Annotated in this window: 154 protein-coding genes, 2 tRNA genes, 1 rRNA gene and 1 riboswitch (1 of these 158 cut by a window edge); of the genes, 99 read left to right on the top strand and 58 right to left on the bottom strand. The window is 28.5% G+C overall.

Annotation, left to right across the window (positions count from 1 at the left end; translation table 11 throughout):
* Positions 1 to 6 precede the first annotated feature (6 nt).
* From rrf to E6771_RS02225, 4 genes are all read left to right on the top strand, one after another.
* Positions 7 to 123: ribosomal RNA gene (gene rrf, locus E6771_RS02240) — 5S ribosomal RNA — on the top strand.
* Positions 124 to 302: 179 nt separating this feature from the next.
* On the top strand, positions 303 to 1,040 hold the full coding sequence (locus tag E6771_RS02235) for a phosphatase (protein ID WP_316089384.1): 738 nt from the start codon (positions 303 to 305) through the stop codon (positions 1,038 to 1,040).
* Positions 1,041 to 1,127: 87 nt separating this feature from the next.
* On the top strand, positions 1,128 to 2,066 hold the full coding sequence (locus E6771_RS02230) for a nitronate monooxygenase (RefSeq protein ID WP_316089382.1): 939 nt from the start codon (positions 1,128 to 1,130) through the stop codon (positions 2,064 to 2,066).
* A gap of 21 nt (positions 2,067 to 2,087) precedes the next feature.
* The gene (locus E6771_RS02225; protein ID WP_316089380.1) at positions 2,088 to 3,041 is read left to right on the top strand and encodes a DUF561 domain-containing protein; all 954 of its coding nucleotides are present in this window, start codon (positions 2,088 to 2,090) and stop codon (positions 3,039 to 3,041) included.
* Between the two features lie 47 nt (positions 3,042 to 3,088).
* Here the strand turns inward: E6771_RS02225 and E6771_RS02220 are convergent, their stop codons facing one another.
* The gene (locus tag E6771_RS02220) at positions 3,089 to 3,967 is read right to left on the bottom strand and encodes a LysR family transcriptional regulator (protein ID WP_316089378.1); all 879 of its coding nucleotides are present in this window, start codon (positions 3,965 to 3,967) and stop codon (positions 3,089 to 3,091) included.
* 114 nt (positions 3,968 to 4,081) lie between these two features.
* On the opposite strand from E6771_RS02220, the gene E6771_RS02215 reads away from it, so the two are divergent.
* On the top strand, positions 4,082 to 4,663 hold the full coding sequence (locus E6771_RS02215; RefSeq protein ID WP_316089377.1) for a chromate transporter: 582 nt from the start codon (positions 4,082 to 4,084) through the stop codon (positions 4,661 to 4,663).
* Complete coding sequence (locus E6771_RS02210; RefSeq protein ID WP_316089375.1) at positions 4,651 to 5,214, top strand: chromate transporter; 564 nt, start codon at positions 4,651 to 4,653, stop codon at positions 5,212 to 5,214. The genes E6771_RS02215 and E6771_RS02210 overlap by 13 nt, the downstream gene beginning before the upstream one ends.
* 60 nt (positions 5,215 to 5,274) lie before the next feature.
* On the opposite strand, the gene lgt is transcribed toward E6771_RS02210, so the two are convergent.
* A complete protein-coding gene (gene lgt, locus E6771_RS02205) occupies positions 5,275 to 6,144 on the bottom strand; it encodes a prolipoprotein diacylglyceryl transferase (RefSeq protein WP_316089374.1) in 870 nt (289 codons plus the stop codon).
* Between the two features lie 350 nt (positions 6,145 to 6,494).
* On the opposite strand from lgt, the gene E6771_RS02200 reads away from it, so the two are divergent.
* From E6771_RS02200 to E6771_RS02145, 12 genes are all read left to right on the top strand, one after another.
* Complete coding sequence (locus E6771_RS02200; RefSeq protein ID WP_316089372.1) at positions 6,495 to 7,463, top strand: D-2-hydroxyacid dehydrogenase; 969 nt, start codon at positions 6,495 to 6,497, stop codon at positions 7,461 to 7,463.
* Between the two features lie 63 nt (positions 7,464 to 7,526).
* Complete coding sequence (locus tag E6771_RS02195) at positions 7,527 to 8,738, top strand: FprA family A-type flavoprotein (protein ID WP_316089370.1); 1,212 nt, start codon at positions 7,527 to 7,529, stop codon at positions 8,736 to 8,738.
* A 20-nt stretch (positions 8,739 to 8,758) separates the two neighbouring features.
* Positions 8,759 to 8,835 (top strand) — tRNA-Arg (locus E6771_RS02190).
* 277 nt (positions 8,836 to 9,112) lie between these two features.
* Positions 9,113 to 9,382: a hypothetical protein gene (locus E6771_RS02185; RefSeq protein WP_316089368.1), complete on the top strand. Its 270-nt coding sequence runs from the start codon at positions 9,113 to 9,115 to the stop codon at positions 9,380 to 9,382.
* Between the two features lie 158 nt (positions 9,383 to 9,540).
* Positions 9,541 to 10,017 (top strand): DUF1456 family protein, encoded by a 477-nt coding sequence (locus E6771_RS02180; RefSeq protein ID WP_316089366.1) that lies wholly within the window; start codon positions 9,541 to 9,543, stop codon positions 10,015 to 10,017.
* 48 nt (positions 10,018 to 10,065) lie between these two features.
* Positions 10,066 to 10,263 carry a hypothetical protein gene (locus tag E6771_RS02175; RefSeq protein ID WP_316089364.1) on the top strand — a complete coding sequence of 66 codons (198 nt, stop codon included), beginning with the start codon at positions 10,066 to 10,068 and terminating at the stop codon, positions 10,261 to 10,263.
* Positions 10,264 to 10,552: 289 nt separating this feature from the next.
* Complete coding sequence (locus tag E6771_RS02170) at positions 10,553 to 12,487, top strand: [FeFe] hydrogenase, group A (RefSeq protein WP_316089362.1); 1,935 nt, start codon at positions 10,553 to 10,555, stop codon at positions 12,485 to 12,487.
* An 82-nt stretch (positions 12,488 to 12,569) separates the two neighbouring features.
* Positions 12,570 to 13,430 carry a DMT family transporter gene (locus E6771_RS02165; RefSeq protein ID WP_316089360.1) on the top strand — a complete coding sequence of 287 codons (861 nt, stop codon included), beginning with the start codon at positions 12,570 to 12,572 and terminating at the stop codon, positions 13,428 to 13,430.
* A 252-nt stretch (positions 13,431 to 13,682) separates the two neighbouring features.
* Positions 13,683 to 14,930 (top strand): TolC family protein, encoded by a 1,248-nt coding sequence (locus E6771_RS02160; RefSeq protein ID WP_316089359.1) that lies wholly within the window; start codon positions 13,683 to 13,685, stop codon positions 14,928 to 14,930.
* Entirely contained in the window at positions 14,930 to 16,039 is a 1,110-nt protein-coding gene (locus E6771_RS02155; protein ID WP_316089356.1) for an efflux RND transporter periplasmic adaptor subunit, read from the top strand. The genes E6771_RS02160 and E6771_RS02155 overlap by 1 nt, the downstream gene beginning before the upstream one ends.
* The gene (locus E6771_RS02150; RefSeq protein WP_316089354.1) at positions 16,036 to 16,713 is read left to right on the top strand and encodes an ABC transporter ATP-binding protein; all 678 of its coding nucleotides are present in this window, start codon (positions 16,036 to 16,038) and stop codon (positions 16,711 to 16,713) included. The genes E6771_RS02155 and E6771_RS02150 overlap by 4 nt, the downstream gene beginning before the upstream one ends.
* The gene (locus E6771_RS02145) at positions 16,710 to 17,933 is read left to right on the top strand and encodes an ABC transporter permease (protein ID WP_316089352.1); all 1,224 of its coding nucleotides are present in this window, start codon (positions 16,710 to 16,712) and stop codon (positions 17,931 to 17,933) included. Before E6771_RS02150 ends, E6771_RS02145 begins: the two co-directional genes overlap by 4 nt.
* 53 nt (positions 17,934 to 17,986) lie before the next feature.
* Here the strand turns inward: E6771_RS02145 and E6771_RS02140 are convergent, their stop codons facing one another.
* The gene (locus tag E6771_RS02140; RefSeq protein ID WP_316089350.1) at positions 17,987 to 18,532 is read right to left on the bottom strand and encodes a hypothetical protein; all 546 of its coding nucleotides are present in this window, start codon (positions 18,530 to 18,532) and stop codon (positions 17,987 to 17,989) included.
* Positions 18,533 to 18,883: 351 nt separating this feature from the next.
* Between E6771_RS02140 and E6771_RS02135 the strand changes: the two genes are divergently transcribed.
* Both E6771_RS02135 and E6771_RS02130 read left to right on the top strand, forming a co-directional pair.
* A complete protein-coding gene (locus tag E6771_RS02135) occupies positions 18,884 to 19,825 on the top strand; it encodes a YheT family hydrolase (protein WP_316089348.1) in 942 nt (313 codons plus the stop codon).
* Between the two features lie 19 nt (positions 19,826 to 19,844).
* Positions 19,845 to 20,480 carry a LysE family translocator gene (locus tag E6771_RS02130; protein ID WP_316089346.1) on the top strand — a complete coding sequence of 212 codons (636 nt, stop codon included), beginning with the start codon at positions 19,845 to 19,847 and terminating at the stop codon, positions 20,478 to 20,480.
* A gap of 71 nt (positions 20,481 to 20,551) precedes the next feature.
* On the opposite strand, the gene glyA is transcribed toward E6771_RS02130, so the two are convergent.
* Complete coding sequence (glyA, locus tag E6771_RS02125; RefSeq protein ID WP_316089344.1) at positions 20,552 to 21,802, bottom strand: serine hydroxymethyltransferase; 1,251 nt, start codon at positions 21,800 to 21,802, stop codon at positions 20,552 to 20,554.
* A 174-nt stretch (positions 21,803 to 21,976) separates the two neighbouring features.
* On the opposite strand from glyA, the gene E6771_RS02120 reads away from it, so the two are divergent.
* Positions 21,977 to 22,840, top strand: a complete 864-nt coding sequence (locus E6771_RS02120; protein WP_316089340.1) for a GNAT family N-acetyltransferase — start codon at positions 21,977 to 21,979, stop codon at positions 22,838 to 22,840.
* Between the two features lie 242 nt (positions 22,841 to 23,082).
* On the opposite strand, the gene E6771_RS02115 is transcribed toward E6771_RS02120, so the two are convergent.
* Positions 23,083 to 23,715, bottom strand: coding sequence for a hypothetical protein (locus tag E6771_RS02115; protein ID WP_316089338.1), 633 nt, complete (start codon positions 23,713 to 23,715; stop codon positions 23,083 to 23,085).
* Between the two features lie 211 nt (positions 23,716 to 23,926).
* Positions 23,927 to 24,385, bottom strand: coding sequence for a D-aminoacyl-tRNA deacylase (gene dtd, locus E6771_RS02110; RefSeq protein WP_316089336.1), 459 nt, complete (start codon positions 24,383 to 24,385; stop codon positions 23,927 to 23,929).
* Between the two features lie 191 nt (positions 24,386 to 24,576).
* Between dtd and E6771_RS02105 the strand changes: the two genes are divergently transcribed.
* Complete coding sequence (locus E6771_RS02105) at positions 24,577 to 26,109, top strand: nicotinate phosphoribosyltransferase (RefSeq protein WP_316089332.1); 1,533 nt, start codon at positions 24,577 to 24,579, stop codon at positions 26,107 to 26,109.
* A 20-nt stretch (positions 26,110 to 26,129) separates the two neighbouring features.
* Here the strand turns inward: E6771_RS02105 and mgsA are convergent, their stop codons facing one another.
* Positions 26,130 to 26,498 (bottom strand): methylglyoxal synthase, encoded by a 369-nt coding sequence (mgsA, locus tag E6771_RS02100; protein ID WP_005952108.1) that lies wholly within the window; start codon positions 26,496 to 26,498, stop codon positions 26,130 to 26,132.
* Positions 26,499 to 26,595: 97 nt separating this feature from the next.
* Between mgsA and E6771_RS02095 the strand changes: the two genes are divergently transcribed.
* The 9 genes from E6771_RS02095 (at position 26,596) to E6771_RS02055 (ending at position 33,239) form a co-directional block, all read left to right on the top strand.
* Positions 26,596 to 27,501 (top strand): phosphatidylserine decarboxylase, encoded by a 906-nt coding sequence (locus E6771_RS02095; protein ID WP_316089330.1) that lies wholly within the window; start codon positions 26,596 to 26,598, stop codon positions 27,499 to 27,501.
* Positions 27,502 to 27,509: 8 nt separating this feature from the next.
* Positions 27,510 to 27,914, top strand: coding sequence for a NusG domain II-containing protein (locus E6771_RS02090; protein WP_316089327.1), 405 nt, complete (start codon positions 27,510 to 27,512; stop codon positions 27,912 to 27,914).
* 9 nt (positions 27,915 to 27,923) lie between these two features.
* Complete coding sequence (locus E6771_RS02085) at positions 27,924 to 29,057, top strand: AI-2E family transporter (protein WP_316089324.1); 1,134 nt, start codon at positions 27,924 to 27,926, stop codon at positions 29,055 to 29,057.
* Positions 29,045 to 30,199, top strand: a complete 1,155-nt coding sequence (locus E6771_RS02080; RefSeq protein WP_316089321.1) for a class I SAM-dependent RNA methyltransferase — start codon at positions 29,045 to 29,047, stop codon at positions 30,197 to 30,199. Before E6771_RS02085 ends, E6771_RS02080 begins: the two co-directional genes overlap by 13 nt.
* Complete coding sequence (locus E6771_RS02075; protein ID WP_316089320.1) at positions 30,177 to 30,836, top strand: hypothetical protein; 660 nt, start codon at positions 30,177 to 30,179, stop codon at positions 30,834 to 30,836. Before E6771_RS02080 ends, E6771_RS02075 begins: the two co-directional genes overlap by 23 nt.
* 159 nt (positions 30,837 to 30,995) lie before the next feature.
* Positions 30,996 to 31,520, top strand: a complete 525-nt coding sequence (locus E6771_RS02070; RefSeq protein ID WP_316089396.1) for a peptidylprolyl isomerase — start codon at positions 30,996 to 30,998, stop codon at positions 31,518 to 31,520.
* A 105-nt stretch (positions 31,521 to 31,625) separates the two neighbouring features.
* Positions 31,626 to 32,366 (top strand): WGR domain-containing protein, encoded by a 741-nt coding sequence (locus E6771_RS02065; RefSeq protein ID WP_316089318.1) that lies wholly within the window; start codon positions 31,626 to 31,628, stop codon positions 32,364 to 32,366.
* A 37-nt stretch (positions 32,367 to 32,403) separates the two neighbouring features.
* On the top strand, positions 32,404 to 32,670 hold the full coding sequence (locus tag E6771_RS02060) for a DUF1963 domain-containing protein (RefSeq protein ID WP_316089316.1): 267 nt from the start codon (positions 32,404 to 32,406) through the stop codon (positions 32,668 to 32,670).
* Entirely contained in the window at positions 32,658 to 33,239 is a 582-nt protein-coding gene (locus tag E6771_RS02055; protein ID WP_316089314.1) for a DUF1963 domain-containing protein, read from the top strand. The genes E6771_RS02060 and E6771_RS02055 overlap by 13 nt, the downstream gene beginning before the upstream one ends.
* 2 nt (positions 33,240 to 33,241) lie before the next feature.
* On the opposite strand, the gene E6771_RS02050 is transcribed toward E6771_RS02055, so the two are convergent.
* The 4 genes from E6771_RS02050 to pdxS all read right to left on the bottom strand — a co-directional run bounded on the left by E6771_RS02050 (position 33,242) and on the right by pdxS (position 37,276).
* A complete protein-coding gene (locus tag E6771_RS02050) occupies positions 33,242 to 33,829 on the bottom strand; it encodes a TMEM175 family protein (protein ID WP_316089313.1) in 588 nt (195 codons plus the stop codon).
* A 93-nt stretch (positions 33,830 to 33,922) separates the two neighbouring features.
* A complete protein-coding gene (locus E6771_RS02045) occupies positions 33,923 to 35,461 on the bottom strand; it encodes an ABC transporter substrate-binding protein (protein WP_316089311.1) in 1,539 nt (512 codons plus the stop codon).
* A gap of 361 nt (positions 35,462 to 35,822) precedes the next feature.
* Positions 35,823 to 36,398, bottom strand: a complete 576-nt coding sequence (gene pdxT / locus E6771_RS02040; protein ID WP_316089309.1) for a pyridoxal 5'-phosphate synthase glutaminase subunit PdxT — start codon at positions 36,396 to 36,398, stop codon at positions 35,823 to 35,825.
* Between the two features lie 2 nt (positions 36,399 to 36,400).
* Positions 36,401 to 37,276: a pyridoxal 5'-phosphate synthase lyase subunit PdxS gene (pdxS, locus tag E6771_RS02035; RefSeq protein ID WP_316089307.1), complete on the bottom strand. Its 876-nt coding sequence runs from the start codon at positions 37,274 to 37,276 to the stop codon at positions 36,401 to 36,403.
* A gap of 144 nt (positions 37,277 to 37,420) precedes the next feature.
* Here pdxS and E6771_RS02030 point away from each other — a divergent pair, with 144 nt between their 5' ends.
* Positions 37,421 to 38,809, top strand: coding sequence for a PLP-dependent aminotransferase family protein (locus tag E6771_RS02030; RefSeq protein WP_316089305.1), 1,389 nt, complete (start codon positions 37,421 to 37,423; stop codon positions 38,807 to 38,809).
* Between the two features lie 176 nt (positions 38,810 to 38,985).
* Here E6771_RS02030 and E6771_RS02025 read toward each other — a convergent pair whose 3' ends face one another.
* Genes E6771_RS02025 through E6771_RS02015 form a run of 3 tightly spaced genes read right to left on the bottom strand, consistent with a single transcriptional unit; the run spans position 38,986 to position 41,183 of the window.
* A complete protein-coding gene (locus E6771_RS02025; protein ID WP_316089303.1) occupies positions 38,986 to 39,741 on the bottom strand; it encodes an EI24 domain-containing protein in 756 nt (251 codons plus the stop codon).
* A 16-nt stretch (positions 39,742 to 39,757) separates the two neighbouring features.
* Positions 39,758 to 40,372 carry a histidine phosphatase family protein gene (locus E6771_RS02020; protein WP_316089301.1) on the bottom strand — a complete coding sequence of 205 codons (615 nt, stop codon included), beginning with the start codon at positions 40,370 to 40,372 and terminating at the stop codon, positions 39,758 to 39,760.
* Between the two features lie 34 nt (positions 40,373 to 40,406).
* Positions 40,407 to 41,183: a M48 family metallopeptidase gene (locus E6771_RS02015; RefSeq protein WP_316089299.1), complete on the bottom strand. Its 777-nt coding sequence runs from the start codon at positions 41,181 to 41,183 to the stop codon at positions 40,407 to 40,409.
* Positions 41,184 to 41,293: 110 nt separating this feature from the next.
* On the opposite strand from E6771_RS02015, the gene kdsB reads away from it, so the two are divergent.
* Entirely contained in the window at positions 41,294 to 42,034 is a 741-nt protein-coding gene (gene kdsB, locus E6771_RS02010; RefSeq protein ID WP_316089297.1) for a 3-deoxy-manno-octulosonate cytidylyltransferase, read from the top strand.
* Positions 42,035 to 42,058: 24 nt separating this feature from the next.
* Positions 42,059 to 43,666: a SpoIID/LytB domain-containing protein gene (locus E6771_RS02005; RefSeq protein ID WP_316089295.1), complete on the top strand. Its 1,608-nt coding sequence runs from the start codon at positions 42,059 to 42,061 to the stop codon at positions 43,664 to 43,666.
* A 37-nt stretch (positions 43,667 to 43,703) separates the two neighbouring features.
* On the opposite strand, the gene E6771_RS02000 is transcribed toward E6771_RS02005, so the two are convergent.
* The gene (locus E6771_RS02000; RefSeq protein WP_316089293.1) at positions 43,704 to 44,243 is read right to left on the bottom strand and encodes a GNAT family protein; all 540 of its coding nucleotides are present in this window, start codon (positions 44,241 to 44,243) and stop codon (positions 43,704 to 43,706) included.
* 12 nt (positions 44,244 to 44,255) lie between these two features.
* Positions 44,256 to 45,689: a beta-Ala-His dipeptidase gene (gene pepD, locus E6771_RS01995; protein WP_316089292.1), complete on the bottom strand. Its 1,434-nt coding sequence runs from the start codon at positions 45,687 to 45,689 to the stop codon at positions 44,256 to 44,258.
* A 140-nt stretch (positions 45,690 to 45,829) separates the two neighbouring features.
* Between pepD and E6771_RS01990 the strand changes: the two genes are divergently transcribed.
* Together E6771_RS01990 and E6771_RS01985 are read left to right on the top strand one after the other, a co-directional pair.
* Positions 45,830 to 46,543, top strand: coding sequence for a DNA alkylation repair protein (locus tag E6771_RS01990; protein ID WP_316089291.1), 714 nt, complete (start codon positions 45,830 to 45,832; stop codon positions 46,541 to 46,543).
* A 17-nt stretch (positions 46,544 to 46,560) separates the two neighbouring features.
* On the top strand, positions 46,561 to 47,214 hold the full coding sequence (locus E6771_RS01985) for a chloramphenicol acetyltransferase (RefSeq protein WP_316089288.1): 654 nt from the start codon (positions 46,561 to 46,563) through the stop codon (positions 47,212 to 47,214).
* Positions 47,215 to 47,257: 43 nt separating this feature from the next.
* Here E6771_RS01985 and E6771_RS01980 read toward each other — a convergent pair whose 3' ends face one another.
* Positions 47,258 to 47,752 carry a MarR family winged helix-turn-helix transcriptional regulator gene (locus tag E6771_RS01980; protein ID WP_316089286.1) on the bottom strand — a complete coding sequence of 165 codons (495 nt, stop codon included), beginning with the start codon at positions 47,750 to 47,752 and terminating at the stop codon, positions 47,258 to 47,260.
* A gap of 269 nt (positions 47,753 to 48,021) precedes the next feature.
* Between E6771_RS01980 and E6771_RS01975 the strand changes: the two genes are divergently transcribed.
* From E6771_RS01975 to E6771_RS01965, 3 genes are read left to right on the top strand one after another with little or no spacing between them, the layout of a single operon-like run.
* Positions 48,022 to 49,215: a MalY/PatB family protein gene (locus E6771_RS01975; protein ID WP_316089284.1), complete on the top strand. Its 1,194-nt coding sequence runs from the start codon at positions 48,022 to 48,024 to the stop codon at positions 49,213 to 49,215.
* A 26-nt stretch (positions 49,216 to 49,241) separates the two neighbouring features.
* Positions 49,242 to 50,594 carry an APC family permease gene (locus E6771_RS01970; RefSeq protein ID WP_316089282.1) on the top strand — a complete coding sequence of 451 codons (1,353 nt, stop codon included), beginning with the start codon at positions 49,242 to 49,244 and terminating at the stop codon, positions 50,592 to 50,594.
* A 24-nt stretch (positions 50,595 to 50,618) separates the two neighbouring features.
* The gene (locus E6771_RS01965) at positions 50,619 to 51,362 is read left to right on the top strand and encodes a DMT family transporter (RefSeq protein WP_316089280.1); all 744 of its coding nucleotides are present in this window, start codon (positions 50,619 to 50,621) and stop codon (positions 51,360 to 51,362) included.
* A gap of 219 nt (positions 51,363 to 51,581) precedes the next feature.
* Here the strand turns inward: E6771_RS01965 and adiA are convergent, their stop codons facing one another.
* Positions 51,582 to 53,840 (bottom strand): arginine decarboxylase, encoded by a 2,259-nt coding sequence (gene adiA, locus E6771_RS01960; RefSeq protein WP_316089278.1) that lies wholly within the window; start codon positions 53,838 to 53,840, stop codon positions 51,582 to 51,584.
* Between the two features lie 211 nt (positions 53,841 to 54,051).
* On the opposite strand from adiA, the gene E6771_RS01955 reads away from it, so the two are divergent.
* The 20 genes from E6771_RS01955 to E6771_RS01860 all read left to right on the top strand — a co-directional run bounded on the left by E6771_RS01955 (position 54,052) and on the right by E6771_RS01860 (position 79,343).
* Positions 54,052 to 55,536, top strand: a complete 1,485-nt coding sequence (locus E6771_RS01955; protein ID WP_316089276.1) for an amino acid permease — start codon at positions 54,052 to 54,054, stop codon at positions 55,534 to 55,536.
* Between the two features lie 34 nt (positions 55,537 to 55,570).
* Positions 55,571 to 56,500 (top strand): histidine decarboxylase, pyruvoyl type, encoded by a 930-nt coding sequence (hdcA, locus tag E6771_RS01950; RefSeq protein WP_316089274.1) that lies wholly within the window; start codon positions 55,571 to 55,573, stop codon positions 56,498 to 56,500.
* Between the two features lie 124 nt (positions 56,501 to 56,624).
* On the top strand, positions 56,625 to 57,143 hold the full coding sequence (locus E6771_RS01945) for a GNAT family N-acetyltransferase (RefSeq protein ID WP_316089273.1): 519 nt from the start codon (positions 56,625 to 56,627) through the stop codon (positions 57,141 to 57,143).
* 77 nt (positions 57,144 to 57,220) lie between these two features.
* On the top strand, positions 57,221 to 58,396 hold the full coding sequence (locus E6771_RS01940) for a M20/M25/M40 family metallo-hydrolase (protein ID WP_316089271.1): 1,176 nt from the start codon (positions 57,221 to 57,223) through the stop codon (positions 58,394 to 58,396).
* 618 nt (positions 58,397 to 59,014) lie between these two features.
* Entirely contained in the window at positions 59,015 to 60,115 is a 1,101-nt protein-coding gene (locus tag E6771_RS01935) for a hypothetical protein (protein ID WP_316089269.1), read from the top strand.
* Between the two features lie 271 nt (positions 60,116 to 60,386).
* Positions 60,387 to 61,454, top strand: coding sequence for a hypothetical protein (locus E6771_RS01930; RefSeq protein WP_316089267.1), 1,068 nt, complete (start codon positions 60,387 to 60,389; stop codon positions 61,452 to 61,454).
* 146 nt (positions 61,455 to 61,600) lie between these two features.
* Entirely contained in the window at positions 61,601 to 62,263 is a 663-nt protein-coding gene (locus E6771_RS01925) for a response regulator transcription factor (protein ID WP_316089265.1), read from the top strand.
* 16 nt (positions 62,264 to 62,279) lie between these two features.
* Positions 62,280 to 62,603 carry a hypothetical protein gene (locus tag E6771_RS01920; RefSeq protein ID WP_316089263.1) on the top strand — a complete coding sequence of 108 codons (324 nt, stop codon included), beginning with the start codon at positions 62,280 to 62,282 and terminating at the stop codon, positions 62,601 to 62,603.
* Positions 62,570 to 63,667 carry a HAMP domain-containing sensor histidine kinase gene (locus tag E6771_RS01915; protein ID WP_316089262.1) on the top strand — a complete coding sequence of 366 codons (1,098 nt, stop codon included), beginning with the start codon at positions 62,570 to 62,572 and terminating at the stop codon, positions 63,665 to 63,667. The genes E6771_RS01920 and E6771_RS01915 overlap by 34 nt, the downstream gene beginning before the upstream one ends.
* Positions 63,668 to 63,882: 215 nt before the next feature.
* Complete coding sequence (locus tag E6771_RS01910) at positions 63,883 to 64,521, top strand: TetR/AcrR family transcriptional regulator (protein ID WP_316089260.1); 639 nt, start codon at positions 63,883 to 63,885, stop codon at positions 64,519 to 64,521.
* A gap of 44 nt (positions 64,522 to 64,565) precedes the next feature.
* On the top strand, positions 64,566 to 65,837 hold the full coding sequence (locus E6771_RS01905; protein ID WP_316089259.1) for a TolC family protein: 1,272 nt from the start codon (positions 64,566 to 64,568) through the stop codon (positions 65,835 to 65,837).
* Between the two features lie 143 nt (positions 65,838 to 65,980).
* A complete protein-coding gene (locus E6771_RS01900) occupies positions 65,981 to 67,051 on the top strand; it encodes an efflux RND transporter periplasmic adaptor subunit (protein ID WP_316089257.1) in 1,071 nt (356 codons plus the stop codon).
* A gap of 35 nt (positions 67,052 to 67,086) precedes the next feature.
* Positions 67,087 to 70,167 carry an efflux RND transporter permease subunit gene (locus E6771_RS01895; protein ID WP_316089256.1) on the top strand — a complete coding sequence of 1,027 codons (3,081 nt, stop codon included), beginning with the start codon at positions 67,087 to 67,089 and terminating at the stop codon, positions 70,165 to 70,167.
* 17 nt (positions 70,168 to 70,184) lie between these two features.
* Positions 70,185 to 70,574, top strand: coding sequence for a PG0541 family transporter-associated protein (locus tag E6771_RS01890; protein ID WP_316089254.1), 390 nt, complete (start codon positions 70,185 to 70,187; stop codon positions 70,572 to 70,574).
* A gap of 255 nt (positions 70,575 to 70,829) precedes the next feature.
* Entirely contained in the window at positions 70,830 to 71,888 is a 1,059-nt protein-coding gene (locus tag E6771_RS01885; RefSeq protein ID WP_316089252.1) for an efflux RND transporter periplasmic adaptor subunit, read from the top strand.
* Positions 71,889 to 71,891: 3 nt separating this feature from the next.
* Positions 71,892 to 74,933 carry an efflux RND transporter permease subunit gene (locus E6771_RS01880; protein WP_316089250.1) on the top strand — a complete coding sequence of 1,014 codons (3,042 nt, stop codon included), beginning with the start codon at positions 71,892 to 71,894 and terminating at the stop codon, positions 74,931 to 74,933.
* 15 nt (positions 74,934 to 74,948) lie between these two features.
* Positions 74,949 to 75,809 carry a MerR family transcriptional regulator gene (locus E6771_RS01875; RefSeq protein WP_316089248.1) on the top strand — a complete coding sequence of 287 codons (861 nt, stop codon included), beginning with the start codon at positions 74,949 to 74,951 and terminating at the stop codon, positions 75,807 to 75,809.
* Between the two features lie 95 nt (positions 75,810 to 75,904).
* Positions 75,905 to 77,137, top strand: coding sequence for a WYL domain-containing protein (locus E6771_RS01870; RefSeq protein WP_316089247.1), 1,233 nt, complete (start codon positions 75,905 to 75,907; stop codon positions 77,135 to 77,137).
* Complete coding sequence (locus tag E6771_RS01865) at positions 77,134 to 78,045, top strand: hypothetical protein (RefSeq protein ID WP_316089245.1); 912 nt, start codon at positions 77,134 to 77,136, stop codon at positions 78,043 to 78,045. Before E6771_RS01870 ends, E6771_RS01865 begins: the two co-directional genes overlap by 4 nt.
* Positions 78,046 to 78,128: 83 nt before the next feature.
* On the top strand, positions 78,129 to 79,343 hold the full coding sequence (locus E6771_RS01860) for an RtcB family protein (protein ID WP_316089243.1): 1,215 nt from the start codon (positions 78,129 to 78,131) through the stop codon (positions 79,341 to 79,343).
* A gap of 57 nt (positions 79,344 to 79,400) precedes the next feature.
* On the opposite strand, the gene E6771_RS01855 is transcribed toward E6771_RS01860, so the two are convergent.
* Genes E6771_RS01855 through E6771_RS01840 form a run of 4 tightly spaced genes read right to left on the bottom strand, consistent with a single transcriptional unit; the run spans position 79,401 to position 81,747 of the window.
* A complete protein-coding gene (locus E6771_RS01855; RefSeq protein ID WP_316089241.1) occupies positions 79,401 to 80,264 on the bottom strand; it encodes a DUF2262 domain-containing protein in 864 nt (287 codons plus the stop codon).
* Between the two features lie 8 nt (positions 80,265 to 80,272).
* Positions 80,273 to 81,061 carry a DUF5713 family protein gene (locus E6771_RS01850; RefSeq protein WP_316089239.1) on the bottom strand — a complete coding sequence of 263 codons (789 nt, stop codon included), beginning with the start codon at positions 81,059 to 81,061 and terminating at the stop codon, positions 80,273 to 80,275.
* 19 nt (positions 81,062 to 81,080) lie between these two features.
* A complete protein-coding gene (locus E6771_RS01845; protein ID WP_316089237.1) occupies positions 81,081 to 81,557 on the bottom strand; it encodes a DUF2004 domain-containing protein in 477 nt (158 codons plus the stop codon).
* A complete protein-coding gene (locus tag E6771_RS01840) occupies positions 81,538 to 81,747 on the bottom strand; it encodes an immunity 17 family protein (RefSeq protein WP_316089235.1) in 210 nt (69 codons plus the stop codon). Before E6771_RS01840 ends, E6771_RS01845 begins: the two co-directional genes overlap by 20 nt.
* A 236-nt stretch (positions 81,748 to 81,983) precedes the next feature.
* On the opposite strand from E6771_RS01840, the gene E6771_RS01835 reads away from it, so the two are divergent.
* Positions 81,984 to 83,129, top strand: coding sequence for a M20 family metallopeptidase (locus tag E6771_RS01835; RefSeq protein ID WP_316089234.1), 1,146 nt, complete (start codon positions 81,984 to 81,986; stop codon positions 83,127 to 83,129).
* Positions 83,130 to 83,253: 124 nt separating this feature from the next.
* Here the strand turns inward: E6771_RS01835 and E6771_RS01830 are convergent, their stop codons facing one another.
* The 4 genes from E6771_RS01830 to E6771_RS01815 form a co-directional block, all read right to left on the bottom strand.
* Positions 83,254 to 84,189: an NAD(P)H-dependent oxidoreductase gene (locus E6771_RS01830; RefSeq protein ID WP_316089232.1), complete on the bottom strand. Its 936-nt coding sequence runs from the start codon at positions 84,187 to 84,189 to the stop codon at positions 83,254 to 83,256.
* Positions 84,190 to 84,227: 38 nt separating this feature from the next.
* On the bottom strand, positions 84,228 to 85,130 hold the full coding sequence (locus E6771_RS01825; RefSeq protein ID WP_316089230.1) for a hypothetical protein: 903 nt from the start codon (positions 85,128 to 85,130) through the stop codon (positions 84,228 to 84,230).
* 62 nt (positions 85,131 to 85,192) lie between these two features.
* Positions 85,193 to 85,627 (bottom strand): MarR family winged helix-turn-helix transcriptional regulator, encoded by a 435-nt coding sequence (locus E6771_RS01820; RefSeq protein ID WP_316089229.1) that lies wholly within the window; start codon positions 85,625 to 85,627, stop codon positions 85,193 to 85,195.
* A gap of 188 nt (positions 85,628 to 85,815) precedes the next feature.
* Positions 85,816 to 86,682, bottom strand: coding sequence for a DUF4438 domain-containing protein (locus tag E6771_RS01815; protein ID WP_316089227.1), 867 nt, complete (start codon positions 86,680 to 86,682; stop codon positions 85,816 to 85,818).
* Between the two features lie 273 nt (positions 86,683 to 86,955).
* Between E6771_RS01815 and E6771_RS01810 the strand changes: the two genes are divergently transcribed.
* From E6771_RS01810 to E6771_RS01795, 4 genes are all read left to right on the top strand, one after another.
* Positions 86,956 to 87,378, top strand: coding sequence for a CGGC domain-containing protein (locus E6771_RS01810; RefSeq protein ID WP_316089225.1), 423 nt, complete (start codon positions 86,956 to 86,958; stop codon positions 87,376 to 87,378).
* A 158-nt stretch (positions 87,379 to 87,536) separates the two neighbouring features.
* Complete coding sequence (locus E6771_RS01805) at positions 87,537 to 87,806, top strand: ACT domain-containing protein (protein WP_005952196.1); 270 nt, start codon at positions 87,537 to 87,539, stop codon at positions 87,804 to 87,806.
* A gap of 32 nt (positions 87,807 to 87,838) precedes the next feature.
* Entirely contained in the window at positions 87,839 to 89,197 is a 1,359-nt protein-coding gene (locus tag E6771_RS01800) for a PFL family protein (protein ID WP_316089223.1), read from the top strand.
* A 201-nt stretch (positions 89,198 to 89,398) separates the two neighbouring features.
* Positions 89,399 to 90,751 (top strand): MATE family efflux transporter, encoded by a 1,353-nt coding sequence (locus E6771_RS01795; protein ID WP_316089222.1) that lies wholly within the window; start codon positions 89,399 to 89,401, stop codon positions 90,749 to 90,751.
* Positions 90,752 to 90,915: 164 nt separating this feature from the next.
* Here E6771_RS01795 and rbr read toward each other — a convergent pair whose 3' ends face one another.
* The 10 genes from rbr to E6771_RS01745 form a co-directional block, all read right to left on the bottom strand.
* Positions 90,916 to 91,491: a rubrerythrin gene (gene rbr, locus E6771_RS01790; RefSeq protein WP_316089220.1), complete on the bottom strand. Its 576-nt coding sequence runs from the start codon at positions 91,489 to 91,491 to the stop codon at positions 90,916 to 90,918.
* Positions 91,492 to 91,727: 236 nt separating this feature from the next.
* Positions 91,728 to 93,173 carry an Asp-tRNA(Asn)/Glu-tRNA(Gln) amidotransferase subunit GatB gene (gene gatB / locus E6771_RS01785; RefSeq protein ID WP_316089394.1) on the bottom strand — a complete coding sequence of 482 codons (1,446 nt, stop codon included), beginning with the start codon at positions 93,171 to 93,173 and terminating at the stop codon, positions 91,728 to 91,730.
* 29 nt (positions 93,174 to 93,202) lie between these two features.
* A complete protein-coding gene (gene gatA / locus E6771_RS01780) occupies positions 93,203 to 94,660 on the bottom strand; it encodes an Asp-tRNA(Asn)/Glu-tRNA(Gln) amidotransferase subunit GatA (RefSeq protein ID WP_316089219.1) in 1,458 nt (485 codons plus the stop codon).
* A gap of 24 nt (positions 94,661 to 94,684) precedes the next feature.
* On the bottom strand, positions 94,685 to 94,975 hold the full coding sequence (gene gatC / locus E6771_RS01775; protein WP_316089218.1) for an Asp-tRNA(Asn)/Glu-tRNA(Gln) amidotransferase subunit GatC: 291 nt from the start codon (positions 94,973 to 94,975) through the stop codon (positions 94,685 to 94,687).
* 24 nt (positions 94,976 to 94,999) lie between these two features.
* Complete coding sequence (locus tag E6771_RS01770) at positions 95,000 to 95,701, bottom strand: pseudouridine synthase (protein ID WP_316089392.1); 702 nt, start codon at positions 95,699 to 95,701, stop codon at positions 95,000 to 95,002.
* The gene (gene scpB, locus E6771_RS01765; RefSeq protein ID WP_316089217.1) at positions 95,688 to 96,224 is read right to left on the bottom strand and encodes an SMC-Scp complex subunit ScpB; all 537 of its coding nucleotides are present in this window, start codon (positions 96,222 to 96,224) and stop codon (positions 95,688 to 95,690) included. Before scpB ends, E6771_RS01770 begins: the two co-directional genes overlap by 14 nt.
* Positions 96,208 to 97,833 (bottom strand): hypothetical protein, encoded by a 1,626-nt coding sequence (locus tag E6771_RS01760; protein WP_316089216.1) that lies wholly within the window; start codon positions 97,831 to 97,833, stop codon positions 96,208 to 96,210. The genes scpB and E6771_RS01760 overlap by 17 nt, the downstream gene beginning before the upstream one ends.
* 22 nt (positions 97,834 to 97,855) lie before the next feature.
* On the bottom strand, positions 97,856 to 98,902 hold the full coding sequence (locus E6771_RS01755) for a rod shape-determining protein (RefSeq protein ID WP_316089214.1): 1,047 nt from the start codon (positions 98,900 to 98,902) through the stop codon (positions 97,856 to 97,858).
* Between the two features lie 31 nt (positions 98,903 to 98,933).
* Complete coding sequence (locus E6771_RS01750; RefSeq protein WP_316089212.1) at positions 98,934 to 99,512, bottom strand: Maf family protein; 579 nt, start codon at positions 99,510 to 99,512, stop codon at positions 98,934 to 98,936.
* A complete protein-coding gene (locus E6771_RS01745; RefSeq protein ID WP_316089211.1) occupies positions 99,496 to 100,581 on the bottom strand; it encodes an ABC transporter permease in 1,086 nt (361 codons plus the stop codon). The genes E6771_RS01750 and E6771_RS01745 overlap by 17 nt, the downstream gene beginning before the upstream one ends.
* Positions 100,582 to 100,731: 150 nt before the next feature.
* Here E6771_RS01745 and E6771_RS01740 point away from each other — a divergent pair, with 150 nt between their 5' ends.
* Entirely contained in the window at positions 100,732 to 101,184 is a 453-nt protein-coding gene (locus E6771_RS01740) for a SoxR reducing system RseC family protein (protein WP_316089210.1), read from the top strand.
* 196 nt (positions 101,185 to 101,380) lie between these two features.
* Here E6771_RS01740 and E6771_RS01735 read toward each other — a convergent pair whose 3' ends face one another.
* Complete coding sequence (locus tag E6771_RS01735) at positions 101,381 to 101,758, bottom strand: nuclear transport factor 2 family protein (RefSeq protein ID WP_316089209.1); 378 nt, start codon at positions 101,756 to 101,758, stop codon at positions 101,381 to 101,383.
* Between the two features lie 410 nt (positions 101,759 to 102,168).
* Positions 102,169 to 112,701 carry an autotransporter-associated N-terminal domain-containing protein gene (locus E6771_RS01730; RefSeq protein WP_316089207.1) on the bottom strand — a complete coding sequence of 3,511 codons (10,533 nt, stop codon included), beginning with the start codon at positions 112,699 to 112,701 and terminating at the stop codon, positions 102,169 to 102,171.
* Between the two features lie 999 nt (positions 112,702 to 113,700).
* Between E6771_RS01730 and E6771_RS01725 the strand changes: the two genes are divergently transcribed.
* On the top strand, positions 113,701 to 113,949 hold the full coding sequence (locus E6771_RS01725) for a hypothetical protein (RefSeq protein ID WP_316089206.1): 249 nt from the start codon (positions 113,701 to 113,703) through the stop codon (positions 113,947 to 113,949).
* A 181-nt stretch (positions 113,950 to 114,130) separates the two neighbouring features.
* Here E6771_RS01725 and E6771_RS01720 read toward each other — a convergent pair whose 3' ends face one another.
* The 4 genes from E6771_RS01720 to htpX form a co-directional block, all read right to left on the bottom strand.
* Complete coding sequence (locus tag E6771_RS01720) at positions 114,131 to 114,430, bottom strand: hypothetical protein (protein ID WP_316089204.1); 300 nt, start codon at positions 114,428 to 114,430, stop codon at positions 114,131 to 114,133.
* A gap of 71 nt (positions 114,431 to 114,501) precedes the next feature.
* Positions 114,502 to 115,761 carry a YihY/virulence factor BrkB family protein gene (locus E6771_RS01715; protein WP_316089203.1) on the bottom strand — a complete coding sequence of 420 codons (1,260 nt, stop codon included), beginning with the start codon at positions 115,759 to 115,761 and terminating at the stop codon, positions 114,502 to 114,504.
* Positions 115,762 to 115,801: 40 nt separating this feature from the next.
* On the bottom strand, positions 115,802 to 116,269 hold the full coding sequence (locus E6771_RS01710; RefSeq protein WP_316089201.1) for a hypothetical protein: 468 nt from the start codon (positions 116,267 to 116,269) through the stop codon (positions 115,802 to 115,804).
* A 44-nt stretch (positions 116,270 to 116,313) separates the two neighbouring features.
* The gene (gene htpX / locus E6771_RS01705) at positions 116,314 to 117,159 is read right to left on the bottom strand and encodes a zinc metalloprotease HtpX (protein ID WP_316089199.1); all 846 of its coding nucleotides are present in this window, start codon (positions 117,157 to 117,159) and stop codon (positions 116,314 to 116,316) included.
* 200 nt (positions 117,160 to 117,359) lie between these two features.
* Between htpX and E6771_RS01700 the strand changes: the two genes are divergently transcribed.
* The 25 genes from E6771_RS01700 (at position 117,360) to E6771_RS01585 (ending at position 142,464) form a co-directional block, all read left to right on the top strand.
* Positions 117,360 to 118,298: a Ppx/GppA phosphatase family protein gene (locus E6771_RS01700; RefSeq protein ID WP_316089198.1), complete on the top strand. Its 939-nt coding sequence runs from the start codon at positions 117,360 to 117,362 to the stop codon at positions 118,296 to 118,298.
* The gene (locus tag E6771_RS01695; RefSeq protein WP_316089197.1) at positions 118,291 to 118,551 is read left to right on the top strand and encodes a hypothetical protein; all 261 of its coding nucleotides are present in this window, start codon (positions 118,291 to 118,293) and stop codon (positions 118,549 to 118,551) included. Before E6771_RS01700 ends, E6771_RS01695 begins: the two co-directional genes overlap by 8 nt.
* A gap of 82 nt (positions 118,552 to 118,633) precedes the next feature.
* On the top strand, positions 118,634 to 119,611 hold the full coding sequence (selD, locus tag E6771_RS01690) for a selenide, water dikinase SelD (protein ID WP_410054662.1): 978 nt from the start codon (positions 118,634 to 118,636) through the stop codon (positions 119,609 to 119,611).
* A gap of 5 nt (positions 119,612 to 119,616) precedes the next feature.
* Positions 119,617 to 120,987, top strand: a complete 1,371-nt coding sequence (gene selA / locus E6771_RS01685; RefSeq protein ID WP_316089194.1) for an L-seryl-tRNA(Sec) selenium transferase — start codon at positions 119,617 to 119,619, stop codon at positions 120,985 to 120,987.
* Positions 120,984 to 122,861 carry a selenocysteine-specific translation elongation factor gene (gene selB / locus E6771_RS01680; RefSeq protein WP_316089191.1) on the top strand — a complete coding sequence of 626 codons (1,878 nt, stop codon included), beginning with the start codon at positions 120,984 to 120,986 and terminating at the stop codon, positions 122,859 to 122,861. Before selA ends, selB begins: the two co-directional genes overlap by 4 nt.
* 20 nt (positions 122,862 to 122,881) lie before the next feature.
* Entirely contained in the window at positions 122,882 to 123,457 is a 576-nt protein-coding gene (gene yedF / locus E6771_RS01675; protein ID WP_316089189.1) for a sulfurtransferase-like selenium metabolism protein YedF, read from the top strand.
* A complete protein-coding gene (locus tag E6771_RS01670; RefSeq protein ID WP_316089186.1) occupies positions 123,457 to 123,720 on the top strand; it encodes a DUF3343 domain-containing protein in 264 nt (87 codons plus the stop codon). Before yedF ends, E6771_RS01670 begins: the two co-directional genes overlap by 1 nt.
* An 11-nt stretch (positions 123,721 to 123,731) precedes the next feature.
* Positions 123,732 to 123,825 (top strand) — tRNA-Sec (locus E6771_RS01665).
* A gap of 228 nt (positions 123,826 to 124,053) precedes the next feature.
* Positions 124,054 to 127,041, top strand: a complete 2,988-nt coding sequence (gene uvrA, locus E6771_RS01660; RefSeq protein WP_316089184.1) for an excinuclease ABC subunit UvrA — start codon at positions 124,054 to 124,056, stop codon at positions 127,039 to 127,041.
* Complete coding sequence (gene ruvA, locus E6771_RS01655; RefSeq protein WP_316089182.1) at positions 127,042 to 127,638, top strand: Holliday junction branch migration protein RuvA; 597 nt, start codon at positions 127,042 to 127,044, stop codon at positions 127,636 to 127,638.
* Between the two features lie 18 nt (positions 127,639 to 127,656).
* Positions 127,657 to 128,148, top strand: coding sequence for a thioredoxin family protein (locus E6771_RS01650; protein ID WP_316089181.1), 492 nt, complete (start codon positions 127,657 to 127,659; stop codon positions 128,146 to 128,148).
* Between the two features lie 814 nt (positions 128,149 to 128,962).
* Positions 128,963 to 130,324, top strand: coding sequence for a sugar transferase (locus E6771_RS01645; RefSeq protein ID WP_316089179.1), 1,362 nt, complete (start codon positions 128,963 to 128,965; stop codon positions 130,322 to 130,324).
* The gene (locus tag E6771_RS01640; RefSeq protein ID WP_316089177.1) at positions 130,324 to 131,175 is read left to right on the top strand and encodes a glycosyltransferase family 2 protein; all 852 of its coding nucleotides are present in this window, start codon (positions 130,324 to 130,326) and stop codon (positions 131,173 to 131,175) included. Before E6771_RS01645 ends, E6771_RS01640 begins: the two co-directional genes overlap by 1 nt.
* Positions 131,172 to 132,326: a glycosyltransferase gene (locus tag E6771_RS01635; protein WP_316089174.1), complete on the top strand. Its 1,155-nt coding sequence runs from the start codon at positions 131,172 to 131,174 to the stop codon at positions 132,324 to 132,326. The genes E6771_RS01640 and E6771_RS01635 overlap by 4 nt, the downstream gene beginning before the upstream one ends.
* Positions 132,327 to 132,346: 20 nt before the next feature.
* The gene (locus tag E6771_RS01630; RefSeq protein ID WP_316089172.1) at positions 132,347 to 133,354 is read left to right on the top strand and encodes a glycosyltransferase family 9 protein; all 1,008 of its coding nucleotides are present in this window, start codon (positions 132,347 to 132,349) and stop codon (positions 133,352 to 133,354) included.
* A 2-nt stretch (positions 133,355 to 133,356) separates the two neighbouring features.
* Positions 133,357 to 134,391, top strand: a complete 1,035-nt coding sequence (locus E6771_RS16040; protein ID WP_410054661.1) for an EpsG family protein — start codon at positions 133,357 to 133,359, stop codon at positions 134,389 to 134,391.
* Positions 134,392 to 134,418: 27 nt separating this feature from the next.
* On the top strand, positions 134,419 to 135,489 hold the full coding sequence (locus E6771_RS01625; RefSeq protein ID WP_316089170.1) for a glycoside hydrolase family 99-like domain-containing protein: 1,071 nt from the start codon (positions 134,419 to 134,421) through the stop codon (positions 135,487 to 135,489).
* A 2-nt stretch (positions 135,490 to 135,491) separates the two neighbouring features.
* Positions 135,492 to 136,355: a glucose-1-phosphate thymidylyltransferase RfbA gene (gene rfbA, locus E6771_RS01620; RefSeq protein ID WP_316089169.1), complete on the top strand. Its 864-nt coding sequence runs from the start codon at positions 135,492 to 135,494 to the stop codon at positions 136,353 to 136,355.
* Between the two features lie 14 nt (positions 136,356 to 136,369).
* Positions 136,370 to 136,942: a dTDP-4-dehydrorhamnose 3,5-epimerase gene (gene rfbC / locus E6771_RS01615; protein ID WP_316089167.1), complete on the top strand. Its 573-nt coding sequence runs from the start codon at positions 136,370 to 136,372 to the stop codon at positions 136,940 to 136,942.
* A gap of 115 nt (positions 136,943 to 137,057) precedes the next feature.
* On the top strand, positions 137,058 to 138,014 hold the full coding sequence (locus E6771_RS01610; protein ID WP_316089165.1) for a hypothetical protein: 957 nt from the start codon (positions 137,058 to 137,060) through the stop codon (positions 138,012 to 138,014).
* An 18-nt stretch (positions 138,015 to 138,032) separates the two neighbouring features.
* Positions 138,033 to 139,247, top strand: coding sequence for an alkaline phosphatase family protein (locus E6771_RS01605; RefSeq protein WP_316089164.1), 1,215 nt, complete (start codon positions 138,033 to 138,035; stop codon positions 139,245 to 139,247).
* A complete protein-coding gene (locus E6771_RS01600) occupies positions 139,244 to 140,269 on the top strand; it encodes a glycosyltransferase family 2 protein (RefSeq protein ID WP_316089162.1) in 1,026 nt (341 codons plus the stop codon). Before E6771_RS01605 ends, E6771_RS01600 begins: the two co-directional genes overlap by 4 nt.
* Positions 140,251 to 141,663 (top strand): lipopolysaccharide biosynthesis protein, encoded by a 1,413-nt coding sequence (locus E6771_RS01595; protein WP_316089160.1) that lies wholly within the window; start codon positions 140,251 to 140,253, stop codon positions 141,661 to 141,663. The genes E6771_RS01600 and E6771_RS01595 overlap by 19 nt, the downstream gene beginning before the upstream one ends.
* 218 nt (positions 141,664 to 141,881) lie before the next feature.
* The gene (locus E6771_RS01590) at positions 141,882 to 142,193 is read left to right on the top strand and encodes an HU family DNA-binding protein (RefSeq protein WP_316089158.1); all 312 of its coding nucleotides are present in this window, start codon (positions 141,882 to 141,884) and stop codon (positions 142,191 to 142,193) included.
* Positions 142,183 to 142,464: an HU family DNA-binding protein gene (locus tag E6771_RS01585; protein ID WP_316089156.1), complete on the top strand. Its 282-nt coding sequence runs from the start codon at positions 142,183 to 142,185 to the stop codon at positions 142,462 to 142,464. The genes E6771_RS01590 and E6771_RS01585 overlap by 11 nt, the downstream gene beginning before the upstream one ends.
* A gap of 73 nt (positions 142,465 to 142,537) precedes the next feature.
* Here E6771_RS01585 and gmhA read toward each other — a convergent pair whose 3' ends face one another.
* From gmhA to rimP, 16 genes are all read right to left on the bottom strand, one after another.
* Positions 142,538 to 143,113 carry a D-sedoheptulose 7-phosphate isomerase gene (gene gmhA / locus E6771_RS01580; protein WP_316089154.1) on the bottom strand — a complete coding sequence of 192 codons (576 nt, stop codon included), beginning with the start codon at positions 143,111 to 143,113 and terminating at the stop codon, positions 142,538 to 142,540.
* An 8-nt stretch (positions 143,114 to 143,121) separates the two neighbouring features.
* Positions 143,122 to 143,994, bottom strand: a complete 873-nt coding sequence (locus E6771_RS01575) for a LysR family transcriptional regulator (protein WP_005950969.1) — start codon at positions 143,992 to 143,994, stop codon at positions 143,122 to 143,124.
* A gap of 296 nt (positions 143,995 to 144,290) precedes the next feature.
* Positions 144,291 to 145,073, bottom strand: coding sequence for a Cof-type HAD-IIB family hydrolase (locus E6771_RS01570; protein ID WP_316089152.1), 783 nt, complete (start codon positions 145,071 to 145,073; stop codon positions 144,291 to 144,293).
* 82 nt (positions 145,074 to 145,155) lie between these two features.
* A complete protein-coding gene (locus E6771_RS01565; RefSeq protein WP_316089150.1) occupies positions 145,156 to 145,470 on the bottom strand; it encodes a hypothetical protein in 315 nt (104 codons plus the stop codon).
* Between the two features lie 79 nt (positions 145,471 to 145,549).
* A complete protein-coding gene (locus tag E6771_RS01560; RefSeq protein ID WP_316089148.1) occupies positions 145,550 to 148,210 on the bottom strand; it encodes a valine--tRNA ligase in 2,661 nt (886 codons plus the stop codon).
* A 36-nt stretch (positions 148,211 to 148,246) separates the two neighbouring features.
* Complete coding sequence (gene yihA, locus E6771_RS01555) at positions 148,247 to 148,837, bottom strand: ribosome biogenesis GTP-binding protein YihA/YsxC (protein WP_316089147.1); 591 nt, start codon at positions 148,835 to 148,837, stop codon at positions 148,247 to 148,249.
* A 22-nt stretch (positions 148,838 to 148,859) separates the two neighbouring features.
* On the bottom strand, positions 148,860 to 151,169 hold the full coding sequence (gene lon, locus E6771_RS01550; RefSeq protein WP_316089145.1) for an endopeptidase La: 2,310 nt from the start codon (positions 151,167 to 151,169) through the stop codon (positions 148,860 to 148,862).
* A gap of 13 nt (positions 151,170 to 151,182) precedes the next feature.
* The gene (gene clpX / locus E6771_RS01545; RefSeq protein WP_316089143.1) at positions 151,183 to 152,433 is read right to left on the bottom strand and encodes an ATP-dependent Clp protease ATP-binding subunit ClpX; all 1,251 of its coding nucleotides are present in this window, start codon (positions 152,431 to 152,433) and stop codon (positions 151,183 to 151,185) included.
* An 11-nt stretch (positions 152,434 to 152,444) separates the two neighbouring features.
* Positions 152,445 to 153,020, bottom strand: a complete 576-nt coding sequence (gene clpP / locus E6771_RS01540) for an ATP-dependent Clp endopeptidase proteolytic subunit ClpP (RefSeq protein WP_316089141.1) — start codon at positions 153,018 to 153,020, stop codon at positions 152,445 to 152,447.
* 107 nt (positions 153,021 to 153,127) lie between these two features.
* Positions 153,128 to 154,414: a trigger factor gene (gene tig / locus E6771_RS01535; protein ID WP_316089139.1), complete on the bottom strand. Its 1,287-nt coding sequence runs from the start codon at positions 154,412 to 154,414 to the stop codon at positions 153,128 to 153,130.
* 14 nt (positions 154,415 to 154,428) lie between these two features.
* Positions 154,429 to 156,147: a single-stranded-DNA-specific exonuclease RecJ gene (gene recJ, locus E6771_RS01530; RefSeq protein ID WP_316089138.1), complete on the bottom strand. Its 1,719-nt coding sequence runs from the start codon at positions 156,145 to 156,147 to the stop codon at positions 154,429 to 154,431.
* A gap of 7 nt (positions 156,148 to 156,154) precedes the next feature.
* Positions 156,155 to 156,502 (bottom strand): 30S ribosome-binding factor RbfA, encoded by a 348-nt coding sequence (gene rbfA, locus E6771_RS01525; RefSeq protein WP_316089136.1) that lies wholly within the window; start codon positions 156,500 to 156,502, stop codon positions 156,155 to 156,157.
* Positions 156,503 to 156,540: 38 nt separating this feature from the next.
* Entirely contained in the window at positions 156,541 to 158,778 is a 2,238-nt protein-coding gene (gene infB / locus E6771_RS01520) for a translation initiation factor IF-2 (RefSeq protein ID WP_316089135.1), read from the bottom strand.
* A gap of 20 nt (positions 158,779 to 158,798) precedes the next feature.
* Positions 158,799 to 159,326, bottom strand: a complete 528-nt coding sequence (locus tag E6771_RS01515; RefSeq protein ID WP_316089133.1) for a DUF448 domain-containing protein — start codon at positions 159,324 to 159,326, stop codon at positions 158,799 to 158,801.
* Positions 159,319 to 160,404, bottom strand: a complete 1,086-nt coding sequence (nusA, locus tag E6771_RS01510) for a transcription termination factor NusA (RefSeq protein ID WP_316089131.1) — start codon at positions 160,402 to 160,404, stop codon at positions 159,319 to 159,321. Before nusA ends, E6771_RS01515 begins: the two co-directional genes overlap by 8 nt.
* A 29-nt stretch (positions 160,405 to 160,433) precedes the next feature.
* Positions 160,434 to 160,913: a ribosome maturation factor RimP gene (gene rimP, locus E6771_RS01505; protein ID WP_316089129.1), complete on the bottom strand. Its 480-nt coding sequence runs from the start codon at positions 160,911 to 160,913 to the stop codon at positions 160,434 to 160,436.
* A gap of 570 nt (positions 160,914 to 161,483) precedes the next feature.
* Here rimP and glmS point away from each other — a divergent pair.
* From glmS to metK, 8 genes are all read left to right on the top strand, one after another.
* Positions 161,484 to 161,903 (top strand): methylaspartate mutase subunit S, encoded by a 420-nt coding sequence (glmS, locus tag E6771_RS01500; RefSeq protein WP_130889717.1) that lies wholly within the window; start codon positions 161,484 to 161,486, stop codon positions 161,901 to 161,903.
* A 58-nt stretch (positions 161,904 to 161,961) separates the two neighbouring features.
* Positions 161,962 to 163,368 (top strand): methylaspartate mutase accessory protein GlmL, encoded by a 1,407-nt coding sequence (gene glmL / locus E6771_RS01495; RefSeq protein WP_316089125.1) that lies wholly within the window; start codon positions 161,962 to 161,964, stop codon positions 163,366 to 163,368.
* A gap of 26 nt (positions 163,369 to 163,394) precedes the next feature.
* Entirely contained in the window at positions 163,395 to 164,867 is a 1,473-nt protein-coding gene (locus E6771_RS01490; protein WP_316089123.1) for a methylaspartate mutase subunit E, read from the top strand.
* A gap of 186 nt (positions 164,868 to 165,053) precedes the next feature.
* A complete protein-coding gene (locus tag E6771_RS01485; RefSeq protein ID WP_096403569.1) occupies positions 165,054 to 166,298 on the top strand; it encodes a methylaspartate ammonia-lyase in 1,245 nt (414 codons plus the stop codon).
* A 130-nt stretch (positions 166,299 to 166,428) separates the two neighbouring features.
* Positions 166,429 to 166,689 carry a citrate lyase acyl carrier protein gene (gene citD / locus E6771_RS01480; RefSeq protein WP_316089121.1) on the top strand — a complete coding sequence of 87 codons (261 nt, stop codon included), beginning with the start codon at positions 166,429 to 166,431 and terminating at the stop codon, positions 166,687 to 166,689.
* A 35-nt stretch (positions 166,690 to 166,724) separates the two neighbouring features.
* Positions 166,725 to 167,597 carry an HpcH/HpaI aldolase/citrate lyase family protein gene (locus E6771_RS01475; RefSeq protein WP_316089119.1) on the top strand — a complete coding sequence of 291 codons (873 nt, stop codon included), beginning with the start codon at positions 166,725 to 166,727 and terminating at the stop codon, positions 167,595 to 167,597.
* Between the two features lie 25 nt (positions 167,598 to 167,622).
* Positions 167,623 to 169,167 carry a citrate lyase subunit alpha gene (citF, locus tag E6771_RS01470; protein WP_316089118.1) on the top strand — a complete coding sequence of 515 codons (1,545 nt, stop codon included), beginning with the start codon at positions 167,623 to 167,625 and terminating at the stop codon, positions 169,165 to 169,167.
* Between the two features lie 61 nt (positions 169,168 to 169,228).
* A riboswitch (SAM riboswitch) is annotated at positions 169,229 to 169,316 on the top strand.
* A 93-nt stretch (positions 169,317 to 169,409) separates the two neighbouring features.
* Positions 169,410 to 170,283, top strand: the 5' portion of a protein-coding gene (metK, locus tag E6771_RS01465; protein ID WP_316089117.1) for a methionine adenosyltransferase. The gene runs 281 nt beyond the window's last position; only the first 874 of its 1,155 coding nucleotides appear in the window; its start codon is at positions 169,410 to 169,412; its stop codon lies beyond the right edge, outside the window.

Raw genomic sequence — 170,283 nt, 5'->3', positions numbered from 1 at the left:
ACACAGCTTGGTAAGAATAGCTGCGGGGGTACACCTGGTCCCATACCGAACCCAGAAGTTAAGCCCGTAAACGCTGAAAGTACTTGGAGGGAAGCCTCCTGGGAGGATAGGTACTTGCCAAGTTTTTTTTATTTTTTGAAAAAATTTTTAATTTTTTTATTTAATTATTATTTTATATCCTCAATTTTTTAAATCTGATTAAAAAAATTACTTTTTTATTAAAAAATTATAAATATAACTACTGTAATTATTTTGAACTCTAATAAAGTTATGATATAATATAACGAAAGGAAGTGATAGTGATGCCATATCTTATAGATTTACATATACATACTAGTGTGAATCCACATGCTTATAGTACATTAGAAGAAGATATAAACTCTGCTTTAAAAAAAGGAATGAAAGTTATTGCAATAACTAATCATGGACCAGCATTACAAGATTCTCCTCATTGGTGGAGTTTGGTAAATATGAAAGTAATTCCTAGAGAAGTAGAAGGAATGAAAATACTCAGAGGAGTAGAAGCTAATTTAGTGGATGATTGTGGAAATTTTGATATAAATCAAAGAGTATATGATGTAATGGATATAATTCTTTGTGGACTTCACCCAGTAGAAGCATATGGAGAAGTAGGAAATAAAGAAAAAAATACTAAAGCAGTACTCAATATCATGAGAAAACAGAAAATAGATATAATAGTACATTTAGGAAATCCACAATTTCCTATTGATTATGAAGCTGTTGTAAGAGAGGCTAAAGAATTAAATATAGCAATAGAGCTTAATAATTCATCTCTAGTTTCTTCAAGATTAGGTTCTGAACCTAATTGTCAAAAAATATTGGAGTTGTGTAAACAATATGGCTGTATGGTTTCACTGGGAACAGATTCGCATATTTCCTATGATATAGGTAATTTTGAGCAAGCTGAAAGGTTATTAAATAACACTAGCTTTCCTGAAAAATATATAATAAACTCATCATTGGAAAACCTTGAGAACTTCCTTAGATTAAGGAAAAACCTAAGAGTAAAAGACATTTAAAAAACACCTGTTATATAATACTTTACTAATAATATTACATATGTTATAATTAAAAATAATTATTTATATATTTAGGAGGTAAAGTTAATGTTAGCAATAGGTGATTTAAAAATAAACATCCCAATTATTCAAGGTGGAATGGCAATCAGAGCATCAATGGCAAAACTAGCTGCTGCTGTTGCAAATGAGGGTGGAATAGGAGTAATTGCTGGAACAGCATTATCAATAGATGAACTAAAAAAAGAAATTAAAAGAGCTAAAGATATGATTGTAAATAAAGGTGGAGCATTAGGTGTGAATATTATGTATGCTACAACTGATTTTATGGAGTTGGTACAAGTATCTATTGAAGCAGGCATTGATGTTATAATATTTGGTGCTGGATTTTCTAGAGATATATTTGAAGTAGCTAAAGGGACAGGGGTAAAAATAATACCAATAGTTTCATCACTTAAGTTAGCTAAAATTTCTCAAAAATTGGGAGCAGATGCTATTGTTGTTGAAGGTGGAAATGCTGGTGGACACTTAGGAACAGAAAAAGATTCATGGGATATAGTTGGAGAAATTGCTGAGAATGTTTCTATTCCTGTTTTTGGTGCTGGAGGAGTAATAACTCCTGAAGATGCAGAAAGAATGCTTGCATTAGGAGCAGATGGAATTCAAATGGGAAGCAGATTTATAGCTGCTGAAGAATGTGAAGTTGATGATTTTTTCAAACAAATGTATATTAACTGCAAAGAAGGAGATGTAGTTGAAATGATGAGTTCTGCTGGATTACCAGCTAATGCTATTGTCTCTCCTTATGTAAAAAAAGTTTTAAATGAAACTACAGAACCACCAAAACATTGTAATAGATGTTTAAAAAAATGTACATATAAATTTTGTGTAAATGAAAGATTAGTAAAGGCACATGATGGAAATTATGAAGAAGGAATATTTTTTGCTGGAAGAGATGCGTGGAAAATTAATGAAATACTTTCAGTTAAAGAAATTTTTGATAGATTTAAAAAAGTATTCAAGGAATAATTTATATTTTTAGGAGGATTTATGAGTAATAACAAGATCTGTAAACTACTTGGAATCAAATATCCAATCATACAAGGGGCAATGGCATGGATTGCTAATGGAAATCTTGCTGGACACGTTTCCAAAGAGGGAGGTCTAGGAATCATTGCTGGTGGAGGAATGCCTTGTGATATTTTAAGACAGGAAATCAAAAAAGCTAAAGCTATAACTTCTAATCCATTTGGAGTAAATTTAATGCTTATGATGGCAGATGTAGAAGAACAAATCAACATTTGTATAGAAGAAAAAGTTCAAGTAGTGACAACAGGAGCAGGGAATCCAGGACCTTATATGGAAAAATTAAAGGCAGCAGGAATAAAGGTATTACCAGTAGTGGCTTCAGTAGCATTAGCTAAGAGAATGGAAAGAATTGGAGCAGATGCTGTAATAGCAGAAGGTATGGAAGGTGGAGGACATATAGGAAGTATAACAACTATGGCTCTTGTACCTCAAGTAGTAGAAAAAATTGATATTCCTGTAATAGCGGCAGGTGGAATAGCAGGAGGAAAACAATTTTTAGCAGCTCTTTCATTAGGTGCCTGTGGTATACAAGTGGGAACTAAGTTTTTGGTAGCTGAAGAGTGTACAGTACATGAAAATTATAAACAGGCTATATTGAAAGCTAAAGATAGATCAACTGTAACAACTGGAAATTATACTGGACATCCTGTAAGAATTATTGAAAATAAATTTGCTAAACTCATACTAGAAAAAGAAAAAGAAGGAGTTTCTAAAGAAGAAATTGAACAAATGGGAACAGGAAGATTAAGACTTGCTGTTGTTGATGGAGATATTGACAATGGTAGTGTAATGGCAGGACAAGTTGCTGCTATGGTAAATGAAAAAACTACAGTAAAAGAAATTCTTGAAAGTATGATGAAAGATCTGGAGGAAGCAAAAGAAGATCTGGATAGAAGAATGTCAAGCTGGAAATAATAGATTTAATAAAAACAGACTTAAATGAAATTTTAAGTCTGTTTTTATTATAAAGCAATTTTTTTTATTAATTCAATAAAAGCAAAGATAGTTTTTGAAATATATTTATCTTTATGATAAACAATATAATTATTATTTTTTAATTTTAAATCTTTAATAAAAAGTTTTTTCAATTCATTTTTTTCTAATTCATTTTTAACTAATATATCCGGAAGAACAGTTATTCCAAGATTATTTTTAACTCCCTGTATCAATGCCTGAGAATTAACACTAGTCCATGAAGGAACAGCAAAGATATCTTTTCTAGCTAAAGTATTATCAAAACAATCTCTTATAGCACTTCCTTTTTCTCTTAATAGAAGATTTTCTTTTAGAAGTTCTTCAATAGAGATAGATTTTCTTTTAGAAAAAGGATGATTGGTAGAACATATTACACTTATTTCATAGGAAGAAAAGAGTGTCTTGATGAGATTTTCATTCTGTACTCCTCCTTCAATCAGAGCAGTTTCTATCTTATTATCTAAAAGCATTTTTTCTATTACAGCAGCACTGTCAATTTCTATTTTCAATGGAGTTTCAGGATAAATTTCTTTAAATTTTTTTATAATAGATGGAAGCCAAAAATTACCTATTGTTATACATGAACCAATATGTATAGGAATATCTTTTTCAGAACTATAGAAATTATTTTCCAGATCATTATATAACTCTAAAATTCTTAAAGTCTTACTTAAAAAAATTTTTCCCATTTCAGTTAAATATATTTTTTTTGATATACGATCGAAGAGAATATGTCCTGTTTCTTCTTCTAAATCATTTATTACATGAGATACAGCAGGTTGTGTCATATATAATTTTTCTGCCGCTCGAGTAAAATTCATTTCTTCACAAACAACTTTAAAAATATGAAGATGCCTTATATTCAAAGTTTATCCTCCTTTTTTATCATTACTAAAAAATCATGTTATTTATAAAATAATAACATTTTATTTATTATAAATCAATTGATATAATATAAGGAATAGAAAAGGAGTTGAAAAATGAAAAATAGCAAGACAGAAATTTGGATATGGCTTTTTGGAATAAATTTTTTTATAAGTGCTTTTACTTTTGGTGGAGGATATGTAGTCATTCCCATGATAAAAAAGTATTTTGTAGATAGAAAAAAACTTTTTAATAATGAAGAATTAATGGACATGGCTGCAATAGCGCAATCTTCTCCAGGAGCAATAGCTATCAATCTTTCAGTTTTATCTGGTTATAGGGCAGCAGGGATGATTGGAGCAATTATAAGCTGTATAGCAGCAGTATTCCCTCCACTTATTATATTAGGAGTGATTTCAGTATATTATTTAATGTTCAGAGATAATCAAATGATTTCATCAATATTAAAAGGAATGGAAGCAGGAGTAGGAGCATTGATAGTAGATATTGTTATAGATATGAGCAGAGCTGTTTTCAGAGAAAAACAGAGAATAATGTCTTTGATTATACCAATAACATTTGTAGCTAGTTTTGTATTTCATATTAATGTTATATTTATAATTTTATCTTGTTCAGCAATTTGTTTTATTGATGGATGGATAAAAAAGAAAAAAGGAGAAAAAATATGTGGGGGTTGATTTTGATATTATTGATAAGCTTTTTACAGATAGGATTATTCAGTATAGGAGGAGGATATGCTACTATTCCTTTGATACAGGAACAAGTTGTAAACATACATAAATGGCTGACATTTCAAGAATTTACAGATATAATAACTATTTCACAAATGACACCAGGACCACTTGCTGTGAATACATCTACATTTGTAGGAATAAGAATAGCAGGAATACCAGGAGCAATTACTGCAACTTTTGGATGTGTTATTTCTGGGTTTGGAATATCTATAATGTTATATAATTTTTTTAATAAATATAAAAAAATAAATACTGTTTTAAATATTCTTAGTGGCTTAAGAGCAGTATCAGTAGGATTGATAGCCTCATCTGCCAGTACGATAATTTTAATGGCTTTTGGAGGAATATCAAAATTAGAAGAGATAGAGAAAATCAATATAAATATAGTGGCAATAGGAATATTTATTACTTCTATATTTTTATTAAGAAAATTTAAAATAAATCCAATAGTAATGATGGTATTGAGTGGAACAGCTGGTTTTTTCCTGTATTAAAATATAATAAAAAACTCTGACTTAAAAATTAAGATCAGAGTTTTTTTGATATTTTAAAAATTATTTTGTTGTTTTCTTTTCACCAAGTTTTATCATAATTATTGAGAATATAATAAGAATAAAACTTACAAGATGAGGGGCTCTTATATTAGCAATCATGAGATCTTCAGCTCTGAAAAAGCTCACAAAAATTCTGATTACACTATATATTATAATATAATACCACCACATATATCCAGGAGCTTTATTTTCTCTTTTTCTGAGGACAAACCAGATAAAAAGAAAACCAACAAAATTTAATATAAGCTCATATAACATAGCTGGATGCAGTGCCATGTTAGGAAATTCACTTCCTGCAGGAGATGAGGTAGGAAATACCAACCCCCAAGGAACAAGTGTGTTAAAATCCATTTTGTCAATTGCTGGAAGAGAAGTATAATAAGAATACCATTCATAAAATTTTGGTTTTATACTAAAAATAATATTCCATGGAGTAAAAGTAGGAACTCCGTGTATTTCTCCATTCATAAAATTTCCAAAACGACCAAGAGCCTGTCCTAACAAAAGAGGGGCAGCAGCATAATCTCCCAAAGTTAAAGGATTTAGTTTTTTAATTTTAGCATAGACAAAAGTACCAATTATTCCACCAATTATTCCACCATGTATAGCCATTCCACCATGCCAAGTTGCAAGTATTTCAGATGGATGATAAAAGTAATAATCTAAATTAAACATTACATAGTATAATCTCCCACCTAATAAACCTGAAATCATAGCTATAAATGCGTAATTTTCAATTATACTTGTTTTAAAATTTCTTTCTCTTGCCATATATTTTGCAATTTCTATCCCTATAAAGAAAGATAGTGCATACATTAAACCATAAAAACGGATTTCAAATCCACCTATAGTAAATAAAACTGGATGCATAAAAGTACCTCCTGAATATGAATTTTCTTCAAGAAATTATATCATAATTTACTGAAAAGTACTAGAAAAGGCTAGAATTAATATTTCAAAAAATAGTAAGAGCAAAATAAAAGAAGAGATAACCAAACCCATTCCAAATCTTAAATGTTCTTTAATTACAGAAATTAAAAAAATTATAAAAATATATCACAAATTTTTCTATTTTGGAAAAATTTATATCTTTTTTATAAAAATTTAATAAAAAAGTTGAAATATTTTGATAAGTCGAATATTATATATATAAGGTTATTTTTTAGAATTATGGAAAGTTATAAGGTAAAGAGATATAGAATAGCATTCGGGAGGAAAGAATGGAAAGAAAAATATTAGTTACTATTCCAATGGAAGAGGTGCACAAAAGAAAAATAACCAATATAGCTTCAGATACTGAAGTTATATATTTAACACCTGATAAAGCAGAAAGATCTATAGTACAAGAGGCAGAGATAATTTTAGGGAATGTATCTGTTGAAGCTGTAAAAGGGAGTAAAAATCTAAAATGGATACAGCTTGATAGTGCTGGAGCTAATCAATATACTGAAGAAGGAATACTTTTAGAAGGAACTATATTAACAAATTCTACTGGGGCATATGGACTTGCCATTGCAGAACATATGTTAAGTATGTTATTAAGTTTGCAAAAAAAATTAAATCTTTATAACATGAATCAAAAAGAGCATGTATGGAGAGATGAAGGGCCTGTTACTTCTATATATGGTTCAAAAACATTAGTTGTAGGCTTGGGAGATATAGGAGGAGAGTTTGCAATGAGAATGCATGCTCTTGGAAGTAAAGTATACGGAATAAAAAGAAATAAAAGTAAGATACCTGAATATCTTGAAGATATATATCAATTAGATAAACTTAATGATATACTTCATGAATTTGATATCGTAGCTTTATCATTGCCTGAAACAAAAGAAACTAAAAACTTATTTAATAGTCAGAAATTTCAAAAAATGAAAACGGGAGCAATTCTTTTAAATGTAGGAAGAGGAAGTACTGTTCATACTGCTGATTTGTGTGAAGCATTAAATAGTGGTAAATTGGGAGGAGCAGGATTGGATGTAGTAGATATAGAACCACTTCCAGTAGAAAGTCCATTATGGGATATTAAGAATCTGATACTTACACCTCATGTATCAGGAGGATATCATTTAAAGGAAACACTTGAAAGAATAAGAAAAATCTCTATTGAGAATCTTAAATCTTTTTATGAAAAAACTCCTATGAAAAATTTAGTAGATTTTAAAACAGGATATAGAAAATTTGAAAAATAGGAATGTCTTCATATTAATTATCAATTATTGAATAAATAAATTTATTAGGAGGAAAAGAAAGAAATGTATTGTTGTACTAAAGTTACAAATGATGTATCATGGATAGGTGTTAATGACAGAAAAACTGAAAGATTTGAAAACTATATGCCATTACCATATGGAGTTGCATATAATTCGTATCTGATAAATGATGAAAAAACTTGTGTTATAGATGCGGTTGAATTTGGCAGTTCAGCTCTTTATATTGAAAAAGTGATGTTGGGACTTGATGGAAAAAATCTTGATTATATAGTTATCAATCATGTAGAACCAGATCATTCAAGTGGCTTAAAAGATGTATTGAGAGTTTTTCCAAATGTAAAAATAGTTGGAAATTCTAAAACTTTAGGAATGCTTAGAGCTTTCAATATTGAATTTCCAGATGAAAACTTTGTTACTATAAAAGAAGGAGATATATTGGATTTGGGAAAACATAAGCTTACTTTTGCTATGATACCAATGGTGCATTGGCCAGAATCAATGGTAACTTATGATATTACTGAAAAAATTCTTTTTTCTAATGATGCTTTTGGAGGATTTGGAGCGCTAGATGGAGGAATATTTGATGACGAAGTAAATTTTGATTTTTATATTGATGAAATGAGAAGATATTATGCAAATATAGTAGGAAAATATGGGGCACAGGTTACTAGTGCGATTAAAAAACTTGCTGGATTTGAAATTAAACTTATATGTCCTTCTCATGGGTTGATATGGAGAAAGGACATAGCAAAAGTTATATCTTTATATAGTACTTGGGCTCAGCTTCTTCCAGAAGAAGAGGGAGTAGTAATAGTTTATGGAAGCATGTATGGAAATACAGCTAAAATGGCTGAAATTATAGGAAGAGAATTAAATGCTCAAGGAATAAAAGAAGTAAAAATATATGATGCTTCCAAAACAGACCATTCTTTTATAGTTGCTGAAATATGGAAATATAAAGGGTTAGTAATTGGTTCTTGTGCACATAACAATTCAGTTTATCCTAAAGTTCAACCATTACTTCATAAATTAGAAAATTATGGATTAAAAAATAGATATTTAGGAATATTTGGAACTATGATGTGGAGTGGTGGAGGAGTAAGAGGAATAGAAGCTTTTGCTAGTGGTCTGAAAGGAATAGAAGTAGTAGCAGAATCTGTAGAAGTGAAAGGAACTCCAAAAACTGAAGACTTGGAAAGATTAGAAAATATTGCAAGAAAAATAGCAGCTAAACTAATAGATGAAAGAAATTAATAAATAAAATAGATAAAAAGGCTTCCATAGCTCAATCGGATAGAGCATCTGACTTCGGATCAGAGGGTTAGGGGTTCGATTCCTCTTGGGAGCGCCATTAATTTTCAAAATAGATAATAATAGCATACTTTATTTTTTAGTTGTAGAAATTTAAATCTACAACTTTTTTATATATAATTATTTATTAATCAAGAGAAATAAATAAATTATCAAAAATTCTGTATAAAGAAAAAATTAGGGTTATAGAATATTAATTTTTATTTAAATGTTATTAAAATATTTAATACTAACTTATAATGTTTGATTTTTCCTGATAAATATTGTAATATGTATGTGGGGAAATTCCTTAAATGATATTATAAGGGAGTGATTTTGTGAAAAAAATAATTGGTATATTTTTTTTATTGATAGTTATGAGCGCTTGTGGAACTCAAACTGATGAAAGAGGATTTTATATTGAGGGAAAAAGTATTGGAAAACATAAAGTAACTAATACTTTATATGATCCTGAAGGATATGATAAAGATGGATTTAATCAAGAGGGATATGACTTCAACGGATATACTAGAGAAGACTATGAAAAAGAAGGATTAGACAATGAGAATTATGATGGGGAAGAAGAAATAGAGGAAGAAAAAAATTAATAAAATATTTAAAACTCAAGTTTGCATAGCTTGAGTTTTTATATTGCTAAAATATCATTCTAAATTGACAAATATAAGTAAATAGAGTACAATTATTAAGAATAAATAAATCTACAGAAGTATGGCTTTATAGATTAAAAGAATTATTTGGAGGAAAAATGATAAATAATGATATATTAAGAAGAGTTAGATATGCATTGAACTTAAAAGATTCTGTAATGCTGGAAATATTTAAATCAGCAGGTTGTATAATTAATCATGAAGAATTATTGAATCTATTAAAAAAAGAAGATGAAGAAGGATTTGAAAAGTGCAACAATAAAGTTCTAGAAGCATTTTTAGATGGACTTATTATTTTAAAAAGAGGTAAGCTGGAGCCAAAATCTGGTGAACCAGTTCAAGCAGTTAAAATAAACAAAAATAATATAAATAACATCATCCTCAAGAAATTAAAAATAGCTCTTTCATTTAGAAGTGATGATATGTTAAAAATATTTAAATTAGCAGGATTAGAATTATCATCTTCTGAGTTAAGTGCTCTTTTTAGAAAAGAAGATCATAAGAATTATAGAGAGTGTGGAGATAAATATATCAGAAACTTTTTAAAAGGACTGACTATTTATTATAGAGGTTAATAATGGGGCTGACAGAGTAAGTCAGCCTTTTTTTAAAGGGAGGATTTTATGAATATGGTCTATATTATTTTACTTGTAATAACTTTTGATGCTTTCTTATTTTTAAATAATCAAAAAAAGTTTAAAGGGTATGTTACTTTAAAACATTATGCTGAAACATTAAAAATGCCTATATATCAAAAGCTGCTGATGCTAAAGATAATGATAGTAGTTTTTTTGACAACTCTTTTAAATGTTGTATTATAAAATGAATTCAATAAAATTAATAGATTTTATTCATAAAATAAATATTTTTTATTTTGGTTAAAAAATAAACATTTCTTTGCTTTTTATTTAGCCTAGAATATTGGATTATCTTTTTAAAATGAAGATTTTTTGTAAAATAAAAAAATAACTTGAAATTTATATTTTTTTTGATAGAATATTAATGAGCATATGAAAGTTAAACTATATTTTACAAAATAAAGTTCTATTTAATAGAACCTTAAGTCAAATTTTTGAAACTAAATAAATTTAAAATATATCAGGAGGTCAAATGACAAGCAAAAATATTATTCTCCAAAGTTCATTTGGATCAGTATTTTCTACAGTTGAAGATATTGAAGAGAGAGAAGGCATTGATAGTGGGAGCAGAATGGTGGTAGTTGCTGGTAGAGTAAATAATCCAGGAGTTATAGCAATACCAGAAAATGCAACTTTAAATGATGTAATTGGATTAGCAGGTGGAATTAAAAATAAAAAAAGTTTTAAAGCTGCTCAATTTGGATTGCCTTTTGGAGGATTTCTTACAAAAAAAAGCCTGGATAGAGTCATTGACTTTTCTCTATTTCCAGAAGGAATAGATAGAAATATCATTATTTTATCAGAAGAAGATTGCATTGTCTCATTTGCTAAATTTTATGTAGAATTTTTAATGAGTAAAATAGAGCGTAGTGAATATATAGAATATACATCAGTAAAAAATGAAATAGAAAGAATATGGAGAATATTGGATAGAATATCTAAAGGAAAAGCAAACATGAGAGATATCTATCTTCTTAGATGTTTATCTGAAACTATTAAGACAGAACTAAATCAAAGACATAATCTTGTTTTAGAAAGCATAGAAGAATTTTATGAAGAGATAGAAGAACATATAGAAGAACATAAATGTGCTGCAGGTCAATGTATTCATCTTTTAAAATTCAGAATAACTGAAAAATGTATAGGATGTACTGCATGTGCTAGAGTCTGTCCTGTAAAATGTATCAGTGGAAAAATAAAAGAAAGACATGTACTAGATACTAGTAGATGCACTCACTGTGGTCAATGTGTTGCTGCCTGCCCTGTAGGAGCAATATTTGAAGGAGATCATACAATGAAGCTTTTAAAAGACTTGGCTACACCAAATAGAATAGTTGTAGTGCAAGTAGCTCCAGCAGTAAGAGTAGCTATTGGGGAGGCATTTGGATTTGAAGCTGGAACAAATGTTGAAAAAAAACTGGTAGGTGCACTTAAAAAATTAGGTGTAAATTATGTATTCGATACAACTTGGGCTGCTGATATCACTGTAATGGAAGAGGCAACTGAATTTCAAGAAAGACTTGAAAGATTTTATAAAGGAGATGATACAGTAAGATTACCTATACTAACTTCTTGTTGTCCAGCATGGGTTAAATTTATTGAGCAAAGCTACCCCGATATGCTTGATGTTCCATCTTCTGTAAAATCACCAATGCAAATATTTTCTACTATAGCAAAAGATATCTGGGCAAAAGAGAAAGGATACGTAAGGGAAAGAGTATCAGTAGTTGGAATAATGCCATGTCTTGCTAAAAAGTATGAAGCCTCAAGACCTGAATTCTCAAGAGGGGACAACTATGATACTGACTATGTTATTTCTACAAGAGAACTTATAAAAATATTTAAAGAATCTGGGATCAATCTTAAGGATATAGAAGAAAAAGAATTTGATAACCCATTAGGAGAATATTCAGGGGCAGGAATAATTTTTGGAAGAACAGGAGGAGTCATTGAAGCTGCAACAAGAAGTACTATAGAAATGATAACAGGAACTCATCTTGATGAAATAGAATTTAAAGAATTAAGAGGTTGGGAAGGGTTTAGAACAGCTGAACTTACTATAGGACATATAGAACTTAGAATAGGTATTGCTCATGGATTAGAAGAAGCTGCAAAAATGCTTGATAAAATAAGAACAGGAGAAGAATTTTTCCATGCTATTGAGATTATGGCATGCAAAGGGGGATGCATTGGTGGTGGAGGACAGCCAAAAGCTGTTAAAAAACAAGAAACACTTGAAAAAAGAGCAGAAGGACTTAATGCTATAGATAGAGGAATGAAAATTAGGAGATCTCATGAGAATCCATATGTAAAAGCAATATATGATAAATATTTAGATTATCCATTAAGCCATAAAGCTCATGAACTTTTACATACTAAATATTTTCCAAAAATAAAAAATAGATAATTTTACAGCCTGGTACTTTTGTATCAGGCTTATTTTGATGTTTTATGGTAAAATATGTATAAAATATTATGGAGAAAAATAAATGGACAATAAAAATTTATCTTTATTACAACTTCATGCTGCTGTATTTCTATTTGGAATATCAGGTTTATTTACTAAATTTATTGTACAATCATCAATAATAATAGTTTTAGGAAGGGTATTTTTTTCAAGTATATTTCTTTTGATTGGAATATATATTTCTAAGGAAAGCTTGAAATTGAAAAATAAAAAAGATTTATTAGGCATTTTTTTTATGGGAGCAGTATTAGCAATACATTGGTGTACTTTTTTTCAAGGAATAAAACTTTCAACAGTAGCAATAGGATTATTAACATTTTCTACTTTTCCAATTTTTGTAACATTTATGGAACCTTTTTTCTTTCATGAAAAATTAAGAAAAAAAGATATTTGTTTGGCTTTTATGACTTTTATTGGAATACTTTTTGTTATACCTGATTTTCAAGTAGAAAATAAAATGACTATGGGAGCAATATTTGGAATAATTTCCAGTTTTTCCTATGCTGTTCTTTCTCTATTAAATAGAAAATATGTAAAGAAATATAAAGGAGTAATTATAGCTTTCTATGAACAAGTTATATCTTTTATAATACTATTACCTTTCTTTTTTATTATAAAACCTGTAATTAGCGAAAAAGAATTACTGCTTTTACTGCTTTTGGGAACAGTATTTACAGGGATAGCACATACACTTTTTATTAGTAGCTTAAAAAACGTAAAAACACAGACTGCAGGAATAATTTCTAGCTTAGAGCCTTTATATGGAATAGTGTTTTCAATATTTCTTTTAAATGAATTTCCTTCGATAAAGGAAATAATTGGAGGTACAATTATTTTAGGAACTGTATTTTACTCTACAATGAAAAATTTAAAAAATAAATAAAGATAAATAGAGCTGACTGTTGAAAAGGATAAATTATAAAACTATTTTTATTTGAGAAACTCAAATTAGTCTAATTTCCAGTCAGTTTTTTTATTTGTAAAAAGAAAATAAAAAAATTTGAAGTACAAAATAAAAGGATGAAAAATATAAAAAATTTGATATAATAGATAGGTAAGATTTATTTTGACATATTTAGGACAAAAAAAAGTGAGATACTTAAATATAAAACACAAAATACAGAAGGAGAAAGGGATGAAGAAATTTTTTTTAGTAATATACTGTTCTCTTGGAATTATTTCTTATGGGAAAGAGATAAATTTAGATATGCTTTTAGATGAAATATCAAGAACTTCTTATCAGAATAAAATATATGAAATAAGGAAAAATACAAATGATTCCAAAGAAAAATATTATAAGTTGGATACTTTTAATGGAGTAGAAACTTCAGTAATTTCTGAATACAGCGATCAAGAAGATAGTTTACAAACTACAGGTAAAGTAAGCTATGGACCTTTTTATGTTGAAGGAACAAAACCTTATAACTCAGATGATGATTATGCTTCTTTTGGTATTGAAAAAAGCTTGAAGGATCTTATTTTTTCCAAAAGTGATAACGAACTCAATAAATTAGAAATAAGCAGAGAAATAGATAGAGTGACACACAAAAAAAATATGGAAACTCAAAAAATAGACCTTATTAATCTATATAGAGATTATAAAATAAATGAACTTGAACTTAAAATAAAGAAAAATGGACTAACTACTTTAAAAAAAGAAGAAGATACTATGAAAAAATCTTTTAATTTAGGAGCAATAGCAAAAATAGAATTAGATACTCTTCAATATAGTATAAGAAATCTTGAAATAGAAATAAAAAATTTAGAAGACAATTTAATTAAATTACAGGGAAGATTTTATTATGAGTATAAATTTGATATAAGAAATAGTTCTTTGGCAGAAATATCACCTGTAGAAAAGAATATCAGCGAATTACTAAGAAAATATGGAGTAAAAGACTTAGATAAACTTAAATATCAAAAAGAACTTACAAATGAAAATTTAAAATATTTAAAATATGATGATAAAATGCCAGAAATATCATTAGGTGTAGAACATAGTACAAAGTATGATGAAAATAGAGTAGTTGCAAAATTTTCAAAAAGATTATTTGATTTTAATCTTGATTTAGAAGAAGAAAAAAATAGCTTGCTGGAACAGGATGTGACATTAAAGCAAAAAATAGATGAAAATGAGGCTGATAAATTACAGGCTATGAACAATTATTATAATTATTTGAAAGAATATGAAGTAAATAAAAATAAAGCTGAATTGGAATTATCAAAATACAATATAAGAAAGCTTGAATATAATTTAGGAAAAGTTAATTATATAGATGTGATGGAATCTTTTGATGATTATTTAGATTATGAAGTAGCAAAAGAAAAAGCAATAAATACTTTAAATGGATACATATATGAAATCATGGTCAGAGGTGAATAATGAAAAGAAAGCTTGATATAAAAATAATACTTTTAATAATTTTAATAGTAATTGTAGCAGGAGTAGAATTTATAAGATATAGAACAACTATTGATACTAAAAAAAATATATCAACATATGCAGCTTTGAGAGTTAAAGATAATGGGGGAAGAGGATATATAGAAGCTGATGGAAATGTTGCTGCAAATGATACTAAGAAAGTCTTTGTGGATAAAAAGCTAAAAGTAGATGAAGTTTTTATTCAAGAAGGGGATTATGTAGAAAAAGGTCAGCTGCTGATGACTTTTGATGAAACAGAAAGAAATAATACTATGAGAAAATTAGAAAGAGAGAGATTGGCTCTAGTTAAATTAAAAAGAGATATAAAGGTGGAAATAGAATTAAATAAAATAGGTGGAAGCTCTGATAATGCTGTAAAAGAATTAAATGAAGAAATAAGAAAAATTGAAATAAATATAGAAGAGTATATGGAAGATCTTTCTAAAACAGCTGAAAAAATTGAAAGCCCAGTAAGCGGAACAATAACATCTCTGACTGCTCAAGAAAATTATCTGGTTGATACAGATTCTCCTCTTATGGAAATTGCTGATTTATCAGATATAAAAATTGTTTTAGAAGTACCTGAATATGATGTTAAAGATATAGAACTCGGTCAGAAACTTATGATTAAACCAGAAGTTTTTGAAAAGAAAAAATCATATCCAGGTGTAATAACAAAAATATCAAGAATATCAAAAGTATCAGAAACTACATCAGAAAATGTCTTGGAAGTAGAAGTAAAACCTGATGAAGCTATTCCATATATAGTTCCTGGATTTAAAGTATCAGCTGTAATATATTTAGAACAAAGAGATAGTGGAATACTTATTCCTAAAACAGCTATTCTTGAAGAAAGTGGAAAATATTATGTTTTTGTAAGCAGTGATGATGGAATGATTTCTAAAAGAATAATAGATGTAGAAAATATTAAAGGTGATGATATTGTTGTAAAAAATGGACTGAAAGCTGGAGAAAATATATTAACAACTCCTGATGAAAGCTTAAAGGAGGGAAGCAAAGTATTTCTTCAGTTTAAAAATCCTGAGAAAAAAGGAGCTGGAAGGGCATGATAAAAGTAGAACATCTTAACAAATACTATATTAATGGTGAAATGAAACTTCATGCATTGAAAGACTTATCCTTTCATATAAAAGAAGGAGAATTTGTTGCTATAATGGGAAGCAGTGGAAGTGGAAAATCAACAATGATGAATATACTTGGCTGTTTAGATAAAAATTCAGAGGGAACATATATCTTGGATGGTATAGATGTATCAAAAATTAAAGATGAAGAATTATGTAAAATAAGAAATGTAAAAATAGGTTTTGTATTTCAATCATTTAATCTTTTATCAAAGCTAACAGCTCTTGAGAATGTAGAACTTCCATTGATATATGCAGGAGTAGGAAAAAAAGAAAGAGAAGAAAAGGCAAAAGAAGTATTAAAAAAAGTAGGACTTGAAAATAGAATGCACCATAAACCTAATGAACTTTCTGGAGGGCAAAAGCAAAGAGTAGCAATAGCAAGAGCTTTAGTGAATGAACCAGCAATAATACTTGCAGATGAACCAACAGGAAATCTTGATAGTGTATCTGAAAGAGAAATAATGGAGATATTTACAGATTTTAATAAGCAAGGAAAAACTATAATTGTGGTAACCCATGAACCAGAAGTTGCAAGATATGTTAAGAGAGTACTTCTCTTTAAAGATGGAAGAATAATAAGAGATGGTGAGCCAGAATGAATTTTATAGAAAGTTTAAAAAGTGCTGTTCAAAGTCTTAAAGGAAATAAGATGAGATCTTTTCTTACAATGCTTGGGATAATAATAGGAATTTCATCTGTTATAACTATGTCTGCTATAGGAAAAGGTGGTCAGGAAAATATAACAGGAAATCTTAAAGAAGGAGGATATGGAAAATTTACAATATCTGTTGATAAACAAGATGAAGAATTTAGATGGAAATATCTTTTAGATGATTCTATTATAGAAAAAATAAAAGAAAGTGGAAAATTTAAGGCTGTTAGTCCTAAAATAAGCAGCAATTTTGCAATAAAAATTGGTGAAAGAAAAGAAATGATGTTTCTTAATGTAACTACTCCTGATTTTGAAGAGATAGATAAAGTAAATATTGTTTATGGAAGAAATATACTTCCATTTGAATATGAAAGTGGTGAAAAAGTTATAACAATAGACCAACTTACAGCTAGAGCTCTTTTTACCAATGAAAAAAATGCTGTTGGACAGACAGTGGAACTTTCACAAGGGAGAAGAGGAAATGATATAACTTATAAAATAGTAGGAGTATATAAGAATCCTTTAGAACAGATGATAAAAATAATGGGGGGACGTAGAATTCCCAGATTTGTAAGGATGCCTCTCAATACATATGATAAACTCTTTGATCTGCAGTCAGGAGGATATACATCTTTAATAGTAGAAGGAAACGATCCAGAGAAATTAGCTGAGAGTATGACTGAAGCTAAAAAACTTATGGCTGATATAACAGGTATAGAAGAATTATATGAAGTAAATGCTGAATCAAATGCTGCAGCCTCTTTTGATAATATATTATCCACTTTAAATATATTTGTTACATTTGTTGCTGGTATATCTCTTTTTGTTGGTGGAATAGGAGTAATGAATATAATGTTGGTTAGTGTAATAGAGAGAACAAAAGAAATAGGTATTAGAAAAGCAATTGGAGCAACTAATGGAGATATAATGATACAATTTTTGATGGAATCAATTATTTTAACTGGTCTGGGGGGATTACTTGGGATAGTTATAGGAATTCTTTTAGGGGTAGGAATTGGTTTTGTTGTAAAAATTCCGCCAATATTCTCTACAATTTCCATAGTTTCTTCATTAATAGTCTCAACAGCAATAGGAATAGTATTTGGAGTAACGCCTGCTAAAAAGGCTGCTCAGCTTAATCCAGTAGATGCTTTAAGAAGTGAATAAAACAAGAGGTTAGTAAAGAACAAGACAAATATTTCTTAACTAACCTCTTTAATTTAGAGAAGACTAGGCAAACTACCTAAAATTGTAAATATTGCTATAGTTTTTATGTTGTAAATAACTTCTTTTTTCTTATTTTCAATAGTGAATAAAGACTTATCAGGAAGATTTTTTTTGTGATAATATTTAGATATTAGAACAATAAAAAAATACCCAAGTGTAAAAAATAGTATATCCATAACATCAAAAGTTCCAATCATACTTCCATGTCCTCCAAAATATAATTGAAGAAATTCTAAAATTACCATCCAGATATATATACACGTAAATACAATAAAGTTGTAATAGTAAAATATTCTATCTGTTAATAGAGCTGCTCCAAAAGAAAAAAGCCATAAGCCATCTGGAAGTGAGTAAACTACCCAAGTAGAAAATAATTTTCTATATAATTTTGCAAAATCTCTTATATGCAAAATTGGTTTACTTAAAAAAGTAGAATGTATCAATTTGAAATAAAAGAGATCTCTGCTTCTGTAGAGCAGATAAATTCCAATCCCTAAAAAAAGTGGAAAGAGAATTAAAAATAATTTTCTTTTTTTCATATTATCCTCTCATTTAATATTAGTATAAAACATAAAAAATGTTTCTATGTAGTTACAATACCGTGAACTATAAAAAAAGTCAATATTTAATTAAAAACTTTATAAGAAAATAAAAAAAGATTGACTTATAAATATAAGTGTTATAAAATTTTTAATAATTTTATATTAAAATATAAAATTGAATAATATTAAAAAAAAAAGGAAAATTTCATATTAAATTGTATAAAAGTTAATACACAATAATTAGATTTTATTTTCGGGGGAGAATAAAAATTAAAAGGTTAAAATATTTTATTCAAGGATTTCTTAGATAAGTTTTTGAGAAGTTTTATTTGAACAAGGGGGAAAAATTTGGAATATAAACCATCATTAATTTTTAAAAATGCGCATATAAATACTTGTTTTCCAACTCTTTTTAGAAGAATACATGTAACTTATACCAGAGAAAGAATAAAAACACCAGATGAAGATTTTTTGGATATTGACTGGATAAAAAATAATAATGAAAAAGTAATAGTATTATGCCATGGACTAGAAGGAAGTTCCAGAAGTAAATACATACAAGGAACTGCTAGATATTTTTCAGAAAGAGGCTGGGATGTACTGGCTATGAATTATAGAGGATGTAGTGGAGAATTGAATAAAAAAGTCACTTTTTATCATATGGGGCAGACTTGCGATTTAGAAACTGTACTTGAAAAAACAAGAGATTATAAAAAACTTGTAATTGCAGGTTTCAGTTTAGGAGCTAATCTTGTATTGAAATATTTGGGAGAAAGAAGTATATATCCTGAAAACCTTTTATGTGGAATAGCAGTATGTCCACCATGTGATCTTGTTTCAAATTCTGTTGCTTTCAGACAGCCTAGAAATATGATATATAGAAAATACTTTGTGAATAAATTAAAAGAAAAAGCAGCTCAAAAAGCTCTTCTTTATCCAACTAGGATAAATATGAATCTTATATCACGAGTAGTTGATATTGAAGATTTTGATAATCTTTTTACAGCTCCATTAAATGGATATTTAGATGCTATAGATTACTATGAAAAAACAAGCAGTATAAATTTTATACCAAATATAAAGAAAAAAACACTTATATTAATGCCATTAGATGACCCAATAATGTCAAAAAAGTGCTATCCTTATAAAGAAGTGGCTGAAAATGACTATATTGAATTAGAAACGCCAAAATATGGAGGACATGTTGGTTTTTCAAGATTGTTCTCTAAAACCTACTGGTTGGAAGAAAGATTATTTGAATATGTAAAAAGTATAGAAGAAACAAATTAAATATTAAGGGGAAGAAAGAATGTTTGGAATAATAAACTATACAGTTTTTTTTACATCATGTTTAATATTGCATATTACACCTGGATCAGATACCATGTATATTTTGGCAAAATCTATGTCTAAGGATAAAAAAACTGGTATAATATCAGTTTTAGGAATTTCCACTGGAGTGTTGGTACATACAATATTGGCTGCTTTTGGTCTGTCAGTTATACTTGCAAAATCAGCAACAGCATTTAATATTGTTAAATATACGGGAGCAGCTTATCTTATTTATATGGGAATTAAAACTATTTTAGATAAAAAAATCTTGTTTATGAAAGATGAAAAAAAAGAGAAAGAAAAACTTAAGGAAGTTTATTTTCAAGGAATGATAACAAATGTTTTAAATCCTAAAGTAGCTTTGTTTTTTCTTGCTTTTCTACCGCAATTTATAGATGTGAATAACAATTATGGAGTAATTCCATTTCTTCTGTTAGGATTAAGTTTTTTTATTACAAGCAGTTTATATGGAATAATTCTTGCTTTGTTTGCTTCTTCAGCAGCAGGAGTGATAGCTAAGAAATCTGGAGCTTCTAAAGTAATGGGTAAAATATCAGGAAGCATATACATTTTTTTAGGGTTGAGTTTATTGAAAGCTAAATTAAAAAATTAAAAATATAAAAAGGGTTGTTATAAATTAGTGATTATGAACTAATTTATAACAGCTCCTTTATTTTTATATAATTAGTTGTATAATGGAAATTTTAAACAAAGTTCCTTCACTTGTTCTTTAATTTCAGCTAATTTTTTATCATCATCTATATTATCTACTACCTGAAGAATAAAGTTGGCAATTTGTTTCATTTCTTCTTCTTTCATACCTCTGGTAGTCATAGCGGGAGAACCTATTCTTATACCACTTGTAACCATAGGTTTTTCAGTATCATATGGAATTCCATTTTTATTAACTGTAATTCCAGCTTTCCCTAAAGCTTTTTCTACCTGAGCTCCAGTAAGGTTTTTATTAGCTTTTACATCTATAAGTACCATATGATTATCAGTTCCGCCACTTACTACTCTTAATCCACCAGTATTTAAAACTTCAGCCAATACTTTAGCATTTTTAACAACCTGTTTTTGATACTCTTTAAATTTAGGTTCAAGAGCTTGTTTAAATGCAACAGCTTTTGCAGCTATTATATGCATTAGTGGTCCACCTTGTATTCCAGGGAAAATAGCCTTATCTATTTTTTTAGCTATTTCTTCATCATTAGTCATTATTACTCCACCACGAGGACCTCTTAAAGTTTTGTGAGTAGTTGTAGTAACTACATGAGCATAAGGAATAGGACTTGGATGTTCTCCAGCAGCAACCAGACCAGCTATGTGAGCCATATCTACCATAAGTATAGCACCAGCTTTATCAGCTATTTCTCTAAATTTTTTAAAGTCTATTGTTCTAGAATATGCACTAGCACCAGCAATAATGAGTTTTGGTTTAATTTCCATTGCAAGTTTTTCAACTTCTTCATAGTCTATATATTCATCATCTTTTTTTACACTATAAGAATAAACATTGTAATCTTTTCCAGAAAAATTTACATTTTTACCATGAGTTAAATGCCCACCATGATCTAATTTCATTCCTAAGATAGTATCTCCTATATTTAAAAGTGCCTTATAAACTCCCATGTTAGCTTGAGAGCCAGAATGAGGCTGTACATTAACAAATTTTACATCAAAAAGTTTTTTTGCTCTTTCAATTGCTAATTTTTCCGCTATATCTACACATTCGCATCCACCATAGTATCTTTTGTCAGGGTAACCTTCAGCATATTTATTAGTCATTACGCTTCCAGCTGCTTCTAATATCGACTCTGATACAAAGTTTTCCGAAGCGATAAGTTCTATTCCTTCATTTTGTCTTTTTTTCTCGGCTTCTATGGCATCATAGATCTCTTTGTCATCAATAAAAAGTTTTTCTAAATCTTTCATTGGTTCCCCTCCTCAATTAAAAATAAGTTATTTCTATAATATAGCATAAAAATAATTTTTTATCAAAATTAAAATAGAAAATTTATTTATATTTTAAAATAAATTATGATATTAGATGTAATTGTAATATAATGATTTAGAATATATAAGTTTTATGTTTTGACAGGAGGAAAATTGAAAATAGAAAAAATAAACATTCTTACAGAAGAACAGAAGAATAAGATTATTAATCTTCAAAAGATTTGTAATAAGTTTGAAAATCTTAAAGCAGAAGTTTTTTTATCTAATGAAATAAACTTTGATAAAGAAATTCCTTGTTTTTTTCTTTGCTATGAAAAAGAAGAACTAATTGCTTTTTTAACAGCTTTTTTACCTACAAAAGAAGAAGGGGAAATATCAGCTTTTACTCATCCTAAATATAGAAAAAAAGGTATATTTAAAAAACTTTTTGAAGAATCAGTAGAAATTTTAAGAAAAAATGATATACCTAAAATATTATTTGTAACTGAGCCTGAAAGTAAAAGTTCTAAAGAAGTTTTAAAGAGAATTGGGAAAATAAAATTAGTAAGATCAGAATATACAATGAGTTATCTAAAAGAAAGCTTTCAAGAAGAAAATGATAATAAAAGATTAAAGTTTGAAACAGTTACTGAAAAGAATAAAAGAATTTATTCTCAAATGACAGAAGAGATATTTGAAATGCCTGAAGGAACAAGTATAAATTTTGTAGAAAATGTAATAAAATCAGTTGATAGAGATGCTTATATAGGATATTTAAATAAAGAAAATATAGGTATTTTTAATATGAACTATATTAAAGATGGAGTTTTTCTTTATGGATTAGGGATAAGAAATTTTTTCAAAAGAAAGGGATATGGAAAAGAAATAATGAATTTTGCTTTGAAAAAAGCTTTTGAAAAAGGAAGTAAAGCTCTTCTTGATGTAGATTCAGATAATGTATCTGCTTATAGCTTATATAAGAAATTAGGTTTTGTAATAGAATTTCAAGCAGATTATTATGAATATTATATTAAATAAAAAGTGTAGAATTTATCAATTAAGAATAACTATGTATTAAGAATATTGTTAATAATTTTTTATAAATTAAAAATTGGACGATTATATGTAGTTTTATTTTTAGGTTTTTGTAATTATAGCAGTTAAAATTTTTAACTGCTATAATTATTGAAAAACTATTATTTATCTTATTATAATAGTTAAATCTATTTAATTCTAGGAAATATAAAATATATTTTAGCTTTTTACTTTCTTTAATATAACTAATAGTCCATATATACAAATCCACCACCAAGGGTAGTTGATTTAAGCCATAAGGCAAGATTTACTTTTTTTTCAATACTTTCATCATATATTATTGCCTGTAAAATATTGTTTTCTCTATCATATTCAATTGAGACAAGAAGTACCCAATGCCATCTATCAAGAGTGAGTTCTTCTCCACTACAAAGATTTAAAAATGCTACAGGCTTATCCTTTGAAAGAGCCTTTAACAGAAATGTTAAAAGTGTTTCAAAAGATGGCTTGTCTTCATCAGGCTCAGGAACATCAAGAGTGTATAAATTAACTGTCATATTTTTTTCTTTTAAATAAGTTTTAAATTTTTCACAGAATATTTCAGTAGTTGGTATTCCTCTATTTCCAGGGGTAACAAATTTCCATAACTCGTTCATTAAAGAGAGCATAGAACTTTTTATACATGGAAGCTTTTCTGGGCTTTCTTTGATATATCTATAATAGTGTGTAAGCATTGCTGCAGTAGTAGGACCGCAACCTGCACGACGTTGTATTTCTTCCAGATACCACTCTTGGTCACATCCCAAAAATATCTCGTCTGCTGCATCATCTTTGATTTTAAATAAATCAAGATTTTTAATTTGTGATGTATAAAGCACAATAACACCCCCTATAGTTACTTTTTACTTTTGAGGTATCTTAATATCTCATTGTTTTAAGTTAGTATATAGTCAAAAATAAAAAATATCTTTCAGAGTATAAAAAAATAGCTGCTGAATGATATCTTTTACATATATAATACCATTCAATAGCTATTAAATCAACAGAAAGAATTTTATAAAGAGAAAGAAGAAGGCTCTTTTCTTCTTTTTATTTTAAATTTGCAATATCTTTTGTATCAATTATCAATGTTACTGGCCCATCATTAAGAAGCTCAACTTTCATGTCAGCACCAAATTCTCCACATTCAGTTTTTATTCCAAAACTTCTGCACTTTTCTAAGAATTTTTTATATAATGGTTCAGCAAGATCTGGTCTTGCAGCTTCAGTAAATCCAGGACGACGTCCTTTAATACAGTTTCCATAAAGAGTAAACTGAGATATAACTAAAAGCTCTCCTTTGATATCTTCCAGTCCTAAATTCATTTTTCCTTTTTCATCTTCGAATATTCTAAGGTCTTTAATCTTGGCTGCCAACCAATTAACTTCTTTCTCTGTATCTGTATGAGTTATTCCAAGAAGGACTAAAAGACCATTTCCTATTTTTCCTAGAATTTTTCCATCAACAGCAACACTTGAATGTTTTACTCTTTGAATAACTGCTCTCATCTTTTCACCTCAAATAATTTAATCTAGTTAATTCTATTATAAATTTCTAACTTTTGCAAGAATTAAAAATTAATAGATTAAATGATTTAGATTAAATAAGGATTTGGAAAAATGTTAAATAAATGATATAATTAATGAGATAAAATGTATTATTTTATAGATTATATTTTTGTATAAAAAGGAGCTAAAATATGAGAAAAGAGATAGTTTTAACAGAGTTTGCAAGAGTAATAAATTCAGATAGATACCAGTATACAGAAAGTGATATTTTCTTGACAGAACATATGGAGGAGAAAGAAGCTGTTTTTGATATGTTTTTTAGAAAGACAGAGGATGGAGGATTTGCTGTAGTTTCAGGAATACAGGAGGTTATAAATCTTATTGAAATTTTGAATAGTACAAGTGAAGAAGAAAAGAGAATGTATTTTTCAAAACTTATTTATGAAGAACATTTAGTTGAGTATCTTTCTAAAATAAAGTTTACTGGGGATATATATGCTATGAGAGATGGAGAGATAGCATATCCAAACGAACCTGTTATAACTATAAAAGCTCCTTTAATAGAAGCAAAAATATTAGAAACTCCTATATTAAATATAATGAATATGCAGATGGCTATAGCTACAAAAGCTTCGAGAGTAACAAGAGCAGCTTATCCTGTACAGGTTTCATCTTTTGGAAGCAGAAGAGCTCATGGATTTGACAGTGCAGTGGCAGGGAATAAAGCTGCTGTTATAGGAGGATGTGCAAGTCATTCAAATCTTATGACTGAATATAAATATGGAGTCCCAAGTATAGGTACCATGGCTCATTCATATATTCAGACTTTTGGAGTGGGAAGCCATGCTGAAAGAATAGCATTTGATACATTTATAAAACATAGAAGAAATAGAAAATCAAATGCTCTTATTCTTCTTATAGATACATATAATACTATTGGAATAGGAATAAGAAATGCAATTGATTCATTCAAAGCTTGTGGAATAGATGATAATTATCCTGGAATATATGGGATAAGAATAGATTCAGGAGACCTTGCTTATCTTTCTAAAAAATGTAGAGCTATGCTGGATGAAGCAGGACTTACAAAGGCAAAAATTTTTCTTACTAATTCATTGAATGAAGAACTTATAAGATCATTGAGAGAGCAAGGAGTATGTGCAGATACATATGGGGTAGGAGATGAGATTGCTGTAAGTAAATCTAATCCATGTTTTGGTGGAGTATATAAAATAGTTGAAATAGATAATGAACCAGTAATAAAATTATCAGAAGATATTATAAAAATATCTAATCCTGGATTTAAAGAAGTCTATAGAATATATGATAAAGAAGGACTTGCTTATGCTGATTTAATAACTCTTGTAAAGAATGATAGTGATAAAGAGAAATTAGTAGAAGGAAAGGATATTACTATCAGAGATGAAAAATATGATTTTAAATTTAGTGATTTAAAAGAAGGGGCATACAGTGTAAAAAAACTTACTAGAATATATGTAAGGGGTGGGGAAGTTATTTCAGAAGAATATGATAAATTATTTGATGTTCTAGGATCACAAAAATATTATTTAGAAAGTTTGGAAAAAATATCAGCAGAAAGAAAGAGATTGGAAAATCCTCATAAATATAAAGTTGACTTATCAGAAGATTTAATAAAATTAAAATACGACATGATTAAAACTATACAATCTGAAGTATTAAAAGATGACTCTCGTAAAAAATAGGAGAGTCATCATATTAAAATTCATTTTTTTAAAGCTATTACTAGTAATTGAGCAGTAGAAAGATTAGTAGCAATAGGAATTTTATGTACATCAGCAAGTCTGATAAGGGCAGAAATATCTGGTTCATGAGGTTGGGCTGTAAGGGGGTCTCTTAAGAAGAATACAGCCTTAATTTTGTTAAGGGCAATATCAGCACCAATTTGCTGATCCCCTCCTATTGGACCAGATTGATATCTATGTATATTTAATCCAGTTGCTTCTGCTATTCTTTTTCCAGTTGTTCCAGTGGCTACTAATTCAAAGTTTTTAAAAAAATCAAGGTTTTCTTTTACAAAAGTAACTATTTCATCTTTCATATTATCATGGGCTATAAGAGCGATTCTTTCCATTATTATAGTTCCTCCTTTGGAAATTAGTTGATATAGTTATTATATAATAATTCTTAATGAAATTGCCAGTAATTTCAAAATAAAAAAGGGTGATAATGTGGATTTTAGTAAAATAAAATATATAGAAAGAAAAACAGGGGAAATTCTTGTTGAAAAAGTTCCAGGAGAAAAATACTTAAAATTTTTATATTATAATCCTCTTGGAGAACTTCCTTTAAATATGATAGTAAGAAAGAAATTTTTTACTGAATATTATGGAAAAAAAATGAGCAGCAAAAAATCTTGTAAAAAGATTCCTTCATTTATTGAAGAGGCTGGAATTAATATAGAAGAAGCAAAAAAAACTATAAAAGAATTTACTTCTTTTAATGATTTTTTTTATAGAGAATTAAAAGATGGAAGAAGACCAATTAATCAAGATGAAGATATACTTGTTTCCCCAGCAGATGGAAAAATAATTGTATTTGAAAATTTAAGAGATAAAGATGAACTATTTATAAAAGGAGATAAATTTACACTGGGAGAGTTTTTTAAAAATAAAGAAATAGCTGAAAAATTTGAGGGAGGAGTCTTTCTTATCATCAGATTAGCTCCAGTAGATTATCATCGGTTTCATTTCCCTGCTGACGGGAAAATAAGCAATAGTAATTTGATAGATGGATATTATTATTCTGTTTCTACTCATGCTGTTAAGAAAAATTTTAGAATATTCTGTGAAAATAAGAGAGAGTATTCTATTCTCAGCACAGAAAAATTTGGGGATATAGCCATATTTGAAGTTGGAGCCACTATGGTAGGGGGAATTAAGCAAACTTATACAGCAGGTTCATTTGTAAAAAAAGGTGAAGAGAAGGGATATTTCTTTTTTGGAGGTTCTACCTGTGTGTTAGTTTTTGAAAAAGATAAAATAGATATAGACAAAGATTTAATTGAAAATACTAAAAAAGGAATTGAAACAAAAGTGTACATGGGGGAAAGAATAGGGATTTCCCACAAAAGATAAGGAGAAATATGAAGAGAAAGGCAAAATATTTTAAAATAGGAGATTTGATTATATATTCCTTCCTTCTGTTTTTCTTTATTACTTTAGGAATAAATATCACAGAATTATCTCAGGAAAAAGCTTCTAAAGTAGAGATATATGTAGATGGAGATCTGCAGTATGTATATCCACTGCAAGAAGAAGAAAGAGATATTTTTGTTGATACAAATCTTGGAGGAGTAAATGTTAAATTTAAAGATAATATGGTAAGAGTTACAACTTCTAATTCGCCCTTGAAACTAAATGTAAAACAAGGCTGGATAAAAGATCCTGGAGAAGTTATAATAGGTGTTCCTGATAGACTTTTAATAAAGATAGTAGGGGATTCAAAAAACAGCAGTAATGGGGAGGATTTAGATTTCGTAATAAGGTAGGCGAGAATAGTGGAAAAGAAATGGACTTTTTTGAAATTTTTAGGAGCTGGAATAATACTCATATTAATACAAAGCTTTTTTCAGAAATATGATGCTTTTAAAGATATATACAGTACTTATATTGGCTATCTCATACCCATGATATATGCATTATTTATATCTATATTTTTGGAACCTTTAGTTAGTAAAATAGAAAATAGATTTAAGCTTAAACGTTGGGTATCTGTATCAATAGTCATTGTATTAGTAATAATAGGGGTCATAGGATTTGTGGGTCTTATATTGCCGCAATTGGGGAAAAGTTTTAAAGAATTATATAATAAACTTCCTCATATGCAAGAACAGTTAGGAAATCTTATAAAAAGAGTTCTTGATTTTCTTAAAGAAAAAGAATTACTTATAATTGGAGAAAAACAGATAGAAGACAATATAATTAATCTATTAAAAAGAAATATAGGAAATTTACAGGAATTTGGCATATCAGTTCTTTTGAATATTGTATGGTGGACTGTTGCTCTTAGTAAATTTTTTATAGGTTTTTTTCTTGCAGTATTTATTTTATTAGATAAAGAGTATTTTATTAAATTTTTAAATAATATTCTTACTATAATTTTTGGAAAAGAAAAAGGAATATATATGAGTGATTTTCTTAATCAATCTAGAAATGTTCTTTTAAATTATGTATGGGGAAGAATCATAGCTTCTGCTTTCGTAGGAGTGGTAACTTTTGCAGTATTATTTTCTACAGGAGTTCCATATGCTCTGTTAAGTTCTTTGATGATAGGAATGGGAAATATGATACCATATGTTGGTTCTATTGTTGCTGGAGCTATTGCTATATTTTTAGTAATTTTAGCAGAACCTTCAAAAATAATATATCTTTTTCTTGCAATGGTAATAGGACAGGCAGTAGATGGATGGATTGTGGGACCAAGAATTGTAAGTGAAACAGTTGGAATGAGTACATTTTGGGTAATAGTAGCAGTACTTATTGGAGGGAGTCTTATGGGACCTATGGGAATGTTTTTTGGAGTCCCAGTTTTTGGAATAATAAAACTTATTTATGAAATACAGCTAAAAAAGAATAATAATAGCAGCAGTAAAATTATTAAAAATAAAAAGGAGAAAAAATGGAAAAAATAACTTTGATAGCTTCAAGTACTATGGGGCTTGAAAGTGTTGTAAAAGATGAATGTATAGAGCTTGGATTTGAAAATGTGAGAGCATTTAATGGAAGAGTAGAATTTGAGGGAACTGTAAAAGATATAGTTAGAGCAAATATACATTTAAGATGTGCAGATAGAATATTTGTAAAGATGGGAGAATTTAAAGCAGTTACTTTTGAAGAGCTCTTTAGAAATATAAAAAAAATAGAGTGGGCTGATTATATTCCTGAAAATGGAGAATTTCCTATTAGTTGGGTAAGTTCTGTAAAATCTAAACTTTTTTCAAAATCAGATATACAAAAAATAGCAAAAAAAGCTATGGTAGAAAAAATGAAAGCAAGATACAAAAAAGATTATTTTTATGAAGATGGAGCCTTATATGCAATCAAAATACAAGCTCACAATGATATTTTTATAGTAATGATGGATACAAGTGGAGATGGATTACATAAAAGAGGATATAGAGCTATAAAAAATGAAGCTCCTATAAAAGAAACTATGGCAGCAGCTCTTGTAAAGTTGTCAAGATGGGTAGGAGGAGAAAGACCTTTGCTAGATCCTATGTGTGGAACAGGAACTATATTAATAGAAGCAGCTATGATAGCTAGAAATATAGCTCCAGGAGCTAATAGGAATTTTGCTTCTGAAGGATGGAATATTATTACTGAAAATGAATGGATAGAAGTAAGAGATGAAGCTTTTTCAAATGAAGATTATGAAAAAAAAGTACAAATATATGGTTCAGATATAGATCCTGAAACTATTGAAATTGCTAAAGAAAATATAAGAAAAGCTGGAGTGGAAGATGATATAACATTGGAATGCAAAAATTTCCTTGATATTGAAATGGAAGCAAGACAGGGGTGCCTTATAACAAATCCTCCATATGGAGACAGACTTCTTGATGAAAAAGCTGTTGAAAGACTTTATGGACTTCTTGGAGATATTTGCAGAATGAGAATACCAAAATGGTCTTACTATATAATCACTTCATATGAAGAATTTGAAAAATGTTTTGGCGAAAAAGCCAGTAAAAATAGAAAATTATACAATGGTGGAATAAAATGTTATTATTATCAATATTATGGAGAAAATAATGGAAAAAACAATAAAAAATAATGAAACTTTAAAATTTTCAATAGAAGTAATACTACAAGTTTTTAAGTCAGTAAATAAAAAAATAGATGAACTGAAGAAAATTGGAGATATTTCAGGCATAGAAATACTTGAAAGAGATGTTATACCAAAATATGAAAAGCTTTATGGTGGATTGACAGGAGAAATTGTAAAAAAATTTGATGAAGAACAAATTTCTACTATTAAAAAATATATTGAAGATATAATGAAAGAAAATAACTTTAATGAGGAATATATAAAAAATCAAATAGAATTAAGAGAAAAACTAAAAGGAGATTCTGGAGCTGAAGTAGTGAAAAGATTTTTCCAATATGAAAAGAAAGAACTTGAAAAGGCTAAATATGAACTTTTAGATAGGGCTGATAAAATACTAGAAGAGGAAGAAAAACTCTCTATGGAAATGAAAAATGCAATACAGGAAGAGGAACAGATTGAATATATCTATAAACTACAACCTGTAAGAGCTGAATTCAGAAAAGTAGAAGAGAAAATATTAAAAGTTCAGGAAAAACTTGATATCTTGAATAAAAGATTGGCATCAGAATGGCCATATGAAATATATGGAACCATATCAAAAGAGGAAATGCTGGAAACTTATAATAAAATTATGAAAAAATAATTATGATTTTTAGGAAAGTATGATAGAATTATGGAGGAGAAAATGAAAATGGTAAAAATAGTAATATTGCTATTAATAATCGCAGGAGGTTTTTTTTATCATTCGAGAAAGAGCCGTTCAGCTGATTTAAATATTAAGGAGGGAACAAAAGTGGAAAATATAGTATTAAATGCTAAAATAAAAACTTCAAAAGGGGAGATAAATTTAAAATTATTTCCAGAAGTTACACCTGTAACAGTAACAAACTTTGTACATTTAGCAAAAAAAGGATATTATGATGGATTAAAGTTTCATAGAGTAATAGCAGATTTTATGATTCAAGGTGGAGATCCTGCAGGAACTGGAGCAGGAGGACCTGGATACCAATTTGGAGATGAATTTATTGAAGAACTTACATTTAATGTACCAGGTAAATTAGCAATGGCTAATGCAGGACCAGGAACAAATGGTTCTCAATTTTTTATAACTCATGTACCAACTGAATGGCTTAATTACAAGCATACTATTTTTGGAGAAGTAGTTTCTGATGCAGATCAAGCTGTAGTCAATAAAATAGAACAGGGAGATACTATTGAAACAATAGAAATTACTGGAGATGTGGATAAATTTTTAGAAGCTAATAAAGAAATGACAGAAAAAATGGATGAGATATTAATTCAAACAATGCCAAATTTAAAAAAATAATAAAAATAAAAGTCAACTGCCAGCTGCGCTATTTAAACCAGTGGTTGGTTGACTTTTTTTTAATTTAAAAGTAATATCAAATTAAGAATTTATTGAGATGATATGATGAAAAAAGCATTTAAATTTAAAGATGAAAAATCAGATAAGTTTTGGTGGATAAATTATAGTGGAAAAGATTTTGCTGTAAACTATGGAAAGAACGGAACTATAGGAAAATATGAAGTAAAAGAATTTGAAACTGCAGAAGAATGTGAAAAACAGGCTCTTAAACTTATAGCCCAGAAAATAAAAAAAGGATATATAGAAGATGAAAAATTTGATTTTAATAATCATCTTTATTTTGATTCAGAAGAAATAGGACTGCATCCAAAGACTTCACACCCTTTGTTTGATAAATATTTTAATAAAGAAAATTATTATGACTGTGGAGAGGAAGAATCTCCCTTTGGAAATGATAGTGGAGCAGATACCTTATTTTATCTTTGCGAATATATAAGAAAGAATGGAGATAATGATATAAAAAATTTTCCTAAAAAAGTAATTGAAAAAAATTGGGAAATGATATATTGTCCTCCAGAAAATTTACTTAAAGAGGATTTGAAAAATTTTATTTCTGGGAAGAAAGTCAGTGGTATAGAAAATTCACATCTTCTTATAATAAATGATCAAGTAATTATAGCAACAGCTTTTGGTCAAATAAAAATAATGGGGAAAATTGATAAAGAACTAAAAAAAATGGCTTTAATGTCATTAAAAAGATGGAATATAGTAATGGAGATAGAAGGATATGATCATTCAGATATAATAGATGAGATGGAAAATGATATGGCAAAATTTGAAAATTAAGGAGGAGAATATCGAATTAGAAAAATTATTTAAAAAAATGGAAAAAGATACAATTCTTATAAATTTTGAAAAGAAAATAGAAAGTGAGCTTCCAATAGGTGTTTCAAAATTTGGAGGAAGACCAGATTTACCAGAAGACTTTGAATGGTATTATTATGAAGGTAAAGGATACAAAGGAAAAGTAGAAAATAGACCATTAAGTTTTTTAGTTCAGATTAATTTTAAAGAGATAAAAGAATATGATAAGGAAATCTGCTTCCTGAAAGTGGAATGTTGTACTTTTTTTATGAAATGGAAACTATGACTTGGGGATTTTCTCCAGAAGATAGAGGAAGTGCAAAAGTATTTTATTATAATGGAGATATCTCTAAATTAAAAAGAAGAGAATCTCCAAAAGAATTAGATAAAGATTATAAAATGCCAGAAAAAAGAATAGTTTTCAGTAATAGGAAGGATATTCCATCTTATGAAGAATTTGACGAAATATTAAATGACATGGGATATGAAGATATCAATGATGAATTTTATGATGAGTATGAAGAAAAACTTGTGAAATATATTGAAAATGACAGCAATACTATAAGTAAATTTTTAGGGTATGCAGATGCTATACAGGGTGATATGAAATTAGAATGTGAAGAAGTCACAAATGGGATTTCATGTGGAAAACCTCATGAACTAGAAAAGTCTATGAAAGAAAAAATGAATGAAGGCAGTAAAGAATGGCAGCTTTTATTCCAGTTAGATACAGTAGAAGATGATGATTTTGAACTGATGTTTGGAGATTGTGGAAGAATATATTACTTTATAAAAAAAGATGAGCTAAAAAAGAAAAATTTTGATAGTTCTTGGCTCATCTTACAATGTTATTAATTTTATTTTTCTTCTTCCAGATGAATTTTTTCTATACGATTATCAGGAATTATCCACAATATAGCAGTAAAGGCATAAAAAAATAAAGAAATTACAGGAAGAAACAATGCTGAAATTATTCCAGTAAGATATAAAATAGGAGAAATTATCCCTTTTATATCATTTCCAATGGCTTTTTTTAATTTTGAATTTTTACCTTGTAGTTTTATAAGTAAATGAATTAAAATAAAGTATGCTATAGAACTGGCTAAAAGAACTCCTCCATAGAGCATAACAGAGATTTTAGAGAAGCTTGTTTCACCCATCCAACTTGTTGTAAATGGTATAAGAGAAAGCCAAAAGAGCAGATGAGTATTTGCCCATAGTATTTTTCCATTTACTTTATTGACAACAGAGAAAGTGTGATGATGGTTATTCCAGTATATTCCTACATAAAGAAAACTTAAAAGATAACTGGAGAATTTTGGAAATAAATTAGCAAGCTCAGAAATGTCTGCTTTGTGGGGAGCTTTTAATTCTAGTACCATTATTGTTATAATGATGGCTATTACTCCATCACTGAATGCTTCTACTCTATTTTTTTCAAACATATATAACTCCTTTTTTATTTCTTTTAATTATTATATGAAAAAAAAGAAGCAATTCCTTTTAAAGAATTGCTTTTTTTAGAGAGGGAAATTTTATTATTCAGTTACATATACATTTGTAAGATCTAAATATCCATTATTTTTCATAATAAGATTATGAATATTTTTTCTCATTCCAAGATTTAGTTTTGGATAAAGTATAGTGTAGTGAGGGATTTCTTCCTGCAATATCTCTTGAGCTTTTCCATAAAGCTCTTTTCTAATTTTAGGATCCATTGTTATTCTTGCTTTATCAAGAGTTTCATCTAATTCTTTGTTTATAAAAGCAGTCACATTCATAGAACCTTTTATTTGAGATGAATGGAAAAGAGGATACATAGTTTTATCACAATCCCCATTAGCTGTATTCCAAGACATATAAAAAATAGGTTTTATCTCATTTTCATTTTCAATCATTTTAATATAAGTAGCCCATTGGAAAACCTTAATTTCAGTATTAATTCCTATTTCTCTTAACTGCTCCTGAATAATAACACAAGCATCAATTCTTGCAGAATCATCACTTACCCATAATTCAATATTGAACCCATTAGGGTAGCCAGCTTCTGCTAAAAGTTCTTTAGATTTAGCAGTATTTAAATCGTATTTTTCAGCATCAGGATTGAAGTCTGTCATAGCAGGAGGAACTACAGAAGTTCCAGGAGTTGCAGAATCTCCATATATAGCCTGAGTAATCGCATTGTTATCTATTGCATAAGCTATTGCCTGTCTTACTCTTTTATCTTTTAATAGTTCATTTTTACTATCAAAACCAACAAATTGACTTGTAGGAGCTTCTACTTCTATAAAGTCTAAAGAATTATTATTTTTAATAGATTTTAAATCCATAACTCCCATATCTAAAGAAATATCAGCTTCACCAGTTTCTAACATAATCATTCTGCTGTTATTTTCAGTTATAAACTTAATAACTACTTCTTTTAATTTTGAAATAGGTCCATAGTAATTCTCAAATCTTTCCATAGTAAGTTTGTTTCCTATATCCCATGATTTAAATTTGAATTGTCCAGTTCCTACAGGATTAGTAAGAAATACATCTTCTGAAGCTTCAACAAGTTCTTTATTTACTATTGAAGAGTTTGTGATGCTGAGCTGATTTAAAAGACTTCCAAAAGGAGTATCTGTAGTAATGTTGATAGTGTTTTCATCAAGTACAGTAATTTCTTTTATTGGAGTAAAATTATATGCACATTGTGGTAGACTTCTTGCTCTATCTAAAGAAAATTTTACATCTTCAGCAGTCATTATATCTCCATTATGAAACCTTACACCTTTTTTCAAATGAAATACTGTATTTAAAGGATCAATAGATTCCCAGCTTTCTGCTAATCCTGGAAGAAGGTTAAGATCTTTATCCATTGTTATCAAAGTATCAAACATAAGCTGAATTATTTTATTAGATACTGAATCTGTACTTTTTTGTGGATCAAGAGTTTTGATTTCAGCTTTTTGAGCGATAACTAGAGTATCTTTTAATTTAGTTTCTGATGAAGATTCAGATTTTATAGCTTTTGTTCCTCCTAATAATAAAGCAAAAGTAAGTAAAAAAATCACAGCCAATAGTTTCTTTTTCATTTTTGTTTCCCCCTCTGTATAGTTAAAAAGTTCTTTAAGAATAAAAAAAAGCAATCTGGTTAGATTGCTTTAAAAACAAATGATATTTTTATATATATCATGTGGACTCCAAAAAACATGATATATAAATTATAATTTATATATTCAAATATTTTAAAGGAGTTTACACAGAAGTATAAAAGTTATCAAAAGACGCAAGCTTATATCTAACATTAAAAATTTCTGTATGCAGTTTTTCTGTGCAGCTCCACCACCAATATTGGAATACAGTGTTTAAGTTAGATAATGTCATATTGATAACCTCCTTTTTCATAGTTTTATTTCTTGTAATGAGTATATTCTAATTTTTTTTAAAAGTCAACTACTTTTTATTTTTTTTTACAATATCCAGAAAATATTTATGAACAGAAGCATCATTAGTAAGCTCTGGATGGAAAGATACAGCTAACATATTTTTTTCTCTCACAGCAGTGATATTTCCATTTACAGTAGACAATATTTCTACACTCTCTTTTGTTTTTTCTACATAGGGAGCTCTGATAAAAACCATTTTAACTTTTTTATCTATTCCCTTAAAATTTTCTTCTGTTTCAAAACTTCCTAATTGTCTCCCATAAGCATTTCTTTTAACTTCTATTCCCATAACTCCTAAATGTACAACTTCACTGTTTGAAAGTTTTTCAGCAAGAAGTATCATCCCAGAACAAGTACCAAATACAGGGAAACCATTTTTTATTTTTTCTCTAAGAGGCTCAAGGATATTAAAATCTCTCAAAAGTTTCCCCATAGCTGTACTTTCTCCTCCAGGAAGTATTATACCATCTACGTCTTCTAACTGTTCTTTAGTTTTTATTAAACAACTTTCTATTTTTAAAAAATCAAGGATATTTTTATGCTCTAAGAAAGCTCCTTGAAGAGCTAAAATACCAATTTTCATATCTACCAACCTCTTTTAGCCATTTTTTCATCTTCTGTAAGAGAATAAACATTAATACCTACCATTGCTTCTCCTAAATCCTCAGATATTTCAGCAAGAATTTTTGGATTATTATAATTAGTTACAGCTTTTACAATAGCAGCAGCTCTTTTTGCAGGATCGCCAGATTTGAATATACCAGATCCAACGAAGACACCATCACATCCAAGCTGCATCATAAGAGCAGCATCAGCAGGAGTTGCAACTCCTCCAGCAGCAAAATTTACAACAGGAAGTTTTCCATTTTCATGTATATATTTTACTAAGTCATATGGAGCTCCTAATTCTTTTGCAATATGATAAAGTTCAGATTCAGGAGAAGAAACTACTTTTCTGATATCTTCATTTAATGTTCTCATATGTTTTACAGCTTCTATAACATCTCCAGTTCCAGGTTCTCCTTTAGTTCTTATCATACTTGCCCCTTCAGATATTCTTCTTAAGGCTTCACCTAGATTCCTTGAACCACATACAAATGGAACTTTAAATAATGTTTTATCAACATGGAATCTATCATCTGCAGGAGTAAGAACTTCACTTTCATCAATATAATCTATTTCAAGAGCTTCAAGTATTTGAGCTTCTACAAAATGTCCTATTCTAACTTTAGCCATTACTGGAATAGAAACAGCAGCTTGTATTTCTTTTATCATTTTAGGGTCTGACATCCGTGCTACTCCACCATTTTTTCTTATATCAGCAGGAACTCTCTCAAGAGCCATTACTGCACATGCACCAGCTTCTTCTGCTATTTTAGCTTCAGCAGCTGTAGTTACATCCATTATTACTCCACCTTTTAACATTTGAGCTAGATTTTTATTTAAATCATATCTTGACATAGTCTTACCTCCATATATTTATTGATTATTTTATTGATTAATATTATAATAAGAGTATCGATACAGTATATTAAAAAAAAATATAAAATTATTCAATTCTAAAAAATACTAATTGTACCGTAACACTTTTTTATTGGAGGAGTGATGAAAATAGAGTTATCTACAGAGAATGGAGAAAAAATATATCTTCAGCTTTATTATAAATTAAAAGAAATGATAGAAAATGGAGAGTTAAAAGGAAAAATATTTTCTATAAGAGAACTTGCTAAAAATTTAGAAGTGAGTATTTCTACAGTGGTAAAAGCATATGAACAGTTGGAAAAAAATGGGTATATATATCTTAGAGGCGGCAGCGGTGCATATGTGAAATATAACAGGGAGAAAAAATTCTATCTGGAAGATCATATGGAAAATGAAATATTTAAATATGGTTATTTTAATTCTGAATACAAAATAGATTTTTCCACTGCATCACCTAATGCTGATTTTTTTCCTATTGAAGAATTAAAAAAAGCAATTAATTATATTTTAGATAGGGATGGAGGAAAAGCACTTCTTTATGAAAATCCCCAAGGTTATCTTGAGCTTCGTAAAACTATAAAAAGAGAGTTAAAAGATGAAGGGATAGATGTAGAAATAAAAGATATTCAAATAATGTCAGGGGCTCAGCAAGGGATAGATATACTGAGTAAAACATTAATATATCCAGGGGATATTATAGTTACAGAAGATCCAGCATATAAAGGTGCCATTGTAAGTTTTAAGAATAATGGAGCAAAAGTAGAAAGAATATCTATGAAAAAAGATGGACTTGATATAAAAGAACTGGAAAATATTCTAAAAAGAGATAAAATAAAATTTATATATACAGCAGCTACTTTTCATAACCCAACTGGAATATCAATATCAGAAAAAAAGAGAATAGAACTTTTAAAATTGGCTGAAAAGTATGATTTTTATATTATAGAAGATGACTGCAGCTCAGATATATATTTTGATGATAGAAAAATAAAAAGTATAAAAAGTTATGATAAAAATAAGAAAGTAATATATATAAAAAGTTATTCTAAAGTATTTATGCCAGGGTTTAGATTAGGATTTATGATAGTTCCAGAGAAAATAGCAAATTCTGTATTAGCAGGAAAATATTCAAGTGATATATCTAATTCAGGTTTAAACCAAAGAGTTTTTCAATATTTTTTAGAAAATGGCATCTGGAATAAACATATAGAAAAATCCAGAAAAGAATTTCATAAGAAACAAAAATATATGTATAACAGACTAAAAAAAATAGAAAATATAAAAATTAATAAACCTAAAGGTGGTATGTGTTTCTGGATAGAACTTCCAAAAGAAATAACAGGAGAAGCTGTATATATGAAACTTGCTAAAAGAGGAGTAGGAATTCTGCCAGGAGTAGTATTTTCAGAAAAATCATATAATTATATAAGATTGAGTTTTGCACAATGTAATGAAAAAGAGATAGATGAAGGAATAGAAATATTGGAAAAAGTAATTGATGAATTAAGATAAGGAGAAAAGAATTATGTTTAATAGAAGAGATGGAAATGTAAAAAGAATAAAAATAAAATTAGTAATATTAATTGTTTTAGTAATAATAGCTTTTGGAGTGAAATATTTTAAATAAAATATAAAGAGAGATAACTCTAAAAATTATATTTTTTAAAGTTATACTCTCTTTATTTTTATTAATCTATTATTTCTGGAGTTTTATCTCTTTCTATCAGTTCCAGAGTTACTTTGGTAGTAGCTACACAAGTAACAAGAGGAGCTAGAAATATCCCAATGAAAGGGATAAAAAACAGAAGTGTAAATATACTACCACACAATAGAGAATAAAATCTCTTTTTTTTCAAGAATTCAAGACTTTCTTTTGGTGAAAATTTATATCTCTCCAGAGTATAATCCATAAATGAAAAACCTGTAAAATATCCCTGAAGCAAAAATATGAGCAAAGGAACAGATAAATTTATAGGAAAAACAAAGCTTAGCAACATAATAACACATGTTCCAATAAGCTGTTTAATAAAACTTCTGAATCCTACTTCAGCACCTCTCATTAAGAATCTCATATTATCTTTGACTGTAAAATCATATTTTTTTCCTGTAAGAAAACTGTCTACTCTTTCAGAAACATATCCCAGTATTGGAGATAAGAGTAGGAGCAGCAATGATTTATATACTAGAAAATAGAGAAAAACAGCTACTACCCATATTATTATTTTAATTAAAATAGAAATTAAGGCATGATATTTTTCTAATTCAAATATTGATTCCAGAGAATTCATTATTCCAAATGAAAGTAAATTTGCTAGAAATATTAAAATTAGAAATAAGAGAATACCAATAATTCCTGGCAGAAAATAATATTTTTTCAATTTAGCTTCATTAATGATTCTAAAAGAATCAGAAAAAGAAGCCAGAACAAGTTTTATACTTTTCATAGTTTAATCTCCTGTATTAGTCCAAATGTGATGTATCAGAAAAAACTTCTATATTGAATTTTCCATTTTCATACTTTACTATTGAAACACTTGTATTTTGTGGAACTTTAGCAGCTCCTAATTCATCCATTTTTTCTTTTGTTATAATATGAAACAAGGCTTTTAGAGTTACTCCATGAGTAACAACCACAACTTTATCATTATTATTAAGATACGATAAAAGTTTATCTAATCCTTTTTTCACTCTTTCTATTACTTCATAATAATTTTCTCCATGATAAATTTTTGGATCATAATCTACAGGATTATTAAAAAAATTATAAAATTCTTTTGGATATTTTTCTTCAAATTCTGAACGTGGAACCCCTTCAATATCACCCATAGATATTTCTTTAAATTCCTCTATAAATTTTATTTTTTGTTTTCTGTCTCCCATAATGATTTTTGCTGTTTGAATAGTTCTTCCCATAGGAGAAGAATAGAAGTCTGTAAATTCAATATCTTTAAGTTTTTTTGAAAGTTTTTCTGCCTGTGATATTCCTAATTCTGTAAGTGGAGAATCAGAGCTCCCCTGAAATATTTTTAAAGTATTCCATAATGTTTCTCCATGTCTGATAAAATAAATTTCCATTTGCTTATATTTCCCTTCTTAATTATAAATTTTTTTATTTTTTTACATTTAAAAATGTAGGACTATTTAAAAACTTTTTAATATTTTCTATTCTAGTTTTATCATTAGGATGAGTACTTAAAAATTCAGGAGATTGTTTTCCACCACCTGCACTAGACATTCTTTCCCAGAAAGTAAGAGCATAACTAGGATTATATCCAGCAAGTTTCATAAAAATAAGTCCAAGTTCATCAGCTTCAGTTTCTTGTTTTCTGCTGTATCCAAGCATAACTAAATTAGAAGCACTTCCATAAAGTTCCTGAGGAACACCAAAGGCAGTTTGAAGAACTGCTCCTACTCCACCTTGGACTAAGCTTTGACTTTGCTGTTCTCTACTGTGTTCTGCTATTGCATGGGCAATTTCATGAGACATAACTACTGCAATTCCTTGTTCTCCTTTTGTATAAGGAAGAATACCAGTATAGAAAGCAACTTTACCACCAGGCATACACCAAGCATTAGGAGTATCATCTTTTATAAGATTAAATTCCCACTGATATTTAACTTTAGATGTTCTTTGTTCAGGATGAAGTTCAAAATATTTTTCTACAGCCTTGGCAATGTTGTTTCCAACTTTTTTTACAAGTTTAGCGTCATTGTTATTAAGCACAGTGCTTTGCTTAATAACTTGGGCATATTGAGCATAACTGTTTTGAATAGTTTCTTCTTCATTTACTAAAAGAAGTTGTTTTCTTCCAGTAATAGGAGTGCTAGAACAAGAGATAAGAAAAAGGGCCAAAAATACCAATGATAAAACTTTTTTCATTTTCATAAAATCCCTCCGATGTAAATATGATATTTTTTCTTTGAATATTCTTTTATTTTTAGGTATAATAAGAATATCAATACATTTATTTTACACAATTTGAAGGAGGATGTAAATTGAAATTTTTAGGAGTTATACCATCAAGATATGCCTCAACAAGATTAGAGGGAAAACCATTGAAAGATATATGTGGGTCTACAATGGTAGAATGGGTATATAGAAGAGCTCTTTTGTCAAAATTAGATAATGTAGTAATTGCAACAGATGATGAGAGAATAGTAAAAGAAATAAAATCTTTTGGTGGAAATGTTATTATGACAAGAAAGGATCATAGTAATGGAACAAGTAGAATAGCAGAAGTTTGCGAGATATATTCTGAATATGATGTTATTGTAAATATTCAAGGTGATGAACCTTTAATAGAACCTGAAATGATAAATTCTATAATTAATTCATTTTTAGAAGATAAATCTATTCTTATGAGCACATTAAAACATAAATTAAATACTATGGAAGAAATAGAAAATCCAAATTCTGTAAAAGTGGTGACTGATAAAAATGACTTTGCAATGTATTTTTCAAGAAGTGTAATTCCTTATCCAAGAAATCTGGATTTGAAAAATTATTACAAACATATAGGAATATATGGATATAAAAGAGATTTTGTAATGGAATATTCAAAAATGGACTCTACTCCTTTAGAGAGTTCAGAATCTTTAGAGCAACTTAGAGTATTAGAAAATGGGTATAAAATTAAGGTTATAGAAACTCCATATAAAATAATAGGAGTGGATACACAAGAAGAATTAGATAAAGTTAGAAAATACATCACAGAGCATAGCATAAAAATAAAATAACATCATTCAGGGGGAACAAAATTTATGAAAAAAAAATTAAGTAAAATATTTCTAATTGTATTAATGGCTGCTTTCATAGGCGGATGTAGCTCTACATCTTCTAAGAAACCTTCTTCTGGAGGTATATTTAGCGGAATATTTTCAAGTTCTAAGCCACAAAAAGCTCAGCATACAGATGCTGATTATGAATTGGATTACAGTTTTTTTAAGCAAAATGGACTTCCAATTCCAGAGAATTTTAAAGGGAAATCTGTAGAGTATCTTGTACCAGGAAATGATGTATTAAAAGAACATGGATATAGTTTTTTTAAAAAGCATAATGAGAAAGAGATGCTTAAATTTTTTAAAGATACTTCAATAACAGGATATGGATCAAATTCTAATTACTGGAGATGGAAGATAACATTTACGGAAAAAGAATTAATGAATTCAACAGCTCGTAATCTTCCTATGGTATACAAAGTAAGACCAAGAGATGTGATGACATTAAGCAATGGGGAATGGAAATCTCTTCCTATAACAGGGGCAACAGTTGGAGAAGTAAAAAATGTAGAAGTAGCTGCCAGAGGAAGATCTGGAGTAATAACTTATCTTTTAGTAACTACTAATAAGAATAAATTTTTAGTATCTAAAGAATTAAATATAAGAAAGCTTCTTACTGCTGATAAAAATAGTACAAAAACTAATAGAACAATTCCTTTATATGGAACAAAAGGTGGAACTGAAAATTATAACTTAAAAGCTTTGAGGAATAATATAACACTTTTACCATCAGCTTATTTTGCTATAGAAAAAAATTCTGGAAATATAACTCTGTATGGTGGAGGAAATGGTCATGGAGTAGGTATGCCACAATGGACAGCTTATGATTTAACTAAAAATTATAATTATTCATATAAAGATGTACTAAAAAGATATTATCCCAATACTGATATAAAGGATATGTACAGCATGAAAGAAGTAGATAAAAATATTAGAGTTGGGATAAGTAATAGCAATGGTGGATTAGATCATACAAAAGTTACTCTTTATAGTGGTGGAAAAATAAGGATAGTAGGTTCAGGGTTCAAAATAGATGTACCTGTAAGACATAAAATAGAGGTTATAAATGAAGGGAAAAAGCTTTCTATAAAAGTTAATGGAAAACAGAGAGTAAAAACTGTTAATCCAGTAGTAGTTGAAGGGACTGGATATTACATCACTTTGGCTGGAATAAAAAAGATGCATACTACAAATCCTAATTATCGTGGGACAATAGAATTGAAACTTTCAAGAACTTCCAGCAAAGGTGTAAGAATAATAAATGAGATTTATATGGAGGATTATCTGAAACAAGTAGTACCAAGTGAAATGCCACAAAGTTTTGGAGTAGAAGCTCTTAAAGCTCAAGCAATTGCAGCCAGAACTTATGCATTAAGTGATTATTTGAAATTCAGATATAAAAATGATGGATTTCATGTAAAAGACACTACTGAAAGTCAAGTGTATAATAATCAAATTGAGAATGATGATGCTAAAGAGGCAATAGAAAGTACTAAAGGAAAAGTTTTGATGCATGGGGAAAATCCAGTAGATGCAAAATATTTTTCTACATCAGGAGGATTTACTGAAGCAGCAAATTATGTATGGTAAGAAAAAATAGGAAGCTCCAATAGGAGCTTCCTATTTTTTAATCTTCTTTTAAGATGAGATCTTCTTTAAAAAGTCCCATTTCAATTATATCGTGATATTTTCCAAATCTAAAAAGTTCTTTTCTTCTTATTCCTTCTTGTTTAAAACCAACTTTTTCATAACATTTTTTTCCTTTTTCATTAAAACTAAAATAATCAAGATCAATTTTATGGATATTCATTTCATCAAAAATAAAGCTGCAGAGAGTTCGAAGAGTATCACTTCCATAACCTTTTTCTTGATATTCTTCTCCAAGCCATAATCCAATAACAACTTTTCTGTTTTTAGAATCATAGGAATTTATTCCGCATCCACCAATATATCTACCACTTTCTTTTTCTTCAATAGCAAAGTTGAAAGTTGGTCCAGTATTGCTTATAGTTTTTTCTACAAATTCTTTTTGAGCAGCCATAGAGGAAGGAAAGATATCAATTCTTCCAAGCATTGTCCTTATATTTAAAGTATTTATAAGATTAAAAGAAACTTCAACATCGCTTTCTTTATAAGCACGCAAAATTATTTTTTTTCCTTCTATCATGAATTCTACCTCCTAAAGATTTTCCAAATATTGTACAAGAAGTTTATATGTATTGTCAAATGATTCTAAGTTCATTCTTTCATTAGGAGTATGTACATCATAAGAATCAGCTCCAAGGGTAACTATATCAATATCAGGAATTATTTTTTTGAACACTCCACATTCAAGGCCACCATGAGTAGCTTTAATTTGGATATCTCTATTATAAAAATCTTTATATACAGTTTTTAAAATTTCTCTCATATCAGAAATTTCAGTATATTCCCAAGCTGGATAACGTGAACCACTTTCCCATTCAAAACCAAATATATTACAGAAATTAACTAATACTTCCATACCTTCATCATTATATGATTCTATTGCTCCACGAAGAGAATAAGTACAGATAATTTCGTTATCTACAGTCTTTATGACTCCCATATTTTGTGATGCAACTGTGAGATCATCAATTACCATACTTCTATGTTTAAATCCATTGGGAAGCATATAGAACATAGTAATTATAGAATCACTTATATCTTTTGTACACATTTTTTCAGCTCTATCTTCATAAACTTCTACAGTAAGTCCAGCATCACTATACATAAGTTCTTTTTTGATCTTTTCTCCCTGTCTGGCAACAATATTTTTGATTTTTTCAAAATCAGCGTCACTTGCAAAAACAGCAGTGGCTTCTCTAGGAATAGCATTTTCCTTTGAACCTCCATCCATATTTACAAGGTTAATTCCAACTTCTTTGTTTAAATGATAAAGAACTCTGCTGCATATTTTATTTGAATTTCCTCTTTCAAGATGAATATTTCCACCTGAATGACCTCCATAGAGTCCTCTTACTTCCAATTTGTAAATTGAAGAATTACATTTTACCATTTCTAATTTCTTTTTAAATCTGAATCTTAAACCTCCAGAACAAGAAACATAAGTACTTAATGCACTGCTGTTATCTAAATTGATAAGTCTTTTAGAAGTAAAATCTTTTTTATCAAGAGCCTGAGCCCCTATAAGACCAACTTCCTCACATACTGTAAAAACACATTCCAGAGCAGGATGTTTTAAAGTTTTATCAGCAAGAACAGCCATTGTCAAAGCAGCACCAGCACCATCATCAGCTCCTAGAGTAGTTCCTTTTGCTTTTACAAAACCATCTTCTATATATAATTGTAAAGAATCTTTTTCAAAATCAAAATCACAGTCTCCATTTTTTTCACAAACCATATCTATGTGAGATTGAAGAATAACTACAGGATGATTTTCATAACCTTCACTTGCAGGTTTGTAGATTATGACATTATACAATTTATCTTGTTTAACTTTTAGCCCTAGATTACCAGCAAATTTTACAAGATAGTCACTTAATTCTTTTTCATTGTGTGAACCATGAGGTATTCTGGAAATATCCTCAAAATATTTTTGATGTGGCAGATATTCATTTAAAACATAACTCATTTTTATTCCTCCCCTATTTTAAATGTTATATGTAATTATTACCCTAAAATATTACTTTTAGCAAGAGATATTTTGATTTTTTTAAAATATTAAGGTATATATATAAGTGAGAACATAAAATATGAACAAGGGGGATAAAAATGGATTATACTTTAATAAAATGGAATAAAAAAAATTATGAAATCTTTATTGATGAATTGAAAAAATTACAAGATGAAAAATATAAAGAATTTCATAATAAGGTGATTGGAGCAGAGGTTGAAGTAATAGGTTTAAGAAGCCCAATAATAAAAGATATAGCTAAAAAGATAGCTAAAGGAGATTGGAAAGGTTTTCTCTCTCAAAAAAAAGGAAAATACTATGAAGAGACAGGAATAAGAGGACTGATTATAGGATTTGTAAAAGCAGATAAAAAAATAATAAAAGAATATATAGAGAAATTTGTTGATGAAATAAATAATTGGGGAATATGTGACAGTTTTATTGGTAATTTGAAAATAATAAAAAAAGAAAAAGAATTTTTTTATCCTTTAGTTAAGAAAATGGCTGAGTCTGATAATCAATGGAAAATAAGATTTGGACTTATAACTCTTATGTCTTATTATACAGAAAAAGAATATATAAATGAAACTTTTAAAATATGTTCAGCAGTAAAAAATAAGGAATATTATGTACAGATGGGACAAGCATGGCTTATTTCAACTTTATTTATAAAATTTAGAAATGAAACTTTAGAATATTTAAAAAACAACACCTTAGATAATTGGGCACAGAATAAAGCTATTCAAAAAATAAGAGAATCTTTTAGGGTAAGTGAGGAAGATAAAGAACTGGTAAAAAGTTTTAAAAAGTAATTCTGGGAGGTAACAATATGTTTCATAAAATAAATATTGATACTTGGGAGAGAAAGGAATATTACTATTATTATATAAATTTTATAAAATCTAAGTATAATCTCAATATAGATATGGATATAACAAAACTTTTGGAATTAGTAAAAGAAAAGAACTTAAAACTTTATCCAGTACTTATTTATGCAGTTATGAGAGGAATCAATGAAAATAAAGAATTTAGAATGAGCTATGATAAAGATGGAAATTTAGGTTATTGGGATTACTGTAATCCATCTTATACTATTTTTCATAAAGATGATAAAACTTTTTCAGACATATGGAGTGAATACTCAGAAGTTTTTTCTATTTTTTATTCCAATGTTGTGAAAGATATGGAAAAATATAAAGATATAAAAGGAATAAAAAGTAAACCTGAACGACCTGGTAACTTTTCTCCAGTTTCATCAATTCCATGGTTAAGTTTTACAGGATATAGTAATGATACTTACAGTGAGTCAAATATGCTTTTTCCTGTAACTGTATTTGGTAAATATTACAAAAAAGATAAAAAAACATTGCTTCCATTTTCTGTATTTGTTGCTCATGCAGTAGCTGATGGATACCATACATGTAAGCTAATAAATGATATTCAGGAAATAGTTTTAGATATAGAAAACTGGCTGAATATATAAAAAGAGGTTGATTAATTTCGACCTCTTTACTTTTAAAAAATAATTATTTATCTTGAATCTGGTTATTGCTTAATATTTTAATATAGCAATCAATAACTTTGTGAAAAGCATACAATTCCTCTTCTGTACAATGCTCAAGAAGATATTCAAGTGTATGATTTAGATTTTTTAAATCATACATTTTATGGGCTAAACTTAATTCTGTTCCTTTTGGAGTTGGATACAAATGAAAAATTTTTTTATTTGTTTCTACTTTTTCTTTAAAAATATATCCCCTTTCTTCCAACATTTTTATAATTTGAGAAATTCCACCTTTAGTTCTGTACCATTTAGAAGCTAATTCAGTAACTGTAATTTTAGGATTTTCTTCGATATCAGTAAGAATATGTATTCCTAACATATTTATTTTATCACCAGTTCCATAGTCATGTGGAGTATTCGTATAATCATTATATAATTTTACAAAATTATAAATATGGTTAATACGTTCTTTCATCATTTGAAAAAGCTCTGCACTAGGTTCTTTTTTATATTTCAATTTATCTCTGTCCTTTCTTTTATAATCAATATTTTAACTATTAAACTATTTTTTAAAATAAAGCTTACTACTATGTAGTATATAATAAAAAAAAATCTTTGTCTATATCTTTAAAAATATAAAATTATTTAATCATTAAAATATTATAATATAAATATTTAAAAAAGATATTTAAAAATTAAGATTATTATTGATTTTTTTGAGTGTTTGTATTATAATCGAACCATAATATAGTTTAGTATTTAAACTATTTTTAAGGAGGAATTAATATGGAAAAAGAAAAATTTTTAAAAGAAAATTGTCCAGATCGTCATAATACCAATTGTTCAAAATGGGATATCTTAAAAGACAAATATGGAGATTCTGACTTGATATCTATGTGGGTAGCAGATATGGATTTTAAAGCTCCAAAAGAAGTTATAGAGGCACTTCACAATAAGATTGATTTTGGAATATTTGGTTATTCACTTACTAGAAATGAATATTATGAATCTTTTATAAACTGGGAAAAAAAATATCACAACTGGGAATTAAAAAAAGATTGGATTCGTTTTACTCCTGGAGTTGTAACTGGTATTTTCTGGTGTGTTAATATGCTGACAAAAAAAGATGATGCTATAATTATAAACATGCCAGTATACTATCCATTTCATCATGCAATAGAAGATGTTGGAAGAAAATTGATATATAGCGAATTAGTAAATACTAATGGGGTTTATACAATAGATTTTGATGATTTTGAAAGAAAAATAGTTGAAAACAATGTTAAATTATATATTTTATGCAGTCCACATAATCCAGTTGGACGTGTTTGGAGAGAAGAAGAATTAGATAAACTTTTTGTTATTTGCAAAAAACATAATGTTAAAGTTATAAGTGATGAAATACATCATGATTTAATTATAGGTAATCATCCTCATATTCCTTCAGCTATAGTATCAAAAGAAAAATATGCTGATATTATGATTGTCTTAACAGCTGCTTCAAAAACATTTAATTTAGCTGGAATGAAAAATTCTTTTGTTATTATACCAGGAGAGGAACTTCGTAAACAATTTGATGAATTAATGGTTACTCTTCATGAAGATACAGGAAATATGCTGGGATATTATGCTATAGAAGCTGCTTATACACATGGAAGAGAATGGCTTGATACTGTTATAGAAATTATCAGAGATAATTATGAATATATAAAAACTCGTTTATCTAAAGAATTGCCAGAAGCTAAGTTGAGTCCATTGGAAGGGACTTATTTGGCATGGTTGGATTTAAGTGCTTATATTGGAAAAACTAATGAAAGTGGAATGAAAGAGTTTATACAAACTAAGGCTAGACTAGCAGTAGACTATGGAGATTGGTTTGGAAAAGGTGGAGAAGGATTTATCAGACTCAATTTGGCAACAACTCCAGAATGGGTGGAAAAAGCAGTTAATGGGTTAGTTTCTGCTTTGACTGTTAAATAATTTTAAAATAAAAAGAGGGGATTAAGATGAGTAGTTCAAAAACCATTAGCAGTACAAAAGATCTTGATAGAGTCTTAGGTAAAAAAGATTTTTTTGCAATTGCTGTAGGACAGATTATTGGAGCTGGAATTTTTTCACTTTTACCACAAGCAATAGGATTAACTGGGCGTTCTGCAAGTTTTGCATTTGCAATAGCAGCAGTTCTTACATTATTAAAGTTGGCTCCCAGACTTTTTGTATTAGGTTCTATTCGTATGCGTGGAGGTAGTTATACCTATATTGCATTATTATCTACTAATGTACTTGCTGGAGCTTATTTAATCATTCATATTTTAAGTAATATTTCTTTGTCTATGTATGCTCTATCAATTGGACAGTATTTTGAGCAGGCTGTTCATGGAATAAATATTCAAATTGTTGCAATAGTAGTTTTAACAATAGTAACAGGAGTTAATCTTGTTGGAGTTAAAAATGCAGCTAGAGTACAGCAGTTATTAGTTGTATGTCTGATGCTAGCCTTAGCTATTTTTACAGCATTTGGAATATTTAAAGTTAATTATGTAGAGTATATGAAGCCAGAAGGAATGTTTACAGATGGATCATTGGGATTCTGCAGTGCAGCAGCGATATTAACTTTTGCATGTGGTGGAGCTCAAAATATTATCAATTTTTCTGCTGAAGCAAAAGATCCAACAAAAGATATGCCATTTGTTATAATTGTTTCTACAGTGGTTGTAGCTGTATTCTATGCTTTTATGGCAATAGTTGCAACAGGGATTCTTCCTATAGGAGATGTTATGGGGCAGCCATTATCTCTGGTGGCTTCTAAAATTTTACCAGGTCCATTATATGTATTTTTCTTGATTGGAGGAGCAATGTTTGCCCTTTTAACTACTTTAAATGCTCAAATGGGTTGGTGTACAAAACCATTGCTTCAAGGTTGTATAGATGGATGGCTTCCTAAAAAATTAGGAGCTATAAATTCTAAATATAAAACTCCTCATAATTTAATATTATTTTTCTACTTAGTGGGATTGTTACCTTTAATTTTTAACTTCAATATGAATACTATTTCAGGAACAGCAGTTTTTGCTTCTAATGTGATGGATGTATTACTAGCAGTATTTGTATTTCGTCTGCCACAGGTTATACCTAACGAATGGAGCAAATCACGTTGGCATACAACAACTGGAGTATTATGGTTCTGGACAATTGTTGGAACTTTAGCAAGTATATTTGGTGCTTATATGAGTCTTCGTACTATGACATGGTCAAAAATGGGATTGAATTTGTTAGTATGTGTTATTGCACTTCTTTTCGGATATTTTCGTGAAAAAAGTGGTAAAGTTGACATGGAAATAAGTTATGAAGAACAATAGAGGAGAATTAATATAAAAAAGCATATGAATATAAAAGAAGTTAAAATGATGAAGAAAGAAAATTTTTATCTATTTGGGGCAACATTTTTTTGGGCTTTAGGTTTAATTGTAGGTAAATTTTGTTCAGCAGAAATGCCGCCTATGATATTGACTTCAATAAGATATTTATTGGCAGGTCTTGGAATGGGAATAATACACTATTTCAAGGAAAAAGAATTTGATATTGAAAGCAGAGATATATTATATTTTTTATTCTTATCATTTTTAGGAATAGTTTTAAACGGAGTATTATTCTTTAAAGGAATAGGAATGACTTCTCCAGTTAGTACTGCAATAATATCCAGTACTACTCCTATAATAGTTTATTTAATAAGTGTATTATTTTTTAAAGAAAAGATAAATATTAAAAATGTTGCAGCAATGGTACTCTCAATTAGTGGCATAATACTTTTGCTAACTAATGGAAATATTGATTTTCTTTTATCTATTCATCTTAATGCAGGAGATTTAATAATACTGGGAGCAGTAATATCAAATAGTGTATATATAATAGGTTCAAAAAAGGTTTTAAAAAAATATTCACCAACTAAAATATTAACATTTTTATTTATTTTTACAGCTTTAATTCTATCACCAGCCTTATATGTAGAAAGGGATATGTATAAAATAGGAGAAGTATCTTTAAAAGCAAAAGGATCACTGATATATATGGGAATATTTTCATCATTAGCTGCTTTTATGCTGCAGCAGCAGGGAATAAAAAAATAGGTCCAATAAAAGCTTCTATGTACACTAATTTAATTCCAATTTTTTCGATAATACTTTAATTCTTAATATTGAAAGAAAAAATTACACTTATTCAAATAACAGCTATGTTTTTAGTGATAGTATCTCTTGCCATAAGTCAAAAAAAAGTATAAATTAAAAAAAGTACACCTTAAATATTCAGGGTGTACTTTAATTTTTACTAGAAAACTAAATATTATATTATTTTTCTTTTACACAAAGAACATGGTAAACTCCATCAATTACATGAGTTCCTTCAGTTTCATGTTCAAATCCTGGGAATGCTTTATCCCAAAGAGATAATGCTTTTAGGTATTTAATTTGAGGACTGTTTTCATCTCCAAAATTTTCACCAGACATAAGCATTGGGATACCAGGTGGATAAGGGATAACAGAGTTGGCTGTTACTCTACCTACTAATTTATCAGCAGGAACTAATTCTACTTCTTGACTTACAATTTTATTATAAGCTTCTCTTGGTAGCATTTCAGACTTAGGAAGAGTAGAATATGCTTCATTTAAAACTTTTCCAGGGTTATTAGCTTTTAAATAAGCAAACATCTCATCTCCTAAATCATGGAATCCCATTTCTCCATAATGTTCAGGATGAGCAGCAACTAATTCTGGAAGAACATCTTTTAATAAAGTATTATTATCATAATGTTTTTTGAATGAAAGAAGTACATTTACAAGAGTACTCCATTTTCCTTCTGTAATACCCATAGAAAATAGGAACATAACTTGGAAATCTGTTGTTCTAGTAGGAACTATACCATATTTTGCCAAATATGCAGAGACTAATGCAGCAGGAACACCTTTTTCAAGAAGTTCTCCATTATCCCCCATTCCTGGAGCAAGAATGCTGACTTTAATAGGATCTAACATTGCCCAATTTTCAGGAAGATCAGCAAAACCATGCCATTTATCTTCTGGATGCATTACCCAGCAATCTTGTTCAGTAGTAAGAAGTTCTATAGGAGCTTCTTCAAAATTATATTCTTTTTTAGTTTTAGGATCGATTACTTTTTCAGCATTCCAAGGTTTAAAGAACCAGTCATTTTTAGCCATAAATTCTTTATATAATTTTCCAATTTCTTGACGGAATTCAACTGCTTCATTTATTACTTCTTTTATTAATGATTTACCAGAATTTCCATCCATCATTGCAGCACCAATATCATTTGATACAGCAATTGCATATAGAGGAGAAGTTGTAGCATGCATCATATATGATTGATTAAACCTATCTTCATCAATAGGATTTTTACCATTTCTTACATGAATAAATGAAGCTTGAGACAAAGCATTTAATAATTTATGTGTTGAATGAGTTGCAAAGATCGTAGATTCATTTTTATAATCCTTTGGGTTTCCTCTCATAGCAAAATGATCTTTGTATAGCTCATTGAATCTTGCATAACCATACCAAGCTTCATCAAAATGGATGTAATCTGCTTTTCCTTGGAATATTTCTTCAACTTTTGCAGCATTATATGAAACTCCATCATAAGTACAATTAGTAACTACAACATATTTAGAATCTGATTCAATTTCTTTTTTCATTTGTTCAGGAAGAATGGGTCCAATTATTCCATATCTATTTCTTGTTGGAATCATATATACTGGTTTTGCTCCTGTAAGAATAAGACCTTGTTCAATAGATTTATGGCAGTTTCTGTCAACAAGAGCAGTATCTTCATCTGTAAGACATGCTTGGAAAACAGTTCTGTTAGAACCAGAAGTTCCTACTAATACACTATAACTTCTGTCAGAACCAAATATTCTTGCTATATCTTTTTCTGATTCAAGAAAAGCACCAGTATGATCTAATAGAGAACCTAAACTTGTTCTTTCAATTCCTGTATCTGTTCTAAAAAGGTTTTCTCCATAATAATCAAAGAATTTTTTACCAATAGCAGTTTTTAAGAATCCTACCCCTCCTTGATGTCCGGGAGCTGCCCAAGAGTATTCAGCAACTTTATTATAATTGAATACAGCTTTAGCTAATGGAGGTAAAAGAGCATCTCTATATTGTTTTATTTCTTCTGAAATACGTTCTCCAATGAAATTAATATCGTTTTCTAATATCCATATATATTCATCAATTGAATTTAATGTACTTTCATCAAGAGATGATGCAGTATCAGCTTTTTCAGCTAATAAAAATACTGGAACTCCTTCCTGCCTTTCATGTAATACAGTAATTAAATTAACAAATTCTTTTTCTTTTTCAATAGATTTTTTATTGATATCCCAATCTACAAGCATACAGTCTATAGATTTATTAATAGCTATCTCTTCAGTTGCTTCCTTGAAATTTTTCACTTCTATTACTTCAATTCCTCTTTCTTTTAAATCATTTTTTAAAAGAGAAATTCTTTTAGTTACAGGTGAATCTTCATTTAAAAAGCTGTTTTGAATAATAACAATATTATATTTTTGACCTTCTAAACTTTTCATTTTAATCCTCCTTAATATATTTTTAAAATTAAGTCCATGTAGTATTTTAAATTTTTTCTCATAAACTTCTCATGTCATAGTCATACACATAAAAAAAAATTTTCCTTTTAAAAAAATAAAAAAATTTAAAAAAGGAAAAAATAAATTTTTTAGAATACCAATTTTAGAAACAATAAAAGGTTTAAAAAGAAATTTTAAAGGAGGAATTACTATGAGTACTGAAAATAATAGTACATCAAATACTAATGACACTAAAAAGCTGGGTGTTATTGCACTTGCAGGTCTTGTTATTAGTGCTATGATTGGAGGAGGTGTTTATAATCTTCCACAAAATATGGCACAGTCTGCATCAGCAGGAGCTGTTGGAATTGCTTGGATAATAACAGGTATAGGAATGTATTTTTTAACTAATACTTTTAGAGTACTATCAACAGTTGTTCCAGATGCTAAATCTGGAATATATAGTTATGCAAGATTAGGATTTGGTAAATTTGTGGGATTTTTGATGGCATGGGGATATTGGCTTTCAGCTATATTTGCCAATGTAGGTTATGCTATTTTACTTATGGATTCTTTAAATTATTTCTTTCCACCACATTTTAAAGGAGGGAATAATCTTCCATCAATAATTGGAGGTTCTATCTTAATATGGTTAATGTATTTTATGATAATGGCTGGTGTTCGTCAGGCAACTAGTATTAATACAATAGGAACAATAGCGAAATTAGTGCCTATTGCTGTATTTATTTTAGTGTGTTTATTTGTATTTAAAATTTCTATGTTTCATACTAATTTTTGGGGATATGAAACAATAAAATCTCTTAATGATGTAGATTTAGGAAATTTAGGAGGACAGATAAAGAGTACAATGCTTGTAACATTATGGGCTTTTATTGGAATAGAGGGAGCAGTTGTTATTTCAGATAGAGCTGAAAATCAAGCAGCAGTAAGTAAAGCTACCTTGATAGGATTTTTATTATGTTGGTTGTCATATGTAGCCATTTCAATGCTTCCATTTGGGACTTTATCTCAAGGAGAACTATCAGTACTAGCACCACCTTCTTCTGCGTCTATACTTGCAAATATAGTTGGAAAATGGGGAAGCTGGTTCATGAATGCTGGAGTGATAATTGCACTACTAAGTTCATGGCTTGTTTGGACAATGCTTTTAGCAGAACTTCCATATGCTTGTGCTAAAGATGGAACTTTTCCTAAAATTTTTGCTAAAGTAAATAAAAATGGAACTCCATCTTTCTCTCTTTTAATATCAAGTATAGGTATGCAGATAACAATGATATTTGTATATTTTGCTAGCAATGCATGGAATGTAATGTTGAGTATTACAGGAGTTATGATACTTCCTGCTTATATAGCTTCAACTCTTTATTTATGGAAAATGTGTGCAAAAGGGCAATTTCCTAAAAATACTACTATAAAAGAAAAAACTGCTCTTATTACAGGAATTTTAGGAAGTATTTATGGAGCTTGGCTTATATATGCAGCTGGTTTAAAATATTTAATAATGGCTAGTATTCTATTTGCTGTTGGAATATTAGTTTTTGATATAGCTCGTAAAGAAAATAAAGCATCAAATGAAAATGTTTTTACTAATATAGAAAAAATATTGGCAATAGGATTGACAGTAATAGCAATAATAGCTTTGTTACTATTAATTACTAAAAAAGTTAGTCTTTAAAGCATAGATTAAATCAAGAGTTGGAGGTTTTACAATGGAAAAAGAAACTAATGTACGTGCACCAAGAATTGATAAGACTGCAATAAGTCCTTATGAAAATTATTGTGATGGATATGGAGCTCCAGGGGCTCAAGGAAATGGATATGTTTCTGTATTAAAAGTATCTGTAGGAACTGTAGAAAAGACTGATGATTTTTTATTAGATGGTATAGTATCTTATGACAGAGCTGAAATAAATGATGCTTATGTAGGACAAATAAATATGCTTACTGCCTCATCTTTTTGTGGAATAGCAGGACAAGTATGGGGGCATGATTTAGCAGCTCATGATGATGTTGCAGCTAAAAAAATTCAACCAGTTTTAGAAGCCACACAATTTGATGGTTCTAAATTACCAGTTTATGATGCAAAACCATTATTAGAAGCAGGAATTGAACTTTTTGGAATTGAAAAAGAAAGAAGATTTACACTTGTACCAGGAGCACATACTATTTGTGCTAATAAAGGAATTACTGCGTATAGACCAAAAGAAGATAGACCATTAAAAGATGGAGAAGCTTATGGAGTATGGTGTTTTATAGCTTTATCACTTTCTGCTGATAGAGATAACTGTGCAGATTTGTTTATAGAAGATGCTGGATTATGGACTAAAAATGATAGTGCAGAAGAATTAAAAAAATTCTTAGAAGAACATAGAAAATCTGTTGTGTGGTCAGTAGTAAGTTGTGGACAAGACTCAGATGTATTATTTGAAAGAACATATGTAGGATTTGCTTATACTATAATGAAACCAGGAGAAATTGGAACATCTTTGACTTGCGCTCCATATGTAACTCTTGCAAGAAATGCTGTACCAACAAATGGATTTAATTCCTTGAATAAAATTACATTAACAGATTGGTTGAAAGATATGAAATTTGATTCACTTGTAGAAAAAAGAAAAAAATCTTGTTGTGATAAATAGTATAATAAAATAATCCAGAATTAAAAAATACAATTATGTTGAGGAGGAATACCTCCTCTTTTTTATTGTAAGTTATAGAAATAAATTGTATAATAAGAAAATTAATGTTATTTAAGGGGAGAAAATGAGAGAGAAAATTTTAGAAACAGATAGATTATTTTTTAGTGTCTGGAAAGAAAATGATATGAAACAAGCACATGAACTTTGGGGAGACCCAGAAGTAACTAAATTGATAACAGCTTCTGGAAAAATGACTGAAAAAGAAATAAAAAATAGATTAGCAAAAGAAATAGAAAATTATAAAAATTTTAGAGTTCAATATTTTCCTCTTTATTTAAAGGAAAATGAAATATTTGTTGGATGCTGTGGTTTGAGACCATATGATAAAGAAAAAAATATTTTAGAAATGGGAATACATATAAAAAAAGAGCAATGGGGAAAGGGAATTGCTTTAGAAGGATGCACTAAAATAATAGAATATGCATTTAATATTTTAAAAGCTTCTGCTGTTTTTGTGGGTCATAATCCCAACAATATAGGTTCAGCATATCTTATAAAAAAATTAGGATTTACTTATATAGAAGATAGATATTATTTACCAACAGGATTATATCATCCTTCATATATTTTTGAAAGAAAATAAAAAAACCTTTACATATTAAAAAAATGGAGTATTATATTAAATAATTATTACTTAAAACATATTAGGGGGGAATTAGGATGGAAAATAAGTTAAGAAATGCTTTTGAATTCATAGAAAAAGAAGAAAAAGTAATGAAAAAATTATGGTTTGATTTATGTAGAATAGAAAGTCAATCTTCTGATAGAGAAGGAATAAATGAAGCAGTTGAATTTTTAGAAAAAAATCTTAAAAGCTTTGGAATGAAAACACAGGTATTTGATTATGAAAGTGGAGGAAATAGTATAACTGCTTATTTTGATAATGGAAGTAAGGAGCTTGAAACAGTTATAATTGGACATTTAGATACTGTACATAAAAAAGGTAGCTTTGGAAAAGAGATTATAAGAATAGATGAAGATAATGATATGGTCTATGGTCCTGGAGTTCTTGATTGTAAGGGTGGAGTTGTAATAGGGGCTTTTGTTGCAAGGGTTTTGAATCATATTGGATATGATAAATTTATAAAACTTGCATTTTCAGGAGATGAAGAAGTAGGGCATCAAACTACTAATGGTAAAGGTAAGGAATTTTTTTTAAAGGAAGCAAAAGGGTTTAAAACAGCAATAGACTGTGAAACAGGTTTTACAGATGGAAGAATAGTAGTTGGAAGAAAAGGAGCAGCAAGATTTCAAATTATAATACAAGGAAAAGGAGCCCATGCAGGAAATGAACCAGAAAATGGTATTAGTGCAATTAAAGAAGCAGCTTATAAAATTCTTAGAATAGAAGAAGAAAATGATTATAACAATACTCACTATAATGTTGGAATAATTAATGGTGGAACTAATGTAGGAAGTATTCCAGAAAATTGTATTCTGACTATAGATGTCAGATATAGAAAAGCTTCAGATATAAAAGAAATAAGAGAGTTTTTAGATAGAGTAACGAAAAAATCTTATGTAAAAGGAACAAAATCTGAATTAAAAGAAATCTTGATTTTTGATTCGATGGATGAAACTGAAAAAAATAAAAAACTATTTGAAATAGTAAAAGAAAATTCAGAAAAATTGGATTTAGGGATACCATATCCATGCTTTTTAGGTGGAGGATCTGATGCTGCTTACACAGTAGCTCTAGGAATACCAACTATTTGTGCAATGGGAGTACAAGGCTACGAAAACCATACAATAAGAGAAAGAGCTGTAATAAGCTCATTTAGTGAAAGAACAAAACTCATTGTAGCTTCAATATTATCATTGCCAGAGGTGATTTGATAACATTTAATAAAAACAAATATGAATAAAATTATAAATAGACTTCATTTATAGTAAACAGTTAAAGAAATAAGAAATTGTTTACTTATAAATGAAGTTTTTATTTTAATTTTAAATTCATATTTAATAAAATAAATATTTTGAATTTTAGAATTTCTTTTTTTACTCTCTTAAAAGTGAATATAAAAATATTTTGTTTTAAAAAATAAAAAAGGAAATGTTAATAATATTTTTTATAATATATTATTAGATTATATTCTATAAATCTTAAAAATGTTTATGACAAAATTGTGACATTAATATAAAACAAATATATATAAATTTTGCAAAAAATAAAAAATGATTAGGTATATATTTTTGATTTATTGCGTTTATACACGTATATAATATGATTTAAAAAAATGGAATAGAGAATAAAATGATCTGTATGATATTCCTTAGTATTTTCACATAAATTTCATTGAAATTTATTATATTAATTAATGTAGAAAATAAAAAATTATAAGGATTAGTAATTACTTTATAATTATTTTTTTCTTAAATTAAAGTCATAAGAATATAATTATTTATCAGATTGTTGTATTTTTATGTCAATAATAAATACTAGGGGGTATTTTTATGAAAAAATCTTTATTATTAGTTGGTGCATTTTTAATAGTTACAGCAATGGCACAGGGAAAGGAAATAGTTCCTGCACCAGTAGTTGTGGAAGAGGCACCAGTACAAGTTGTAGAAAAAGAAGTTATTGTTTACAGAGACAGAGAACCACAAGGATTTAAACCAAATGGATATATTGATTTACAATATAGATATTATGGAGAGGCTGAAGAACTTAATTACAAAGATAACAGTGTAAATAACAATTATGGAAGAACACAGTTAATGGGAAGAATCAATATGACTGAAAAACAAGCTTTAGAATACAGAATCAGATCGTATAATGATTGGAATTCTTCTTCTAATGAAAAACAAAAAGGAGAGGATGGAACTCAAACAAGATTGAGATATTTCTATAACCATGGAAATTTAGGAGATTCTAATGTAAATTTAACATCTAGAGTAGAATACAGAAAAGAAGCTGAAAGTGATGCACAATCATTAGAATACCAGGCAAGATTTAATTTTGCAGATTATTTATTTAATAATGATTTTGTCAAAACTACTGAATTTACAATAGCTCCTAAATATAAATATTATTGGGCATCTAATAGTGATGATTATCAAAATAGATTAGGAATAGATTTATTTACAATGCATCAATTTCCATTTGGATTTTCACTTGAATTTAATTTATATGGAGATCAATATTTCTATGGACAACGTCAATACACTAATGATCATAGTACAGTGAAAAATAATACTGGATTAACAATGGAAGCTTATTTGTATAATACTGCTAATTTATATACAAATGATAAAATTGATATAGATTTTTATTTTGAAGGAGGATATGACCCATATAATTGGAATTCAGAAAAAGTATTAAGAACAGCTATAAGCAATGATCCTAAAGGTCCAATAGATTATACTTATAATGATAATACATATGAATTATATGCTTATCCACAAATTATAACAACTTATAAGGTTAGTTCTAATTTTAATGTATACGCTTCTTTAGGGGCTGAATATAGAAACTGGGCAAATATAAATCAGAAAAGTGCTAAAGACTGGAGATGGCAACCAACAGCTGTTATAGGATTTAAGACTACTTTTTAAATATTAAAGACATATATATTTAGATAAAATGTTTATTAAAATATTTTTAACAAACACTAATAAAACATATTTTCTTCACTTTTCTATATTATATTCTTTATATAAGAGAAATATTATAAAAGTTGCTAATCTTTTATATATTATTGCTCTTCCCAAGAATAAGATGATGATTTACCAGTTTCCCAGATTAGGTAAATTGTCATCTTTAATGTAAATTATTATATATTTCGATATATATAATTTAAAATATAGAAAATAGGGGGTATTTTTTATGAAAAAATCTTTATTATTAGTTGGTGCATTCTTAACAGTTGCAGCAATGGCACAAGCTAAAGAAGTTGTACCTGCTCCAGTTGTAGTAACAGAAGCACCAGTACAAATCGTTGAAAAAGAAGTTATTGTCTACAGAGACAGAGTACCAGTAGGATTCAGACCAAATGGATATGTAGATTTACAATACAGATGGTATGGAGAAACTGAAAACAAAACAGCTGCTGAGAATGATTGGGCAGGAGCTACAAAATATGGAAGAACTCAGTTAATGGGAAAAATCAACATGACTGAAAATCAATCTTTTGAATACAGAATCAGAAACTATGGAAATGTTTCTAATGAAAAATTAGGAAAAGATGGAACTGATACTAGATTGAGATATTTCTATAATCATGGAAATTTAGGAGATTCTAATGTAAACTTTACATCAAGAATTCACTACAGAGACAGAGAAGATACTACAGGAAATCAAGAAGCAGAATACCAAGCAAGATTTAATTTTGCTGAGTATTTATTCAACAATGATTTTGTAAAAACTACTAATTTCGTTGTTGCTCCTAAATACAAATATGTATGGGGATCAGGAAATAATGATAACTATGATAATCAAATAGGTGCAGATTTATATACTTACTTTGAATTACCATGGGGATTCTCTTTTGAGTTCAATATGTATAATACTCAACATTTCTATGGAAGAGATCAAGTATTCAATAGAGGAGACAAAATAAAAGATAAAAACTTTACAATTGATGTAGAGGCTTATATCTATAATACAACTAATCTATACACTAATGGAGATGTAACAATTGATTTCAACTTCGAAGGTGGATATGATGATTACAGCTGGTCACAATATAAAAAATATGGTGCTTTAGATCAAAAACAAGATTATGAACTATATGCATTACCATATATTCAAGTAAATTATCAAGCAACTCCAAGCTTTAAAGTATATGCAGCAGCTGGAGCAGAATATAGAAACTGGGAAATCACTGCTAAAAGCAATGCTAAAGACTGGAGATGGCAACCAACTGTATTTGCAGGATTTAGAGCTTCATTCTAGTAAGTTAGGTTATTACTTTACAACTTAGGACATTCTTAACTAACCAACATTATAAAGGGGAGTTAGCCAAAGCTTTTATTTTGGTTAACTCTTTTTTCTTATATATTAAAAAAATGAGAATTAACAAATGGGAGGACAATAAATATATGAAAAAAATTTTAATAGTAGAAGATGAAATGGAAATAAGAAATATTTTGAAATTATATCTTCTAAAGGAAGGTTATGATGTGACAGAAGCTGAAGATGGAGAAGTGGCAATAAAACTTTTTTATGAAAAGCCATTCGATTTAGTAATACTTGATATAATGTTGCCTAAAAAAGATGGATGGAGTGTTTTAAGAGAGATAAAAAAATATAGTTCAGTCCCTGTTATGATATTATCAGCAAGAGATGATGATGAAGATGAATTATTTGGTTTTGAAATAGGAACAGATGAATATATAACTAAGCCTTTTAATAATAAAATACTTTTAGCAAGAATAAAAACTCTTATAAAAAATACAAGTAACAATACAGACCACATTATTGAATTAGGAAAAATAACTATCAATGACACATCTCATACAGTAACTGTAGAAGGAGAAGAAGTTATTTTAGCTCCTAAAGAATATGAGCTTTTAATATATCTTATAAAAAATCATAAGATTGCTCTCAGTAGGGATAAAATGCTTACAGAAGTATGGGGATATGATTTTTCAGGAAGTGACAGAACAATAGATACACATATAAAGAACTTAAGAAAAAAATTGGGAGATGAATGTATAAAAACTGTAAGAGGGATAGGATATAAATTTGAGATAAAAAATTAGGAGGAACAGGAAGTTAATGAAAAAAATTTTTTATAAAATATTTTTTGCTTTTATTGTGATCTCTTATCTTCCACTGATAGTGATATATTATTTTAATTTTTTGTATATGGATAAATATATTGTTCAAAATACCAAAGAACAATTAATAAAAGTATCTGAAGATATTTCAATTAAGGATATTCCTTTAGATAAAATAATAGACAGCAAAGAAAATAAAGATATAAAAATTGCATATATAAATTTTCAGAAATCTGAAAAAAAAGTGAACTTTTTAATTATTTTAATAAAACAGAGATCAAGGCCAATTTGGAAAAACTACATACTGGAGATTATACAATAAGATTAACAAGTATGACAGATTTTCTTAATTATTTTTTGCTTATAAAGAAAATATCAGATACAGAATTTTTGGTAATCATATCACCAACTATAGTTCCAAATGTTGTAACTAAAATGATGTCATCATTTTATTTAGATTTGTCAGCTTTTATAGTACCAATACTTTTTGTTTTAGCATATATTTTCTCAAAATATTTTTCTGACCCAATTGTAACTTTAGAAAAAATATCGTCTAAAATATCAAAATTGGACTTCTCATCAAATATAGATTTTAAATATAATAATGAGTTAGAAACTCTCGGAAATAATTTAAAAGGGATGTCTGAGAAACTAAAAAATAATATAGATGAGTTAAATAATTTAAATTCACAAATGAAAATAGAATTAAAAGAAAAAGAGAAATTAATAAATTTTGAAAAAGATTTTATGCGTTCAATAGGACATGAATTAAAAACACCTATTGCCATAATTAATGGATATATAGAAGCACTTCAAGATGATATTGTATCAGCAGAAGAAAAAAGTAATGTGTATTCTATTATATATAACGAAGGGATATTTCTTGATAAACTTATTAAAAATTTAAATACATACTTAAAGTATGAATTTAGTTTTTCAGATGAAAGTTATGAAGAATTTCAATTGAAAGAATTACTAGAAGATAAACTGAACAAATATAATCTTGATTTTATGAAAAAAAATATAGAACTGAAAATAAATATAGATGAAAGTAAAATTTTTACTGATAAATATCGTATATCTATAATTTTAAATAATCTTTTTACTAATGCAATTACCTATATAGATGATAGAAAGAAGATTGGAATAGAATTTAAAAATAAAACTTTAAAGATATCAAATAGTTCTGCATTTATACCAGAAGAAAAGTTTAAAAATATTTTTAGACCATTTTATAAACTTGACTCTTCTAGAAATAGAAAATATGGTGGAGCAGGATTAGGACTTTCAATAGTAAAAAATATATTAACAAGTTTAAATCTAGAATATAGCTTTATTTTTGATAAAGAAAAAAATTATGTTATATTTACAATAAAATTTAATTAAAAAAAGTTCTTGACCCTCAAGTAGCTTTATAGTTTAAAATTAATGTTGTTTTAGAAAACATTTTTCTCTACTTAGCTAGAATTCTTAGTTTTCTAAATTTTACAACATTAATTTTTTTTATTTTTTGAAATAATAAAAAAAGATTGACTTAATAGTCAATAAGGTGTAAAATTTACCATGACCTATTGGTCAAAAAAAATTATAAGGAGTAGGGTATGCCAGTCATAGGAAAAAAAGAGCAGATAATGGAAGCTGCTACAAAACTCATTCTAAAAAAAGGATATTCACATACTTCAGTAGAAGATATAACTAATGAAATGAAAATAGCTAAAGGAAGTTTTTATACTTATTTTAAGTCAAAGAATTTATTATTACAAACTATTGCAGAAAAAAAAATAGATGAAATGATAGAAAGACAGGATGATATTCTTAAGAATAGCTTTTCTTTTGAAGAAACTTTAAAGAATATCATTCTGGTAAGACTTAAATTTTCCCATGAAAGTATGAAAAGGGAGCTTGTATTAATAAGCTTAATAAAGAATATAGAAGCTTTAAGCCCAGAAATAAGAGAAATTTTAAAAAGAATTGAGCAGATAAATATTGACTTTATAAAAAAACTGCTTATAAAATTTAAAAATGAATTAAAAGTTGAAGAAAAAGATCTTCAAAAATATTCTGAACTTATAAGTGCTATAATAAGAGAATTTAAAGTAGTGAATTTTTTCCTAGATAAAAGTAATAATGAAAATATATTTATTCAAGACTTTGACATAGTAATAGAAAAGATGAATAATGAAAAGCTTGAAGAAGGAATAAATTTTATTTATGGATGTATTTTAAAAATATTAAAATAATTTTGAAAATTAATTATTAATTTATGTATATTCAGGAGGTAACAATGAAAAAAATATTAGGATTACTTTTAATATTAAGTAGTTCAGTGTTTGCTAGAGAAATTACTCTAGATCAAGCTATACAAATGTCACTGGAAAACAGCAAGGAAATAAAGATTTCAGAAAAAGATGTTGAAGTGTCAAAATTAAAAGTAGGCATTGCATTTAAAGATGCTCTGCCAAGTGTTGTATATAGTGGAACATATACTAGAGGGGAATATGAGCGTAAAATGTATAGACATGGTTGGGAAGATCAAGTAGAAAGAAAAGGTGGGTATACACAAACTATATCAATATCACAGCCACTATTCCAAGGAGGAGCAGTTTTAGGTGGAATAAAAGGAGCTAAAGCATATAAAAGTATAGCTAATCTATTATATTTAGGAGAAAGAAGAGATACAAGACTTAGAACTATTCAAAATTATTCTAACATTGTTAAATATCAAAAAGATTTAGAAGCATTAGAATCTTCTAAAAAAGAACTTCAAGCTAGATATAATAAACAAAAAGCCCAGTTGGATTTAAGGCTTATAACAAAAACAGATTTATTAAAAACTGAATACTCTCTTTTAGAGGTTGAATCACAAATTATTGGAACTAAAAATGGAATAACTATCGAAAAAGAAAACCTTAAAATAAAAACAGGAATTCCAAAACATGAAGAGGTGACAGTTGTAGAATTTGAAGTTCCTATGTACTTGAGCAGAAATATAAATTTCAAAAATGATTTAGATCAGGCTATGAACGAAAGTATAAATGCATTAGTAGCTAAAAATTATGTAGAAGCAGCAGATGCTTCAAAAATAGTTTCAAGAGCAGATATGCTTCCTAAGGTAAATGCCTTTGCAAGTTATGGAACATCAGAAAGAACAAAATATAATCCAACAATAGATGAAGCAGAATGGAGAGGTGGAGTAGAGATAAAATGGAATGTATTTGAGTTTGGAAAGAATTATGACAGCTATAGAGTAGCTGCAATAGGAAAAGAACAGGAAATGCTGAGAGAGAAGATATCTAAGGACAGTATTGATATAAATGTGACTGATGCTTATTTAGAGTTGATAAGAATGGAAAAGGAAAGAGATTCTAAAGAAAGAGCAATGGAGGCGGCAGTAGAGAACTTTAAAATGGATCAAGAAAGATATGATGCAGGATTGATTTCAACAGTAGATTATCTATTATCTGAATCACAGGTGAGAGAAGCAACAGTAGCATATAATCAGATAGTGATAGATTATTTGTATGCATTTGAAAAATACAGATCACTACTTATTTAATATATAATAAATTATTTACTTGAATAATTACTTATAATTTTAGGAAAGTTTTATAAGGTAATTTAGTATCTTTTAAAACTTTTTTAAATTTGCTCATATATCAAGTTTAGAATTAACTACCAGGAATTTTAGGAGGAATAGAAATGAAAAAAACAGGATATTTGATACTGCTTTTAATATTGGTTATGGCAGGTTGTGGAAAAAAAGAGGAGGAAGTAGTAGAAAAGAAAGTTAAATATGTCATTACAGAACCTGCAGCAATGAGAAAAATGAATCAAGTATTTAAATCAGATGCTGTGTTAGAGCCTAAGAATAAGGTTAATCATAAAACAGAAAAAGGTGGAACAATAGAGAAGATACTTAAAAGAAATGGAGATACTGTAAAAAAAGGAGAGCTTGTAATGGAACTTTCAGATGCAGCAACAGAATCGAGCTATTTTACAGCAAAAGCAAATTATACATCTGCACTGTCTTCACTTAATATTGCAAAGAGCAACTATGACAAGTTTAAAAACCTTTATCAGAAAGAGCTGGTATCTTATCTTGAATATGTAGGATATGAGAATACTTATGTAGGAGCAAAGGGAAACTATGAGGCAGCTAAGGCATCTTATGAAAATGCAAAAAGTGATTACAATAAGTTATTTAGAAAAGCAGAAATAGATGGTGTTATTGGAAATCTTTTTGGAAAAGAAGGAAATGAAATAGCTGCAAGTGATATCATCTTTACAGTAGTAAATGACAGCTCTATGGAAACTTATGTAGGGTTTCCAGCAGAATGGCTTACTCAAATAAAAACTGGACAGGAATTAGAAGTGGAAGTAGGAGCATTAGGAAAGAAATTTGTTGGAAAAATAACAGAGATAAATCCAATAGCAGACTCTGCAACTAAAAAGTTTATGGTAAAAATTGCAATTGATAATCCTGAAAAAGCTATAAAAGATGGAATGTATTCATATGTTACTATTCCAGTAGGAGAAATAAATGTATTATCAGTTTCAGATGAAGCAATATTTGTAAGAAATCTGTTAAGTTATGTATTTAAAGTAGAAGATGGAGTAGCAAAAAGAGTAGAAGTAAAAACAGGAGCTACTAATCTTCCATATACTGAAATTTCTTCTGATAGTATAAAAGAGGGAGATAGAATAGTAGTTAAAGGTATATTTGGATTAGAAGAAGGAAATGAAGTAGAAGAAAATACAGAAGCAAAATAATATTTAAAATCAAAATTAATGAGGTGAATAAGTAAATGACTTTAGCAGGTTTATCAATACGTAGACCAGTTGCTACAACAATGGTTATGATCTCTGTTATGTTCATTGGATTAATGGCAATGTTTTCTATGAAATCAGAGCTTTTACCAAATATGAATATTCCAGTTGTTACAGTAAGAACAACATGGCAGGGAGCAGTAGCAGAAGATGTAGAAACACAGGTTACAAAAAAAATAGAAGAGATACTGCCAAATGTTGAGGGAATAGATAAAATAGAATCAACATCAACTTATGGACAGTCTACTATAGTTGTAAAATTTGATTATGGAATAAATGCAGATGATAAGGTAACAGAGATACAAAGAGAGTTGTCAAAGATAACTAATGATCTGCCTAGTGCAGCTGATACGCCAATAGCAAAAAAAGTAGAAGCAGGAACAGGGAATCTGACTCTTGTAATAATGATGAGTGCTCCAAATAAAACAGAGTTAAGCAGTTTTGTTGAAGAGTATTTAAAGCCTAAATTTGAAAGTCTTCCTGGTATTGGGCAAGTAAATGTATTTGGAAATCCAGATAAACAACTTCAAATACAAATAGACAGTGACAAACTTGCAGCTTATGATCTTTCTCCAATGGAACTATATGATATGATAAGAGTATCAAGTTTAAATGTACCATTGGGAACTATCAGTACAGGAACTAAAGATGTAATAGTGAGATTTATGGGAGAATTAAACTATATAGATACTTTTGAAGATATGATTCTGAAAAGTAATGGAAATACTTTAAGAGTAAAAGATGTAGCTGATGTTGTGTTTACTACTGAAGATGCAACAGATATTTCATATCTTTCAGGAAAAGAATCAATAGCAGTAATAGTGGAAAAATCATCAGATGGAAGTACAATAGATCTTAATAAAAGAGCGCTTGAAGCTCTTGAAAGCTTGGAATCTATTATGCCTCCAGAAACAGTATATAATGTATTGCTCGATACCTCAATTGATATCAACCAATCAATTTCAAATGTTAGTGGAACAGCAGTACAGGGGCTTATATTAGCAACAATAGTTCTATTTTTGTTTTTAAAAAATATGAGAGCAACACTTTTGGTATCAGCAGCACTTCCAGTGGCAGTAATATTTACATTTGCATTTCTTGCACTTAATGGAACATCACTTAACCTTATTTCATTGATGGGATTATCAATAGGAGTAGGAATGCTGACAGATAACTCTGTGGTTGTTGTAGATAATATTTATCGGCATATGACAGAGCTGAAATCGCCAGTAATGGAAGCTTCAGATAATGCAACAACAGAGGTTGCTATGTCAGTTATAGCATCAGCTCTTACAACAATGGTTGTATTTATTCCTATACTATTTATTCCAGGGATAGCAAGAGAAATATTTAGGGATTTAGCATATTCAATAATATTTTCAAACCTTGCAGCAATAATAGTTTCTCTTACATTAATACCAATGCTTGCAAGTAGATTTCTTACAAATAAAGCAGATATTACAAAAGAAGGAAAAATATTTGGAACAGTTAAAGGTAACTATTTAAAATTAATAAATTGGGCTGTAAAAAATAGATGGAAAACAGTTGGAATAACAGTGCTTGTATTTATACTCTCAATAGGAATTGTACCAAGATTTTTGAAAATGGAATTTATGCCTAAACAAGATCAGGGTAGATATTCAATAGTTGCAGAGTTAGGAAAAGGGCTTGACCTTGAAAAATCAAAAGCAATAGCTAAAGAGATAGAGGAAATCATTATCAATGAACCTAATACCCAAAGTTATTTTACTATTGTCCAAAATGATAATTTTTCTATTAATGTTGATATAGGTAAGAAAGATACAAGAAAAACTTCTGTATTTGATATAATTACTAAATTAAGACCAATTGTTGAAAAAATACCAGACACAAGAACAAACCTATCAGAAGATTTTGCAATGGGATCACAACAGAGAGATATTCAATTTGATATAGTTGGTTCTAATCTTGATGAAATTAGAGAAGTAGGAGCAAAAGTTCTGGAAGAAATGAAGAAATATCCAGGAGCAGTTGATATAAAATCAACATTGGATCCAGGAAATATAGAAGCAAGGGTAGTTTTAGATAGAGATAAAATAAAAAGTTATGGAATCAACCCTTCAGTAATAGCTCAGACTTTGAGTTATTCAGTATTAGGAGGAGACAGAGGAGATACAGTAACTGTTAAAACTGGAGTAGAAGAGATAGATGTAATGGTAAGATTACCTAAAAATAAAAGAAATGATATCAATGCTTTAAAAAATCTTAATATAAAAATAGACAGTGGAAAATTTATAAAACTATCAGATGTAGCAGATATAGTAATGGCAGAAGGGTCATCAGAAATAAATAAAAAAGATAGAATATATAGTGTAACAGTGTCTGCAAATGATGGTGGAGTTGGAATGAAAGCTATTCAGGACAAACTGGTAGAAACATATAACTCAATTAATCCACCAAAATCAGTTGATTACAGATGGGGTGGAAACTCAGAAAATCTAAGTGATGCAACAAGTCAGCTGGGATTTGCATTAGGAATTTCAATATTTTTAATATATGCGTTACTGGCAGCACAGTTTGAAAACTTTGTACTTCCAGTAATAATCATAGGATCAATACCACTTGCATTAGTAGGTATTGTATGGGGACTTTTGGTAACTGGGCAGCCTGTTGATATAATGGTTATGATAGGGGTAATACTTCTAGCAGGAATAGTTGTAAATAATGCCATAGTATTGATAGACTTTATTAAGATGACGAGAGAAAGAGGAAGTGAGAGACAGGAAGCAGTAATAGAATCATGCAGAACGAGACTGAGACCTATTTTAATGACAACTATGACAACAGTATTGGGAATGCTTCCACTTTCATTGGGAATAGGAGAAGGAGCAGAGATATACAGAGGAATGGCTATAACAGTTATGTTTGGATTGACATTCTCAACACTTCTGACATTGGTTGTAATTCCAATCCTTTATACATTGATTGAAGATATGAATAATGCTATTTTAAAATTTCTTAAAAAAGTGTATAATAAGATTATGAATCTTTTACCTAAAAAATTGAGTGGAAGAGATTAAAAAGAGGAGGATTTACAATGACAGATGGACATTATAACTATAAAATGATATTTGTAAATATAAATGAATCACAAAAAGCAAGACTTGAAGATTTTTTTGATGAAATAAAATTTTATTACTATACAGTACAGAAGAAAGTGGAAAGTGTATGGGATGCTAAAGTAAAACATAAAAATACTCTTATTTGGCCAGGAACAGACTGTATATTTGTATTAACTATCCCAGAGAAAAATTTGGATAAAATGCTGAAGAATTTGAAAACTTTTAGAATGTCTCTTCCTCATGGAATAGTAATGACTGCAGGTATCATTCCAGTAGACAGAATCATAATAGATTTTCTAAATGAGGATATAATTCCTGATGAGGAACTTTTAGAAAGACTAAAAGAAAAACATAAAGTAAAATAATTAATATAAAATAATTAATATAAAATAATTAATATAAAATAATTAATATAAAATAATTAATATAAAATAAGGATAACTTAAATGTCAAAAAAAGATAAAGGTTATCCTTATTTTTATTTAGGAATAAATTGCTTTTTTTTCTTTTTTAGTGTATATTTATTTATATAAAAAAACATTACTCTAAAGTAACTTTATGGTTTAGAAATTGATTTTGATCTGCAAATAATGAATTTTATATATAAAATAGGGGGAACTATGAAAAAATTATTATTAATTATTTCTCTTTTTTCTTTAGTTGCATGTGGTGATAATAAAACAGCTCAAACAGAAAAAAAAGAAGTGGTTAAACTAGCGAGAACAATTGAATTGAATGAACAAAATCTTGAATATGTAAAGGATTATAATGGAGAATTAAAACCTGTTAATGAAGTAGTTATAATAACTCCTACAGGGGGAGATGTAAAAAAAATAAACTTTAAAAATGGAGATACAGTAAAAACAGGAGATATAATTCTTGAACTTACTGATGCTTCAACAGAAGCAAGTTACTATGAAGCTGAAGGAAATCTTTTGAAAGCTAAATCGAGTTATTCAACTGATAAAATTTCATATGAAAAATATAAAAAATTATATGCTAAAGAGCTTGTTTCAGAAGATGAATTTTTGAATTCTAAAAATAAGTTTGAAACAAGTACAGGAAGTTTAAAAATTGCTGAAGCCAATTTTATAAGAGCTAAGGATAATTTTTCAAGGTTGAAAGTAACAGCTAAAATAAATGGAACTGTAACAGATTTAAACCTTAAGGAATTTGAAAAAGTAACAGCTTCTCAAAAAGTATTAACAGTTGTTGATAATAGTAAAATGGAACTAATTATAGCTGTTTCTGGGAAAGACACTGAATATACTAAAGTTGGGAGCGAAGCAGAAGTTATTGTAGAAGAATTAGGAGAAAAGTTGGCTGGAACAATAACTGAAATAAATCTTAGTTCAGATAGCAATACCAAAAAGTATTCAGTTAAACTTAGTGTAAATAATGAAAATAAAAGACTTTTAAAAGGATTATATGCAAAGGTAAAATTACAGCAGGGATATATAAAAGGATTGTTTGTTCCTAAACAAGCAATAATGATAAAAGATCTTTATTCATATATAGTTATCTCAAGGAATAATACTGCTGTTATTTATAAAGTTACTCCTGATATTACAATAGGAGATGAGCAGATGATTGAGTTTCCCGATTATCAGACAGGGGATAGAGTAGTAGTAGAAGGGCAGTATCTTCTTAATAATAATGATAAAATAAAGGAGAACTAGAGTATGAAATCAATTTCAGAATTTTCAATAAGAAAACCAGCTACTGCTACAATGTTTATAATATCAATGATTTTCTTTGGTATACTTGGTCTTAAAAAGATGCCAATAGAAATGCTTCCTAATATAAATAAACCAACTGTAAGAATAAGAATAAAATGGGATGGAGCAACTCCATCAGATGTAGACAAAATGATTACAAGAAAAATAGAGGATGTTCTTCCCAATGTAGAGGGAATAGTAAAGTATACTTCTGAATCATCTGCTGAACAGTCTCTTATATTTGTAGAATTTAAATATGGAACTGAAGTTGAAACTAAAATAACTCTTATACAAAATGAGATAAATCAAATAAGAAATAAATTTCCAGATGATATGAAAGAGCCTTCTATAAGAAAGAGTTCAATGTCAGATGTACCAGCTATTACATTTTCTATGGCTGGTGGAGACAGAATGGAAATGAGAAGTTATGCTGAAAATAATTTAAAGCCTATGCTTGAAAGAATTTCAGGAGTTGCTCAGATACAGGTTTTTGGAGGACAGGAACAAGAAGTATCAGTAGAAGTGGATCCAAATAAATTAGAAAACTATAATCTTGGAATAATGGATGTATATGATAAAATGAATAAGGCAAGTGTCAATCTTCCAGGAGGAATTTTAAGGGAGGGAGAAAAAGAATACCTTATAAAAATAGAGGCAGAGATAGAAACTGCTGATCAGATAAAAGAGATAGTTTTAAGTAATAAAGATGGACATCTTTTAAAACTAAAGGATATAGCAAAGATACAAGTTGCTCCAAAAGATAGAACATCAATATATAGAAAAAATGGGAAAGACAGTATAGTAGTTATTGTTTCAAAAACAGATGATGGAAACTCTGTTGCTATTGTAAATGAAACTAAAAGTGTGATAGAGAGAAATAGAGGATCATTACCTATCAATACTGTATTGAATTATGAATTTGACTCTTCTGTTACAATATTGAATTCCATATCTAATGTTAGATCAAGTGGAATGCAGGGATTGATTTTGGCATCTGTTATACTTTTTGTTTTTTTAAAAAGTATTTCAGCTACATTAATAATAGCTGTGGCTATTCCTATCTCTATAATCTTTACTTTTTTTCTGTTGAATATTCAGGGAATAAGTATCAATTTGATATCACTTATGGGATTGTCTCTGGGAATAGGAATGCTGGTAGATAATTCAGTAGTAGTTGTAGATAATATATTCAGACATATGACAGAACTTGGAAAAACAAGGTTACAGGCAGCAAAGGATGGAGCAGAAGAAATGGCTCTTCCTGTATTAGCTTCAACAATGACTACTGTTGCAGCATTTTTGCCTTTGGTTTTCCAGGAAGGATTGGCAAAGGAACAATTCAATAATTTGTGTTATGCAATATCATATTCATTACTAGCTTCATTGGTAATATCTCTTACATTTGTACCTATGATAGCAAGTAAGGTGATGGACAGTAAAAAAGATCTGAATGCTGAAGGAAAAATAATGATAAACTTCAGAAAAATATATGTTGCAACATTGAAATGGGCTATAAGACATAGAGGAGCAGTATTAGGTATATTGGCACTTTTGTTTGCAGGATCAATGTTTGCTGCATCAAAAATCGGGGGAAGATATATTCCAACTGTTGATGAAGGGAGATATGCTGTAGTTGCAAAGCTTCCATCAGGAGCAGATGTAAATAAAGCTGATAGAATAGGAAAAGTTCTTGAAGATAAAGCTGTTACACTTTCATTTGTAAGAGATTATACAGTTTCAGGAAACAGTTCAAATGCTATTCTTAATATAAATGCAGGATTGAAAACTTCAAGAGATGAATCTCTTCAAGAAATAATAAGAGAGTTAAGAAAAACTTTTGTAGAGTTTCCAGATGTAGAATTAACAATAACTCCAGGATATAAGTTTGGAACAAGAGGAATATATGATTTAGAGTTTGAACTTTATTCAGATAATGAATCACAGCTTCAAATAATTTCTCAGGAACTTAAAGAAAGAATAAAAAATATTGATGGAATCTATGATGTAACTTCATCATTTGAAGGTGGAAAACCAGAAGGAAAATTCTATATAGATAGAGAGAAAGCTGAGTATTACGGATTGGATGTAAAAAATATAGCAACAATGATACAAACTCAAATATTAGGGGGAACTCCTATTAAAATTAATAGTGATAATAGTGAAATAGATGTTACACTTCAATTACAGAAAAAATATAGAGAATCTACAGGCTTGATATTAGATTCCAGAATAACTCTTCCAAATGGCGGGAATATCAGAATATCTGATGTTGCTGAGTTTAGAGCTGAAGAGGGACCTTCAAAAATAGAAAAGAAAGACAAGAAAAAGAAAATAGTTATATATGCCAACTTAAAAGATGAACTTGATCTTGAGACTGCTCAAAAACTTGTCACTGCTTCTTTGGAAGACATGGGATATCCAGAAGGATTAACTTATGGAACAGGAGGAAAAAGTGCTGATATGGCTGAAATGGGAGCTCAGTTGAAATCAACATTTGCCATTGCAGTATTTCTTATTTATTTTATTCTTGTTTGGCAGTTTGAATCATTTATAATGCCATTTGTTATTATATTATCTATACCTCTTTCTACAACAGGAGCATTCTATGCTCTGTATGCAGCAGGACTTAGTATAGATGCTATGGTTTCAGTGGGATTTGTCATGCTGGCAGGGATAGTTGTAAATAATGCCATTGTATTGATAGATTTTATTAATATAAGAAGAGCTGCTGGAGATAATATGAATAAAGCTCTTATTACAGCTGGAAAGACAAGATTAAGACCAATTTTGATGACTACACTTACTACTGTTCTTGGAATGATTCCATTGATGTTCAGTAATGGAGAAGGATCTGAAATATATAAAGGAATGTCTTTTGTAGTTGTATTTGGTCTTTCAACAGCTACACTTTTAACTTTGGTGGTAATACCAGTGTTCTATTATTTAATAGATGATTTTATACTTGTAATGAAAAAATTTAGAAAAAAATTATTAAAAAAATCGTAAAAAAGAGGAGAGAGCATGGAAGATTACTTGACAATTGGAGAAATATCTAAACTAACAGCAGTTCCTATCTCTACATTACGTTATTATGATAGTGAAGGAATATTTTCTCCTGCTTTGAAAGATGAAAAAAATAACTATAGATACTATACAGGATTCCAGATTCCAGTATTGAAAATAATAGTACATTTGAAAAAATTAGGATTTACAAATGATTCTATAAAAAGTCATTTAAATAATCTCAATTATTCTCATACTTTGGAATTAATAACAAAGATAATAGAAGAAACGAAAGCTGAAATAAAAAGACTCCAAAGAATAGAAAAAGAATTAATACAAAATTCTGAACAGATAAAATATCTGATTGAAATAGATGAAAAAATAGATGCTTTTTTTATAGAAGAGATAGATGAAATAAAAGCTGTATATACAGAAATTTCTTTAGATATTGATTCTAAAAAAATAATTCAAGCAGCATTTAAAAAATTGGACAGCAGTTTGAATTCTAATAATTCTTCTGAAGTAAGTAAAAAAATAGATGCTCCTTTAAGTAATACTATTTTGCCAATAGGGATATATGCTTTGATAATTCCTAAGGAAAATATTGATAATGGAAGCTTCAAAGAAGAAAAAATTATTCTTATGCAGGATGTAAAAAATATTGAAAAGAAAATAACAATACCTAAAAATAGGTTTGCATGCCTTTACTGTAAAAATAAATTTAAAAACAGAAGAGAATATATTGATAAGCTGTTAGAATGGGTAAAAGAGAATGGTTTTGAAATCATAGGAGATGCTATTATACATTTTCTGGCAGGGCCTGGTTTTGTAAAGGATCCTAAAGAGCTGCTCTATGCAGTAAAAATACCAATAAAATAGAGAGGGCAGGGGATTATCCCTGTCCTTTTTGATATAAAAAATAAAATATGATAAAATAGAATTAATATAAAATCTCTCAATTGAAAGGAAAGATTATGGCTGAATTTAATGAATTGATAAAGAAATTTGATAAAATAAGAGAGTATATGAGAGAGTTTTTTATCTATGGTTTTAAAAGCAGAGAAGAATTAGCTGCTAAAAGTCTTAGAAGTTATGATGATGATAAAAGACGTATAGAAAGTTATTTATCTGGGTATATGGCATTTCATCAAAATGAGAAAGGAAAAAATATATTTCTTTCAGTAGACAGCAGAAAAATAACTGAAAATCCCTTATATAAAGTATTTAAAACAAAATCTTTTACTAAAAATGATATAACATTACACTTTATAATTTTAGATATTTTATATAAAAATGAAAAGTTTAGTTTAAAAGAGATAACAGATAAAATAAATGATGACTATTTTTTTAAGTTTAAAGAAGTTAATATTTTGGATACAGCAACAATAAGGCTTAAACTTTCAGAATATGTAAAGGAAGGAATATTAAAAAGTGAAAAAAATGGTAAAGAAATATATTATTATTTTGAAGATATAGATTTTGATATTCTTAATTATGGAGATACAATATCTATTTTTAGTGAAATATCTCCAATAGGGGTTATTGGAAGTTTTATAATGGATAGATTTGAAATTAGAAATGTGAAGTTTACTTTTAAGCACAGTTATATATTTCATGCAATGGAAAGTGAAATTTTATATAAAATACTAAAAGCATTAAATAGAAAATCTAAAATAGAATTAGAATATTTTATAAAAAAGGATAAAAAAAGTATTATGAAAAAAATACTCCCATTGAAAATATTTATAAGTGTACAAACAGGGAGAAGATATATTGCTGGATACTTAGAATCTGGGTCTGTTTTTATGTATAGACTTGATAAAATAAAAAATGTAAAAATTTTAGAAGAAGATAAAAATTTTGATAAATTAAAAAATGAAATGGAAGAGAAGCTGCCATATTTATGGGGTGTTTCTTTTAAAAAGCTTAAATTGGAAACATTAAAAATGGTATTGTATATTGGGAGAAAAGAAGAGTATATAATAGAAAGACTTAAAACTGAAGGAAGACATGGAGTAATCAATCAGTTGTCCAATGATAAATGGGAATATAAAATAGAGGTATATGATGCATTAGAGATGCTTCCTTGGATAAGAACTTTTATTGGAAGAATAATCTCTTTAGAGTCTACAAATGAAGATTTATGCAGAAAGTTTTATAGAGATTTTGAATCTGTTTATAGACTTTATGATGGAGGGAAAAAATGATATTTAATGAAATAAATAATGTATATTATCTTACTGTATCCAAAATCATAAATAGATTATTAAAAAGAAGATTAACTGATAGAGAAATAATAGATATAATTAAGGAAACAGCTTTTTCAGAGAGTTTTATACAGATATATCAACCTATAAAAGAAGAGAAATGGCAGCTTATAACAAAAGATATAGAAACAGTGATAAAAAATCCAATAAAACCTTATCTTACAGAGCTGGAAAAAAGATGGTTAAAATCTATTTTTATGGATAGAAGAATTAAACTTTTTTGTGATGAACCTCCAAAGTTTTTCAATATAAAACCTCTATACCAAGAAGAAGATTTTTATTATTTTGATATAAAGAAGAATGGAGATAACTACAATGATGAAAAATATATAAAAAATTTTAGAAAACTGCTAAAAGGTATAAGTAAAAAAAAGAAGCTGATGATAAAATCTCTAAACAGAGGAAAGAGAATAACAGAGATAGAAATAATTCCAAATAAAATAGAATATTCATATAAAGATGATAAATTTCGCTTTTTAGGGATAAAAGATGGAAAAGAAAAAATATTTAATATATCAAATATAATAGAGTGTGAATTAACCAAATTATATGAAGATACTGAAGGGGAAATAAAGCCTTTAGAACAACGAAAAATAATAGTTGACTTAATAGATGCTAGAGATGCTTTGGAAAGAGCTATGCTTCATTTTTCAGATTTTAAAAAAATAACAGAGAAAATTGAGGAAAAAAAATATAAAATGGAAATATATTATGAATCAATTGATGAAACAGAAGTTCTTATAAGAATATTATCATTTGGTCCAATGCTGAGAGTTAGATATCCAAAAAGATTTATTTTATTAATAAAAGAAAGATTAAAAAAACAAAAAAAGCTGTGGACTTTTTAGTTCGCAGATTTTTTTTAATGATAATAGAAAAGTTATCATGTATGATTAAGATATAAAGTACCTGCAGGATAAAAGGAGAAAATATGAGAACTAAATTTTATGAGATAACTGGAAAATATAATACTGCTAAAGTTTTTACAAATGTAATTGAAAATGAAGCTGTTGAACAAATAAAAACACTGTGCAATCAGGAATTCATAAGTGGAAGTAAAATACGTGTTATGCCTGATGTACACTCAGGAGCAGGATGTACTATAGGAACTACAATGACTATAAGTGATAAAGTGATACCTAACTTAGTAGGAGTGGATATAGGCTGTGGAATGGAAACAGCTATGATAGCAGATAAAGAAATTGATTTAGAAAAATTAGATAAACTTATCTATGAAAAAATACCATCAGGTCGTAATATAAGAAAAATTCCTCATGATTTAATAAATGAAATTGATTTGAATCAACTGAGATGTACAGGACATGTAAAAATGGATAGAGCTTTGAGAAGTATAGGAACTTTAGGTGGCGGAAATCATTTTATTGAAGCTGGAAAAGATGAAGAAGGAAATATCTACATAACTGTTCATTCAGGAAGCAGACATTTAGGGCTGGAAGTAGCTAATTATTATCAGAAAATGGGGTATAAAGCTCTTAATAAAGTAAGTGATATAGATATTGAAAAAATTATAGAACAGTTAAAAAATGAAGGAAGAGAAAAAGAAATAAATAAAACAATTAAAGAAATAAAAAAACAGATAATAACAGATATTCCCCCAGCTTTGGCTTATGTATCAGAAGAACTTTTTGATGACTATGTACATGATATGAAATTGATACAGAAATTTGCTGTATTGAATAGAAAAGCTATGATGAATGAAATAATAAAAGGGCTGGGAACAGAAATAATAGAAGAATTCACTACAATTCATAATTATATTGATACTGATATGATGATATTGAGAAAAGGGGCAGTATCAGCTAAAAAGGGAGAGAAACTTTTAATACCTATAAATATGAGAGATGGGAGCCTTATATGTATAGGAAAAGGAAATGAGGATTGGAACTACTCAGCTCCACATGGTGCTGGAAGATTAATGAGCCGTACAAAAGCAAAAAAAGTTTTTAATTTAAAAAGCTTTAAAGAAGAGATGGCAGGAGTATACACTACATCTGTAAATAAAGATACTCTGGATGAGTGTCCTATGGCATATAAAGCTATGGAGGATATTGTAAAAAATATAGGCGATACTGTAGATATTATAAAAAGAATTATTCCTATATATAATTTTAAAGCTGGAGAATAAAAGAGAGAGTACCTAGGAGTTAATTTACTTATAGGTAACTCTCTATTTTATTTTTTATTATCCAGCTAAACTTTGGTTTGTAATATTTCCATCTTTATCTACTTCTACTATTATACAGTGTCCTGCAAAATAATCAGGAGAACAGCAGAAAAATATTTCACTTGATATATTATTATCTTCAATATTCATAGTAATGCTTTCAACATATAAGCTATCAATAAAATCCTTTTCAGAGATTGGGAAAAATACTTTTTCTCCATCTTCCATTATATAACATTCCTGTTCTTCATCTTCTGCTTCTTCAGCACTGGAAGCCCAATCTTCAGCTAATTCAAGCATACCATCATCAATAAGAAATTTTTCTATTACCTGTGAATTGTCTTCAATCCATTTTAATTTATTTTTTATTGCTGAAAGAAAAGAATCAATCACAAAATTTTCTTCAGTATCAATATATAAATCAGCAAAATCATTTTTCCAAATGCTGAATAAAGTTTCAGCAGTAAATACATCTGATTTTTTAAAGTCTTCTGTTTTAAGATCAGTCCAAGTTTTTGTACCTTCATATATATTTAATTTTTTATTCAGTACTCTTAAAAGCATTATGGTCCATCTATCATCAGGATCTAATTCAAAAGACTGTTTTGTATATTTTTGAGCTTTTTCAAATTCATTAAGGGAATAATAGGCATATCCTACTCTGTAATACCAAAGGGGATCACTTACCCCTTCTTTTTCTATTGAAAACAATACTTTTAATGCACTATCAAATTTTCCTTCTCCACTGAATGCTCTAGCCATATAGCTATTAATTTCATAATCTCTGTCCTTAACAGAAATAGATTTAATTTTTTTTATCATTTTGCTGTATTCAGCTTTTTCCATTAAATTTTCAAATTCATCTTTTAATTTTTTTTCCATTATTTATCTTACCAGTTCCTTTCTCCAATTGCTTCTTCTACATCTATTCCTATGCCAAACCATTCAAGGATATAATCAACAGCAGCACCTATGCTTTCTCTGGCTACAGTTTCTATTTCACTGTCATTATTATCAAATTCTTCTTCCAATTCATTTATAGCAATGGTCATTATATCAAATTTTTTCTGTATTTCTTCATATGTATGAGTTTCATTTTCTAGGAATAAAATTACCTTGTTTATTTCTTCAGCTATTTTATCAACTAAGAAATTTGGGTAATAATTATCATTGTACATCTCTTCTAATATTTTAAAGTTATTATCAAATTTTTTAACAGGAGAATAAAGAGTAGTTTTATCATAACTATATTCATATTCTTCTATATCCTCTTCTTCATTGTGGGAGAAAATAGTTCCATCAGGGTAGATAATATCTCCATTACCACTAACATCAAAAAAACCAACTTTATATTTTTCTGAAAGTTCTCTTACTAAATCATAAGCTTCATCTGCTAAAGACCAAGCGAAGCCTACATATATAATATCTTTTCCAATACTGTAATCAGTAAGATATGATTCATCTTCAATTTCATCCTCTTCAAGAGCAAAGGGACCATTCATTTGAGGAAAAGTTTTTATCATTTCCATAAACCATTCTCTAAGAGCAGGAGAAGTTATTTCAGGATCTTCATAATCATGTTCTTCTTCCCATTCAGTTTGTTTTTCGTACCATTCTAAAAATTCATCTTGTGTTTTAGGAGCCTTAGAAAATTCAAATACCATTAAATCATAACTCATAATTTCCTCCTTAAAATTTTTAACTTTCCCATGCAATATTTAATATGTTGCCATTAATATCAGTCTGTAAGGTAAGTATTTCATCACTTACCTCATCATCTAGTACAAAATCCCATATAGCATATCCTTCATATTCTGGATAAAGTCCAATTCTTCTAAGCTTTAATAGTGATAGTGCCTGTTCTTCTTTAGTTAAAAATTGTTCTGTATTTTTTAAGAGAGTATCAATATATTCCTCATCTATTTCTTCTAGATGAAAAGTTATCCATTCCTTTGTTAATCCCTCTTCAATAAAATCATTGTTTATATATTGTAAAATATCTTTTTTTATTCTCTCTAACTGAACTATATATTTTTCATATTCATCAATCCAATCTGTAGAACCAATAACTTCTTCGCAGTTTAAATCTAATTCTATTTCTTTATTATCCAGAGTAATTGTAGTCTCCATATAATCACTTTGAGGATCAAATTCATTAAAATATGTTATTTTCATTTATACCTCCAGTTATTCTGTAGCCTTTGTCTCCAAATGTTCTATAAATAAACCTCATAAATAATTTGTCTCCAGCAGGATCAGTTACCCATTTCCAATTAAAGATTGCTCCAAACAGGAATATAAATCCAACTAAGGGAACAAGGTATGCACCATATAGTTTCATAAAATTTTTTCCAGCTTCTTCCATATTTTCCTCCAAGATAAGTTTTTTATAGTATAATTTTACCATATTGATAAATATTTAGCCATTACTCTGTGGTAGAATTAATGAAAATATTTAATTACAAAATGTCAAAGAGGAGTTGCAAATAAAAAATATGAAAAGATAAGAGTCCTTTTTTATATTTTTATTATATTTTTTCTTCTTTTGTGATAATATGTAGTCAGATATTTAAAGATTGTATAAATAAAGGAGGATATATAATGGAACTTAATTTGGATTTTTTATTAGATGATATAGTAAAAAATAGAAGAACACTTCATCAAATGCCAGAAACTGCTTTGGAAGAATTCAAGACAAAGGAATATTTGAAAAATTATCTGCTTTCTATTGGACTTGAACCACATGATATAGTGGAAACAGGGTTATATGTATATATTGAAGGGAAAGATAAAGATAATTGCATAGCTTTTCGTAGTGATATAGATGCTTTAAATATTGAAGAGGAAAATGAAATAGATTTTGTATCTAAAAATAATGGAAAAATGCATGCTTGTGGACATGATGGACATATGTCTACTCTTTTAGCTTTTGCAAAATATTTAACAACTATACAGCCACTTGGGAAAAGTGTATTATTAATATTCCAGCCTGCTGAAGAAGCACCAGGAAGAGCAAAAGATATTGTAGAAACAGGAATTTTTAAAAAATATAATGTAAAAGCTATTTATGGAATGCACTTGTTTCCAGAACTTCCAGAAGGGGTAGTTGCTTGTAAAGAAGGACCTTTCTTTGCACAAGCCACTGTAATAAGTGTAGGAATAACTGGAAAAAGCGGACATGGAGCTATGCCTCATAAGGCTGTAGATCCTCTTATTGCTTTTACTAAGGTAATAGATGCTTATCAGACAATAATATCAAGAAATTTTTCTCCATTTGACCCTGGGGTTATTACAATAGGAAAATTCTCAGGAGGAAGTGCTCAAAATATAATTCCTGAAAAAGTTGAGTTTTGGGGAACTGCAAGAACATTTGCACAATCTGATTCAGAATTTATAATAAAAAGAATGAAAGAGATACATAGAGGAATAGAACTGACTTATAATGTAAAAATAGATGAAGATCTTGTTATTCTTTATCCACCAGTGATAAATGATAAAGAACTTTATAAAAAATTTACTGAAACTATGAAAGATATGAATTATAGAGAACAGGATGCTTTAACTATATCAGAAGATTTTGCTTATTATCAGCAGGAGGTACCAGGAATTTTCTTCTTGTTAGGAACTAGAAATGAAGAAAAAGGATATATTCATCCGCTTCATAATTGCCATTTCAATTTTGATGAAAAAGTATTGTTAAAAGGTGTGGAAGCCTTTGCTAAAATATTGGAAAGCCACAATAAATAAAATAAAAGAAGAAGCTGAATTTAATCAGCTTCTTCTTTTGTCTTTTACCATATTTTAAATTTTAAATCTATATAAGTTAAAGCTGTCTTAGTTTTATGAAATGTATTTTCTAAAAAATTTCTTGTTAGATTTTAGGAAAAGAAGGTTGAATAAATTCTCTATATTTATTTAAACGTTCTTTATATGCCTCAGTTTTTTTAGTTTCTATTAATGTACTTTCATTATTTTTAATATCATTCATATGAATAAATTTACCAGGCATAGTATTATGTGCATGCTCTAATTGTTCATGAGGAAACTCAAATTTTACTTTTCCATCTTTTATTTTTACTTCACCAACTATTCCACATAGACAGCAGACAGCTTTAGTAGAATCATCATTTAGGTAGAAATTTCTGCTGTGACAGTGAGGACATACTCCTTTATCTCCAAGGTATTGAGCATTTTCCATATTAGCAGCAGCTTTAGCTAAATCAATTCCTATTTGATGTATTTTAGCCACTTTTTCATCTTCCATGATTACATTTTTTGACCATGAAAAAACTTCATTATTTATAGTTTTCCACATAGGTATTAAAGAAAGCATTTCAAAATCACACTGTATTCTTGTAGTCCAGTCAGACCCTCCAAGACCTATATATGAAATAACTTTTTCTTTAAAGACTCTTTGATCAGGAGCTTTTCCATTAGTTTGCTTTGCTATCTCAGTAGCAGCCAGATTATTTCCTCTATCCATTCTAGGTCCAAAGCGATCTGTCAGTGAACGGAAAATTGCAGCAGCTCCTTTTTCAAAAATAGGAACAGAAAAGATAATTCCATCTGCATCCATCATTTTATCTCTCAACCATTCAAAATCATCTTTTAATACGCATTGTCCACCTTTACCACTCATTAGACTTTTGACGCAAGCTATACATCCAGTACAATATTTTATATCAAGATCAAGAAGTCTGATAAATTCAATTTCAGCTCCCATTTTTTTAGCACCCATTAAAGCTTCCTTACACATAGAGTCATTATTTCCATTTCTAGTTCCTGCTGATATTCCTAATATTTTCATTTGTTCCTCCTTAAATTACTATTATTTCTATTTTTTAATTAATTTGTAAAATGATATTCAGTTCCATCTCTCAAAAAATCTCTTTCCGCATGCTCTTCTAAAAATATACTTACAATATCTTTATATGGCTTTAAATAAGGGAACTGTTGATTTTTTTCAGCCCATTTTGGTTTTTCAATGTTTGGAGTATTATCTACCCAGTTTTTCTTCCAAGCTTTTGAATCTCTATACCAGAATTCTACTACTCTTACAAAAGGGGAAGTTTTAGGGGAAATAGCTTTATACGAAAAACATCTTAAAAGATCATTCTGCTTGATTATAGAAGGGATAAAAGAATTGATAAACCATTCTTCACCATCTTTTTCTGAAACATTATCAGGATATTTGATAGCTGTTACAAATCTAAAAAATGGTCCATCAGCACTTGTAAGTCCATATCCTTTAAAATCATTGTCTATTTTTCTGTTCACAAAAATAAAGGCAGCAGGGTGAGCATTTTTATTTTCCTGTTCTCCCCAATCAGCTCTTTTTTCAGAATTTATAGGATTTCCAATCATTTCATTATATCCTTCTACCCATATTTCACTCATAGCTGTTCCCTGATTTAATTCATCTTCCATAGAAAATGGATCTTCTTTCCAATAGTGTTCAGTCATTCTCCAGTTATATGCACCATACTGATCAGCACCTTTAGGTAAAGGAAGTGCTCTATAAGTAGAGTATCCAGCTAAAATGGGGCCATTAATATTCAATGTATCAGAAGCATGATCTTTAAATAACCATCTGTTAGCTTTAGGTAAATCATTAAGGTCAGTCAAATTGAGAATGAGATAACTTCTTTTTAGTTGTTGTCCATTAGATGGAGTTTCTCCCATAGCTGAAAGCGTAAAAGTGAAGAACAATATTAAAAGCAGACATTTTATACATTTGATTCGTTTCATTATAAATCCTCCTGTTTTTTATGTGTTTAAACACATATTTAAATAAAAAATTTAGAGTAAAATTATTCTAAATTTTTTATTATTTTATCCAATACTTTTGAAAATATAATTTTCTCTTCATCTGTAACATTAAAAAAAACTTTGTGCAAATTTTCTTTTACAGTGGGAACAACATTGTTTTGTATTTTTTTCCCTTCTTCAGTGAGATATATGAGATTGATTCTTTTATCATCTGGATCAGGTATTTTTTTTACAATATTTTTCTTAATAAGATTTTCTATAAGTCTTGATACACAGGTATGATCTTTTCCAACTAGTTTTGATATTTGATTTTGAGTAAGTCCGTCTTCATGTAATAAGAAATTAATGACTCCCCATTGTTCAGGAGTAATAAGGAATTTATCTTCTTTTAATTTTTTACTAAAGTTTCCAGTTGTAAGACGAGAGGCAAGTTCCAGCTTAAATCCTAGTGATTTTTGTAAATTATAGTCTTCCATATATCCTCCTTTAAAAAAAAAATATGTGTTTAACCACATAAAATTAATATAACATCTTTTTTAAATTTATGCAACAAGTTTTTTGTAAAAAAAGATGGATGAGTTTTTGTCATCCACCTTAATATTTTAAATTCATTTATAATTTTTAGATATATTAAATCTAATTACAATTTTTGATAGATCTTAATTTACTTTGTAATTCCTAGGTAATATGCTATATTAGCATTTTTATCTTTTCTTCCTCTGATTTTTGAAACAGGACAGCTCATGATAGCAGTAACTCCAGGTCCGTGCCCAGCTTTTATGCAATCACTGTGAACAACTACCCCAATAGTAACTGACCCCTTTAGGTAATCTCTTCCAAAACAGTTGTTGCAGTCTTGAAGAAGAACTATATCTCCAAATCTTAATTCATTGATACCATATTTTTCATTTGCTTCCTTATCTCCTGTCATGATATCATAGTCTCCAGAAAAAGCAGTGGCACTTCCTACTCCTGATCCCATTAGGTAAGGAGGGATTTCAGTAGCTACAGGAACTTCTAAACATCCATCTTCTGTTATTCTTATTTCCATCTTTTCTAGAAGAGCAGGATCAATGTTCATACAAACAACATCATCAAATCCTTCTATTTTTAATCCTTGTCCAAAAGCTTTTACAAGTATTTTATCATCAATATTTAATTTTTCTAAAGTTTCTTCATCAAAATATACAAGAGTATGTTCAATTCCACCATGACCACCAGTAACAAAACCAGTAGCTCCCTTGGCATCTCCTGTCATTACTTTTGCTGTATTTCCAATGCATCCAAGAACCATAAGAGCATTATTTTCATTAATATTATCATTTTTAACACTTACTCCTGGTTCAACATGGTCTCCTACCCATGTCATACATGAATCGCCAACTTTTACATTATAAGAAATACCACCAGTAGCTGGTAAAATCATAGGATCTCCATCTCTGGAAATTCTGTAAGGAGAAGCTATAGTAGGACTGTGCACCTTTCCTCCTACTGATTGCATAACTAAAAATTCTTTGTTTGTTTTAATCATTTCTTTCCTCCTGAATATTTTAATGGTTACTGATTGTTAATATTTTAATATATTTTTTAGTTTTAGTAAAGAAAAACAGAGTAATTTGAACTCATTTTTCAAATTACTCTGTTTTTACAAATCTATATTATAAAACATCTTGGGGAAAGATTTTATATTATTAATATACCAAGATATTGTGACAATTGTGTTACAGTTATATTGAAAAAATTGACAAAAAAGTTTTTCTGGACTACTATTCTAATAGAGAAATTAAATATGTAAGGAGGAAAAATGGAAAACATAAAGTTAATAGTAATAATACAATGTGAAATAGCCAAAAGAAGATGCAGTGGATTTTATTGTATGGATTCCTTTTATAAAAGAGATAGAGCATTCAGCATTTATTCAAAAGAACAGAATATACAATACATGATGTTTGAATGTGGTGGATGTTGTGGAAAAGAAGTTTCAAGTCTTTTGGGGCATTTATCCAGAAAGTTAAAAGAAGAAGATATTATTAAAAAAAATGAAGTGATTATCCATTTAGCTTCTTGTATGGTAACTGATAATCATCATTATGATAGATGTCCACATATAAATTATATAAAAAATATAATTGAGAAACAAGGATATAAAAATGTGATAGAAGGAACTCTTTTAGCAAAAGTTTCAGAAAAAAAACGTGAATTGGGTATATACAAAAAATATGAATAATTCGATTTAAAAAATATTTTTTAAAATGAAGATATAAACAAATAAAATTTTCTTTTATCATTGTAAAAAGATAGATTTTTTGGTATAATTATAAAATATTTTAGTATTATTTTGTATTATTAAAAATTTATATAAATAAAAAATTCAGGAGGTAAAAAATGAAGTGTATTATTACTGTCTTAGGAACAGACAAAGTTGGTATCATAGCTAAAGTATGTACATACTTATCAGATGCCAATGTAAATATCCTTGATATTTCACAAACAATAGTTGATGGTTATTTCAATATGATGATGATAGTGGATATCACTGCTCCATCAAAGCCTATGGAAGTTATTGGGGAAGAACTTAGACAAATAGGAAAAGTGCTGGGAGTTATAATTTCAATGCAGCATGAAGATATCTTCAATTGTATGCATCGTATTTAATCAATGAGCTGAAAATATAAAGGAGGAGTGTCATGATTTCCAGAGTAGAAATACAGGAAACAAACAGGATGATAGCAGAAGCTAATCTAGATGTCCGTACTATCACTATGGGTATCAGTCTTATAGACTGTGCTGACCCAGATATTAATAAATTTAATGAAAATATATATAAAAAAATAACTACTTATGCAAAAGATTTGGTAAAAGTTGGAGATGAAATTGCAAAACAATTTGGGGTGCCAGTAGTTAATAAAAGAATATCAGTTACACCTATTGCTATTGCAGCAGCAGGATGTAAAACTGATTCATATGTAAGTATTGCCAAAACTCTTGATAAAGCAGCACAAGAATGTGGAGTAAATTTTATAGGAGGATTTTCTGCTCTTGTACAAAAAGGATGCACACCTTCAGATAGAATTCTTATAGATTCTATTCCAGAAGCTTTAGCTGTTACAGAAAGAGTATGTTCATCTGTAAACATAGGGACTTCAAGAAATGGATTAAATATGAATGCTGTAAAAAAAATGGGAGAGATAATAATAGAAACTGCTGAGCTTACGAAGGACAGAGATAGTATAGGATGTGCTAAACTAGTTGTTTTCTGTAATGCCGTGGAAGATAATCCATTTATGGCAGGAGCATTTCATGGAGTTGGAGAAGCTGACTGTGTTATTAATGTAGGAGTAAGTGGACCAGGAGTTGTGAAAAGGGCACTGATGGAAGTAAGAGATGCTGATTTTGAAACACTTTGTGAAGTAGTAAAGAAAACTGCATTCAAGATAACAAGAGTAGGACAGATAGTTGCTCAAGAAGCATCAAAAAGATTAAATGTTCCTTTTGGAATAATAGATCTTTCACTGGCTCCTACTCCAGCTGTTGGAGACAGTATTGCTGAAATATTTCAAGAGATGGGGCTTGAACATGCAGGGGCTCCAGGAACTACAGCAGCACTTGCTATCTTAAATGATAATGTGAAAAAAGGTGGAGTAATGGCCTCTTCATATGTTGGAGGCTTAAGTGGAGCTTTCATTCCTGTAAGTGAAGATCATGCAATGATAGAAGCTGCAAAAGTTGGAGCTTTAACTCTTGAAAAATTAGAAGCGATGACTTGTGTATGTTCTGTTGGTCTAGATATGGTAGCTATTCCAGGAAGTACTACAGCAGCAACTATTTCTGGAATCATAGCTGATGAAGCAGCTATAGGAATGATAAATAATAAGACTACTGCAGCAAGACTTATTCCAGTAATAGGAAAGGAAGTAGGAGATATGGTAGAATTTGGAGGGTTATTGGGGTATGCTCCTATTATGGCTGTAAATAAATTCAGTTGTGAAAATTTTATCAAAAGAGGAGGAAGAATTCCTGCTCCTATACATAGCTTTAAAAATTAACTGAATTTTAATAAAATAATATAGAAGAGAATGATTAACAGCTGAATTAAATTACAAACTTCTTATAAAAAAGTTTGTAATTTATATTTTGTTCATAGATCTTTCTTTTTTATTGATTTAATGTAGAATAAATACTTTTATTTCTAGAAAAAGTAGTGTAAAATAGAAAGGATATGATAAATTATATTAAGGGGAGAGTAAATGAATAAATTTGAAAATGACCTTTCAAAGGGAAATGTTGTAAAACAATTAATAAAATTTTCTATACCATTTCTTATATCTAATTTGATACAGACACTGTACAGTGTTGCAGATATGGTAATAGTAGGAAGATATGCCTCTACTACAAGTATGTCAGGAGTTGCTAATGGTTCACAGGTACAGTTTGTAATAACTAATATGGTAATGGGATTTACTGTGGGAGGAACAGTTCTTGTAGCTCAATATTTGGGAATAGGAAATAGAAAAGCTATGAAGGAAACTATAAGCACATTATTTACTACATTACTAATAGTAGCAGTTATTATAACTGCTTTGATGATATTTACCATGAATCCATTATTGAGATTGATTCAGACACCAGCAGAAGCTTTTTCAGAAACAAGAGCATATTTTTTTGTAACAACTCTTGGTACTGTTTTTATATTTGGCTATAATGCTCTTAGTGCTGTTATGAGAGGAATGGGAGATAGTAAAAATCCATTATATTTTGTTGCTGTTGCTTGTGTAATAAATATTGGTCTGGACTTGCTTCTTGTGGCCAAGTATGGCATGGGAGCAGGGGGAGCAGCTATAGCAACTGTTGTTTCTCAGGCTATAAGTATGATTTTATGTGTAATCTATTTGAAAAAAAATGGATTTATATTTGATTTTAAATTAAGTTCATTTAAATTCTATAAAGACAGATTTGATTTACTTTTAAAAATAGGAATACCTTCATCAGCTCAAAATGCTATAGTAAGTGTTTCATTTTTATTTTTAACAGCATTGGCTAATACTTTTGGAGTATCTGCTTCTGCTGCTGTAGGTGCAGTCAGCAAATTGAATAGTTTTGCAATACTTCCCACTGTTGCTGTAAGTGCTTCTGTTTCAGCTATGAGTGCACAGAATATTGGGGCGAGACAGATAAGAAGAGCAGTACAGACTTTAAAAACTGGAATAATATTTTCTCTCAGCATTTCTTTTGTAATATTTTTAATTATGAGAATTTTTCCAGAAGAGTGTTTAAGCATATTTGGAGAAGATAAGGAAATGATAAGACATGGAGTGAAGTATTTGAATGCAATAAGTTATGATTATCTTCTTGTTCCATTTGTATTTTGTTTTAATGGATTGTTTATAGGTGCAGGACATACTAAATTTTCTTTCATTAATAGTGCTTCAGCCTCATTGTTTATAAGGATTCCAGCATGTTATTTCTTAGGAATATTTTTGAATAAGGGACTATATGGACTTGGATTGGGAGCACCTCTGGCTTCTATGTTTGGGGTATTAATGGGAGGAATATTCTTCTTTTCTAAGAAATGGATGAGAGTTGTAATTGTAAAAGAGTAGTATAGGAAGGATAAAATAAAAAGAGAATGGCTAAAAAGTTAGAATAAATTTTCCGGTAATTAAGCATCTATAATTTTAGCTGCTATAATTACTGAGATGCAACAGTGGAACTGTTGTAATCTTTAAAAAATCTTTCTACTTAATGACATTCTCTCTTTTTAATATTAATAGTTAGTTTCTTTTATTTCAAAGAATGCTTTTGGATTTAAGCAAACTGGACATTTAGCAGGAGCTTCAGTGCCTTCATGTACATATCCGCATAAAATACATTTCCATCTGTTAGTTCCATCTTTTTTAAATACGTGATCAGTTTCTACATTTTCTAAAAGCTTCAAATATCTTTTTTCATGTTCAATTTCAACTTTAGTAATAAGTCTGAATACACCAGCAATAACTTTAAATCCCTCTTTTTCAGCGACTTCTGCAAATTGAGGATAAAGTTCTGAATGTTCTTCATGTTCTCCAGCTGCGGCCATTTTTAAATTTTCTAAAGTAGTTCCAACATATCCAGCAGGATAAGCAGCTTGTATTTCAAGATTTTCTCCTCCTTCAAGGAAGCTAAAGAACCTTCTCGCATGTTCTTTTTCATTATCAGCAGTTTCTATAAAAATATTAGCAATTTGTTCATATCCTTCTTCTCTTGCTTTTTCAGCGAAATAAGTGTATCTCATTCTAGCTTGAGACTCTCCAGCGAAAGATTTTAATAGATTTTTTTCAGTTTCTGTTCCTTTAATAGACATAATAAAACACCTCCATAATAAATTACAAACAAACTCTTTTAATTTCCATATATATTTATTCTAATTAAATCAAAAGAATCCTTTTTAAAATAAAAAAGAAAGTGATTCATAAGAAGAAATATAATTTTAAAATTTTTCTAATGAAAAGATTTACTATTAATTATACAAATCTTTCTAGTTTTTAAAATTCTAAAATTTAATTTAGCTTTTTAATTCATCACTTTCTCTATTTAAATTTAACTTAGTTTTTTGGTCATTAATTCTGTAACCATGTTAGGATTAGCCTTTCCTTTAGAAAGTTTCATCACTTGACCAATAAGTCCTTTCATAACTCTTGGTTTTCTTCCTTCATCAGAATTTTTATAATCTTCCACCATTTTAGGATTAGCATTGATAACTTCATCTATCATAGCTTCAATAGCACCAGTGTCAGCTACTTGAACCATTCCTTTTTCTTTTACTATGATTTCAGGAGCCCTATTATCAGTAAGCTTTATTTCAAAAAGTTCCTTAGCTATTTTTGTAGATATAACATTTTTTTCTATAAGGATGATTATCTCTCCCAAATGCTCTGGGGATATAGCAAACATATCAATTGTTGTATTTTTTTCTTTTAGATTTCTCATAACTTCAGTCATAATCCAGTTAGAACTTAGTTTAGGATTATTTGAAGTTTTTGCTGCTGCTTCAAAATAGTCAGCTAATTCAATATCTTCACAAAGAATATTAGCATCATATTCAGGAATAGCATAAACAGAAATAAATCTTATTAATTTATCTGCTTTAGATTCTGGCATTATTTCTCTTATACTTTCTATTTCTTTATCTGAAATCACAAGTTTTAAAAGATCAGGTTCTGGAAAATATCTATAGTCCATCGCCTCTTCCTTACTTCTCATTATTCTTGTAGCTTGAGCCTCTTCATCCCATAACCTAGTTTCCTGATCTATTTTTCCACCATTTTCAATTGTTTCTATTTGTCTTCCTATCTCATAATCTATTGCTCTGGCAACAGCTTTAAATGAGTTAAGGTTCTTAACCTCTACTCTAGTTCCAAATACTTTTGAGCCTTTTTCCATAACAGAAATATTAGCATCACATCTTAGAGAACCAAGTTCCATTGATACATCACTGATACCAGTATATTTAATAATACTTTTTAAAGTATTAAGATATTCATAAGCTTCTTCTGAAGTTCTCATATCAGGATCAGAAATTATTTCTATCAATGGGATAGAAGCTCTATTGAAGTTAATAAGAGATTCATGCTCTGCATGGATAGATTTTGCAGCATCTTCTTCTATTTGAATTTTAGTAATACCAACTTTTACCATTCTTCCAGAATTAAGTTTGAATTCTAATGAACCTTTTTCAGCATATGATTTATCAAATTGAGTTATTTGATAATTTTTAGGAGTGTCAGGATAAAAATAGTTTTTTCTATCAAAGCCACTCTCATTATTTATTTTGCAGTTAAGTGCAAGTCCAGCTTTTACAGCATATTCCACAACTTTTTTATTAAGTTTAGGAAGAGCTCCAGGGTGTCCTAAACAGATAGGACAAGTATGTGTATTAGAGTCAGCATTGTCATAGTCAGCACTACAACCACACCAGACTTTTGTTCCAGTTTTTAATTGAAGGTGAACCTCCAATCCTATTACTGATTCCCATTCTCTCAACATATTTATCTCTCCTTCTAAATAGAATCTTCCTAGTCTATCACAGGAAGTTTCCATTCTCCTCTAATTTTTTCAAATGCATCTCCAGCTTGTATAAGTTCTCCCTCACAGAAAGGTTTTCCAAGAAGCTGTATACCAACAGGCAGTCCATCAGCAAGTCCAGCTGGTATGGAAATACCAGGGATACCTGCTAAGTTAGCAGAAATTGTGAATATATCTTCAAGATATAATTCAATAGGAGTTTTTATATCATCTAATTTAAAAGCTGTACTTGGAGATACTGGAGTAAATATAATATCTACATTTTCAAAAGCTTTGTCAAAGTCATCTTTAATTAACTTTCTTACTTTTTGAGCTTTTTTGAAGTAAGCATCATAGAAACCAGCACTTAACACATAAGTTCCAATCATTATTCTTCTTTTAACTTCATCTCCAAAACCTTCTGTTCTTGAATTGATGTATAGATCATCTATATTTTTAATATCTTTGCTTCTATATCCATATCTCACTCCATCAAATCTTGCAAGGTTTGAACTTGCTTCAGCTGGAGCAAGTACATAATAAGTAGGAACAGCATATTTAGTGTGAGGAAGAGATATTTCAATTATTTCAGCACCAAGTTTTTTAAATTTTTCAAGAGCTTCATCTACCACTTTTCTTACATCTTCTTTTATTCCATCAATAAAATACTCTTTAGGAACACCAATTTTCATTCCTTTGATATCTTTTCCTAGAAATTTTGTATAATCAGGGACTTCTTTTTTAGATACAGTGGCATCATAATCATCTTCACCAGCAATAGCATTCATACAAAGAGCTATGTCTCCTACATTTTTAGCTATAGGGCCTATTTGATCCAGAGATGAGGCAAATGCCATAAGTCCATATCTTGAAACTCTTCCATAAGTAGGTTTCATTCCAACTACTCCACAAAAAGATGCTGGCTGTCTGATACTTCCACCAGTATCTGATCCAAGAGAAATAAAAACTTCCTGAGCAGCTATTGAAGCAGCAGCACCTCCACTGCTTCCACCAGGAACTCTCTCAGTATTCCAAGGATTTTTTGTTTTTTTATAACAAGAAGTTTTTGTAGTGCTTCCCATGGCAAATTCATCCATATTAGTTACACCAATAATAATAGCATCTGCTTCTTTTAGTTTTTTTACAGCAGTAGCATTATATATTCCAGTATATCCTTCAAGTATTTTAGAACAAGAAGTGCTTATATCTCCTTCAGAAACCATATTATCTTTTATAGAAACAGGAATTCCACCTAAAATACCGAGTTTTTCACCATTTTTTACTTTTTCATCAACTCTTCTTGCTTCTTCTAAAGCTTTTTCTTTTCTAAGATAAATAAAACTTCCTATATTTCCATCAATTTTTTCTATTCTTTCAAATATTTCTTTTACAATATTTTCAGATTTTATATCACCTTTTGAAATTTTTTCTTTTATCTCAACAGCAGATAACTTATAAAAATTTTCCATTTAGAAAATCCTCCTCATATTTTATTATTCACCAACAACTTTGGGAACTATTACAGCTCCATCTCCAGAATCAGGAGCATTAGAAAGAGCTTTTTCCACTGATAATGACTCTCTTACTTTATCTTCTCTTAAATTATTAACTGTGTTGTTGACCTGTATAAGAGGTTTTACCTCATCAGTATTTATTTCATCCAGCATGTCAATATATCCTAGTATGTCATTCAGCTCTATCTGAAATTTTTCTATTTCTTCAGGGGCGAATTTAAGTCTAGCAAGTTTAGCTACATTTAAAACTTCTTCTCTAGTCAAAGCCATATTTTCCTCCTCAAAATTTTAATTTTATAATGAATATAAATAATTTATTTCTTCTTTTGTAAGTTTTCTATATTCTCCTAATTTTAAATTACCAAGAGAAAGATTTCCTATTTTTTCTCTTCTTAGAGTTATTACAGGATGATTTATTTTGTCCAGCATTCTTCTTACCTGCCGATTTCTTCCTTCTCTTATAGCAATTAAAAGTTCAGTTTTTCCTTTTTCTCTTCTTAATATTCTAACATTTGCAGGAAGAGTGATTCCATCATCCAGCTCAATTCCATTTCTAAGAAGTTCAACATTATTTTCTTTTATTTCTCTAAAAACTTTAGCATAATACTCTTTAAATATTTCTGCTTTTGGATGAATTATTCTATTAAAAAGTTCACCATCATTAGTAAGTAAAATGAGACCTGAAGTATGATAGTCTAATCTTCCAATAGGAAATATTCTTTCTTTACAGTTGATGAGATCAACTACAGTTTTTCTTCCTCTGTCATCTTTTGATGAACTTAGTACTTCCAGAGGTTTGTTAAGAATATAATAAACTTTTTTCTCAGTATATTTCTCTATTTTTTTTCCTCTTATATAAATTTCATCTTTGTCACTGACTTTAATGCCAGGGGCAGCCTTTTCTCCATTTACTTTTACAGCTCCCTCTTCTATCATTTTATCTACTTCTCTTCTTGAAGCAATTCCAAGAGAAGCTAGATATTTATTTATTCTCATTTCCTCCATCTTCTGGTCTCCCTTTTACTTCTAGGTAATTAGGAAGTTCATCTATGGAACTTATTCCAATATACCCTAAAAATTTATCAGTTATTTCATATAAATTAGCTCTTCCAATACCCTCTTTCTTCCCACATACTCGAACAAATTTTTTTTCTTCAAGATTTTGAACTATTCTGTCTACTGAAACTCCTCTTATAGATTCTACCTCACTTTTAGTAATAGGTTGTCTATAGGCTATTATAGAAAGAGTTTCAAGAGCAGCACCTGAAAGTTTTTTAGGTTTTGCTTCATGTTCAAAATATTGATTGATAAATTCACCATATAGAGGATTAGTTACTAAATATACAAATTCACCACTGAATTCAATGTTGATACCACTATTTTTTCGCTCTGATTTTAAATTACTCAATATTTCCATGATTTCTTCAATAGAAAGAGAAAAAAAATTGCAAAGATCTTTTATTTTTACTTCATCTCCTCCCAAGAGAAGAATAGCTTCTATTTTATTTTGTATGCTCATTATTGTTATTCTCCCTATATTGGACAGCTGTCAAATAAAGATAAAGAAGTTCTCCATATATTCCAGCAGAATTATTTTTATTTAAATAGATTTTAGGAATTATATATGAATTATTTCTTTCTATTATAGCTTCAAGATTAAAAAGAAGATTATCAGCCATTTCTTTAAATCCATTTTCATATAATTTTATGATAAAGTTCAAGTTATATTCCATATCTATAATATCCTTATTTTTATTAATCAGAACACCTAATTTTTCACTATAATATTTTTTATAATCAGATAGTAGTATCTTTTTTTGATTATCTTTTGGAAGTATATCCAAATAAGCTATATTTTTATAATTACTTTTATCATCTGCTCTTCTAGTTTTTATTCCACTTTCAAAAGTATAGTTTTTTATTATAAACTGATGAAGAAGATTTTTTCTTTCTTCAATCCATTTTATATCTTCACTAAATTCATTTAATTGTGATATTATTTCTAAAAGCTTATATTGCATATAATAATTATAAATATTATCCCTCCCATCAAATATTTCTCCATTATCTTCAATAGAATCAACCATAGAAAGAACTTCAGGTTTGATTTTCCAATTAAAGAAATTACTGTCAAATATTTTATTATTATCTTTTAAATATTTAAAAAGATAAGTATAATAAACAGCACTTTCAGTTTCTGTCTTTCTTATATTAATATCAACAAACATTTTTCTCTCATCAAAATCATTTTTAAATAAGCTGGATATATAATAAAGTTTTATTTTATTAGTAAGATTTTCTTTGCTATTATTATAAGAAATGGAATCAGGAATGACGGCCCTTGAAGTTATAGTATCTAACATTCTTAATTGGATATTTACACTTTTCTGATTCTTAAAAACTTTTTGTTCTGATTTAAGTCCAAGCCAATAATTAAATTCAGCAGCTATAACATCATTACTTTTTATGAGATTGTTATTTTTAAAATTTTCAAAAAACTTAAATGTAAAAAGGATAGGTTCATCTTTATTTACATTATTTATGAGATAGTATAAGTTATCATCTTGATATTTTTTAGTTTTAGTTGTAACCTGTTCCAAAACAAAATTTTCAATTACATCATCTCTTCCAATGAATACTTCACCACCATAATTTTCAGATTTGAAAAATATATGTTTTCCATAAACATAGGAATTTGAATTTCTTATAAATTCAGTATTTCCATTATCCTGTTGAGGAAATATATGGAATGCAAAACCTATTTTTTTATCAGTTTTTAAATTTTTCAAGTCAACTACTAGATACAGTTTTTCCCTTTCCAACATAGATGGAATGATAGTTACATCTATATCCTGTCCATTAATAGAATAGTAAAGTTTTAAAATATTAGTTCCAGGAACCATTTCGATTCTATTAAAAAAACGATTGACAGATATTATTTCATTTCCATCAATAATTATCTTTCCTTCAATTTTAGAAATATCTATAGGGTTAAAAATATCTCCTTTTATGAAGTGGACACTATTAAAATTTTTATCATAAAAAAGAACTATCTCACTATTACTAATGAGATAGTTACTATATGAAAAGGTATGTATCATAAGAAAAATTAAAATAAATCTTTTCATATAACCCCTTCTTTCTCTAAAATCAATAGTCAGTTTCTGGAGAAATTAAAACTTTATTATAAATGTGGAAATTCTTTAAAAGAATTTGAATACCATTTATAACAGCATTTAATGGATCTTCAGAAATAGTTACATTCAAATTAAGACTTTCAGAAATCTTTTTATCTATGCCTCTAAGAAGTGCTCCACCACCAGTGATATATATTCCTCTTCTTTTTATATCTGAAGATAATTCAGGAGGTGTTTTTTCAAGAATAACTTTTATTTCTTCTATTATTTGCTGTAATAATTCACTTAAAGCTTCCACTATTTCAGAAGAATATATTTTTATATCTTTAGGAAGTCCATTAAGAGCATTTCTACCACTTATATCAATTGAAATATCCTCTTCAAGCTCAACTACAGCACCTATCTGTTTTTTGATATCTTCAGCAGTTTTTTCTCCTATCAAAAGATTATGTTTTTGTCTAATATAATCTATTATTGTAGTATCAAATCTATCCCCTGCTACTCTGAAAGATGATGTTTTTACAATTCCTCCTAAAGAGATAACAGCTAATTCAGATGTACCTCCACCAATGTCCACAATCATATTTCCTTCAGGTTCAAAAATATTTAATCCTATACCAATTGCAGCAGCCATAGGCTCTTCAACAAGGTATGCTTCTCTAGCACCAGCTTCTCTAGTTACTTCTATAACAGCCCTTTTTTCAACCTGAGTAACTCCAGCAGGAACACAAATAATAACTCTTGGACTTGAAAAAAATCTATTGTGACTTACTCTTTTATAAAAAGAACTAAGCATTTTTTCTGTTATTTCATAATCAGCAATAACCCCATTTTTTAAAGGTCTTATTGTATCAAGATTGTTTGGAGTTCTACCTATCATAAGTTTGGCTCTTTCACCAACTTCAAATATATCTTTTGTTCTTGTATTTATAGCAACTACAGAGGGTTCATTTAAAATAATCCCCTTATCTTTTACACATATTAATGTATTAGATGTTCCTAAGTCAATTCCTAAATCTTCAGAAAAAAAACCTAAAAATTTGTTAAAATATCTTTTCATTCTTCACCTCTAAATATATTTATGTTTTTTATTATATGTTTTCTATATCTTTTAGTTCTATACCTAAAAGAGAAATTTTTTCAACAAATTTACCAATAGGAAATCCCATTACATTGAAAAAATCTCCATTTATCCCATTGACAAATATAGCTCCTTTTCCTTGTATACCATAGGAACCTGCCTTATCCATGGGTTCATTAGTAGATATATACCATTTTATCATATTATCGGATAATTCCCTAAAAGAAACTTTAGTAATATCATAATCTGTAATATCTATTTTTTTAGATAAGTTAATTAGACTATATGCTGTGATAACATTATGTTTTCTTCCAGATAACATTTTTAATGTATTAAAGGCATCACTTTTATTAATTGGTTTTCCTATTATTTTTCCATCTAGTTCAACTACGGTATCTGCACCTACAACAAATTCATCTGGATATTGCTCTGCAATTATCATAGTTTTTTTTCTTGCTATATCCATAATTTTATCTGTAAGGGAAATCTTGTCACTTATTTCTTCCATCTGGGTACTCTTAATTTTTATTTTAAATCCAGTATCTTCAAGAATTTCTTTTCTTCTTGGAGACTTAGAAGCTAGAATCATCTTTTTTTCCTCCAGGAGATCTTATTGTTAAAAGTTCTCTTTCTTTTTTAGACTTTTTTATTGATTTTTCAAGATTATTTTCTATCAGATTTTCTGTATTATCATTTATTTCTTCAAAAGTTTTTTCTTTTTCTGAAGAATCTGTTATAGTGAATAATGGAAAATCTATAGTGTTTTCATAAGCCATATCAGAAGCAGGATTTTCTTTTTTTTCTTTCTGTTCTGAAATTTCTTCTTTAGGTTTTTCCTCTTTTAGTTTAATAAAAAAATCTGGATCAATTATTTTTAAAAATTCTTCATCTTCTTCTGTTATATCAGGTTCTTTTATATTATTTATTATATCATTATTCTTATTTTCATCAATAGAGTAACTTTCTAAAACTAATTCCTTATTTAGAATAACTTCTTCAACTCTCTCTTTTATTCTTATTTCTTTTTCTAGTTCCATTTTTAATTTTTTATCAGCTTCTCTCTTTTCCAAAGCTTCTTTTATTGCTATCTGCTCTCTTAACAATTGCTCTTCTTTTTGTATTCTTTTCTTTTCTTTATGTTCATGATAAATTCTGCATATTGTTGTTTTAATGAATTTTGCAGTTATAAGAAAAAAAGTACAAAATATTAAAAAACCAAGTCCAGAATAAATATAGCAAAACATAATATTTTTTAAAATAAGATAGAATAAATAAGCTGCTATAAATCCTATTTTATATTTATATATAGAAAGATTGAGAAATTTTTCTATGATATTGTCATCTGCTAATTCCTTAGTAAAAGGAAGTTCTAATTTATATGTTATGAAAAGATAAAGACAGCTTATTAACAAAATGAAAAAGGCATGTAATTTTACATTAAATATCATTTTTTTCTTTCTATCTTTGATAAAGAAAAAAAGTGGTGAAAGTATTAGCATAAATAAAACTGGAAAAATTATAATACCAAGATAATTTCCTAAAATTAAATATATTCCAGTACTTTTTAATTTACCATTAAAGAAATAACTTGATATGAAATAAATAATAAAGTAAAGATATAAATATTTCAAGTGTAAAAATTTCAATATTCTTTTCATATCATCCCTCATTCTAAACTTACTATTAAACTATTCTATATTGTATCATAGAGAAAAATAGTTTTCAAGAAATATACCTTTGGCTTTTTTAAAGTTTTTTTTTGTGCTATAATTTACAATAGAGAAAGATGAAATTGAAAGGTGGTAAATATGTTAAATAAAGGTATAATCAAAGAGATAAATGGAGATAAAATAGTAGTAAAATTATATAAAGATACAGCATGTTCACATTGCAGTGGGTGTAGTGGAGACACAAAATATGGAAAAGACTTTGAATTTACAACAGATAGAAAAGCTGATATAGGAGATACAGTTACATTTGAAATATCAGCTGGAAAAATTATAAAAGCAGCTTCTATTGCATATGTATTTCCTGCTGTAGCAATGATATTAGGTTATTTTATAGCAAGTAAACTGGGATTTTCTGAAAACCAGAGTATTGCTTCAAGTTTTATAGCATTAGGAGTATCTTTTGTGTGTTTGTTTCTCTATGACAAGTTTATAGTTAAAAAACAAAAAAATTCTGAAATAGATATAATTTCTATTGAAAAAGAAGATATAGATGAAATGATAGACAGCTGCAAAAATAAAGATATATTTTAATAAATTAAGAGGAAAGTTATTTTTATTATCTCTTCTCTCAGATTGAAAGCAAATAGCCATTAAAAATAAAAAATTAATGGTTATTTTTTTATTTTAAGATATTTTTTTAAACTTTTAATAAAGCAAAGATTAATCATAGGTTTTTTATAGAGCATAGCAATATTATATTATTATAAAGAGACCAATTATGAAAAAATCAATGATATGGGGTTATATGTTCAGATTTTGATTTAAACTCTTTAATTGATATTATTTTACTGTCGTTAGAAAACTCAATAATTGACACACCATCAAATTCATGTTGAAAATTATTTTGTTCTTCTTTGAAAAACCATTCAACTACAATAGTAGATTCTGAATGAATAAATCTTTTGATTCTCCATTCCAATACTACTTGTTTTTGTAGCATAGCATTAATCCATAGATAAATTTCAGCTAATCCATGATATTCTGGGCCATAACATTCACTATAGTAAATATTTGAAGCAAAAAGTTTACTCAATAATAAAAAATCTCTCTCTATCCACATATTAAAATAAGAACTTATTGCTATTTCTTTTTGTAATGGACTCATATAATATTCTCCTTTTCATTTGTTTATTTAAAATAAGCTTCTATAAAAACTACAGTTATAAATTTTCTAAATAAAATCAAATAGTGCTATTTTTCTTCCTTGAAGTTTAAAGATAATAATATTACATAGAATATTTACCAAATTATAGATTTTAAAAATATTTTATTACTAAAATTCTTATAGGCCCTTTATTTTATAAATATTTTATCATATCTTTGTATATTTTTTCAAATAGAGAATACAATAATAATTTTTTGTAAATAAAATTAAGCTGCCCTAATAAAAAGGCAGCCTAATATCTATATAATTAGTAATTAAAACTCATAATTAAATTTTGTTTCATTTTTTTTTCGAGTATTTTTGATATTACTAATCTATGTTTTTATTTTGCTAATTTTTAGAAACTTTTCTTAATTGAATCTATATAAAAAATTCACTCCAACTCTTGTACTATCAGTATTTCCTTCTTTTCTGATTACTTCTACTCCTACACTATGGCCATATCTATGTACATATTTTAACTCTCCACCTATTTTCATTGTTCCTTTCATGTCTTTAGGTTTTTCTAAGCTATAATATCCAGAAGATGTGTTTTTGATCTTAGCTTGATTAGCACCATCGTATTCTTTTCCAAGTTCATATTCATAACTGGCTTTTGCTGTGAATACAAATTTTCCTTTGTCTGTATACTTAGTGAAAGCTAAATCTCCTCCTATCCCTGGTCTTACAAAATACATATCTTGAGATTTTATACTCAAATGTAGTCCATCTCCAGTTTCTTTAAAGTCTTGAGACATTCCATAGCCTAGTTTCATTGAACCAAATATTCCAGCTTTTATTTTATTTGACTCAGATAAAATTTCATATCTCAATTGGTTTGTCCACATTCCTTTTCCAGACCAATATTTACCATTATTTGTATAAGTACCATTACTAAGGTGGATTTTTCTATCTACATCATGGTGATTAATACTAATTTCTGCTCTTGATAACCATTTGAAATCTGTTCCATCTCCTAAATAGTCTTCATATCCCAACCCTAAATTAATAGAATAAGCAGTCTCTTTAGAGTCATTATCAAGGTCAAATTTAGTTTGGGCAAAACCGAAGCTCCAGTTGTGCTTTCTTCCAGTTTTCATCATATCATATTCTTTTACTGCCATGACACCTAATGTTTTATGCTTGTAATCTGATATTGATGGGTTGCTGTAATTTACTTTTCCACCAGATATGATAGATCCTATTTTTAGACTTTCTTTAGTGTATAGTTTATCATGTCTTAATTTATCATATGCATTGTCAAAAGTATCATTTATCTCTAATATTCTTTCCTGAATATTAGCATAAATGTTTCCTCTTATTTGATTATCCATCACAGAACCTAATTCATCCTTATTAGAAATACTGTCAATAGCATCAAACATAGCAAGTTCTTTTCCTTTAGCTCCTTCATATATTTCATCTAATCCCTTACCTAATTCTAAAGCTTCTGTTCCTTTAAAAAGAGAGGTATAAGGAATTTTTACCATAACAATTCTATAAGTATTAGGATTGTCTGGATCTACTTGCAGATCTGCTAACCAAGTAACAGATTGAGAGATAATAGAAAGAGAACCATCATTAGGAACATTTATTGCACCATTGAGGTATTGTACTACCTTTACAGTATCATTATTTCCTTGAGTCAATGTTGGCAACACAATTAATTCTCCATTTTCAAAAGATTCAGCATTGATAGTTCCAATATAACCATCACTTGCACTGCCTATGGCTACTGTTCCAAAATCTAATGGACCATTTACAGTTATTGTTCCTCCATTGTTTATAGTAACTCCATCCATAGTAACAGTAGGTCCATTACTATCTATAGTGATAGTTCCTACATTAACAAGAGTTCCCCCTCCTTTTAAAGTGTCAGAACCACCATTTAGAAGAGTAATTGTACCTTCATTGGAAATTATTCCATCTTCTCCCACATATATTCCTAAATTCCCAGTTCCATCTACAATTATATTACCATAATTATATAATTCTGCTTTTCTGTCAATATAGATACCTTCTGAACTATTTCCTTTTACTTCTATAACACCAATAGTATCATTGATTATAACTGCTCCTGTAGTTGCTGCTATTCCTCTGGCTCTGTTACCTGTAACAGTTATCATCCCTTTGTTGACAAGAGTAGATTTTTCACTACCCTCCATACCATAAGCTGAATTTCCAGAAACTATTATTGTTCCATTATTGATTGCGACTCCAGTAGGATTGTTAGCTATCATTCCAACACTATTATTTTCAGAAACATTTATTGTTCCATTATTAATAATTGTTCCTCCACCTATAGTTGTTACAATTCCAGTTAATGGATCAATTGTTTTAGTTCCAGTAGCCATTCCTATTGATATTTTTATGTTGCCTGTAACAACACTAGATTTTCCTACATCAATGACAGATTCATTAACTAAAGTACCATTATTAGTATACATTCCAATACTATAAGCACTTAATGCTAAATTAGTATAATTTACTCCAGTACCATTATTAGTATACATATAAATAGATTCTTCTCCAAGATTGAATATAGAACCACTTCTTGCTTCTATGTTTCCATTTTCTACTGCTAAACCTATTCCATATTTACCAGTAGTTATTGCAGCTCCATTATTGTGGTAAACATCAGTAGTGCCTCCACCATAAATTCCCACACTGGAAGCAATAGAATATTCCAGTGGATTAGTACCAGGTTTAGGTATTTTCTTTCCATCCCCTACAGTAATATTTCCATTGTTATTTATATTTCCATTTTCTATAAATATTCCATTAGACATTTCACCAAGTGTAATATTACCATTATTAACTACAGCTGAGCTTTGTCCATATATTCCTGAAGAGTATCCCACACTGTTGTTAATATTCCCACTGTTAGTTATAACTGTATTTTCACCATATATTCCTGCTGAGTTTGAAGCAATATTTATAGTTCCAGTATTAGAAGTATTGATAGAATTTTTGCTGTATATTCCCACTGTAGATTCTGTAGATGTTCCTTTTGCTAAAGTTATAGTTCCATTATTTTCTGCTGAAGTTGCATTTTCAGAAAAAATACCAATTCCAGAATTTCCAGTAAGATTGATAAAACCACTATTTTTAACTGTTGCTCCTGTACTTTTTGACACTATACCTTTGACATTTTTACCAGTTCCTATAAGATTTCCTATATAATTTAAGTTGCCTTGTTTATTGGCAAAAATTCCAATTGCGTTGTCTCCTTGCAATACTATAGATTGGTTATCATTGAAGTTGATTGTAGTACTGTCTAAGTAAATTCCAACGGCATCATTGTTTACTATAATTTTGTCTAAGTTAATAATACCAGTATCATAATTTCCTGTTCCTGAAACATAAATACCTACACTGCCAGAATCAGCTATTATTTTATTATTATGGAAGTTCACAATAGAGTTCGAATCTTCTAGATTAAGTGCTGTCATTAGATTACCAACAGTTATGTCTCCTGCTTTATAATCAATATCTCCACCATTTGCATATAAAAGAGAAGAATTTTGCCCAATAGTAGTAGTTCCATTTATTTCTAATTTTCCTTTGGAAATACTATTTTTACCTGAGTAATAAGCAACAGATTTATCTCCTACTACTACATTCCCATTTGATACTCCAAAAGCTCCATCTTCAGTATACATAGCTACAGAACCATTTCCTAATAGGCTTATACTTCCACTGTTAGTAATAGTAGTTCCTAGACCTGTTCCTACAAGGCCTTTAGCATTAATAGTAGTTCCTAGTATTGTCCCAGAGCTATTATTGGTTATAGTAGCACCTCCAGCACCCTGTAATCCACCATTTCCTACTTTAATAGCAGTATTGTTGATAGTTGTTGCTGATGTTCCATTTACAATTACATTTGCATAATCGATATTTAAAGTAGAACCACTGGAAGAGAAAACTAAATTTCCATTATCTAAATAGGCAAATATACCATCTACAGTATTATTAACAGTACCATTTGATACATTTAATGTTGCCCCATTACTTACATAGAATCCAATGTTATTATTTCCAGATATATCAACTTTTCCTAGAGTTCCTAGTGTAAATGTTGTGTTAGTATCCAAGTAAACTCCAATTCCTCTGTTAGCATTACTCATTGATAAAATATCTAACTGTCCATTATAGGTTATATCTGCTCCTGATAAGCCAGATGTATCTGATGCAAGATATAATCCAATACCATCACTTCCAGTTAATTTTATGTTAGTAGAAAGATTGCTAGCTGGAACACTATCAGCAATATACATTCCTATTGTTCGATCACTGCTATTAGGAGAAGCTCCACTAACATTAATTAAACCTGTATAAGAAATAGTATTATTAGCTAAATATATACCTATTCCACCAGATATGTCAAAATTATATGTAGTGCTTCCCATGATATCACCATTTTCAACATATACTCCTACTTTACTTGTACCAGATAGAGGACTTGTTCCTGTAATAGTTCCAAAATTAGTCAATACGGAATTATTATCTAAGAAAATTCCTACAGAATTATTTCCAAGTAAAGATATATTTCCTTGATTATTTATAAAAGAATTATTATCAGCATATATTCCAACTCCACCATTTTTAACAACTTGATTAGCAACATTTGTGAGAGCAATTCCATCACTTAGGATGTTAACGAGATTGCTTCCATTATGGTTTATAACTACATTATTTGTAACTGGACTAGAGTTATTATTATAATAAATTCCAATTCCTTTGTCTGCTCCATTGTAACTTATATTCAAATTTTGGTTAGCTGTTGCATTTAATGTGGAATTGTCAAGATATAATCCTATTCCCTCATTTCCCAATGTGATAGTTCCTGAATATCCTATCATATCAATAGTGCTGTCCTTACTATAGATTCCTGTACCGCTATTTCCTATTGAAATATTTCCATTAGTAAGCTTAAGTTTGGAATTCTGTGCTAAGGAAAGACCTACAGAATTATTTCCTAGAAGGTTAATATTACTTCCAGATAGATTAATGACACCAGTATCTTCAGCATGAACACCAATTGTATTTCCTACTGTGGATAGAGCATTTATAGTACCACCTGTTAAATTGGCTGTAGTTCCATTTTTTTCCACAAATATTCCTACTTTTCCTGCTGTATTGACATAAATATCTCCACTATTATTTACAGTAGCTCCATTAATTCCATCTCCTGATCCATAGATTCCTAAATTATTAGTAGTTATAGTCCCAGTATTCTCAGCAACTGTATTACCATTTGCAAATATTCCTATGGATGAAGATGAAAGTCCATTTATTATACCATCATTAGTAAAGATTGAATTTAATTCAGTATAGACACCTATAGAATTAGTACTTCCTGCCATTATATTAATAACATCAGTATTTTTTATTATAGCACCATTAGTACCATCTGAAGTGGCTACTATACCTATAGAAGAAGTTCCATTTACATCAATTTGCCCTGTATTTAAAGAACCACCTGTAGTTTTTCTCCCTGAAAGATACAATCCATATCCATTTGATATTCCATTTCCCAGTGTTATGTTACCACTATTTGTAATATCACTTCCTATAAAATATGAACCAATACTTTTAGTATTTAAATTAATATCTCCTAAGTTAGAAAAATTTAGTTCTTTACCATAAATTCCAATCAATTCGTTGGAACCGTTTACAATTATATCTGACTTATTTTGAGTGGAATTAGCTCCATAAAATAATCCAATAGGACTATCTCCAAGGGTTCCAGTACTGTTTAAAGTTACAGTTCCGCTATCACCAAAGGTTCCATTGAGATAGTATGCTCCTATGGCTACATTATTTGTGTCAGAAGATAAAGAGTAAGTAAAATCCCCAACAGTTTTACTGCTAGAATCTCCATTTAAAAAGTTTCCTATTCCATTCGGACCAACATTGTAGATTGTTCCAGTTCCTCCATTGATATTATAATTATTTCCACTTACATATACACCAATAGGAATATCACTGTTAAGTGTTCCAGAAGTAGTGATATTAAAGGTACTTCCTTGCAGTTCTATTTTTCTATTGCTTATTGCATTTGTTGCAAAGATACCTATTCCAGATAAACTATTAGTAAGATCAAATGTACTATTATTGATGATATTAGAATCATTTAAGTATATTCCTACATTATAGTTGTTTACTTTTATATTTCCTGTATTTTGATTGTTATTGCTATTTCCTTGAGAGTTTTCTAAAACCAGACCAATAACTCTATCTGTAGCATTAATGATGCTACTATTAAGAATTAAATTTGTGGAGTTATTTAATGTTAAAAATCCACTCCCATTATCTTTCACATACACTCCAACAGAATTTTTGTCATTGATATTCATTGTTCCAGTACCAGTCACAGAAATAACTCTATCAGAAATCAAGGATGGTAAAACAGGTGTTGTATTATCTTCATTAACTGCATATATTCCTATGGCATTATTACCATTTACTGCGATAAGAGAACCATCAGTACTAACTCCAGCTCTGGTACTGAATATTCCTGTTCCTCCTTTTCCACCTAGAACTCCAACATCAATAGAACCACTGTTAAAGACATCTACATCACCAGCAACTATTCCATACACTCCACCTGTATCAGTTGTTATGTTTCCACTGTTAATAATACTTCCTGTTCCACCAGGAATATTGTCTTTTGCAACAATACCTGCTATTATTCCAGTATGATTTGCTGTAGCAACATTAAGATGAACATTTATAGGAGTGATTATAGTTTGACCTAAATCATTGTCATAATATATTCCAGTAGCGTTTCCTGATGTAGATCCTGAATAAGTAAGAGTCAATTTATCAGAAGGAGCCATATATATATATGAATCCTTTGTAGCAGGAGATGGAAGAGATACATAGTTTCCTATTGTGTATACTCCAACACTACCTTCTTTTATTTCAATACCATAATCAGAATTAAAAATAACTTCAGAATTTTTACTATAAATTCCAATACTCTCATTTCCTACTTTGATATCAGAAGACCCACTTCCTGAAAGAGTTAACATGACTCCTTTGGAAGTATCGTTTCCCTTAGTATTAGTAACCATTATTCCTGTACTATTATCTCCTAAAGTTATCTTTCCTGTATTAGAAACCACTGTATTTGTCTTGATTACATCTGTATTATTTTCTGCATATATTCCAATGACATTAGCACCTGTGGCAGAGATATTCCCAGAATTAGATATATCTATTGACTTAGTAGCGGATGTCATTAGACCTGTATCTACTCCATAATTTTCTGGAGTGTCTGGAGTCCCCAGAGAGGTAGTTCGCCTTGATAGACCAACAATTCCCATTCCTGTACTAGTTCCAGTAGAAGAAGTAATATTGATATTATTAGTGTTTATTAGACTGCTGCCATTAACACCAGTCATTGCAACTCCATCTTTTACTGTTATTTGTCCATTATTAGTTATTGTTCCAAAACTTGTATAAGTTCCTATTGGATTAGTTCCGCCTGATATACTTATAGTTCCATTATTTATATATCCTGAGGTATTATTAGATGTTGCAGTAGAGTTAGAACCCATTACTAATCCATTTCCTGTTGTAGATGTAACAGTTGTGCCATTACTAAAAGTAACCAATTGATTTTGCATCACAATATTTTTGAAGGCATCATTAAAAGTTGCAGTATCCAAAGAAATTGTTGGAGCTGTTACATTTAAACTTCCATTGATTAAATAGCTTTCATAGTTTATAACTCCTGAATCTTTAGTAAGACTGTTTAATTTAGCATAACTACCAAGACTAGAAAGATAAGAACTTTCATTTCCATATGATAGAGTGCCACCATCAAAGATTCCAATATTTACTCCATCAGCTTTTATGTTTACACTTACATTTTGCATATTATTATATCTTGCAGCAACAATTTCTCCTGGTGTGCTAGTATTATCAGAATAATCATTTTTATTACCACTAATCAATAATCCTTTATACATATTGATTGCAACAGTGTTATCAAAATTGATCTTACTATTTTCATCGGCATAAAAGGCTACAGTATCAGTATAATTACCAGGAGCTCCTGATATTCCATGATTGATTGTCCCTGCAAAATCTACTTTTCCATAATCAGTAGCAACTACTCCACTGTATATTCCACTATTGATAATATTTCCTGTATTAACCATTTTTATATGAGAATCTTTTCCAGTTGCGAATCCACCTATACCATTAATTGTAGCTATACCATTAATGTTCACTCTTCCAGATTCATTGGCAAAAGCTCCTATATTTTTATATGTTTTGGATACAGTACTGCTAGAATTATCTACAGCTGTAATATTTCCATTTACATCTACAGTAGAATAAACAAAATTTGATGGATCCCATACTTTCCCTATTTTTCCATTAGCAAAAGCTATAATAGAACCATAGTTGTATGCATGAGTATCTCCATTCATAGTTACTTTTCCTCCATTATTGGCAAGAAAAGCAACACCTTCATTGGATGACATAGTAAGAGGTATATGGACTATTATCTCACTAGGTAAACTATATATTGACTGTCCTGATAGAAGATTACCAGGCCAATAATCATGAACTAATGGATCCCATATTCCATCTGAATATGCAATGATAGTACCCATTGATGCATCTGCTTCAGTGGTAGTAGGACCATTGATTCCATCGGAAAAAGAAGTAGTGGGACTCCCTATATCCACAAAAGAAGAGGAATGTCCTACATCAATTACAGTTCCTAATTTTGATAAAAACATAATTCCGTTTTTAGAATATTTACCAAATTTAATGTCAAATTCACCAATTTCAAGATTGTGTATAGGATCAAGATCATTAAAAGAATTAGCATCTCCCATTGCTACTGTAGGAATAATTCCCTCTCTTTGTCCAGAGAGGGTATAAACAGCCACATTAGCATCTACTGTAGAAGATGTGTATCCATTTTTTGTTAATTGACCTGAAACTGTTTGAGATGAAGTACTTCCATTGGAATCTAGAAATTCTCCTATTTTTGTTTTTAGAGAGATTTCTCCTTGATAAATACCAATTCTACCACCCCATGCGTCACCTTCACTTGTGTTGAAAAATAATGTTATATTTTCATCCCCAAATTGTTCTACATAATCATTAATAACAATAGAAGGAACATAATCATTAATACTTGCAGAGTGTTGAGGAGGGGCTCCTAAAAGACCACTACCTATATATTTGCTTGAATTGGTAACATAACCTAAATCAGATACCACTATATTAGATGCACCATCAAGAGTAATAACTCCATCATTTTTGATTTTGAAGCCCCTTGAATATCCTGCTATTACATAAATGGAATTATTTTTTGTTTTTACATTTATATCTACATCTCCAGTAATGGCACCTGCATAATATGGACCATCATCCCAAAAATTTGCTAAATTCCAACTTCGTTCATTGATAAAGTGTCCTTTTTGAATATTAAATACAGCATTATTATCTCCTAAAATATTAATGGTAGAATTGTTAATAGTTAAAAATGGAGAATTCCACCCCTCCATATTAACAGCAGAACTCATTCCATATAAATTGAAAGTAGAGCTACTAACATTTGCAGCTCCTACTAGATGTATGGCAGAAGTTCCTGTGAAAGGTCCTGTTCCTGACCAACCTCCAATTCCTGTGTTGCTACCAGCTACATGCATTGTAGTATTATTAACTATACCTATTGTGTTAGTATATCTCCGATAAAGAAAATTAAGAGTAGATAATCTTCTAGTAGAATTTATTAAATTAGGTATGGTTACAATAGCTGATGTAGTAGGATGCTCTAAAGATAGTCCATCTCCTCCTGAAACATCACTTATTACTCCTCCTTGTGTTACTCCAGACCATAATGTTCCTCCATTAACGATATAATTTTGTACAAGTGGAGCTCCATTTACAGTTCCAATAGTACTATAAGCAATTGTATCAGTATCTTCATTAATCCATCCATAGCCAAAATTACTAAATGGAGTTACATTTGGATCAGGGATAACTGTAGCTACAGTAGGGGGAGTAACTGTAATACTAGGTATATTTAATATATTTTGCGGAGCCATAGAAAAGCTCAAAACATTTGGTGTAACATTAAAAGTAGGTTGTGCAATATTAAGAGATATATTAGGTGGGACTACACTTACACCTGGGTCTGTAACTGATACAGACAAAAGATTAGGAGACCCTACTATACTAAGGTTAGGTATATTAGGTATAACCACTGTTGGCTTTGATATATTCACAGCAATAGCTCCAACAGAGTTTACAGAAGCAAAAGGAGCATTTACTTTAGTAGGAGCTGTTGGCATTGCTATAGAAAAGTTTGGTGCTACAGGTTTAGTAATTTCAGGGGTTCTTATAGAAGGTAATGTTACAAACTTATCTTCATAATCATAAATATTTGTATTTTTATTATATGAATCAGTCCAATTTAACCAACCACTTGATTTATAATCACCCATGGATCCTGTAAATTGATCTCTTCTATCATCCATGAAAGTATTTTTTCTTGAACTCCCTACCCATTTTTTACTAGAACTATCTCCAAAGTCATACCAAACAATAATAGAACCAAAGTGGCTCGGATTCCACGATTTACTATACCATTCCCCATGTTCTACTAATGATAAAGCATTAGTTCTAAGCTCTTTTAATTGCTTTTCATTTTTAAGTAAAATCTTTTCTACAACTTCTTTTTGAATAGCTAGATTATCTATTAATTCACTTTGATAAGATTCTATATCTTTTTTTAGTGTATCTATTTTAATCTCATCAGCAAATAATAGAGAACCTGATATCAAAAAAGAAACCAGTAAACTAGTACTATATGTAATTTTTCTTTTTAAACAATGCTTTAGGTTATCCTCAATACGAGTTTTTCTTTTCATTTCTTTCCCCCATGAAATTAATTTATAGTTATTTTTAATATAAAAATACTACTATAATATTTACGAATTTAATTTTTTAATTTTATTTTAGTTTTTTGTACATTTTTCATCTTTCTTATCTCCTAAATTTTCTTTAAATTTATTTTTAACTTCAGTTGTTTTTAAGACTTCAGTAGATATATTATTTATTTTTTCAAAAAGTATACAAGAAAATTAATAAAATTATAGAATTAATATATTTTTAAGAACTTTTTCAATTCTTTCTTTTAATTGAAATATTTATTAGAGATACAATATTTTAAAGTTAGAATTTTTGATAGTTAACCTCCTTTTTATAGAATATTATTGATAATATATACTTTTTATATCATATATATATTGTATATTGTATATTATTTAAAATAGAATGTCAATTTTATATTCATATTCTTTTCTTTATTGTTAAGTATTTTAGTATTATTTTTATATTATTTTGTAATATTAATAGAAATTTAGATAGTTTTCTAAATTTATATTTTAAATAGTATAAAACTTAAACTTTTTAGTATTAAATGTATTCTATATCTATTTGATTAATATATAATATTATTTTAGGTTCTAAAGCTTCGAAAAGAGGCTATAGGAAAGCTTTTATGTACAAACAATAAAGTTGAAATAGATTTCAAATATCTTGTATGATTTGAAACCTATAAATTTTATTGTTATATTCCAAAATTTATATTAAATTTTATAAAGACCAAATAATTAATTGTTTTAGTTGAAAATAAATTTTTATTTGACTTCTTTCTTGTTTTTTTCTTATAATAAATAAAAAGGTACTTTTTAATTATTATTTTGTAAAAAGAGAGTTTAAAGTAAAATAGATAATATTAAATGGAAAACTGCTGATTTTTCAGTAATCATTAAAGGAAGAATTGAGAAAACATTATTTTTCTATTTGGATTTGAAAATTGAATAAATGATTTGAGAAAGTATTGTAAATACTAAAGGAGAATATAAATGGATACTGAAAAAATAAGAGCTCAAGAAAGAGTTTTAGGTGTAAAAGATTGGTTAAAAGTGCTTATTATATTTATGATTCCAATTGTAAATTTTATAATGTGGATAAAATGGTTAGTCTCAGAAGATACAAATTTAAACTTAAAAAATTATTTAATGGCAAGTCTAATTCTTATAGGGATATTTATGTTAATATGGTTTATTATTTTTTTGGGAATTTTTATGATGGCAATAGCAATTCAGGTATAAAAACTTTATAACAGATATTATAATATAATTATAAAAGTAAAATAAAAGAGAGAAGTTCCAAAAATACTTCTCTCTTTTAAATTTTCTAAGATTTTAAATTCTAACTTTATTTTATTTAAATTTGTATGTATTCATAAATATACCAATATTAATATTAAATGTTTACTCACTATCTTGATTATCAGTCATAGTAATGAAATTCAAATCCATCTTCAGGGTCTCCAATTTCATATCCTAATATTTCTGTTGCTTTTTCTTTAAATTCTAAAATCCATGTTTCCCATTCTTTTGCTGGTAATTCTGCATAAAATTGCAGTCCTCCTGGTTCAACACTTACTTCAATGAGTTTTCCTTCGTTTCCATACCAGCATTTCATTTGCTCATTCCAACCAGGCATCATAGTATATAAAACCATTAATTTATCCCAAATTTCATCAGGAGCTGTATAATGAATATTTAATGTTATACCATATGTTTCCATTTTATTCTCCTTATTTTTATCTATAACTTGAGAGGAGAATTACTTTTTATTAGCTTTCCTCTTTAATATAATCATTTATTATTTTCTAAAAGATCTTTGATTAAAAAATCAAAGTCTTTGTTTTTGATTATTCTATAGAAAGCTCTGTTATCATCATTAACTTGTAATTTGACGTCTTCACCAGAGTTTTCTAAAATATTAAATATTTTTTTAAAATTTATCTGTTCTATATTTTGAAGTATAGTAAAACCTTCTTCGTTATCATTCTTTATATTGATAACTTTTGCTACTAATCCATGTTCTTCAAATATATGAAGAATATGAAGAATAATATCATAAGGAATATTACTGTTTTCAGATAATTCTTTTGCTGTAATTGGAGAAAGATTATTTAAATATCTTCTTATAAGCTCTCTTATTATTATCATTCCAGTGTATTCTTTAGATTTGAAGCTTATTCCATTTACATTATTAGAGTGAGATTTTAAATCTTTGTTTTGTAAAAAATATGATAAATGAGCTCCAAGAATAATAAAGAACCACATTATTTTCAGCCATAAGAAGAAAATAAAAATAACAGAAAAACTTCCATATATCCTATTATATGTGATAATCATTACTTGAAGATGTATAAAGAAATATTGAAGCCCTGAAAAAAGTGCAGATGTAAAAATTGCTGAAAAAAAAGCTGGAATCAATTTTACTTTTGTATTAGGTATAAGCATATACAATGCTGTAAAAAATAAAAATATACTAAGAGATGGTATTATCTGTAAAAGATAAGGGGAAATGTCATAAATACCTTCTAATTTTTTACCTAATATAACCATACCACCATTTATAGTAAGTATAAGTAATGGAAATAATAGAAAAAAAGCTATATAATCAGTTATTTTCCTTAAAATCATTCTTGATTTTTCTACCTGCCAGATATCATTAAATGATTTTTCAACAATAGAAAACATAGTGATCAAAGTCCAACCCAATGATAAAAATCCTATTCCAGCCAGAACTCCACTTCTTGCATTTTCTAAAAGATTTTCAGAAAATTCAACAAGAAATGTAATCATTTCTTCATTCAAAGGAGAATATTTGCTCAACTGAATAATGATATTTTCTGCTACCCCTAACCAACTTCCTAAACTGAATAAAATTGCAAATACAGGAACAAGAGATAGAAGAGTATAAAAACAAAGAGATGTAACCCAGAGGGCAGAGTTGGCTCTTTTATAATTTTCTAATGCTCTTTGAATACCTGAAATTATATTGGATATTTTTCCCTGTCTAGCTACTTCTTTAAAAAAGTAAATTAGTTTTCTCTTTATATTCATAAACATTATTCCCCTCTTTTCTGTATTAAAATCTTGTGTATTATTCTTCAGATGCTTCTATTCTATTATTTGCTTCATCTATTTCATCAATTCTAATTTTTTCACCAATAGTAGTTACATCAGCAGTTACAAGAGAAACATCAGGCGCATTCAGATCCCTATAGTTTAATTCAAAATCATTTTTCTTTATTGCATACACAGTGGAAAGCGTCATTGGAGAAATAACATAATCTCCAACTCTTACAGCAACTGTTTTTCCATCTGAGTCTTTCATATAAAATGGATTTTCATGTGTACCAATCCCTTGAAGAACTTTATTGTCTACTTGAATGGCTTTTATTTCTTTAAAATCATTAATTTTTTTATCACCAATATGTGAAAAAACAGGAGAAGCACTAATAGGAATAAGGAGCTTTTCCATCACATAATATTCTGGGATTATTTCTTTTGATAGTGTAATTGAAGCAGTTAAAGAAAAAACTGCAAGTATAGCTAAGAATTTTTTCATTTTTCCTCCTGAAATATTTAAGTTGTTTTAATTTTTAATTATTATTAATAAGCCATTTCTTGAAGCTTCCTTATTCTGTCTTCAGTAGATGGATGTGTACTGAAAAGAGAAGCCATCTTACTTCCAGTTAATGGATTTACTATAAACATATTTTCTGTAGCTGGAGCAGCATTTCTCATAGGAATTCTGCTGCTGTAATCTTCTAGTTTTCTCAATGCTCTTGCAAGATACAAAGGATTTCCACTGACTTTTGCTCCAAATTCATCAGCCTTGTATTCTCTAGTTCTAGATATAGCCATCTGCACAAGCATAGCAGCAATAGGAGCAAAGATAGCTACTGCAATCATTGCTAAAGGATTTCCTCTATCTCTGTCATCATTTCTATTACTTCTTCCACCAAATATTGCAGCCCATTTTGCCATATTGGCAAGGAAAGTGATAGCTCCTGCCATGGTAGCTGCAACGGTTCCTATTAAGATATCTCTGTTATGTACATGTCCAAGTTCATGTCCAATGACACCAGAAAGTTCATCTTCATCAACTATATCCATAAGTCCTCTTGTAACAGCAACAGCAGCATGATTTGGATTTCTTCCAGTGGCGAAAGCATTAGGTTGATCTTCATTTAATATATATACCTTAGGCATAGGTATTTCAGCTTCAGTAGCCAGTTTTTTTACTAATTGATATAAACGACTGTTTTCATCTACTGGTTGTGCTCCATACATGGATAATACTATTTTATCACTAAACCAGTATGAGACGAAATTCATTACTCCTGCCATTATTAAAGCAAAAATAAGTCCTTCTCTTCCAGCTACAGCATTCCCTATGAGCATAAGAATAAATGTCATAACAGCCATTAGTATAAAAGTTTTTAAAGTTTTCACTTTATTCACTCCTTTTTCTTTTTAATTTTAATATATTATATTATATCACTATCTGGTTCTAAAATAACATATTATTTTTTTTATGTCAAAGTTTAGAATTTTTATCTAGCTGTTGAATAAAAAAGAAAATTTGAGTATAATCTATAATAGGGAGGAATAGTTAATATTTTTAAAATATTATAAAATTGAGAGGCTGAAAAATGACAAATGAAAATGATAAATATATAAAGGGAATAATAGATATAGGAACAAATTCATGCAGATTATTTATAGCTGAAATTATGAAAACTAAAGAGGAAATAAATATTTTAAATGAATTAGTAAAAGAAGTAGAAATTGTAAAACTTGGAGAAGAGGTAAATAAAAATCATTTTCTCAAGGAAGAAGCAATAGAAAGAACTATTGAGTGTCTAAAAAAATATAAAGAAACAGCAGATAAATATGAAGTAAAAGAATTGAAAGCTTTTGCTACATCAGCAACAAGAGATGCAGATAATAGAGAAGAATTTTTAAAAAAAGTCAGAGATTTAGGGATTGAAATAGAGTGTATATCTGGAGAAGAGGAAGCCAAACTAAATTTTCTTGGAAATTCTTTAGTATTTGATGAGAGAATACTGGTTATAGATATAGGTGGAGGAAGTACAGAATTTACTCTTGGAAAAAATAATGAAATTGATTTTATAAAAAGTATAGATATTGGTGCTGTGAGAGCTACAGAAAAGTTCTTTTCTCGAGATGATTACTCAAAAGAGAATATAGAAAAATGTAAGGAATGGATAAAAAAAAATATTGAAGAAATAAAAAAAATCAGAGATGAAGAATTTAAAGTAGTGGGAGTGGCTGGAACAGCTACTACACAGATATCTGTAAAAAAAGAAATGAAAATATATAATAGCCAGCAAGTACACATGTCTGAAATATCTGTGAAGGAATTAGAGGAAAATTTAAAACTATTTATTTCAAAAAATATAGAGGAAAGAGAAGAAATAATTGGTCTTGAACCAAAGAGAGCAGATGTGATAATAGCAGGAACTATTATCTTGATAACTATTTTAAAAGAATTGAATAGAGATAAGATAGTTATTTCTGAATCAGATAATCTGACAGGAGCTATGATAAAGGAGGAAGAAAATGAGTGAGAGGCTTGAGTGGATACTTGAAGCTTATGAGAGTTTTAGGAGGTCTTCTGAAAGAAGATTAATAGCAGGGAATATTTTTGATTATTTCATGCAGGATTTCAGTGGAGAGATAAGTGATGCTTACGATCCCGCGACAAAAGAGGAGATAAAAGAAGATATAAAAGAGATGGCTGATATTATATATAATGAAGAAGATAAGCATAAAAGAGAATTTTTAGTAAAAATTCTGGTAAATATAGTAAAAATGCTTTAATAAATATAATTTATAAGCAGGAGGTGGAAAAATGAAAAAACTGTATTTGGACAGATGTTCTATAGGTGGTTGAGCCAGTAAAATAGGACCAGAGGTCTTAAGTGATGTACTTTCAAAACTTCCAAGTGTGGAAGATAAAAATCTAATAGTAGGATTTGATAAATCAGATGATGCGGCAGTATATAAGCTTACTGATGATATAGCTATGATACAGACTTTGGATTTTTTTACTCCTATGGTAGATGATCCTTATGTCTTTGGACAAATAGCAGCAGCTAATTCATTGAGTGATGTATATGCTATGGGAGGAATTCCTAAAACAGCAATGAACATAGTATGCTTTCCTGAAAAAATGGATATAAATATTCTTGGAGAGATATTAAGAGGTGGAGCTGAAAAAGTTGCAGAAGCAGGAGCTGTTCTAAGTGGTGGACACTCAATACATGATTCTGAAATAAAATATGGACTGTCAGTTACAGGGATTGCCCATCCAGAAAAAATTTTAAAAAATCATGGATGTGAAACTGGAGATATTCTTATATGCACCAAATCTTTAGGAACAGGGATAATTACAACTGCTTCAAAAGTAGGAATGGCAAGTGAGAAGGCTTTAAAAAAATCTATAGAAAATATGACTGCTTTAAATAAATATGTAGGAGAAATTATTGTAAAATACCCTGTTACTGCCTGTACAGATATAACTGGATTTGGATTTTTAGGGCATTCTTTTGAAATGGCTGAAAATTCTGAGAAAACTTTAATTTTTGAAGCTGAATTTATCCCTTATATAGAAGAAGCAAAGGGATATGCTCAAGATTTTCTTATAACAAGTGGTGGGCAAAAAAATAGAAATTATGTACAGAAACATGTAGATTTTCAAAATATTCCTCTATGGATGCAGGAAATATTATATGATCCTCAGACTTCAGGAGGATTATTATTTTCAATAAAAAAAGAGTATATTAAAGAATTGATGGAAGAATTTAATTTTAAAAATATAGAAGCGCATGTAGTTGGAAGTGTTGTAAATAAAAAGGATAAATTTATTATTGTGAGGTAGGCATTATGGAGAAAAATCTGTTTCAAAAACTTCCTAAAGTAGATATTCTTATGAAAAATGAAAAGCTGGAAGAGATAAGTAAAAAATTAAGTTATCACAATTATTATCAGGCAGTTAAAGATGGAATAGAGTTTTTTAGAAATAAAATCAAAAATAGAGAAATAGATAACTTTTCAGAAGATGAAGTAATTTTAAAAATAAAAGAAATATCAAGAGTTAAAAATAAATTGAATTTAAGAAAGGTTATAAATGGAACTGGAACTATAATTCATACTAATTTAGGTCGTTCTATCTTAAATGAAAAAATAACTGAAGATTTAGGAGAAATACTTTTAAACTACAGCAACCTTGAATATGATTTAGAAACTGGAAGTAGAGGGAGCAGATATTCTCATATAGAAAAACTAATATGTGAAATAACAGGAGCAGAAGGAGCACTAATAGTAAATAATAATGCTGCAGCTGTTATTTTATGTCTGAATGAATTTGCCAATGGAAGAAATACAATTGTATCAAGAGGAGAATTAGTTGAAATAGGGGGCTCTTTTAGAATTCCTGAAATAATGAAATTAGCTGGAACAACTTTGAAAGAAGTAGGAACAACAAATAAAACTCATATTTTTGATTATGAAGATAATATAGATGAAGAAACAGCAGTCTTGTTGAAAGTTCATACTTCTAATTTTAAAATAACTGGTTTTACAGAAGAAACTGATAAAAAAGATATAGCAAAACTTGGAAAAAAGTATGGATTGCTGACAATGGAAGATCTTGGAAGTGGAGTATTAGTTGATTTTTCAAAATATGGACTTTCTAAGGAACCAACTATTCAGGAAAGTATCAATTCAGAAATAGACATAGTTACTGTAAGTGGAGATAAACTTTTAGGTGGACCCCAATGTGGTATAATTTTAGGAAAAAAGCCATTGATAGAAAGATTGAAAAAGAATCAATATCTAAGAGCTTTTCGTGTAAATAAAATAACTATTTCCATACTGGAAAATATTTTTCAATATTATAAAGACAAAAGGGAAGCTTTAAAAGAGATTCCAGTTTTAAAAATGATAACTGAAGAAAAAGAAAAGGTATTAGAGAGAGCAGAAAAATTATCATCTATGCTCTTAGAAGGAAATATAGAAAATAATATAATTGAAACAGAAGCTAAAATAGGTGGAGGCTCTATGCCAGAAGAAACAATAAAAAGTTATGGTATTTGTTTTGTTGGAGATGCTGTTTTGCTGGAAAAAAGATTCAGAGCAAATGATATTCCTATAATAGGAAGGATAAAAAATAATCATTTTATTATAGATGTAAAGACATTAAGAGAAAAAGACTTTGAAGAAATATTAGGAGCTGCTGAAAGGATACTTCTATGAGAAATGTAATAATAGGAACAGCAGGTCATATTGATCATGGGAAAACAACTGTTGTAAAAGGACTGACAGGACAGGATACTGACACTCTTCCTGAAGAAAAAACAAGAGGAATGACAATTGATTTGGGATTTACTTTTTTTACTTTAAGTAATGGGAGAAAAATTGGAATAGTAGATGTTCCTGGTCATGAAAAATTTATAAAAAATATGGCAGCAGGAGTCACAGGAATAGATATGATTCTTTTTATTATAGCCTGTGATGATGGAATTAAACCCCAAACTTTGGAACATGCTGATATCATAAAAATATTAGGTGTTAAAAGGGGAATAATACTTCTTACTAAAAGGGATTTAGTAGATGAAGCTAAAGTATTTGAACTTAAGAAAAATGTGAAAGAGCTTTTTAAAAATTCATATTTAGAAAATAGTGCAATCTTGGAAATATCTGATAAAGATTCTCAAAGTTTTGAAAAATTAAAAAAATTACTGGAAAAAGAGATATTTAAAGTAGAAGATAATCAGAATGAAATTAAAGATTTTAGATTGGATATAGATAGAGTATTTTCTGTAAAAGGATTTGGAACAGTAGTTACAGGTACTTCTAAAAATGATAAAATTTCTGTTGGAGATATTGTAATGATTTATCCTCAACAGAAAGAAATAAAAATAAAAGGAATAGAAAATCATGGAAATAGAGTAGAAATTCTGGAAGCTGGAAATAGATGTGCTTTAAATATAAATATAGATTCTAAAGAAATAAAGAGAGGAAACATTATAGCTAAAAAAAATTCTCTCATTATATCTAATAAAATTGATTGTATTTTTACACTTTTAAAAAGAAGCAGTAATATGAAAAATAATCAGAGAATAAGAGTAAATATAGGAACAGAAGAACTTATAGGAAGAGTGAAAATATTTCATGAAGATGAAATATTTTCTGGAAATAAAAAATTTGTGCAAATAGAATTCGAGAAAGAATCAGCTTTTTCTATAGGAGATGTAGGAATAGTGAGAAGTTTTTCACCAATATCTACTATTGGAGGAATAGAAATAATAAATATTTCTAAAGAGAGGGCAAAAAGAAAAGACTTAAAATATTTAGAAAGATTAGAGATTCTTTCTTCTAAAAATAAATATAAAAAAATAGAAAGTATAATATTGAATAGTGACAATATATTTTTGAACAAAGAAAGCATAGAACTTCTTTTAGGAGAAAAAGTATTAGAGACAGATATAGAAAGCTCTCAAAATACACAGAAAATATTTGATGATATTTATATAAACACAAATAAGTTAGAAAACTTAGAAAATAAAATTTTAGAATACTTGGATCAATATCACCAAAAATATCCATTAATTACAGGAATAAAGAGATCAGAACTAAAAAATAGATTTTTTGAAAATTATTCAATAAAGGTGTATAATATAATTATAGAGTATTTTAAGAAAAAAGCTACTATTGAAATACAGGAAGAATATATTTTTAAAAAAGGCTTTAAAATAAAGTTAAATAAAAAACAGAACAAGATGAAAGATGATATATTTTCAATATATAAAAAAAATGGATTTACTCCACAAAAAATAGAAGATGTATCAAAGATGTTTGAGAATAAAGAATTTTTTTCAACAGTTCATTCATACATGGTATATAACTTTTTTCTTATGGAACTGAAAGAAGAAAATTTTATGCTTAAGGGATTTTTTCAAGAAAGTGAAAAAAAGATAAAAAAATATCTTGAAGAAAATAAAAAAATAACTTTAACAGAAGCTAGAGAATTATTAAAAGTTAGCAGAAAATCAGTTCTCTTAATATTAGAAAAATTAGATGAAAATGGGATAACTAAAAGAATTAATGAGTATAGGATTTTAAAATAAACAAATCAGGAGGTAATGTTATGATAAAAGTTAATGCAGTGGGGCAAACTTGTCCAATTCCTATTATAATGACAAAGAATGCTTTGAAAGATATAGAAGAAGGAGAAGTAGAAGTATTAGTTGATAATAAAATATCTCTTGAGAATCTTCAAAAAATGTCAAAAGAAATGGGATATGATTACAGTATTGCTGAAACTGGAGAAGTATTTAGAATTGTTATCAATAAAATAAAAGAAGAAGTTGAAGAGTTTGAAGACGAGGATAATACAGTTGTGGTAATAGATTCTATATATATGGGAAAAGGAGATCCTGAACTTGGAAGAATACTTATGAAAGGATTTATTTATACTCTTACAGAGGTAGAAGTTCTTCCTAAAACTATAATTTTCTATAATGAGGGAGTAAAACTTGCTGTAGAAAATTCTGAAAGCTTAAATGATTTAAAAAATCTTGAAAAAAGAGGGGTAGAAATACTTTGTTGTGGAACATGTGTCAATTTTTACGGATTGACAGATGAAGTAAAAATTGGTAGTATAACTAATATGTATAACATTGTAAATAAGCAGATGTATGCAAGAAGGATAATAAAACCATGATGAAAGAGGAAAAGTTTCTTTTGCTTGTTGCCGACTCTACACATCTTATAATCAAGAGTGAAAAATTACTTAAAGAAAATGGGATAGAATGTAGAATAATTCCACTCCCTTCTGAAGTGAAGGCAACTTGTGGTCTCTCGATCAAAACAGAGTTTGAAAATAGAAATAGAGCAGATGAACTGTTTAAATCTAATGGGATAGAATTAGAAGAATATAGTGTAATAAAAAAAGGTTTAAAAAAACATATAGAAAAATTAGATTAATCAAAGTAAATGGTGGCGTAGGGAAACTGGTGTTTTCAGCAGTCTTCAAAACTGTCATGGTGGCTTAAAGTCATTGGTAGGTTCGATTCCTACACGCTACCGCCATAAATATAAATATATCAAAGCTGGGTGAAAAGAAAATGCTTTCTCTCAGCTTGTTTTTTATTTGAAATAATGATATACTTATAAGTGAATATAGATAAAGGTGGGCTTGAATTGGTTTTGTAACCTTGTATATTTTTAAAAAAATTAACAGTTTTAAAAAGATAAAAAATGGGTTATAATATTTGTAATAAATATAAATTAATAATGCTTTTAAATTAAGAGGTGTATATGTTAGACAAGATAATAATAAAAGGTGCAAGAGAACATAATTTAAAAAATATAGATATTGAAATTCCAAAGAATAAATTTGTAGTTATTACTGGAGTAAGTGGAAGTGGAAAATCTTCACTTGCTTTTGATACTATTTATTCTGAAGGACAAAGAAGGTATGTAGAAAGTCTTTCTGCTTATGCAAGACAGTTTATTGGTCAGATGAATAAACCAGAAGTAGACAGTATAGAAGGATTGGCTCCTGCTATATCTATTGAACAAAAAACAACTAACAGAAACCCTCGTTCTACTGTAGGAACTATTACAGAAGTATATGATTATATGAGGCTTCTTTTTGCGCATATAGGAACAGCTCATTGTCCTATATGTGGAAGAAAGGTTGAAAAACAAAGTACAGAAGAGATAACAGAGGGAGCAATAGAAAGATTTAAAGAAGGAGATAAGATAATAGTTTTAGCTCCAGTTGTAAAAGATAAAAAAGGAACACATAAAAATCTTTTTCTCAATCTTCTGAAAAAAGGATATGTAAGAGCAAGAGTAAATGGAACTATTCTTTATCTTGAAGATGATATAGTTCTAGATAAAAATCTTAAACATAATATTGAAGTAGTAATAGATAGACTTGTATTGAAAAAAAATGATAAGGAATTTCAAAGCAGGCTGACACAATCTGTTGAAGCAGCTACAGAACTTTCAAATGGAAAAGTTATTCTAAATGTAAATAATCAAGATTTTGCATATAGTGAAAATTTTGCATGTCCAGAACATGATGAAGTGAGTATACCTGATCTTAATCCAAGATTGTTTTCTTTCAATGCTCCATTTGGAGCTTGCCCAGAATGTAAGGGAATTGGAAAAAATCTTGAAGTTGATGAAAATAAGCTGATAGATAATGATGAATTATCTATTAATGAAGGAGGTATGTATATACCAGGCGCCATGGCTAGAAAAGGATACAGCTGGGAAATATTTAAAGCAATGGCAAAACATTTGAAAATAGATATTAACAAGCCTATAAAAGATCTTTCAAAAAGAGATAGAGATATAATATTTCATGGAAGTGATGTTAAGTTTAAATTTGATTATGAAGGTGATGATTTTCAATTTCATGGATATAAACAATATGAAGGAGCAGTGAAAAATCTTGAAAGAAGATATCATGAAACATTTTCTGATGCAATGAAAGAAGAAATAGAAAATAAATATATGGTTGAAAGAATATGTAAAGTCTGCAATGGAAAAAGATTAAAACCAGAAGTTCTTTCTGTTACTGTTGGAGATAAAAATATCATGGAGATATGTGAATTGAGTATAAAAGATTCACTTAAATTTTTTCTTGATTTAAAACTTACTAATAAGCAGGAACTGATAGCTAAAGAAATCTTAAAAGAGATAAGAGAAAGGCTTACATTTATGATAAATGTAGGACTTGATTATTTAAATCTTGCTCGTGAAACAAAGACTCTTTCAGGAGGAGAGGCTCAAAGAATAAGACTTGCAACTCAGATAGGATCAGGGCTTACAGGAGTACTTTATGTATTGGATGAGCCAAGTATTGGACTTCATCAAAAAGATAATGATAAACTTCTTGCTACATTAGGAAGACTTAAAGATTTAGGAAATACTTTAATAGTTGTAGAACATGATGAAGATACTATGCTTCAAGCTGATGAGATACTTGATTTAGGACCAGGAGCTGGAGATTTTGGAGGGGAAATAGTTGCTTATGGAAGTCCTAAGGAAGTAATGGAAAACAAAGAATCTATCACAGGAAAATATTTAAAAGGAGAATTGAAGATAGATATACCTGAAAAAAGAAGAAAATGGAAAAAATCTATAAAAGTAATAGGAGCAAAGGGAAATAATCTGAAAAATATAAATGTTGAAATTCCTTTGGGAGTTATGACAGTGATTACTGGAGTAAGTGGAAGTGGAAAATCTACACTTATTAATCATACCTTATTCCCAGCACTCTTTAATAAATTGAATAAAGGAAAGCTCTATCCCTTGGAGTATAAAGAAATAAAGGGAATAGAGGAACTTGAAAAAGTTATAAATATTGATCAGAGCCCAATAGGGAGAACTCCAAGATCTAATCCAGCTACTTATACTAAACTTTTCGATGATATAAGAACTATTTTTGCTGAAACAAAAGATGCCAAACTGCACGGATTTACAAAGGGAAGATTCTCTTTCAATGTAAAAGGTGGTAGATGTGAAGCATGTCAAGGGGCAGGAATAATTAAAATAGAAATGAATTTTCTTCCAGATGTATATGTAGAATGCGAAGTATGCAAGGGTAAAAGATATAATAAAGAAACATTAGATGTATATTATAAAGGAAAGAATATTTCTGATGTATTGAATATGAGTGTAAGAGAGGCTTATGAGTTTTTTAAAGCTGTACCATCTCTTGAGAGAAAATTAAAAGTACTTATGGATGTTGGATTGGATTATATTAAACTAGGTCAGCCTGCAACTACTCTTTCAGGGGGAGAAGCTCAAAGAATAAAACTTGCAACTGAACTTTCTAAAATGACAAAAGGTAAAACAATCTATATTTTAGATGAGCCTACTACTGGACTGCATTTTGAAGATATAAGAAAGCTTTTGGAGGTATTGGACAGACTGGTAGAGAAAGGAAATACAGTAGTTATCATAGAACATAACCTAGATGTTATTAAAACAGCAGATCATATAATAGATATAGGACCTGATGGAGGAGACAGAGGTGGAACTGTGGTAGCTTGTGGAACTCCAGAAGAAATATCTGATATAAAAGAAAGTTATACTGCTGTATATATAGATAGAATGCTGAAAGGTGCAGAAAGAAAAGAGAATAAAAAAGTTCAGAAGAAAAAAGCTAAAATAACTCCAGTATTTAATGAAACTATATTAGAAGCTGCAGAAGAAGTAGCTGTAATAGATTATGAAGAAAAGCCTAAAAAAAGAGGAAGAAAAAAGAAAGAGGAGCTGGGGAAATAGATGTATGAATATTTGAGAGGAAAGGTAGAATATAAGAAACCAGATTATCTGGCATTAGATGTAAATGGAGTAGGTTACAAAGTAAATATATCTTTGAGAACCTATGACTTTATTAATGCTGGAGAAGAGGTAAAGCTTTATATCTATAACTATATAAAAGAAGATGCTTTTAAACTAATAGGTTTTTTAGAAGAAAGAGAAAGAAATCTTTTTGAAATGCTTCTTGGAGTAAAGGGAATAGGTGTATCTTTAGCTCTTTCAGTAATGTCTACTTTTGATATAGATACAATCAGAGATCTTGTAGCAACAGATGATTATAATAATCTTAAAAGAGTTCCTAAGCTAGGGGAGAAAAAATCTCAACAGTTGATCTTAGATTTAAAAAGCAAGTTAAAAACATTAGATGCTCTTTCTATAGATACAAGAAATGATGAAGCAGCAAGGCATCTCATGATAGAAGAGGAGCTTATTTCTGCTCTAGAAGGATTGGGATACAGTAAAAAAGAAATAAATACTCTTATAACTAGAGAAGAACTTAAAAGCTTCAAAACTATTGAGGAAGCTATAAAAGGAGTGCTAAAAAAAGTTAATTATTAATTTTGGGAGGTACAAATCATGGAATATAAAGAACTATTTGAAACAGGAATGTCATTTGATACTTTTTTTAATGTAGCAAATACATCTGAAAAAGATAAAATGAAGGAAATAGCTTCGATAACTAAAATAAAAGATGAAAATATAGAAAGAATAAAAAAAATAGATAAGAAATATAATTTTTTATTAAGTGCAGAGTCATGGTGTCCATATGTTCGTGCAACAGTACCAGTACTTATGAAAATGATAGAGTTTAATCCTAACATAAAATTAAGTATAATAACAGAAGGAAGAGGATTTAAATTTCTAAGAGAAAAATTAGGAATACCTGAAGAAAAATATGTAGTACCTACTTTAGCTATACTTGATGAGAATTTTAATTTTGCTGCTAGATATATAGGAAGGCCAAGTAAATATAGAAATATAGGATTTGAAAATGTAAGCAGTGAATATTTTAAAGGACATCGTTCTGATGATATTGTAGAAGAGATATTGGAAAGAATGGGATATTAAATTATAAATTAAATTTTAAAAATAAGTAAGGAACCTTAATAATTAGGGTTCCTTTTTTTATGTATAAAAATAAATTTTAATAGTATATAGATAAAAAATCTAATATATTATAAAAAATAGAAATTATAAAATAAAAATTTAAAAAATAAGATATAAACAAACAAATAAAGTATGATAATTTATATATAAAAATAATAGTTCAAATATAAAAAAGAATAAAATTAATAAAGAGAAAGAAAATAAAAAATATTTAAAATAAAAGTAAAAAAAGATAACCTCTTTAAAAATAAGGAGTTATGGTTTAAAAAGGTTCGCATTATTACAATAATGCGCCCTGTTAAAATATATTTTCATTTTAAATATATTAAACTTTTTAGAATTATAGATTATTATAGTGAAATAATACTACTAAAATAAAAAAATGTCAATACTAAAAATGACATTTTTAAGAAATGTTAGAATGAATTTATTGAGATTTGAGTATAAAAGGGTTCTCATTATTGTAATAATGCGAACCTTTTTATATTCCTTAATAAACAAGTACTTTTACAAAATTATAAAATAGATATCTAATTTTAAAAAATCAAGAAAATATATAATTTTAAAGATTGAAAAATATTAATATTAAAAAATATTTTTTGATAAACTATTGTTAAATTCTAATAAAATCAAATAAAATTACTAAATGTATATTTTGAATAAAAAATATTACAAAATATATATAATAATATTATTTTAAATAAAATATTAAAAATAATTTAAAAATACAAAAAAGAAACAATTGAAAAAATAAAAGTCAAGGAGCTAGGGGAAAGTGAAAAGACAAAGTTCAAAAATTTTAATGATAGTATTACAGTTTTTATTCTATTTTCTGATAAATAAAATATTTAAAGTACCAGACAGAATCATGTATAACACTTTCTTTATCTATCTTACATTAAATCTTACCAAAAATATGTATTCCTTTAAAACTATACTCATATGGGAAGAACTAAAAAAACAACTCTTTGTACATACAGAGTATCTCATAATTATGCTGATAAATGATGCAGCATTCTGGGGAAGCAAGTATATATCCGTTCATTTGATAGTAGGAATAACATTTACCTTCTTTAACTTAATTATAATAAAAATTATAAGAAATATATTTAGAAAATCGTTAGAAAAAAGGCTTTTAATCATAGGAGTTGGAAATACAGCTAGAGAATTAACTCATGTAATAAAGCAAAATAATTTTACAATGTATAACTTATTAGGATATATAAGCGCTAATTCTCTGGAAGGAGTTAATCAAAGCATAAGAGTAGAAGAAGAAAAGATACTTGGAAACTGCTGTGATATTGAAAGAGTAATAGAAGAAAATCAAATAAATGAAGTAATAATAGCTCTTCCATTAGCAGATAATAAACAGATGTCAGAAATAATTAACAGGCTGGATGGAAAAGTAAATAAAATAAAATTTACACCAGAATTAAATGGAACATATACTTTTAATTCAAATATAGAGGATTATGATGGAATAATGCTTGTATCTTCATACAATGGAATGAATAGAAGAACAAATAAATTTCTAAAAAGAAGCTTTGATATAGTTACAGGAATAGCAGGATGTTTAGTTCTTTTTATGCTTTACCTTATATATGCTCCAAAGATAAGAAAAGATGGAGGAAAAGCAATGTTCCTTCATACAAGAATAGGACAATATCTAAAAACTTTTAAAATGTATAAGTTTAGAACTATGTATGCTGATGCAGAGAAAAGACTGGAAGAAATGTTATCAAAGGATGAAAAACTAAAAGAGGAATTCTATAAGAATTTTAAACTTAAAGATGACCCAAGAATAACAGAGGTAGGAAAATTTTTAAGAAAAACATCATTAGATGAGTTTCCACAATTTATAAATGTAATAAAGGGAGAAATGTCATTTGTTGGACCAAGACCAGTAGTACAAAAGGAAGTAGATATGTACTATGGTAAGGAAAACAGCAGAAAGATATTTATGGTAAAACCAGGAATAACAGGAATGTGGCAAGCAAACGGTAGATCAGATGTAGAAAATTATGATGAAAGAATAGCTTTAGATCTTTATTACATAAGAAACTGGTCATTATGGCTGGATGTAATAATAACAGTGAAAACAATAAAGAATGTTATTGGGAAAAAGGGGGCATATTGATGGAAAATAAAAAAATTTCGATAATAGTTCCTATATATAATGGAGAAAAATATTTGAAAAAACTGGTAGAAAAACTAAAAGAACAAAAAGGTAATTTTTCAATTGAATTAATAGCATTAGTAAGTTATTCAAAAGATAAAAGTTTAGAAGTATCAAAAGAATTATTTGATAAAGTTTTAGAGGTTAAAAAGTTTAATCATGCTAAAACGAGACATGAAGGAGTATTAATAGCTGAGGGAGATGTATTAGTTTTTATAACCCAAGATATATTGCCTTATGATAATAATTGGTTAAAAGAATTAGTTAGTCCTTTAAATAAAAATATTATTGCTTCTTTTTCAAAACAAATAGCATATGAGGAACATTCTGAAATAGAAAAAATTATTAGAAGGTTTAATTACCCAGATGAAAATAGAATTTGTAACAAAGAAAATAAAAAGGCTAATGGAAGGAAAAATATATTCTATAGTGATGCTTCTTCAGCAATATTAAAAGAAGAGTTTTTTAAATTAGGAGGATATGATTTTCTCGTTCCAACAAATGAAGATGTGTACTTAGCTTCTAAAATAATAAAAAAAGGAAAATCATTTATTTATAGAGCGGAGAGTAAAATATGGCATTCACATTATTTGTCTTTAAAGGAAACATATAAAAGATATAAGGATATAGGAAAATTTGAAAAGTTATTTGAAAAAGAAATAGATTTTTTAAAAACAGAGAATGAAGGGAAAAAGTTATTAATATATTTAATAAAAGAGTTAATTAAAAAAGGAAAAATAAAAGAACTCCTATATCTTCCTTTTGATATAGGAATTCGGTGGATTGGGTATAAAATAGGGAGGAAATTATGAAAAAACTTTTATATATATCAACTTTTTTACCAAGTAAAAAAAGTAAATTTCCTTCAGCAGGATCTAATACAACATTAAGTAATATAAAGAATCTTCATAAAAGTGGTTATAAAATTGATTTTTGTTCTTTAGTTAACTTAAAGGAATATAAGGATAAAATATTTTATGAAAATGAATGTATAGAAAACCTAATTTTATTTAAAATATCTATTTTAAATAAAATAGTTAATTTAATTTGGAATTTTCAATTACCAATTTTATGTTCTGTAAGATATGACAGAAGATTAAAAAAATTTTTAAAAGAAAATTCTCAAAATTATGTTTCAATTATTTTTGATTTTACCCAAAATATTAATTATTTGAAAGATATAAAGGGAGTAAAAAAAATATTAATAGAACATGACATATCTTTCCAAGCTTTTGAAAGAAAAATGAATAATGAAAAAAATTATTTGAGGGAATTATTTTATAAATTTGAATATAAAAGATTAAAAAAATATGAAGAAACAATGCTTGGCAAATTTGATTTAGTCATAGTTCAGAATGATAAAGATTATAAACTTATAGAGGGAAAAAATAGAAATATTAAAATATTGAAACCATTTTTTAATAAATTTCTAATAGAGCCTAGAAAGAGAAATAAAGAAATAAATATTGGATTTTTTGGTGCTATGAATAGGGAGGAAAATGAAGAGGCAGTTATTTTTTTTCTGAATAAAATTTGGAAAAAAATTCAAAAAAAGAATATTTATTTTTATATTATAGGAGCAAATCCAAGTGAAAAATTAAAAAAAATAGTTAGCAATTATTCTAATGTTATTTTAACTGGATTTATTGAAAAGGTAGAGGAATATTTTTCTATTTTAGATATAGGAGTAATTCCTTTATTAAAAGGGGCTGGAATAAAGATAAAAACAGTAGAAATGTTATATTCTGGAATTCCTGTAGTTTCAACAGAAGTTGGAATTGAAGGTATTATAGTTAAAAATGGGCAAGACTATTTATTGGCTAATTCAATAGAGGAATTTGTAAATAAAATAAAAATGTTAATAGAAGATAAAGAATTATACAAAATAATAAAAGATAATCTTATAGTAAAGCGAGAAAGATTAATTTTGGGAAAAGAAATATCAGATTTAATAAATCTTTAAAGGAGTAATAACGTTTAAGAATGAAAAAAATTTTAATTTTAAAAATAGGAGCATTAGGAGATGTAGTAAGAACAACATATTTTTTACCTGGATTAAAAAAATTATATGATAATTTTGTTGAAGTATATTGGATTACATCAAATATAGCTTTTGAATTATTAGAAGAGAATAAATATATTGATAAGCTTATAAAAATAGAAGATAAAAAAGAAATGAGAAAAATAGAAAATGAAAATTTTGATTGGATTATTTCATTAGAAGATGAAAAAGAAGTATTTGAAAAAATAGAAAACCTTAAATTTAAAAAACTTTCAGGAGTATATAAAAAAGGAGGCTATTTAACTTATACAGAAGATTTGAAAGAATGGTTTGATATGGGACTTTTATCAAAATATGGGAAAGAAAAAGCAGATATATTAAAGAAAAATAATAAACTAAGTCATAAAGAAATATTTTCTAAAGGTCTAAATATAGATATTTTAGAACCCTATTTTTTTAATAATATGAATTTGGAAGAAAAAATAAAAAAAAGTTTTGAAAAATATACTAAAAAATATTTAATAGGTTTTAATCTTAATGCAGGAAAAAGATGGCCATCTAAGGCATTAAAAATTGAAGAAGGAAAAAAATTAATACAAGAGTTATTAAAATATAAAAAAAATTATTTATTTATTTTGGGCGGGAAAGAAGAATTAGAAATAAATAAAATGTTGGTAAAAGGATTTGAAAAAGAAAAAAATATAATTTTAATAGAGCCTTGTGAACTAAAAATATTTGCTGCAATTATAAAGAATCTTAATTTATTAATAACAAGTGATACTTTGGCATTACATTTAGCAATAGCTCAAAAAGTAAAGACAATAAGTTATTATGCTCCTACCTCAGCTGTAGAAATTGATACTTTTGAAAATGGAGAAAAAATAATTTCAGAAACAGAAGATTACTGTAGTTACAAACCCTTTGTTGATAATAATACAATAACAGCTAAAAAAATATTAGAAAAAATAAGAAAATTAGAAAAAGGATAAAAATGGAATATTTATATTTATATTTTTTGGTAATTACTATTGGAATATTATATCTGAATAGAAGTGATATAAGGAAAATAAAATTAATATTTTTAATATTAATTTTATTTTCTGGATTTCGATATTATATTGGAACAGATTATCCAATGTACATGAAAATATTTTCATTGATAAAAAATAATATTGCCCATTATGAAGTTTTAAGGTTGGAAAAAGGTTATTATTTTTTAGTAAAATTTATTGCCAGTATAAAGGGAACACAACAACTAACTTTTTTAGTAATAGCTTTTTTCACAAATTATTTAATATATAAAAACATAAAAAAAGAATCAAGTGATATATTGATGTCTACACTTATTTATTTTTTAGTAGGAGCTTATTATTCAGCAGGGTTCAATTTGATTAGGCAGGTTATGGCAATTAGTATATTTTTTTATTCAATTAATTTTATAAAACAGAGAAAAATAATAAAATATTTTTTATTTATAATTCTAGGAAGTCTATTTCATAAAAGTTGTTTTGTATTATTACCATTATATTGGATATTGAATTTAAAATATAATAGATTTATAAAAGTTATTTTAATTTTTATTACAGTAAGTTTTAATTTTTTATTACCTAAAGCTTATGAAATAATAGGTTATGGACAATATACAATATTAGAATATAAAGCAACAACAAATTTTATAACTTTATCATTATTTTTTATTTTAGCATTACTGATAGAAATTTTTTCAAATAGAATTTTTTTAGATAGTGTAAGTAAAAATATAAATTTTTTTACAATACTTTTAGTTTTAAGTATTTTTCTTAATGAAAAAAATTTCCCTACAATGAATCAAGTGTTTATACGAATGAGTTTGTATTTTACTTTTTATTATATTATTCTAATTCCACAATTATTAAGATATTTGACAAAAAAATATTCTAAGATAATTAAGTTTCTATTTTTTATTTGTATTTCAGTTCTATATTTTAAAACTTTTTTATTACAACTTCCAATTTATAAATATAATTTTATTTTGTTTGAGTTTTAATAAAAAATAGAAAAGGAGATAATCTTGATGAAAATAATAGCATACTATCTGCCACAATTTCATGAAATTGCAGAAAATAATCTTTGGTGGGGGAAAGGTTTTACAGAATGGACAAATGTAAAAAATGGGAAAAAATTATTTAAAGAACATAAGCAACCATTAAAGCCATTAAATGACAATTATTATAATTTATTAGATAAAAAAACAGTAAAATGGCAGAGTAAATTAGGAAATAAATATGGAATATATGGATTCTGTTATTATCATTATTGGTTTAAAGGAAAAAAAATATTAGAAAAACCAGCAGAGAATCTTTTAAAATGGCAAGATATAAAACAAAATTTTTGTTTTTGTTGGGCTAATCATTCATGGAAAAAAACTTGGAATGGATTAAAAGAAACTCTCATAGAACAAGAATATGGGCTAAAAGAGGATTGGCAAGAGCATTTTAATTATTTGAAAAACTTTTTTTTAGATGAAAGATATATAAAAATAGATGGAAAACCAGTATTTTTAATATATCAGCCAGATGATATTTTAAAGTTTGATGAAATGATAGATTTTTTTGATAAAGCATGTAAAAAGTTAGGATATTCAGGAATTTATATAATAGAATCTAAAAATAATCTAAAAAATTTTAATTTTTTTTCACCTAAAAGTTCTGCAATGGTGTTAAGGGAACCTAATTGTTGTCTCAGTAAAAGAAATATTTTTCAAAAAGTTACTCAGAGATTAAAAAATAATTTATCAAAAAATTATTTATATTTTGTTCAAAAGTATAAATATGAAGAATTTCTAAAAAAGAGTATAGACATATCTAGCGAATTTTTAAATAAAAAAATATATCCAGGAATATTTACTGGTTGGGATAATACTTCAAGACATGGACGAAGAGGATATGTGATTGAGGGAAATACACCAAAGTTATTTAAAAAATATTTGTTAAATCAAAAAAAAATAATGAAAGAAAAAAATATAGATTATATTTTTTTGAATGCATGGAATGAATGGGCTGAAGGAATGTATCTAGAGCCTGATGAAAAATTTAAATATGGTTATTTAGAAGCTATAAAAGAAGTTATGGAAATAGAGGTATGAAGATGAAAGGAATAATATTAGCAGGAGGAAGTGGAACAAGACTTTATCCAATAACAAAATCAATATCAAAGCAGATAACACCAATATATGATAAACCAATGATATATTATCCTCTATCAGTTTTAATGTTGGCAGGAATAAAGGATATCTTGGTTATTTCTACACCGAGGGATCTTCCAATGTTTGAAGAATTGTTAAAAAATGGTTCAGATTTTGGTATATCTCTAAGTTATGCAGTACAGAAACAGCCTAATGGTCTTGCTGAAGCATTTTTAATAGGAGAGAACTTTATAGGAAATGATTCATGCGCTTTAGTACTTGGAGACAATATTTTCTATGGACATGGATTTACAGGAATGTTAAAAGAAGCTGAGTCAAAGAAAAAAGGAGCAACAATATTTGGATATTATGTACAAAATCCTAGAGATTTTGGAGTAGTAGAATTTGATGAAAAAAATAGAGCAATATCTTTAGAGGAGAAACCTAAGAATCCAAAATCTAATTATGCAGTACCTGGATTGTACTTTTATGATAATACAGTAGTAGAAAAAGCTAAGAAAGTAAAATCTTCAAAAAGAGGAGAATTGGAAATAACAACACTAAATGAAATGTATCTTAATGAAGGAACTCTAAATGTAACAAGTCTAGGAAGAGGAATGGCATGGCTTGATACAGGAACACATGAAGCATTATTAGAAGCAGCAAACTATGTAAAAACTATTCAAAGCAGACAAGGAGTAATGGTAGCCTGCCTTGAAGAAATTGCATATAGAAATGGTTGGATAACAAAAGAAAAAGTATGTGAATTAGCAAAACTATTGCTTAAATCTAAATATGGAGAATATTTGATGGATCTTATCAAATAAATAAAGGGGAAGATATGAGTAAATTTAAAAAGATAGAAACAGGAATAGAAGGTCTATACATATTAGAACCAACTGTATTTGGTGATGAAAGAGGCTTTTTTCTTGAAACATATAGCAAGAAAGAATTTGAAGAAATAGGAATATTTGATGAATTTGTGCAGGATAATCATTCTAAGTCTAAAAAAGGTGTACTTAGAGGACTTCATTTTCAAACTAAACATTCCCAAGGAAAATTAGTGAGGGTAATAAGAGGCTCAGTATATGATGTAGCTGTGGATATTAGAAAAGACAGTAGTACATATGGAAAATGGTATGGAATACAATTAAGCGCAGAAAACAAGAAAATGTTTTTCATACCAAAGGGATTTGCACATGGATTTTTAACATTAGAAAATGAAACAGAATTTCAATATAAGTGTACAGATATTTATATACCACAATATGATTCAGGAATAATATGGAATGATAAAGATATAAATATCAATTGGAATTTTGAAAAATATGGTTTAAAAAAAGAGAATATAGTTTTATCTGAAAAAGATAAAAAGTATCAGTCTTTTGAGGAATACACGCAAAAAAACATATAAAAGTATATTATTTAAATAATAATAAATTGAAAAACAATTAATAAAAAGATAATACAGTAAAAAATAAAGATAAATAATTTAAAACACTATAAAATATTAGAGAGGAAAATTAAATGTGGGTTTTAATTTAGAAGAAAAATATAATATTTTAAATGAAAAAGAATGTTTGAAAATGGTAAGAGATATAATTCTGTTTTCTGGAGTTTTTAAAAAAATATATTGTATAGGAATAGCAGGAAGTATTGGAAGAAAAGAAAAAAAGATTATAGATTCTAATTTAAATGATGTAGATTTTTTTGTAATTGCTGAAGATATAATTAAAGAAAAGGCTCAATTAGAAAAAAAATTAAATCAAATATTGAAAACAGAATTTAGTGATATTTTATATTTGAATATAAAAAAATATAAAAAAATTTATTCAATGAATACATTAGAACAATCATTTTATGATTTAATGCTAGGATCAATTTATTTATACGAAAAAACAGAATTTAGAGAAATTAATAAAAAAATAATTTTAAAAAAATATAATATTTCTCATAGAAGTGCATTTACTGTATATTGTACTAGAATGTGGTGTCTTGTTGGAGCATATGATTTTAATGAAAAAGAAGGAATAATAATAAAAGATGAAAAATTTGCTAATTATCAAGTAAAAAAAGCAATTTCAGCCATCATTGATGCAACTTTAATTTTAAATAATAAATATATTGGAATAAAAACATTTCAAAAAATAGAAGCATTGAAAACAACTAAGTTTTATTTTAAATATCAAGAGTATTACAATAAAATTTTAGATATTTATTTAAATAAAGACTTTAAAGTTACGGAAAAGGATTATATACAGATTCTCGATATTTATTTATATTTTGGAGAATTAATTTTAAAATATAAGTTATTATTTTGGGAATTAATAAAAAACAAACCATATATAATTTTTAAAAAAAATAATTTTATCTTAATAAGAACATATTTGAGAAGGTATTTTTATTTAAAAAAGATATATTCATTACTTTTAAAAAATAAATTTGATAAAAGAATAAAAATTTATATGACATTATTTTTAAAATAGTGATAAGGAGGTCATGAAGTGAAAAAAGTAATTTTTATATTAGCAGATGCTTTTAAAAGTGAATATATTAATATTTGTAATTTAGAATTTTTAAAAGAAGAAATTAATAAAACGAATACTTTATATATAGAAAAAATATATCCAAGTACAGGGTTTTGCGAAATAATAGAATATGTTACTGGAAAACCAGCTGAAGAAAATGGATATTTAGCTCAAATAGCTTTTAAAGAAGAATGGGAAAAAAAAGAAGTAAATATAAATTATTGGCTATTGATTTTAGAAAAAATAGAAAAAATTATGAGTAAAATTCCTAAAATAAGATGGATATACTTTAATTTTGTAAATAAGATTTTAAAAAAATATATTTCTGAAGAAATGATAAGAGTTAGATATAAGATTCCAATAACTTTATTAGAATATTTTAAACCAACAGAATCAGTATATAGTTATGATTCAATTGGATTTGGTGGAGAAAGTAATATTTTTTATAAATTAAAAGAAAAGGGAGTTTCCTATGATATAGATGACTTTGTAAAATATAATAAAATAAAAGGAACAGATAATGGAAGATTAGAAAATTTAATAACAAAAATAAAAAATAAAGATTTAAAAGACTTCACTTTATTATACATAGGTTATGGGGAGATTGCACATTATAATTCAGTAAAGAATAACTTTTTTAATCAAGAATTAAAGAATTTTGATATAAAATTAAGAGAAGTAGTTAATTTATTAAAAAAAAATTATGAAGAATATGAACTAATGATCTTAGGAGATCATGGAATGGTAAATATAGAAAATTATTTTAATATTTATCCCATAATAGAAGAGTTTAGAAATAAATTTAATCTAAATTTAAAAAAGGATTATATGTATTTTATAGATTCAACTATGTTTCGTTTATCTTTAAAAAATAAACTTATTATAAGTGAAGTTAAAACATTTTTTAAGGATAAATTAAAAGGATATTATGAAGAAAACTTAGAGGATTACTTTAATAAGTTTGATTCTAAATATGGAGACATAAAAATATTATTAAAACCAGGAAATGTATTTTATCCAGATTATTTTAATTATAAAAAAAACAAAGGAATGCATGGATATAATTCAAAAACTCAAGGTCAAGAAGGAACTTTTGTTTCAATTTCCTCTCAAAAATTAAATCAAGAAAAATTTAAAGAAAAATATTTATATCAAATAAATGAGTATATAATAAAGGAACTAATCAAATGAATAATATAGAAGTAAGTGTGATAATACCAGTATATAATGTTGAAATGTATATTTATCGCTGTATAAAACAAATTATTAATCAGTCATATAAAAATATTGAAATAATTATTATAAATGATGGAACTAAGGATAATTCTATTGATGAAATAAAAGAGTTTTTATTAGACTCTAGAGTGACTCTTATCAATAAAAAAAATGAAGGACTTTCTGCTGCAAGAAATGAAGGCATTAAAATTGCTAAAGGAGAATATATTCTTCATGTTGATTCAGATGACTTTATAGATAAATTTATGATAGAAAAGATGATTAATAAAGCTAAAAAATATAAATTAGATGTTGTTATTTGTGATGTTAATTTTTATTATGAAAAAAATAGTAAAGAAAATATGGTTTTAAAAGATGGAGAAATAAAGGAAAATGAAATTATCTATAATAAAAAATATTTGAAAAAGTTTTTTTTAGGAGAAGGATTACCTAGTATATGGAATAAGATGTGGAGAAGAGATTTATATATTGAAAATGAAATTTGGCATCCTACAAATATTTCATATGGAGAAGATGGAGCTACAATGCCTAAACTTATTCTAAAAAGTAAAAGAATAGGAAAAATAAATGAACCTTTATATTATTATTGTCAAAGAAAAAATAGTATGATGAATACAAATATAAATATTATGAGCTATTTAAAGGTATATATTAAAATAATAACATTTTTAAAAAAAAATAAAAAATTAGAAATCTATAAAAAATACATAGGTATATATAAATATACTTATGTCTATATTCATTTGTTAAGGCATACTTATTGGAGTTCTTCTGTTCAAGAAAATATACAGTTTAAAATTTTATATAAACTGTTTTATAAAGATTTAAAAAAAATTGAGCTAAATCTAATAGAGGATAAATACATGATATTAATATATTTTTATAAAAAAAATATATATTTAGGAGAAAGTTTAAAATTTTTATATTTGTTTTTTAAAAAAATAAAAAGGAGGAATTATTGGAGGAAAAATTATTAAAAAAATTTATTTCTTTTTCTTTTGGTAATTATATAAGTATAATTATAGGAATTATTACTGTTCCAATTACTACAAGAATGTTATCACCACCAGAATATGGAATTTATTCTTTAATTGAAATACTAATAAATATAATAGTTTTAATCTCATTTTTAGGAATGGATCAAGGATTTATGCGATACTTTTATGAGGAAAAGGAAGAATTGAGAGGAGGATTGTTATATACTTGCATATTTTATCCAATTATTATGTTAATATTAATATTATCTGTAATTTCCTTTTTTAAAAATGAGGTGTCAAGTTTTCTTTCAGGAGAAAATGATAATTTTATTTTTAAAGGAATTGTATTAGGAAGTTTAATTTATTTTTTTAATAGATTTTCAATGTTAATAATAAGAATGAACCAATTAGGAAAATTATATTCATTGTTAAATATAATGACTCAAGTTTTGAAGTTTATCTTCATATTGTTACTTTATAAATATTATTTTGACAGTTATAAAGTTATTTTATATTCTAATATATTTTCTTTGATTATTATTACACTTATTGCGATTATTCATCAAAGAAAAATTTGGAAATTTTGTACAAAAAGTTCTTTTGATAAAAAAGAAATTTTTTTCTACAGTGCTCCTTTATCTGTATCTGTAATATTAATATGGGTTTTTCAGTCATTGGATAAAATTATGATTCAGAATTATTCTACAAGTTATGAAGTTGGAATATATTCTGTAGCTTTTAAAGTTATAGCATTGATAAATACAATTCAACAAGGATTTACAATGTTTTGGACACCAGTTGCTTATGAAAAATATAGTAAGAATCCAGAAAATTTAAAATTTTTTGAAAATATTTTTGATTATGTGGCTATATTTTTTTTTATGATAGGAGTAGGAGTTTTATTAAGTAAAGATATAATTCTTTTATTTTTAGGAAATAAATATATGGATAGCATGAATATTTTTCCAATGTTAATTTTTATTCCAATAATGTATACCCTTTCTGAAGTTACAGTTGTAGGGCTTGTATTTCGAAAAAAGACAACCATAATAATGCTCTTGACTTTTATAGTAACTTTGTTTAACGGACTTGGAAATTTTTTTTTAATCCCTAAATTTGGAGCAAAAGGAGCAGCTATTTCTACTGGAATAACTTATATATTATTTTTTATTTTGCGAACATATTTTTCCATTAAATCTATAAATTTTAAATTTAACTTAAAAAGAGCATATTTTACTATTATTTTAATAATATTTTATAGTTTATATTTGACATTTACCAATAAGATTTATTATACAGTTATATTGGGGTTATTATTGGAATTTGTAATAGTAATATTATATTTTGATATTGCAAAAAATATTATAAAAAAATTTTATAATATTTTTAGATAAAAATTATTATAATAGTGGCTAATTTTTTAGTTATATTGATTTAAATAAAATATTTTGATGATATTAATTGAAATATATAAAGTGTTTTTTATGTTTTTGATAATGTTATATTTTAATTTAAAAATAATTCTATTTATTTCAATGTTCATGAGAATAAACATACATAAAATTGATAAAAAATATCTTATTTCAACAAATGTCAAAAGAAAGGAATAAAAATGACAGAAAAAGAGTTTTTAACCTTATATAAGGAAAGAAGGAATCTAAAAAGCATAAGAGAAGCAAAAGAAAGATTAGATTCTTTCTGGAAAGCTCTTTTTGATGTTTTAGAAGAAGAGGATAAAGTAATAATAAAAGATTGGGGAATATTTGAAAAGAAAGAAGTAAAATCCAGAAAAATATTAAATCTGGCAACTAGAGAAATGATGATAACAGAAGAAAAGAAAGTTATTAAATTTAAGCCTAGAATGAAAATGATAGATAAAGTGAATGAACTCAATACTCTGATAGAGGAGGAATATGAACACTAGAGAATTTGTATCATATTACAAAAAATTGAGAAGAGAACAGGATGAAACAATAGAAGATAAAGAAGCAAGGGAAGAAATAGAAGAGATATTTAACCTTATAGCAGAAGTAACAGCTATGGATGAAGAGGTAAAATTTAAAAACAAAGGAACATTTTCACTTTTAAAAAGAAAAAAAAGAAGAATAGGAAGTCCAACATCAAAAGATGTGAGAGAAATTATTCCTAAAAAAACAATAAAATTTGTACAGTCAAAAGTACTGGAAATAAATTAAGAATTTAAATTATTTTTCACATTTCTTTAAATCAAAAAAGAGCTTGAATATATTTATTCAGGCTCTTTTTATGTTAGTAGTTCTCAGGGAACATTATTCTTTCTACACCTTCTATAATGATGTGAAGTATCATCATATGTATTTCCTGTACTCTGTCAGAAGTCTTTCCTGGAATGATAAATTCATAATCACACATTCCTTTAAGTTTTCCTCCATCTTTTCCAAGTAGTACACAAGTTTTCATCCCTATCTTCCTAGCAGCCTCTACAGCTTTAATCACATTGCCAGAGTTTCCGCTTGTAGAAATACCTATAAACATATCTCCAGGCTTTCCATAGGCTTCTACACCTCTTGAAAAGACATAATCAAATCCATAGTCATTACCTACACAAGTTATATGAGATGATTCTGATATTGCTATAGCAGGAAGAGCTCTTCTGTCTCCTCTGAATCTCCCTGTAAATTCTTCAGCAAAATGTAAAGCATCACAGTTGCTTCCACCATTGCCACAGATTAATACTTTATTTCCATTGTTAAAAACTTCTGCTAAAGCTTCAGCAGTTTTTTCAGTTTCTTTTCTCTTTTCTTCTTCTTTAATAAAATTTTCAAGAAGTTCAAGCTCTATCTTGTATGAATCTATTAAGTTCATTCAACCTCCTAATACTGAATCTTATAATCTTGGATAAAGTTGATGAATTTGATAATTTGAATAAGACTTTTCTTATCTTTAGTGATAACTACTTGATATCCATCTTTTACTTCATTAACTTTATAGATTATTTTAAATTCTCCTCTTTCGATCTCTTTATGAACTGCATAATAAGGAAGGATTACATTCCCTATCTCTTCTCTTACCATTCCCTTTATTACTTCAAGATTACCAAGTACAGATATTTTCGTATCAAAAGATATTCTGTATTTATCTTCAATTACAGCAATAGCTTCATTGTTATTAGGAATAGTTTTTCTAGTGATAAGTGGATCTTTAGATACACTTTCCATACTATGATACTCTTTTTTACTTACAAGAACATAAGGCATTTTTTCAATAGTTAAAACTTCAAGGTTAGAGTCAGTAATATGTTCTTCGTCTATAATAAGGATATCAAGATCACCTTCTTTTAACAGTTTTAAAAGCCAAGCCTTGTCAGCAATAGTTACATCATATTCAATTTCTTCATGAGCTTTAGAAAACCCTTTCATTAATCTAGGGATAAGAGGTTCACCAATAACAGATGTAGCTCCTATAGAGATTCTGGCTCTATCTAAATCAATAATTCTAGAGATTTCTTTTTCTGCTCTTTTAACTTTGTCAAATATATCTTCAGCCATTTTATATAAAGCTTCACCAGTATAAGTAAGCTTGATTTTTTTAGAACTTCTGTCAAAAAGTTTTGCATTTAAAATCTCTTCAAATTTTTTAACTTGAATAGATACAGCTGATTGATTGATGTAAAGTTTGCTTGCTGCTTTAGTAAAACTTTTCTCTTTTGCTACTTCATAAAATATTTTTAAATAATGTAAATCCATTTGACCACTCCCCAAAGAAATATATATGTAATAAATAACTATGTGTACATCTATTTTATCATAAAATTTTTATAATTCATAATTTTTTTATAAAAAAATCAAAATAATTTCATTTATTTTTTAAAAAAAATAAAATATCGTTTTAATTTAGAATAAAAAGTTCGCAAAAATGAAATGAAAATTTAAGTTCCATAAATTTTTTATATATTGAACTTTAGTTTAAGAAATAATGCGATAATTAGAATATAATAAAAAGGATTTTTTTAATATATTTAATATAAAAAATTGTATATTTTTTAAATAATAGAAAAATGTTTAAGGGCTTTAAAAATACCATCATTATCCACTGTATCAGTAACATAATCAGCAACTAATTTTACATCTTCATTAGCATTTCCCATAGCAACCCCTATTCCTACATTTATGAGCATAGTAATATCATTTCCACCATCACCAAAGGCCATAGTTTCTTCTTTAGAAAATCCATAATATTTCCTTATTTTTTCTACAGCTACGTGTTTTCCACCACCAGCTGGAATAACATCTAGAAATAATGGATTCCATCTTGTAGCTTCACAATTCTTTAGTACATTCATAAAAATATGTTCTTCTTCAGGAGATATATAAGGATTTAATTGAAATACCTCATTTCCTAAGGCTCTTGATATATCTTTAACAGGGAGCATAGGGAGATTTACAGCCTCCAAAACATTTTTAACATCATCATTTATATGATTGATGTACATTCCTCCTTCCCCTTCTACAAAACCACATGGATGAGGATAATCTTTTAAAAATTCAACAAGGTTTTTTATATCCTCAGGAGATATACTGTTTTTATAGATTATTTCTTTATTATTGAAACAATATTGTCCATTAAGAGTAACATAGCCATCAAATTTTAATTGATCAAGATTATTACCTAATGACATAATTGATGGATGTCTTCCTGTTGCAACAAATGTTTTTATTCCTTTTTCATGAAGCAGCTCAAAAGCCTTCATTGTACTTTCAGGAACTTTGTGAGTTTTAAAGCTTACAAGAGTCCCATCAATATCAAAAAATACAGCTTTTATCATTTAATCCTCCTCAATAAAAATAAAATAATAGGCTGGTCAAAATTAGCTTTTGAGCCAGCCTTATTCTCAAAATAAAATGATTTTATCCTTCTAAGAACTCTTCTAAATCACATTCGCTATTAAGAAGTTCATAGAAATTAATACCAGTGGTAGTAGTAATTATTCTAGCTTTTATAAAGTCTTTTTCTACAAGACTTTGTACAGCCTTATTGATATCATTTAAAGTATGATCTTTAAATTTTTTCTGTAATTCAACAGTGGTTAGAAATTTTCTTACAGTTTCCATTTCACTTCCATTTGCCATACAGCCAAGTGTTACTTTTTCTTTTTCTATATATATTGCCCCTTGAGCTTCATAGTCCAAAAGAGCTCTGAAAACCATTTCTTGTAAATTCATAAAATCTACCTCCTTAAAAAAGCCTTCTTACAATTTTATTATACAACTTTCTTAAATTTTTTAAAATAGATTTTTAGTATTATATAAAGTTCTTAAGGTTTTCAGTAAGTTTGTCCATTTTATCTTGATATTCTTTTTGAATTCTTCTTTCTCTTTCTAGAATATGTACAGGAGCTTTAGAAGTAAATCTTTCATCGGAAAGTTTTGTATTAACTTTATCAAGATCTTTTTGCACTTTTTCTATTTGTTCCTGTATTTTTTTAATTTCAACTTCAGCATTTAAAAGTCCAGTAAGTATCATATATACTTCAGAATTTCTAGCTACCCTGAATCCGCTTTGGTCAGGTTTTGCCATATCTTTTCCATATTTAAGTTCTTCTATTTTAGCTAATTTAGTTATGAAGATATAGTTATCTTCAAGAGTTTTTAACTCCATTTCATCAGAAGTTTTGATAATTACTTTTACTTCTTTAGCTGGAGATATTCCCATTTCAGCTTTTATATTTCTTAAAGAAGAAATAACTTCTTTAATATATTCAAAAGAATTTTCAATATCTCTGTTGATTAGTGATTCATCAGCTACAGGATATTCCTGTATCATGATAGAATCTCCTTCAACTTTAATTTTTTGCCAAATTTCTTCTGTTATGAATGGCATAAATGGGTGAAGCATTCTAAGTCCAGTTTCTAATACAGTCCAAAGTACATACTGAGCAGTTGTTTTAGATGCTTTTCCAGCGTCATCATCATTGTATAGTCTTACTTTTGCAAGTTCAACATACCAGTCGCAGAAGTCTCCTCTTAAGAATTCATAAACAGCTTTAGCAGCATCATCTAATTGGAACTTATCAATATACTCAGCTACTTCTTTAGAAGTTTCATTCATTCTAGAGAATATCCATTTATCAACCAATTCAAGTTTAAGATCTTCTTTATTTACAGATTTTACATCAAAATTTTCTAAATTAATAATAACAAATCTTGCAACATTCCATATTTTATTAGCAAAATTTCGTCCCATCTCAAGAAGTTTTTCAGAAAAATGTACATCCTGTCCTTGAGATGTGTTATATATCATAGAAAATCTGATGGCATCTGCACCAAATTCATCTATCAGATTTAATGGATCAGGAGAATTTCCTAAAGATTTAGACATTTTTCTTCCAATTTCATCTCTTACAATTCCATGGAAAAATACGTCTTTAAAAGGAATTTCTTTCATTTCATATAATCCAAACATGATCATTCTAGCTACCCAGAAGAAGATTATATCTGCTCCTGTTACAAGTGTAGATGTAGGATAGAAAGTTTCAAGTTCTTTAGTTTTTTCAGGCCATCCCATTGTAGAAAAAGGCCATAATGCAGATGAGAACCAAGTATCAAGTACATCTTCTTCTTGAATTAAGTCAACTTCTTTTCCATAATGTTTAGCTGCCATTTCTTTAGCTTCAGTTTCATCTCTTGCTACAAAAATGTATTTGTCAGGACCATACCAAGCAGGGATTCTATGTCCCCACCAAAGTTGTCTTGAGATACACCAATCCCTGATATTTTCAAGCCAGTTATAATAGATTTTTTCCATTCTTTTAGGCATAATTTTTATTTCGCCATTTTTTACTACTTCTAAAGCTTTTTGAGCCAGAGTTTCAGTTTTTACAAACCATTGTTTAGAAACTCTTGGTTCTACTACAGTCTGACACCTATAGCATTGACCTACATTATGTTTTATATTTTCTACTTTAATAAGTGCACCAGTTTCTTTTAAGTCCTCAACTATTATTTTTCTAGCTTCAAACCTATCTAGACCAGCATATTTAGGAAATTCATCAGTAACTGTAGCTTCTTTTGTAAGCATATTTATTATAAGAAGATCATGTTTTTTTCCAACATTAAAGTCATTAGGGTCATGAGCAGGAGTTATTTTTAGAGCTCCAGTTCCAAACTCTCTATCTACATAATCATCAGCTATTACAGGAATTTCTCTTCCCACTAGAGGGAGAATAAGTTTTTTTCCTATAAGATGTTTATATCTGTCATCTTCAGGATGTACAGCAACTGCTACATCAGCCAGCATAGTTTCAGGTCTTGAAGTAGCTATTATTATGAATTCATCAGAATCTTTCACTGGATATTTTACATACCATAAATGACCATCTTTCTCTACATGTTCAACTTCATCATCAGCAATGGCAGTACCACATCTTGGACACCAGTTTACCATGTATTCACCCTGATAGATGAGTCCATCATTGTATAAGTGAACAAATATTTCCCTTACAGCTTTTGAAAGCCCTTCATCCATTGTGAATCTTTCTCTATCCCAGTCAAGAGAAGCTCCAATTTTTCTTAATTGAGTAGTGATGATACCTCCATGTTTTTCTTTCCATTTCCAAGTTTCTTCAATAAATTTTTCTCTTCCTAAATCTTCTTTCTTTAATCCTTCTTCAGCAAGTTTTCTTTCAACTTTATTTTGAGTAGCTATTCCAGCATGATCACATCCTGGAAGCCATAAAGTATTAAAACCACACATTCTTTTATATCTTACTAGAGTATCTTGGATAGAGTTATTAAGTATATGCCCCATATGAAGTATACCAGTGACGTTTGGAGGAGGAATAACTATTGAATAGCTTTCTTTTCCTTCTTCCATTTTTCCAGCAAAGTATTTAGAATCTTCCCAGATCTTATACCATTTTGACTCTATTTCCTTAGGGGAATAAGTCTTATTAAGTTCTTCCATTTAAAATTCCTCCCAATAAACTTATATATAAAATATTTAATTTTTATTTTCCAGCATAGTTTCTATAAAGTTAAGAATATCTTCTTTTCCATTATCTGAAAGTGAAGAATGGAAGAAAACATCTTCATTATGAAATTCTATTTTTTTCTTTATTTCTTTCATTATTTTAAATTTTTCATTATTTGAAACTTTATCCATTTTAGTAAAAATTATTTTAAAAGGGATATCATGATGATCAAGGTATACAAGCATTTCTATATCTTCCTGACTAGGGATTCTTCTTATATCTAAAAGAACAAAAACCAATTTTTTTCTTGGACTGGCAATATATCTATCCATTGTTTTTCCCCATTCAGCTTTCATTTCTTTAGGTACCTTGGCAAATCCATATCCTGGAAGATCAACTATAAAGAATTCATTATTTATTTTGAAATAGTTTATAAGTTGAGTCCTTCCTGGAGTTTTACTTGTTTTTGCTAGTTTTTTTCTGCCAGTTATACTGTTGATCAAAGAGGATTTTCCTACATTAGATCTTCCTACAAAAGCAAATTCCATGTTGTTCAATTGCTCAGGGTAATCTTTTTCATAAACTGCGGATTTAACAAAATCTGCTTGTTTTATATTCATAAATCTTCCTCACTTAAAAAAATTATTTGTCTGCAAAAACCAGTTTTTCTACATCATCATATGTTTTAGCAAAATGAATAGTCATAGTTTTTGCTACTTCAGAAGGAATATCGCTTTCATCCATCCTATTATCATCAGGTAGGATAACTTCTCTAATACCAGCTCTGTGGGCTCCTATAACTTTTTCTTTTACTCCTCCTATTGCAAGGACATCTCCTGTAATAGTAACTTCACCAGTCATTGCTATATCTTGTCTTACTTGTCTTCCTGTAAGAACAGAAAGTATAGCTGTAACAATAGTTATACCAGCAGAAGGACCATCTTTAGGTGTTGCTCCCTCTGGGAAATGAAGGTGTATATTTTTCTTTTCAAAAAATTCTGGATTTTCTAATTTATATTTATCAAGGTTAGCTTTTACATAAGTAAATGCTACTTGAGCTGATTCTTTCATTACATTTCCTAATGTTCCTGTTAGAGAAATTTCTCCTTTACCAGGGATAGAAACTCCTTGTACTTCAAGAGTAACTCCACCTACAGAAGTCCATGCTAATCCATTTACAACCCCTTGTTTAGGTTGTTTTTCTTTTGTTTTTTCAGGTCTGAATTTAGGTTTACCTAAAAGTTTTTCAAGACTTGAACTTTTTATTGTAAATTTCTTTTTCTTTTGTTCCACAACTTCTCTAGCTATTTTTCTGCAAAGAGTTATAATCTCTCTTTTTAAATTTCTTACTCCAGCTTCTCTAGTATATTCATCAATAATTTTTAAGATGACATTATCAGGAATATGAATATCATAATCTTTTAAACCATTTTCTTCTTTAGCCTGTTTAATAAGATAATTTTTAGCTATATGAAGCTTTTCAAATTCAGTATATGAAGAAATATTAATTATTTCCATTCTGTCTCTTAAAGGAGGTGAAACTGTTCTGAGATCATTTGCAGTTGCTACAAAGAATACTTTTGAAAGATCAAAAGGCATATCAATATAGTGATCTTCAAAATGACTGTTTTGTTCAGGATCAAGTACTTCAAGCATAGCTGAAGCAGGGTCTCCTTTATAATCATTAGACATTTTATCTATTTCATCTAAAAGAATAACGGGATTTTTAGTTCCAGCATCTTTCATAGCTTTAATAAGTTTACCAGGCATAGAACCAATATATGTTCTTCTATGTCCTCTGATTTCAGCTTCATCTCTCACTCCACCAAGAGATACTCTTACAAATTTTCTTCCCATGGCTTCAGCAATAGATTTAACAAGAGATGTTTTACCTATTCCAGGAGGTCCTGCAAGGCAAAGAATTCCACCTTTCATGTTAGGATTAAGTTTTTTTACAGAAAGATAATCCAAAACTCTGTTTTTAGCATCTTTTAATCCATAGTGATCTCTTTCTAAAATATCATTAGCCTTTTTTAAGTCAAGAACATCTTTAGTACTTTTTTCCCATGGAAGGTCAAGTACAGTTTCAATATAATTTCTTGATACTGTTGCTTCAGCAGAAAATGGAGGCATTTTAGAAAGTTTTTTCATTTCAATATCAAGTTTTTGTTTAACTTCTTTAGGAAGTTTAGCTTTCTTTAATTTTTCAACAAGATCAAGCATATCATCATCTTGCGAATAATCTCCTAATTCTTCTTTCATAGCTGTTATTTTTTCTTTTATGTAGTAAGCTTTTTGAGCTTCATTCATTTTAGTTTTTACTTTATCATCTATTTTCTTTTCAAGAGAAGCTATTTCCATTTCATTAGTAAGAAGTTCTAATAACTTGTAACCTCTTTCTTTGATATCAAATATTTCTAAAAGTTCCTGTCTTATTTCACTTTTTACAGGAAGATTAGATGAAATGATATCAAAAGCATTGTTAATGTCTTTAATACCCTTTAGATTAACTAAAAGTTCTGAAGATATCTTTCCAGTCAAACCTACATATTTTTCAAAGTAGCTTAAAACCTTTCTATATACAGCTTCAGTTTCTTTAGTTTTTCCATTAGTACATTTTAAAACTTTATATGCAGCTTTATATTCAGTCTCTCCAACTTCTATATCTTCTATTACAACTCTGTCTTCTGCCTCTACCAATACTTTTATATTATTATTAGGCATTTTTACTATTTGGAGTATGTTGACTATTACTCCAATATTGTATATATCTTCAGGAAGATCAGGATTTTCCTTAGATGCGTCTTTCTGCATTCCCAGTACTAATTTACTTTTACTATTTACGGCTGATTCTAGTGTATTGATACTTTTTACTCTACCTACATATATAGGTGTTACTATACCTGGGAAGATAACTAAGTCCCTAGTAGGTAAAAATAGTGTTTTACTCATAAAGTTATCCCTCCTAATTTTTTTGTTCTTTTTCAATAATAGCTTTTGTTGAATCAAGGACAGCTTCTTCTCCAATTGTAACCTTAGTTATTGAATCATCAGAAGGAACTTCATACATTAATTCAAGCATAGTTTGTTCTATTATTGCTCTAAGACCTCGTGCTCCTATTTTTCTTTCAAGAGCAAGAACGGCGATTTTTTTCAGTGCTTCTGGAGTAAATTCCAAATCTACCCCTTCTAAATCAAACAGTTTTTTATATTGTTTAACAATTGCATTTTTAGGTTCTGTAAGTATTTTGATAAGAGCTTCTTCATCAAGATCTTTTAAAGTAGTTATAACAGGAAGCCTACCTACTAATTCAGGAATTATTCCCTGTCTTACCAAATCTTCAGGTAAAACTTTTACAAATACTTCTCCAACCTTTTCTTCAGATTCATTTTTTACATCAGCACCAAAACCTATAACTTTTTTATTAGTTCTTGATTTTATTACTTTTTCAAGTCCTTCAAATGCTCCTCCTACAATGAAAAGGATATTTGCTGTATCTATTTCGATAAGTTCCTGATTAGGATGCTTTCTCCCACCTTGAGGTGGTACCTGCGATTTAGTTCCTTCTATTATTTTTAAAAGGGATTGTTGTACCCCTTCACCAGATACGTCTCTTGTAATAGATACATTTTCTGATTTTCTTGCTATTTTATCAATTTCATCTATATAAATAATTCCTCTTTCTGCTGCTTCAATATCATAATCAGCTGCTTGAAGAAGTCTTACTAATACATTCTCAACATCATCTCCTACATATCCAGCTTCAGTAAGAGTAGTGGCATCAGCTATCGCAAAAGGCACACTTAAACATCTTGCAAGTGTCTGTGCCAAAAGAGTTTTACCAGAACCAGTAGGCCCAATCAAAAGGACATTAGATTTTTGAAGTTCTACATTATTATCTTTTTCTCCATAGTTATTTTTGTCTAATATTCTTTTGTAATGATTATATACTGCAACTGAAAGGATTTTTTTTGTTTCCTCCTGTCCAATTACATATTCATCAAGTTTTTCTTTTATCTCTTTTGGTGTCAAAAGAGAATCTGGTGATATATCTTCTGGAAGTTTTTCTCCCATTTTTTCGTTAGAAAGTTCAAGGATATCAAAACAGCTTTCTATACATCTGTCACAGATAAGAGCCCCATCTATCCCACTGAATAATTTAGAAACTTCATTTTCAGTACTTCCACAGAAGGAACATCTAGCTTTTTTACTCATATCATTCTCCTTTATTTTTTAAAGACTTGGTCAATAAGACCATAATTTTTTGCTTCTTCAGCTGACATATAATTATCTCTTTCTGTATCAGTTATGATTTCTGAAAGTGACTTTCCTGTACAGTCAGCCAATATTTGAGATAGCATCTCTTTCATTCTTAATATTTCTTTTGCCTGTATTTCTATATCTGTAGCTTGACCTCTTGCACCACCTAAAGGTTGGTGTATCATTATTCTAGAGTGTTCTAAAGCATATCTTTTTCCTTTTGCTCCAGCACCTAAAAGAAGAGCGCCCATACTTGCTGCCTGACCTATACAAACAGTTTGTACATCAGGCTTTATATAATTCATAGTATCATATATAGCCATTCCTGCTGTTACTACTCCACCAGGACTATTTATATACATGATAATATCTTTGTCTGGGTCTTCAGCTTCAAGAAAAAGAAGTTGAGCAACAATTGCATTTGCTATATTATCATCTATTTCTGTTCCTAAAAATATTATTCTATCTTTTAAAAGTCTTGAATATATATCATAGGTTCTTTCTGATCTCCCTGTACTTTCTACTACTGTTGGACTATACATAAATATTACCTCCTTAAATAAATAACAAAATAATTGATGTTTCCATTATTTTGTTATTTATTTAAGCTATAGGAAGCAGCTGGCTGCTTCCTATAGCTTAAAACTTATTATTTTGCAGTTTCAACTAAAAGATCAATTGCTTTTTGCATCATACATTCACCTTTTAATGTATATTTAAAGTTATCATAGTTATTATGAGATTTTAATTCTTCTTCTAGTTTAGCTAAATCCATTCCATAGTATCTAGCAACTTCAGTCATTTTAGCAGTAACTTCTTCTTCAGAAACTTCCAAATTTTCAGCTTTAGCTATAGCTTCAAGGATGAGGTCAACTTTTACCTTTCCAGCAGCCATAGGAGCAATTTGATTTTCTAATTTAGCTCTATCCATTCCAGTCATTTGTAAGTACATATCCATTCCAATACCTTGAGCTGAAAGTTGATTTTCCATTTCAGAAATTCTATTTTTAACTTCACTAGCTACCATTGAGAAAGGAACTTCTACTTTTGAATTAGCAGCAACTTTATCTAGTAATTTACCAATGTACTCATTTTTTATTCTAGCTTCTTCTCTAGATTTAATTTCTTCAGTTTTTTTAGTTTTAAGATCTTCAATAGATTCAAATCCTAATTCTTTAGCTAATTCTTCATTTAATTCAGGAACAACAAGTTTTTTGATAGCGTTGATTTTAACTTTGAAAACAGCAGGTTTTCCAGCAAGATCAGCAGCATGATATTGCTCAGGGAAAGTTACGTTAATTTCTCCTTCTTGACCAGTTGTATAACCAACTAATTGATCTTCAAAATTATCAATAAACATTTTAGAACCTAATTTTAAAGTATGAGACTCAGATTTTCCTCCTTCAAAAGGAACACCATCTACAAAACCTTCAAAAGCAAGATCAACAGTATCTCCCATTTCAGCTTTATGTCCAGCTTCAGTATCTTCTAATTTAGACTTACTATTTACCATAATTTCAAGTTCTTTATTTAAAATTTCTTCTTTCATTTCAAAAGTTTCTTTTTCAGCTTCTAATCCTTTGTATTCTCCTAATTCAACAGTTGGATATACATCAACTTTGAAAGTAAGATCAAAAGAATCATTAAGATTAGTAACTAAACTATGAACATAACTGATAGGCATTATATTTTCAGCTTTTACCACTTCTTCATAATATTTATGTAAAACTTTTTCAGTAACTTCCTCTTTTAAAGCATCTTTGAATTGAGCTTCAACTTTGTCCAGAGGAGCTTTTCCCTTTCTGAATCCAGGAACTTCAGCTTTGCTTGCAAGTTCTCCTAATACCTCATTTTTGATAGGACTTACTTCTTCAGCAGTAAGAGAAATTTTAATTTCTACTGCTGAATTTTCTAATTTTTTGATTTCGTGTTTCATTTTTCCTCCTTGATCTATTTAGTAAAAATTTCATAAAAATCATCTTTTATTTTAATATCTTTTATCCTTATCTGAAAAATTTCTTCTCCTCTATATAGAGTTTTTTCAGGATAATAAACAATATCAAACTTTTGAATTTTAGCTTCCATTTCATTTATTTTATGACCTAGGTCGAATGCAACCATATAGTAGTTTTTTCCATTTTTTCTTATTATGCCATTAAAATGTCTTTCATCCACACCAAATTTTTTGATGCTATCAAAAGAAAGTTCTCTATCAATAAATAAAGGATGTGGATTTTCAAGTCCATATGGTGATATACTTTCCATAGTCTCAAACATATCTTCATCAATGTTTTCAATAGAATATTCTGCATCTATTTTCAAACTCTTTTTTTCTTTTTCTATTTTTATATTTTCTATGCTTGCTTCAAAAATACTTTTTACTTCTTCAAGATTCTGGGCTTTTACTATAAAACCAGCGGCGAGATCATGACCACCAAATCTGACAAGTTTTTTACCCATTTTTTGAAATATATTAAAAACACTTATTCCCTTTACACTTCTGCAAGATGCTTTTCCAATTCCATCTTTAAAAGCAACAAGTGTTACAGGAATATTATATTTTACACTTAATCTTGAAGATACAACACCAATTACTCCCGGATGCCATTTTTCAGAACTTAAAAATATACATTTAAGATTTTTTACTCCTATTTTTGCAATTTCTTGATTAGCTTCATCATATATATTCTTTTCAAGTTCTCTTCTTTTTTTATTTGATTTTTTCATTTCTTCTATTATATTATATATTTCAAAGTCATCCTCTTTTAAGAAAAAGTCAGCTCCCATTTTAGAAACACCTATTCTTCCAAGAGAATTAATTAAAGGAGATATGAAATAACTTACATCAGTTGTATTTATGGTTTTATTTTGAAATTTAAGATATTTTAAAAGATACATAAGCCCTTTCACTTTAGTTTTTTTCAAAGCTCGAAGACCTTGTTTTATTATTATTCTATTTTCATCAATCATAGGAACAACATCAGCAACAGTACCAATCATTACTATATCCATATACTGATATAGAGTTTTTATATCAATTTTTAATTTTTGGTATACACCTTGAGCTACTTTCAAAGCAACTCCAGCACCAGATAGATATTTAAATTCATAAGTATCACTTAATTTGGGATTTAAGAGAAGGAGATGATCATCTTCCTCCTCTTTTATACTTTTATGATGGTCAGTAACTATCACATCTATCCCTAAACTCTCTGCATATTTTACATCTTCTATAGAATTAACACCAGTATCAACAGTGATAATCAGCTTTCCATTTTTTGTGTTAATAAAATCAATGGTTTTTTTATCTAATCCATAACCTTCTTCCATTCGGTTAGGTATGTAATAATCTACTTCTATTCCAATATTTCTGAAGATTAGAACAAGAAATACAGCTGCTGTTATTCCATCAACATCATAGTCCCCATAAATAAAAACTTTTTCCTTTTTTTCTCTTTTTTCCAAAATTTTATCTACTACTTTTTCCATTTTTTCAAATTTGAAAGGGTCTCTAAAATCAGAAATTTTTGGGCTTATAAATTCATCTGCTTTTTCTCCATCTTCAAAGCCTCTATTGAGTAATAAGGTAGTAAGTAATTTATTTTTCTTCCATTGAGCAGCCTTAGTATCAATAAGAGTCTGAGGTAGCGAACTATATTCCCAATGCATTATACCACTACCTTTTCAAATCGTTTAAAAGTTTTGATATTTTTACTGCATGTTCAATAGAGTCATCTATTTTAACTCTTATTTCTGGAATATACCTGATTTCGATTTCTTCAGCTACTCTTTTTCTTAAAAATCCTTTAATTTGATTTAATCCTTCTAATACTTCATCAACATTTACGTTTTCCTGTCCCATTATACTGAAAAATACATCTGCAAATTTTAAGTCTTCAGTAACATGTACATTTGTAACTGATACAATACCTTTTATTTTTGGATTTTTTACTTCTTCAAGAAGAACTTGAGATATAACTCTAGTTATCTCTTTTTCTATTCCTGCTAATCTTTGTCTTTTCATTTTACACCACTCTCTTTCTATATGAACTATTGATCTAGCTATTTCAGAGTTCTTTTAATTTCTTGGATTTCAAATGCTTCAACAATATCTCCTTCTTTAATATCATTGAAATTTTCCACTCCAAGTCCACATTCTTGTCCAGCAACTACTTCTTTAACATCATCTTTATATCTTTTTAATGAAGAAAGTTTTCCTTCATACATAACTATTCCATTTCTTAATATTCTGATATTTGAGTCATTTTTGACTTTCCCATCAACAACAATACATCCAGCTATATTTCCAACTTTAGAAACTTTAAATACTTTTTTAATTTCAATTCTTCCAAGGTATATCTCTTTAAATTCAGGTTCAAGCATACCAGTTAAAGCTTTTTCTATATCTTCAGTGATATGATAGATTATATTTGAAGTTCTTATTTCTACACCATTAAGATCTGCTTCTTTTATCGCTTTTGTAGTAGGCCTTACATGAAAACCTATTATAATAGCATTTGAAACTTCAGCAAGTTTAACATCGCTTTCTGTAATAGCCCCAGAAGCAGCTTGGATGATATTAACAGCAACTTCATTAGTAGAAAGTTTCATCAATGATTCTCTTAATGCTTCTACAGAACCTCTAGAATCAGCTCTTAATACAAGATTAAGTTCTTTAAGGTTCTCATGATCAAATTGCTCTGATAATGATTCAAGTGAGATAGTTTTTTTGCTTGTTTCAGAGAGTTTTCTTTCTTTAGCAACTTCTTCAACAATTCTTTTTGCATGCTGTTCATTTTGGATAACATACATGGTATCTCCAGCTTGAGGTACTTGATTGAAACCAATAATTTCAGCTGGTTGAGAAAGGTCTACTTTTTCTACTCTTTCCCCTCTGTCATTAATTAATGCTCTAACTTTACCATAAACTTCTCCTGCAACTATAACATCACCTATTTTTAATGTTCCCTCTTGAACAAGTATATCTGCAATAGGTCCAACTTTAGGATCAAGTTTAGATTCAAGAACAACTCCTTTAGCTCTTTTTTTAGGATTAGCTTTAAGTTCAAGGATTTCAGCTGTAATAAGTATAGTATCAAGTAATGTATCCAAATTTAATTGTTTTTTAGCAGATACTTCAACAAATTCAGTATCTCCTCCCCATTCAATAGAAACAAGACCATGTTCCATAAGTTCTTGCTTTACTTTTTGAGGATTAGCTTCAGGTTTATCAATTTTATTTACAGCAACAATAATAGGAACATTAGCAGCTTTTGCATGTGATAAAGCTTCAATTGTTTGAGGCATAACTCCATCATCAGCAGCAACAACTAATATAGCAATATCAGTAACCTGTGCTCCTCTAGCTCTCATATCAGTAAAAGCTTCATGTCCAGGAGTATCAACAAAAGTGATTTTTTTACCACTTTTAACAACTTGATAAGCACCAATCTTTTGAGTAATTCCACCATCTTCTCCAGATACTACATTACTTGCTCTGATAGCATCTAACAATGAAGTTTTACCATGGTCAACATGTCCCATGATAGTAATTACAGGTGGTCTTTCAATAAGATCTTCATCTTTATCTTCAAGTTCAAGAGCAAATTTCTCTCCAAACTCTAATTCTACTTCATCTTCTTTTTCAACTAGGGCATCATAGTCTACAGCTATTTCTTCAGCCATTTCAATAGATATAGGGCTATTAATAGTGAGCATTTGTCCTTTAAGGAAAAGTTTTTTGATTATCTCAGCACTTCCTACACCAAGTCTTGATGCAAAATCCCCTAAAGTAATTTCTCCTCTTATTTTAATTATTTTTACTCCATCTTCTTCGATAGTTTCAGAACCAGTATTGTCTATTGTTTTCATAACAAAATCAGTTCGTCTTCCTTTTTTCTTTTTATTTTTTTTAGATTTTTCATCATCATTAGATTTTTCTCCAGAAGTTGGTTTTGTTCCCTTCCAGTTTTTCTTATCTTTTCCAATTTTTATTTGTTGAGATTTTTTACCATTACCCAATCCTTCTTCTTCAAATATATCTTCATCTGTTTCTACTTCTACAACCTTTTTATTCAAACTCTCTCCCTTTCCATTTGAAGTCGTTTTTTCAGGCTTCACAATTACTACTTCTTTATTATTAAGATTTTCAAAATACTTATCTATTTTTTTCACATCTTCTTCAGCTAAACCAGATAGATGAGAAGAAACTGTAATTTTAATATCATCTTTCAAAAGATTTAAAAACTCTTTATTTCCCATATCATATTTTTTAGCTAATTCATGTACTCTTACTTTCATTAATTACCTCCTAAATTAGGTTAATTTATGAGGCCACGGGCTATTTTTTTATTTTTGACACCAACAACACTTACTTCATCTTTGCCAAAAATATCTCCAAGTTGATTCTTGTTTCCAAAATAAACAAAGTTTATATTTAGTTCTTTAGCTTTAAGTAAAAGTTTTTTTTCATTTTTTTCACTTATATTTTCTGCCAGAACTAAGAAATGAGTATGTTCTATCTCATCCAAAACCATATTCATTCCAAAAGACAAAACTTGTGAATTTTTCATTGCTTTCAAAATATTCAAATAGTCCTTTTCTCCCTTTTTTAAAAGATTTAACATCTTCATCAGGTCATCTGTGTTCATTTTTATCCTCTTATGCTTAGTTAGCCTATGAAGACATTCATGAGTTTTACAGATATAGTAGCCTCTGCTTTGTTGCTTTTGTTTTTCATCAAAAACATACTTATTTTCCCCTGTTTTAACCAGCCTGAATAAGCTTTTTTTATTTTTTTTATCCTTGCAAATCAAACAAGTTCTTTCTGGAAAATCCTGATTACTCACTTTGCTCTCCTTCTAAAGAATCATCTTTAGAACTATTTTCAGTTTTTATATCAACTCTCATACCAGTTAATTTGGCAGCAAGTCTAGCATTTTGACCATTTTTACCAATAGCCAGAGATAACTGTGAATTATCAACAATAACTCTTGCTGTATTTTCATCTTCAATGACTTCAACACTTTTTACTTTTGCTGGACTTAAGACTGCTGAAACAAATTCTTCGACAGATTCTTTCCAAATAACAATATCTATCTTTTCACCATTTAGTTCATTAACTATATTTTTTATTCTAAGACCTTTCTGCCCTATACATGCTCCAACAGTGTCAATGTTAGGATCAGCAGAGTACACAGCAACTTTAGCTCTTGAACCAGCTTCTCTAGCAACTGCTTTTATTTCTATTAATCCAGATGTGATTTCTGGGATCTCAAGCTCAAACAATTTTTTTAATAATCCTTCATGTTTTCTAGAAATGACTATTTTAGGAAACTTATTAGTTTTTTCAACTTCAGCAAGGAATACTTTAAGTCTTTCTCCTACTCTGTAAGTATCAGCTGGAGACTGTTCAGTGGTTGGAAGAATAGCTTCTATTCCATCAAATTCAACAAATATATTTTTCTTTTCATCAATTCTTCTTATGATACCATTTATAATATCATTTTCTTTTCCTTTAAATCTGTCATAAATGTACTGTCTTTCAGCTTCTCTTACTTTTTGGATAACAATTTGTTTTCCATTTTGGATGGCATTTCTTCTAAATTCCTCACAATTTATTTCTATTTTTACTATATCACCAACTTTTGATCTCTTTTTGATTTCTTGAGCATCATCAAGAGAAATTTCAATAGCTGCATCATAAAGATCTTCAGTTTCTACAACAGTTTTAACTTCATAAAGCTTTACATCACCTGTTTCTCTATTGATTTCAACTTCTACATTTTCTTCTTCACCATGATTTTTTTTATAAGCTGCTAAAAGAGCTTGTTCAACAGTTAAAAGAAGATTTTCTTTACTTATTCCTTTTTCTCTTTCTAATTCATCTAGGGCTTCTAAAAAAACTTTAGCATCTTTACTTTTCATATTATTTTCATTACCTCCTGAAAATTCTATTAAAATTCTTCAAATTCATAAACAAGATTGGCTTTTCTTACTTCTGAAAAGGGAATTTTCATTATTTTTCCATTTTCTACTTCTAAATATATGATACCATCTTTAGAATCTACAATTATTCCTTCAAAGTTTTTGTTATCATCAACTTTATGTTTAAGACTTAGTTTAGATTTTTCTCCCTTGAATCTGATATAATCTTCTATTTTCTTCAGTGGTCTCTCAATTCCTGGTGAGGATACCTCTAAGAAGAATCTTTGTTCAATGAGGCTATCTATGTCTTCATCAATTTCATTGCTGATAGCTGCACAGTCTTCAAGAGTTATATCCCCCTCCAGATTTTCAACATATACTCTTACATACCAATAACCTCCGTCTTGGAGATATTCAATATCAACAAGAGATAAATTCATTTTATTTACTACTGGGGTAACAATGGCTTCAATTTTTTTCAAAATATTTTCCTTGTTATTTTTTTCCATAAAGCACCTATTCACCTCACTTTCAAGATAACTACTAAAGAGGGAGTGGACCAAAACCCACTCCCTTACACTAGCTAGTATAATTTATTTTCAAGATATTATAACACATATTCTTAAAAAAATCAAATTTAACTAATGGAAGCTTCATTGAAAAATGTAGTTATATAAAGGTTGTTGAAAATAAAAGTAAAGATATTTTTTAAATTCAATTAAAAAAGTATTTCTTTAAAAAATCTTATGTAAAATAAGTAATCAAAAAAATATTAATTAAAAATCTTATTTTAAGTGTTTTTTATTTGAAAATGAAAAAAACATATATTTTTTATAATTTTGAAATATATTTTTTACAACATAAAAAAAGAAATATAACCTAAAATCAAAATCTGTTAATTAATGGTTGAAAAAAATTAATAAATATTTAACAAAAAGGTAGAAAATAGAGAGTTCAATATATTTTATTAAAAAAATAAATTTTTATCATTCATATTATTTATAATGCTTGATTTTTTACAAAAAAGAGGTATATTATTATTAAAGTTTAAATATCATACACAGAGGAGGCTATTTTTCATGGAAAAAAATGGAAAAAAAGTTGTAATTGGAGTTATTGGATCAGACTGTCATGCAGTTGGAAACAAAATTATTCATCATGTTTTAGAGTCTAACGGATTTGAAGTAGTAAACATTGGAGTTTTATCACCACAAGCTGACTTTATCAATGCAGCTGTTGAGACTAGTGCTGATGCTATAATAGTTTCTTCTTTATATGGACATGGGGAACTAGATTGTCAAGGAATGAGAGAGAAATGTAAAGAAGCAGGGCTTAATGACATCATCCTTTATGTAGGTGGAAACATTGTTGTTGGAAAACAAGTTTGGGAAGAAGTTGAAGAAAGATTTAAAGCTATGGGATTTGATAGAGTTTACAGACCAGGAACTCCTATCGAAGATACAACAGAAGATTTAAAGAAAGATTTAGGAATTGCCTAATTTTAAAGTTTAGTTGGAATTTTTCAAAAATATTTTACAATAAAAGAGAGTGGTTGTTATGAAAGTTTATCTAGCCATAGATTTTGGTAGTACTTATACTAAACTTACTGCTATAGATATGGATAATGAGGTTATTTTAGCGACAGCAAAGGATATTACTACAGTTGAAGAAGATATCATGATTGGATTTAATAAGGCTTATGAAAAATTAAAATTTGCAATAAATGAAAAAGTTAATTTTGATTCTGTAGAGTTTGTAAGTAAAACTGCCTGTTCATCTGCTGCTGGTGGATTGAAAATGGTAGCAATAGGTCTTGTACCTGAACTTACAGCTGAAGCTGCTAAAAAAGCTGCTCTAGGAGCTGGAGCAAGAGTAATAAAAACATATGCTTATGAACTGAATCACAGAGAGCTTGAAGAAATCAAAGCTACTCCTTTGGATATAATATTATTAGCTGGTGGAACAGATGGTGGTAATAAAGACTGTATTATTCATAATGCTAAAATGATTGCAGAATACAGACTTGATGTACCAGTTGTAGTAGCAGGTAATAAAGTAGCTATTGATCAAGTGGAAGCTATTTTTAAAGAGGCTGAAATAGACTATTTTGTGACAGAAAATGTAATGCCTGTCATAAATAAACTAAATGTTGAACCTTCTCGTGAAGAAATCAGAAAAGTTTTTATGAACAGAATAGTAGAAGCTAAAGGAATGAAAAATGCAGAAGAATTTATAAAAGGTATATTGATGCCTACACCAGCAGCAGTTTTAAAAGCTGCTGAGGTACTTGCAGAAGGTACTGATGATGAAGATGGAATAGGAGATTTAATAGTGGTAGATATTGGAGGAGCTACAACTGATGTCCATTCAATAGCTAAGGGAGAACCTACAAAACCTTCTATCATGATAAAAGGTTTGGAAGAACCATTTGCTAAAAGAACTGTAGAAGGAGACCTTGGAATGAGGTATTCATCAGTGGCCCTTTTAGAAGCAGCAGGAACAAGAAAAATTAGAAATTATTTACATGATTCATTGAAACAGATTGATGTAAAAGCTGCATGTCAATATAGACATGATCATATTAAAATGGTGCCTCAGAACGAAGAAGAAATTAAATTTGATGAGGCAATGGCAATGGCAGCTACTGAAATAGCAATGACAAGGCACTGTGGAGTGTTAGAATGTGTTTATACTCCAATGGGAACTATGTTTAATCAAAGTGGAAAAGATTTGACTGATGCACCTTATGTTATTGGTACAGGTGGAGTTATCATTCATAGTTTGAATCCTCAGGGAATATTAAAAGCTGGAAATTTTAATGAACAAGATCCTGTTCATTTAAAACCTATGTCACCAAAGTTTCTCGTAGATAAAACATATATATTGTCATCAATGGGACTGTTAGCTCAGGATTATCCAAATTTAGCTGTTAGAATAATGAAAAAATATCTAGTCGAAGTATAAGAAATTATAAGGAGGAATATTTAAATATGAAACTTAGATTTAAGAAATGGACTGAAGAAGAGTTCTTCGAAGTGAGAGAAGAAGTTTTAAAAGGATGGCCTACAGGTAAAGAAGTAAATTTAGAAGAAGCTATAGCTTATCATAAAGCATTACCAGAATCAAAAAGCTTCTCTAAAAAATTAGTAGATGCTAAAAATGCAGGAATTACCCTAGCTCAACCTAGAGCAGGAGTTGCTTTAATAGAACAACATATAGAATTATTAGACTACTTAGATAAAGTTGGAGGAGCAGACTTACTTCCATCAACTATTGACTCTTATACAAGACAAAATAAATATGAAAATTGTGAAAAAGGAATAGAAGAATCTAAAAAAGCTGGAAGATCACTTCTTAATGGATTCCCAGGTGTTAACCATGGAGTTACTGGATGTAGACAAGTTGTTGAAGCTATTGATCTACCTTTGCAAATGAGACATGGAACTCCAGATGCTAGATTACTTTCTGAAATTATGATTGCAGCAGGATATACTTCTGATGAGGGTGGGGGAATCAGTTATAATGTTCCTTATGCTAAATCAGTTTCTCTAGAAAAAACATTAATTGATTGGCAATATGTTGATAGACTAGTTGGATGGTATGAAGAACATGGAGTATCAATTAATAGAGAACCATTTGGACCATTAACTGGTACATTAGTTCCACCATCAATGTCAAATGCTGTTGGAATTCTTGAAGGATTACTAGCTGCTGAACAAGGAGTAAAAAATATTACTTTAGGATATGGACAATGTGGAAACTTAATCCAAGACGTTGCTGCTATTAGAGCATTAACTGAGCAAGGAGAAGAATATTTCAAAGAGTATGGATACAATGATATTGATTTAACAACTGTATTCCATCAATGGATGGGAGGATTCCCAGAAGATGAAGCTAAAGCATTTGGAGTTATTTCTAATGGTGCTTCTGCTGCTGCTCTTGCTGGAGCTACAAAAGTTATTGTTAAAACTCCTCATGAAGCAATTGGAGTTCCTACAAAAGAAGCTAATGCAATGGGAATTAAAGCTACAAAAATGGTTCTTAATCTTCTTAAAGGACAACAATTATCAATGTCTCCAGAATTAGCAAAAGAAATTGAAGTTATTAAAGCTGAAACTAAATGTATCTTAAACAAAGTATTAGAATTAGGAGAAGGAGATTGGGCTGTTGGTGTAGTTAAAGCTTTTGAGCAAGGAGTACTAGATGTTCCATTCGCTCCATCTAAATACAATGCAGGTAAAATGATGCCAGCTAGAGACAATGTTGGTAAAGTAAGATATCTAGCTGTTGGAAATGTTCCATTAAGTAAAGAACTTGTTGACTTCAATCTAGCTCAATTAGAAGAAAGAGCTAAATTTGAAGGAAGAGCAGTTGGATTCCAAATGACTGTTGATGATATATTTGCAGTAGGAAAAGGAACACTTATTGGAAGACCAGAAACTGAGCATATGAAAAACAATTAATTTGATTATTGAACAAAAAATGTAAGAAATATATTGTAAAATTGATGTGATAAATGAAAAATAATTTAGAAAATCAATTTTTGAATATTGGTTGCAATTATGTTGGAAATAGATTATATATATAATTAAGAAGAAAGTGGGAATTGAGAAATTCCCACATAATTTAAAATCTTAGGAGGATTAATTATGAAAATTGTAGATGTAGTATGTTCTGCAGGAAAAACAGGATTCTATTTTGATGACCAAAGAGCAATAAAAGCAGGAGCTGGACATGATGGTATGTTCTATCTAGGAACTCCAGTTACACCAGGATTCAAATCAATCAGACAAGCAGGAGAAGCTATCTCTGTTTTACTAGTTCTTGAAGATGGACAAGTTGCTCATGGTGATTGTGCTGCTGTTCAATACTCAGGTGCAGGAGGAAGAGATCCTTTATTCTTAGCAAAAGATTTTATTCCAGTAATAGAAAAAGAAATTGCTCCAAAATTAATAGGGAGAGAACTTGATAACTTTAAATCTCTTGCTGAAGAATTTGATGCATTAGAAGTTAATGGAAAAAGATTACATACTGCAATAAGATATGGAATCACTCAAGCTTTACTAGATGGTGTTGCAAAAGCTAGAAAAGTAACTTTAGCTGAAGTTATTAAAGCTGACTACAATACAGGATTAGAAATCACTAAGAGACCTATATTTACTCAATCAGGAGATGACAGATATGTTGCTGCTGATAAAATGATAATCAAAGAAGCTGATGTTTTACCTCACGCTTTGATTAACAATGTAAAAGAAAAATTAGGATTACATGGAGAAATCTTACTTGATTATGTAAAATGGTTAAGAGACAGAATTATTTCTCAAAGAACTGATGCTGACTACTCTCCAATATTCCACATAGATGTTTATGGAACTATTGGTGCTGCATTTGATTGTGATACTAAAAAAATGGCTGACTATATTGCTACATTAGTAGAAGCTGCAAAACCATTTAAATTAAGAATAGAAGGACCTATGGACGTTGAAGATAGAGATAAACAAATCGAAGCTCTTGCTGCTTTAACTGCAGAAGTAGATGCTAGAGGAATCGAAGTTGAATTAGTTGCTGATGAATGGTGTAATACTTTAGAAGATATTAAATTATTTGCTGATAAAAAAGCTGGACATGTAGTTCAAATTAAAACTCCAGATCTTGGAGGAGTAAATAACATAGCTGATGCAATTCTTTACTGTAATAAAGTAGGAATCGGATCATATTGTGGAGGAACTTGTAACGAAACTAACAGATCTGCTGAAGTTACTACTAATATAGGTATGGCATGTGGAGCTCTTCAAGTTCTTGCTAAACCAGGAATGGGTGTTGACGAAGGATACATGATCGTATTTAACGAAATGTCTAGAGTTGAAGCTTTAGTAAACAGAAGAAAGAAATAGTTTTCTTTTATAAAATATAATTATAATTTATTTTGATTTTGAAAAAGGTAGTTATATGACTACCTTTTTCCTTTAATTAATCTTAATATTTAAAAAGTTTTATTTAGAATTTAATAATGAGGTGAATCAAATGACAATAAAGAAAGCTGCTAAATGTGGTACTCTAGAATCAAATGATATATTTGTGATTCTGACTCCATCTGAAAATGGAATAGAAATAGAATTAGAAAGTACTGTGGAAAAACAATTTGGAGCTCATATAAGAGAAGTTATAAAAAATAAACTTGTAGAACTTGGGATTGATAGTGTAAAAGTTCAGGCTCAAGATAAAGGAGCTCTTGATTATACTATAAAAGCAAGAATAGAAGCTGCTGTTGCTAGAGGATTATAATAATTATATTATTTTTTATATGAGAGGTGTTTATTGTGGAATTAAGAAGAACTATGTTATTTATGCCTGGGAATAATCCAGGAATGCTCCAAACAGCTGCTGTATTTGGTTCAGATGCTGTTATATTTGATTTAGAAGATGCTGTTGCATTAACAGAAAAAGATGCTGCAAGATATTTAATAAGTGAGGCTTTAAGAACAAATAAATATGATGATGTAGAAGTTGTAGTAAGGGTTAATCCTCTATCTACTCCCTATGCAGAAAAAGATATAGATGTAATAGCAAGATTAAAACCAGATGCTATACTTCTTCCAAAAGCATGCCCTGAAGATATAGTTGTATTGGATAAAAAATTGAATGAAATAGAAAAAGAAATGGGATTTGAAGCTGGAAGTATAAAAATACATCCATTAGTAGAAACTACCTATGGAGTAGAGACAGTATATGAAACTATAAAATCAAGCCCAAGAGTAATTTCAGTTTTATTAGGAGGAGAAGATCTTGCAGTTGATTTAGGAGTAAAAAGAACTAAATCATCAGATGAATTATTTTATGCGAGAACTAAAGTAGTAAATGCATGTAAAGCTTGTAAAGTAGATGCAATTGATACACCATTTACAGATACAAATGATTATGAAGGATTGATGGCTGATTCATTAAAAGCAAAAATGTTAGGATTTACAGGAAAACTTGCTATAAACCCAAGACAAATAGATACTATTCATGCAGCTTACTGTCCATCACAAGCTGAAGTCAATCATGCTTTAAGAGTAATAGCTGCTAAAGATGAAGCTGCTAAAGAAGGTCTTGGAGTATTCTCATTAGATGGAAAAATGGTTGACCTTCCAATTATAAATAGAGCTATTCATACATTGGATGTTGCAAGACTTATTGGTCTGATAGATTAATCAATAATATGTGAGGTGTTTATAGATGAAAAATATTTTAGGAAGAGAAGTTCCTGATTTTATAGAAGGATACGGAAAAATCAATCATTATAATGGATATTTAGCAAATACAACAGGAGTAGTAAAAAAGAATTATAGTTTTAAAGCTGTAAATCCTAATGATAAAAAACTTCATACTGATTTTGTAGAATTAATGGATAAACTTCCATTGAAAGATGGAATGGTAGTATCTTTTCATCATCATTTGAGAAATGGAGACTATGTATTAAACTTAGTAATGGCGGAAATAGCAAAGAGAGGTTGCAAAGATGTAACAATAGTTGCAAGTTCTATATTTCCATGTCATAAACCTTTAGTAGAAATGATAGAAAAAGGGATAGTGACACAAATATATGCTGGATATATGTCAGGACCAGTAGCTCAAGCAATATCACAAGGAAAAATGCAAAAACCAGCTGTTATGCATACACATGGTGGAAGAGCAAGAATAATGGAAACAGGAGAAGTTGAAGTAGATATAGCTTTTGTTGCTGCTCCAACATCAGATGAATATGGAAATATTAATGGAGTAGATGGAAAATCAGCATGCGGAGCTTTAGGATACGCTCATTCAGATGCTGAAAATGCCAAATTAGTTGTAGCAATCACTGATAATTTAGTTCCTTATCCAAATACAACTATAGAAATAAATCAAACTTTAATAGACTATGTACTAGTAGTAGATGCTATTGGAGATCCAAAAGGAATAGTATCTGGAACTACTCAAATTACTAAAAATCCAATTGGACTAAAAATTGCTGATCTTACAGCTAAATTTATAGAACAATCAGGATATTTAAAAGATGGAATGAGTTTTCAGACAGGTGCAGGAGGAATATCACTTGCAGTTGCAGCAGAAGTTAGAAATCTTATGAAATCAAAAAGTATAGTAGGGAGCTTTGCTGCTGGAGGAATAACAGGATACATAGTAGATATGTATAAAGATGGACTTTTTAAAGCTTTATTTGATGTGCAATGCTTTGATCTTGATGCAATTAAATCAGCAAAAGAAAATCCAAACCATATAAGAATGTCAGCAACAATGTATGCGAATACAAATAATAAAGGTTCAGTAGTAAATATGCTTGATATAGTCATATTAGGGGCAACAGAAATGGATACAAATTTCAATGTAAATGTAACTACAGGATCAGATGGTGTTATTATGGGAGGATCTGGAGGACACAGTGATACAGCTGCTGGATCAAAATTATGTATAATAGTATCACAACTTGTAAATGCAAGAATATCAGTAGTAAAAGATAGAATAACTACAGTAACAACTCCAGGAGAAACAGTAGATGTATTAGTAACAGAAAGAGGAATAGCTATCAATCCATTGAGAAAAGATTTAATAGAGAAATTTAAAAATTCTAGTCTTCCAATAAAAACAATAGAAGAATTAAAAGAAATAGCAGAAGCTATGACAGGAAAAGAAGAAGCAATAGAATTTGAGGATAAAGTAGTTGCTGTAGTACAATATAGAGATGGTTCTGTAGTAGATGTTGTAAGACAAGTAAAAAATAGCTAAATAATTATTGACATAATTAGTAAAAAAATATATAATAAAGTGTAAATGATAAATATAAAGAATACCATCAAGAGAGATTGAGGGACTGGCCCATTGAAATCTCAGCAACCTGCTTTTTAAGTGTGGTGCTAACTCCTGATAGATGGAATATTGGATTTAAAACTTAATCCCTTTCATCTGTCTGATGAAAGGGATTTTTTTATCTTAAACATTAAATTATTGATATATTTTAAGGAGGAAAAATGAAAAATTTAACTTATTTCACATCAGAATTTGTATCACCTGGTCATCCAGATAAGGTATCAGATCAAATTTCAGATGCAGTAGTAGACGCATGTCTTGCTGATGATCCGAATTCAAGAGTGGCATGTGAAGTATTTTGTACAACAGGGCAGGTTGTTGTAGGAGGAGAAATTACAACTACTACTTATATAGATATACAAGATATTGTAAGAAGTAAAATAGATGAAATTGGATATAAAGAAGGAATGGGCTTTGATTCAAATTGCGGAGTACTTAGTGCTATTCATGCTCAATCACCAGATATAGCTATGGGAGTAGATATTGGGGGAGCAGGAGATCAAGGAATAATGTTTGGAGGAGCAGTAAAAGAAACTCCAGAATTAATGCCATTGGCTCTTGTATTAGCCAGAGAAATATTGGTAAAACTTACTAAAATGACTAGAACAAAAGAGCTTCCATGGGCAAGACCAGATGCAAAATCACAAGTAACATTAGCTTACGATGAAAATGGAAAAATAGATCATGTTGATACAGTGGTAGTATCTGTACAACATAATCCAGATGTAACTCAGACTCAGATTAGAGAAGAAGTAATAGAAAAAGTTATAAAGCCAGTATTAAAATCATATGAACTTAATCCAGAAGAAGTAAAACATTTCCATATTAATCCAACAGGAAGATTTGTAATTGGAGGACCTCATGGGGATACAGGAGTAACAGGAAGAAAAATAATAGTAGATACATATGGAGGATTTTTTAGACATGGAGGAGGAGCTTTTTCAGGAAAAGATCCTTCAAAAGTGGACAGATCTGCAGCATATGCAGCAAGATGGGTAGCTAAAAATATAGTAGCAGCAAACTTAGCAGACAAAT

It is taken from the genome of Fusobacterium sp., from assembly GCF_032477075.1.
Lineage (GTDB): Bacteria > Fusobacteriota > Fusobacteriia > Fusobacteriales > Fusobacteriaceae > Fusobacterium_A.
Note: the sequence above shows the minus strand (reverse complement) of the source record. Positions and strands in the feature narration are given on the sequence as shown.

Coding starts and splice junctions, on each gene's coding strand:
- E6771_RS02235 (WP_316089384.1), top strand. CDS start 303: ATGCCATATCTTATAGATTTACATATACATACTAGTGTGAATCCACAT.
- E6771_RS02230 (WP_316089382.1), top strand. CDS start 1,128: ATGTTAGCAATAGGTGATTTAAAAATAAACATCCCAATTATTCAAGGT.
- E6771_RS02225 (WP_316089380.1), top strand. CDS start 2,088: ATGAGTAATAACAAGATCTGTAAACTACTTGGAATCAAATATCCAATC.
- E6771_RS02215 (WP_316089377.1), top strand. CDS start 4,082: ATGAAAAATAGCAAGACAGAAATTTGGATATGGCTTTTTGGAATAAAT.
- E6771_RS02210 (WP_316089375.1), top strand. CDS start 4,651: ATGTGGGGGTTGATTTTGATATTATTGATAAGCTTTTTACAGATAGGA.
- lgt (WP_316089374.1), bottom strand. CDS start 6,144: ATGCATCCAGTTTTATTTACTATAGGTGGATTTGAAATCCGTTTTTAT.
- E6771_RS02200 (WP_316089372.1), top strand. CDS start 6,495: ATGGAAAGAAAAATATTAGTTACTATTCCAATGGAAGAGGTGCACAAA.
- E6771_RS02195 (WP_316089370.1), top strand. CDS start 7,527: ATGTATTGTTGTACTAAAGTTACAAATGATGTATCATGGATAGGTGTT.
- E6771_RS02180 (WP_316089366.1), top strand. CDS start 9,541: ATGATAAATAATGATATATTAAGAAGAGTTAGATATGCATTGAACTTA.
- E6771_RS02175 (WP_316089364.1), top strand. CDS start 10,066: ATGAATATGGTCTATATTATTTTACTTGTAATAACTTTTGATGCTTTC.
- E6771_RS02170 (WP_316089362.1), top strand. CDS start 10,553: ATGACAAGCAAAAATATTATTCTCCAAAGTTCATTTGGATCAGTATTT.
- E6771_RS02165 (WP_316089360.1), top strand. CDS start 12,570: ATGGACAATAAAAATTTATCTTTATTACAACTTCATGCTGCTGTATTT.
- E6771_RS02160 (WP_316089359.1), top strand. CDS start 13,683: ATGAAGAAATTTTTTTTAGTAATATACTGTTCTCTTGGAATTATTTCT.
- E6771_RS02155 (WP_316089356.1), top strand. CDS start 14,930: ATGAAAAGAAAGCTTGATATAAAAATAATACTTTTAATAATTTTAATA.
- E6771_RS02150 (WP_316089354.1), top strand. CDS start 16,036: ATGATAAAAGTAGAACATCTTAACAAATACTATATTAATGGTGAAATG.
- E6771_RS02145 (WP_316089352.1), top strand. CDS start 16,710: ATGAATTTTATAGAAAGTTTAAAAAGTGCTGTTCAAAGTCTTAAAGGA.
- E6771_RS02140 (WP_316089350.1), bottom strand. CDS start 18,532: ATGAAAAAAAGAAAATTATTTTTAATTCTCTTTCCACTTTTTTTAGGG.
- E6771_RS02130 (WP_316089346.1), top strand. CDS start 19,845: ATGTTTGGAATAATAAACTATACAGTTTTTTTTACATCATGTTTAATA.
- glyA (WP_316089344.1), bottom strand. CDS start 21,802: ATGAAAGATTTAGAAAAACTTTTTATTGATGACAAAGAGATCTATGAT.
- dtd (WP_316089336.1), bottom strand. CDS start 24,385: ATGAGAGCAGTTATTCAAAGAGTAAAACATTCAAGTGTTGCTGTTGAT.
- E6771_RS02105 (WP_316089332.1), top strand. CDS start 24,577: ATGAGAAAAGAGATAGTTTTAACAGAGTTTGCAAGAGTAATAAATTCA.
- mgsA (WP_005952108.1), bottom strand. CDS start 26,498: ATGGAAAGAATCGCTCTTATAGCCCATGATAATATGAAAGATGAAATA.
- E6771_RS02090 (WP_316089327.1), top strand. CDS start 27,510: ATGAAGAGAAAGGCAAAATATTTTAAAATAGGAGATTTGATTATATAT.
- E6771_RS02080 (WP_316089321.1), top strand. CDS start 29,045: ATGGAAAAAATAACTTTGATAGCTTCAAGTACTATGGGGCTTGAAAGT.
- E6771_RS02075 (WP_316089320.1), top strand. CDS start 30,177: ATGGAAAAAACAATAAAAAATAATGAAACTTTAAAATTTTCAATAGAA.
- E6771_RS02065 (WP_316089318.1), top strand. CDS start 31,626: ATGAAAAAAGCATTTAAATTTAAAGATGAAAAATCAGATAAGTTTTGG.
- E6771_RS02060 (WP_316089316.1), top strand. CDS start 32,404: ATGGAAAAAGATACAATTCTTATAAATTTTGAAAAGAAAATAGAAAGT.
- E6771_RS02055 (WP_316089314.1), top strand. CDS start 32,658: ATGGAAACTATGACTTGGGGATTTTCTCCAGAAGATAGAGGAAGTGCA.
- E6771_RS02050 (WP_316089313.1), bottom strand. CDS start 33,829: ATGTTTGAAAAAAATAGAGTAGAAGCATTCAGTGATGGAGTAATAGCC.
- E6771_RS02045 (WP_316089311.1), bottom strand. CDS start 35,461: ATGAAAAAGAAACTATTGGCTGTGATTTTTTTACTTACTTTTGCTTTA.
- pdxT (WP_316089309.1), bottom strand. CDS start 36,398: ATGAAAATTGGTATTTTAGCTCTTCAAGGAGCTTTCTTAGAGCATAAA.
- pdxS (WP_316089307.1), bottom strand. CDS start 37,276: ATGTCAAGATATGATTTAAATAAAAATCTAGCTCAAATGTTAAAAGGT.
- E6771_RS02030 (WP_316089305.1), top strand. CDS start 37,421: ATGAAAATAGAGTTATCTACAGAGAATGGAGAAAAAATATATCTTCAG.
- E6771_RS02025 (WP_316089303.1), bottom strand. CDS start 39,741: ATGAAAAGTATAAAACTTGTTCTGGCTTCTTTTTCTGATTCTTTTAGA.
- E6771_RS02020 (WP_316089301.1), bottom strand. CDS start 40,372: ATGGAAATTTATTTTATCAGACATGGAGAAACATTATGGAATACTTTA.
- E6771_RS02015 (WP_316089299.1), bottom strand. CDS start 41,183: ATGAAAATGAAAAAAGTTTTATCATTGGTATTTTTGGCCCTTTTTCTT.
- E6771_RS02005 (WP_316089295.1), top strand. CDS start 42,059: ATGAAAAAAAAATTAAGTAAAATATTTCTAATTGTATTAATGGCTGCT.
- E6771_RS02000 (WP_316089293.1), bottom strand. CDS start 44,243: ATGATAGAAGGAAAAAAAATAATTTTGCGTGCTTATAAAGAAAGCGAT.
- pepD (WP_316089292.1), bottom strand. CDS start 45,689: ATGAGTTATGTTTTAAATGAATATCTGCCACATCAAAAATATTTTGAG.
- E6771_RS01990 (WP_316089291.1), top strand. CDS start 45,830: ATGGATTATACTTTAATAAAATGGAATAAAAAAAATTATGAAATCTTT.
- E6771_RS01985 (WP_316089288.1), top strand. CDS start 46,561: ATGTTTCATAAAATAAATATTGATACTTGGGAGAGAAAGGAATATTAC.
- E6771_RS01975 (WP_316089284.1), top strand. CDS start 48,022: ATGGAAAAAGAAAAATTTTTAAAAGAAAATTGTCCAGATCGTCATAAT.
- E6771_RS01970 (WP_316089282.1), top strand. CDS start 49,242: ATGAGTAGTTCAAAAACCATTAGCAGTACAAAAGATCTTGATAGAGTC.
- E6771_RS01965 (WP_316089280.1), top strand. CDS start 50,619: ATGAATATAAAAGAAGTTAAAATGATGAAGAAAGAAAATTTTTATCTA.
- adiA (WP_316089278.1), bottom strand. CDS start 53,840: ATGAAAAGTTTAGAAGGTCAAAAATATAATATTGTTATTATTCAAAAC.
- E6771_RS01955 (WP_316089276.1), top strand. CDS start 54,052: ATGAGTACTGAAAATAATAGTACATCAAATACTAATGACACTAAAAAG.
- hdcA (WP_316089274.1), top strand. CDS start 55,571: ATGGAAAAAGAAACTAATGTACGTGCACCAAGAATTGATAAGACTGCA.
- E6771_RS01945 (WP_316089273.1), top strand. CDS start 56,625: ATGAGAGAGAAAATTTTAGAAACAGATAGATTATTTTTTAGTGTCTGG.
- E6771_RS01940 (WP_316089271.1), top strand. CDS start 57,221: ATGGAAAATAAGTTAAGAAATGCTTTTGAATTCATAGAAAAAGAAGAA.
- E6771_RS01935 (WP_316089269.1), top strand. CDS start 59,015: ATGAAAAAATCTTTATTATTAGTTGGTGCATTTTTAATAGTTACAGCA.
- E6771_RS01930 (WP_316089267.1), top strand. CDS start 60,387: ATGAAAAAATCTTTATTATTAGTTGGTGCATTCTTAACAGTTGCAGCA.
- E6771_RS01925 (WP_316089265.1), top strand. CDS start 61,601: ATGAAAAAAATTTTAATAGTAGAAGATGAAATGGAAATAAGAAATATT.
- E6771_RS01920 (WP_316089263.1), top strand. CDS start 62,280: ATGAAAAAAATTTTTTATAAAATATTTTTTGCTTTTATTGTGATCTCT.
- E6771_RS01910 (WP_316089260.1), top strand. CDS start 63,883: ATGCCAGTCATAGGAAAAAAAGAGCAGATAATGGAAGCTGCTACAAAA.
- E6771_RS01905 (WP_316089259.1), top strand. CDS start 64,566: ATGAAAAAAATATTAGGATTACTTTTAATATTAAGTAGTTCAGTGTTT.
- E6771_RS01900 (WP_316089257.1), top strand. CDS start 65,981: ATGAAAAAAACAGGATATTTGATACTGCTTTTAATATTGGTTATGGCA.
- E6771_RS01895 (WP_316089256.1), top strand. CDS start 67,087: ATGACTTTAGCAGGTTTATCAATACGTAGACCAGTTGCTACAACAATG.
- E6771_RS01890 (WP_316089254.1), top strand. CDS start 70,185: ATGACAGATGGACATTATAACTATAAAATGATATTTGTAAATATAAAT.
- E6771_RS01885 (WP_316089252.1), top strand. CDS start 70,830: ATGAAAAAATTATTATTAATTATTTCTCTTTTTTCTTTAGTTGCATGT.
- E6771_RS01880 (WP_316089250.1), top strand. CDS start 71,892: ATGAAATCAATTTCAGAATTTTCAATAAGAAAACCAGCTACTGCTACA.
- E6771_RS01875 (WP_316089248.1), top strand. CDS start 74,949: ATGGAAGATTACTTGACAATTGGAGAAATATCTAAACTAACAGCAGTT.
- E6771_RS01870 (WP_316089247.1), top strand. CDS start 75,905: ATGGCTGAATTTAATGAATTGATAAAGAAATTTGATAAAATAAGAGAG.
- E6771_RS01865 (WP_316089245.1), top strand. CDS start 77,134: ATGATATTTAATGAAATAAATAATGTATATTATCTTACTGTATCCAAA.
- E6771_RS01860 (WP_316089243.1), top strand. CDS start 78,129: ATGAGAACTAAATTTTATGAGATAACTGGAAAATATAATACTGCTAAA.
- E6771_RS01855 (WP_316089241.1), bottom strand. CDS start 80,264: ATGGAAAAAAAATTAAAAGATGAATTTGAAAATTTAATGGAAAAAGCT.
- E6771_RS01850 (WP_316089239.1), bottom strand. CDS start 81,061: ATGAGTTATGATTTAATGGTATTTGAATTTTCTAAGGCTCCTAAAACA.
- E6771_RS01845 (WP_316089237.1), bottom strand. CDS start 81,557: ATGAAAATAACATATTTTAATGAATTTGATCCTCAAAGTGATTATATG.
- E6771_RS01840 (WP_316089235.1), bottom strand. CDS start 81,747: ATGGAAGAAGCTGGAAAAAATTTTATGAAACTATATGGTGCATACCTT.
- E6771_RS01835 (WP_316089234.1), top strand. CDS start 81,984: ATGGAACTTAATTTGGATTTTTTATTAGATGATATAGTAAAAAATAGA.
- E6771_RS01830 (WP_316089232.1), bottom strand. CDS start 84,189: ATGAAAATATTAGGAATATCAGCAGGAACTAGAAATGGAAATAATGAC.
- E6771_RS01825 (WP_316089230.1), bottom strand. CDS start 85,130: ATGAAACGAATCAAATGTATAAAATGTCTGCTTTTAATATTGTTCTTC.
- E6771_RS01820 (WP_316089229.1), bottom strand. CDS start 85,627: ATGGAAGACTATAATTTACAAAAATCACTAGGATTTAAGCTGGAACTT.
- E6771_RS01815 (WP_316089227.1), bottom strand. CDS start 86,682: ATGATTAAAACAAACAAAGAATTTTTAGTTATGCAATCAGTAGGAGGA.
- E6771_RS01810 (WP_316089225.1), top strand. CDS start 86,956: ATGGAAAACATAAAGTTAATAGTAATAATACAATGTGAAATAGCCAAA.
- E6771_RS01805 (WP_005952196.1), top strand. CDS start 87,537: ATGAAGTGTATTATTACTGTCTTAGGAACAGACAAAGTTGGTATCATA.
- E6771_RS01800 (WP_316089223.1), top strand. CDS start 87,839: ATGATTTCCAGAGTAGAAATACAGGAAACAAACAGGATGATAGCAGAA.
- E6771_RS01795 (WP_316089222.1), top strand. CDS start 89,399: ATGAATAAATTTGAAAATGACCTTTCAAAGGGAAATGTTGTAAAACAA.
- rbr (WP_316089220.1), bottom strand. CDS start 91,491: ATGTCTATTAAAGGAACAGAAACTGAAAAAAATCTATTAAAATCTTTC.
- gatB (WP_316089394.1), bottom strand. CDS start 93,173: ATGTTGAGAGAATGGGAATCAGTAATAGGATTGGAGGTTCACCTTCAA.
- gatA (WP_316089219.1), bottom strand. CDS start 94,660: ATGGAAAATTTTTATAAGTTATCTGCTGTTGAGATAAAAGAAAAAATT.
- gatC (WP_316089218.1), bottom strand. CDS start 94,975: ATGGCTTTGACTAGAGAAGAAGTTTTAAATGTAGCTAAACTTGCTAGA.
- E6771_RS01770 (WP_316089392.1), bottom strand. CDS start 95,701: ATGAGAATAAATAAATATCTAGCTTCTCTTGGAATTGCTTCAAGAAGA.
- scpB (WP_316089217.1), bottom strand. CDS start 96,224: ATGAGCATACAAAATAAAATAGAAGCTATTCTTCTCTTGGGAGGAGAT.
- E6771_RS01760 (WP_316089216.1), bottom strand. CDS start 97,833: ATGAAAAGATTTATTTTAATTTTTCTTATGATACATACCTTTTCATAT.
- E6771_RS01755 (WP_316089214.1), bottom strand. CDS start 98,902: ATGAAAAGATATTTTAACAAATTTTTAGGTTTTTTTTCTGAAGATTTA.
- E6771_RS01750 (WP_316089212.1), bottom strand. CDS start 99,512: ATGATTCTAGCTTCTAAGTCTCCAAGAAGAAAAGAAATTCTTGAAGAT.
- E6771_RS01745 (WP_316089211.1), bottom strand. CDS start 100,581: ATGAAAAGAATATTGAAATTTTTACACTTGAAATATTTATATCTTTAC.
- E6771_RS01740 (WP_316089210.1), top strand. CDS start 100,732: ATGTTAAATAAAGGTATAATCAAAGAGATAAATGGAGATAAAATAGTA.
- E6771_RS01735 (WP_316089209.1), bottom strand. CDS start 101,758: ATGAGTCCATTACAAAAAGAAATAGCAATAAGTTCTTATTTTAATATG.
- E6771_RS01730 (WP_316089207.1), bottom strand. CDS start 112,701: ATGAAAAGAAAAACTCGTATTGAGGATAACCTAAAGCATTGTTTAAAA.
- E6771_RS01725 (WP_316089206.1), top strand. CDS start 113,701: ATGGATACTGAAAAAATAAGAGCTCAAGAAAGAGTTTTAGGTGTAAAA.
- E6771_RS01720 (WP_316089204.1), bottom strand. CDS start 114,430: ATGGAAACATATGGTATAACATTAAATATTCATTATACAGCTCCTGAT.
- E6771_RS01715 (WP_316089203.1), bottom strand. CDS start 115,761: ATGAATATAAAGAGAAAACTAATTTACTTTTTTAAAGAAGTAGCTAGA.
- E6771_RS01710 (WP_316089201.1), bottom strand. CDS start 116,269: ATGAAAAAATTCTTAGCTATACTTGCAGTTTTTTCTTTAACTGCTTCA.
- E6771_RS01700 (WP_316089198.1), top strand. CDS start 117,360: ATGACAAATGAAAATGATAAATATATAAAGGGAATAATAGATATAGGA.
- E6771_RS01695 (WP_316089197.1), top strand. CDS start 118,291: ATGAGTGAGAGGCTTGAGTGGATACTTGAAGCTTATGAGAGTTTTAGG.
- selA (WP_316089194.1), top strand. CDS start 119,617: ATGGAGAAAAATCTGTTTCAAAAACTTCCTAAAGTAGATATTCTTATG.
- selB (WP_316089191.1), top strand. CDS start 120,984: ATGAGAAATGTAATAATAGGAACAGCAGGTCATATTGATCATGGGAAA.
- yedF (WP_316089189.1), top strand. CDS start 122,882: ATGATAAAAGTTAATGCAGTGGGGCAAACTTGTCCAATTCCTATTATA.
- E6771_RS01670 (WP_316089186.1), top strand. CDS start 123,457: ATGAAAGAGGAAAAGTTTCTTTTGCTTGTTGCCGACTCTACACATCTT.
- uvrA (WP_316089184.1), top strand. CDS start 124,054: ATGTTAGACAAGATAATAATAAAAGGTGCAAGAGAACATAATTTAAAA.
- ruvA (WP_316089182.1), top strand. CDS start 127,042: ATGTATGAATATTTGAGAGGAAAGGTAGAATATAAGAAACCAGATTAT.
- E6771_RS01650 (WP_316089181.1), top strand. CDS start 127,657: ATGGAATATAAAGAACTATTTGAAACAGGAATGTCATTTGATACTTTT.
- E6771_RS01640 (WP_316089177.1), top strand. CDS start 130,324: ATGGAAAATAAAAAAATTTCGATAATAGTTCCTATATATAATGGAGAA.
- E6771_RS01635 (WP_316089174.1), top strand. CDS start 131,172: ATGAAAAAACTTTTATATATATCAACTTTTTTACCAAGTAAAAAAAGT.
- E6771_RS01630 (WP_316089172.1), top strand. CDS start 132,347: ATGAAAAAAATTTTAATTTTAAAAATAGGAGCATTAGGAGATGTAGTA.
- E6771_RS16040 (WP_410054661.1), top strand. CDS start 133,357: ATGGAATATTTATATTTATATTTTTTGGTAATTACTATTGGAATATTA.
- E6771_RS01625 (WP_316089170.1), top strand. CDS start 134,419: ATGAAAATAATAGCATACTATCTGCCACAATTTCATGAAATTGCAGAA.
- rfbA (WP_316089169.1), top strand. CDS start 135,492: ATGAAAGGAATAATATTAGCAGGAGGAAGTGGAACAAGACTTTATCCA.
- rfbC (WP_316089167.1), top strand. CDS start 136,370: ATGAGTAAATTTAAAAAGATAGAAACAGGAATAGAAGGTCTATACATA.
- E6771_RS01600 (WP_316089162.1), top strand. CDS start 139,244: ATGAATAATATAGAAGTAAGTGTGATAATACCAGTATATAATGTTGAA.
- E6771_RS01590 (WP_316089158.1), top strand. CDS start 141,882: ATGACAGAAAAAGAGTTTTTAACCTTATATAAGGAAAGAAGGAATCTA.
- E6771_RS01585 (WP_316089156.1), top strand. CDS start 142,183: ATGAACACTAGAGAATTTGTATCATATTACAAAAAATTGAGAAGAGAA.
- gmhA (WP_316089154.1), bottom strand. CDS start 143,113: ATGAACTTAATAGATTCATACAAGATAGAGCTTGAACTTCTTGAAAAT.
- E6771_RS01575 (WP_005950969.1), bottom strand. CDS start 143,994: ATGGATTTACATTATTTAAAAATATTTTATGAAGTAGCAAAAGAGAAA.
- E6771_RS01570 (WP_316089152.1), bottom strand. CDS start 145,073: ATGATAAAAGCTGTATTTTTTGATATTGATGGGACTCTTGTAAGCTTT.
- E6771_RS01565 (WP_316089150.1), bottom strand. CDS start 145,470: ATGAATTTACAAGAAATGGTTTTCAGAGCTCTTTTGGACTATGAAGCT.
- E6771_RS01560 (WP_316089148.1), bottom strand. CDS start 148,210: ATGGAAGAACTTAATAAGACTTATTCCCCTAAGGAAATAGAGTCAAAA.
- yihA (WP_316089147.1), bottom strand. CDS start 148,837: ATGAATATAAAACAAGCAGATTTTGTTAAATCCGCAGTTTATGAAAAA.
- lon (WP_316089145.1), bottom strand. CDS start 151,169: ATGAGTAAAACACTATTTTTACCTACTAGGGACTTAGTTATCTTCCCA.
- clpX (WP_316089143.1), bottom strand. CDS start 152,433: ATGAGTAAAAAAGCTAGATGTTCCTTCTGTGGAAGTACTGAAAATGAA.
- clpP (WP_316089141.1), bottom strand. CDS start 153,020: ATGTATAGTCCAACAGTAGTAGAAAGTACAGGGAGATCAGAAAGAACC.
- tig (WP_316089139.1), bottom strand. CDS start 154,414: ATGAAACACGAAATCAAAAAATTAGAAAATTCAGCAGTAGAAATTAAA.
- recJ (WP_316089138.1), bottom strand. CDS start 156,147: ATGCATTGGGAATATAGTTCGCTACCTCAGACTCTTATTGATACTAAG.
- rbfA (WP_316089136.1), bottom strand. CDS start 156,502: ATGAAAAGACAAAGATTAGCAGGAATAGAAAAAGAGATAACTAGAGTT.
- infB (WP_316089135.1), bottom strand. CDS start 158,778: ATGAAAGTAAGAGTACATGAATTAGCTAAAAAATATGATATGGGAAAT.
- nusA (WP_316089131.1), bottom strand. CDS start 160,404: ATGAAAAGTAAAGATGCTAAAGTTTTTTTAGAAGCCCTAGATGAATTA.
- rimP (WP_316089129.1), bottom strand. CDS start 160,913: ATGGAAAAAAATAACAAGGAAAATATTTTGAAAAAAATTGAAGCCATT.
- glmS (WP_130889717.1), top strand. CDS start 161,484: ATGGAAAAAAATGGAAAAAAAGTTGTAATTGGAGTTATTGGATCAGAC.
- glmL (WP_316089125.1), top strand. CDS start 161,962: ATGAAAGTTTATCTAGCCATAGATTTTGGTAGTACTTATACTAAACTT.
- E6771_RS01490 (WP_316089123.1), top strand. CDS start 163,395: ATGAAACTTAGATTTAAGAAATGGACTGAAGAAGAGTTCTTCGAAGTG.
- E6771_RS01485 (WP_096403569.1), top strand. CDS start 165,054: ATGAAAATTGTAGATGTAGTATGTTCTGCAGGAAAAACAGGATTCTAT.
- citD (WP_316089121.1), top strand. CDS start 166,429: ATGACAATAAAGAAAGCTGCTAAATGTGGTACTCTAGAATCAAATGAT.
- citF (WP_316089118.1), top strand. CDS start 167,623: ATGAAAAATATTTTAGGAAGAGAAGTTCCTGATTTTATAGAAGGATAC.